Origin of the sequence: Sphingobium naphthae (genome assembly GCF_043589935.1) — a bacterium.
Lineage (GTDB): Bacteria > Pseudomonadota > Alphaproteobacteria > Sphingomonadales > Sphingomonadaceae > Sphingobium > Sphingobium naphthae_A.
The window spans coordinates 336,442-558,484 of sequence record NZ_CP171454.1 but is presented as its reverse complement, the minus strand read 5'-3'; the positions used below and the strand labels follow the sequence as shown (position 1 = coordinate 558,484).

Sequence of the window (222,043 nt, the reverse complement as noted above, 5' to 3'; positions counted from 1 at the left end):
CCGAGTAATCGTTGGTCCGGTAACGCACCAGCGCCTGCGATGAGACCTGGCCGCTGGTCTGGTCACAGGCCTCGAAGGGGGAAGCCGGCAGTTCCTGCATCGCCGCCAGATCGCGCCGCAGCCTCTCGCCAATCGTCTCACTCTCGCCCCGCAGCCGGTCGTTCTGCCGTTTGCGGCATTGCTCCTCGAGCCACAGGTTGAACGCCTCCCATGTCGGGAACCGGGGGATCGGCACCATGAAGTTGCGCCGGCAATAGCCGACAAGGCCTTCAACGCCGCCCTTATCGTTACCCTTGCCGGGGCGGCCGTAACGATCACGGATCAGGTAGTGCGACAGGAAGGCGCTGAACAGCCTCGCGCGCAGCCGCGTCCCGTCAGGCAGGATCTTCGAGACCAGGCAGCGGTCGTTGTCGTAGACGATCGACAGCGGCACCGCGCCGAAGAACGCAAAGGCGTGGACATGGCCGTCCATCCAGGCCTCGGCAACGGCAGCCGGATAGGCGCGTACGTAGCAGGCGTCGCTGTGCGGCAGATCGAGCACGAAGAAGTGCGCCTTCTGCTCCACCCCGCCGATCTCGACCAGAGCTTCTCCAAAATCTGCCTGCCCATGGCCGGGTGCGTGTGCCAGCGGCACGAACATCTCCCGGCTGCGCTGATCCCGATCCCGGATGTAATCCTTGATGATCGTGTAGCCTCCGGTGAAGCCATGCTCTTCGCGAAGGCGATCGAACACACGCTTCGCCGTATGGCGCTGCTTGCGCGGGACCGACCGGTCCCCATCCAGCCAGCCGTCGATGATCGGTATGAACGCTTCCAGCTTCGGTCGCCGCACCGGGGCGCTGCGACGGTAACCGGGCGGCTCGGAATACGACAGCATCTTGCGGACCGTGTCGCGCGATATGTTGAAATGCTTCGCTGCCGCCCGGGCGCTCATGCCGCCCGCGCAGGCAAGACGAACCTTCAGGTAAAGTTCCACGGTGTAAATCCCTCATCCCTCCTCGCCAGCATCGCGAAAAGGGAAAAAGTGGACGACTTTTACGCCGCCCGCAGCAGCACTTCGCCGCCGCTACCGTGGTCTAATTTTGCACCGCCGTTCTCAGCCTGCGTAACCGATTTCTGCCAGTCTTGAATAGCTATTTGCAGGCCTTGGGTGAAGGTTGTCTGGTTTTTGATCGCGACTTGTGTCAGCGCCTGCGCGCCGCCCACGTGGTACTGGAACTGACGCCAGAAGGCTTGTGCGGGCAGCGTGGCCAGTTCCTGCCAGTTCTTGGCCTTGAGCAGGTTTTCGATTTCTGCGCCGGACTCGGCAATGCCGTCTTTGCCTGCGCGCGTGGCGTTCTCCAACCATTGCTGGCCGTTTTCCTGCACCAGGCGCTGGAGGCGCAACTGCAGTTCCAGGTTCGCCTTGAACAGGTTGAGAGGGATGGTTTCATTGCTCATGGTCAAACTCCTTACTGGGTTGAGTGCCCACTCGGGCGATCAAACGATCAGGCCATCTGGCCGATCGTTTTGCGAAAGCGTGCCAACGACAGGAAAAACAGCACCGTGCCGATCAGGGCCAGCGCCAGGAACGGCTGCCATACCGTCTCCAGGCCCGCGTCCCGGTAAAGGATGGCCTGGCTCAGTTCCACGAAATGGGTGGTGGGTGCGATCAGCATGATGTTCTGCACGATCTCGGGCATGCTTTCGCGGGGCGTGTCGCCGCCGGATAGCATCTGGAGCGGCATGATGGTCAGCATCATCAGCATGCCGAACTGCGGCATGTTGCGCGCCAGCGTGGCGATGAATATGCCCATGGAGGTGGTGGCGAACAGGCTGAGGGCCGCGCCGGCGAAGAACAACACAATGGAGCCCTCGATGGGCACGCCCAGGATGCCGCGCACCATGAGGTTGAGGGACAGGAAGGAGGCGATCAGCACGACCAGGGCCATCGACCAGACCTTGGAGAGCATGATCTGCGCGGGTGTAACCGGCATCACCAGCAGGTGCTCGATGGTGCCGTGCTCGCGCTCCCGGATCAGCGCTGCGCCGGTCAGGATGATGGACAACAGCGTGATGTGGTTGATGATCTGCACCACCGAGCCGAACCAGGCCTTGTCCAGTGCCGGGTTGAAGCGTGCGCGCAATGCCAGATCCACGGGTGGCGCGTCGGTGCCGCGGTAACGCTTGACGAACTCATTGACTTCGCCGGTGAAGATCTGCTGGATATAGCCACTGCCGGTGAAGGCCTGGCTCATGCGGGTGGCGTCGACATTGAGCTGCACGGCAGGCGATCGCCCCGCCAGCACGTCGCGCTGGAAGTTGGGCGGAATGACCAGAGCGAAGGTGTACAGCCCCGCGTCCATGCCCGGGTCCACGTCCCCATAGTCGATCATGGCCGGTGGCGTGAACTGCGGGGGGTAGAAGGCCGAGGCAACCCGCTGGGACAGCGCCGAATTATCCTCGTCGACGATGGCGATGGGCGCGTTGTGCAGCGTCTCCGGCATGGACGTGGCCTTGGTGTAGACCGACGCGGTGAACACATAGACGATGAGCACAAGCATCATCGGATCGCGCCACAGACTCCACAGCTCCTTGACACCAAGGTCGTAGATATTGGCCAGGTTTCTTCTGCGCATCTCAACGCTCCTGCTTCTTGAGTAGCAAAACAGCCACGCCGAGAATGACCGGAACCGAAATGAGCATCGACCACAGCGGCCCCGTCAGGTCGGCCAGGCCGAGTGATTTGTTGAACACGCCACGGCTGATGGAGATCATGTGCGTGGCGGGGTAGATCTCGCCGATGAACTTGCTGGAGCCTTCAAGCGAGGACACGGGATCCCTCAGGCCGGCGAACTGGGTGGCCGGAATGATGGTGCCGATCATGGCAAAGAACATGGCGGCGATCTGGCTGCGCGTGACGGCCGAGGCCAGCAGCCCCATGCCTGTCGCGGCGAAGGAGAAGATCAGCGCGGCCAGCGACAGGGTGAAGAAGCTGCCCGTGACCTGCACACCGAAGACGGTGACCGCGAGCAGGCTCATCAGCAGGAAGTTCACCATGGCCAGACCGACATAGGGCAGTTGCTTGCCAAGCAGGAACTCGATGCGCGTGACCGGCGTCACGTACAGATTGGTAATCGAGCCTGTCTCCTTCTCGCGCACCACCGCCAGCGCGGTCAGCATCGCCGGCAGCATGAGCAGCAACAGGGGAATCACCCCCGGCACCATGGCCGGCAGGCTCTTGACATCGGGGTTGTAGCGAAAGCGTGTCTCGACGCTCGCATTTCCTGCGGCGCTGGCACCGCTGCGTTCGCTGGCCTGTACGAGCAGCCAGTGCTGGTGCATGCCCTGAACGTAGCCCTGGACGGTTTCCGCGCGTTGCGGCATGGCGCCGTCGATCCAGGCACCTATCTGCACGTTCTGGCCTCGCAACACATCGCGAGAGAAGCCAGGGGGGATCTCAATGGCCAGCGACAGTTCGCCGTTGCGCATGCGTCGATCAAGGTCCTCGTAGTCGATGATCGGCGCGTGCTCGGTGAAGTAGCGCGATCCGGCCAAGTTCAGCGTGTAGTTCTGGCTAAGCGTGGTCTGGTCGCGATCGAGCACCGCATAGCTCAGGTCCTCGACGTCCATGGTGATGCCGAAGCCGATCACGAACATCAGCAGCAGCGAACCGCCCAGCGCCAGCGTGGCGCGTACCGGGTCCCGCTGCAATTCCAGCGTCTCGCGCCACAGATAGCTGAACATTCGCTGCAGACTGAAACCGCCAGAGCCGTGCCCGCCGTGTTCAGCGGGCGCCGCCGATGGTTGCTCCTCGTGATCGGCGGCCCCGGGCTGGCTGGCCGGCGCCGCCGTGCCGCCCTCGGCTTCGACGAGGTAGCCGATGAAGGCCTCTTCAAGGGTTTTGGCGCCGCGCTTCTCGACCAGTCTGGCGGGCACGTCGCTGTCGAGCACCTTGCCCGCATGCATCATCGACATGCGGTCGCAGCGCTCTGCCTCGTTCATGAAGTGGGTGGAAATGAAGATGGTCACCCTGTCCCGGCGCGACAGTTCGGCAAGCAACCGCCAGAAGGCGTCACGCGCGACCGGATCGACGCCGGAGGTGGGTTCATCCAGGATCAACAGTTCGGGCTTGTGAACCATCGCCACAGCGAGGGAGAGACGCTGGCGGATACCGAGCGGAAGTTGCTCGGGCAGCTCGTCCATGACCGGCTCGAGACTGAAGCGTTCCGCCATCTCGGTGACGCGGCCCGGTATTTCGTCGACCGGCACATGGAACAGCCGCGCATGCAGTTCGAGATTCTGCCGTACGGTCAGTTCGCCGTAGAGCGAGAAAGCCTGGCTCATATAGCCAACCCGCCTGCGCGTCGCGATGTCGTGCGGATCGACCTCATGGCCAAACAGCCAGGCCCGCCCTTCGCTTGCCGGCAGCAGTCCGGTCAGCATCTTCATCGTCGTCGACTTGCCGCAGCCGTTTGAGCCGAGGAAACCGAAGATCTCGCCGCGGCGGATGCGGAAACTGACATGATCGACGGCGACGAAATCGCCGAAGCGCATGGTCAGCCCCTCCGCCTCGATGGCGATGTCATCCTCGTCGACGTCGAGCGGCGGGATGATGACCGGCTTGTGGCCGCGTTTCCTCTCTTCGGGCAACAGTTCGGCGAAGGCAGCTTCGAGATGATCCGTGCCGGTCCGCTCAAGGATTTGCGAAGGCGTGCCCGTAGCCAGGATCGCGCCATCATCCATCGCCACCAGCCAGTCGAACCGCTGCGCTTCGTCCATATAGGCCGTCGCCACGATCACGCTCATGCCGGGACGATCTTCGCGGATGCCGGCGATCAGATCCCAGAACTGCGCGCGCGCCAGCGGATCGACGCCGGTGGTCGGTTCGTCCAGGATCAGGAGATCGGGATCGTGGATCAGCGCGCAGCACAGGCCGAGCTTCTGCTTCATGCCACCCGACAGCTTGCCGGCAGGCCGCGACAGGAAGGAATAGAGCCCCGTGCTGCGGGTGAGCGCATCGATCCGGCGGCGGCGCTCGGACGCGCCATGACCGAAGAGACGGGCGAAGAACTGGAGATTTTCCTCGACAGACAGTGTCGGATAGAGGTTCCGTCCCAGACCCTGCGGCATATAGGCGATGCGCGGACAGACGTCCTCGCGATGACGGCGGTCGGCCATATCGCCGCCGAGCACATGAACCGTCCCCTCCTGCACGGCGCGAGCGCCCGCGACCAGCGATAGCAGGCTCGACTTGCCGACCCCGTCGGGGCCGATCAGACCGATCATCCGGCCTGGGCTCAGGTTGAGGTCGATGCCGCGCAGGGCTTCCGCCTTGCCGTAGCGCAACCGCACTCCGGCAAGGCGGACGACCGGTGGCCCCTGGGGGGGCGTGGGGGAAGCCACCGGCCTATTCCTTTACAAGGTTCGACAGCTTGTCCGGCCAGGCTGCCTGGGAATCGATCCGCACATAGGCCATGCCCGGCAGGCCTTTTTTTACCAGCGCGATATGGCGCTGGAGCAGCGCGGGATCGATCTTCGCCCGGACGCGGAACATGAGCTTCTGGCGCTCGCTTTGCGTTTCGACCGTCTTGGGCGTGAACTGCGCGACATCGGCCACGAAACTGATCTTTGCAGGAATGACGACATCGGGCGCGGCATCGAGCACCAGGCGAACCTCGCTGCCGATGCGCACGCGCCCCGCGACCGTTTCCGGCAGGAAGAAAGTCATATAGACGTCGGTCAGATCGACGAGGTTCATGACCCGGCCGCCGCCGGCGACGACCTCGCCCGGCTGGGCAACCCGATACTGGATGCGGCCGCCGCGAGGCGCCTTGAGGTCGCTGTCGCGGATATCCGCCTCGATCCGCGCGATGGTTGCGCGCGCCGCATCGACATTGGATCGGGCGCCGATGACCTGGCTGCGCGCTGCGGCGATATTGGCGTCGGCCGACGCCAACTGCGCGCGCGCGGCTTCTACCGTGGCGGAAGCTCCTTCGACCGCCGCCTGGTTATCGTCGCGCTCCTGCGTCGGCGTGGCGCCTTCGCGCGCAAGCGTTTCCGACCGGCCAAGCCGCTTGCGGGCCGCATTGAGTTCGGCTTCCCGCTGGCGGACAGTGGCGAGCGCTGCCGCGCGTTCGCTCTGCCGCTGCCCCACCTGGGTTTGCGCGATCTGGACGGCATTGAGCGCCTGGGCGAGCTGCGCCTTCGCTTCAGAAAGCTGAGCAGAGAGCGTCTCGACATCCATATGGGCGACGACCTCGCCGGCTTTCACCAACTGGCCTTCTTCGGCGACGATATCGCGGATGCGGCCCGGCGTTTTCGCCGAGATATCGATCTCGAGCGCTTCCAGCCGGCCATTGCCACTGACGATACCCTCCGGCAGGTCCGCGGGCCTGAGCAGCGACCAGAGGATCACGGCCACCGCCACGACCGCCGCGACGATCGCGCCCCTGATGAACCAGGTCTTGCCTGTCGTCTGCGTCATTGTGACTGTTCCCCGTTTCTGTTCGATAGGTTGCCGTCGAAGGCGTCGTCCGCGACAAATCCTCCGCCCAGCGCCGAATAAAGTACGACGATGCTGGCCAGTTCGGCCCGCCGAAGCTGGACCAGGGCCTGTTCGGCGTCGAACAGGTCGCGCTGGGCATCCAGCACCTCCAGATTGGCCGAGCGGCCATTGTCGAAGCGAAGCTGGGCGAGCCGCGCGCGTTCGCGCTGGGCGTCCAGCATCTGCTGTGTCGTGTCGATCTGCAGCTGCAACTGCTGCCGGCGGACAAGGGCATCGGACACGTCGCGGAACGCCGATTGCACGGTCTGTTCATATTGCGCGACCGCCCGTTCCTGCCGGGCCCTGGCCACGTCGAGATTGCCCTTCAGGCGTCCCGCGTTGAAAAGCGGAAGGCGGATGGTCGGGGTGAAGCTCCACGCCTCGCTGCCGCCGGAGAACAGCCCGTCCAACTCATCGCTCATCGTGCCGTATGCGCCCGTCAGGCTGATGTTCGGAAAAAAGGCCGCCCGCGCCGCGCCGATATTGGCGCTGGCGGCGCGCAGCTGATATTCGGACGCCACGATATCCGGGCGGTTGGCCAGAAGGTCGGAGGGCAGCCCGGCAGGCAGCGTGAGCCGTTCGGGCACGTCGGTCAGAGACAGGGTCCCGGACGCGATCTCGACAGGCCGCCCGATCAGCACCGCAAGAGCATTGCGGTTGACGGCCCGGTCCTGCTCCAGCCCCTGCATCGTCGTATTGGCCTGGCCCAGGAGCAGCTGCGCCTGGGTCATCTCGAGCTTCGATCCCGATCCCACCTCATAGCGGCGGCGCATGATGCGCAGCGCTTCCTCGCGCGTTTCGATCGAGTGCCGGGCGAGTGCGACCCGTTCCTCATATTCCCGTTCGAGAAGATAGCCGTTGGCGACCTGCGCGACGAGCTGGCTCGCGACCGCGCGGCGCGCTTCCTCGGTCGCCAGATACTGCCAGCGCGCGGCATCGCGCAGGTTGCGCAGCCGTCCCCAGAAGTCGATCTCCCAACTGGCCGAGAGCTGCGCGCTGATCTGTTTGACATCGACAGGCGTAGCGCCCGCGCCGGGGAGATTGAACAGGGTCCGGCCCCGCGTTCCCGTGCCGACCGCATCGAGCTGCGGATAGAGCGAGGAGCCCTCGATCCGCCAGGCGGCGCGGACCTCGGCGACGCGGGTCGCCGCGATGCGGATATCGCGATTGTTCGCGAGCGCCTCGCCGATCAGCCGCTGCAACTCGGCTTCCCGGAAGAAGTCGTGCCAACCGATGCGCGCGATCGTGGTCCCGGCGATGTTGGCCGCCTCGTAGGTCGGCGGCACCGGCTGGGGTGGCCGGACATGCTCAGGCGCAAAAGAGCAGCCGGTCACACCCACCATCAAAGCGGCGACAACAGCGGTCCTCGGCCGCAGGGGAAAGCACGGCAGGCGCCACCCTTTCATATGGACTTGATCAGTAAATCGCACAACATCCCCTGTTGCAAGAAGACTTCAACCTGCCCCCGCCCTGCCGAAATGCCGCAGGTTGGCGGCATGGCGGTCGAACTGTGGTTTTCAGGTCTTGTCGGTCTCGGGCTTGGCCGTTCCGGTCTTGGCCGGGGCGGTCACAGGCGCCTTGGCGGCTGCGGCATCTCCCGCCTGGGAGGGTGTGAAGAAAGACGTCCAGAGTTGCAGCACATGAGCCGCCTGCTCCTGGGCCTGGCCGGGTGACAGGCTGTCACCAACCCCGGCCCGCCAATCGTCGAGCGCGCCCTTCATGTCCTGGGCGCACGCCTGACCGTTCCGGCTGATTTCCTGCCACATCTCGGAAAAGCCGGCGATATTGGGCAGAGGCACAGCCCCCGCCTTCTCCGCGCTCTGCGCCGAGAGAAGCTCGAACGTGCGCGAAGCGATCGCCGCCTGGCGCTGGCCGGCTTCGCGCATGATCTCGGCGCATTTGAGGGCGAGTTGCCGATTGGCGCCGGCGACAGCGGCAAACTGGTCGAACGGATAGCTCATGAGACTGCTCCTTGAAGTGGGGTTGGATCTGGAGTGCAGATCGGAAGACGAACCACGCATTAGATTCATGGACGGCAAGAGTTTCAGCCGTTGGCGATATATTGCCCGCCATTGATCGTGAGCACCGAGCCGGTATTGAAACCGGCCTTGTCCGAGGCCAGCCAACAAACGGCTTCGGCGATTTCAGCCGGATCGCCCAGGCGCCCGACGGGAATGCCGCCGATGATCTTTTCGCGGACATCCTGCGGCACGGCAGCGACCATCTCGGTGTCGATATAGCCGGGGCATACGGCGTTGACCGTGATGCCGCGCGACGCATTTTCCTGCGCCAGCGCCTTGGTGAAGCCGATCACACCCGCCTTGGCCGCCGAATAGTTCACCTGGCCAATCTGGCCCTTCTGGCCGTTGATCGAGGAGATATTGATGATCCGGCCAAAGCGGCGTTCGCGCATGCCTTCGATGACGGCGCGCGTCATTGTGAACATCGAGTCGAGGTTGGTGCCAAGAACCTCGCGCCACTGCGCAAAGCTCATCCGATGGAACATGGTGTCGCGCGTGATGCCGGCATTGTTCACCAGCACTGAAACCGGGCCCAGTTCCTTTTCCACGCGGGCCAGGCCTTCGCGGCAGGCCTGTTCCTCCGCGACGTCCCATTTATAGACGGGAATGCCCGTACCATCCCGGAACAGCTCGGCGGCGGCGTCGTTTCCATGATATATGCTGGCAACATTCCATCCCGCTGCTTTGAGCGACCGGGCGATTGCCGCGCCGATTCCACGTGTTCCCCCAGTTACGAGTGCAATTCCCGTCATGATACTCCGGCTCCATTTTTCAGGTCACGCCGCGCGGTTTCCCCCGTCGCGCCTCTCCGGACTATTAGTATCTATACTTATGAGTGTCGTTATTGCCGCTTTCCCGCCCCGGATCAAGTGCGGTCTTTGGCCCGCATGAAAAAGGAAGGTAATGACAAAAAGGTGACAAGCCGCCGATCACCTCGACACAAGCTGGCGCCGCGCGATCCAAAAGGCGGACGGCCGCCGCAGGAAATAGCCGCGCAATTGGGCGAGCATATATTGCAGGTCGCGCTCGACCAGTTCATCGCCCATGGGGTGGAAGGCGCCAACATGGATGACATTGCCGCGGCCGCGAACGTCTCCAAGCGCACGCTTTATTCGCGTTACGGATCGAAAACCCAGCTTCTGATCGCCAGTGCCGAGCACGGCACCCAGCGCCATCTCAAAGCGATTACCGTCGACCGGCGATCAGGAGACCTACGCAATCGGCTCCTGAAGCTTTGCCGCAAGATGCTCGACGCTGCGCTCAAACCCGAGGTCATTGGCATCGAGACACTCGCGACCTGGATTTTCGAACGCAAGCTCGAGGCGCAGCTCAGTATTCATCGCAACCCCGGCGCCTCATTGATCCAGGATCTGCTGACGGAGGAGGCGCGTGTGCGCAACATAGAAGAGGATCTGCCCTTTCTGGCAGCGTTCATCTTCGATGCATTGGTGACCGGTCCGCGCGCGAGAATATTGTTACGAAAGGATCTTGCCAACACAGCTCGGGCCAAGACCGAACATCTCGCCCAGACCATTGATCTGCTGGCACGGGCAGTTCCGCTCCTCGAACCTGAATTGCAACACGCACCCAAAAGGTGATTGCGATGTCCGCCAGCGCTCCGTTCTGTCCGAGGCATTGACAGGACGAGGGCCCAGGACCGAACGCGCGACGCCCTTGTTTTCGCCTGTCGATGGACGGCGTTGCTTCGACCGTTAGCCCCGGCCTGGTCGCAGCCCCCAGGTTCCAGGGTATTCAGGCAGCCGCGGCGCAACCCTTCCGCTCGCACCGATCGTCGTCCGGACTGTGCGTTCGACCGATTATGCTGAATGGGTCCAGGAGCTTCAACGTCCGCGCCCCCCGGCGGCCCAGGGAGCGGCGACCTGATTCGCGCCGGCAGGCGCCGGCCCAAGACCCTCGCATGTCATGGCAAATCGTCGCGACACGCAAAGCCGTTTGACGATCAAATACGAAACTTCTAAGTATAGTTCCTAATGGCGCCGCCGCTCCCTCACAGCGAGATCAGGCACTACTAAATCGGCCATGACAGGGGCCGAATCATATCGGGAGAGACTTCGACCAGGCGCATCGCGGCATAGCGCATGCGCCACTTCCCGCCGTGCGGCCCAGGCGCCCATGGCGACTATTGAAGGCCAAAGGATGATGTCATGCCCAGAGTCGCACTCGTTACCGGCGGCGTCAGCGGAATAGGCGCGGCGACCGCAATGCTCCTCCGCGACAAAGGCTATCGCGTTGCCGTCAATTATCATGGCAATGACGAGGATGCCGAGCGATTCCTCGCGGAAACCTCGATCCCGATCTACAACTGGAATGTAGCCGATTTCTCCGCCTGTCATGACGGCGTGGCGAAGGTTGCGGCAGACATCGGCCCCATCGACATTCTGGTCAACAATGCCGGCATCACGCGCGACGGCACGTTGCACAAGATGACCGAGGAGCAATGGCGCAGCGTCGTCGACGTCGATCTGGGCGGCTGCTTCAACATGTGCCGTGCCGTGATCGAGGGCATGCGCGAGCGCCGGTTCGGACGGATCGTCAATATCAGCTCGGTAAACGGTCTTTCAGGACAATTTGGCCAGACCAACTATGCAGCGGCCAAGGCAGGCGTGATCGGCTTCACCAAGGCGCTGGCACTGGAAGGCGCGTCTCGAAACATCACGGTCAATGCGATTGCGCCGGGCTATACCGATACCGGCATGGTCGCCGCGGTGCCGCAGGACGCGCTCGAGGCGGTGCTGGCCGCGGTGCCGGTCGGCCGGCTCGGCACGCCGCAGGAAATCGCGCGCGGCGTGCTCTATCTTGTCGAGGACGAGGCCGGTTTCGTGACCGGCGCCACCCTCTCGATCAACGGCGGCAAGTATCTCGCCTGAAAATGCGTGGAAGGATTATTCTCATGACCAGTCCTGTCGTTCTGTGCGCCCCGGTTCGCACGCCCATCGGCGCCTATGGCGGCGCGCTCAAGGACATGAAAGCGCCCGCGCTCGGCAGCGTCGCCATCGCCGAAACGCTCAGGCGCGCGGGCGTGGGCGCTGACAATATCGACAGCGTCGTCATGGGACAGGTGGTCCAGGCAGGCGCGAAGATGAACCCTGCCCGCCAGGCCGCCATCAACGCGGGGTTACGCGACAGTGCTCCTGCCATGACCGTCAACCGGGTCTGCGGATCGGGCGCACAGGCGATCGCCTCGGCCGCCCAGGAGATCATGCTCGGCCTTGGCCAGGCCGTGATCGCCGGCGGCATGGAGAATATGGACCAGGCGCCCTATCTCATCGAGAAGGGACGCTGGGGCTATCGTATGGGCGAGGGCAAACTCCTCGACGCCATGCTCCATGACGGGCTGAATGACGCCTTCAGCAATCAGCATTCAGGCTGGGTCACCGAGGATCTGGTCGCACAGTTCGGCATCAGCCGGGAGGCGCAGGATGGCTGGGCGTTGCGCTCGCAGCAGAGTTTCAGCGCGGCCCAGGCCAATGGCCGGTTCGAGGCGGAGATCGTGCCTGTCGAGATTCCTTCTCGCAAGGCTGTGACGCTCTTTGCAAAAGATGAGCAGAACCGGGCCGATACGAGCCTTGAGAGCCTCGCGCGTCTGAAGCCTGCCTTCCGACCGGAAGGCACCATCACGGCGGGCAATGCGCCCGGCCTCAACACCGGCGCGTCCGCGATGATCGTCGCGAACGAGCAATGGGCGCAGCGCAATGGCGTGACGCCCCTGGGGCGCCTCGTCGCGTTCGGTGTCGGCGCGGTCGCCCCCGGCCTCTTCGGCCTCGGGCCGGTGCCCGCCGTCCGGCAGGCGCTCGAGCGGGCGGGATGGTCGGTCGGAGACCTCGATCGCGTCGAGATCAACGAGGCTTTCGCGGCCATCGCCATCGCGGTCACGCAGGAACTCGGCCTCCCTGAGGACATCGTCAATGTGGAAGGCGGCGCCATCGCGCATGGCCATCCGATCGGGGCGACCGGTGCCGTGCTGACCACCCGCCTGCTGCATGCGATGCGGCGCGACGGGCTGCGCCGGGGCGTTGTCACCTTGTGCATCGGCGGCGGCCAGGGCGTGGCCCTCGCCCTGGAGGCGATGGCATGATCACGAGCGGCACGGCGCGGCGGCGATTCTCATGCGAATGTGCCGCGCCGGGCCTCTGACGATGCTCGATGACAGCGCCTGCCGCATTGCCGACACTCCATCAGCCTGCCGCGAAGGCGTTGACTGCGCCAGGCTGGACACCTCCGGGTCGGTGTCGGTGGTCGGCCCGCCCGCGCTCAAAGTCCAGGCGATCGAGAAAGCGTTCGGACGGCGAAAGGTGCTGGACGGCTTCTCGCTCGAGGTCGATCGCGGCGAGATCGTTGGCCTGCTCGGCCCCAACGGCACAGGCAAGACGATCTGCTTCTACGGGATCATGGGTCTCATACGCCTCGATGGCGGTCGTATACTGCTCGACGGCGAAGATGTCTCAGCACTGGCCATGCATGAGCGCGGCAACCGCGGGCTTGGCTATCTGCCGCAGGAAGCCTCGATCTTTCGCGGGATGAGCGTTGCGGACAACATCCGCTCTGTGCTGGAACTGCGCATGACCGACCCTGGCGACATCGACCGCCGGCTGGGCGAACTGCTTGCCGATTTCGGCCTGACGCATCTGCGGTCGACACCCTCCCCTTCCCTGTCCGGCGGCGAGCGGCGGCGCTGCGAGATCGCGCGCGCCCTGGCGGCCGAGCCTGGCGTGATCCTGCTCGACGAGCCTTTCGCCGGGATCGATCCCATGTCGATCGCGGACATCAAGCTCATGGTCCGCGATCTCAAAAGGCGTGGCGTCGGCGTCCTCATCACCGACCATAACGTCCATGAGATGCTCGAACTGGTCGACCGCGCCTATGTCATCCACGGCGGCAAGGTGCTTTTCGTGGGCAAGCCGCAAGAGCTTCTTCACCATGACGAAGTCCGTCGTCTGTACCTGGGAGAGAATTATGAGGATTGATTTTCTTTCTCTGTTCTCAAGGGCGACAGCGGCCTTTTGCCGCAGCTTTGCCTCCCCGGGCAACGGCCCGACCGGTAGCCGCCCTGTAATGGAAATCTTCAAAAAGGACCGATCATGAGCGCCCAGAACATGCCCCAGGCACCCGACCCGCTCGACGGGATCGCCGAAACCCTCGACAGGGCCGCGGGCGCCGCGATCGCGCAGATGACCGCGGGGCTCTCCCCCATCACCATCCTCCAGGCCTTTTCGGACTGGGGACATCATCTCGCCTTCGCACCGGGCAAGCAGCTGCAACTCACCGCCAAGGCGGCCCGCAAATATGTGCGGCTCTTCGACTATGCCGTCCGATCCGCAGGCGACCGCGACGCGGCGCCCGCGATCGAGCCGCTGCCGCAGGACCGCCGCTTTGCCGATCCCGCCTGGCAGCAGCCGCCCTTCAACCTCCTCTCGCAGGCGTTCCTTCTCAACCAGCAATGGTGGCACGCGGCGACAACCGGGGTGGGCGGCGTCGGCAGCCATCATGAGGACATGGTCGAATTCACCGCCAGACAGATGCTCGATATCCTTGCGCCGACCAACTTCCTTACGACCAACCCGGTTCTCCAGCGCAAGATCGTCGAGACCGGCGGCCAATGCCTGGTCGACGGGTTCCGCCATCTGATCGAGGATATGCAGCATCTCGTAAGAGGCTTGCCTCCGGCGGGCACGGACGCCTTCCGCGTGGGGGAGACGGTGGCGACCGCCAGGGGCAAGGTCGTCTATCGCAACCGCCTCATCGAACTGATCCAGTACGCCCCCACCACCGACACGGTGCGGCCCGAGCCGATCCTGATCGTGCCGGCATGGATCATGAAATATTACATCCTCGACCTCTCGCCCGAGAACAGCCTCGTCCAGTGGCTGACGTCCCAGGGCTTCACCGTGTTCATGATCTCCTGGCACAATCCGGACAGCGAGGACCGCGACCTCGACATGGAGGCCTATCGGCAACTCGGGCCGATGGCGGCGCTCGATGCGGTGAGCGCGATTACCGGCGCGCCCGCCGTTCATGCCGTGGGCTATTGCCTAGGCGGCACGCTGCTCTCGATCGCAGCGGCGACGATGGCGCGCGAGGGTGACGATCGCCTTGCCAGCGTGACGCTTTTCGCGGCGCAGACCGAATTCAGCGAACCGGGCGAACTGGGCCTCTTCATCGATGAGGGACAGCTCAATCTCCTCGAAAAGATGATGTGGAGCCGGGGCTATCTCGACAGCGGCCAGATGGGCGGCGCGTTCCAGATCCTCAAATCCAACGACCTCGTCTGGTCGCGCATCCTGTCGGAATATCTGATGGGCGAGCGCGCGCCTCTCAACGACCTCATGGCCTGGAACGCCGACGGGACGCGCATGCCCTATGCCATGCACAGCCAGTATCTGCGGCGCCTGTTCCTCGACGATGACCTGGCCGAGGGCAAATACAAGGTCAATGGTCGCACCATCGCGCTCTCGGCGATCCGCAGACCGTTGTTCGTCGTCGGCACCGAGCGCGATCATGTCGCGCCCTGGCATTCGGTGCATAAGATCCACCTGCTGACCGGGGCCGAGATCACCTTCGTGCTGACGAGCGGCGGCCATAATGCCGGTATCGTCTCGGAACCGGGCCACAACGGCCGGCGCTACCGCGTGCTGACGCGCGAAACCGATGGTCTCTCCTACGATCCGGAGGAATGGGAACGCCACGCAGAGAAGAAGCAGGGTTCCTGGTGGACCGAATGGGGCGACTGGCTTGCAAGCCGTTCGGGCGCGCCCGGGGCCCCGCCGTCCATGGGCGCCGCGGACAAAGGCTATGCGCCGATCGCGGACGCGCCCGGCCATTATGTCCTGGAGCGCTGAGCCATGACCGATGAGGCCATGATCGAAAACCGGACCTTCGACGAGATCGCCGTGGGCGAAAGCGCGAGCGTGACCCGCACGCTCTCCAAGCGCGATATCCAGCTCTTCGCGCTGGTGTCGGGCGACGTCAATCCGGCCCATCTGGACGAGGATTATGCCGAAAGCGACTTCTTCCGCCGGGTGATCGCGCACGGCATGTGGGGCGGCGGGCTGATATCGGCGGTGCTCGGGACCGAACTGCCCGGCCCCGGTGCCATCTATCTCGGCCAGTCGCTGCGGTTCCTGAGGCCCGTGGGCATCGGCGACGCCATCACCGCGACGGTGACGGTGACGGAAAAGCGGGCGGACAAGCATATCCTGCTGCTCGACTGCCGCTGCGACAATCAGAATGGCGAGACCGTCATCACCGGCGAAGCGCAGGTCAAGGCCCCCACCGAGAAGATCCGCCGCCCGCGCATCGCGCTCCCCGATATCCGCCTGTCAGACCATGACGGCTATCATCGGTTGATCGAGGGCGTGCGCGGCAACCCCGCGCGCACCGCCATCGCTCACCCCTGTTCGGCCGCCGCGCTGGCGGCAGCGGTCGAGGCCGCCGAGGCAGGGCTGATCGATCCGATCCTGGTGGGACCGAGGGCCCGCATTCTTGCAGCGGCGGCCGAGGCCGGCAAGGATGTGGCGGCCTATCGCATCGTGGAAAGCGCGCACAGCCATGATTCGGCGGCGAAGGCCGTCGAACTGGTGCGGGCCGGCGAGGCGGTGCTGCTCATGAAGGGATCGCTGCATACCGACGAATTGATGGGCGCGGTCGTGTCGCGCGCGACGGGCCTGCGTACCGAACGGCGGATCAGCCATGCCTATGTGATGGACGTGCCCGGCCATCCGACGCCGCTCATCATCACCGACGCGGCGATCAACATCGCGCCGAACCTTGAAGAAAAGGCGGATATCATCCGGAACGCCATCGATCTTGCCCATGTGCTGGACATCGGCCAACCCAGGGTCGCGATCCTGTCCGCTGTCGAGACGGTGAACCCGGCGATGCCGACCACGCTCGATGCTGCCGCGCTGTGCAAGATGGCCGACCGGGGCCAGATCACGGGCGGCCTCCTCGATGGCCCGCTCGCCTTCGACAATGCGATCAGCGAGGCGGCCGCGAAGGAAAAAGGGATCGTGTCGCCCGTCGCGGGCAAGGCGGACATATTGGTCGTACCCGATCTGGAGGCGGGCAACATGCTCGCCAAGCAGCTCACCTTCCTCGGCGGGGCGGATGCGGCAGGCATCGTGCTGGGTGCGCGTGTGCCGATCATCCTCACCAGCCGGGCCGACAGCCTGCGCACGCGCCTTGCTTCCTGCGCCGTTGCCGTGCTGGTAGCGCGCGCGGCGACCAAGGCGGCGCCCGGCCTGCCGGAGGGTATGCGCACATGAAGGCCGTCGTCAGCCTCAATTCGGGCTCGTCCAGCATCAAGTTCGCGCTCTATACGCTCGATCGCGACCGCAAACCGACATTGTCCGCCGGCGGCAAGATCGAACGGATCGGTCTTTCTCCCCGCCTCGCCATTCGCGACGCAGCAGGCACAGTGCTGATCGAACGCGAGTGGCCCGACGAACGCGCCATGACCCATGCAGAGTTGCTCGCATGGTTGTTTGACTGGGCCACATCGCATCTCGAAGGGCGCGAAGTCCTCGCCGTCGGGCACCGCGTCGTCCACGGCGGGGTCGACTTCGCCCAGTCGTGCCTGATCGATACCATAGTGCTCGAGGAGCTTGAGAAGCTCTGTCCACTGGCCCCGCTCCACCAGCCCCATAATCTGGCTGCCATCCGCGCGATCGCCGCGCTCGCGCCGGACCTTCCCCAGGTCGCCTGCTTCGACACCGCCTTCCACCATGATCGCCCCGCACCCGCCACCCGCTTCGCGCTCCCGCGCGCACTTCACGAGCAGGGCATCAGGCGCTACGGCTTCCATGGCCTCTCCTACGACTATATCGCCCGCCGCCTGGCAGAGCTCGACCCATCGCTTGCCGCCGGCCGCGTGATCGCCGCGCATCTGGGCAACGGCGCAAGCCTGTGCGCCATGTCAGGCGGCAAGAGCATCGACACGACGATGGGTTTCACCGCGCTCGACGGCCTGATGATGGGCACGCGCTGCGGGTCGATCGACCCTGGCGTCATCCTGCATCTCCAGAACCGGGTGGGCATGAGCGCCGCCGACGTGGAGGCGCTGCTCTACAAGCAATCGGGCCTGCTGGGCGTATCAGGCATCTCGAGCGACATGCGTGAGCTTGCGGCCAGCGACCGGCCCGAAGCCCGCGAGGCCATCGACCTCTTCATCTGGCGTGCCGCGCGCGAGGCCGGCGCGCTGGCGTCATCGCTGGGCGGCCTTGACGGTCTCGTCTTCACGGCCGGCATCGGCGAGAACGACGCCGCCATCCGCGCGGGCATCTGCGAGCGCCTCGCATGGCTCGACATCAGCCTCGATGAGCGGGCCAATGCCGTCCATGCCGACGTCATCAGCGCGCCTGGCAGCCCCATTACCGTCCGTGTCATCCCGACGGACGAAGAACGGATGATCGTCCTGCAGACACTGGCCACCCTTTTTGGAGTTAAAACATGACCCCCCTCGTCGATCTTCGCGGCAAGCGTGGCCTGATCGTCGGTATCGCCAACGAACAGAGCATTGCAGCGGGCTGCGCCGAGGCTTTCAGCCGCTGCGGCGCGCGCCTTGCCGCGACCTATCTGAACGAGAAGGCGAAAGGCTGGGTCGAGCCGGTGGCGGACCGGCTGGGCGGCGAATGGCTCGCCCCCTGCGATGTGCGTGAGCCCGGCCAGCTCGAGGCCCTGTTCGACCAGGTGCGGGACCGATGGGGCGGACTCGACTTCCTGCTGCATTCGATCGCCTTCGCACCCCGCGACGATCTCCATGGCCGCGTCGTCGACAGCAGCGCCGAGGGGTTCGGCATCGCGATGGACGTCTCCTGCCACAGCTTCCTTCGCATGGCGAAGCTGGCCGAGCCCTTGATGGCGCAAGGCGGCTGCCTGCTCTGCGTCACCTTCTACGGCTCGGAGCGCGTCGTTGAAAACTACAACCTCATGGGACCGGTCAAGGCGGCGCTGGAGAGCGCGACGCGCTATATCGCCGCCGAACTGGGCCCCCAGGGCATCCGCGCCCATGCGATATCGCCGGGCCCTATCGCCACCCGCGCCGCCAGTGGCATCGCGCGGTTCGATGAATTGCTCGAGCGCGCCGCCGCCCAGACGCCGGTCGGCCAGTTGGTGACGATAGAGGATGTCGGCGGGCTGGCTGCCTTCCTCGTCAGTGACGCAGCCAGCCGGATCACCGGAACGGTGATCCCGGTCGATGGCGGACAGCACCTTCTCGCATGATGGACCGGTCTATCCGATGGTTGCTGGCGACAGCGCTCCTTGTGCCCGCCGCGGCGCAGGCAGCGCCGGTAGCGGTGCTCGTCCGGGACGCGGGCGAACAGGATGCAGAGGGCGCTTTGCTCGTCGATCTGCGCTTGCTGAACGAGGGCGATGAACCGCAGAGCTTCGCGCTCCCTGATCGGATCGAGGCCCGGGTCGAACGGTCGGGAGATATCCGGACGGTCTGGCTCGAGCGCGCCCGCGATGTGGCGGACCATGTGATCATAGCGCCCCGCGGATTCGAGCGCGCCCGCTACCGCCTGGCAGCCCGTGATGGGCAATCCCTGGACCTGGCCCGGCTTTCCATCCCCGCCTGGAACGTCAGCCAGATCGCCATGATACCGCGCCCTGCGGCGCCGGCATCGCATCTCGCCGAGGCGCACACGCCTGCGCCGGTTCCGCCTGTGCGAGCCCCTGCTCCCACACCGCCGCCTTCGGATCGCAGGGCGGGCAACGCCTTCCTCGCCAACCTGTCCGGCTACGAACCCATTTATGCGGTCTATGGTCCGGACACCAACAGCGAAGCCCGGATCCAGCTCAGCTTCAAATATCAGTTGTTCGGAAGCCGCCGCGCGGAAGGTCTCCCGCAAAGCTGGCGCGATGGACTCCATTTCGCCTACACGCAGCGCATGTTCTGGGATCTGGGCGCGGACTCCTCGCCTTTCCGGAACATCGATTTCCAGCCCGAGATATTCTATCTTACGCCCTCGACCACACTGGCGAGCGGCGTGTCCCTGAGCGCACAGGGTGGCATCCGGCACGAGTCCAACGGCCGGGACGGCGAGGCCTCGCGGAGCATCAACAGCATCTATCTGGCGCCCATGGCCGCCATTCCGCTGGGCGGCGGCTATCGCCTCTCTATCGCGCCGCGCCTCTCCCTCTTCGTCGGGGACAAGTCCGACAATCCCGACATACGCCGGTATCGCGGCAACACCGGTCTTTTTATGGAGGTCGGGGAGGATAATGGACTGCGCCTCTCCACCTCCACCCGCTTCAATATCGGCAGCGGAAAGGGCGCGCTGTCCGCCGACCTGTCCTATCCGCTCCGCCGTATCCTGGGCGGCGGGCCGGACTTCTACCTCTTCGGTCAGAGCTTCATCGGATATGGAGAAAACCTCCTCGACTATGATCGAAACACCAGGCGTCTGCGCGTCGGGATCGCGCTGATCCGATGAAGGCGGCGACATGGACGCTGGTTGAAGAAGACGGTTCCTTGACCCTCCACGCCGAGGGCGACTGGACGGCCCTGACCCTTGACCAGGCGAGCCGTCAGCCGCTGCCGGCTGTGGGAGGACAGCAGGCGAACAGGATCGACGTCTCCGCCCTCGGGAGGATCGACACGACCGGCGCCTTGCTGCTCCTTAAACTGATGCCCACCGACGGCGAGATCCTGTTCGGCACACGTGACGATGTGCGACGTCTGGCCAACCTCGTTGCGCCGGGCATGACGCCTCACGAGGATAGCCCGCCCCCCCGTGGCTACCTGACCGGGTTCTTCGCGCGCTTCGGCCAGCAGATCATTGAAATCGCTCACGACGCCTATGCGATGCTGGTTTTCACCGGTCAGATGATCCTTGCTCTTGGAGGCACATTGTTACGCCCCAGGCGATTGCGGGTCACACCGCTATTCGCTGTCATGCAAGAATCAGGCATCAATGCCTTGCCGATCGTTTTCATCATGACGTTTTTCATCGGTGCGATCATCGCACTGGTCGGCACCAATCTCCTCACCAGCCTCGGAGTGGAGATTTTTACCGTCGAACTTGTGGGCGTCGCTATCCTCAGGGAGTTTGGCGTCGTCATCGCCGCTATTCTTCTGGCGGGCCGCTCGGCCTCTGCCTTCGCGGCACAAATCGGCTCCATGCGGATGAACCAGGAAGTGGCCGCCATGCAGGTCATGGGTGTCGACCGGTTCGATGCCCTCGTCACGCCCCGTATCCTCGCCGCGCTCGTCATGATTCCGCTCATGACGTTCGTGGGCGACCTGGGCGGACTCTTGGGAGGGCTTCTCGTAAGCTGGGCCACCATCGACATCAGCCCCTCCTTCTTCGTCACCCGTCTCGCGGAAACCGTCAGTATCAAGCATTTCTGGATCGGCATGGGCAAGGCCCCGTTCCTCGCCCTGCTGATCGCTGCCGCGGGGTGCCGCCATGGAATGATGGTGGGAGGAGACGTCCAGAGTCTGGGCCGTCATGTGACGTCCGCAGTGGTCCAGTCTGTTTTCCTCATTATCATGTTCGATGCCATCTTTGCGGTGATCTTCATGGTGCTCGGCCTGTGAGCGGGTCCGTGAACAACGGTCTGGCCGATCCGCTCGCGATCCGGGTGACCGGTCTGCGCACCGCATTTGGTGACAAGGTCATTCACGACAATCTTGATCTCGAAGTCAGGCGTGGTGAAATACTGGGCGTGGTCGGCGGCTCTGGATCGGGCAAGTCGGTCCTTCTGAACACTATTCTTGGCCTTCAGCAGCCCGACGCCGGACACGTGGAAGTTTTCGGTGAGGATATGGGCCGGTCGCAGGGCGATGTTCAACGGCGCATCGGCGTCATGTTCCAGCAGGGCGCGCTCTTTTCCTTCCTGACCGTGCTTCAGAATGTCGAGGCTCCGATGCTGGAGCATACCCGCCTCGCGCCGGGGTTCATGCGCGAAGCGGCGCGCCTCAAGATCAGGCTTGCCGGCCTTCCCGCCCATGCCGCCGATCTTCGTCCGGCCGAACTGTCGGGCGGCATGCGCAAGCGCGCTGGCGTTGCAAGGGCGATCGCACTTGATCCCGACATATTGTTTCTCGATGAACCCACCGCAGGTCTCGACCCGATCGGCGCCGCAGAATTCGACGCGCTCATCCGCGATCTGCGCGATACGCTGGGCCTCACGGTCTTCATGATTACCCACGATCTCGACACGCTGTACGCGGTCTGTGATCGGGTCGCCGTCATCGCCGATCGAAAAATCGTGACCACGGCCCCGCTTCACGAGCTGGAGCAATCGGATCATCCCTGGATCAGGGATTATTTCCTTGGGCCGCGCGGCCGCGCTGCGGCAGAACAGCAGGATAGCATTTGATGGAACGGCAGGCCAATTACGCGCTGGTAGGCGCCATCTCGACACTGCTGCTGATTGCCGGCGTGGTGTTTGTCGTATGGCTGGGCGGATCGCGTTTCAGCAATGAATATGACCGATACAGGATCATCTTCGAGGGCCCTGTTCGCGGCCTCAGCGTGGGCGGGGATGTCCAGTTCAACGGTATCAAGATGGGTCAGATCGAACGGATCAGGCTCGACGAAGACAATCCCAACCGGGTAATCACCGACATATCCCTGCAGGCACGCACGCCGGTTCGCCGCGATTCTCTGGCATCCACCGAAACGCAAGGCATTTCCGGCACGAGTATCGTCCAGATCAGCGCGGGCGATCCGCAACAGCCTCTCCTGCGCGAGGCCGAGCGCTCCCACCGGCCTGTTATTCGAAGCAAGCCGAACGCCATGTCGTCGCTGATTCAGGGCGGCGGCCAGATGGTCGAAAGCGCGACCAGGGCGCTCAACCAGGTCAACAAGCTCATCTCGGACGAGAACATCGCCGATCTGAGCGCGACGATAAAGGATGTACGTCTCACCATGGGCGAGCTCGCCGAGAATCGCGCCATGTTCGATCATGCCGGGTCCATGCTGGCAAAACTCGATTCCGCTGCCACCGATATCGAAGCGTCAGCGGCGCTCATTCGGGAAATGGGCGAGGGAGACGGACGCCGGACACTCGCGGAGATGTCGGAGGCGGCGACCGAGCTCAAGGCCGCAATCGGCGAAGCGCGCGGCACCCTCGCCCATATCAACCGGCAAAGCGAGACAATCGGAACGACCACCCTCCCCGCCGTCAATGCCGCGATGCATAGCCTGCAGGAGACATCCGAATCGCTCGATGGGTTCTTGCGCGAAATACGCCAGAATCCGCGCCGTGCGCTCACCAAGGACAGTGGACAGGAACTGGAGCTACCCCGATGATGTGTTTTACGCGTGGAGCCAGGATCGCGATCATGACCGCTGTCCTGCCGCTGGCCGGTTGTGTCTCCGTTCTGAAAAGCGGACCGCCCGATAACCTCTATCGCTTCGGCATCGTCGAAGACCCGGCGCATGAGGCCCCCATAATAGAGCGGGATAAAAAGCCTGTAACGCTGGGGCGCGTCCGGTTCGCTCCCGAGATCGACGGTGACCGCATATTGACGGCTCATGGCGACACCGTCCTCTATATCAAGGATGCGCGCTGGGTTGCGCCAGCACCGGACCTGTTCACCCAGGCGGTGATGCGCCGTTTCGAACAGGCGACCTCTTCTGTTCGCCTCCTGCCCGCTGCCGCCCGGGGCAACGGCGCCCCGCTCCTGCACCTGACGATAGATCGTTTCGAAGCGGATTATCGCGGAAACGCCCAAAAATCCGACGCTCCGACGATAAGAGTGAGCGGCTCAGCCACCCTTGTCGATTCCGCCAGTCTTCAACCGATCGCAAGCCGCCGCTTCACGGTCGATGAGCGCGCATCCGCCAGCAGCCAGTCAGCCATCACTTCCGCGTTCGATCGGGCCGTATCGCACTATACGCTCCAGATCCTGGAATGGTGTGAGGTTGTGCACTAACCTCGGACCAACTGCGCCGCTGCCTCACCAGCACTCTCCATATAACTCGGGTCTCGATGAAGCAGCACGACGGCAAATGCCCCGTCGAGCAGAAGGATGATCTGGCGCGCAAGACGCCGGGCCTCGTCTGGTGGGCGCACATCTGCAAACAGCGAGCACAGCCAGTCCTCTACGCGCTTCTTGTGCGTGCGTCCTGCAAGGATCGCAGGGTGCCCCGGCAGGTGGATCAGCTCAACCGATGTCCGCAGGAACCCACAGCCCTTCCATTTCGGATGCCGTGCGGAAGCCGCAAGATTGCAAAAGATGCCTTGCACCTTGTCGGCCGTGCTGCCCACCGTTTCAGTGAACCAGCGCTGGAACAGCGCAAGGTTCGGCTGGTCTCGCGTTTCCAGATACGCCGCGATCAGATCGTCCTTGCTACGGAAATGGTAATAGAGCGTCCGCTTGGTCAGGCCCGCCTTCTCAGCGACGGCATCGACGCTGACGGCGCGGATTCCCTCGGCGTGAAAGAGCTTGCCGGCCGCCTCGATAATTCGATCGCGTGTGGGCACATCGGTTCTGGTCATACCGCAATGTATACCGACCAGTGAATATACTCAAGCGATCGCTCCGCATATCATATCCGTCATGAGCAGCTTGACTTCGCACTCCACGACTATTGACGGGCAAACGGTTGAACTTTCCTGCCCTGACGGGGTGCGTCTCGGCGGCCATCTCTGGCGCGCGAACAAGGCCCATCCCATCGGAACGGTGATCGTGAATCCGGCCACCGGCGTCCTCGCCCGCTATTACCATAGTTATGCCCGGTTCCTTTCCCGGCACGGGTTCGACGTGCTCACTTACGACTATCGTGGCATCGGCTTGTCGCGACCCGAGCGTCTGAGAGGCTGTGGCTATCGCTGGCGCGACTGGGGCGAGCGGGATTTCGAGGGCGCTATCAGATTTATCGGACAGCACGGCCGAAGCGACCAGCTGCTTGTGGTGGGCCACAGTATAGGCGGCTTTCTGCCGGGACTTGCTGACAGCGCCGGGCGCATAGCGCGCATCCTGACTGTCGGGGCGCAATATGCCTGGTGGGGCGACTATGCCGCCCGTCGCCGACTCCCTCTCTTCCTCAAATGGCATGTGGCGATGCCTGCGCTGACATACGCTTTCGGCTATTTCCCTGGTCGCAGGCTGAACTGGCTTGAAGACCTGCCGGCTGGCGTAGCGCATGAATGGAGCTTTCGCGGGTCACGGTTCGAGCGTAGCTACCCGCCCGACGAGCGGCAAAGTGTGCTGGAGCGCATGGCGACCGTGTCCGCCCAGGTGCTGGCTGTCAGCGTTTGCGATGACGAGCTTGGCACACCGGCCGCGATCCGCCGAACGCTTGAATATTACACCGGCGCCGAGCGGACGTCGGTGCTGCTTCAGCCATCGGATTACGGTCGCGAAGAGATTGGGCATTTCGGCCTGTTCCACGACAGCCATGCCGCTGGATTCTGGCTCGATACCCTGATGTGGCTGCGCGACGGCCGCAATCGCTGGCCTGACCATGCCATTGCCCGCTGAACTGGAGGGTCAAATGCATCGTCTCTACTATTCGCCCGGAGCCTGTTCGCTCGCCGTCCGCATCGTTCTGGAAGAAATCGGCCAGCCCTATGAGACAGAGATCCGCTCCGCCAAAAATGGCGAGGGGACGTCGACGGCGGACTATCTGGCGCTCAACCCCAGGGGCCGGGTGCCGGCGCTCACTGGCGTTTCCGGTGGCTCCGGCGGCGCGCCCGACCTGCTGACCGAATCCGTCGCCATCCTGCTGTTTCTGGCTGGCAGCTATCCCGAGGCGAAACTCGTGCCTGCCGATGCTGCCGCCGAGGCGCGATGCCTGGAATGGCTGAGCTGGATCTCCGTCGATCTCCACGGCGTTGGCTACAGCCAACTCTGGCGTCCGCACCGCTTCGTGCCCGACCCCACGCTGCATGAGGCGGTCAAGGGCAAGGGGTTGGAGAACATCCGCGCCGCCTATGACCATATCGACCGCATCCTGTCCGATGGCCGCGACTGGGCCGTCCCTGCCCGCTATACTGTCGTCGACGCCTATCTTAGCGTGTTCTGGCTCTGGGGCCGTCGCATCGGCCTCGACATGGAGGCGGGTTGGCCCAATTGGGCGCGGCTGATGACCAAGGTGCTGGCGCGCCCCGCCGTTCGGCGGGCGATCAGCCTGGAAGCTATGGGCTGACATGGAGCGCTTCACGCCGCTCAGCAGGCGCTGCTCGAAGTCAAATGATCGAGCAGGCTAAGCGCGGCGGGAGTCAATGCCGTCTCATCTCGGACACAGACCGACAGTTGTCGCGTTGCCCAATCGTCTGTAAGCGGCGCGAAAGCCATCCGCGTCGAGCGCTTCGCGCGCCGTGCCGCCGTTTCCGGCACGATCCCGATGCCGACACCTTCGCCCGCCATACGGCAGATGCCGTCGAAACCGCGAAGCGTCAGACGCAGCTTGATCTTCGCTCCCAGCCCGACGGACACGTGTCCGCCGTCAGCACCAATGGCACAGATTTGAGGTTGTGATTTAAGGAGGGTTGGGGCTTCGTCGTAGTGACGAAGGAACGAAGATGAAGGCTCAACCCTCCTTGAAAAAATCGCCGACAAAGGCCCCTGCTGAGCGAGTTGTGAAGGATATTCGGCGCCAGACCCGTCGCCACTTCTCGGCTGAAGACAAGATCCGCATCGTGCTCGACGGGCTGCGTGGCGAGGACAGCATTGCCGAGCTGTGCCGCAAAGAAGGCATCGCGCAGAGCCTGTATTACACCTGGTCGAAAGAGTTCATGGAAGCGGGCAAGCGCCGCCTGGCTGGTGATACCGCCCGTGCCGCGACCACTGGCGAGGTGCAGGACCTGCGCCGCGAAGCCCGCGCCCTGAAGGAATGCGTGGCCGACCTGACGCTGGAAAACCGGCTGCTCAAAAAAAGCATGATTGCGGATGGGGGCGACGAAGAATGAGGTATCCTGCATCCGAGAAACTCGAGATCATCAGGATCGTCGAGCAGTCGCACCTGCCCGCCAAGCGCACCCTGGACCAGCTAGGCATCCCCCGCCGGACGTTCTACCGCTGGTATGATCGATACCTCGAGGGCGGGCCTGAGGCGCTGGAAGATCGGCCATCGGCGCCGAGCCGTGTGTGGAACCGCATCGGCGACGACATCCAGGACCAGATCGTCGAGATGGCGTTGGATTACAGCGAGCTGTCACCGCGCGAACTGGCGGTGCGCTTCACCGACGAGAAGCGCTACTTCGTGTCCGAAGCCACGGTTTACCGCCTTTTGAAGGCCCACGACCTGATCACCAGCCCGGCTTATGTCGTGATCAAGGCCGCCGATCAGTTCCACACCAAAACCACCCGGCCGAACGAGATGTGGCAGACTGATTTTACCTACTTCAAGATCATCGGCTGGGGCTGGATGTATCTGTCGACCGTGCTCGACGACTTCTCGCGCTATATCATCGCCTGGAAACTGTGCACCAATATGCGCGCCGAGGACGTCACCGACACGCTCGACCTCGCGCTCAAGGCCTCGGGCTGCGACAGCGCCACCGTGCTGCACAAGCCCAGGCTGCTCAGCGATAATGGCCCCAGCTACATCGCGGGTGAACTGGCGGAATATATCGAGGCCCGGAACATGAGCCATGTGCGCGGTGCTCCGATGCATCCCCAAACCCAGGGCAAGATCGAGCGCTGGCACCAGACCCTGAAAAACCGCATCCTGCTGGAAAACTACTTCCTGCCCGGTGACCTCGAGGCCCAGATCGAGGCCTTCGTCGAGCACTATAATCACCAGCGCTACCACGAGAGCCTGAACAACGTGACGCCCGCCGACGCCTACTTCGGCAGGGCCGAGCCATCATCAAACAGCGCGAAAGGATCAAGCGGAAGACCATCGAACATCGGCGCTTGCAGCACCGCAAGCTCGCCGCTTAACATCAACCCCCAGACGAGGCCCGCACTCCGCTAATTTACGCCGCGAGTTGTGCCGAATGTTCTGACGACGGACAGAGCCAGATCGCGGCGGGCCGCGCTTGCGTGCCCGCGCACCATAACACGACAGCGGCGTCGATCCGCTCATCGCCCAGAACGATCCCGTCCGCATCCACGAGCGTGACCGCCTCGCCCAGACGGACCTCGACGCCGAGCGAGCGAAGCGCGCCCGACGCATAGTCTGGCAGATCGCCGGGAAATGCGCCCAGGACATGCTGGCCAGCCTCGCACAGGACGATGCGGGCCGATTGGGGATCGATATGCCGGAAATCACGGGCGAGAGTGGTCCGTGCCAGTTCAGCAATGGTGCCGGCCAGTTCGACACCGGTCGGACCGCCCCCGACGACTACGAATGTCAGGAGCCTCGTCACCTCCGCAGGATCGTCGCATTGCTCGGCGCGTTCGAACGCGAACAGCAATCGGTCCCGAATCGACAAGGCGTCATCGATCGATTTCAGGACCTTTGCGTGGTCCGCCCACTCGTCACGGCCGAAAAAACTGTACGCCGCGCCAGTGGCAAGGACCAGATAATCGTAGCGGAGCGTTCTGCCGTCTGCGAGTTTCACGACCTGCGCGGTCGGTTCGACGCCAGTCACATCGGCCATCAGGACGCTCGCATTGCGGTTTCGCCTCAGGAGCACCCGGCTCGCCGTGGCGATATCAGCCGGCGACAGGGCCGCTGTCGCGACCTGATAAAGCAATGGCTGAAAAAGATGGTGATTGGTACGATCGACGAGGAGTACATCCGCATCCGCGTGCTTTAGCGCTTTCACAGCCGCCATTCCGCCAAAGCCGGCGCCCACGATCAAAATCTTCGGTCGCATCCTAAATTCTCATAGCCATTCCGACGAGCCTCCATCTTCGCTTCTGTAATCACGTCCATTGCTGGGATTTGCAACCGACCGCGCCGATCGCCCCGATTCGGTGGAACTGACAATCCCGGTGGCATTCTATTTGCGATAAGCCGCCAGTTGCCAACATATCGGGTAAGCACCGTTGGTTCGGCCTCATGAAACATGGCCAGGTGGATAGGGCAGCCGAACAGAACGATTCCAAATATTCACCTTAGCCGTTTGGCATTACACGCCGCATGAACGCGTCGAGTAATGGCACCGTAAACGCGGTATCTCCATGGGCCGGACTGTAAAGCATCCCCTTGGCGATCAAATTGTTGCGGGTCGGCGCCACGCTTGAAACCTTCACGCTCATCGCTTCGGCCAGTGCGCTCCGCGTCGCGCTATCGACATCCCCTCTGTGACAGGGAATATCAGCGGCATCCCAACTGTGCTTCTCCCATTCCTGGAAGAAATACGGATATCCTTGCGTTCTATCCACGATAGCGCTCAGCGCAATATCTTCGATCGTTTCACCTTCCCGTTCAATCGGGAGGCAGATCGCATCTCTAGCAGACACATTGTCGAGCAGCCCGATCGCAACAAATTCGAAAAGGCGTTCTGCATAGGATTTGGCGCGCCCCATTCGACCAATAAGCTGAGGCAATCCTGCAGCGATCATCGTCACCGGCAACTGCTTCTGCCTCGCCCGGCGCAAAGCGCTGGTCAACGCCGCAAGCTGCGCTTCAGGCACGTATTGCACCTCATCGATCACCAGTTCCATCGCCGAACCCCATTCCCGTGCGGCCTTCCCTATCGTGACTATCAGATCCGAAAGATCCGCTTCGAGATCGCCCCCTCTGAAGCCTGCTTCTCTCGGTGGAGCCGCAGCAGCGCCGCCCGAAGCGCCGAACGAGAATGCCGGGGAGAGATCGGTTCTCAGGCGCTTCGATCATAAAGATCGACGTCCCCTCCACCTCGGCGGCATCCCGCATCGTCACCAGCAACACGGTCTTGCCGACACCGCGAAGACCGTAGAGGACACTGGGACGCGCGGCGCGGCCCATGCGAATGCGATCCAGCGCGACAGCGTTGCGGTTCATTCTGCCCCAAAAACGCCAGATCTGGGGTAATACGCGGCACGGTCTCGTCACCGGCGATGACGACTGTCATGCCAAGCCGCGTGATATCGTAGAGCTTGCGGCGAAGTACCGACAGCGTTTCATCGCGGGCCTCCCCCTCAGCCCTGGTGCCGAGGACGATCAGCTTCTACCCACTCTCGCGCCAGACCTCGGCTAGTTTGACGCCCAGTTGAGTGTTTGCCTTCGCCAGAGCGACAACATGGTCGAGGATTGACTGACCTGTTCATCTCGCGTGGCCCACCCGAACACATACGCTGAGATAGTAGCGCCGAGCTCATCACCAATGCCGTCCAGCAATGGCAGCCTAGGATACCAGTCACCCAGGAAACGGCGACACTGCCATATCCGGCCACCGGTTCCCGCTTCTCGTCGCCCCTATCTCGGTGCGTCGATACCGGTTGCTGCGAACACCTTCGGTCCGAACCTCACGCGCATGTGGGTTGCGACCTTTGTTGCATAGGCCCGCTGTCGCCAGGCGGTGGGGCTGTGATAAGTGCCGATGGCCTTCCAATAGTCGCCTGTAGCCTCCAGTCCGGAGATGAATATCCAGCGCGCCGCTTCGACATTGAAGCAGGCATCGTAGCGCAGCCAATGGCGGACCTGATGCTCGGACCTGCCGATGAGGCGGGCGATGCGGGGCACCCACCATGAGTTGATCTGGAGCGGTCCCAGGTCATGCGTTCCGTTGGTGTTGGCGATTTCGGCTCCGATCCAGCCCGCCTCCTGCTTGCGCAGTCCCCAGAGGGTCTTTTCGAGCCAGCCATAGCCCCGCGCAGCAATGCGGATGCAGCGCGCGAGCTCGGCCGCCTCCGCCGATCCTCCACGCTGTGCCAGTGCGGGCGTTGGCGCGAGAACAAGCGAGAGCGACAAAAGCGAGGCGATGCCGATATAATAGCGGGGTCGCTGCGATCGTGAGCAGGACAGCGCGTTCATGACGACGTCCGCCTGAAAGCGATGGTTTCTCTGGGGCGACGAGGTTCACACAGGTCAGGTAAGAACGGCGCCCCCGTCAACAGGGCGAGCAGTTTCTGGCCTGACACGATCTGGATACCCGTCGCACCATCGACAACGGCGCGACTCATCCCGCCGGTGCGGCCGGTATGAATGAACAGGCCGCGCTGCCTTCTGGTGGCGCAGAGCTGGGCAAAGTCCCAGACATGTTCGGGCCTGATGGCGTCTTTGTAGCGCTTGGCCTGGATCAGGAAGCGTATTCCATCGATGATGACTTCGCCGTCGACGCCGCCGTCACCCGTATAGCGGCAATTGCGGATGACGCGGTGCCCGCGCCGCTCGAAGGCTTCGAGCAGCAACTCCTCGAACGCGAGCGGGTCCATGGCGCGGAACCGCGCATAATGGAGCGCGACCGGCTGATCGCGGTCCCGCCCCCGCAGTTGCTCGCACATCTCCCGGGCCTGCCGCCGTCGCCATCGATGGCGGATGGGGATGCGGTCGTGACGAAAGAGAAGCGCCAGCAGTGCGGTGCAGAGGATCAGAATGAGAACAAGATTCAGATTCATGGGTAACCCTCCTATCGGTCGTGTCCGCTGCCATGATCGCCATGGTCATGCTGCGGTTGAGGTGCTGGCTGGTGAACATGATGGGGCGCGCTGCCACGCTCGGTGGATTCGGGCGCGCGATCGCGATCGAGAGTGCCGCGCAGGAAGCGGTCGACCAAAACGGCAGCCTCTTGCGCGCGACTGGCAAGGCTGTCAGCGAAGCCCGGCGGGCCTGTGTTACCCGCCCCTGCCGGCGCTGTTCGCGCTCGGCGTTGCGTTCGTCCCGTTCGCGGGCATTCGCCTCGCGCGACCGATCGTGGCGTTCCTTGTGGCGCGCGCCCCGCTGCTTGTGGCTGTCGGCCTTGAGCCGGCCAAGCCCTTCGAGCGTCGAGGTCTTCTCGCCCGAGCGCGACGCCAGCTTGGCCGCAAGACGTGTCACATCCTCGGTCCACAGCTTCACACCATAGCGAGCGCGGGTGATCGCAGTGTAATAGTTCTGGCCGTTGACCAGACCGGATTCGACCGGCGCCAGCACATAGGTCCGCGGGTAGCTTTTCGACTGGGAGGAATAGACAGTTTCCGCGTAGCCGTGGTCCCAGGTCCTATGAGCGGACAGGTCCACATCCTGCACACGCTCGCCGCGGTCCCATTTGATAGTGGCAATCGTCCCGTCGAAGGCCAACACAGTGCCACGCTCGGCGTTCTTGACGCCGATATCCTTGTTGACGAGCCGCCACTGGATGCGGTCCCCCTCGCCGAGCTGGCGCTGCTCGGTCAGGAAGACGTTGACGTGCGCCGCTTTGCCAAGCCGGGGATTCCATTCAATCTGACGGCCATGCTCGTCGGCCAGGCGCACGACCTGGCGGCCATTATTATTCCGCCCAATCCCGACCACGCGATATTCCGCGTCCCGGGCGATTCCGAGACCCGCGTAGTCGCGCGCAAACTTGAGCACCTGGCCTTCAGTGTAGAAGCGGGCGATCTGCTTTTCCTGATCTGTCATGCCCGCCGGCGTCAGGACTTCGAGCCGGTGATCATTGGCCGCGACCGCGCCCTCGCGTTTCAGCACTTCGCGGATGTGGCTGTTGACGATCAACCGGGTCGCATTGTCGAGCACAAGGATATTGGTGGCATTGCGCGCAGCGGGCCGCAGCCGGGTCCACTCGACGACGATATCCTTGGCGAGAGCCTCTGCGGTCTCCCCGGTGTTCACACGATCGAGCGCGGCAAGCGAAGCCGCATAGTCGCCCTTGCGCGCCATCGCCACCGACTCTTTCGTCGTCCTGGTTTGCTGGCGCATGGGATCGAGAAGTTGACTGGTGGGCAGTCCCAGCTGCTGAAGGAGCCAGAACGCCTTGCCCTGCTCGATCGCACCGGTCTGCTTGTTGTCGCCAAGCAGGATGAGCCTCGCGCCGGTCGCGCGGCTGATCTCCAGGATGCGCAATGCCTGACGGTTACCGAGCTGGCCCGCCTCGTCGAGCACAAGAATATGCCTGTCGGTGATATTATGGCCGCCACCGGCGAGCAGTGAGGCGACCGTGCGGGATTCGATATTTGCCTGGTTACCCAGTTCTGCCGCTGCCGAAGACGTCGGCGCAAGTGCGATTGTCATGTAATCGTCGCGGGTCGCATCGACCAGCGCGCCGACCAGGGTCGATTTTCCTGCGCCCGCGACGCCGTGGATCGCGACAAGACGGTTGTTGCCCGTACCGATCCCTTCGAGCGCGCGCGCCTGCTCTTGCGTCAGACCGGCAGCAACCGCGGCCTCTGCCAGCCGCTCGGAGCTGGCGACGGGAGAGGCATCGCCCATGGCGAGCGATAGATGTTCCGACAGGGCCAGTTCCAGTTTCGCGGTCCGCCGCGACGAGCGTCCCCGTGGAAGCGGTTGATCGCCGGTCTGGCGTACTGTGCGGAGCAGCTTGCGATCGGCTTCCTGAGCATCGAATATCGGACGCACGTCACCGAACCGGACCTCACCGACATGGGAGGCGAGCGCGGTGCGGTACAGCCGCCCGATATTGTTGACCGCTTCACGCGTCTCGCTTTGCCGGATTCCGAATAGCGCAGCGCGGCGGGCGACGCCCGGATCAGTCTCGATCGTGCGTTCGCCGCGCTCCGCGACGGCCGCCAGGAGCTTGTCGAGATCCTCGCGCCAGGGTTCGGCACGTTTGTTCCACCGCTCCTGGAGGTCCTCCAGTCCGATCTTTTCCTTGGCTTTGCGCGTCTCGAAGAAGGATATGCGCCGAGCAGCCTGTCCGGTGAGGCAATGTTCCTTCGCATGGGCGTTTATCTCCTCTGCCCGCTGCGAATATTCGCGGATCATTTCGCCGGGGACGCCGGCTACCTCGAACAGACCGCGGCGCGGATCGAACACAATCTCGTGACCGAGCTCACGCACGTCATGGGCTAGTTCGTTGCGATAAATCTGCCCAGTAACGAGCTGTTCCGCGAACATCGAACGCGTCTCGAGGCTCGACATCCGGTCGCCACGAAGATGGTTGGTCATGTTGAGGACGACGACATGGGTATGAAGGTGCGGATCGAGGTCGCGGCTCGCATGTTCGGTGAAGCGGGCGAAGAGAAGCCGGCCGGTCGTTTCATGGACGATCTCGCCCTCGACGCGGCGGCGCAGTTCGGCATGCTCTTCAAGATGGGCCAGCGCGACGCCAACCGCCCGTTCATGCGCTGCGATGATCCGCTCGTCGCCCGTCACCAGCGCCAGGATCGAGATCGACTTGGGGGCGCTGATGTTGAAGTCCCAGCCGGGATGGTGCTGGATACCTTCCTTGCGGCGCCGACCGAGTTGCTGGTCGCCGACCTTGCCGGCCAGCAGTTCCTCGAACTGTTTGGGATCGACCTTGCCCGACAGGCCGAGACCGGGAGCAAGCTTGCCACCCCATTCAGACGGTTCGTCGCCGCCCTTGGTATAATAGTCGCCGATCGTATAGTAGCGGCTGATATTGGCGGCCGTGCCCTTGAGACGGCGGGGATGTATCATGCCGGCTTCGCCTTCTCGCGCGGTCCTTCGGACCGGCCATGGCTATCGAGCGATACGCGAAGGGTCCCCCGCCGCGCGCCCAGCAGTGGGATGGGCGTCGCGACCACGTCGTCCGCATCAGCATGGTCCTCGATCGGCAAATCGCCCTCGCCCATGTCGGGATCAGGATGATCCGGAGGTATTGTGCTTTTGTCGTGACCGGCCGCCTCTTCGGGGATCGGCACACCGGTCGTCTCGTCCACGGGTGGAGGATCGTTCGGGCGGTTGAAAAAGTCGCCCTGCGGCTTCCCGGGTGTCGGTCTTGCGCCTTGGTCCGATGAAGCCTCTCCTTTCCTAGCGGCCGTTTGTCGTGCTTGCGCCGCCCGGCGACTTTTCCGTGTCTCGCATATGATCTTCTCGCCGATCGGCAGTCGCTTGGGCGGTTCGTTCCGTTCGATGAAGGCGGGTGCGACCGTTGGCAGGAGATTGAAGCGATCAGTGAAGCGCACGACGGGGAGGTTGCGACCGAACCGGAGAAACCCCGAAAGGTTGGGCAGGTGGTTGACCTCGGTGTCCATCACCAGCGGGCGGGTCACCTGCATACGGCTTAAGTTCACCCCGTCGCGCATGTCGTTGACGCCGTAGGACATGCCCTCGTTCGCCTCGACTTGCTCGACCCGGCCGAGATTCTTGGAGATGAGTTCCGAGGTATCGGAATCGTTGGCCCGGAGCGCCACCCAGGTCGAGCAGTAGCCGGTGATGGCGGCGGCATCCTCCTTGCCGTAGGTGGCATTGAGCTGGGGATAGGACTGGAACCCCAATATGCCGCAGCCCCCATATTTGCGCGCACGGGCCAGGAAGTCGGATAGCGAAGGAAGCTTCTGAAGCGTCGGCAACTCGTCGATCACGCAATAGAGCCGCCGGTTGCGATCGGGCGTAAGGCTCATGATCGCGCTGATCGCGATATCGAGCCAGACGGTGATGAGGGGACGCAGCGAGGGAAGCTGGTCGGCCTTGACGGTCACGAACAGCCAGCTGTCGTCCTTCTCGTCCTCGACCCATTTACGGATCGAGAAACCGTCCACCGTATCGTCAAGATAGGAGAAACTGCGCATGACCGAGGCGAGCTCGGCCTGGACGCCGGCAGAAGTGCGCTCCCCTTCCGAGGAGATGAACGCGGCGGCATCAGTGCCCTTCACATAGGCGGCGAGGTCCGCGACCGGGGAGCGGAGCACGCGGTCGAGCAGGATCGAGATGAGGGTGTGCTTCTGCCGGGCAAGCTTGCGCAGGACCGCGACCAGCGTACCGCGTGCTGCCTTCGACCAGAAGGGATCGCCATGCTTGTCGGGGATGGTAGATTCCGCGATCTGGTCGTAGTGATACTCCTGCGGGACATCGACCCAGGGGCTCCAGATGTCAGTGCGCTTGTCCAGCGGGTTAAGGAGGATGTCGCGTCCGGGGCGGTAGAATTTCTCGACGAAGCTCCCGGCGGTGTCATAGACGATGGCCCGCTTGCCCTGCTTGCGGATCCCAGCGAGCATGGTGGTGATGAGGTTGGTTTTCCCCGTGCCGGGGGCGCCGACAAGCAGGATATGCTCCGGCTCGAAGGCCTCTGGCACCGCGACGCCGCCGATGTTGAGCGCCCCTTTCTTCTGCCCCCGGAGAGCACGGCGGACTTCCGAGATCGTCCCAAAGCGGGCGCCGCGAATATATTCGTTGGACCCGAGGCCGCGTCCTGTCCGGGTAAAATAGAACCAGGCGAAAACCAGCGCGGCGAGTGCCCCCATACCGGCAATGGCCGCCCCATGGATGAGGTCGGTTTCGAGTTTACCGAGCGCCTTCTTACCGACGCGGGATTCGATAAGGGCGTCGGCCGACGTCCAATATTCCCGACCGTCCGGGGTGCGGAACAGCATGGGGTCACTGGTTCCTCGCGCGGTATCGGCCTTGAAGCTGGCCTCCGCCATCTTGACCAGAACGAAACGCTGATACTCGCTCGACTTCTCGAAGGCATACCAGCCAGTCCCCATCGCCCACAGGACGATCCCCGCGACCACGGTCTGGAAGAAGACCTGGGTGGTCATCCTGACATTGTGGACGATCGCCTGACCACCGCGGGTCCATGAGCCCAATGTGTCGTTACGGAAGATGCTCATGATTGCGCCCTCCCCCGAACAGAGGCATCCGGGACCGCCTGATCCTTCAGTTCGGGGTGAGACCCGGACGGCAGAAGGAAGCGATCGCCGCCATCGCCACCGTGGCAGGAGCCTCTAGTGGGGGACAGGGAGCCGACAAGCGCGCCCGTGACGGGGGTATCCCCACGCCCGCTCATGGCTGGTCCTCCGGCCCGAGCAGGCCCTTCGCTTCGAGCAACGCTTTGGCGTCGGCCATGCCCTGCTCGAGCGCTTCGGGCGACCGACGGCGTACCGATGCCGCGACGATCGAGAGTGTCTGTATGACGCAGGAGAGGATTTCGTCCTGCGTCGTATAGACGTAGCCGCCGCGAGGGTCGGCGGCCTGGTCGATCGCAGGGCGGAGGAGTTCGGCAACGCTGATGCCGACTTTACGAGCACGGCGCTGCAGCCGCTCGCAAAGCGCATCGTCTATCCGGATTGTGATCCTTGCCAACGTGGGCGCTCCATCAGGAGCTTCGGCAAGGAGATCACGACGCAGCCGCAATATAGCGCGGATGGACGGCAATCACAATAAAATCGACGTGGCAGACGCGTCTGCCAGCAGAAAACGGCGGAAATGCTGGGGGTTTGGGACGCCGCTTTCTGGGGCGGCAGACGTGTCAGCCACTTTTGTGGTTTTTTGGCTGACGCGTCTGCCAGCGCAAGGCACTGATTACAGGGCCGTTTTCGGCCACAGCACCCGTGCGTACGGTGCATTACAAACCGCGCAGCGCGTGCGTCGCTTGCCCGCAGCGACAGCGTCGCTGCGTCATCTCTACCGCTGCCGGGCGCACCCTTGCGGTTTCGGTCGATGTGGGGGAATTTGCCGCGCTATGCGGCGGGGGTCGCTTGTGGCGCGTGTGCGCCTGTGCGACAAGGCGGGCGTGACGAGTGGGCCAGCCTGAACAAGGAAACTGGTCATGCCGAAAATGTCTGAACGCGATAAGCTCGCCGATCTGGAAGCGCGCGAGAAACGTATTGCGAGCGAGATTGCCGCAACGCGCCAGAGGCTGCGCGATCGCTATGCGGGAATCGTCACGGCGCTGCCGGTCGAGCAAGTGTCGGAACGCGAGTTCCGCGACGTGCTGGGCCATGTGTTGCGGCTGGGCGGTGCTGCCGCGCTGGCCGCGCTCAAGGGGGCATCGGTTGCGCCCGATGCCTCCCGTTCGGGGAAAGCGCCAACGGCCCAAGCGCCCGCGAAGGGAGACAACGGCGCGGCTGCCGTTCCCGGCGCGGGGACGTGAGACTGTCGGCCCTTCCCTTTTTGGGTTCCTCCCGCCGCCGCGCCGTCAGGCGCGGCGGCGTCCGGTGGCACGAAAAAAGGCCAGCGCGCTGGAAAGCGCGCCAGCCTTGGCGGGGGTGTCGCAATGTGGGGCGCGGCGCTTGAGGCAGCGCCGCGCCGTCTCGTGTCAGCCGTAGCGGCGCGCTCGCCTGAACGTGTCCGAGGGCTGGAATATATCCTCCGCCCGGTAGGTGTCGATAGTGTGCGGTCGTTGGGGCTTGGGCTTATCCTTCGGCCAGTGGAAAGCGTGAATGGGAACGCCCTGCTTCCGCATGGTCTGGTAAAGATTGGCCTGTATGCCCGATCCCTCGCAAAGCACGGCTTCGACCGGACGAAGTTCGGCTATTTTCTTGTTGCGGGTGAAGGCGGGTTTCTTGCCGCCGCCATAAAGGCCGAAAGCGACAATCGGCACACCTTCGCGCGCGGCCCATGCTGCCGCGATGGCATCGGCCCCCTTGCGCTGCCCGGTCGTCACAAGCGTCATGTGCGGAACGCGCGCCTTGATTTCGGTCAGCTTCGTCCAGAGGGGTTCCCATTCCTCCCATATGGCGGGGCCGGAAAAGACGACAACCGGGCCTTGCGGATGGTGCTGTTCCCGCTTGGCGAGGGCGCGTTCCCGCAGGAAATCAACCGCGCTGATATAGCTTGCGGTCGTTACGGATGACGCCTTGCTACCCTTGGCCGGTGCCCATGCGCGACGCCAGCAAGCCTTATACATGGCGGCGGCGTAGTCGCGCATTGTTTCGATATTGGCGCGCTGCTCGGCAAGCGACTGGCATTGAAGCTGCGTATCCTCAAGGTCTTTGTTGAATACCTCGCTCGGCTCCATGCGCCGTGTCATGTCTAGGATTTTGCTGGCCAGGTCATCCTCTTGGCGTTTCAGCGTTCCCGCGACGAATTGGAAGCTGTTGACGATGCCCCAAGCGACTTGCGGGGCCAGGGGGTCAAGGCGTGTGTCGGTGAATAGGCAGTAAAGCGACGTGATAAGTTCGCCGCAAACCTTCTGCGCGGCAAACGGCTCGGGCATGTCATGTTCGCCCGGTTCTTCGCCCGGTTCAATGATCGAAAGGGGAAGCGGGTCGCCAAACGACGCTTCAAACTCCGGCGTTGCGGTTTCCTCCGCGATAAGTTCCGACAAGTCGGCAAGTGTGCTAACGCTTCTCTTAGCTGACTTCTTGGTCATGGGTCACTCCTGATGGCAGGTTGATCGGTCAGGGTCCGGGGAAGCGTTGCTGCGCTCCCCCGGCCCGTCTCGGCCTAGCGGCTAGAACTGGACTTCATCGTCCAGATCGGCGGCGGCGCCTTGGCTGGACAGTTCGCCGTTTTCATTGGCGGTGCTGTCCCCGAAGCCGTAGTCGTCACCGCCGCCGCGACCGGAAGGTGCATCGTTGCGCGACGTGCGGAGGGTAGGCCCGAAATCGTCGCGTTCCTGCCTGCGCCATGCTGCGCGGAAGCCTTCTTCAATCGAGCCGAAAAGCGCGATGGGGAGGGGTTCGGGCATAGACGGATCGTCCACATGGCCTTGATAGAATACCTCGCCCGTCCGCTTTGCGACGGCTGCCCAGAGCGCGCCGACCTGCACGACGCGGCCGCCGACATTGGGGGCGATGATCTCAAAAGCGGGGGCCAGTTCGTTTTCGCTTTCGACCGGGCGCAAGGCCAGCTTGGGCAGGTCGATGGTGCGGGTAGCAATCCAGCCCAAAATGCGCCCCTTGTTCAACTTGAACTCACCGATATTCATTGCCTTTACTCCTATATGTGCCTCCGGGGATCATTCCCCGTCTGCACCTATACTTATACCACCTCCCCTTTATTTGTTATATGTCATTGTTTTCTTGACAGTATTTCATCGTGTCTGGTGAGCCTGAGCCAAGAAAAAGGCCGCGGTAGCGGCCCGAACAAGGAAAAGCATGGCGAAGCCATTCCTTCCTGATCACCTGAGGAGAAGCGGGTGCCTGTCTGTCATCGCATCCGGAGCCGCCTTCGCCGGGGCTCAAGGGTCAGGGCTGGTCCGGGCAAGCAAGGGACGTCGCGCTGCGCCCTAGTGGAGGTTGAAGAAAATGGGCCTGCCGACACCTTTGGGACAGGCAATTCCGTCGGCAGGCCCATTTTCTTCTACCGGAGCTTGGGCGGAGGCAGCCCTTGCTTGCCCGGACCAGCCCTGGCACGCCGAGACCGTGCGAAGCGGCGCAGGATGCGATGACAGACCTGCTCCGAGGGTGATGGCGGGCCGAGGCGTCCTCGCCGAGGTCCGCAGCGACGGTGCCGCCGGCGCGACGCTCGAAGACCAGCGCCGGGCGCGCCGCCAAGGTGCTAGGCCGGCCCCATCCAGAGAACGTCGAGGAGGATGCTGCTGGCCTTGCGTGCCTCGACGATGACGGCAGTATCCAGGAGCGGCGGGAAATCCTGCGCGCCCCTGAGCCGCCAGACGTGGCCATCGTCCATCTCGAGGAGGAAGCCACGCGCGTTGCGGCGAAGACGGCCATGGAGACGCAGGGGTGCAGCCGCCATGGACACTGCGCGGGAGGATGGCCGCTGTGGGCGGCCCCTGCGGAGGAAGAAAGCATGACGAAAGTCCTTCAGCATAGGAGGTTTGAGAGCTTGATTGCGTTCTTTTTATGTTCTAGTAAATGGTTGAAAGGACGTTTCTCCATGATCGCGGATTATCTCACCACCTTCGATTTTAACATGCCACTGATCGATGCGGTGAACGACTCCGATCTTACCGGCGTGCGTAGCGAACTCGCCGCCCTCGCTCTGGGGGAAGGCCTGGATTCCGGCTACTATGAGGCGCAGGAACTGGCAGAAGCCTTTCTCGATGCGGCTCGCGAAGCCAATGCGGAAATCACCGATCCGAACAGCCCGGCGCGCAACCGTCTGGTTGAGATTCACGATCACGGGTCTTCCTATCAGCGCCGTCTGTTCGACAAGGTTGCGCCCCTGCCGCTGGCTGATGCCGCAAGCGATCTGGTCTGGCTCGCTGCCCTGATGCGCGATCGGGCAGACATGTATCGCCCGGTCGAAGCGGCCCGCCAGTCGACGCGCTGATCCCGCACACCTGACCTCGACATCCGGTAATTTCACACGAACCGACTGGCAACTAACGCTTGATCGGGCTAGGGGATGTGCGTCTGCCGGTGGTGGGCCGGAGCGTTGAAACTCCGAGAGATAGAGTCGGCTGCATGCCTTTGCGGCCGGATGGCCTGTACTATGTCCAGGCTCCGGCTAAAAATTCAGGCACGCGTCTATCTTTCGCGTTTTCAACCGTCCGGCTCAGGGGCCGGCATCCTCCACAAGGAGGGTGCCCGCCGACTGAGCGCGGACTAGCGGAGAACCAAAGATGACGGATGAAGCACCTGGGTTGGAAAACGCTATCAAGCACATGGAGGCGGCTCTTGAATGCCTCGTCGATCCCAAGGACCAGGTGGTGGCGATGCGGCTGTCGCATGCGCTGGATTTGGCCCGCGAGCGGCTGCTCGAAGGGGCCTGAGGCTGTGCCGCCTATGCGGAAATGCGTTTCAGCATGTCCGCGGGCGACACGATCGTGGGGGCAGGCAAACCTTGAACCTCAAGTAAATCCCGGTCCCCACTCACCAGCCAGCGGGCCGATCCGGCAATGGCGGCGCGGATAAACATATCATCGTCGGGATCCCGGCTGCTGACCGGGAGAGGATCGCTGTTCAGTTCCACCCAGTCCGCGATAGCGCTGAAATCGTGCAGGATCTGGTTCCGACGCTCGATCGTCAAATATCTGTCGAACTTCGGACGCCAGAGCCGGGATCGGAATTCCTCGAAAGTGGGTTCGGCGAAGATCAGCCGGGCATTAGCGATCACCCAGTGGGTCACTCTGGCAGGGGGCGATTCCGCCGAAAGCGCGGCGCTGATGAGGACATTCGTATCGAGAACGAAAGCGTCACCCTTCATCGGAAAGCAGACGCTCCAGTTCGCTGTCGGTCAGGCCCTTGCGCGCAGCCTCGCTCGCGGTTTCGCGTAGCGTGCGGGCAAGCCTGTCCGCGTAGAACTCCCGCATCGCCGCGTAATCCTCCGGGGAAACCATGACGCCGACCACCCGGTTGCGGCGCGTAACCCGCACGGGCTCGCGCTGAACCCGGTCGATCAGTTCGCCGAAGCGGGTTTTGGCTTCATTGGCCGTAATCGTCTGCATAATACCTCCATTCGATCGTATCGATCGAAACGATCGATTCAATATCTAGAGATGAAACGCCCGCCTTTCAAGCGGTGGACAACGGTCCGCAAAGGATCAGAGGTCCATGAAGCGAAGCTGTTGCAGAGTTCGGAAATTGGCATCGCGCCGAGCCTCGGTGTGGCAGGCGCAACGGCCAGTGTCGGTCTCCTTGATGCCGGTCGAGAGGCAAGGATAGGTTTTTCCGGCGCGAGAGCCGGTCATGATTCGAGCGGTCGAACGGCAGTCCAGGCGACGATCAAGGGCGTAACCGATATCGCGCAGCCGCCGCTCGATGTCGTCGAGAGTGACAGGGTGCCAACCCTCGTCGACGCGAGCGGCAAGCTCATTGGCAAGGGCGGGATTCATAAGCGAATGTCCTTCGATTGATGGCCCTGCGTGCCCGTGTGGGCCAGGAGTTTTCGCGAAAGCCCCGGCGTGGTCACCGTGATGTCAGTCGAGGCGGCCGGAAGTTAGAAAGGCCATCCGTTTCGCGTTGCTGGACAGGACGGCAAAGCGGTTTTCGGCTCGGAGAAAGACGACGATATAGCGTCCACGCTCGCACAAGTGACGGATGTTGGCCCGGCTGCCTTGGCTGGACCCATCCCAGATGACGAAGCCGGCCCCTGCCAGGCCAGACATTTCGCGGTCTTTCGCGTTGTGGAAGGCGCGCGTGCCGGAAGGTGCGTTGGCTCTCACGTGTTGGACAGGCCAGTGCCCGAGATTGTGCCGGGGGCTCGTGTCGCTGCAAAAGACCGTGACATGACGCACGCCGCAATCGGCAAGGAACCGCTGGACAGCCGCGTCCGCACCGCGTGCATCCCCGATAACGACGGGCAGCGCCTGGTCGACGATGGCGCAGAGCCGCTCCTTCACGACGGTCGGGAGGTGCCGGATCGACAGGGATCCCGAAATGAAGACCGGCGGCGTTCGAGACAGACTACCCGAAGCGTGGTTGGCAACGTGCATGGCTGGTGGACTCCCAAATGGACCTAACCACCATCCCTCCTCCTTCTCTTCGCGCGGCTAAGACGAGGCCCGCGGACTATGCACCGTCCCGATGCCGCAGTTCGCGGAATTGCCGCAAAAACTCCGCCTGATCGGGGTATCGCGCAATCCATTCGGCGCGGGGGATCAGAAACCCGGCGGCGATCAGCCGGCTGCGCAGGTCCGCGGTGACGATGTCCTTGAGGCGCTCGGGCATCTCGAGCGGAAACGTGTGAAACTGGCATAGCCAGGATAGGTCGTCCGGCTCCTGATGATGCCGGAAATACTCGGCGTCGAAGAACAGCTCGGCGTTCACGACCTGATTATTCCTGATCTGCACGACATATTGGCCGCCTGGCGGCGTCGTCGCCAATTTGGGGGCCGATACCTGCCGGGCGTACCATGCGCGGGCGGAGGCGAACGCGATCCCGCAGGCACGACCGTAGACGGCATGGAGGGTCCAGCTTACCGGATGTCCGGCGGAGCCGAGATGAAATGTGATTTCCTGCATGGCGCAACTCCTGTGAAGAGCAGAGGCAGCGCCTCGCCCCGATGCGACCCACTTCCCGGATTGCGTGCATCCCGCTGACGCGAGATCGTCATTTCTGATATTTGGCGATGATCCGCCGAGCGAGATGCTCGATTTCTCCGCGGTCGGCGGTTTCGGTGCAGTCGCCCGGAAAGACCGTGAAGTCGTCCGACGCCGCACTGCCTTTGCTGACGTATATCCGCCAGACGTTACGACGCAGTTCGGCCTGTTCCCTTGGCTCGGTCCCTGGCATGAACATATCCGCCCACCGGCGCTCGTCGGGGTGGTCCGAGAGGTCGGTCCAGTCTCCGAGCGTGCCGAAGACCGTAAAGCCGTCGACCACGGCGTGATGCTCGCGTGCGGCGCGGCGTTCGGCCTCGCGCCTGGGTGCGTCGCGTCTCTCCCTGGCCTCCGCCTGCTTCCACCGAAGCGATGCCAGGCCGTCTTCGAGGCCCTTGATGATGTCGGGCGCCACGGCTTCCTGCCGCTTGGGCACGATGTAATAGTCGCGCGACCGCGATCTGTTCGGCGCCATAGCGCGCGAGGGTCAGCAACGCCTGGAGTTCGGTTTTTGACAGCGTGATCCGAAGGCCGCTGGTCATGACGTGGGTTTTCATCGGCGGCGCTCCTGGTGCCAGGGTTGCAGGCCCGCGAGCGGGAGCTTGTGTTCCCGTGTGGCGTGGTGGCGGTCTTCCGAGAAGAAGCCCCAATGGCCGGTCAACGAGTATCGCAGGAAGAAGAGCTTCTCGCCCTCCTCGGTCCTGATCCACATGCCCGGCTTGATGGGATATTGGGCGGCAGCGTCCATTGGCGTAGCTCCGTGACGATGGGAATCGGGATCAGGCGACGTGCAGGACCAGACCTTCGTCCATTGCCGGACGCGTCTCCGTTATGCGGAATGGCTGGATCGGATCGCCCGTGCGCAGGACGAACTGATGGCGTCCGGTGGTCTCGCGTATGCGGATCGCCAGCGCATAGGCTCGGTCGAAATCGCAAAGGCGGGATCTGAGCGGCGACAGTTGGGCCATGATATCCTCCTTGTGTGTGCGTTGAGGAAGCTTTGCGTCCCGCCAGGCGGGCAAGGTCGACGCTGGATCAGGGTCTCAGGTGATGGGCCGTCGCGATCGGAGAAGTGCGAGCAGCGCCATGTGCATTTCGATCATCAGGCGACCGCTTCCACGGCAATGCGGAACGCCGCGCCATTGTCCAGGACGAGGTAGATTTGCGTCCCGGTTTCGATGTCGCAGCTCGCGATGCTGTCGATATTGGCGCTGGTGCCGTGGACTTCCGAAATCACATGCGGCGGACGGTCTTCCTCACGAGCTCCGCCATCGTCACATTTGGCGGCATGCGTCTCCAGAAGCTCTGACAAAAGCCCGGCGATCGTGCTTGCGCGGGTCGGATTGTCGCTGTCGTCCCCGGCGGTGTCGACCACCTCGCGCAGGATCGGCGTCAGCACGTCGTTGATCTGGAAAAGCAGGTTCGACCTTCCGCTATCGCCCAGGCCGTCGAGCAGCCGGTCGGGAATTAGGTTGTTGACGGCATGGGTCGCGTCGTCGACCAGCGCGTCGAATTGATCGTCGTGCATCGGATGTTTCCTTAAAAGGCACGGCCGGAGCCGGCGCGGCAGGCACCGGCCCGATCGTTCGGGATCAGTCGGGATTCTTCCACCGGGCGTGGAAAAAGACGTGCATGGGCACGTGCCGCGCGGCGGCTGCCACGGCGTCCTCGAGCCCCGGACGCCATTCTTCGGGAATCTCGACCATGATATTGGTGCCGCAAAGGCCGCCATCCGGCTCGACCGCGATCGGCGCTTCACCAGTCCAGGCCTCGGCTGGAATCGTCACGCTCCATGCGGGTTCGGTTTCATCGGGACCGGACCGGACGATCGTATGCCGTCCAACCAGGCTCGATAGCGCGAGGCCAGATGAAGGCTGCGACCGCAGACGGGCCGCGCGCCAACCGAAGGCGTCCAGTGCGAGCAAGGCCCGTGGACTGTCGATCCCCGAGCCATTGTCAAGGACGGAGAGGGTCGGACGTCCTTCATAATCGAACGTTTCGACATGGATCCGGCAGGCACCGGCGCGTTGGGCGATGCGGAACAGTTCGCGTAAGATCGTATCGAGCGGACCGGGCGGCTCGTCGGCCTGTGTGAAGCCGGAACGGCCGCTTGTCGTGCGTGTCGAGGTGGAAAATGACATAGGAGTCTCCTGACTGGCAGCGAACCCATCGCCGCACCCCTCCCGCCACCTTCCCTTCCATCAGGGCGATTGAGCCGTTCACTGACCGAGGACGTCAACGCTGGGCGGTCATCCTGGCCCGAACACGCTCCAGCCATTTGTCCGGGTTGCAGTGGTGATCGATAAACTCGTGGGACCACGCGAACACCGTCGCGGTGTCGGGCTCGACCGTGTCGAGCGCATCGCCATAGTCGGGATGGTGCGCACCTTTGCACGAGTTGCGCATGAATATGAGCGCGCCGGCGCACATGGCGCGGGCATCGGTGCCGTCGCCCGGGATGGTCTTATGGCATGGCAGCGGCGGCCCATCGAACTGGATTTGCTGCGTGAAGTCTTCCGGCCGATAGCCGCCAAGCCAGCCGGCAGGATGGTCGCGGCGCCAGGGGCACTCGTTGCACGGCCGTTTGAGCAGGGGCTTCACGCCGCACCTGCCCGCAGGGTGTGCAGCGTTTCATTCATGAGCCAGCGGGTCGGGCCGCCGAAGATCTCGGTGTCGGATATGACATAATATCCGCCCGCAAAGGAGCGGCACCCGTCGTCCTCCTCGTTACCTTCCGCCCACTGAAAACCGAAGGGCAACGCGGATTTGCAGACCTTCTGGATCAGCGAGGCGATTGACGGAACGTCGACATCATGGCCGCTGATGAATGCGAACTGCGCTTTGCCCTCCGGATCGCCCCGGATACTGAGGTCGGCGTCAAAGCCGAGAAAGCCGGGATCGGACCAGAGGTCGAAGAAGCCGGCGAAAGGATCGTCTTCTTCCGGTTTCTTCGGGAAGGTGATCTTGAAAGCGTCGCTGCGGGATGCGTAGTAAGCTTTCACCGTCTGCATGCCGTCGATCGGAAGTTCGGCGAAATCGCTGGACAGCTCATCGGCCACGGCAAAGCATTCTTCGAGTAACAGGGCTTCGTGCGGCATCACCGGAATGGCGAAAGCCGTTCGCACAAAATTGTTGGTCATGTTTCGGCTCCTTGATGAAAATGACGGGATTTGGCTCGACCGGGCGAATCCCGTTCGGTCACCGATCGCGTCATCGGGGTTCGCGGGCGGCTCCTCGTGGAGCGGAAGGTCTCGCGGACGCAGCTAGATCGTCGGCCCGTGCGGCAGCCGGTCGGCGATCTCGGCGTCGGTGAGATTTTCGAGAAGCTTCTGGACAGTGCCGACGCCCGGTTCATGGACGAGGATGGACCGTTTGCCGTGATGCTCGGTGGGCCAGGCGTCGGGATTGAACTGACCTGCGAGACCGCGAAAATCATCGTGCGTGCGCTCCCAGATCAAATCCAGGGCGGCGTCTCGCGACAGGTTGGCCATAGCGACCTTCTCATACGCGATGATCGCGGCCCGCATCGCGTCGGGGCTGCTGCGATCGCCGAGGTTGCAATATCCGGTGAACCAGCGCCTGCGTCCGTCGATGCTATCGATCTCGAAGAAAACCGAGCCGACGAAGCCGGCCTTGAGCTCGGACAAAGCGAACATCCCGGCTCGCATGAAGAGCGGCGGCAGCACTTCAAGCATCGTGTCATAGCCCTCGCGGTCCACCTCGAACCACGTATTTTCGTAGGCTTTCCCGGAGATTCGATCCTCGAACGGGCAGTCGGGAATCCGGTTGAACAACTCGAACATCTGCTTGCGCGTCGCAACGCCGTCGAAGATTTTCGTGAAGGGCGGCTTTTGTGTCATGGCACGGCTCCTTGTGGACGCGGCCCGACGCGCCGCGCGAAACGACGCGCCGGACATGCGCGAGGGGAAAGCTTGGCTACTCGGCGGCGTCGACCGAAGGCGCGTCGTCATTGTCCGCGAAGGCGGCCTCGACCAGATGGTTGACCGCCTGCATGCTGATCGCCCGGTCCTTGGGGATCAGCCAGGTGACATGCTGGCGCAACGCCTCGCGCACGCGCTCGAGGACCGCCGCATCCTCGCCGAGAAGCAGCATGTTCGCGGCGAAGCGGGCCTGCATCTCGAATGCCGCCTGTTGGGTGTAATGGCTGTCGGCGTCGCAATCCTCGTTGGGCCAGAAGCAGGAGGCTTCGAGCAGCGAGGCGAGTTCGCCGGGCGTGATCGCGCAGTCGGTGCCGAGCAGGATGGCGACGTCGTCGAGGTCGCTGCAACAGTCGGTGGGGACGATCAGCACATCGGCGGGGAATGCGAGGATGTCGGCGGGTTCCTCGGAATCGGCGGTGGCCCGCACTGCGAGCTCGAGCGTGATCGCGCCGACGCGGCCGGAATCGACGTCGTCGGGAACCGATGCCCCGTCGTCATAGTGGAACGTCTCGTTGTCCGTCTCGACCTGAAAGGACAGCCCCAGGACGCGCGGGAGCGCATTGTACCAGCCATATCCGGCGAATTCGAGCATCGCGCGAACGGGCGAGCCGCCGAGACCATCTGCGGATTTCAGCGCGCGGTCGACGCACTGCTCGATGTTCGCGGATAGCGTGGGCATGATGACCATCGGTTCCCCGGCGATCCGCTCACCCGGAAAGATGTCGTTCGTTTCGGCGATGCGGGGTGTCCAGAGGTGCAGGAAGGGCGCCGCCTCGGGCAGCGAGATGCCGAGTTCTCGCGCGCGGAGCCATTGTGTGTAGGAAAGCCGATGATGGCCCTCACGGGCGATGGTGCGGAAAATCGCCGCTTGGCAGGCTTCGCGCAGGGCGTCGAGCGCCGTATTCTGGACCATTTCCTTGCGTGCCGGAAGCACAAACTGCAAATTTTTCGCGTCCACGATGTCGACCTTGGCATACCAACCGCGCCCGCCATCGGCGTCATGGACATGCGGCAGGCGGCACGGGACGGTGAGGCCATGGAAGTTGATTCGGGCCTGCTCGCGGTGGGGCGTGTACTTGTCGAGAAAAACGCCGATGCTGCACCCGTTCCAGTTTTCGACGCGCACGGCCTCTTTCAAAAAGGCTTCATGGGCCTGCCGCTCCTCGCCATAAAAGACCGGAAGCGGATAGAAGCGCGCCGCGTTTTTCACCGCTTCTCCAAGCTCGTCGATCCACGCCTTGGACAATTCGATTTCGATTTCGGTGCCCTTGGCGATTATTGCCGGGACAAGTTCGAGCGGCTCCCCGCTCTCCCACTCCTGCGGCGGGATCGTCACTTGCCATCCGTCCTCGGCGTCGGCGGGGCGCGACCGGATGACGACATGGCGACCGGCAAGGCTGAAGACACCCATGCCCGCCGGATCCTCGCTGCGGGCAATGTCGCTGTCCCAGCCTGAGTCGCCGAGCGCGAGAAGCTTGGTCGGATCGGCTATGCCTCTGCCATCGTCGCGGATGCGCAGGATCGTGGCGCTATCCCGGTCGAACCGGCGGATGTCGACGCGAGTGGCACCTGCTCTGCGGGCGTTCTGGAGGAGCTCGTGGAGCGCGTCGGCGACGCAGCCGGCAAAAAGTCTTGTCGCCTTGTGGATGATCGACTCGCCGACACTGGCGTGGATCGTGGTGGGAAATGTCATGTGAGCCTCCTGGGTTGCCGCGACCTCATCGCCGCACCCCATCACTCTCCCTTCGCTCCACGGCCGGGCCGCGCCGCCGAGCGGTGGCCGCTCGGCGGGATCATGCCGGTGTCGGATGTTAGGAGGGGCGCGATCGGGGAGCCGCGCGGTCAGGGGGCAGTTCGCTCGAAAATAGCCTCGCCGTTGGAGAACACGTCCAAGCGGACGAGGGTCGCGAACCGCTTCTTGAAACCGACCGCGATCTGGTCGACCCAGCGTTGCGCCAACCCTTCCTGACCGGGATGGATGTCGTGGCGCAGGACCACCCAATATGCGATGCAGCCGCAATATTCCGAGATGCCGAAGCGGGCGTAGCGGTTCATGGCGACAATACGGTCTTCGCGGTCGATCCAGCCGGTCGCGGTCCATGCCGAAGGATAGAGCGCGAGCACCTGTTCGCGGAAATCCTCGACGATGAAGTCCCAATCGTCCTGGGCCGCGACTTGGCTGAAATGGCGGGTATAGGGCTCGTCGTCGTCTTCGATCCAGCCCGCGTCCCACTGCGAGAAGGCGACATACGCCTCGCTGGGATAGGATACCGAGCGCCCCATCGTCAGCTCTCCTCGTCGGAAGGCGGCTGCACGCTGGTCGGCCGCGTGGCGACTGGTCCGCCGTTCGCAGCGGATTCGGGATCTTGTCGCAGGGATTCCGGCCTGATCGTCGGATGAGCGGGATCGGACCAGTCGATATGGTCGATGATCCAGCCCGGCACGAAGTCCCAGTCGAAACAGAGGTCGTAGCCGTCGGCGACCGCGCTCCAGGCCGCCTCGACGGCGCCGGTCCAGCCCACGACGGTCAAGCGCAGGTCGGCGGTGCCGACGGCATTGCAGGTTTCGCGGATAGCGAGTGCCAGGGCGATGGCATCCGGATCGGTGGCGGGACGGTCGCGCAATGTCAGCACCCCCTCCCAGAGGCAGGCGGCGGTTTCGAGCGCGAATTCGAGCGTGTCCGTCTGCGTGACGCCGCTCCGGTTTTGCGCAGCGGGCGCGATCTCGACCTTCTCGAAATCGCCGGGCCACGGGACGTCGATGGGCGATGGGATATCGGGCGGAGTGTTGCTGCCGGTCGTCATGCTGCGGCCTCCTCGTTCGCGGCCTGGCGGGCGCCCTCCTCCAGGGTGTCGAGGTCGATCGGCAGCGGTTTGGCGGGCTTGTCGGTGATGATGACCACCGCGTCGGGCTTGTAGAATTCAACGCCGATCGTCGAGATACGGATGCGGGCGACAGGTTCGCCGGACCGCACACGCTCATTGCCCTTCCATTCCATTCGCACGCGGTGCCCGTCGGCGGCGATCTCGACGGTCTTGAACGGGTCATAGTCGCCCTTCGCATTGGCCGAATAGGTGGCCTGTGTCGTCGCGTAGACCGCGTTGGCCCTGGCGGTGCTGCGCTTGCCGATGCAGGCCGCAACCATGCGCAGATTCCAGATCGCCTGGAGTTGCTCGGCCTGTTCGCGCGATGGATTGATCAGAGGCACGGTGTCCGGTTTGGCCGAGGCTTGACGGGCCTTCTTTTCCGGCACGGTGTATCCGCACGCTTGCATCAGGTCGCGCCAGTCGCCCTCGCTGAGCTCGAGGGAATTCTCCGACGCGATATGCGCCGGGAGCGGGACCGGGCTTTCGAGCCGGAACCGTCCGGCGTCGATTGCTGTGGATTTGGGACTTTCGGCGCCATGCTCGCGGGCGAAGGCCTGGATGATGACCGGGGTCAGCTCGCCGTCATAGCGCGGCACGTCGCCGAGCATCGACCGCTCGAACGCGAGCCGGTGCAGGATATGTTCGATCCAACGGCGGCGGTTGGGGCCGCCCGCGGCAAGCTTGGCGCCCTCGACACACTGCTGCCGGGCATCGGCGGGCGTGATCTCGCCATTGTCGACCTTGTAATAGAGATCGTAGCTCGCCCAGATCGTGCGGGAATCCATGTTGCCGAGCGCGTGGCGGATCTGTTCGTCGCTCGTGATATCCTCCCAGATCGCCAGTGCCGCATGGGCTCTGTTGATGCCGCGCTGAAGGTCGCGCAGTTCGGCCAGCAGCGTCTTGATCCGGTTGGCCCGCGTGCGCGGGTTGTTCTTCATGTTGGCGAAATGCTCGACGCCGCTCGCGCGACCCAGCCAGTAGGTCGCGGCCTTTTCGGCGTTCACGGCGGCGCTCGATGCCGAATGCATGCGCTCCTGCGTCCGGCGCGCCTGACGTTCGCTATGATGGCCGACAAGGATGGGCTGGCCCATGTAGAAGGCTTGCGAGAGTTCATCGGCGCGCCGGGAAAAGGCATTGGCCTGGGCGTGCCGCTTGTGGGAAAGATCTTCGAGCCGCTCGGCCTTGATGGCGGCGCGCTCGGCCAGCGTCATTTCCTCGGGCTCGATCTCACCGGCCAGTTCGATGGCGAGGTCTTCGCGCTGCGGCGTCCATTTCGGCGCCACGAAAAGCTCCTGTTTCGGAGCCCATTTGAAGCCCGCTTCCTTGACACGGGCATAGGTCTCGGCATCGAGGCGGGACGATGCGTAGAGGTGGATCTTGTTGTCCTCCGGGCTGTATGTCGCGGTGAAGCTGATCATTGATGGTCCTTTCAAACGCCCGCCAGCATCCTGTGCCGGGGCGGATCGGTGCATTTGCATGTCCCGGAATCACGAAGCCCGGCGCGATGGCCGGGCTTCGTGCGTGGGTAGAAATGTCGGTGGTGGAGAACTATTCGCGCAGGTCTCCGGCGGCTACGTCGCCGACCCAGGACGCAGCTTCCTCGAAATCGGGATCGTCTTCATCGACCAGCGCCGCGAGCGCGACAGCCCCGGTCCGGCCGAGCTGACCGAGACGCTGGAGGGCGGCATAGAGGACCGGCGCAAGCTGCTCGGGTGTTGCGGTGTCGAGATCGTCCGTGTTCATGCAAATGCTCCTGATTATGGAGGGATGGCGGTCGGGGACAGCCCGCGGCGCGGGCGATACGATCCGGTGCTCCCGACCATTCGCACCGGAAATTCCGGAAAATCGGGGTCATTCCGTAAGTGTGGCGGCCGATAGGCGGGCCATGTTCGGCACGATCAGCCGCCCGCTCTCTCGGGCTTGTCGAGTAGCACGACCGCGATCGACGGTTTTTCGGACACATCGGATTTGCGGCTGTCGTAGGGGTGGCGGCCTTCCTCCGCGATCGTAAACATGTCGAACACCGGGACTGGTGAACCTCCGCCATCGGGCACGGTCATGCTCGCATCGTGGTAGCAAATGTCGATGCAGCGTGGCGGTCCGCCGGTGCGGTAAGGACCGAAATAGAAGGTGACGCGCAGCCCCTCGCTCGTTTTCGCGCTCACCGTGAAGCCCCCGTCGGGAATGTCGATCGGCAACGTCGGGACATGGTTGAAGATGGCAAAGCCGACGTTCTCGGCATCGGCGCTGGTCATGACGGGCAATTGGGTGATGCTCGCCGGTGAAGGTTGGTGATCCATGCGAATGTCCCCTAGGTTGCTGTGATGGTCTGGGAGCTCGCCTGGCGGCGACCAGGCGATCATTTGTTCCGGCGGAAACCCGCAGCGAGATCAGGAGCGGCGACAGGCCTTTTCATCCGGCGTTTCTATTTGGGCGTAGCGCCTGCCGCCGCTACGGCGCTTGCGGATCCGGCCATCGAGAAACGCATCGGCCCATCGCTCCGCCTCCGCCGCACGGGCGCCGCCGGCGCACTCATCGGCTTGCTCGAAGATCGCATATGCGAGGGCATATTGCTGCCTTTCCGGCAGGGCCAGGAGCGCGGTGGCGATCGGCAGGGCGGTCTCGTTGAATTCGAGCACGTGTCGCCCGCCTCCATGATGCATCAGTATGGCGACCCGGCCTTTGCTGCCGATACCCGTGGGTCGGGCGATCCGAACATCGTGTGATGCGTAGGTGATCGAAGCGCGCGAGGTTTCTGTGTCGCCGGGATGGAAGACGCGATCTTCGCGGCTGGGAAGAGGATGGGCGAGGATCTCATAGCGGTCGAAGTTCTCGACCCTGCGGATGCGGTTCATGGCGGTCATGCTCCTGCCATCAGCGCGGTCGCCCGACTTTCCGAAGCGCAGGCCGCGTCGACGTTGGCGATCCATTCCGGATCGATACAGACGCTGTCCACCGCCCAACCGCTGACGGATGCGGGAACCGGTTCACCCTGGTCTCGGGGAATCATGACGAGGTCACCGGAATCGGCGCCCTCGACGTCGTAGTCGACCACGCGAACCGTGATAGGCCGGTCGGCGGCGATACCCTGGACAAGACCGCCGTCGAGCGTGACGACGATATTGGCTTCGACCGGGAACGGGGTGTCGCAATTGATCCGCGTGCAGAGATCATCGATTGCATCCGGGGATAGCGATTTGTGACGGCCGAGGTTGCTGCCGGTATCGGCAAGATCGGACGGACAGTGGTGCCGCTGGTATCCGCGAAGCGCCGCAAGAACGGTCGACCGCTCGCGGTCGTCGAGCGCCAGGGTGGTCATGCCCTGAAGTTCGGACTTTTCGAGCCGGACATCGAATCCGGAGGCATCGGCAAGCTTGCTGACATCGACGTCGGTGACATTGAGGCCGAACACCGCGAGCTGGACCAACTGCGCCGCGGCCAACCCAAGCTGCCAGCAGTCCCCATCGACCAGCGACAGGGATACGGGATCGAGATCGGCGCGAAACGCGTTCACGCGCTCTGCCGCGGCGATGCACGCCTCTCGTTCGCTGGCGTGATAGCTGATGGACGCCGGCGTTTGCGAGAAATGGAATGTTGTGACGACATAAATATCCATCATGGGTCTCCAATGGCGATGACGAATGTCAGGTGGCGGCGATCAGGCGGCGCGCCGGCCGTCGTCCTGCCGAAGTCCGAGATCGGCGACGGTAAGAAGGTCGGACCGGGGTTCGAGACGATCGAACGCGGCGGTCAGGTCGTCGTGACGATGATTTCCATAATGCTGCTCCTCAGGCGGCCAGTCGCGTGGGCGGGGTGTCGGGTTCGAAAAGGGAAGTTCGCGGTGGATGCGCTCAGCGCGCCTCGCAGGTCGGGCAAGCGCGTGGACCGGTGCCCGCGTACGAGCCGCTAACATGGTCGTTGCGGTCCGCGACCTTGCGGGACATCACCTTGCGGCCCGCCCCATCGAGCGGGGGCCGGGTTCGACAAGGACGGTTATGCGATTTCTTCCAGCGTCAGCCTGCCGGTGGCGAAGCATCCGGTATCGATCCAGCTCATGTTCGCGGCGGTGACGGACTCGGCGAGCGGCGTGTGGCCGAAATAGACATGATCGACGTTGCGGATCGGCGGCAGGGGGAGGTTACGTTTCGCGGTTCGCACGCGATCGCGCGTCCACATGGCGTATTCCTGCACCTGGGGGCAGTCGAGACGTTCGATGAACGCGTCCCAATCGTCGCCCGGCACGTCGGCGTGGACGAAGCCGATCTTGCGGCCCGAGGGTGAGATCACGGTAAGCGCGACCGGAAGCGCCATCGCCAAGGCGGCGAGACGATTCCTTTCGTCGGCAGGCAGATGGGCAAGCCAGATCCCGCCGTTGATGATGTGCATGGTGGGATCGCCGTTGACGGCCTGGATCATCAGCTCCTCGTGATTGCCGCGAATGCTGGTGAACCAGGGTTCTGTGAGCAGCGCCAGGACCTCAGCGCTTTTGGGGCCGCGGTCGACGAGGTCACCGAGGGCAACCAGCCGATCGCGTCCCGTGTCGAAGCCAACAAGCCGGAGCTGCTGCATCAATTCATCGTAGCAGCCGTGAATATCACCGCAGACGAAGAGACGCCCCCGTGACACGGATTTCGGGCGCGCGAGGACGCACGCGTGGGCAGCAATGATTTCCATGACGCAGCTCCTCAGGCGACGAGCCGCGAGGGCGGTGTGTCAGGTTCGGAAAGATGAAGTTCGCGGCGGATGCGTCGTGCCAGGGTGTCGGGCGCCATCAGGTCAGCGATGTCCCCCCAATGGTTGCGATCGCCGCAATAGTCCTTGCGGCCGGTGACACGGCGGAACATGATCTCGCGGCCGCGCCCCATACAGCCGAGGCTGATCTGGACGTATATCTGTTCGCCGTGCAGAATGATCTCGCCCGACACCGAGATTCCTCCTTGCACCGAACGAATATCGAAGCTGTCTTCGGGCAGGCGAAGCGCGTCGGCCAACCGGCGGAGCGCCTTGCGCGCGTCCGAGTGGAACAGCTTCTTGGCGGCCTCGTCATAGGCAACGCCTTTGTGAGCCAGCGCGATGAGCGCGGGCTTGCGCCTGAGATCGGCAATGGCATCCATGCAGGCGCGCCGCAGTTCGACATTGGGACGCTCGATCCGAGAGGCGATGTCGCCGAGGTGACGTGCAAGCAGAATTACGGCGGGATCGCTTTCGTGAGGCCGCCCGGCGTTGCGGCAATCCGTGATCGCGGCATTGAGGGCGTGCAAGGCGGTCGGCAGCGTGATCAGCGCCGAGGGATCGAGCGCCTGCTGAAAGCGAAAGGCAATGTCGTACGACATGGGGTCAGGCTCCTGAGGTCCGGGCGCATCAACACACCCGCCTCAATCCTTCCCCCTCCTCCCCAGTCGGGCGTCGCGGCAGCACCGCGGCCGAGGATCAGGTTCTTTTTGCGCGCGCCCGGAATAGCAGCCGGGTCAATTGATGCTCGCTGGCGCAGAGCACCGACAGGATATGGACGCCGCGGCTGAAAGAGCCACCGACACCGTCCCGGGCCTGGTAGGCGTCGATCGCCTCGAACGCGGTTTGGCCCAATTCGCCGACGCGCTCGACCGCCTGTTCGACGATCGGAGCGAGCCGCGCCGCGTCCAGTGCCATGATCTCCGTTGGCGGTTCAGCGCGTATCGGGGCCGTTTCCATCGGCCGGTCATCGCTGGAAGTCGTCCGGTGTGGGAGCGGCGCGGGTTCGAGGGTCTCTGCGCTAGTCCCGCTCGGCTCATCAGCCGCGGCACGGCCGAGAGCGTCGCGCAATTCGTCGATCTGACGCTGCATGTCGTTCGCCCAAGCCATCAGCTCCGGCTTTCCGATCGGGATATCGATCTGGGTGAACTCCCGGTTGATGGCGCGGGCATCGGCTTGGGTTCCCACTATCCTGGTGTGAAGCGTGCCGGGTTCGACGGCGGTGTAGAAGATCATGGGTTTGAATCCTGGTCTATCGTGTTGAGGCGACAGCGATGAAGGTGGTCGGCTTCTATTGATCGGAGCCCCATCAGCCCGGGAGGTAGCGAGAGAAGAAGGCATTTCGCTCGGCGTCGGTGCTCAGCTGCACGAAGCGACCGGCGGGATGAAGATAGATGATGACCGGACAGCCGCGATCGGACAGTCGTCGAATATTGAAGCCGCTGCCCTTGCTTGTGCCATCCCAGATCACGAGACCGGCGCCTGCGAGGAGCGACATTTCGCGGTCTTTCGCGCTATGCCACTCGCGTGTGCCCGGACGCGCATCGGACTTTACGCGCGTGACCGGCCAGCCTCCGATATTGTTCCGGGGCGTGGATCCGGTGCAGAACACGGTCACCGCGTCGACGTTCCAATCCGAAAGATAGAGCTGCACGGCCGTATCGACGCCGCGGGCATCGCCGACCAGCACCGGGACGCCGTCGTCGACAATCTTGCCGAGGCGAGCCTTCACTGCCTGGGGAAGTTGCCGGATGGAAAGCGAGCCGGATACGAAAATCGGCTCTGCGTGCCGACGACGGTCGGGCGCGATCATGTGAACGGCGGTCATGGCTATAGCCTCCCTATTGGATCACCATCAACCACCCCCTTCTCTCCTCCGGCCCGTCGCGGCGACGGCGGTCGGCCATTTTCGGATGCGTAGCCCGTCCGGCGGCAAGCCGGGTCACTGGCCCGGCAAGTGGGGCGCATGGAAGCTCTGGCCGTGCCCGCAACGACTTGCTATCGGGTGTCCGTCTTCGCAGCCGCATTATTCCTCACGACAAGGAAGAACGACATGACAGAGAAGGTCGATACGGCAGAAATACTCATAACGCTTACCGCCGATATCGTGGCCGCGCATGTCTCGAACAACAGCGTCGCCGTTGGTGACTTACCCGTGTTGATCCAGAATATTCACGGTGCGCTGAACAGTCTTCGGGAGCCGGCAGTGCTGCCGGACATCAAACCTGAACCGGCGGTTTCGATCCGTGCTTCGGTCAAGCCCGATTACATCGTATGTCTCGAAGACGGCAAGAAGTTGAAGATGCTCAAGCGGCATCTGATGACACACTATCAGATGAGCCCTGCCGACTATCGGACCAAGTGGAATTTGCCTTCCGATTACCCGATGGTTGCTCCCAATTACGCCGAACAGCGCCGGTCGCTCGCCAAGAAAATCGGGCTTGGTCGTAAGCCAAGGACGGTGGAAACCGCTCCGGCCCCTAAGGCGAAGAAAACGCCGACAACCCGGCGACCGCGCAAGAAGCCGACCGAGGCAGAGCAGTCAGCATAGCATGAAGCCGCAGGGCGCCGCTCTTCGCGCCCCGGTGGTGACGACGCCTCGGATAGGTCAGCGCCTGGGAGGCGCCTTCGAAGTTGAAACGGGACTCTATAGCTCAATCAATTCGTAGCCTCTCGGCTTCAGTATCTTCCGGGTCCAGTCCTTGCCGATCGGCAGGTTTTCGCTGACCAGGTCAATCGCGGAATCGGCGCGTTCGAACAATGCGACACAAAGCTGATCGGTATCGAAGCGTGAACGGTACTGGATGCCGTCAAGCGCGGTGTCAGCGTAGACGAACGCGGAGATCGTCTGCGTCGTGGCATAGGCATCCCGATGGATTGCGGGATCGAAGTCCGCCGAAACGCCCGCGGCCGTCGTTTGGAACCAGGCGAGGCCAGGGCCATGCAGCTTTGCGAGGCGGAGCGTTCGCGTGGTGACGAAGGCGGCGGCGCGCTTCTGCTGGACGCGGTCCCATAGGACGTCCCGGTCGCCTGGTGTCCGCAGCAGGCTCTCGGTAAATGGACCGGTCAAGCTCTTGCCGAGATAGAGGACGCCGTAGCGCCCTTGAGGGTCGTCCCAGCGCCATGTCGCGTCCTTGCGCCCATACCAGCGCGCGGGAACGGATGCGCCGTGCACGCGGTGGAGCGTTTGCCCGGCGGCGATGGTCGCCACCGGCATAGTAGCGCGAGCGACCATCGTCAGTCGTCGAGCGTACCGGCGAAGCGTATGACGCGATCGACGTCCGCCTCATTGCCCTTGATCAGGTCGATCGGCCGCGCGTCGCCCAGACCTCCATCGCCGCTCACCAGATATTGCAGCACGGCCCATCCGCCGGCGCCGGGCGCGGCGGCAAGAATGCGCGACATTGCAGGACGGATGGTGTCGCCGTCGAACTGGAATGCCGGAAACAGCTTGGCGCCATTGTCTTCGACCATCAGCAGGCGGCGATCGCGGGCGGCCTTGTAGACGGCTTGCACGGTCTTGTGGCCGAGAAGCTTGCGCACCGCCTCGGCGTCGAACGCGCCGCCCGCTTCGTCGATCAGCCGGCGCTTGAAGGCGATTGCCCGTGTGATGTCCTCCGCTTTGTCGGGATCATCGGTTTCGACCGATGGGATTCCGCGCGCGATATTGAAGACGAGCGCCGCAACATCGACGCTGCCGATCGCGGCCGCCTTGGCGGCGGGCGGCATCATCTTGATGATGCGGTCGGCGCTCGCCATTATCCGGTCGCGCAGGATGCTATCGACATCGACGGTTGCGGTGCTGGCGGGACGGGACATGGGGGCACTCCTAGTTTAATGAGTTACATTTAGCGGATTATCGCGACCAATTCAACCAGCATTCTGTCTGACGCTTCACTTTGGTGCGGAGCGGTCGGTCAAGCGGTCCCCAGCAAATCGGCCGCCCACTCGGCGATCCAGGCGTCGGTAATTTGATCGTGGGAAATTTCGCCGTCCATCACGAGCGCCCGAATCTCCTCTCGCGCGGCGGCAACGGCGGCTTCCCAGCCTGTCGGAAGGGGTTCCGCAGGCAACGGCAGCGGCAATGACGATTGAAACCCGTTCCGAGGACGCGCGAGCCGGGCATATTGCCGTTCGGTCCAGCGTTCCATGTGGTCGGCGACGAAGTGGTTGGTCTTGGCGTGTCCGTCGAACAGCGCGGACATACGCGCCGCATAGGAGAATGCGCTGCTGTCGACCGTGATCTTGCGATGTTCGAAAGCGCGCAAATGACTAAGAGCCGGGCCTTTGATCCCGAAACCGTGGAGCGGGTGCGTGGAATCGAGATGGCGGTCGAGTGTTTCGAACACGGCGAGAAGGCCATCCTCCCCGTGCACGGCGCGCCGACAGGTCGATCCGATCGCAACCGTTTGTCCCGGACGCAGGATATGGGCGATGCCATCGAGACAGCGCACATAATCGCCTGGTCGGCGGCCTTGCAAAACTGGCATGAAATTCGAGACGATACCGGCGTCGAGTGCGCGGGCATGGCATTCGATGTTGAGGCGAACAGTGCGCGCGATCCGATCGAGCACTTCTTCACGGTCGCGCGCGATCTCGGGTTCGACGCAATGATCGAGGCTTGCCCAGAGCCGCCAGGGGTAGGCGGCCGCCAGCCCTTCGACATAATCCTCGACGGTCCATGGGAGGCCTCGATATCTTGATGCGAGGACGAATCCGGCGGAATCGAGCATGATCGAAGCGAGGCCATGGGCGTTGGCAAGCTGCCTCAACCGCCAACCGGCCCATTCACGCCCGCCGTCACATTGCCGCCAGCGTGACAGGCTGTTCGCGGAGATGAGGACGGGAAGCTGCAACGCGCGCGCGCGGGCGAGCAAGGGCCCCTCCGACAGGCCGGGAAGGCCGACGATGATCTCGATGGGGGTGCCCGCGGCCAACCGAGGGGCAACGTTCGAAGAGTACACCGGTGATCGGTCCGCCTGGGACAAGCCGGCGGGCGGCTGCTGGAAGCGAGAGGGGATGTCATAGGGCATGAGGCCAGTTCCTGCCGTCCGGGCGCATCAGCACGCCCGCCTCAAACCCTCCCTCTCCTCTTCGGTCAGGCCGTCGCCGCCAGAGGCTGGGCGACCGGCGGTTGCCCGGGATCGATCATGCCAGGAGATTCCGGCCGCCCCAGCGCGCCGGTGCCGCGCGCGATCACGCGTCGACGGCTTGTGCGGGAAGCCGCGGCTCGAGATGGTTGCGAACGAAGCCGCGTGTGATGCGCAGTTCGCCGGACGCGACCTTGGCAAGCTGCTCCTCGAAAGTAAGCTTGTGCGTCGCGGCCGCTTCTCGTGCTATCCTTGCCTCCTCTCGCCGCGTGTCCTGCCAATGTGCTTTCGCCTCAGCGAACCCCATACAGCCGAGGAGGCGCCGGAACGCGTAGATCTCCTGAGGCGAAGCCGGAGGCCAGCAGGAATTGCGCATGGGCGCGTGGCGAACCCGGCCAGGACGCCTTGGAGGCGGCAGGGCCCGGCCTTCGCCCGCCAGTTCGGCGGCGAAGGCGTCACGAAGCCGATAGGCTGTCGAGGCGCCAATCGCGAGTTCGCGCGCGGCTCGCTGGACGGGCACCCGATCGAGGAGCATCGCGCGCAGAAGGTCTTTCTGTTCATCGGTTACGAAACGCGCGCTTTCAGCATGCACATGACGGACCCCGCAGCTATCGCATCCAGGAAGCGACTCCCCTTTGCGGCGCAGACTTCGGATAAGGCGGCCCCTGATCCTGGTGCAGCTCGTCTTCGACACGCCGGTGCGCTCGGCGATCTTCTGTGTGCCGAGCCCCTGCAGGAACAGCTCCTCGACCTGCCTGCGCTTTGCCGGCGACAGTTTGACGCCGCTGTAAGCCTCGCCGCCGCCCGGCGGGGGCAGCGCGGCCTTGCCGCGTGCGAGCAGTTCACGATTATATCGCCGGCGCTGCTCGGAAACGCAGGCGGCCGAGACGCCAAGACGCAACTGAATGTCGATGCCCTTGTAACCCTTCTTCAACGCATAGCGCAGTCGCTCGATACCCTCAGCCGTCAGGCGCCCATGCTGATCGCGCTCTGCCGGACGGTATCCGCGCCGGACACAAAGGGCGATCGTCACCGCGTTGCAGGCGCTGGCTTCGCAGATACCGAAATGTGTGCCGATCGCGCTGAACGACCAGTTCTCGACCTCACGCAGCCGGATGGCTTCGTCGAGGTTCTCACCGCCAAGGCGCGGCCTCGGCGCGGGATTTCTATGGGCTGTCTTCAGGCCGAGCTTGTGAGCCTTGACCTGCAAGGCATGGACGCTTCGGCCCGGAAGCCGCTGCGCGACGCTGTGTCCTTCGGCAGGATAACAGGCACGCAGCGTAACGATTTCCTGCGCCGTCCATGGCGCGGATCTTGGGATGGTCATGGGAAGGACTCCGGTGCTAGGAGCGCCTGCCCTGGAGCAACCGCGGTCGTGATGGTCTGCGGTCCATTTGAACAGGCCTCGCCTGCTCTCTCCCCTCTCCCCTTCCCATGCGCCGAAGACCAGGCGCGTGAACCTGTGTGTCAATATGCTCCGCAGTCGCCAGGACGACTGGAGCCTATTGATGATACCGCGCTCGGCGCCGTCCGTTGGGGGTGGCTGCATAATGTTTCATGCCGACAAACCGCAGCATTGACAGCAGACAGCACGGGCGCTTCGTGCGCGCCGCTCATCTCAAAGTAGGTTCAAGGCCCGGTCGATGTCCTGTCCTGGTCCAAGGATTCGGACGACACCTATCCGATCGCCTGCGACACGATAGAGTAAAGCATAGCCGCGATAGGACCTGCGTCTGATACCGTATCGTTCGTAACGCGGAACCAGCGGAAAGCCCTGTGGCATCTCGGCAAGGCCCTGTGCGGCGCTCTCGAGCTCTGCGATGAAGGAGACTGCGCGCAAGGGATTATCCTGCGCGATGTAGCGGCCGATCGCGCGTAGATCGCGCTGGGCGGCCGACGCCAGTATGACAATCATTGAAGCGGGGTCTGGTGGCCTTGAGCTTCGATTTCGGAGGTGAGCTCCCGACAGAAGGCCCCGAGCTCACGGCCGCCGCCGCTCTCCAGTTCCTCTACCGCTTCCTCGACTGAAGCATCAAGCGAGCTCAGCCAGCGCTGTTCATTCTCCGTGTCCGCCTGGTCACGACGGATTAGATCGCGCACATAGTCACTGACACTTGCATAGTGCCCCTTGTCGATGCGCTTCTGGACATAATCGCGCATCGGATCGGGCAATGAAACATTCATGGACGCCATTGACGTATCTCCTGAGGTCATAATGGCACAAATTGCCATTGATAGCCAGACCGATGTGAGCATCAGGCAGCAACGGCGGCTTCTTGTGGCACCGGCGTGCCTGCGCCGTCCAAAAGCGGGGGCAGCGGCGCGTCACCGTCATTGTCCGCGTTGAACTCGCCCTTGGTGCTCGCCAGCTCGGCCTCGAGCTCGGCGAGTTCGTTGAGTTTTTCGTCGAGCAGGGCGGCGTCGGGAAATGCTTGCCCCAAGCGAGCCTCGAAGGCGGGAAGACGCCGTTCGTTGGCTTCGAGACTGGCCCTGACGACGGCGAGATCCGTGTCGAGATCGCGGATGGAGGACTCGATCCGGCCGATCACCGTGCTCGGCCGCGTCTTCTCGGTCACCTCGAAGTCGGCGTGCTCGCCGTGATGCTGCATCGCGATCACGGTGCAGAGGTAGCGCCGTCCATCGGGGTCGAGGGCCTCGTAGCCCGAGAGTTCCAGGCCGATGCCGTTGAAGGTGCCGAGCGTCCAGCGCGCCTCGGCGCGACCTTTCCGCATCCGGTGCGCATATCCGAGGAGACGTTCGCCGGCAGCCTTGCGATCGGTCATCATCGTGCCGTCGCAATCGAAGAGGATCTCATCCACCTTCGTGGGAACACGATGTGCAAGATCGGCCTCGAGCCTGGCGATCTGCTTGTGGCAGTCCTCGATCTCGCGCGTCGTTCGCGTGATGGTCCTGCGGATATTATACTGGTCGTCGACATGGGCATCGCGCAGGCGCAGGAGCCGTGCGACCTCGGCATCGAGCCCGGCCTTCTTCATCAGGCGGTCGTCGCCCGACGCGAGAGCCTTGGCCAGCGCGAACTGATTGACGTTGGAGCTGACGTCCTCGATCCGCCGGATCGAGCGGTCACCCGACATGGCCATGTTGATGAAGCGGGCCTTGCGCTCGAGCATCTGCCAGTTGGTCGCGTCCATCGAGCCGCTGGTGGCGTAGCCGTAAAGCTCGATCTCGTCATTCTGGTTGCCCTGGCGCTCGATGCGCCCTTCCCGCTGCTCGATATCGGATGGCAGCCAGGGAACGTCGAGATGATGCAGGGCTTTCAGGCGCTGCTGCGCGTTGACGCCGGTGCCCATGGTCGCGGTCGATCCCAGAACGAACCGCTTGCGCCCCTGGTTGAGATCGTTGAACAGGCGCTGTTTGGCGCTGTTCTTCTTGTAATGCTGCATGAAGGCGATCTGCTCGGCCGGCACGCCCATCGCGACAAGCCGATCGCGGATCCAGACATAGGCGGAGAAGCCGCGCGTTTCGAGCGCGGCCTCGGTGCCGAGATCGGAGAAGATCATCTGCACCGCGCCTGAGAGCGGATACGGCTTGCCGGTTTCCGGATCGATGTAGCGATAGTCGGCCGTCTCTTCCCAGATACGATAAGCATTCTCGATCAGGAGATTGAGCTTGTTGCCCTCCTCGTTGCCGACATCCGCGTCGACGAACCGCAGGTCGATCGCCGAGTGGCGGCCATCGGTAATCACCGACAGCAGGATGTCGTCGCCCTTTTGCGGCCGGCCGCCGCGGGTCTCGATGGCCTGGATGCGTTTGGCGAGCACCCGCTGATAGGCTTTGAACGGCGCGCCGGATTTCGCGACGACGATCTGCCGTTTGCCGCCCCTGATGGTGGGGAGCTTGACGTACTGGCGCAGATCATCCTTCAAGACGACATCGGCGACGCTGCGATACATCGCCATCAGGTCGGCGACGTTGACGAACTCGCAGAAGCGGGTGACGGGCTTGTAGCTGCCGCTCGGCTGGAGTTCGAGTTCGGTGCGGGTGTCTCCGAAGGCAGACGCCCAGGCGTCGAATTCGTGCAGGCCCTTGGCGTGAAGCTCGTCGGGTTGCATGAAGCGCTGCAGCGTATACATCTCGCCCAGCGTGTTGGTGATGGGCGTGCCCGATGACAGGATCAGTTCGCGTCCGGGATTGGTCCCGGCGAGATAACGGCTCTTCACGAACAGGTCCCAGGCACGCTGCGAGCCGACCGGGTCGACGCCCTTCAGGTCGCCGAGATTGGTGGCGAAGGTCAGCTTGCGGAACTGCTGGGCCTCGTCGACGACGATCTGGTCGATGCCGATCTCGCCAATATGGACGAGGTCATCCTTGCGGGACTGGAGATTCTCCAGCCTTTGCTTCAGTCCTTCTTTCAGGCGTTCGACGCGTTTGCGCGACACGCGGTCCTGGCTGTCGATGCCGGTGATCAGCACCTCGTAGCTGTCGAGCTGGTGCTCGATCAGCTGCTTCTCGAAAGATGACGGCGTGGGCACGAACTTGAACGCATCATGCGTGATGATGATCGCATCCCAATTGCCCGTGGTCGCGCGCGCCAGGAACCGCTGCCGCTTCTCCTTCACGAAGTTCGTGTCGTCGGCGACCAGGATGCGCGCGGTGGGATAGAGCATCAGGAACTCGCGCGCGATCTGCGCGAGGCAATGGTTGGGCACCGTGATCATCGGTTTGTTGGCGAGGCCGAGACGCCGCTGCTCCATCACTGCGGCGCAGAGGCTGAAGGTTTTGCCCGCGCCGACGCTATGGGCCACATAGGTCGAGCCCGACGCGATGATCCGCCAGACGACGCGCTTCTGGTGATCGCGCATGCGGATCGTCGTCGACGCGCCCGGCAGCTTCAGGTGCTGGCCGCTGAAGCTCCGGGGCACGAGATTGTTGTAGGCATCGTTGTAGATGCGGACCAACCGATCGGCGCGTTCGCTCTCCTGCCAGACCCAGGTCTCGAAGGTCGACTTGATCTTCGCCAGCTTCTCTTTGGCCGCTTCGGTGTCGACGACGTTGAGCTCGCGGCGTTCCGAACCGTCGGCGTCGCGGTGGACGTCGTAGATCTTGGGAATGTGGGAGTTCAGCGCGTCTTCGAGCAGGTCCGCCGCGCTCCGGCGGGCTGTGCCCCAGGTCGAGGAGGAACTGACGTGCCCGGCGAACGGGGCCTTGTCGACCGTCCAGCTCGCCAGCTCCACCGTATGGAGGATCCGGGTCTCGACCTCCATGATTTCGAGGATGAACGCCTCGATGACATCGACCGGAATCCAGGGCGCGCCGAGACGCGCGGTGATCTCGCTGGGCTTCAGATCGACCGGCTGGACCGCTTCGAGCGCGGTGGCGACAGCAGAAAATCGCGGATCGGTCCCGGCTTTCTCGCGCGCGAGGGCGAGCTTGGTGCGAACCGGCCCGGAAAGGACCTCGTCGGCCGTGACCCAGTGATCGAAATGCGGTGTGCTGCGGACGGGGTCGAGATAGATGTCCCCCGCAAGATCGGTGAGCGCCTCGGTTTCGGTAACGCCGAGCATCTGAGCGATCAGGGGCAAATCGACGCGGCCGCGGTCATGGAGCGATAGCGCCAGGGCATCCTGCGCCGAATGGATTTCATGGGTTACCGGCGGCTTGACGACGCATTCGGTGAAGATCGGACCGGGCGTGCCCGTGTCGCTCGCCTCGTCATAGGTCTCGATCGAAGCGACCAGCCAGACGTCGGGGTCATCGAGGAAGGGCTGAAGGTTAGGGCGGCGCTGATACTCCTTCTCGGCCCCTGTCTCCGGATCGGTGCGGATGCTGGTGATGGTGCGGTTGATCGGACCGTATTTTTTCGCGAACTGCCGGTAGTGGGTGAACAGCGCCTGCTGAAGGGCATCATAGGGCCGGTCGCCCAACTGCGCGCGCAGGATCGCGCGGACCGTATCGCGGATCGGGATGAGGGCCTTGATGATAGCCGCGTGCTTGGGAAACAGACCAGCGCCGCCGCGGCCGGATTTGACGCCGACCACGGTCGGGGTGCCATTTATGATCTGGTGGAGGACACCGCCGGAAACCAGATAGCTGCCTTCCTTGAACTCGGCTTCGTCCGCGGCGGTGCCGACTTGCACATCCAGGGTGGCGCTTGGCATGTCGCGCAGGGATGTGGTGCGCTCGAGCGGCTTGCAGGCGCCCGCGTGCTTCGATGCGATCGCGGACAAGGTGGCCGCGAGGACGACCGGGAGGTCTGCGTCGGGGTCGGCCGCGCAATTATAGTCCATGCCGAACTGGCCGCTGCGCCATTCGTGACGCCCCAGCACATGATCGGGATGGTCGAGGAAATAGCGGTTGATCCGCAGCGGCCCGAAACCTTCGTCGCTGTCGGGGATCTCGGCCAGCTCGATCCAGTTCTGCGTGCGTGGAAGGGCATCGGGGGTGTGTTTCTGGAAAAGCAGGATATCGACGACGACGTCCGTGCCCGCCTCTTGCCGCATGGCCTTGCCCGGAAGGCGCACCGCGCCGAGGAAATCGGCAATGCCGTCGATATGGTGGCGGGCTTTGGGATCGCTCTTGTCGAGCGAATAGCGCGATGTCACAAACAAGGCGATGCCGCCGGGCCGTAGATGCTCGAGCGATTTGGCGATGAAATAGTCGTGAAGCGACAGGCCGAGCTTACCGAGTTCGGTCCGGTTCTGGATGGTGAGGTTCGAGAAGGGCGGATTGCCGATCGCGAGGTCGAAGTCGGCGGGCAGGGGCGCCTTGTCGAAATCGACGCAGCGGATGACCTGATTGGGATAGAGCGCTTTTGCGACGCGAGCGGTGACGGGATCGTTCTCGATGCCCACGAACAGCGTGTCCTGCGACAATGCATCCGGCCGGAGCCCCATGAAGAGGCCGCTGCCGCACCCCGGTTCCAGAACCTGCCCACCGGTAAAGCCGAGGGTCCGGGCAGCGTCCCACATGGCGCGGATGATGTATTCGGGGGTGTAATGCGCATATTGCGTCGCGCGTTTGAGAGACTGGAGTTCGACATCGGTCGTCTCGGCGACCAGGGCCTGCCCTAGTTCCTCCCAGCCCTCGCGATATTCTTTCCCGCGGCGGGCGAACATGTTGTTGGCAAGTTCCGACGCGCCGAAGCCGATGAACCTGGAAATCGCCTGCTGCTCGGCCGGTGATGCGGACCGTCCTTCGCGGTCGAGCAGGTTCAGCAGCCGGATCGCCTCGACATTGTCGCGTGCGCGTTCCTTCCATGAGGACGCCAGGGTCCGCCCCGCCGATAGGGAGAAATCAATAGCTGCCTCGACTGGCGGCCGGGCGGTGTCGACGATGGTTGCCGAAAAGAGCGTCGGCTCCGGATCGACGGGGGCGGCTGGCTTGGCGGGCGCGACCGGCTGGTCGAAGTCGAGGCACAGCTGGAGAGCCAGCGCGGATGCACTGTTTCGCATGGAATGCTTCCTTTTCGGTGGTCTTGCGGGCGCGGCGTGGCGGCCCGGTCGGATGTCAGGGGGGCTGCGGCCTCACGCCGAGCGGCGGCTCAAGCGGGCTTGTTACGTGCGCGGTTGGCAATGATTTGGCTGACTGCCCCTGGCGCTGCGTGATCGATGGGAGGCCGGGCGGTTTCGATCAGAGGTCCAGGATCGCCCCTTTGAGGACGGTATAGAGGCCGACCTCAAACCGAAGCTTTTGAAGCATCCGGAATTTGGTGTCGCGGCGGGCATCGACGTGGAAAGCGCTACGTCCGGTGTCCGCTTCCTTGATCCCCGTCGAGAGACTGGGGTAGGTTTGTCCGGCGCGGGGCCCCGTCATGATGCGGGCGATTGAGCGGCAGTCGAGGGTGCGATCGAGCGCGTATCCCAGATCGTGCAACTGCTGCTTGATTTGGCTGAGAGTGACCGGATGCCGGCCTTCGGCGGCTCGGGCGTCAAGCTCGTTGGCAAGGGCAGAGTTCATTGGCGGAAGTCCTTCGTCGAAAATACCGCCAATCCTCCTCCCCCTTCCCATCCATGACGCGTCTGCTCGAAAGGCGGCATCTGCGTTTATGTCCCGCCGGGCCGGAAATGCGGGATCAGCCCAGGCGAAGCGAAGCCGCATATTGCCGCAGCAGGTCGGCCATCGCGGTTCGGGCATGCGCCTTGTTGCCGATCACGATCTCGGGATGGAGTTTCTCGCCGAACGGCGTGCGATAGCCATGGGCGAGATCGCCGCTCGCATCCTCGATCACGATGCGGTGGCCGCGAGGTCGCGCCGGACCGGCATAGCGCGCGGTGAAATCCCCGAGGCGTCCCGACAGCCCGGCCGCCATTTTGGACCACCGGATATGGCCGGCGGCGAACTGGTCGCCGGGCGCGCGGCCCCGGGCGAGCCAGAGGCGAAACTGCGCGCGCTGCTGGAGCACCGAATTGCGGGTCCGCTCCATCGTTCGCGCGAGCGGCAGGATATCGGCATCGGCATCGAGCCGGTCGAGTTCCGCATCGTCGGCAACGATCAGGATGTCCGTATAGTCGCCCTGGCGCAGGATCTGGCGGAGCGCGGCGCCATCGCCGGGTGGCGGGGCCGACAAGCCGGATAGCGGATGCAGCCCGGTTTCGGCGCTGATGACATATTGGGCCGCAGCCTCATGTCCGGGCCGTTCGCTCAGCATCGCGAGGATGCCGATCGCGCCTGTCTCGCGCTCCGAAGCGCCGAGCAGCAGCAGGCGGCGATGCCATGACACGGGCGCCGGGGTATCGGTCGGGCCTGGCCATTGGCTGGGAAGCGGCCGGGCGGCGCGCGGGTTTTCAGGGTGCGCGATCTCGGATGGGGTGACCGCCAAGGACCGCCGCGCGGCATCGAAGATGTCGTCGGGCTGACCGCCGCCATCCAGAAAGCCCTGGTGGTAGGCGGGTCGGCGGACGTCCTGTTCCCCCGCGCGGCATGGTGACGGTGGACGCGATTCCCATCCAGCCTCCGCAGCATAGCGACCGTCAGCATAGGCGTAAGAGGCGTCCCAATCATAACCACGAACGTCGCGGGCATGGAGGATGAAGGCATTGCGGCTGTCGGTGCTGCCCTCGGCAATCTGGCGTTCGATGCAGGCGAAGTTCGCGAATTGGCGCTGGCGTTCGGTCTCCAGTCCGATCGCTTCGTTGAGCGGGCGAAGCGCCTGAACACGCTCGCGGGCACGCGCCATGCGCTCGTCCAGGGGCGCGTCGTTCGGCAGGTCGGGAAAGCGGCGCCAAGCGTCGGCGAGCGCATGCGCGTGGTGGGCCGGACGGCCTTGCGCCATCCAGCATCCCGCATCGGCGGGATCGAAGTCGTTGGTCATCGGCGTTCCGATCCGGGCTGTCAGCGGCTGGCGAGCAGCACGTCCAGGGCGCGCGCGAACACATCGTCGCCGGCGTCGTTGACAATGACGGCATCGGGATTGGTGGCGCGCACGGCGCGGGTGACGATCGCCAGTGGCCGCTTGCGGAGCGGATATTGCAGGATCTGATCGCGTTCGATCGCGATCAGATTGGTGCGGAGAAGGCGTTTGAGGCGTTTGCCTTCGACGGCGCGCATCAGAAGGTCGCTCACCTCGATCTCAAGATCATGATCGCAAGCGAGGTCGTCGCCAAGGCTGCGCGGGAGTCTATTGGCCGTCAGCCAGGCATTGACTTCAGCTTCGGTCCATCGGCCGACCTGACGATAGAAGTCCGCCCCGCCCGTTCCCTGGTTGCGTGCGTGGAAGGCAAGCTCGCCGTCGATCCAGACCTCGGCTGCAAAAGCGGCGGTTTCCTGCGAGAGCGCGGCATTGTAGGAGATGCGCCGTAGTTCGATTTTCATGGGGGATGCTCCAGACCGCTCCACCAAACGGAGCGCCTTTCCCTTCCTCCTCCCCTTCATTCGGTCATGTTGGGCAGTCCTCGCGACTGCGGTATTCCGCATCGTAGAAGCAGCTGTTCTCGAACTCCGGATCGTCCGCTTCGTCCACCAGAAAGCTGGTGATCTCTTCGGCTGGCTGCGCGTCGAGCACCGCCGCAGCGTTGGGAAGGAGACGAACAGGGAAAATCCCTGTCCCGACGATCGCTGCCGCTTGCCGCATGGCGTCCGCATGATCTTCCGCGGTCACCGCGACCTTGACCCGGATCGTCGTGTAGACATGGACATGGTGCGGTTTCATGCCGGTAGCTCCGACCAGCCACCGGCGGCGCTGATCCAGACCATCCCAACCGCGCCGGGACGCGTCTCGAACCTGTCACTATCCCCGGCGAGGGCATAGCGGACGATGATGCTGCCGCGGTCGTTGGCGCGCAGCGGCGCTCTTCCGCCGAGCACGATCAGGTCGCCGCCCCCGCCCGGCATGTGAACCACATCGCCGGGTTTGACCTTGGCGGCGAGAACGCGGCCAATCGTATAGTGGAGTGTCCAGTTATCGTCAGTAATAGGCGTCATGCACACTATCCTTCCAAAAGAGAGAAACAGGGACGGGTGGGACTACTTGGGCGGAGCTAGCCGCTATCCTTCAACCGTGATTTCGTCCGTGTCGAAATCAGTCAGTTCTTCCGGGTCGATCAGTATCTCGGTGAAATCTTTCGCGCCGGGAACCTCCCAAGCAGCGGGGCTTTCCCGGGCCGTCTCGATTGCCTGTTGCGCCGCAATTTCCGCATTTGGTGCGTTGATCACGATACGTTGATTGACCCACGGCCGCGCGATCACCTGGACTTCAAATTGAGGCATATTTGTTCTCCTTTAGTCTCGCTCAGCGGTGTCAACGCGACCCGTGAGTGCGCCATCTCGGGGGTAAAAAGCGGCGGCACCGATGCGCTGTTGCCCAAAGGCGGCCGGTTTCCGGATGGTGAGCCGTCGGCAGGCCGTCGAAGACATGCCGTCCGAGCGAATACGGCTTCAGTCGTTGCGCGGCAGCGGAATCGGGACCGCCTGCCCGCTGGCAAGATTGATGAAACCGCCCGCATGGCCGATCGAGCCCCGGCCGAGCAGGTCGAACAGCAGCGCGAGGGCGTGGCTCGCCATGACGCGGTTGACGAACAGCGACTGGCGTTCAAGCGCCTCGGCAACAGAACAGGACGGGGCGTTGTCGTCAGGCACGCTGTCGTCGGCGAGTTCGGGGAAATATTCGAGTACGGTCGGAAGCCGTGCGCGAACCTTGGCGCCGGCCCGTGCGGGGCAGCCAACCAGAAACTGTCCGTCACTCGAGCGATTGCCGAGGTCCATCCAATAGGCGGGACCGTTCCGTTCATCAGCAAGCGCCGCTCCGATCGCACGGCGGGCCGAGGCCGTGTCGACACAGGTGATGAGGATATCGGCGCCGTCGACGCCGACCTTGCCGGGCGCGCGTCCGTGAACCGCCTTCCAGGCGAGGCCATGCGCAAGGTTGATGCGCTCGATGAGCGTCCGCGCCTTTGAATTGCCGAGATCGCAGCGAAAGAAGGGCTGCCGGCCGAGATTGGCCTCGGTGACGATATCGTCGTCGACCACGGTGACGTGCAGCGATCGCGAGGAGATCTCGCGCAGCGCCATGTCGAGCGAGGCGAGTCCCATAAGCATCTGCGCGCCGTTGCCGCCGCAGCCTATGAGCAGAACCTTGAGCGTGCGGTCGCCGAATGCGGCTGGAAGATAGTGGCGGGCGCTGGTGTCAGGCGGCATGATGGTCTCCTGCAAATGGGCTGCGCGGCAGCGGCAGGAACATGCCGCCGGCGCAGAGGCGCGACGCTCTTGTGGGACCGTCGAGCTGGTCCAACCGGCCGAACACGAGCGATATCTTCGTCGCGTGCGCGTCGTCGGCATCGTCGGTGGCGCTGAAGAAGGCCGGCCCGGTGCCATGGCTATGGATGTCGCAGATCATGTGCCAATCGGGCGGCAGGACCGGCGTGCGATAGACAAGGCGCGAGGGCGTGGCCTCGTCGATGACGGGAAAGTCCAGGGCGAACTCGCGCGAGGCCTCGTTCCAGAGAATAAAAGCCGCGCTTTCATTCGGTAGGGCCGCGCGCAGCGACTCGAGGACTGATGTGAGGAATCCCGCGGGGATGAACCCGCAGCGCAGGTCTGCCTTTGGGCCGCCGACGCTACCATAAGGCAGGTGCGCCGCAATCGGCCGTGTGACCGGAATGTCGAGCGCGAGCCATGGACGGCGCAGGATCAGGAGGACGCCATCCGTCCCGACAGCGAGGCCGCGCCCGACCCGAGCGGCGCGTAGTGCGTCGAGCGCCGGCGATCCGCCATGCAGCGGGACCGGATAGCAGGGCACATCGGCAAGGAGCGCGGCAGCCGTGGGATCGTCGGCGAGCAAGGCGGTCATTTCGCGCCTCCGATGATTCTGCCAACGGTTACTGGTTCGGTCGATGAGCGCCGTCCCTGCCGGGCGCCGGCGCCAAACGGCTTGAGGCGCTTGATCGGAAAGCGCTTCGCACGGCGGGCGGCAAGACCGTCCCAGAGCCGGACGAGGCCGCCCTTGCCGCTGATGGTGAACTCCTGTCCCGGATTTGGGTGCGTCGACCAACTGTCGAACACCGCCCGCTCGAACTCCGGGATGGACGAAATGGCGAGCGCGCGCGGTGTCGGGATATTGCCCCAGCAAAGCGATCCATTGACGAAGACGTTGAGGATCGGTGAGTGCAGCACGCGCGTGTCGGCGGTCGGACGCTCGTTCACGGGCAGCGCGTAGACACCGAGGCGCGACCCGGTGGCGATGAACAGATGTGCGGGATAGGGCACCGGCACGACCGTTCGTTCCGTCAGGACCTGAAGCCCCGCCAAACGCGTCGACAGGTTGAAATAGGCGGGGCGCACCTGTTCGGGAACCCACCAGACAAGCATGTCGGGGTGAGCGACCAGTATGTTTTCGGGCAGGAGTTCGGGTCGGACTGTCCGCCCGAGGGCTTCGGTCCATTGCCGCAGATGCGCGCGAGAGAGCGGAACGCCCGCGGCTATCGTCGGCCGGCCCTCGTCGTCATGCTCGACCGCGTGCATGCTGGCGAACGCCCCCGCATCCCCGCGGTGGGCACCATAGGAGCTGAAATTGCGCGGCCCTTCGCTGCGGTAGAGCAGGATCGCGCCCCTCAGGACCAGGCCGCCGCCAGCGGCTTCGAACTGGGTAGAATGTTCGGACATTGGACACCTCAGAGTTTGGCTGGATCGACCTGGATCAGCTCTTGTGCTGCGAGCAGGAATTCCGCGCCGAGCCGTACGGACGCGAACCAGTCGTCGATGTGGTGTGCATCCCGCAGCGGGCACAGCCCGGCGACCTCCATGAAGCCCATCTCCATGCCGTTGCGGGCGACATCATCGAGTTCGCGCGCGAAGTGATCGAAGGGAACGAGCGTGAGCGGCGGAAGGGACGAGCATTCCTCGATGCCGGGGATATAGTCGTAGGCGACCTCGAGATCGAAGTCCCATGCGTTGCGTTCGGGCCGGAGAGAGCCGACAGCTTTGTGCGCGGCGTGAAATCTCTTGAGTTTCTGCCGCAGGCCTGATGGGAGCCGCGCTGAAGGCGCCGCGTTTTCCTTGATCATCCATTCGGGCCGACGCGCGTTCATTTCGGACGGCAGCGTAAGTTCGTCGAGCTCGTCCGCGTCCGCGCCGTGATAGGCTATCAGGCTTTGCCGCGCGCGTTCGTCGTCGGTCTCGCCATCCCAATAGTAGATAGATATCTCGTTGAAGAGATCCTCGTAGCTGAAGATCGGAAGGACGCGGCCGAGGCACTGCTCGAGCGCCCTGTATGCGGCGGCGCGCCAGGGAATGGGCGCATCGCCGGTTTCGATCCATCCCAGTTCGATCTGGCCCAAGTTCTGGCAGATCACGGCAATCGCCGGCGTGCCGTCCCCCTCCTTGAGAATGACGGCGACCCTGAAGTCGGCGATTTCGATGGGATCGAGGATCTCGAGCACGGCGGCGTTGAAAATGCCTTCGATATGCTGACGGGCCGCGGCGCGCGTGTATAATCCCGACGACGCTTCCCGCGCGGCGACCCAGCGGCCGATCAGCTTGTGATGCGGCGGCAGCGGCGCATCGAATATCGCGGGGACATCCGCCGAGATCGCGACGGCGCGCCCCGCGAGGTCAGCCGAGCGGCGGGAGGGGCAAGCCGGCCGGGCATGCAAGCGGTTCCGGGGTTTCGCGGTTCCCGTCATAGGGGTCGGAGAGGATCCGCGCATGGAGCGCCTTGGCCTGACTGCTGCAGGCAGGTTGGGAGATATCAGCCGAGTTGCCATCGTTCTCGATCCATTCGATGAGGCTTTTGCGGGGTGCGGCCGGGATAGCCGCGCGTTTAGCGTGCGGCATGGGTCAGCCCTTGGTGCCGACCGCGCGGCGATATTCGGTCACGTGCGCCGTGCCCGAAACGCCGACGTCGATCATCTCGGCGTTTGTTATCGCCGGGTAGAGGGTGGCGTGATAGGCGCGCAGGGCATCCGGGTCACCCGCGAGATGCGGCGGCACCGGAAGGTCGATACCGTCGTAGCGATAGGCGCGCGTGAGTTGATTAACCTGCATATGAGATCTCCGGGTTGGTGATGAGGGAACGGGTCGAGCGGATCGGCTCAGAACAGGGTGGCGGGTTCATCTGCCTTGGCGTCAGCCGGGGGACTGGTCGGCGTCTCGATCTTCGGAGGGCTGGTCGGAGCGGGCGGCTTGGTCGCCGCAGCCTTGGCGGCCTTTGCCTTCGCAGCTTCCGCCGCGGCGGCCCTGGCGTCTTCGTCCGCCTGCCGCTGCTCGGCAATCTGGTCCGCGAGCGTCCTGCGCGTGGCGATGAGCTGGCCGAGCGCGCCGTTCGCGCCGCGCGCCAATTCGGCATCGATCTCCTCGGCGCTGGCCGTGATCGAGATTGGCCGGGTCTCGCTGCCGTCGAGCGCGGCAGACTTTGGGCCCGCCTTACGCGGAATGATCGTCAGGGTGACGGTCTCGTCGGGTCCGGCGACCATGTCGAGACCGAGCGAATAGCGGACGAGCAGCGGGAGCAGGCTTGTAACAAGCATGTCGGTATCCTTTGTCTGGGAGTGTGGGGAAGCCGGTCAGGCAGCGAGTTCCGCGATCGGCGCTTCGGCCTGGTGGGCACCGCGGTCCGGGGGCGCACCATAAGTGCCGTCGAGGGTAATGGCGCTCGGCAGGCGCCCGGCCCAATCGAAGCCGATCCGATTGAGCATGCCGGTAATCAGCTCGGGCTTCTTTGAGGCGAGCATCTTCGCGAACCGCTTCTCGCCTACATGTGCGACAAGGCCGCATTCCTGGGCGATGAATTTGAGCTCGCCCTTCGTGTATCGCTCGAGAAACGACTGATCGACCTGCCAGCTTGGCCGAAGGTCGACCTCGAACATCCTGGCGAGATCGGCGACATGGCCGAAACTGACCACATCCTTGGCGTAGGCGGCGCCGATGACGGACAGCACATTCGCCGCGCGGGCGTCGGGCAGCGCGCGGATCGCGGTGATCTGGGCGCTGTAGTCGAGCTCCGGAAACTCGGGGCCGACCAGCAGGCCGGCGCGCGACGTCAGCGTATTGGACTTGATCTGCGAGAGCGTGCCCGACATCGCCGCGACAAGGATGGTCGTGCGAGCCTGCTCGGCATTGCCGGCGAGCGCCCGGGCAAGCGCGGTTCGCCACATCGCCTCGCGAAGCTCGGTGGTGCGGGCTGCGATCGACCTGGCGGTGACTGGACTTGTAACGGATTTGTGCCGGTCACCTGAGCGTTTTATGCTCGCAACAGGAGACCGACGAGATGATGAAGCATAGTGAAGATTTTAAGCGAGAGGCGGTTCGGATCGCGCTGACCAGCGGGCTGTCACGGGAGCGGGTTGCCGCGGATTTGGGGGTCGGCAAGTCGACGCTTGGCAAATGGATTGCTCACTATCGCCCGACAGATTTGGTGGCGGAGCCACAGGCCGATCTGGCCCGTGAGAATGAGCGCCTGCGCCTGGAAAACCGTATCCTCAAGGAGGAGAGGGACATTCTAAAAAAAGCAACGCAGTTCTTCGCGAGCCAAAAATCGTGAGGTTTGCGTTCGTTCATGAGCACCGCGATCGCTGGCCGGTTGAAGGCCTATGCCGGGTCTTGCAGGTGTCTACGCGTGGCTATCGGGCATGGGCGTCACGCCCGACCTGCCAGCGCGATCGCACAGATCTGAAGGTGCTGGCGCACATCCGCGAGCAATACACCCTGAGCCGCGGTACTTATGGTCGGCCCCGGATGACGATGGAGCTCAAAGAGGCGGGTCTCGATGTGGGCGAGCGTCGTGTGGGACGGCTCATGAAGATCAATGGGATACGGCCCATTCGCACCCGTCGCCACAAGGTTACCACCGATAGCCAACACCACCTTGGCGTTGCCCCCAATTTGCTGGACGGGGATTTCCTGGCCGCTGCGCCGAACCAGAAATGGGCAGGCGATATCAGCTATATATGGACCACCGAGGGCTGGCTTTATCTGGCTGTCGTCATTGATCTGTTCAGTCGGCGTGTCGTTGGTTGGGCAGTCAGCGACCGGATGAAGAAAGACCTGGCAATCAGGGCGCTGGAAATGGCCATAAACCTGCGTCAACCGCCCAAGGACTGCATTTTCCATTCTGATCGCGGCAGCCAATATTGCTCTTACGACTTCCAGAAAAAACTGCTGGCCCACGGTTTACGGCCCTCGATGTCGGGCAAAGGTAATTGCTACGACAATGCGGCTGTCGAAACCTTCTTCAAAAGCCTGAAGGCCGAGGTGCTCTGGCGCCAAACCTGGCCAACCAGGCGTCAGGCCGAGACCGCCATCTTCCAGTACATCAACGGCTTCTACAACCCACGTAGGCGCCATTCATATCTGGGCGGCATCAGCCCCCTCGCATTCGAGGCCAAGGTGGCATAGTGAGATAGGTGACCGGCGCAAAACCGTTACAAGTCCAGACAGCTGGCTTGTCCGCCGCACTGGCGTTGGTTGCGGGCTTGACCGGGGCGGCGGGCGTCGCGGCGCGCGTACCGGCGCCATCCAAGTTCAAGGTGGTAGCGTCGGAACGCGGCTGAGTGTCGGGCGATGACGTGGTGTCCTCGATCCCATCACTATGATCGTCACCGTCGTCCGTCTCGACGGGGGGTGGAGCCGCGGCCCGTGCGGCCTTCGCGGCGCGTTCTTCCTGTTCGAAACGGATCACCTCGGCGGCTTCGGTCTTGAGTTCGAAGCACGCCGCGTTGGTGCAATAGCCGTCGTCGACATGAGTTTCGAAAAGCGCGCGCTGCGTGGCCGAGTTGAACGGGCAGCTCGTGCATTCACTTTTGTCGAAGCGCGCGCCGCCGAGATGCTGCGTGACGCGCATAAGCAGTTCGCGCGTCTTGTTCACATCGAGAGCGGCTTTCAGGATCGTATCGAGGGCCTTGTCCTGCTTGTCGCCGGGAACCGCAGCGAGCAGTTCAGCATGGCCGAGCTTGATCCGGCGTTCGTCGAGCGCGGTTTTGACCACCTCGGAGAGATTGGCGAGCGCAAGGCGGCGATCGAACTTATCGCGCGACCATCCGAGCCGCCGTATGGCCTCGGCCCGGTCGCCCTGGCACGCGGCAAGGTAGCGGACAGCGGCATCCGCCTGCTCGGTCTCGGAAGGATCGTCACGATCGTCGTTCTCGGCGATCGCGGCTTCGAGGGCTTCCTGGTCCGTCATCTCGCGGATGATGACTGGCACTTCGCCGTCGGCGCCGTAGACCTCTAGCCCCGCCCGGTAACGGCGCTCTCCGCAGACGATGGCGAAGACGTCGGCTCTCGGGCGGAGCAATATGGGCTGAATAATGCCGCGCAGCCGGATCGAGGCGACCATTTCCTCGTGCTTTTTCCGGTCGAAGTAGCGGCGGGGATTGTCGCCCTTCACGATTCTGGATAGCGACAGTGTGGCGGGATAGCTCTGTTGTGGCGAGGTCAAGGCTCGTCTCCTTGTGGAATTTGGCGGGCTGATCAGAGCCGCCTCGGCGTCCCGCCGCGCGTGCCTGAATGTGCGGATCGCAGCCGACCGTCAGGCCACCTGCTCCAACCACCTCCCTCCCTCTCTCCCTTCTGCGCGATGCAGGTCGTTCCAGTCGTTGAAGCCGCCGCCGGGAAACCTGGTCTCGATCACAAGACCCGGCCGCGTGTGCGCCTGCCGGGCGCGTCGCGCGCAACGGCGACCCGGAGGATCATCGTCAGGGAGGAGAATAAGATGCTCGACCCGCTCGGGTATTGTGACCAGAGGCAAGCGATCGGACCCCAACGCGGCCCAAACCGGAATGCCCAGCCGAAGATGCGCGGACCATGCGGTCTCCCACCCCTCAGCGAGGCCGAGCACGGAAGTTGCGGTACCAAAGCGAACCGCGCCGCCGAGGGGTCGGCCCAGCAGCCGTTTCGGCCTCTGTACATTATTCGGACACAGATTCACGGTAGCGGCTTGATGAGCAGCGGCATGAGGCCATCGGCATCGAGGTCGAGGCTCTCGGACCAGATATAATCGCCGGTGAGATTGATGCGGTCCCATCCCAGCGGCGACAATCGGGACAGCATGGCGGGATCGACAGGTGTGCCGCGGTGCCGCAGTTCATCGACGGCACGACCGAGATAGCGGCAGTTGAAAAGAATGATGGCGGCCGTGACGAGGTTGAGCGCTGCCGCGCGGGTCTGCTGGTTCTCCAGGCCTGTGGATCGGCGTGCAAAAAGGACCCCGTTAGCGGGGTGATCGGCGTCTAAAAGGGACCCCTCATTTCGATAGCTTACACAGCCGCGTGGAAGTTCATGCGGCGAGATCGGGATGTTGGTTTTGGAGACAGTGGTTCGTATCCGGCGTGAGTATGCCGGCGGGAAGGCGATCAAGGCGATCGCGCGTGATCTGCATGTGTCGCGGAAGGTAATCCGCAAGGCGATCCGGGCGCCGGAAGGCGCATTTGATTATCGACGCAAGGTTCAGCCGCTGCCGCGGATCGGTCCGTTTCAGGATCGGCTGGATGTGCTGCTGGAAGAGAACGAGGTACGGGGCCGACGTGACCGGCTTCGGATGACCCGTATCCACGACCTTCTGGTGCGTGAGGGTTTCGAGGGCTCTTACGATGCCGTGCGCCGCTATGCGGCGCGGTGGAAGATCGAGCGGCGCAGGGATGTCGGCGACGGGACGACGGCCTTCATTCCGATGCTGTTCCAGCCCGGCGAGGCCTACCAGTTCGATTGGAGCCACGAGGATGTCGAGATCGCCGGCAAGCCGATGCGGGTAAAGGTCGCGCACATGAGGCTGTGCGCATCGCGGGCTGTGTATGTCCGGGCCTATCCACGCGAGACCCAGGAGATGCTGTTCGACGCGCATGCGCGCGGCTTTGCCTTCTTCGGCGGCGTGCCCCGGCGCGGCATCTACGATAATATGAAGACGGCGGTGACGAGCGTGTTCACCGGCAAGGACCGGGTGTTCAACCGGCGGTTCCTGATCATGGCCGACCATTATATGGTCGAGCCCACGGCCTGCTCGCCGGCGGCGGGATGGGAGAAGGGTCAGGTCGAGAACCAGGTGCAGACGATCCGGGGACGCTTCTTCCAGCCCCGTCTGCGGTTCGCCAGCCTCGAGGAGCTCAATGGCTGGCTGGAAGCTGAGTGCCGACGCTGGGCCGAACGGCAGGCCCATCCTGAGCAGGGCGACCAGACCGTGGCGCAGATGCTGGAGATGGAACGTCCTGCATTACAGTCGATGCTGGGGCCGTTCGACGGCTTCAACGAGAGCGAGCACGGCGTGTCGGGCACCTGCCTGATCAGCTACGATCGCAACCGTTACTCGGTCCTCTCGACGGTGGCGCGGCGCACGGTGCAGGTTCGGGCCTATGCCGACCGCATTGTCGTGCGATGCGGCGATGAGGTCGTCGCTGAGCATCCCCGCTTCTTCGGGCGGAACCGCACCATCTATGATCCCTGGCACTATCTGCCGGTGCTGGCCCGCAAGCCCGGCGCTTTACGCAACGGCGCACCCTTCCAGGACTGGGAACTGCCGCCGGCGCTCGCCCGGTTGCGACGCAAGCTGGGCAACGGCGATGATGCCGATCGGCGGTTCGTGCGCGTGCTGGCGGCCGTGCTGACCGATGGCCTGGAACTCGTCGAAGCCGCCGTGCGGGAGGCACTGGCAACCGGCACGGCGAGCGACGACTTGATCCTCAATATCCTGGCACGGCGCCGCGAACCGCCGCGACCGCTGACGATCGTCACGTCGGAGGACAATGCCCTGCGGCATCCGCCGATCGCCGACTGTTCCCGTTACGACCAACTGAGGAACTTCCATGCAGCGGCATGACATGATCGACGCGATGCGCGGGCTCGGACTCAAGGGGATGGCCGGCGCGTTCGATGAGGCCGTCACCACAGGGCTTCAGCGCCAGCGCACGACGATGGAGATACTGACCGATCTGCTGCGTGCGGAGGCAACGCACCGCCACGCCGCCTCGATCCGATACCGGATGGCGGCCGCCAAGCTACCGGTGGTGAAGGACATTGATGCCTTCCACTTCGAGGGGACGCCGATCAACGAGGGGCTGGTCCGTTCGCTGCACGGCGGGGCGTTCCTGCCCGCACGGCGCAATGTCGTCCTGGTCGGTGGCACCGGCACCGGCAAAACCCATCTGGCCATCGCCATCACCGCCAATGTCGTCCGCGCTGGAGCGCGGGGGCGTTACTTCAACACCGTGGATCTGGTGACCCGCCTCGAAGAGGAAGCCCGGATCGGAAAAAGCGGCGCGCTTGCCGCCCAGCTCTCTCGCCTCGACCTCGTCGTGCTCGATGAGCTTGGCTATCTTCCCTTCGCCCGTTCAGGCGGGCAGTTGCTGTTCCATCTGGTCAGCAAACTTTACGAGCAAACCAGCGTCATCATCACGACCAACCTGGCGTTCGGGGAATGGCCGACGGTGTTCGGCGACCCCAAGATGACCACCGCTCTCCTCGATCGCGTCACCCACCATTGCGACATCATCGAGACCGGCAATGACAGCTGGCGCTTCAAGAACCGAAACTGATCCCCCGCCGCACGCCGGGATTAAGATGCTTTGCGCTGCGCGCGCCTCCTGTCGGGCTCCGCCCTCCCTACGCCGCGCGCAGCGCAAGGCGCGTTCCTCGACCGTCGTGGCATCCTTGAAAGGGGGTCCCTTTTGCGCGCCGATCGGGGGTCCCGTTTGCACGCCGATTGACACCATAGACGCCCCCGTTTGGGCTGGCGCTGCGGCACCTTGAGCCCTTCGCGCCGCCATATCCGCTCGACCCGTTTATGGTTCACCGTCCACCCCGCATGGCGCAGCAACGCCGTGACCCGGCGGTAGCCGTAACGACCATATTGCTTTGCCAAGGCGATGATGTCCTCCGTCAGCGCCTGTTCGTCATCCGCCCCACGCGGCACTTTACGCTGTGTCGATCGATGCTGCCCCAGAACCCGGCATATCCGTCGCTCGGATAGCCGGACTGGCAGATCCCGTCGTATATGATCGATGCAGCGCCGTCGCCGCGCGGGGCTCAGAAGTTTCCCCGTGCAGCTTCCTGCAATATCAGCTTGTCCAGCGTCAGGTCCGAGATCGCCCGGCGAAGCCGCTGGTTCTCTTTCTCCAGATCCTTCATCCGCCGCGCCTGGTCAGTCTTTAGGCCGCCATACTCCTTGCGCCAGCGATAGTAAGTCTGTTCGCTGACTGCGATCCGGCGACACGCCTCCGCCGTCGAGGCCCCCTGGGCCAGCACGATCTCAACTTCACGCAGCTTCCCGATAATCTCTTCCGGCTTGTGCTTCTTGCTTGGCATTCGTCATCCCTTTCGTGGTCCAGACTATCATAGTCTCTGGGCCACTCAGTGGGGGGCAGATCATCTTCAGGCCCTGACTTTCGCGCCAGTAGAGGTCGAGAAGCATCTCACTTCCAGGATCTGAGCAGAGTGAGCCGAACGTTGCTGTCGACGTCGCTCTTGCCTTGATGATCGACCTGCAAAGAGGCGCGAAAACGGCTGGGCGACCGTGCTCGTCCAGCATAGGTTCAATTTGAGCATCGTGTTTCATGGGCATCGCTCTCCGTCCCATCGCGAGTATCATCGCGCGAACCGCGTCGATGTCCCGCTCTTGATTGTCCCCCACTGTATGGAACGGAATGTTCCAAGGGCATCATGCACGAATTCCATCGTGCGGCAATGTGTCGTTATGAGGGGATATTCGCTATGGATGTGGTTAACATCGCGAGACATTTTCGCTGATCTCGTCCGCAGATTGGCACGGTGGCTCATCAGCGCCTGACAAGACGTGCGACGTCGAACCAGCGCATTAGCTTGAACTTTCAGATGCGACGCGTTAGCTGGCTTTTCAGCGCCACGGATCGGCGTGCTCCGTGGCACATTTCGTGGCACATTTAGGGTAATGGAGGGTAATCTAGGGCAAGCTGACTATTGAAAAATAGTGGTTTATTTCCCCTCCGATCCCCTGTAGTGTCCCCAAAATCCGGTTCGATCCCCGTAGGTAATGGGCAAAGGGTTCTCGATCTATCCCGAGGCCTTTTTCTTGGTAAGCGATTTGGATCGAAGCCCGGGCTTCAGCGAAACGATATTGTCTTTCGGATTGAGAATCCGCGCCACCAACGCTGCCAGCTTTCTAAGGGCGGCCGTCTTTTCAGCCAGATACTCATACTGATCGTAGACACCTTCCACGCCAGGTATAACATGCCCCATCACCCGCTCGGAGACGTGCGGGGAGACGCCAGATCGGATCATCAGTGTTTTTCCAGTGCGTCGCAAATCGTGCAACACCCAATGCGGGATCGGATGGCCAGCGATCTCCTCCATCTTGGCATCGAGCGCCGCCTTGTCCTTGGTGAAGCCATTGATCGGCCCTTTCAAGCGTCCTTGGAAGATAAAGGGAGCGCTTGCACTAGTAGGCTGCTTGCGAACGATCTGCATAACCATAGGAGGCAGCCTGATATACTCGGCGTTGCCCTTCTCACGATCTTCGGTCGGAATCGCCCACAAACCATCAGACGTGAGGAAGTCCCGATGCATAAGTCTCAATTTCTCACGCCGCTGGAGCGTCAGGAGCAATGACTGACAGAAAGCGCCGAAAGTGCCTTGGGTCTCGCACGCTCGCCAGAAAATTCGGATTTCCTCGTCGCTGAGGATACGTTTGCGCTTCCGCTCGGATGACTTGGTGCGTTTCATCCCCCGCACGATCGGGGATACGAAATCATCATCACGCGCGGCGTGCCAATTGAACATCGCGCTAAGCTGAGCGAGCACCGCGTCTGATTGTGTTGCACCGCTGGCATCCTGGATCGTATCGAGCAGTTTAGTCACATCACGCCGGGCGATGGATGCGATCAAACGGTCGCGCCACCGCTCATTGCCGTCGAGATCGGCGAAGATGTAGTGGTCAAATATCCGTTGGATTTCGCTGGCGGACCGCAGCGGCGCGAGTGGCTTGCCGCGACCGTCTTTCTGCCCCTCTTTCATAACATGGCGCTTAAAATACTCGGCGAAAACCGACGCGATGGTGTCTGATTCAACTTCAGGTTCAGCCTCAGCCTCAGGTTTGCCGGGATCCCTACCCTCGGCGATTATCGCCTTCCATTCGCGCGCCTTCTGGCGAGCGGCGTCTAGTGTGAGTCTACAGACGCCCTTAGCGACGACATACACGCGGTCCTTCGCGTCAGCCGGGCAATAATCTCCGAGAACACGCCGGCTAGCGTGCAGCGTTGTGCCATCACCTCCTGGAAATCGCGCCATGAGAAGAAACGACACCCGGCGCTTCGGATTGACGCGAACGATCAACCCAGCCTCGATTTCGTCCATCCACTCATCGCGAGACCCAGGCTCAGCAGCTTTCAGCCCTCGGAGCCACGGATCAGAGAATTTTTTTGTAGCCATAGCAGCCTCAAGTGTGCAGCAAACTGTGCAGCAAATCGGAAGTAATGCCCCATTTCAGCTTGCTCAGGATATTGCCGGGAAAAGGTAGGAAAATAAAGGGAAATCATAGACTTCATAGGTGACACGATGTGCCCCAAGGTTACTCCATGTTCCACCGCGAGACGCCGAATCCAATTTCTCTTAATCAGCGGGTCCTAGGTTCGAGCCCTAGTGCGTCCACCATTTTTCGATATCAGGCTTGCTCGTGCAAGGTTGGTCTCTTGAGAGATCATATTCGCGGCCAGTGGTTTTTCAACCGCCGCGCGAACCAAGCAAGGTTCGCGGACAGTCGCCAAGACAATGTTTCCTCAACGCTGGAGCAGCCGTCGGTCATAGGCGCGCCGGGGCCGTCTCCGGCAGCCGCAGCAGCACGGGCAGCACGGCCAGGGCGACGATCGCGATCATCGCGCCCGGCGCGAGCGTCCAGCCTGTTCGGGCGATCAGCCAATGCGCCAGCCAGGGCGTCAGCCCACCAAACAAGGCAGTCGCCGTCGTCGCGCCGAGCGCCAGGCCGGTGAGCCGTCCCTCCCCCGGAAATTGTTCGGCCGTCGTGACCGCGCCCACCGCGCTCACCGCGCCGCCCAGCGCAGCGAGCATGACTGCGCCCAGCAAGGCGCCGCCACCCCCGCCCGCCATCAGCAGGAACATCGGCATCGGCAAGGCCGCTCCCCCCAGGCCGAGCGACAGCAGCACAGGCCTGCGGCCGATCCGGTCGGCAAGCAGGCCAGTGAAGGGCGTGACCAGGATCACGACCAGCGCCGCCGCCGTCGACAGCCACAGCGCCGCCCCCTCCGCCATCACGCCCGTCCCGGTCAGGAAGCTCGGCACATAGGTGATGCCGACATAATAAGTGATCGAGCCCAGAGCCGAGATCGCAAAGCCGCGCAGGATCGGCAGGCGATGGCGAGTCAGGCTCTGCCGCAGCGGATTGCGCGGCACCCTGGATTGCGCCTGCTGCCGCAGAAAGTCGGGCGATTCCTCCATCGTCGACCGGGCCAGCAGCACCAGCCCCGCCATGCCGGCGCCCACGAAGAAGGGGATGCGCCAGCCGCACTCCGCCAGGCTGGTGTCATCCATCAGCGCCACCGTCGCCGCGGCGACGCCAGCGGCCAGCAGCGCGCCGATCTCGCTGGCCGCGGATGCCAGCGACGCCACGAAGCCGCGGCGCCGGGCTCGCGCGCCCTCCATCAGATAGGCGACGACGCCGGTATATTCCCCGCCCACGGAAAAGGCCATCAGGCACCGCAGCGCCAGCAGCATCCACCCCGCGACCGGGCCGACCTGCGCCTGGGTCGGCAGCAGCGCGGTGGCGAGCATGGCCGCCGTCATCATCCCCATCGACAGCAGCATCGTCAGCCGCCGCCCGTGACGATCCCCGATATGACCAAAGACGATCGCGCCAAAGGGACGCATCGCATAGGCCAGGGCAAAGCCGGCCAGCGTCTCCCCCAGACCCGTCGCGCCACCGCCGAAGAAGATGCGGGACAGCAACGTCGCGACATAGAGATAGAGGGTGAAATCATACCATCCGACGATGGTGGACAGGATCGCCACCGCCAGCGATCGCCTCGACATTTCGCTGGCCTGCATCTGTGCTCCTTCCGCCCGGGTCGCCCCTTGTGCGGACAAAGGCGCGCCGACGCAAATATCCGGGCTATCGGCGCAGGCGTGGCCAGAAAATCGCGGGGTCGATTGCCAGCAGCGGCACCGCCTCCGGAACCGGAGCGGAAGCCTCCGGGCGGGGCAGCAGGCTGGATTCGAAGCTGACGACCGTGCTGCCGGGATCGGCCACCACGAGTGGATCGAGCTGAAGCGCGGCGCTCAGCCGCGCCTGCGTCACTTCCACCAGCGTGCCGATCCGGGTCAGCGCGAAAAGTTGCCGCGCGAAGGCATAGGGCATGCGAATGCACCCATGGCTGGCGGGATAGCCCGGATCATGGCCGGCATGCAGCGCAATCCCGTCCCAGGTCAGCCGCTGCATGAAGGGCATGGGCGCATTGCTGTACAGGTTGGAGCGGTGCCACTGCCGTTTCTGCAGGATCGGATATTCGCCGGTTGGCGTGCGGTGCCCCTTCATGCCCGTCGATACGCTGGCGACGCCGATCAGCCGGTCGCCGCGATAGACATGGACTCGCTGCTTTTCGATGCTGATGACCATGTAGAGCGGCCCGCCCGCGCCGCCCTCGTCCATCCAACGATAGTCACCAGGCGCCAGCGGTATGTCCTGCGTGTTTTGCGCGGCGGCGGGCGCCGTCGCCAGCAGCAGGGGGAGGAGCAGGAACAGCCGATGCCGATGCATAAGGCATTATTAACCATGACCGGGTCAGACGCCAGCCTATCCCGCATCCTCAGCCAAGCGCGTCCCGCCAAGGCACAGTTTCGATCAGAGGAAGGAGAGTTGCGCCACCGGGGCGAAGCTGCGGCGGTGCAGGGGCGTCGGGCCATGTTCGCGCAGCGCCGCCAGATGATGCGCGCTGCCATAGCCCTTGTTGCTTTCCCAGCCATAATGCGGGTGGTCCGCCGCGGCGGCGATCATCATCCGGTCGCGCTCTTCCTTGGCCAGGATCGATGCAGCGGCGATGGACAGGCATTTGGCGTCGCCCTCCACCACCGCCGTCGACGCCCAGCGCCAGCTGGGGCAACGATTGCCATCCACCAATATATGCGCGCAGTCATGCTCGAGCGCCTCGACCGCGCGCGTCATGGCCAGCATCGTGGCCCAGAGGATGTTGATCTCGTCAATCTCCGCAACGCTCGCGACGCCGATGCCCCAGCACAGCGCCCGCGCCTTGACTTGCGCCTCCAGCTCGGCGCGCTTCCTGGCGCTCAGCTGCTTGGAATCGTTCAGGCCGTCCGGGCAATCGTCGACGCGCAGGATGACCGCGGCGGCCACGACGGGGCCGGCAAGCGGCCCCCTGCCCGCTTCGTCCACGCCGGCGACCAGACCGGGATGATGGCGGTGCTCGTGCGAGAAGTCAGGCATGGGCGTGAAAGCCAAGCGGAGCGCCCATCGGGCCATGGCCGCTGCCGAAACCGGGCGCCAGCGCCAGCGCTTCCCGCACATATTTGCGGGCCCGCTCGATCGACGGGACAAGGTCGAGCTGCTGTCCAAGGCCTGTCGCGATGGCGCTCGCCAGGGTGCAGCCCGTGCCATGGCTGTGCGGCGTGTCGATGCGGCTGTTGCTCCACGCCTTGAGCAGACCGTCCGGACCGACGAGGCGGTCGGTCAGCATCGGCCCTTCGCCATGGCCGCCCTTGGCAAGGACATGAGTGCCAAAGCGGACCGCAATCGCCTCGCCGCCCAGCGCCGCCAGTTCGGGGATGTTGGGCGTGACGAGCGTGGCGATCGCCATCAGCCTCTCGAACGCCGCGATCGTCGCATCGTCCGCCAGCAAGGATCCGCTGGTCGCCACCATGACCGGATCGAACACGATCGGCACATTGTCCAGTGCCGCCAATCGCTCGGCAACGGCGATGGCGGTGTCGGCCGATCCGATCATGCCGATCTTGACCGCATCCACGCCGATGTCGCTGATGCAACTGTCGATCTGCGCCAGCACCATGTCGGTGGGGATGGGATGCACGGCCTGGACGCCCAGCGTGTTCTGCGCGGTGATCGCGGTGATCGCGGTCATGCCGAAGCCGCCCAGCATCGTCACGGTCTTGAGGTCGGCCTGGATACCGGCGCCCCCGCCGCTGTCGGACCCGGCGATGATGAGGATGCGCGCGGGCTTCACGGCGTGTGACGACGCTCGGACGAGGCGGGATGATCGGCCAGCGCCTGGCCGACGCGGGTCGGGCGGTCCATCAACTCGCCGGCGCAATTGGGGCACCGGTCGTCCAGCGCTTCGGCGCAGAGCGCGCAGAAGGTGCATTCGAACGAGCAGATGAACGCGCCGGGCGCATCCGCCGGCAGGTCCGCGCCGCAGCGTTCGCAATCGGGGTGCATCCGCAACATCAGGCTGCCGCCTTCTCGACCGCGGCGCAGATGCGCTCGACCACGTCCTTGACCTGATCCTCGCTATCCCCTTCGGCCATCACGCGGATGACCGGCTCGGTGCCTGACGGGCGAATGACCAGGCGGCCCGCGCCGTTCAGTTCGGCCTCCGCCTGCGCGATCACGCGCTTCACATCCGCATGCTCCAGCGGCTTGCCGCCAGCGAAGCGGACATTCTTGAGCAGTTGCGGGACCGGGTCGAACTGGTGCAGCGTTTCGCTCGCCGGCTTGCCCGATCGCACGAGGGCCGCCAGCACCTGCAGCGCCGCCACCGTGCCGTCCCCGGTCGTCGCATAATCCGACAGGATCATATGGCCCGATTGCTCGCCGCCGACATTGAAGCCGCCCTCGCGCATCCGTTCCAGCACATAGCGGTCGCCCACCTTGGTGCGCTCCAGGCCGATGCCCTTGTCCGCCAGGAACCGCTCGAGGCCAAGGTTGGACATGACCGTCGCCACCAGCCCACCGCCGCGCAGCGTGCCGGCCGCCATGAAATTGGCGGCGATCAGCGCCATGATCTGGTCGCCATCGATCAGCCTGCCCTTTTCATCGACGACGATCAGCCGGTCGGCATCACCATCCAGCGCGATGCCGATGTCGGCGCCCGACGACACCACCGTTTCCTGCAGCAGCATGGGAGAGGTCGATCCGCAGCCATCATTGATGTTCGTGCCATTGGGCGTGACGCCGATCGCCACCACGGTCGCGCCCAGCTCCCAGAAAGCGGACGGCGCAACCTGATAGGCGGCACCATTGGCGCAATCGACCACGATCTTCAGCCCGTCGAGGCGCAGGTCGGCCGGAAAGCTCGACTTGACCGCGTGGATGTAGCGTCCGCGCGCATCCTCCACCCGACGGGCCCGGCCGATATCCTTGGACGGGGCAAGTTCGATGCTCTGGCCCAGCAACGCTTCTATCTTCAGCTCATCCTCATCCGACAGCTTGTAGCCGTCCGGGCCGAACAGCTTGATGCCATTGTCGAAATAGGGATTGTGGCTGGCCGAGATCATGACGCCCAAGTCCGCGCGCATCGAATGGGCGAGCAGCGCGACGGCCGGCGTCGGGATCGGCCCGAACTGCACCACATCCATGCCGACGGCGGTGAAGCCCGCAACCAGCGCATTTTCCACCATATAGCCCGACAGCCGCGTATCCTTGCCGATCACCACGCGGTGGCGATGGCTGCCGCGCTGGAAATGCGTGCCGGCGGCCATGCCGACCTTCATCGCCAGGTCCGGCGTCATCGGCCATTGGTTGGTGCGTCCGCGAATGCCGTCGGTGCCGAAATATTGCCTGCTCACATGTCCCTCGCCGCTTGGGGCCGGAAGAGCCTTGCGCTCCAGAGTCTATCCTTACCGGCCCATAGCAATCTTTGATCGACAATCCACCCATCCGGCGGCATCCGGGCGCGATGGAAAATTTCAACGCCTTCGTCGACGGCCTGTCCGACGCCGTCTTTTTCAAGGTGCCGCTCTTTGGCGCGCAGATCGAACTGATCGTGCTCTACCTGGCGCTGCCGATGCTGTTCTTCACCCTGTGGCTGGGCTTTCCCAATGTGACGCAGGTCGGGCGCGCCATCCGCATCCTGCGGACCCAGCCGCATGAAGGCGAGGCGAAGGGGGATGTCAGCCAGTGGGCCGCGCTCTCGACCGCCCTGTCGGGCACGATCGGCCTTGGCAACATTGCCGGCGTCGCGGTGGCGCTGACCATGGGCGGCCCGGGCGCGATCCTGTGGATGTTCATCATCGGCTGGTTCGCCATGACGGTGAAGATGGCCGAAGTGACGCTGGGCCTCAAATATCGCGTATTCGACGATCGCGGCCATGTCCATGGCGGCCCGATGTATGTGCTGAGGGCCGTGGGCGCGGCGCGGGGCTGGCCCCGGCTGGGGCTGGCGCTGGGCGGCGCCTACGCCTTTTTCGCGCTGTTCGGTGCGATCCCGATGGTTCAGGTCAACCAGAGCTTCGCGCAGGTGAAGGTCGTCACCGGCATGACCAATGGCTGGGCCTATGGCGTCTTCATCGCCAGCGCCGTGGCGCTGGTGACGCTGGGCGGCGCGGCCTGGCTCGGCGAAGTGTCGAAGCGGCTGACGCCCCTGAAGGTCGCCGTCTATCTGGGCGGCGTCGCGGCCATCCTGATCCTGCACGTCGCCGATATTCCGGCCGCGCTGGCGCTGATCTGGAACGGCGCATGGTCGGGCGACGCGGCCACGGGCGGCGCTGTAGGCGCCTTCGTCGCCGGCATGCGGCGCGCGGTCTTCGCGAGCGAGGCCGGCGTCGGGTCGGCGGTGATGGCGCACAGCCTGGCGCGGACCCAGCATCCCGTGTCGGAGGGGCTGGTCGCGCTGCTGGAGCCGCTGCTCGGCACGATGATCGTCTGCGCGGTGGGCGGCCTGGCGCTGGTGGTGGCCGGCACCTGGAACAGCGGGCTGGAGGGCATCGCCATCACGTCCGCGGCCTTCGCCAAGGTATCGCCCTGGTTTCCCTGGCTGCTGGCGGTGGTCGTGTTCCTGTTCGCCTATTCGACGCTGGTCGCCTGGGGCTTTTACGGTCTGCAGGCCTGGGGCTATTTGTTCGGCAATGGACCACGGGCGCAATGGACCTACAAGATCCTCTACGTCGTCGCCCTGCCCCCGGCGGCCGCGATCGACCTGGGCCGGGTCGTCGGCATCGTCGACAGCAGCTTCTTCCTGATGGCCATTCCCAATGTAATCGCCCTCTATCTGTGCGCGGGCGAACTGCGGCGGGACGTAAAGGCCTATCTATCCGGCCACGGATGAGCACGAGCCCACGAAAAAGCCCCGCTCCATGAAGGGGCGGGGCCTTTTTTCGCCTTGATGGCCTGGATCAGATATCGTCGCCAAGCGCGCCCTTCACCGATCCTGCGACGTCCTGCGCCGAACCCTTGGCCTTCTGCGCCTTGCCTTCGGCTTCCAGCTGCGGATCGTCATTGTTGCGGCCAATCGCTTCCTTGACGCTGCCAGCGGTCTTGTTGCCCGCAGCCTTCACCTTGTCGGTCAGTTCACCCATGTCACGTCTCCTGTGCTTGGTGGTTGCAGGTTCAACGGACCAGCCGGGCCAAAGGTTGCCGCCGGAACGCAGCCGCAACGAAGTTCCCTAGTCGCATCGACTAGGGCTGTAGCTGCTTCGACTAGTTCGGGCCGCGCCCGCCCGGCCTAGAAAGGGCCGGGACTTCGCGGGAGACGGTCATGTTCGCAGCGGTTGACGGCATCAGGCCCACTGACGCGCCGACTGGCGCCCCCCCGGCAGGCGCCGGCCGGATCGCGGACGGGCTGGCATCGGCTCTCCGCAACGGCGCCGACGCCGAGGATGTGGCGCAGACGCTGCGCGATCTCGGCCAGAATGACCCTGCGCTGGAACACGCCGTGCGCGGCGCGCTGGAGGCGCGTCTGACCCCGGTCGAACAGGGCGAGATGGCGCGCGCGGACGCCATGGACGCGGCGCTGCGGGCGGGCGGCGGCGGGCCTTCGGACGCGGAGCGGCGCGCGATCGCCGTCGCCTTCCGCCGCGAGTTGGAGGGCAATCAGTCCAGCTTGCGCAACGGCGCCCTTTCGCCTGCCGAGCGCAGCGCCCGGACCGAGTTGCAGCAGGTGGGCGAACTGGCCCTGCTCAACATCGACGTCTATGAAGACCAAAGCATCGCCAGCCTCTTGCCGCGCGGCTTCACCGCTTTGTCCGATCGCCAGGCGGAACGGCAGTTCCCCGGCTTCACCGCCCGGGACGATCGCGCCGGCCTCTATTCGCGCATCTATCATGACAGCGAAAGCGACACCTATGTGGTCGTCAATCGCGGCACCGACGATGGCTGGGCACCCTGGGGCATCGTGCGGGGATCGCCGGACGGTTCCACCAATCGCAGGCTGATCTTCGGCAGCAAGACGCGCCAGGCCGACCTGGCGCTCGCCAATGCCGATGCGGTGGCGGACGCGACCGGCGGACGGGTGGCCTTCAGCGGTCATTCGCTGGGCGGCGCGCTGGCGTCGCTGCAAGGCGCGCAGGTCGGCAAGCCCGCGACGGTGTTCAATCCGCTGGGTTTGCAAGAGAAGCTGTTCGAACGCTATACTATCGATCGCGAAGGGCTGGACCAGCATGTCCGGGCCTATGTGGTGGATGGAGATCCGGTGGCGGGCAGCAATGGCTTCTTCGGGCTGGAACGAGCGCCCACGACGCAGCTGCCGTCCCGCGATCTCAGCTGGTCGGCCAATGACGGGCTGCGCTCCAGCGACAACAGCCCCGACGAACATGGCATGGTCAGCGTGATCGGCGGGCTGCTGCATCGGGCGAACGCCGCCATTCGGGAGGCGCGTTGAGGCGCGCCCTCCTCCTGCCAGCCCTTGCCATGACGCTGCTGTCCTGCGACGGATCGGGCGCGTCGGCGGACCTGCCGGGACGCGATGGAGGTTGCAGCATGATGTCGTCCGACGATCGCGCCGTCATCGAAAATGCGTTCGGCTATTATCCCGACGATGTGTCGCCTTTGTCCCAGGCCATATTGTGCGACGACGCGGCGAAGGCCGATCGCCTGCTGGCGCAGGGCGCGAGCCCCAATCAGCGCGAGCCCGGCGGACTGACGCCGGTGCTGATCGCGGCGGCCCTGTCGCGCGACGCCCTGCTGGCGCGGCTGCTGCAGGCGGGGGGCGATCCCAATGCCTATGAACGCGACACCCGCACCCTGGCTTTATCCTACGCTTTGTCGGCCGGCGTGCATCAGGGCGACTGGCGCGCCTATGAACGGCTGATCGATGAAGGCGCGGACATCAACCGCAGCGCGCAGGGCGGCCCGACCATCGCGCGCTGGGCCTCGTCGCTCGGTCAGTTCGACAAGGTCGAGCAGTTGCTGGATCGCGGCTATAGCGCCGATCTGCCGGCGCTCGCGCGATCGGTCGAACGCCGCAACGTGCCGGACAAGGCGAAGCCCGCACAAGCGCGGCTGCTGGCGCGCATCCGCGCGATGATCGCCACGGATAGGCCGGCGGGCTGACAACGTGGCGGCCGGGCGGCGGGCATGAAAAAAGGGGCCGGAAAACCGGCCCCTTTTCGTAATGGCTTGTTCCGAAGACTTAGCGCTTCGAGAACTGGAAGCTGCGGCGTGCCTTGGCCCGGCCGTACTTCTTACGCTCGACGACGCGGCTGTCGCGTGTCAGGAAGCCTTCGGCCTTGACCGCGCTGCGCAGCGCCGGCTCATATTTGCTGAGCGCCTGGGCGATGCCGTGCTTAACCGCGCCGGCCTGGCCCGAAAGGCCACCGCCCTTGACGGTGCAGACGACGTCATACTGGCCAACGCGATCGGTCACGCCGAAGGGCTGGTTGATGACGAGGCGCAGGGTCGGACGCGCGAAGTAGATTTCCTGGTCGCGGCCGTTGACGGTGATCTTGCCGGTGCCGGGCTTCACCCAAACGCGGGCGACGGCGTCCTTGCGGCGGCCGGTCGCATAGGCGCGGCCCAGGCTGTCGATTTCCTGCTGACGCAGCGGAGCCGAAGGCGCGGCGGGCGCAGCGACGGGCGCTTCGCCTTCGGCGGCGGCGGCGGCCGGCGCGGCAGTGGCGGGCGCGTTGGCGGCCAGCGACGCGAGGTCGGACAGGGACTGACGGTTATCGGACATTATGCACCCACCTTGTTCTTGCGGTTGCGCGACGCGAAATCGAGCACTTCGGGGTTCTGGGCTTCATGCGCATGCTCGGCGCCGGCGAAGATGCGCAGGTTGCGCATCTGCTGGCGGCCCAGCGGGCCACGGGGGATCATACGCTCGACGGCCTTTTCCAGGACGCGCTCGGGGAAACGGCCTTCCAGGATCTTCTGGGGGGTGGTTTCCTTGATGCCGCCGGCATAGCCGGTGTGCTTGTAATAGACCTTGTCGGTCAGCTTGCGGCCGGTGAACTTGACCTTGCCCGCGTTGATGATGATGACATTGTCACCGCAATCGACGTGGGGGGTGAAGCTCGGCTTGTGCTTGCCGCGCAGGATATTCGCCACGGTCGAAGCGAGGCGGCCGACGACGAGACCTTCCGCGTCGATCAGGATCCACTTCTTTTCGACCGTCGCCGGGGTCGCCGGCTTGGTGGTCTTCATCAGCGCCTTCATGGTGCCAATACTCCAGAATGAAAAAATGAAACCGGACGCCGTCGCCGACGCCCGGAAGTGGGGCGCTAATGACGATTCACGGCACGGAAGTCAAGAGAATGCGCCGCTTTGCTGACGGGTAAAATAATACCCGCACCTCGCAGAGGGCGGTTCGGCCCCTCCACTTCGCAGCAACAGCCCCTCCCTAGACCGCGCTCAGCCCCGCATCGGCAAGGCCGCGCCAGAGGTGGAGCGCCTGAACGCTTTCCTTGACATCATGGACGCGCACCATCTGCGCGCCCAGTTGCGCCGCGCGGAAGGCGAGCGCGACCGATCCGCCCAGCCGGTCTGCGGCGGGCGCTTCGTTGGACAGCGCGCCGATCAGCCGCTTGCGGCTGCCGGCGAAAAGCAGCGGCACGCCCAGTCCCTGGAAGGTCGCAAGGCCGTTCACCAGCGCCAGATTGTCGGCCAGGCGCTTGCCAAAGCCCAGCCCGGGATCGACCATGATCCGTTCGCGCGCTATGCCCGCCGTCAGGCAGGCTGCGATCCGCGCTTCCAGATGATCGAACACATCGGCGACGACATCGCCATAGCCCGTGGGATTTTCGTGCGGATCGTCGCCGGCCGATGGCGCATGCATCAGGACGACGGGGCAGCCGGCGCGCGCCACCACCTCCAGGCTGCGCGGATCGTGGGCGAGCGCGCTGACGTCGTTGACGACATGCGCGCCGGCAGCCAGCGCAGCCTCCATCACCGCGGCCTTGCGCGTGTCGACCGACACCGGCACGCCGGCGGCGGCCAATCGCTCGATCACCGGCGCGATCCGCTTGATCTCATCGCCTTCCCACAGCTTGGGCGCCTTGGGCCGGGTGGATTCGCCGCCGACGTCGATCAGCGCCGCGCCCGCGGCCGCCATCGCGAAGCCGGCGTCCGCCGCCGCCTGCGGATCGCCCATATGCTTGCCGCCGTCGGAAAAGCTGTCGGGCGTGATGTTGAGGATCGCCATCACCTGGGGCGCGTCGAAGCGGATGGTGCGATCGCCGGCGACCAGCGGCGGGCGCTGGGCCGAGATATTGGCGGCGAGTTGCAAGGCGCGCTGCGCCAGCCTGTCGGGCAAGGCGGCGATGGCGTTGGCGAAGTCGGCGACCGGGATCGTCACGCGCGCCATGCGTCGCGCGCCATCCAGCGCCGTCAGCTCATAGCCCTGGAACCAGATGAGCCCGTTGCCCATCCGTGCCGCAGCGCCATCGGGCAATCCGATCGGGGTCGGCACATACCATGTCGGCGTGAGGTAGAGCCGCGCGTCGGCGGAAATGTTCGAGAGAGTCATTTCCAATTCCGTTCGCCCTGAGCCTGTCGAAGGGCATTGCCTAAAGAAAAGGAGAGGGCTTCGACAGGCTCAGCCCGAACGGATCTAGCTTTTAAGTTACGGCTCGTTGGCGAGAAGATACGTCTGGCGCAGGGCGTCGATGGGCTTCAGCCCTCCTTCCGCCTCATAATGCCAGAAGGTCCAGCCATTGCAGCTGGGCGCACCCTGGAGCGTCGCGCCCATCTTGTGGATGGAGCCGCTGTCCGCGCCGATCGCGAGCGAGCCGTCGGCGCGCACCTGCGCCTGCCAGCGCCGCTTGGTGTCGGTCAGGATCGCACCGGGTGTCAGATAACCGGTTTCGACCAGCGTGCCGAACGCGACCTTGGGCTGGCTGCGCGCGCTCTGCATGATGGTGAGCGCCGATTCATCGAGCGGCAGTGCATCGGCGATCCGTTCCAGCGCGACCTCGATATAATCCTCCTCACGCTCGATGCCGATCCAGCGCCGGCCCAGCCGCTTGGCCACGGCCCCGGTCGTGCCGGTGCCGAAGAAGGGATCGAGCACCACGTCGCCCGGCTTGGTGCAGGACAGCAGCACGCGATAGAGCAGCGATTCGGGCTTCTGCGTCGGATGCGCCTTCGCGCCGTTGCGCTTCAGCCGCTCCTGCCCGCCGCAGATCGGCAGCACCCAGTCGGACCGCATCTGCAACTCGTCGTTGAGCGTCTTCATCGCCTTGTAGTTGAACGTATAGCGGGCATCCTCGCCCTGGCTCGCCCAGATCAGCGTTTCGTGCGCATTGGTGAAGCGCGTGCCCTTGAAATTGGGCATGGGGTTGGCCTTGCGCCAGATGATGTCGTTGAGGATCCAGAAGCCCTCATCCTGCAGCGCCGCGCCGACGCGGAAGATATTATGATAGCTGCCGATCACCCAGATGGTGCCATTGGGTTTCAGGATGCGCCGCGCCTCGCGCAGCCACGCCTTGGTGAAACGGTCATAGGACCCCAGCGTGTCGAACTTGTCCCAATCATTGTCGACCGCATCGACGCGCCCGCCTTCGGGCCGGAAAAGGTCGCCGCCAAGCTGCAGATTATAGGGCGGATCGGCGAAGATCATGTCGATGCACGCATCGGGCAGCGCCGCCATCTGCGCGATGCAGTCGCCCCGCAGCAGCGTGTCTACCGGGACCGGTGCCGCCGGAAGCTCGATTGGCGCGACCGCCTTTTTCCGTCGCGGCGCTGCGACGCGTTCCATGACACCCATGATGCTTGCCCCCGTTGATCCTTGAGGACCATGCGATGAGTCCTCGGGAGTCCGCCGTCAAGATCAGCGGCTTAGCAGCAAAGCCTCAGAAATTGGTTAATGATGGGGAGAACGAAGCGGGGACCCACAAGATGTTGAGTCGGGCGGCCGCGGGCAGACTCCATATCGCGCGGTGTGACTCAAAAGACTCAGTTGCCAGGGCGACTCGACTTTTTTTGGTTAACGGTGCTGGGAGGCATTTCACCGCAAGCGCCCTTGCCCAATTCATAACCATCTGCTTATGACGCTTCCATGACGAAGATGTTGAAAGAGGATCGCGGCGCCACCATCGACGCCCAGTTCAAGGCCCTGTCGGACGGCACGCGCCGCGCCCTGCTGGAATATCTGGTGCACGAAGGCGAACAGAGCGTCCATGCCCTGACGGCGGTGTCGGGCGTATCGCAGCCCATGGTGTCGCGCCACCTGGGCAAGCTCAAGCGAGCGAAGCTCGTGACGGCCCGCCGGGCGGGGCGCGAAACCTATTATGCCGCGCGCGCCAAGGGGCTGGGCCCGGTCGTGCAATGGATGGCGGTCTATGGCGCGCTCTGGTCCCAGCGCTTCACCGCGCTGGAGGGCGTCGAGGTGTGACGGCCTGGGGCTGAGGGTGCGCCCTATCGCCGAAGCAGGAACCCTAAGCACGCCACCGCGACCGCGCGACCGGTGGAGAGATGGATCCCCGCCTGCGCGGGATGACAAGCACGCGGGGGCGTGGCGCTGCCCTAAACACCCGTCGTTCCCGCGAAGGCGGGAACCGATGTCGCGTCACCGATTCGAAGTCTGCGCGCACGGGAGCCCCCTGCCCCCGCCGAACAAGATCATAGCGCGCGCCATGCGTTTCGCACGCGCGCGCCATCCGGTCAGATCATCGCCATGCCGCCATTGACGTGCAGCGTCTGGCCCGTGACGTAACCGGCCTCCTTGCTCGCCAGATAGACGACGGCCGCGCCGATATCCTCGCCGCTGCCCAGGTCGCCGGCGGGGATCTTGGCGAGGATGGCGCCCTTCTGCGTGTCGTTCAGCGCGTCGGTCATGGCCGACCGGATGAAGCCCGGCGCGACGCAGTTGACGGTCACGCCACGGCTCGCCAGTTCCTGGCCCAGGCTCTTCGACATGCCGATGATGCCCGCCTTGGACGCGCAATAATTCGCCTGGCCGGGGTTGCCGGTGACGCCCACGACCGAGGTGATGGAGATGATGCGGCCGAAGCGCGCCTTCATCATCGGCTTGGCGGCGGCGCGGCAGAGGCGGAAGGCGGCTTCCAGATTGACCTGGATCACTTGGCTCCACTCCTCATCCTTCATCCGCAGGATCAGATTGTCGCGCGTGATGCCGGCATTGTTGACGAGGATGTCGACCTTGCCGCCCAGCGCCTCCACCGCCTGCGGCACCAGCGCATCGACCGAAGCGGGGTCGGAGAGGTTGCACACGATCGCCTTGTGGTCGCCGCCCAGTTCGGCGGCGAAGGCCTTGAGCTTCTCTTCATTGCTGCCCGACAGCGCCAGCGTGGCGCCCTGTGCGGCCAGCGCCCTGGCGATCGACGAACCGATGCCGCCCGATGCGCCGGTCACCAGCGCGGTCATTCCCGAAAGGTCGAACATGTTGCTTAATCCCTATGCTGTCAGAAGGCCGCCAGCGCGGCTTCGATGTCGTCCATGGTGACGATGCTGCGCACCGTGGCGTCCGGCGCGATCCGCTTGATCATGGGCCCGAGCACCTTGCCGCCCAGTTCGACGAAGTCGGTCACGCCCGCATCCCACATGGCCGCGACGGACTCGCGCCAGCGCACGCGGCCGGTGACCTGCTCGACCAGGCGCGCCTTTATCTCTTCGGGGTCGGCAATCGCGGCGGCAAGGACATTGGCGTAGACGGGCAGCAGCGGCGCGGCGATCACGGCCTTGGCCAGCGCTTCTTCCATCGCATCGGCGGCCGGCTGCATCAGCGGGCAGTGGAAGGGCGCCGACACGGGCAGCAGCACGCCGCGCTTGATGCCATGATCCTTCACCAGCGCGACCGCGCGCTCGATCGCGCCGCGATGGCCGGAAATCACGACCTGGCTCGGGTCATTGTCGTTGGCGACGGTGCACACTTCGCCCTGCGCCGCGGCGTCGGCCAGCGCTTGCGCCTTGTCGATGTCCGCGCCCAGCAGCGCGGCCATCGCGCCCTCGCCCACTGGCACTGCCGCCTGCATCGCCTGCCCGCGCAGCTTCAGCAGGCGCGCGGTGGTGCCGATGTCGAAGGCTTCGACGGCGCACAGCGCGCTATATTCGCCCAGGCTGTGGCCGGCGACATAATCGCCCTTGTCGGCCAGGGAGAAACCGCCTTCCTTCTGCATCACGCGGAGCGTGGCGATGGCGTTGGCCATGATCGCAGGCTGGGCATTTTCCGTCAGGGTCAGGTCGCTCTCGGGCCCCTCCACCATGATGCGGAACAAATGCTGCGACAGGGCGTCGTCGACCTCCTGAAACAGTTCCTTCGCCGCGCCGCTGGCGTCCGCCAGCGCCTTGCCCATGCCGACCGACTGGCTGCCCTGTCCCGGAAAAACAAATGCCCGCATCATCCACCTCGAAGCCAGAGCGCTTCTGGAAAAGCGCTGATTGTCACTGCCGTTACACTTTGAGACATAAATGTCGTTGAGCCGTACATGCCCCTGCGGCAGTCAGGGGCGCAACGGGCGCCGGTCCTGCGGGATCGGCGTGAAGCGGCCCCTTTAACGATGACGGAGTGCAAGGAAAAGGTGCGATATCGCCTAGCATGGATCAGCGGCCTGGCGGTCACGCTGTCCGCCTGCGCCGCCGGCCCCGATTATCACTCGCCCCAGCCGGGGGCGCTGGGCGTGCCGGCAGCCTACAGCCAGGGCGACGGCGCCGCGCTGGACCCGGCGGACCTTGCCCAATGGTGGACGCGGCTCAACGATCCGACGCTCAGCGCGCTGATTGATCAGGCGATCGCCGATAATCTGGACATCGTGCAGGCGCAGGCGCGGTTGCGCCAGGCGCGCGAAAGCCTGGTCCAGGCCAATGCCAGCCTGCTGCCGCAGCTCAGCGGATCAGCCACGGGCGGGCGCAACTATAGCAGCCAGGATGCCGGCGGCCGGCTGGACGCCAATGGCAATCCGATCGGCGGCGGCGGCAGCAACTGGTCGAGCAGCTATTCAGCCCGGGTCAACGCCAGCTGGCAGCTGGACCTGTTTGGCGAGCTGCGCCGCGGCCGCGAAGCGGCGCGCGCCGATCTGGAGGCGTCCGGCTTCGACCTGGCCAGTGTCCGCCTGACCATCATTTCCGAACTGGTGACCAACTATGTGCAGGCGCGGCTGGCGCAGGCGCAGCTGCGCGTCGCGCGCGAGACCCAGGCGGTGCAGCGCGACAATTACCAGATCGCCAGCTGGCGCTTGCAGGCCGGGCTCGTCTCCTCGCTGGACGAACAGCAGGCGCGCGCGCAGCTGGCGCAGACCAACGCCACCATCCCCCAGCTGGAGGCCAGCCTGACGGGCAGCCTCAATCGCATCGCGGTGCTGACCGGCCAGGCGCCCGGCGACGCCACCCGCACGCTGGAGGCCCCTGCCCCCATCCCGGTCGCCACCGCGCAGATGGCGACGGGCATTCCCGCCGACACCTTGCGCCAGCGGCCCGACGTGCGCAGCGCTGAACGCGCGCTCGCCGCCGCGACCGCGCGCATCGGCGTGGCGCAGGCGCAGCTGTACCCGTCACTGGGCATCACCGGCAATATCGGCACCACCTCCAACGCGTTCAGCGAATTGTTCGACCTGATCACCGGCGGCGTCTTCGCCAATGTGGCGCAGACCATCTTCGATGGCGGACAGCTCCGCTCGCAGGTGCGCGCGCAGAGGGCTGCGACCGACGCCGCCTTCGCCGCCTACAAGCAAAGCGTGCTGACCGCGCTGGAGGATGTCGAGAATGCCATGGCGTCGCTGACCAGCGCCCGGGCGCGCAAGGTGGAGTTCGCCACCGCCTATGACGCGTCCAACAACGCCGCGATCCTGGCGCGCAGCCAGTATCAGGCCGGGTTGATCGATTTCCAGACGCTGTCGACCAGCGAAAATACGCTTTTGAACGCCCGCAACAGCCTGGCTTCCGCGCAAGCCGACGAAGCGCTCGCCATCGCCCAGCTCTATAATGCGCTGGGCGGCGGCTGGCAGAGCATGGACAACCGCCCCGATGAGCAATGACGTTACCCCTGACCCGGATCTGGACGATTTCCTTGGCGCCAAGCCGCAGAAGCCGTGGCGCAAATGGGCGATCCGCGGCGCGATCGCCCTGGCGCTGCTGATCCTCATCCTGCTCATCGCCCGCTGCTTCGGCGGCGAGGACAAGCCCAATTACGCCACGCGCGAGGCGCGGCGCGGCGACCTGACCGTGACGGTATCGGCCACCGGCAACCTCAAGCCCATCAACCAGGTCGATGTGGGCTCCGAACAGTCGGGCAAGATCACCCAGGTCTATGTCGATGTGAACGACCGGGTGACGCGCGGGCAGAAGCTGGCCGAGCTGGACACGCGCCGGCTGGTCGACACCGTCAACCAGAACCAGGCACAGGTCGCATCGTCCCAGGCCAGCGTCGCACAGGCGCAGGCGCAGGTGGCGCTGGCCAAGGCGACTCTCGACCGGCAGGAAAATGTGTTCAAGCTGTCGGGCGGCCGCGTGCCGGCCCGGACCGAACTCGATTCGGCCCGCGCCGGTTATCAGAGCGCGCTCGCCAATCTGCGTTCGGCGCAGGCGCAGGTGAATGTCTCGCGCGCGCAGCTATCGACGGCGCAGACCAACCTGTCGATCGCGCAGATCGTGTCGCCCGTGACCGGCGTCGTCCTGTCCCGCGACATCGAGCCGGGGCAGACCGTCGCTGCGTCGCTCAATGCGCCGGTTCTCTTCACCATCGCGGAAGACCTGACGCAGATGGAAGTCGAAGTCTCGGTGGACGAAGCCGATGTCGGCCAGGTCAAGGAAGGACAGAGCGCGACCTTCGCCGTTGACGCCTTCCCCGGCCGCAGCTTCCCGGCCAAGGTGACGCGCGTCAATGTGGGGTCCGACAGCAGCTCCAGCAGCTCGTCCTCCTCTTCATCCAGCAGCAGCACCACCAGTTCCTCCTCGGGGACGGTGGTCGCCTATACCGCGGTGCTGTCGGTCGACAATGATGACCAGATACTGCGCCCCGGCATGACCGCGACCGCGGACATCGTGACGCAGGAACTGCATGACGTGCTGCTCATCCCCAACAGCGCGCTGCGGTTCAAGCCGGCGACCGGCGCGTCGCAGGGCGGCGGCATCACCAGCGTGCTGCCCGGGCCCCGCCGCCGTCAGAACAACCGGCAGGTCAGCTTCGGCTCGGGCAGCAGCCAGACCGTCTATGTCGTCGGCGAGGACGGCAATCCCAAGGCTATTCAGGTCGTGGTCGGCGCCAGCGACGGGTCGCGCACCGTTATCACCGGCGGCGAGCTCAAGGCCGGCATGAAGGTCATCACCGGCCAGCTGGCGGCGGGCCAGGAAGCGCCGGCCGAGGACCAGAAGGCAGAGGCCGGCAGCACGCAGGACGAGGCAAGTGGCGAGAAGCCGCGCAACCCATCGACCGACGGCAGTCCGGCCAGCGTCGGAAAGCTCGGCAATTCGGGCGATGCGGCGCCCGAAACCGCCCCGGTCGCGCCGGTGGAGAGCAGCGCCCCGCCTACGGCGACACGCGGCACCGGGCGGCAGGGCGGGACCTGACCGGGCATGGCGAACGAACCGATCATCTCGCTGCGCGGCGTGACCAAAATCTATGGCGAAGGCCCCACGGCCTTCCAGGCGCTCAAGGGCATCGATCTCGACATCGCGCAGGGTGATTTCGTCGCGGTCATGGGCCCGTCGGGGTCCGGCAAGTCGACGACGATGAACATATTGGGCTGCCTCGACGTGCCATCGGGCGGCGCCTTCCTGTTCAAGGGTCGCCATGTCGAAACGCTGGACCGCGACCAGCGCGCGCTGCTGCGCCGGCGCTATCTCGGCTTCGTGTTCCAGGGCTTCAACCTTCTGTCGCGCACCACGGCGCTCGAAAATGTCGAGCTGCCCCTGCTCTATCGCGGCGAAGACAAGAAGACGCGCTATGACATGGGCATGGCTGCGCTCGACAAGGTGGGCCTGAAACCCTGGTGGGACCATACGCCCGCCGAACTGTCAGGCGGTCAGCAGCAGCGCGTCGCCATCGCGCGCGCCATCGTGACTCAACCCGACGTACTGCTGGCTGACGAGCCGACCGGCAATCTCGATTCGGAACGATCGGTTGAAATCATGCAGTTGCTGACCGATCTCAACCGCAACAGCGGCATCACCGTGCTGATGGTGACGCATGAGCCGGACATGGCCGCCTTCGCGCGCACGATCGTGCATTTCAAGGACGGGCTGGTCGAGCGGATCGAGGCGAAAGCGGCGGCATGACGATGATCGCACCCTTCGTTCGTCCTGAACCTCGCGAAGTCTGCGGCGCCCACGATCGCGCTTCGGTCGGTGCGACCCGAACCTGTCTGAAAGGGCGCAAGCGGTGCTAGGCACGACCATCATCCTCGCCTTCCGCGCGATCAACCGGCACAAGCTGCGCAGCTTCCTGACCACGCTGGGCATCATCATCGGCGTGGCGGCGGTCGTCACCATGGTGACGCTGGGCAATGGCGCGACCGCGGCGGTGCGGGAACAGATCAGCTCGCTCGGCGCCAACGTCCTGCAACTGCGCCCCGGCCAGGGTTTTGGCCGCGGCGGCGGCGGGCCGCGCCCGCCCGACTTCAAGGAAGCGGACCTGACCGCCATTCAGAACCAGCTGACCGGCGTGCGCGCGGTCGCGCCGATCGTGCAGTCGAGCGGCACGGCCATCTATGAAGGCAATAACTGGTCCACCACCGTCTATGGCACGACATCGGCCTATTCGGAGGTACAGCAGTGGAAGGTGGCCGACGGCCGCCTGTTCATGCCGGAAGAGGAAGAAGCCGGCAAAGCGGTGTGCGTTATCGGCAATACGGTGCGCACCAACCTGTTCCAGAATAGCGAGCCGGTTGGCCAGCGGATGCGCATCAAGGGCGTGTCCTGCCAGGTGATCGGCGTGCTGGAAACGCGCGGCCAAGGCGGCTTTGGCGACCAGGACGATGTCGTGGTCATGCCGATCCGCTTCGTCCAGCGGCGCTTCACCGGCGATCGCGACGTCAGCCAGATCATGGTCGCCGTCGACGACGCCTATGACACGTCGACGGTGCAGGCCAGCCTGGAGGAACTGATGCGCGAGCGGCGCAAGATCAAGCCGGGTGCGGAGGATAATTTCAACGTCTTCGACACCAAGCAGATCAGCGACACGCTGACCGGCACGACGACCATCCTGACCCAGATCGTCGGCGCGGTGGCGGCAATTTCGCTGCTGGTCGGCGGCATCGGCATCATGAACATCATGCTGGTGTCGGTGACCGAGCGCACACGGGAGATCGGCATCCGCCTCGCGATCGGCGCGGTCGCGCGCGAAGTGCTGATGCAGTTTCTGGTCGAAGCGATTGTGCTGTCCTGCCTGGGCGGCCTCATCGGCCTGTTCCTGGCGCTGCTCGCCTCTCTCGCCATCGCGCCGCTGATGCAGGTTCCCTTCATCTTCGATCTGAGAGTGAACCTCATCGCCTTCCTCTTTTCGGCCGCGATCGGGGTGGTGTTCGGCTATTTCCCCGCCCGCCGCGCCGCTGGCCTCAACCCCATCGACGCGCTGCGCCACGAATAGGCGCAGCGCCCTGTCCGCGCCGGCATGAACGGCGGTTCAGGCGCGATTCCAAGCTGTTACATTTTCCGACACTTATGCCCCCGGCGCGACACAAGGGCGCGACAACTGGCTCCTAAATCTGTTTTCGACGCCGGGACACGGCGCCGGAACAGAAGGCAAAGGAGCAAGACATGTTCAAGAAGATCATCATGGCCCTGGCCACCACGACCCTGGTCGCCAGCCCCATCGTCACCGCACAGGCGCAGGCCGCGCCGCATCGGCAGGAAGTGACCCGCACGGTCGTCAAGCAGCAGCCCCATGGCCGCACCGTCGTGAAGCAGAAGACCACCGTCCGCAAGGCGACGCCGGCGCGCCACTGGGCCAAGGGCCAGCGCTTCGATCGTCGCTACGCCACCAACTATCGGGTCGTCAGCAACTATCGCGATTACCGCCTGTCGGCCCCGCCCCGCGGCTACCAGTGGGTGCGGTCGGGCAATGATGCGGTGCTGATCGCGATCACCAGCGGCATCATCGGCGCGGTCGTCGGCAGCGCCATCCGCTGACATCCCCATGGCGCTCAGCGCCTCGGCAATGGGCAGACAGCGCGCCCCGGGGGTCCCTCTCCCCCTCGGGGCGCTTCATGATCCACGTTAATCACGGGATATTAAGGGCTTTGCTATAGCGCTCGACACTGGCCGGGGGGCCGCCTCATCGGAACCATGTCATGTCCTTGCATCAGATCATGTATATCAGCAGCGCCACCGGACCCATGTCGTCCACCGAGTGCGCGACCATCGCCCAGGCGGCGGCGGAGCGGAACCAGGCTGACAATGTCACGGGTCTGCTGCTGTTCAACAGCAAGCGCTTCCTGCAGGTGCTGGAAGGCCGGCGCGAGGCCGTGGACCGTATCTATGCGCGGATCGGCCGCGACGGACGCCACAACGCCCTCGTCAAGCTGCGCGACATTCCCATCGACGCGCGCGAATTCGGGGAGTGGGGCATGGCCTATGACGACCCCTTCCAGCCCTCCTCCGCGCTGAAGGACAAGGTCGCCGCCCTGCTGGACCGCGCCGGCCCATCGACTCGCGCGCATTTCATCGGCTCGGCGGAAATGCACCGGGGTTGACGCGCTGAAAAGCGGAACAGGGACGGCTCCGGGACCAAGGCTTGCCTTTTCCTCCCCTTTCCGTCATAGGCGCCGCTTCCCACGGGACCGGGGTGACTCGGCTCCGCGCGGATCAATGCATTTGAGACGACAGCCGGAGGGGCGTTCCACATGGGGTGGGCGTCAGCGATCGGCCAACAGATGAGGCAATGACATGGCTCTTTACGAGCACGTCTTCCTTGCGCGCCAGGATCTGGCACAGGCGCAGGTGGACGCCCTGGCGGAAACCGCCACCAAGATCGTCGAGGATATGGACGGCAAGGTCACCAAGGTCGAGACTTGGGGCCTGCGCAGCCTGGCCTACAAGATCGCCAAGAACCGCAAGGCGCATTATGTGATGCTGAACATCGACGCCCCCGCCGGCGTCGTCGCGGAACTGGAGCGCCAGACCCAGATCAACGAAGACATCATCCGCTACATGACCGTCAAGGTCGACGAGCTGGAAACCGGCCCGTCGGTGATGATGCGCAAGCAGGAACGCTCGGACCGTGGCGATCGCGGATCGCGCGGCGACCGTGGCGGCCGTGATGGCGATCGTGGCCCGCGCCGCGAGCGCGAAGACGCGAACGCTGGCGAATAAGGAGATCTGAACCATGGCACGCCCGTTTTTCCGCCGCCGCAAGAGCTGCCCCTTCGCCGCCAAGGATGCGCCGAAGATCGATTATAAGGACGTCCGTCTGCTGCAGGGCTTCGTGTCCGAGCGCGGCAAGATCGTCCCCAGCCGCATCACCGCCGTTTCGGCCAAGAAGCAGCGCGAGCTGGCTTCAGCCATCAAGCGCGCCCGTCACCTGGGCCTGCTGCCCTACATCGTGAAGTAAGGGAGAAAGACCCATGGAAATCATTCTCCTCGAACGCATCGAGAAGCTGGGCGCGATCGGCGACGTCGTGACCGTCAAGGACGGTTACGCCCGCAACTATCTGCTGCCCAACAAGAAGGCCCTGCGCTCCAACAACGCCAACAAGGCGGTGTTCGAAGCCAATCGCGCCCGCATCGAGTCCGAAAACGCCGCCCGCCGGGGCGACGCTGAAAAGGCTGCCGAAGGCGTCAATGGCAAGCAGATCGTCCTCATCCGCCAGTCGTCCAACGCCGGCCATCTCTATGGTTCGGTCGCGGTGCGCGACGTGGTCGAAGCGCTGCACGCTGAAGGCATCACCAACGTCACCAAGGCGATGGTCGTGCTGGAACGCCCGATCAAGACGCTCGGCGTGTTCGACGTCAAGGTCGCGCTGCACCCCGAAGTCGCCGTGACCATCACCGTCAACGTCGCGCGTTCGCCCGAAGAGGCCGAACTCCAGTCGCAGGGCGTGGATGTGATGGCCGAAATGTTCGAAAAGGACGAAACCGGCTTCACCGAAGAGTATGATCCCAATGCGGAACCCGGCGAGATCGCCGCGGAAACCGAAGAAGACGCTCCGGCTGAAGACGAAGCCTGAATGTCCTGATGGATCACGCGAAAAAGCCGCCCGGCGACGGGCGGCTTTTTTGTTGCCAGCGTAACCTTGGCAGGTTCGCCGCTTGCTCAGCGCCTCATGGCGCGGCGAAGGTCAGCGCCTCGATCTTGTTGCCGTCGGGGTCGCGGATAAAAGCGGCATAATAATGGGCGTCATAGGCGGGCCGCAGGCCAGGCGGACCATCGGCCGTCCCGCCCTGCGCCAGGGCCGTCGCGTAGAAGGCGTCCACCGCCGCCCGGCTCTCCACCTCGAACGCGACATGCACCCCATTGCCGACGCTGGCGGGTTGCCCGTCGGCGGGCAGGTTGAGGCTGAAGACGGTGATGCCCGCGCCATAGCCCACGGCATCCTCGACATCCAATGTCCGGCTGAGGCCCACCGCCTTCATGACGGGATCGTAAAAGCCGCGGGCGAGATCAAGATCGGCCGTGCCGAGCGACAAATGGTGAAGCATGTCGTCGCGCCTCGCCGTCAGCCGGCCTTCTTGCGCCGGGTCTCCCATCCCTTCTTCGCGGCAGCGGAGCGGTCTGCCGCCGAACGCCGGGCGGAGGCCGCGCCACCCTTGCGCCCGCCCTTGCGGGACGCGGCATGCGTGTCCTTGCGACCGCGGCCGGAACCCGACTTGTTGCCGCCGCCCGATTCCTTGTTCACCGTCGCCCAGGCGCGCCGTTCGGCTTCCTTGTGGCTGACGCCGCGATCCTCATAGCCTTTCTCGACATGTTCGGCCTTGCGCTTCTGCTTGTCGGTATAGCTGCTCTTGTCACCCTGGGGCATGGTTCATCTCCTTCACCGCCCCGCTCTCTGTCGAGAACACGGCACCGCCGCCCCCGTTCATTTCAGTGCGATGCCGTTATGAAATGACGGCGAGGGGGGAACGGGCGTCGCTGACGGGCGTTCGACCGACATGGAAAACCGCCCCCTCATTGAACGGCTGGCGCGGCACCTGGCCGCTGACGAGCCTGAAGCATGGCCCAAGCGCGTCGAGGACGCCGCCAGCATCCTCGCCATCCTGAAGGAACCTGACGCCGCGATGCGCGAAGCGGGCGATATGGCTGCATGGGGGGCGATGATCGACGCTGCGCTGCGCGAGCGTTGGTCGCTGGCGCAACCGGCGGCGGCGGATGACGCGCCAGGCGGCACTGACGAGGAGGGCGACATGCGGCTGACCCCGGACTCCGTGGGCCATGATCGCGCCGACTGGATTCATCTTCACAATAAGCAGGAGAAGCCATCATGAAGGGGCTGTTGAAGCTCGGGATCATCACGGGCCTGAGCTATTTCGCGGTCAAGGGCTGGCGCGACTGGATGGGCGGCGACAACGGAGATGATCGCGGCCCGGTCGGATCATCGGGCGTCGTGCGCGACGCGGGACCGCAACATGATGACGAGGAGTGGGACAAGGTTGACGAGCAGGTGGACGAAAGCTTTCCCGCCAGCGACCCGCCCGGCAATTTCTGAGGCGATACAGCCCATTGCTCCGCGGACCCGCGCCGATTAAGGAAGCGGGCGCACAGGTGGCGCGCTCGCCGCCTGCAACAGGGGACCAACTGCCATGCCTTCGGGTCTGATCGCGCTGCTCGACGATGTGGCGGGTATCGCCAAGCTCGCCGCCACCTCGCTCGACGATGTCGCGGGCGCGGCGGGCCGGGCCGGCTCCAAGGCCGCGGGCGTGGTGATCGACGACACGGCGGTCACGCCCAATTATGTGATGGGCCTCACCCCCGATCGCGAATTACCAATCATCTGGAAGATCGCCAAGGGCTCCTTGCGCAACAAGCTGCTGTTCCTGTTGCCCGCCGCTCTGCTGCTGTCGGCCTTCGCCCCATGGCTGCTGCCGCCGCTGCTGATGGCGGGGGGCGCCTTTCTCTGCTTCGAGGCGGTCGAGAAGATGATCGAGGCGATGGGCCATGGCCATGATGTCGCCGTCAAAGCCGTGCAAACGCACAACTCGGCCGAACTGGAGCAGCAGAAGGTCTCCGGCGCGATCCGCACCGATTTCATCCTGTCGGGCGAAATCATGGCGATCGCGCTGGGCACAGTGGCCAGCGAGCCGATCTGGGAACAGGCGATCGTCCTGATCGTCGTCGCGCTGCTCATCACCGCCGGCGTCTATGGCGTCGTCGGGTTGATCGTGAAGATGGACGATATCGGGCTGCATCTGGCGCAGCGCCAAGCGGCCGCCACCCAGGCGCTGGGCCGCGGCCTCGTCAAGGCGATGCCCGTGCTGATGTCGGTGCTCAGCGTCGTCGGGACTGCCGCCATGCTCTGGGTCGGCGGGGGGTTGATCGTCCATGGCCTGCACGAATTCCACTGGGATCTGGTGCCCGGCGCCATCCACCATCTGGCCGAAGGCGCGGCCCATGCCCTGCCCGCGATCGCACCAGCGGCGGACTGGATCGTCAATGCCATTGGCGGCGCGATCGTCGGCCTGGTGGTCGGCGGCATCATCGTCGCCGTCCTGCACCTGTTCAAGAAGCATTAGGCCGACACTCCCGAGGGACCAGCGGAGATGCGCGCATCTCCCCCAACGCCATCCATGACATTTCAAACACCCTGGCGCCTCGAAGCGCGCGCGCTGATCTTGCTGGCCCTGCCGATGATCGCCGGCAATATCGCCTGGTCGGCCATTGCCGCCAGCGACCTGCTGCTGCTGGGCCGCAGGGGCGCGGAAAGCGTCGCCGCCGGCGCGCTCGCCATCAATCTGTTCCACGCCTTGCTGATCTTCGGAATGGGGCTGGTCACCGCCGCCTCGCCGCTGATCGCGAGCGAGCGCGGCCGGCGCCGCCACAGCGTGCGCGACGTGCGCCGCACCGTGCATCAGACGCTGCGTGCCGCGCTCTTCTTCGTCATCCCCGCCTGGGTTCTATTGTGGCAATGCGAAGCGATCATGCGCGCGCTGGGGCAGCAGCCTGACCTGGCGCGCGGCGCTGGCGAGCTGATGCGCGGCCTGCAATGGGCGCTGCTCCCGTTCCTGGGGTTCACGACGCTGCGCAACTTCATCGCCGCGCTGGAACGGCCGGTCTGGGGCCTTGTCATCATGCTGGCCGCGATCCCGATCAATATCGCAGCCGGCTGGGCGCTGATCTTCGGCCATCTCGGCCTGCCCGCGCTCGGCCTGTTCGGCGCGGGACTGGCGAGCAGCCTGTCGTCCAGCTTCCTGTTCCTGGGGTTGCTGGCGGTCATCCTGATCGACCGGCGTTTCCGGCGCTATCGGCTGATGGGCCGTTTCTGGACTCGCGATCGGGAACGGCATCGGCAGGTGTGGGCGCTCGGCCTGCCGATCGCCGTGACGCTGGGGTTCGAAACGACGGTGTTCAACGCATCGGCCTTCCTCATGGGACTGATCGGCCGGGATTCGCTCGCCGCCCATGCCGTCGCGATCCAGATCGCGGCGCTGGTGTTCATGGTGCCGATGGGCATCGGCCAGGCTGCGACCGTGCGAGTGGGCATCGCCTATGGCCGCGCCGACTGGGCGGGCGTCGGGCGCGCGGGCTGGCTGGCGCTGGGCATCGGCACCGGTTTCGCCTGCTGCGCGGCCGCATTGCTGATCCTGGCCCCGCGGCTGCTGGTGTCCGCCTTCCTCGACCTCTCCGATCCCGCCAATGCGCGCACCGCGGCGCTGGCGGTCAGCTTCCTCGCCGTCGCCGCCCTGTTTCAGCTGGCCGATGCCGCCCAGGCCGTGGGCGCGGGCGTGCTGCGCGGCGTGCAGGACACGCGCGTGCCGATGATCTTCGCACTGATCGGCTATTGGGTGGTGGGGATCGGCGTCGGCACGCTGCTCGCCTTTCCCGGCGGCATGGCGGGCGTCGGTATCTGGCTGGGGCTCGCCAGCGGCCTCAGCGCAGCGGCGCTGCTGCTGGTGGCGCGGTGGAGCCTGCGCGACCGGCTGAGGCTGCTTCCGGTCTGATCGGTTCGCCGCGACGATTGCACGGGAGGAAATGGTGCGGCGCACAAAGCAATTGAAAGAATCACGAAAATCCGTCAGGGAGAGCCGATCATGCAAGCCCCGACCGAGATTTTTGAAGCGATCGCGCTCCAGAAGTGCCTGAAGGTGACCTATAACAAGATGGTCGTCACCCTGGCGCCGCACATCCTCTACACCCGTCACGACGAAATGTATATCGACGCCGTGACGACGGACCGGGACGGCCGTCCGCCGCGCGAGTTGAAGCTTGGCACGTTCAAGCTGGCGGGCCTGTCGGACCTGCAGGTGCTGGATGACACGTTCGAGGCGATGTACGGCCTCTATAATGACGGCGACGACAAATATAAGGGCGTGACCCTGTTCGCCGTCGCGCCCGAAAGCGCCGCCGCCTGATCCTTCCCGCTTGAATGCCCTGGCGGGCGGCAGCGCCGCAGCGCCCCCGCCCCGTCCCCTATTTCTTCAGTCTATATCCGGTGCGGAAAATCCAGCCGATGATGGCGATGCAGACCGCCAGCATCCCCGCGACGAAGGCCAGGCTGAATTCGATCCCGACGTCGCCCTTGCCGAAGAAGGTCCAGCGAAAGCCCGAGATCAGATAGACGATCGGGTTGAAAAGCGTGATCGTGCGCCAGGGCTCGGCCAGCATATGGACCGAATAGAAGGCGCCGCCCAGGAAGGTCATGGGCATGATCAGCAGCAGCGGGATGACCTGCAACTGCTCGAAACTCTGCGCCCAAATGCCCAGGATGAAGCCGAACAGGCAGAAACTGACAGCGATCAGCACCATGAAGCCGGCCATGGCGATCGGATGCGCGACCTCTATGTCCACGAACAGGTGCGCCGTCACGAAGATGATGGTGCCCACGATCAGCGACTTGGTCGCCGCCGCGCCGACATAGGCGATGACCGTTTCGGCCGCAGATACGGGGGCCGACAGCAGTTCGTAGATGGTGCCGGTGAATTTGGGCATGTAGATGCCGAAACTGGCGTTGAAGATGCTTTCGGTGAACATCGACATCATGATCAGGCCGGGCACGATGAAGGCGGCATAGGGGATGCCCTCCACTTCCGTCATGCGCGACCCGATCGCGCCGCCGAACACCACGAAATACAGCGATGTGGTAATCACCGGCACCAGCAGGCCCGTCAGCAACGTGCGACGGAACCGGTGCAGCTCGAACTTGTAGATGGCGGCGATGGCGCGCAGATTCTGGAGGCTCATGCGGCCTTCTCCTGATGGACGAGGCTGACGAAAATATCCTCCAGGCTGCTCTGGCGGGTGTTGAGGTCCTTGTAGCCGATGCCAAGGTCGGCCAGCCGCCGCAGCAGCGAGGAGACGCCGGTGCGCTCCGCCTGGGCGTCGAACACATATTCGATCTCATGCCCCTGCGCATGCAGGCTGACGTCCCACTCCGACAATTCGGGCGGCAGCGCGGCGATCGCGTCGGCCAGCACGATCGTCAGCGTCTTCTTGCCCAGCTTCTTCATCAGCGCGGTCTTCTCCTCGACCAGCAGCAATTCGCCCCTGGTGATGACCCCGACCCGGTCCGCCATTTCCTCTGCTTCCTCGATATAATGAGTGGTGAGGATGATGGTGACGCCAGTCTGGCGCAGTTCGCCGATCAGCTTCCACATGTCGCGGCGCAGTTCGACGTCGACGCCGGCGGTGGGCTCGTCCAGGAACAGGACGCGCGGCTCGTGGCTCAACGCCTTGGCGATCATCACGCGGCGCTTCATGCCGCCCGACAGTTCCAATATCTTGTTGTGCCGCTTGTCCCACAGCGATAGGTCGCGCAGGATCTTTTCCACATAGGCATCGTTGCGCGGCTTGCCGAACAGGCCCCGACTGAACGTCACCGTGTCGATCACTCGCTCGAACTGATCAGTGCTCAATTCCTGGGGCACCAGGCCGATGGCGCTGCGCGCGCCGCGATAGTCGCGCAGAATGTCGTGCCCCGCCACGCGCACCGTGCCGCTGGTCGGTCGGGCGATGCCGCAGACGATCGAAATCATCGTCGTCTTGCCCGCGCCATTGGGGCCGAGCAGCGCGAAAATCTCGCCTTCCTGGATCGAAAGATCGACGCCCTTCAGCGCCTCGAAGCCCGACGCATAGCGTTTGGTCAGGCCGGCAATGTCGATAATGGATGCCATGATCGACGTTCCCCCTTGTCGCGTTGCCGCGAAGATAGGAGGCCGATGGTGATGTGCAACCTATTCGCCGCGCCGGAAAAATCGGAAAACGGTCGCGGGCGGGAAGTTGCGGACGGTGTGGCCCGCGCGCACCACATCCAGCCCCAGCGCATCGAGTATGTCGCGATTGACCGGCGGGCGCATCGAATAGGTGAACTGGATGAAGCTGCCGCCCGGCATCAGCATGCGAAAGGCTTCGGAGAGGATGTCGGCATGCATGTGCCGGTCCATCGCCAGCAGCGGCAGGCCGCTCACCACCGTCTGATATGCGCCCGGTTCGCCTGCCGTCGCGGTGGACACAATCTGCGCCGGCGTCTCCAGCACGGACACGGTCGGGAAATGGCGGCGCAGCCCGCGCGCGAAGGCCGGATTGATCTCGACCACTTCCAGCTTGGCCGCCGGCAGGCCGGTATCCAGTATGGCCCGGGTGAAAACGCCGGTGCCCCCACCCAGTTCGAGCACGCGGCCGCCCGCCGGGTCGATCTGCGCCACCATCAGACGCGCGAGATAGCGGCTGGACGGGACCACCGAAGCGGTCTGGCGCGGCTTTTGCACCCAGGCGGCCAGGAAATCGAGATATTCGGTGGCGCGGGTGCGCAACGCGCTATTCTGCAAGGCGATCGCCCGGCTACGCTTGGACCTATGCTGCATGGGCGAAATGCGACCGCTCTCTATCCATCGCGACTCCCTTAGCGGGGTCGCGCCGCCGCGTCGATCAGCTTTCGCGTCGCCGAGGACGCCGCAAGCACGTTCCTGGCTGACCTAGCAAAATTGCGGAGCCGCGATATATAATTTCACAGTTGTCGCCTTTGCCGCGGAATTGCTAAGTACATCGCCAGAATGATCATGGCGCGCAGACCGGCATGACGACAAGAGCCGCAGAGTTAGGAGAGCATGACCCAATTCGACCTCACCGAGGACCAGCGCGCGATCCAGGACATGGCGCGCCGCTTCACCGCAGACGCGATCACGCCTTTCGCCGCCGAATGGGACGAAAAGCATATCTTTCCTCGTGACGCCATTCGCGCCGCGGCGGAACTGGGCTTTGGCAGCATCTACGTATCGGAAGCGTCGGGGGGCATCGGCCTTGGCCGACTGGAAGCAGCGCTGATCATGGAGGCGATGGCCTATGGCTGTCCGTCGACCAGCGCCTTCATCTCGATCCACAACATGGCCTCCTGGATGATCGACCGCTTCGGCAGCCAGGCGGTGAAGGACAAATATCTGCCCGCCATGGTGCCGATGGCGCGCATGGGCAGCTATTGCCTGACGGAAGCGGGATCGGGGTCGGACGCGGCCGCGCTCAAGACGCAGGCGGTGCGCGAAGGCGACCATTATGTCGTCACCGGCTCCAAGCAGTTCATTTCGGGCGGCGGCGAGAATGACATCTATGTCGTAATGGTCCGCACCGGCGAGGAAGGTCCCAAGGGCATCAGCTGCCTCGTCATCGAAAAGGACATGCCCGGCGTCAGCTTCGGCGCGCAGGAACGCAAGCTCGGCTGGCATTCGCAGCCCACCGCGCAGGTGAATTTCGACGGCGTGCGCGTGCCGGCGGACAATCTGGTCGGTGGGGAGGGCGAAGGCTTCCGCATCGCGATGATGGGGCTGGACGGCGGCCGGCTCAACATCGGCGCCTGCTCGCTGGGCGGGGCGCAGCGCTGCATCGACGAAGCGGTGGCCTATAGCAAGGAGCGCAAGCAGTTCGGCCAGGCGATCGCCGACTTCCAGAATACGCAGTTCATGCTGGCCGACATGCAGACCGAACTGGAGGCGGCGCGCACGCTGCTCTATGCCGCCGCGGTCAAGGTGACGGACAATGCGCCCGACAAGACGCGCTTCGCCGCCATGGCCAAGCGCTTCGCCACCGACACCGGATCGTCGGTGGTCGATCGCGCGCTGCAGCTGCATGGCGGCTACGGCTATCTGATGGATTATCCGATCGAGCGCTTCTGGCGCGACCTGCGCGTCCATTCCATATTGGAAGGCACCAACCAGGTGATGCGGATGATCATCGCGCGCGACATGCTGCGGCAGGGATGAAGGCGGCGCCATGGCCCCGCAGGAGATGATGATGACCGATGACGTGCTGACCTTCGTCGAAAATGGCGTCGGACGCATCAGGCTGAACCGGCCCAGGGCGATCCACGCGCTGACGGCGGACATGTGCGGCGCGATCAACGACGCCCTGCTCGCCTGGGCGCGCGACGATGGCGTCGTGGCCGTGATGATCGACCATCTGCCAGCGCCCGATGGCGATCCCAGATTGTCGCGCGGCTTCTGCGCCGGGGGCGACATCGCGCTGATCGCGCGCAGCGCCGCGGCGGACGGCGTGGAGGCGGAGCGTTTCTTCAGCGTCGAATATCGGATGAACCATCTGCTGTTCGTCTATGAAAAGCCGATCGTCGCCTTCATGGACGGCATCGTCATGGGCGGCGGCGTGGGGCTATCGCTGCCGGCGCGCTACCGGGTCGCGACCGAACGCACCAGCTTCGCCATGCCCGAAACCGGCATCGGCCTGTTTCCCGACGTTGGCGGCGGCTGGTATCTGCCGCGCTTGCCCGGCCGCACCGGCGCCTGGCTGGCGACCACGGGCGCGCGGATCGACGGGGCGGACTGCGTCGCGGTCGGCATCGCCACGCATTATATGCCCTCGGATGCGCTGGACGCCGTCAAGGCCCGCATCCTGACCGATCCCTTCGACCTGACGCTCGTGCTCGACGCGGCAAGCACGCAGCCGCCCGCATCGACGCTGCAAGCCGCCCGCGCCGACATCGACCGGCTGTTCGCATCGGACAAGGCGGAGCAGATCGTCGCCGCGCTGGAGGCCGATGGCGGCGAATGGGCGCGCAAGCAGGTGTCGATCCTGCGCACCAAATCGCCGCAGACGATCAAGGTGGCGCTCCGCCAGCTGGTCGAGGGCGCGGCCAAGCCCAGCTTCGCCGACAATATGGCGATGGAGTTCGGCCTCGCCTGCGCCGTCATCCGCCGGCCCGATTTCGTCGAGGGCGTGCGCGCGGTGATCTTCGACAAGGATAATGCGCCGCGCTGGACCCCCGCGACGCTGGAGGAGGTGCGCGACGAGATGATCGACGCGATCTTCGCGCCGCCGCCGCCCGATCGGCAGTGGACGCCCCTGCCCCAGCTGGCCGACGCCTGACCAGAAAGAATGACGAGAGGATGCCCGACATGACCCAGACGATCGCCTTCATCGGCCTTGGCAATATGGGCGGCGGGATGGCCGCCAATCTGCTGAAGAACAGCTATGCCGTCCGCGCCTTCGACTTGTCCGAAGACGCGCTGGCGCGCGCCGAAGGCCATGGCGCGACGCGCGCCGCCAGCGCCATCGATGCCGTGGCGGGGGCGGATGCGGTCGTCACCATGCTGCCGGCGGGCGGCCATGTGGAGCACGTCTATGACCGCGCGCTGTTCGACGCCGCGCGACCGGGCGCGCTGTTGCTCGATTGCTCCACGATCGACGTCGCGACCGCGCGCCGCGTGAGCGAGGCGGCGGCCACGGCGGGGTTCGAGATGGTGGACGCGCCCGTCTCGGGCGGCATCGCGGCCGCCAATGGCGGCACGCTCACCTTCATGGTCGGCGGGACAGACGCCGCCTTCGCCAGGGCCCAGCCGATCCTCGCCGCCATGGGCAAGGCGGTGATCCATGCCGGCGGCCCGGGCAATGGGCAGGCGGCCAAGATTTGCAACAATATGCTGCTGGGCGCGACCATGATCGCGACCTGCGAAAGCTTCGCCATGGCGAAGAAGCTGGGGCTCAACCCGCAGACCTTCTACGATATTTCCAGCGTGTCGTCGGGCCAGAGCTGGTCGATGACCAGCTATTGCCCCGTGCCCGGCGTCGGGCCGCAAACGCCCGCGGACAATGGCTATCAGGGCGGCTTTGCCGTCGGGCTGATGCTGAAGGACCTCAAGCTCGCGAGCGAGGCCGCCGCGTCGGTCGGCGCATCCGTGCCGATGGGAAATGCCGCCGAAGCGCTCTACCAGATGCTGGCCAATCGCGGAGAAGCCGGTCGCGACTTCTCCGCGATGATCGAGATGCTGGAGGGGAAATAGGCGCCGGCTGCGCCTATCGCGCCTTCCCCGCCTCCGCCGCGGCGAGCACACGGAGCACATTGCCGGACCAGATTTTCTGCACGTCGGCCTCGCTATAGCCGGCCTTGAGCAATGCTGCGGTAATTTTGGGCAGGTCGACCACATCCTCCATGCCCACCACGCCGCCGCCGCCGTCCCAATCCGCGCCGACCCCGACATGATCGGGTCCGACGACCTCCAGCGCATGAAGCATATGCTTCATGAAATCGTCGAAGGTCGGCCGATCGGTGTCGGGATACAGCCGGTCGATCTCCTGCCGCTTGGCGAGCAGCTGGGCCCGTCTCTCCGCCGTCATCGTCGCGCCCTCGCGCATATCGGCATAGAGCGCCTTCAGCGCCGCCTGCCGCTGCGGATTGGGGGTGGAGGCGCGCAGATAGGCACCATAGGCGTTCATCTGAATGACGCCGCCCTTGGCCGCCAGCGCCTTCAGATGCGCGTCGTCGATGTTGCGCGGATGGTCGTAGACCGCCTTGCAGCCCGAATGAGTGAGCAGCACCGGCGTCGTGGAAAGCGCCAGCAGGTCGTCCAGCACCTGGTCGCTGCTGTGCGAGGCGTCGGGCACCACGCCCAGCCGGTTCATCTCCGCCAGCAATTGCTTGCCCAGCGGCGACAGGCCGCCGAAGCGCGGCTTGCCCGACGGATCGGTGGAACTGTCGGCAAACTGGTTGTGCGCGAAATGAGCGAAGCCGACGACGCGCACGCCCATGGCGTGGAAAGTGTCGAGCAGCGACACGTCCTCACCCAACGGATAGGCGTTTTCGATCGACATATAGACGACCCGCTTGCCCGCCGCCGCGATCGGGGCTGCATCCTTTGCCTCCAGCGCCAGCGCGAAATTGTCGGGGTCCGCGGCCACCATGTTGCGGATCGACAGGCCCCGCAGGATCGCAAAGTCGCGCGCCTTGCGGAACCCCTCGACCGTCAGCGGACCCTGGCTCGTATAGATGGCCCAGAAGCCGCCATCCAGCCCGCCCTTCTTCATGCGCGGCAGGTCGACCTGCGTATAGTCGTGCAGCACATCATGTTCGTCGTCGATCGACCAGCCGGGCAGGTCGAGCGAGGCCGGCGTGTCGAGATGGCTGTCGAGCGTCAGCAGCCTCTGGTGCAACTGATAGTCCCGCTTCGACACGGTCGGCGCCTGCGCCATGGCGCAGAGCGGGAGCAGCGCCGCAATCGCCGCCCCCATCATCAACGTCGCGCGCATCAGATTTCCCCCGTGATGGTGAACTGGAAGGTGCGCGGGCTGAGCGGACGGAAGAACCCGTCGCCGGTCACCGACGAGGAAATATAGGACAGCGTATCCTTGTCGAACAGATTGTCGATGTTGAACCGCGCCTTCACGCTCTTGACCGGGCCGAAGCTCCAGCCATCGCCAATGTCGACATAGGCGCTGAACACGGTGAAGCCCGGCACGCTCGACCCCGGCGTGTTGGTGAAGGTCGACCAGCGCTTCGAGGTATATTTGCCCGAGATATTGGCGACCAGCCAGCTGGCCGGTTCGATGGTGACGCCGCCGCTGACGATCCATTTCGCACTGTCGGGCAGATATTTGCCGGCGATCTCGATCGGCGTTGCTGCCGGTATGTCGTCCTTGAACTTGGCGTTGTTGTAGGTGACGTTCATATTGCCATAGGCCAGGCCGTCGAGGAAGGCGGGCTTGTAGGTGCCGCTGAATTCCACGCCATAGGCGCGGACCCGGCCGACATTCTGGTAGAAGGTTTCGGTCGCCGCGCCGCCGCTGCCGGGCAGGATGGTCGTGATCGTCTGGATGCGGTTCTTGAACCTTGTGTAATAGCCGGCGAGCGAGGCGTAGAGCTGCCCCTGGTTGGTGCGGATGCCCACTTCCATATTGGTCGATCGTTCCGGCGCCGGCTGCGGCACCAGCGCTCCGCCCGACCGGATGACCGAGAAGATGTCATCCATCCCCTTGGGCAGCGCCATATTCTCGGCATAGGAAGCGAAGACCTGGGTCCGGCCGTCGATCTTGTAGAGGATGCCGGCCATGGGCAGGAACATGTCGCGATATCGGGCGCGATTGACGCTGGGGCCATAGCCTTCCACCGCGACGCCGCTCACCATGCGGTAATAATCGTCGAAATCGCGATAGCCGATATAACCATAGTCCAGCATCAGCCCCTTGAAGCCAAGGTTCAGCACCAGCCGCTCGTCGGCGAGCTTGAGCGTGTCCTTGAGGAATATCTGGAGCGTGTCGCGCTTGGACCGATAGTCGCGGCGCAGATAAACCAGTTCGTCGAGCAAGGGCGCGCCGTCGGGAGCGCCATCCACCGTATTGTAGCGCGCCTGGGTCCGGTGATATTTGTCGACCTCCGCCCACATGCCGGTTTCGACGGTATTGGCGCCCATTTCCCAGTGGAGCTTGGTCGTGATGCCATGGCGGTCGCCGCCCACGCCCGAGCGGCCGAACTCGACGCCGCGCGGCGCAACCACCGGCAGGCCCACCGCCACCTGGCCGGTATAGCGGGTCAGGGAATTGGCATAGGTATCGGGCGAAACGCCATAGCCGCTCTTGTCCTCCCAATAGAGGGTGGATTCGGCCCAGACGCCATCGGCGATGCCGGCATGGAAGGTCGCGCCATACAGCTTGTCCTTCCGCACGTTGATGGCGAGGTTGTAGACCTGCGCATAATTGCTGTTCGAATAATAGACGCCCGGCACGGTCGGCGCAAAACCCGGCGTCGTGTTGGGGACATTTTCGATATAGGCGTAGTCGCGCCCGCACGCGCCCGTCAGACTTTTCACAGTGCAATTATACTGAGCGCGGCTGAGCGTCGGCGAATCATAGTCGAAAAAGTCGTTCGACACGAATTTGAACCGCGCCCAGCTGTCGCCGCCAAGGTCGGCATGGACCTGCGCCTCCCAATGTTCGCGATCCACCGACCCCGGGCCGCGCCACAGGTCGGTGTCGAGCTTGGTGCGGCTGACATAGGCCTTGAACGGCCCCACCCGGCCGGTGCTGGCGCGGATGAAGGTGCGCTTCATGTCGAAGTCGCCGAAGCTCTGGGAGACGAACAGGCCCATCTCCTCCTGCGGGGCGATGCTGTTATATTGCACGACCGGCCCCAGCGTCGAATAGCTGGGCAGCGACACGTCGCCCGCGCCGACCGCGGCCTCCACCACGCCCAGATTTTCATTGTCGACATAGCGGAACACCGGGCTGCCGCCAAAGGCGTCGCTCCTGCCGGTCGGGATGCCGTCGACCACGAAGCCGATCTGGTCCAGGTTGAAGGCGCGCGTCTGGACCGAATTGCCGAATTCATAAAGGCCAAGCGCGCCATCGGTCTGGACGTTGAAGCCGGGCAGCTGCTCCAGCATCTTGAGGCCCGAAATGCCCGATGGCGCGGACAGCAGCGCCTCGCGCGTCACCGCTACGACATTGCTGACCTTGTTCTCGCCGATCGCTTCGGACGATTGCGACACGCGGCGGCCGGTGACGGTGATCTGGCCTTCATCCTCTGCCACGGGCTCCTGCGCACGGGCGGCGCTCAAGGCGCCGGCGGCGCTGGCGATCAGCAATGCGGCGCGCGCGGACAGGCGAATGGACGAACGGACGGACATGTAGAGGCTCCCTGGCTAGTGCGAGCCGATCAGGGTGGCGCGGCGAGCCGCGCCCCTCTCCTTCGTGCCGCTGGCCAGGCGCCGACACACCGACCAGTCGTTTCTCCGTTGTCCGATGAAACGAGGTTGCTGCGCGAAGCCGCCATATGTCCGTCACAAATGCGCGCGCTGTTGCCGCGCGGCCACAGCCCTGCCAGGGAAGCGGGCGTGGGCGCAGCGCCTCAGCGCCCCTTGAACACGCCGGGCCGCTTTTCCACGAAGGCGGTCATGCCTTCCTTCTTGTCTTCCGTCGCGGTGAGGATCTGGAACAGCCGCCGCTCGGTCAGCAGTCCCTGGGCGAGGCCGGTTTCGAAGGCGATGTTCACCATCTCCTTGTTCACCATCGCGGCCATGGGCGGCATGGCGGCGATCAGCGCCGCGTCCTTCAGCGCTTCGTCCAGCAGCTCGGCCGCCGGCACGATGCGGCTGACGAGGCCAGCGCGCTCGGCTTCCTCCGCACCCATCATGCGGCCGGTCAGGCACATGTCCATCGCCTTGGCCTTGCCCACCGCGTGGGTCAGCCGCTGCGATCCGCCCATGCCGGGCGCGACGCCCAGCTTGATCTCGGGCTGGCCGAACTTCGCCGTGTCGGCCGCGATGATATAGTCCGCCATCATCGCCAGTTCGCACCCGCCGCCCAGGGCAAAGCCGTTGACGGCCGCGATCCAGGGCTTTCGCGTCGCGACGACGCCGGTCTGCCAGCCGGAAAAGAAATCCTGCAGGAAGAAATCGGCCGCATCCTTGTCGACCATTTCCTTGATGTCGGCGCCCGCAGCAAAAGCCTTGTCGCCGCTGCCGGTCAGCACCGCGCAGCGCTGCGACGGATCGGCGTCATAGGCCGCAAAGGCAGCGCTCAGGTCCTTGAGCACATGGCTGCTGAGCGCATTCAGCGCCTGCGGCCGGTTGAGCGTGATCAGCGTCACTGCGTCGCGCTGTTCGACCAGGATCGTGTCATAGGTCATCGCCATCTCCCTCATATGGTGTCGGTCGGTCCGGGGCCTTGCGGGCCGCCTCTAGCGGCACAGATGCATGAAGTCGCGGTCATAGCTTTTGAGGTGGGCGCCGCCATCGACATAGAGTGTCTGGCCGGTGATCGCACTCGCCTCGGTCAGGTAAAGCACCGCCTGCGCGATCTCGTCGGCCTGCGGCAGGCGGGCGAGCGGCATCATCTCGCCCAGCCGCTCCATCTGCTGCGTGTCATAATCGGGCGTCGCGATGGTAAGGCCGGGCGCCACCGCATTGACCCGCACCCGCGGCGCCAGGCTGGCGGCGCTCGTCCGGGTGAGCCCGGCCAGCGCCAGCTTGGAAAGCGTATAGGCCAGCTGGTCGCCATGGGGATGGTCGATCCGCTGGTCCAGGATATTGACGATGCAGCGGTCGCCCGCGCCGGCCGGAACGGTGGCGAAGGCCTTGGTCAGCATCGCCGGCGCGGCGCAGTTGACCGCATAATGACGCATTAAATCGTCGGCGCTGACGCTCTCAAGCCGGTCCTGCCCGAAAATCGCGGCGCTGTTGACCAGAATGTCGGGCGGCCGGCCGAAACGCGCCGCCACCTGCGCCACCAGCTCCTCGGCCCCTTCGGGATCGGCGAAATCGACGACGAAGCCGTCCCATTCGGTCCCCTCCTCCTCCAGCGCCAGCGCCAGATGGGAATCGAGCCGCGTATCGTGGCTGCCATGGATGGCGAGCGAGTGGCCGGCCCGCGCCAGCGCGGCGGAAATGATCCCGCCCAGCCGGCGATGGCCGCCGGTTACCAGCGCCAGCCGCTTGGCCGCCAGCGGCTTGCCCACGGGCTCGGCCTGCGTGCGGGCGCGGCCGAGCGGGCGATAGGCTGGCTCTTCCGCTTCGGTCATGCGGTGATGAGCTTCAGCACTTCCTCGCGCGACTTTTCATCGTCGCGGAACACGCCGAGCATCCGGCTGGTCTTCATGATGACATTGGGCGTCCGCACGCCGCGCCCGGTCATGCAGCCATGGGTCGCCTCGATCACCACGGCGACGCCCTGGGGCTTGAGATGCTCCTGGATGCAATTGGCCACTTCCGACGTCAGCCGCTCCTGCACCTGCAGCCGGTTGGCGAAGGCATGAAGGACGCGGGCGAGCTTCGATATGCCCACCACATAATCGCCCGGCAGATAGGCGATATGCGCCTTGCCCACGATCGGCGCCATATGATGTTCGCAATGCGACTGAAACGGAATGTCCTTCAGCAGCACGATATCGTCATAGCCGCCCACTTCGTGGAAGATGCGCGAAAGATGATAGGCCGGATCATCGTTATAGCCGCGGCAATATTCCCGCCAGGCGCGCGCGACGCGCTCGGGCGTTTCCAGCAGCCCTTCGCGTTCGGGCGCATCGCCGGCCCAGCGGATCAGGGTGCGGATGGCGTCGCTGACGTCCGCGGGGACCGGTTCCTTGCCTTCGCCAACGGTTTCCGCATCGAGATCACATGCCATGGACAGCGCCGCTCCTTTCGCTCATGGCTCGCATATGGCGGCTGGGGTCCGTCCTGACCAGTCCTTTCCGGCCATGCTGGACACAAGATCGCCCCGGTGGCACATCGCCAGTCGGGAACGCCTTCATAAACGACATCTAGACAGAATTATGCGCACTGAACGTATCGCCGCCGTGCTGCTCGCCGCCGGCACATCCTCCCGCTTTGGCGAGGACGACAAGCTGATGGCGGAGCTGCGCGGCAAGCCGGTCGCGGCGCATGTGCTGGAAACCATCGCCTCCTTGGCCTTTGCCGAGCTGGTCGCGGTGACGCGGCCGATCGACTATGCGCCGGTGATCCATCGCAAGCTCGACCGCCGCGGCTACAGCATCATCGTCAACGACCGGCCCGAAGACGGCATGTCGGGCAGCATCGTGCGCGCGGTGCGCCACGTGATGCCCAACCAGAAGATCCGCGGCATCCTCATCTGCCTGGCCGACATGCCCGACGTGCCGCAGACTCATTATAACCATATCTGCATGGCGGCGGAGGACATACGCTCGGTGGTGGCCTCCACCGACGGCTTCTCCTCCTCCCCGCCCGCCTTCATCGGGCGCAAGCATTTCCCCGAATTGCTGGCGCTGCGCGGCGACCAGGGCGCGCGCGCGCTGCTGAGCCATGGGATGCAGATCGAAGCGCCCGGCGGCATCCTGCGCGACATCGACACGCCCGAGGATCTGGCGGCGACCAGCTGATCAGCTCGACCGGGTCGGGTCGATCCAGCCTTCGCCCATTTCCCGCGCGTCGGGCGACCGGCTGATCGGCAGCGATCCGGTCTGCCGCTCCAGCCGGCGATGCACGACCGGCGGCTCGGGGCGGTCGTGCAGGGCGTGGAGCGCATCGCTATTGGCGATGTCGGCGACGGTGCGCCGCTGATTATGGCGGATATAGTCGAGCCAGGTCGACACATGGTAGCGCTCGATCCACAGGTCGCTTTCGCCTAGGTCGCGCAGCAGCTGCCAGCCATGGGCGCCATCGCGCTTGCGGATGCGCCGCCGCTCGCTCATCGCCGCCAGGAAGGGGACGACCGATCCGGCGGGAATACGATATTCGATGGTGATGACGATGGGGCCGCTGCGCGGTTCGACATGCACGGCGGTGTCGGGCTCCTGCCAATCGCCGCGCGGGTCGAGATTGTCGTCGCCAATCTGGGGCAACGGCCGCCACAGGCCCAGCATCGCGGCGACGAACTGCGCGCCCGCCGCGGCATAGAGGCTGACGACCACGCCCTGATGCTCGGCCACCCAGCCGAACAGCCAGGCGCCGCCCGCCATGCCGCCAAAGGCGACCATCTGGTAAAGCGCGACCGCGCGGGCGACGACCCAGCGGGGCGCCGACATCTGCACCGACACGTTGAAGGTCGACAGCGCCAGCACCCAGCCAGCCCCTGCCATCATATAGCCTAGAATCGCGACGACGATGAAGCTGCTGACGCCGGTCAGCGCCGTGCCGAGCGCCAGGGTCAGCGCCGCGGTTCGCACGATCGCCTCGATCGAATAGCGGGCGCGCAGCCGGCGGCTCGACAGCGCGCCCAGCACCGCGCCCACGCCGAACGCGCCGCTGGTGACGCCGAAGGTCAGCGCCCCGCCGCCCAGCAGGTCGCGCGCAACCAGCGGCATCAGCGCCGACACCGCGCTCGCGCCAATGCCGAACGCGCCGGCGCGCAGCAGCACCAGCTTGATCTTGGGCGACATGGACACATAGCCAAGCCCCGCCAGCATCGCGACGCCCAGCCGCTCGCGCGGCAGCAGCTTGGGCGGCAGCTCGGGCCGCCAGCGCGCCAGCACCGCCAACAGCCCCAGATAGCTGATCGCATTGGTGAAGAAGGCCGCCGCCGCGCCCGCCGTCGCGACGATGATGCCACCCAGCGCCGGGCCCAGGCTGCGCGCCAGGTTGAACCCCATGCTGTTCATCGCCACCGCGCTCGGCAGGATCGCGCGCGGCACCATGTCGCCCACCGACGCCTGCCAGGCGGGGCCGTTGATCGCCGTGGCGCATCCCAGCAGGAAGGTGAAGCCGAGCAACAGCCAGGGCGTCATCCACCCGGCCCATGCGATCGCGGCCAGCAGCGCCGACACCAGCAGCATGAACCCCTGGCAGGCGATCATCACCTTGCGCCGTTCCAGATTGTCGGCCACCGCCCCGGCCCAGAGTGACAGCAGCATGATCGGCAGCGTCGTAGCAGCGGGCACCAGCGCGATCAGCAGGGGCGACGCCGACAGCGACGTCATCATCCACGCCGCGCCGACCGACTGGATCAGCCCGCCGAAATTGGACGCCAGGCTGGCGAGCCAGATGGCGCGAAAGACGGGGATGGAAAAGGGCGATGCGTTCTTGACGGTCGCAGGATCAGGCGTTGCGGTTTCGGACACCGGGCTCATGAAGCGCAAACCGGCGGCAACGTCAAACCGGCGATCACGCGGTCCGGCCCGAGCGCAGCGCGATCGCCCAATCCGGCCGGCCGCGCGCCTGCGCCGCGCGCGCCGCGCTTTCCCAGTCATAGTCGATCGCGATCATCTCCGCCGCCCAGCCCTCCGCCTGTTTCCGCACGATAGCGTAACGAGCCTGCGGGGATCCGGTTTCCACGCGGTGCGGCACGGGCTGGTCATCGGCATAGGCGGGCAGGCCGACGCTGCCTGGATTGACCACCAGACCGCCGCAGGGCCGGCGATGAATGCGCGGCACATGGGTATGGCCGCACAGGATCAGCGGCGCGGCCATGCCGCCGGCGCGCGCCTCGACTTCCGCGTCCGTCGCCGCGCGCAGCCCCTCCCCCTCGATCGTCTCCAGGAAATAGACGAGGTCGCTGCCCGGCGCGCCATGGACCATCAGCACATCGGGCTCCAGCCAGTGCTGCGCGGGCAGCGCAGCGATCCAGTCGCGATGCTGCGTCGTCAACTGTGAGGCGGCATAACGGTCCGACAAGCCCATGCGCTCGGGCGCCATGGTCAGCAGCTGGCGCTCATGATTGCCCGCGATCGTTGGCAGGTTCATCGCCATCAGCCGGTCCGCCGTTTCGCTGGGAAAGAGCGGGCCGGACAGAATGTCGCCCAGATTGACGATCCGCGTGACGCCGCGTGCCGCGATGTCCGCCAGCACGGCGTCGAGCGCGGCGATATTGCCATGGATATCGGACAGGATTGCGATGGTCATGGTTCTGATTGCCATGGAGAATCGCGCACGGATAGAGTTTAATCGGACAGCGAAATGGACAGGTGCGGCACTCGCCGCGCCCCCGTCGTCGGTGCCGCTACGGCATGGCGGCGGGGCGAGAGAGGCGGCATAAGGCACTTGCACTTTACGTAAACGTAAATACATTCACGGCCAGATCCTATCCATTTTGGCGACGCGCCGAGAGGACCCCCACGGAGAGGGAATGAACATGGAAGCCTATATTTACGACGCCGTTCGAACGCCCCGCGGCCGGGGCAAGGCCGATGGGTCGCTGCACGACATCACGCCGATCCAGCTGGCGACGCAGGTGCTGGAGGCGGTGCGCGACCGCAGCCAGATCGACACCGCCGATGTGGACGACGTGATCCTGGGCTGCGTCAGCCCTGTGGGCGAACAGGGCGCGGACATTGCCCGCGTCGCCGTGCTCAACGCCGATTATGCGCAGACCGTGCCGGGTGTTCAGATCAACCGTTTCTGCGCGTCGGGCCTTGAAGCGGTCAACATGGCGGCGGCGAAGGTGTTTTCGGGCGAAGCGATGTTCGCGATCGGCGGCGGCGTCGAATCGATGAGCCGCGTGCCGATGGCATCGGACGGCGGCGCCTGGGCGATGGACCCGGCCGTCGCCTACAAGACTTATTTCGCGCCCCAGGGCATCGGCGCGGACGTCATCGCCACCAAGTTCGGCATCAGCCGCGACGATGCCGACGCCTATGCGGTGGAAAGCCAGAAGCGCGCCAAGCGGGCCTGGGACGAAGGACGCTTCGCCAAGTCGATCGTGCCGGTGAAGGACGTAATCGGCCAGGTCGCGCTCGACCATGACGAACATATGCGCCCCGACGCGACGATGCAGTCGCTCGGCAGCCTCAAGCCCAGCTTCGCCGCGCTGGGCGAGGACATGCCCGGTTTCGACACCGTCGCCCTGCTGCGCTATCCCGAACTGGAAAAGGTCAACCATGTTCATCATGCCGGCAACAGCAGCGGCATCGTCGATGGCGCGGCGGCCGTGCTGGTCGGCAACAAGGATATGGGCGACAAATATGGCCTGAAGCCCCGCGCCCGGATCAAGGCGATGGCCTCGATCGGGTCGGAGCCGCTCATCATGCTGACCGGTCCCGAATTCGTCGCCGGCAAGCTGCTCGCCCGCGCGGGCATGAGCCAGAGCGACATCGACCTGTGGGAACTGAACGAAGCCTTCGCATCGGTGGTGCTGCGCTACATGCAGGCGATGGACCTCGACCATGACCGGATCAACGTCAATGGCGGCGCGATCGCGATGGGCCATCCGCTGGGCGCTACCGGCGCCATGGTGCTGGGCACCGCGCTCGACGAGCTGGAACGCTCCGGCAAGGGCACGGCGCTCGTCAACCTGTGCGTGGGCGCAGGGATGGGCACCGGCATCATCATTGAGCGTATCTGAACTTCCATGTCCCGTTCGGGCTGAGCCTGTCAAAGCCCCTTCCTTTTTCCAAGAAAGAAAAGCCCTTCGACAGGCTCGGGGCGAACGGAGAGTAAAGGTCAAAACAATGCAGACCATCAATTTCACCGTCGATGCCGACGGCATCGCCACCCTCACCATCGACGTGCCCGGCCAGTCGATGAACGTCATCGGCCCCGACTTCCTGGCGGACCTGGATGCCGCGATCACGCGCATCGGGTCGGAAGAGGGCATCAAGGGCGCGGTCATCGCGTCGGGCAAGGACAGCGGCTTCATGGCCGGCATGGACCTCAAATATTTCGGGTCGATGCTGGCGACGGGCAGCGGCGGACGTCCTGCCCCGGCCGATATTTTCGACAAGGTCTTCGTGCTCAACCAGCTGTTCCGCCGGCTGGAAACCAGCGGCAAGCCGATCGCCTGCGCGATCGAGGGCACATGCGTGGGCGGCGGCTTTGAACTGGCGCTCGCCTGCCATCGCCGCATCGTCGGGGACAGCCCCAAGACGCAGCTGGGCCTGCCCGAAATCCTGATCGGCCTCTTCCCCGGCGGCGGCGGGTCGCAACGCCTGCCGCGCATCATGGGCGTGCAGGCGTCGCTGATGTACATGCTGCAGGGCAAGATGTTCCGCCCGGCGGACGCCGCCATGATGAAGGTCGTCGACCAGGTCGTGCCGCAGGGCACGGCGGTCGATGCCGCGCGCGAGTGGGTGAAGGCCAATCCCAACGCCCATACCCAGCCCTGGGACGTCAAGGGCTTCAAGGTGCCCGGCGGCGCCGGCGGCTTCAACCCCGCCTTCGTCCAGACCATGGCGGGCGCGGTGCCGATGACGCTCAAGCAGACCCAGCGCAACATGAACGCGCCCATCGCCCTGCTGTCGGCGGTCTATGAAGGCATCACCCTGCCGATGGACCGCGCGATCAGAATCGAGAGCAAATATTTCGCCAAGGTCGCCGCCGACCCGCAGGCGTCGAACATGATCCGCACCCTGTTCGTCAACAAGCAGGCGGCCGAGCGCGGCGCGCGCCGTCCCAAGGATGAAGCCAAGGCGCCGACCCGGAAGCTCGCCATGCTGGGCGCGGGCATGATGGGGGCGGGCATCGCCACCGTCGCCGCGCAGGCCGGCATGGACGTGGTGCTGTTCGACCGCGACCAGGCCTATGCCGAAAAGGGCAAGGCGCATGTCGAGGACGTGCTCAAGAAGCGCTTGGGCCGCGGCATGACGCCCGAGAAGACGGCCGAGACGCTGGCCCGCGTGACCCCGACCACCGACTATGCCGACCTGGCCGGCGCCGACTTCGTGATCGAAGCGGTGTTCGAGGATGTGGGCATCAAGGCGGAAGTCACCAAGAAGGTGGAGGAAGTGCTGGGCGCCGACACCATCTTCGGCTCCAACACCTCGACCCTGCCGATCACCAAGCTCGCCAACGCCTGGTCCAAGCCCGAAAATTTCATCGGCGTCCATTTCTTCTCGCCGGTCGAGAAGATGCCGCTGGTCGAGATCATCCTGGGCGAAAAGACCGGCCCCGCCGCCATCGCCAAGGCCCTGGACTTCGTCGCGCAGATCAAAAAGACCCCGATCGTCGTGCATGACAGCCGCGGCTTCTACACCTCGCGCAGCTTCGGCACCTATGTGCAGGAAGGCGCGGAGCTGGTGGGCGAAGGCGTCAACCCCGCGCTCATCGAAAATGCGGGCAAGCAGCTTGGCATGCCGACCGGCCCGCTGGCCGTCAGCGACGAAGTGTCGATCGAGCTGGGCGTCAAGATCATGACCGCGGCGAAGAAGGAACTGGGCGACGCCTATGTCTCCCAGGGGTCCGACGACATCATGGTCAAGATGGTCGATGCCGGTCGCCTCGGCCGCAAGAATGGCAAGGGCTGGTATGATTATCCCGAGGGCGCGAAGAAGCATCTGTCGCCTTCGCTGGGCGAGATGTTCCCGCGCGCGGCCGATCAGCCCGAAGTGGAGGCGGTCAAGGAACGGCTGCTCTACCGCCAGCTCATCGAATGCGCCCGCTGCTTCGAGGAAGGCGTGCTGGAAACGCCCGAGGATGGCGACATCGGCGCGATCTTCGGCTGGGGCTTTGCGCCTTATACCGGCGGGCCGTTCAGCCATATGGACACGGTCGGCATCGCCCAGGTCGTCGCCACGCTCGACCGGCTGGCCGCCGCGCACGGGCCGCGCTTCGCCCCGACCCAGCAGCTGCGCGACATGGCGGCCAGCGGCGCGACCTTCTACCAGGCCGCGCCCGTGAAGGCGGCAGCGTGAAGCATCTGTAAATCTTAACGCCGTTTCGCTAGGTCTCCCCGGCAACAGTCGGGGAGACCTTTTCTTTATGAACGACAAGCCGACGGTTCTGGTCACGGGCGGCGCGGGCTATATCGGCAGCCATGCCGTGCTGGCGCTCAGGGATGCCGGCTATGGCGTCGTGGTGATCGACAATCTGGTCACCGGCTTCGACTGGGCGGTCCCCGGTGATGTGCCGCTGGTGCGCGGCGACATCGCCGACCAGCCGCTGGTGGAAGCCACGCTGCGCGATCATCGCGTCCGCGCGATCATGCATTTCGCCGGCTCGGTCGTGGTGCCGGAATCGGTCGAGAACCCGCTCAAATATTATCACAACAACAGCGCCAAGACTCGCGACCTCATCGAAAGCGCGGTGCGCGCGGGCGTGCCGCACTTCATCTTCTCCTCGACCGCCGCCACCTATGGCACGCCGGACGTGGAGGCGGTGCGGGAGGATACGCCCCAACGCCCGATCAACCCATATGGCATGTCGAAGCTGATGACCGAGCATATGCTGCGCGACGTCGCGGCGGCGCATCCGATGAACTTCTGCGCGCTGCGCTATTTCAACGTCGCGGGCGCCGATCCGCAGGGGCGCACCGGCCAGTCCACCGCCGGCGCCACCCACCTCATCAAGGTCGCGGTCGAAGCGGCGCTGGGCAAGCGGGAGAGCGTCAGCATCTTCGGCGACGATTTCGACACGCCCGACGGCACCGGCGTGCGCGACTATATCCATGTCACCGATCTTGCCGCCGCGCATCTCCTCGCCCTCGAAGCGCTGATGGCGCAGCCGGCGCGCAGCCATTTGCTCAACTGCGGCTACGGCCGGGGCTTTTCCGTGCTGGAGGTGCTGGACGCGGTCGACCGCGCGACCAACAATCCGATCCGCCGCGTGATGACCGGCCGCCGCGCGGGCGATCCGGGCAAGCTGATCTCGGACAACAGCGCCATCCTCCAGACCTTTCCGTGGCAGCCGCGCTACGCCGATCTCGACCAAATCGTCGCCCATGCCCTTGCTTGGGAACGTAAACTCGGGGACCGCGCATGAGCGAGGCGAGCGTCCGCGCCTTCTTCGCGGCCCACGCCCCCGACGTCACGATCATCGACCAGGGCGTCAGCACCGCCACCGTGGTCGAGGCCGCCCAGGCGCTGGGCGTCGCCCCCGCGCGGATCGCCAAGACCCTGTCGCTGCGCGTGGGCGATCGGGTCGTGCTGGTCTGCGCCCGGGGCGACGCGCGGCTCTCCAATGGCAAGGCCAAGGCCGCGCTGGGCGCCAAGCCGCGCATGCTGGGCGCGCAGGAGGTGGAGACGCTAACCGGCCATCCGGTGGGCGGCGTCTGTTCCTTCGGCCTCGCTTCCCCGCTGCCCGTCTATTGCGACGTCTCGCTCAGGGATTTCGCCACCGTCTTCCCGGCGGCAGGATCGCGCACGGCGTCGGTCGAACTGACGCCCGACCGACTGACGACCTTGACCGGAGCGACCTGGGTGGACATCTGCACCCTTGCCGACACAGCGGAGTGACCATGCCGACCGAACATATTTTCGCCACCGGAGCCGAGGCCGCCAGCGACATCGCGGCGCGCATCGCCACCATCCTGTCCGACGCCATCGCGGCGCGCGGCGTCGCGACCATTGCCGTGTCGGGCGGGCGCTCGCCGCGCCCGGTGCTGGAGGCGCTCTCGAAAGTGCCGCTCGACTGGACCCGGCTGATCGTCACTCTGGTCGACGAACGCTGGGTCGAGCCGGTGAGCGCCGACAGCAATGAGCGGCTGGTGCGCGAAACGCTGCTGCAGGGCCCGGCCGCCGCGGCGCGCTTCGTATCGATGAAGACGCATGCGGCGGACGCCTATGCCGGTCAGCCGGACGTCGAAGCCGCCTTCGCCGCCCTGCCCTGGCCGCTCGACATCATCCTGCTGGGCATGGGCGATGACGGCCACACCGCCTCGCTCTTTCCGGAAGGCGCCGAACTGGCCGAGGGCCTGCGCAGCGACGCGCTGACCATCGCCGCCACCCCGCCCGCCGCGCCCCACCAGCGCCTGTCGCTCACCGCAAACGCGATCCTCCAGAGCCGCCACATTTTCCTGCAGATCGCAGGCCCAGCCAAGAAAGCCGTCTACGACCGCGCACTGGCGGGCGGACCAGTCGAGGAACTCCCGATCCGCTTGGCCCTCTGCCAGCAGGACGTGCCCGTTGAAGTTTGGATCGCGCAAAGCTGAGTCCCGCCTCCCCTTCAAGGGGCGGTAGCAAGATCGCCCCACTCTCCCATCCTCCCCTGTAAGGGGAGGTGGCGCGCGCGCAGCGCGTGACGGAGGGGTGTCACCCTCGCGATAGCGGAACACCCCTCCACCGGCTACGCCGGTCCCCCTCCCCTTCCAGGGGAGGATGATGTTCCCTCTCCCGCTACGCCGTCCCACCCCTTCCCGGGCAGGATGATGCGCCTCACTCCTTGGGATCGTGCTTCGAGATCAGATAGCGCCACACCCCGGTGGCGTTGATGAACAGCAGCGCGACATTCTGCCAGCCAATGCCTTCGCTATTCTCATCGAGAAACCCCCAGGCGATGAGCGCGATCGACGAGGTCACGAACAGGACGAAGGCCCATCCGGTCACGCGGCGACCCAGGTTGAGGGAGACGATGAGCGCCGCGAGCGTCGCCGCCCCCGCGCCATAATATTGGAGGGCGGTCAGGATGGTCTGGTTCATGGGGTGCTGAACGCCGCCTACTCGACATGGTTGCCGCGTCCCTCTACGCACGCGGCCATGATTGCCGCGATCGATCCCTTCCACGCCATCGCCATCAGCCGGGAAGCGCACGCCCTGGAGGAACAGGGCCGGTCGATCCTGCACATGGAATTCGGCCAGCCATCGACCGGGGCGCCGGCCGACGCGATTGCGGTGGCGCATCGGGTGCTGGACACCGAACCCATGGGCTATTGGGAAAGCACGGCCCTCAAGCAGCGGATCGCGCGCCATTATGCCGATCGCCACGGCGTGGCGGTGGACGCGGAACAGGTGCTGCTGACCTGCGGCGCGTCGCCGGGGCTGGTGCTGGCGCTGACCAGCCTGTTCGCGCCGGGCGCGCGCGTGGCGACGGCGCGGCCTGGCTATGTCGCCTATCGCAACACGCTCAAGGCCCTGTATCTCGACCCGGTGGAAATCGCCTGCGGTCCGGCCGAGCGTTTCCAGATCAGCGCTGATGCGCTGGCGCGGATCGATCCCGCGCCCGACGGCCTGATCCTCGCCAGTCCCGCCAATCCGACGGGCACGATCATCCCGCCAGCGGAACTGGCGCGGATCGCCGCCCTGTGCCAGGAACGCGGCATCCGCATCATTTCCGACGAAATCTATCACGGCCTCAGCTTCGGCGAACCCGCCCATTCGATGCTGGAATATGCGGCCGACGCGGTGATCGTGAATAGCTTTTCCAAATATTACAGCATGGCGGGATGGCGGCTGGGCTGGATCGTGGTGCCGCCGCAGCTGATCGAGACGGCGCGCGCGCGCATGGGCAATCTGTTCCTGACCCCGCCCGTATTGGCGCAGCGCGCCGGCCTCGCCGCGTTCGACTGCACCGACGAGCTGGAGGGCCATGTCGCCAGCTATCGGCGCAATCGGCAATTGCTGCTCGACGCGCTGCCGGCGCTGGGCCTCGCGCAGATCGCACCGCCCGATGGCGCCTTCTACATCTATGCCGACATCAGCCATCTGACCAACGACAGCCTGGACTTCTGCCAGCGGCTGCTGCGCGAAACGGGCGTGGCCACCGCGCCGGGCATTGATTTCGATCCGGTCGACGGGCACCGCTTCATTCGCTTCAGCTTCGCGGTGTCGACCGACCGGGTCGAGGACGCGATCGCGCGCATGGTGCCCTGGTTCCAGGCGCAGCCCCGGCGCTAGCGCCCATGACAGGCGCGCTGGTCGCCCGCGCACCCTGTCCTACAGCGGCGGGATCATGCTAGGGTAGCGCCCAGCTCTTTTTCACCGTCCGTCCTGAAGACCGCGATTGCGCGCGGCGCTCGCCCTTGGCCCGTGCGGCTCAGTTCGCAAAAAATCTCCTATTGCGAAATCCACGCCCAAGGTCCGTTTCGACGCGCATGCGTGGGCTCACGACGGTGTGAACTTCGCAAGCGGCCGAGCCTTTGCAAAGTGCCGGGAGACGGCCGCTTCGCTTATCCGCGCCTGCGGTCGAACTCGGCCATTTCATAGGCGATGGACGCTTCGACCAGCTGCTCCCACAGCTCGGCGACCACATCGGCCGGCGCGCCCAGCCGCTCCGCCTGCGCGCGGACATTGGCGATGACCTGCGCCTTGCGGGCTTCGTCGCGCACCGCGCCGCGATCGGGCTTGATCCGCGCCGCCGCGCGCATATGGGCGAAACGCAGGTCGAGCAGCGCGACAAGTTGCCGGTCGATCTCATCGACGCCGGCGCGCACCTGCGCCATGCTGGTATAGCTGTCGGGGTCCATGCGGCGCAGGCTTAAGCCGCCCGCCCTGCCCTGTCGAGGGCTTGACAGGCCCGCCCCTTGACGGCATAGGCGCCGCTTCGCGATTGGCCCTGCACCCCGGTGAAGCGGTGGCCCTGTCCCTGAAACACGGAACACAGGCGATACCGGACGAACGTTGTTAGCATATCGAAGGAAAGACTTATGTCGAAGCGCTCCAGCGCCAAGTACAAGCTCGACCGCCGGATGGGCGAGAATATCTGGGGTCGTCCCAAGAGCCCGGTCAACAAGCGGGAATATGGCCCCGGCCAGCATGGCCAGCGCCGCAAGGGCAAGATGTCCGACTTTGGCATTCAGCTGCGCGCCAAGCAGAAGCTGAAGGGTTATTACGGCGACATCACCGAAAAGCAGTTCAAGAAGAATTATGTCGAAGCCGCCCGCATGAAGGGCGACACCGGCCAGAATCTGATCGGCCTGCTGGAGCGTCGCCTGGACGCGCTCGTCTATCGCGCCAAGTTCGCGCCCACCATCTGGTCGGCCCGTCAGCTCGTGTCGCACGGCCACATCTATGTGAACGGCGTCAAGTGCAACATCGCGTCGCGTCTGGTGAAGCCGGGCGACGAGATCACCCTGGGCAAGAAGGCGCAGGAAATGGCGCTGGTCCTCGAAGCTCAGAGCCTGCCCGAGCGTGACATCCCCGACTATGTCGCCCCCGACGGCGCCACCAAGGTCACCTATGTCCGCGTGCCCACGCTGGACGAAGTGCCCTATCCGGTGAAGATGGAACCCAATCTGGTCGTCGAATTCTATTCGCGCTAAGTCTCCGGACAGACCAAGGAAAAAGGGCGGCCCCGCAAGGAGCCGCCCTTTTTCGTGGCCAGCGCTTGACGGCCGGTCAACCCAGCGCCGCCGCGACCTCCACGGCCCGGGCAAACACGGCGTCGAACATCTCGGCCGTCAGCCGCCCGGTATTCTGGTTGTAGCGCGAGCAGTGATAGCTATCGATCAGCATGCGCCCATCGGGCATGCGATGTTCGGCCAGATGGGCAAAGCGCGCCTTGGGCAGCTTGCCGCCCAGCACCTTCACCGCCGACTGGTGCGCGATCTGCCCCAGCGCGATGAAGGTGCGAGCGCGGGGCAGCGCCGCCACCCCGTCGGCCAGAAAGGCACGGCAGTTGCGGATTTCGGTGGGATCGGGCTTGTTCTGCGGCGGCAGGCATTTGACGGCGTTGATGATGATGACGTCGCGCAGCACCAGACCGTCGTCCGGCCGCGCGTCATACTGGCCTTGCGCCAGGCCATGGCGCGCCAGCGTCGCGAACAGCAGGTCGCCGGCATAGTCGCCGGTGAAAGGCCGACCGGTGCGGTTCGCCCCCTGCCGGCCGGGCGCCAGCCCCACGATCGCGATGCGCGCCATCGGATCGCCAAAGGCGGGGACCGGGGCGTTCCACCAGTCGGGATGCTCGGCCCGGCATTGCCGGCGCAAGGCGACGAGGCGGGGGCAGCGCGGGCAGTCGCGCGGCGGCTCGGTCGAGGCAAGGGGGCTTTGCAGCATCACGCCGAGCAGATAGGCGCTGGAGCATGGCGGACACAAGGCTGAGCAGCGGCACCCATGTCTATGCGCTGGCGCTGGGATCGAACCGGCCGCGCTCGGCGCGCCGCACGCCTGCGCGGCTGATCGCGCAAGCGGTGGCGCTGATCGGCGCGGAGATGCGCGTGCGCGCGGTGTCGCCGGTGATCGTCACGCCGCCGCTGGGCCCTTCGCTGCGCCGCTACGCCAATGCCGCAATGCTGGTGGAGAGCCATCTGGAGCCCCCGGCCCTGCTGCGCCGACTTCAGGCAATCGAGACGCGGCTCGGCCGGCGCCGGCACCGCCGCTGGGGCGCGCGCACCATCGACATCGACATCATCCTCTGGTCGGGCGGAAAGTGGCGGGAGCGCCGGCTGACCGTGCCGCACGCCGCCTTTCGCGCCCGCGCCTTCGTGCTGACGCCTTTGTCCCACATCGCGCCGGGCTGGCGCGATCCGTCAAGCGGCCACGCCGTGCGCCATCTGCACGCGCGGCTGGAAAAAGCGAAACCAAAGCGGGCGACAAGAGGTTGACCATCCGCGCCGCCCCCTTTAGGGCGTCGTCCACCGCTTCGGGGGTCCATAGCTCAGTCGGTAGAGCAACTGACTTTTAATCAGTAGGTCGCTGGTTCGAGCCCAGCTGGACTCACCATTTTTCCCGTCAAGCGGCCCATTTCCTTCCGTCTTCGGTCCTGTCCGGGAAAGGAAAGCCGCTCGATGCAGATCCTTTCGTCCCGCCCCCTTTACCAGGGCTGGCTCAACCTGTTGATGGTGCGGCTGCGCGCCGCCGACGGAGTGGAGGTCGATCGGCATGTCGTGGAGATGCGCCGCGCGGTGGCGGTGCTGCCCTTCGATCCCGCGCGCCGGGTCGCCATCACGGTGTCGATGCCGCGCACGCCGGTGATGCTGGCCGGCCTGCCCGACATGATGGAGGCGATCGCGGGCCTATTGGAGGAGGATCCGGCCGACTGCACGCGGCGCGAGGCGATGGAGGAAGCGGGCGTGCGGCTGGGCGACATGGTCCATCTGGGCCAGATCTGGAGCATTCCCAGCGTCGTCACGGAGAAGATCGACTATTATCTGGCGCCCTATGGCGCACAGGACCGCATCGGCGCGGGCGGCGGCCTGATCGAGGAGCAGGAGAATATCAGCGTGCATGAGCTGCCGCTGGACGCGCTCTGGACAATGATGGCGCGCAAGGAGATTGCCGACGGCAAGCTCGCCATCCTGCTGATGGCGCTGCGCCTGCGGCGGCCGGACCTGTTCAGCGTTCCGGTCGACTGACCAGGATGCTGCGCGCCGCCGCCTCCGCCGCGCCATGCGGCAGGTGGAAGCGACAGGGTTCGGATGACCCGTTGACGCAGATGGCAAGACCGCTCTGCCGATAGCGCAGGACGATGCGACGGCGATCAGGGTCTTCCCACTGCGTTACCGTCAGCGGATACCCCGCTTCATCGAGCCATTCCACGTCGGCGTCCGTCAACGCCGCTATGCCGTGCAGGTCCGGCTCGCTTGCCCGCAACGCCGCGAGCGCGAAGGCATGCGCCTCCAGCACCATGTCGCGATTGTCCCAGCCGATCCAGCTGATCGCATTGTCCTGTGCGTAGGCGTTGTTGTTGCCCTGTTGCGAGCGGCCGAACTCATCCCCGGCGCTCAGCATGATGGTGCCGCGCGAGCAGAAGAGAGTGGCGAGCAGCGCCATCACGTCCCGCTGGCGCGCTGCCCGGATCGCGGGGTCATCGCTGGCTCCCTCGACACCATTGTTCCAGCTGAAATTTTCGCCATGCCCGTCGCGATTCTGCTCGCCATTGGCGTCATTGTGCCGCTGCACGTGAGCGGTGAGGTCCGCCAGGGTGAAGCCGTCATGGGCGGCAAGGAAATTGACGGTGCGGCTGCGCTCGTCGGGGAAGATGTCGCTCGATCCGGCGATCCGCGTGGCAAAGGCGCCCGCCATGCCCGCGTCGCCGCGCCAGAAGCGCCGCATGTCGTCGCGATAGCGGTCATTCCATTCCAGCCATGGTGCGGGGAACCGGCCAAGCTGGTAGCCGCCCGGGCCGACGTCCCATGGCTCGGCGATCATCACTCGGTCGGCGAGCACGGGATCGGCGCGCATCGCCTGCAACAGCGGCGCGTCGGGATCGAAGCCATGGTCCATCCGCCCCAGCGCCGGGCCGAGATCGAAACGGAAGCCGTCGACGCCTGCCTGCTGCACGAAATGGCGCAGCGACGCCAGGATGATGTGCCGCATCGCCGGCGCGTTGCAGGCGATGCTGTTGCCGGTGCCGGTGTCGTTGATGAGCCGCCCGTCGGCGGCGTGGCGGAACGCGCCCCGCGCGTCCAACCCGCGCAGCGACAGGGTTGGGCCCTGGCTGTCGCTTTCGCCGTCATGATTATAAACCATGTCGAGCAGGACGCCGATGCCCGCGTCATGGAGCGCCGCCACCGCCTGCCGCAATTCCGCCATGCCGCCGGGAGCCAGGCGCGGATCGATCGCGAACCAGCTGACCGGATTATAGCCCCAATAGTTGGTGAGGCCGAGCGGCCCCAGATGCCGCTCGTCGATCCAGGCGTTGATCGGCATCAGCTCGACGGCGGAGACATGGAGCGCCTTGAGATGGGCGATCACCGCCGGATGACCGAGCGCCGCGATCGTCCCGCGCTGCGCCGCCGGCACATCGGGATGGCGCATGGTGAAGCCGCGCACATGCAGTTCGTAGATCAGCCCACCAGGCGTGAAAAGCGGCGGCCGGAGCGCGACGGGCGGCAGCCCCGCCTCCAGCACGCCCTTGGGCATCAGCGCCGCGGTGTCGCCGCCCTGCCCGCGCGGCGCGGCAAGCGCGGGATCATAGACAAAGGGCCGATCGATCGCGGTCGCATAGGGGTCGAGCAGCAGCTTGTCGGGGTCGAACCACAGGCCGGCGGGGGGATCATAGGGGCCATCGGCGCGCAGGCCATAGCGCGCGCCCGCGCCGACGCCCGCCGCCGCGACGTGCCAGACGCCATTGGCGCCGCGCTCCATCGGCACGCGGGCTTCGCCATCCTGGGCATCGAACAGGCATAGCCACAAAGCGCTGGCGTCGGGCGCATGGACGCTGAAGCGCGCTCCGCCCTCCGTCAGCTGCGGCGCGCCCGCGCCGTCGCTCACGCCGCCTCCGCCAGCAGGCTGCGATAAAGGGCGGCGTAACGAGCCGCGCTTTGCCGCCAGGATACGTCGGCGCGCATCGCTGCGCGCTGCATCGCCTGCCAGATCGGTCGATCGCGATGAAGCGCCACCGCGCGGCCGATCGCACCGTGCAGCGCCAGCGGATCGGACGGCGCGAAGACGATGCCGGTGGCGGCGCCAGCGCTCACCGCCGCCTCATTCGCGTCGATCACCGTGTCGGCCAACCCGCCGACCCGCGCCACCACTGGCAGGCAGCCATAGCGCAGCCCGTAAAGCTGCGTCAGGCCGCACGGTTCGAACCGGGAGGGGATCAAGATGGCGTCGCCGCCCGCCTGCATCAGGTGAGACAGCGGCTCGTCATAGCCGATGCGCGCGGCGATTCGTCCGCGATGCCGGTCGGCCGCGGCCAGGAAAGCGCCCTCCAGCGGATGGTCGCCCGATCCCAGCAGCGCCAGCTTGCCGCCCAGGCCGACCAGATGGTCAAGCGCCTCGATCATCAGGTCCATGCCCTTCTGCCAGGTCAGGCGGCTGACGATGACGAACAGCGGGGCGTCATCCTGGTCGAGGCCGAACGCCTGTTCCAGTGCCCGGCGATTGGCGGCGCGCGCGCCCAGCGCTCGACCGCTGAACCGCCGCGCAATCAGCGGATCCTCTGCCGGGTTCCAGATGTCGGTGTCGACCCCGTTCAGAATGCCGTGCAGCCGGTCCACCCGCCCGTTGATGAGCCCGTCCAGACCCATGCCATGGACCGGGAAGCGGATTTCCTGCGCATAGGTGGGGCTGACGGTGGTGATCGCGTCGGCCGAGACCAGCCCGCCCTTCAGATAGCCGACGCCGCCATAATATTCGACGCCATCGACGCCCCAGGCTTCCGGCGGCAGGCCGAGCGCGGGAAAGATGTCGGCGCCGAAGCGGCCCTGAAAGGCGAGATTGTGGATCGTCACCAGCCGGGGCACGGCGTGGGCCGGGCCGAAGCGCATATAGGCGGCGGTCAGCGCCGCTTGCCAATCATGGACATGGACGATGTCGGGGCGCCAGCCCTTCAGTCCGCCTTCGGCAATGTCGGCGGCGACGCGCGAGAGAGCGGCGAAGCGACGCCAGTTGTCGCTCCAGTCCGTGCCGCCCGGTCCGCCATAGGGGCCGCCTTCGCGCGCGAAGAAGGCGGGCGCATCCAGCACCAGCAGGTCGAGCCCCTCGACCTGCGCCGCCAGCACCGCAGCGGCCTCCCCGAACAACGCATCATAGCGGCGCAGCGTCTTCGCCTTGCCCAGCCGCGCCAGGACGGAGGGGTATCCGGGCACCAGCGTGCGCGTGGCGACGCCCTCCAGCGCAAGCGCGGCCGGCAAGGCCCCGACCACGTCCGCCAGCCCGCCCGTCTTGATGAGCGGATAGATTTCCGAGGTGACCGACAGCAGCTTCATCGTCATCGACCCCGTCAGGCCGCCAGGCGATCGATCATCGGCTGGGTCACCAGGCAGATGCCGCTGTCGGTGCGGCGGAAACGCTGGGCGTCCAGCACCGGATCTTCGCCGATCACGAGGCCGGGCGGGATGAGGATGCCGGAATCGACCACGCATTTGTGCAGCCGCGCGCCGCGACCGATCTCGCAATCGGGCATGATGATGCTTTCCGTGACGGACGAGAAGCTGTGCGTGCGCACGCCGGAGAAGAGCAGGCTGCGATGGAGCGAGGAGCCCGAGACGATGCACCCGCCCGCGACCAGCGACGAAGTCGCGGAGCCGCGCCGGCCTTCCTCATTATGCACGAACTTGGCGGGCGGCGTGACTTCCGAATAGGTCCAGAGCGGCCAGCTATGATCATAGAGGTCGAGCGAAGGGACGACGTCGGTCAGGTCGATATTGGCCTGCCAATAGGCGTCGATCGTGCCGACGTCCCGCCAATAGGGTTCCAGCTCGCTTTCGGCCCGGACACAGCTGCTGGAAAAGCGATGCGCCACCGCCTTTCCATGCTTGACGATATAGGGAATGATGTCGCCGCCAAAGTCGCGCTTGCTGCTCTTGTCGTCGGCGTCGCGCCACAGCTGCTCGATCAGGAAGCGGGTGCGGAAGACATAGATGCCCATGGACGCGAGCGCCAGGTCCGGCTGGCCGGGAATGGCGGGCGGATCCTTGGGTTTTTCGACGAAGTCGGTGATTACGTCCGCCTCGTCCACATGCATGACGCCAAAGCCGACCGCTTCCATCCGCGGCACCTCCAGGCAGCCGACGGTCACGTCCGCGCCGCTATCGACATGCTGCTGCAGCATCAGCTCATAGTCCATCTTGTAGACATGGTCGCCGGCCAGGATCACCATATATTCGGGCGCATAAGCCTCGATGATGTCTATATTCTGGAACACGGCGTCGGCCGTGCCTTCATACCATTGGCTTTCCGATATGCGCTGGCTGGCGGGCAGTATGTCGAAACTTTCATTGCGTTCGGGACGCAGGAAGTTCCAGCCGCGCTGCAGGTGGCGGATCAGCGAATGGGCCTTATACTGAGTAGCGACGCCGATGCGGCGGATTCCGCTGTTGAGCGCGTTGGACAAGGCGAAGTCGATGATCCGCGCCTTGCCGCCGAAATGCACGGCCGGCTTGGCGCGCCGGTCGGTCAGTTCGGCAAGGCGGCTGCCGCGTCCGCCGGCGAGCACATAGGCCATCGCATCGCGCGCTATGGGCTGATATTTGGTCTGCATTGGGCCTCTCCATCCTTCCGCCCGCAAGTCGCCTGAACGCGCCCGTCGGTTCTCAAAAATCCAGCTCCAGCATCAGCGTCGCGAAAGGCGGGATGGTGATGTTCGCCCATCCTTCCTCATCCGCCATGACCGCGCCCATATTGCCCGCGCCGCTGCCGCCATAATCCTGCGCATCGCTGTTCATGACTTCGCGCCAGCGGCCGCCCGAAGGCAGGCGCATGCGATAGCCATGGCGCAGGACGGGGGTGAAGTGGCTGATGATGACGATGGGCATCGCGCCGGGCGCGCGCCGCACCCAGGCGAAGAGCGAGTCTGCGCTGGCGTCGACCAGCACCCATTCGAAGCCCTCCGCTTCGCAATCGCGAGCGTGGAGCGCCGGGCGGCTGCGGTAAAGCTGGTTCAGGTCCGCGACCAGCCGCTGCATCCCCCGATGCGGCCGATGGTCGAGCAGATGCCAGTCGAGCGCCCGCGCCTCGCTCCATTCGTCGCGCTGGGCGAATTCCTGCCCCATGAACAGCAGCTTCTTGCCGGGATAGCCCCACATCAGGCCATAATAAGCGCGCAGCGTCGCGAATTTCTGCCAGTCGTCGCCCGCCATCTTGTGCAGCAGCGACGATTTGCCATGCACCACCTCGTCATGGCTGAGCGGCAGGACGAAATTTTCGGTGAAGGCGTAGAGCAGGCCGAAGGTGATGTCGTCATGATGATGGGCGCGATGCACCGGGTCGCGCTGCAGATAGCGCAGCGTGTCGTGCATGAAGCCCAGATTCCATTTGAAGCCGAAGCCCAGTCCGCCCGCGTCCACCGGCTGCGACACGCCGGGCCAGCTGGTCGATTCCTCCGCAATGGTCATGATGCCGGGATGCGCGCCATAGAGCGCCTTGTTCATCTGCTGGAGGAAGCTGACGGCCTCCACATTCTCGCGCCCGCCATGATCGTTGGGGATCCACTCCCCCGGCTGGCGGGAATAATCGAGATAGAGCATGGAAGCGACCGCATCCACCCGCAGCCCGTCGACATGGTAGCGCTCGGCCCAGAAAAGCGCGTTGTTGGCGAGGAACTGCGCCACTTCGCGCCGGCCATAATTATAGATGGCAGTGTTCCAGTCGGGGTGGAAGCCCTTGCGCGGGTCGGCATGTTCGTAGAGCGCGGTGCCATCGAACTGCGCGAGGCCATGTTCGTCGGTGGGAAAATGGGCTGGCACCCAGTCAAGGATGACGCCAATGCCGGCGCGATGCGCGCCATCGACGAAGCGGGCGAAGCCTTCCGCATCGCCGAAGCGCGCGCTGGGGGCGTACAGGCCGAGCGTCTGATAGCCCCAGCTGGGATCATAGGGATGCTCGCTGATCGGCAGGAATTCGATATGAGTGAAGCCCATGCCGACGACATAGGGGATGAGGCGGTTGGCCAGATCGTCCCAGCTCAGGAAATTCCCGTCCTCGTCGCGCTGCCATGATCCGGCATGGACTTCGTAGATGGCGATCGGCTCGCGCCGAGGATCGACCCCGCGCCAATGCGCCTGATGCCGCTCGTCGCCCCAGACATGGGCGGGCGGCGGCGCGACGATCGACGCGGTCGACGGGCGCAGTTCGGACTGGAAGGCGAAGGGATCGGACTTGAGCGGCAGCGGCTCGCCCTGCGCGCCGATGATCTCGAACTTGTAGGCGCTGCCCGCCCCCACTTCGGGCAGGAAGATTTCCCACACGCCGGCATCGCCCCGACGCCGCATCAGCCCGCGCCGCCCATCCCAGCGGTTGAAGTCGCCCACCACGGACACGCGCCGCGCATTGGGTGCCCAGACCGCGAAATGCGTGCCGGTCATGCCTTCATGCTCGATGACATGCGCGCCCATCTTGTCGAACAGGCGACCGTGCGATCCTTCGGCGAAATAATGATCGTCCATCGGCCCCAGCACCGGGCCATAGCCATAGGGATCGACCAGCGCATAGTCGCTGCCATCGGGATAACGCGCGATGTAGCGCAGCGGCTGGCGCTTGCGCACCGACACCTTGCCGCAGAACAGGCCATCGGGATGAACGCGGTGCAGTTCGCCGACCGGCTTGCCCGCCAGCGTGTGGGCGCTGACGCTCAGCGCCTCGGGCAGCATCACGCAGGCGGTGAAGCCCTTCGCCGCCGGGTGGACGCCCAGGGTGGCGAAGGGATCATCCTCGCGCCCCTCAACCACCCGGTCGATCTGCTCCGGCGTCAGCATCGCCTATCTGCGCCCCCGGATCATGCCGGCAGCTTCCAGATGTCGGTCGCATATTCCCGGATGGTGCGGTCGGACGAGAACCAGCCCATGCGCGCGACATTGTGGATCGCCTTCTTCGCCCACAGCCCCTGATCCTTCCAAAGCGCATCGACGCTACGCTGCGCCGCGGAATAGCTGTCGAAATCGGCCGCCACCATGAACCAGTCATGGTCGTAAATGCCCTGGATCAGCGCCTTGTACCGATCAGGATCGTCGGGCGAGAAAACGCCGCTGGCAATGGCGTCGAGCGCCTGGCTGAGTTCGCGGCTCTGGCCGATAACCTCGCGCGGGGCGTAACCGCTGGCTCGCCGGTCGTTCACCTCCTGCGCGGTCAGGCCGAAGATGATGATATTGTCCTCCCCCACATGATCGCGCATTTCGACATTGGCGCCGTCGAGCGTGCCGATGGTGAGCGCGCCATTGACGGCGAATTTCATGTTGCCGGTGCCCGACGCCTCCATCCCCGCGGTCGAAATCTGTTCGCTCAGATCCGCGGCCGGGATCATCATTTCGGCCATGGAAACATTGTAATTGGGCACGAACTGCAGCTTGAGCAGCCCCTGCACCGCCGGATCATGATTGACCGCGCGCGCCACGTCATTGGCCAGTTTGATGATCAGCTTGGCATTGTGATAGCTGGGCGCGGCCTTGCCGCCGAACAGCTTCACGCGCGGGGTCCAGTCCTTTTCGGGATGGGATCGGATCTGGTCGTAGAGCGACACCGCTTCGATGATGTTGAGCAATTGGCGCTTATATTCGTGGATGCGCTTGATCTGGATGTCGAACAGCGCCGCAGGATCGATCCGGGCATTGACCCGCTTGCGCAGCAGGTCCGCCAGTGCCGCCTTGTTGGCGCGCTTGACCGCCAGGAAACGCTCCTGGAAAGCGGCGTCGTCGGCGAAGCGATCCAGGTCGCGCAGCGCTTCGGGATCGTCCATGAACCCCTCGCCGATCGCGTCGCGGATCAGCGCCGTCAGGCCCGGATTGCACTGCATCAGCCAGCGGCGGAACGTGACGCCGTTGGTCTTGTTGTTGATCCGCGCGGGATAGAGGCGGTGCAGGTCGGCGAAGACCGTTTCCTTCATGAGGTCGGTGTGCAGCGCCGACACGCCATTGACGCTGTGCGATCCGGCAAAGGCCAGATTGCCCATCCGCACGCGGCGGCCGCCATGTTCGTCGATCAGCGAGATGGCGCCGATCGCGCCGTCATCGAACTGACCCGAACGGCGCGCCTCGGCGAGCAGGCGGCTGTTCACCGCGTAGACGATCTGCATGTGGCGCGGCAGCAGCCGCTCGAACAGGGGCACGGGCCAGCTTTCCAGCGCCTCCGGCAACAGCGTGTGGTTGGTGTAGCTGAAGGTGCGGCGGGTAATGTCCCAGGCTTCATCGAAATCCAGCCCATGATCGTCGAGCAGAATGCGCATCAGTTCGGCGACCGCGACGGCCGGGTGCGTGTCATTGAGCTGAATCGCCGCCTTGTCGGGCAGCGTGCGGATATCCTCGAAATATTGGATATGCCGGCGAACAATGTCCTGCAGCGAGGCGGAGGAGAAGAAATATTCCTGCCGCAGCCGCAATTCCTGGCCGGCGGGCGATGAATCGGCGGGATAGAGGACGCGGGTCAGCGCCTCGGCCCGGTTGCTTTCGGACAGGGCGCCCAGATGATCGCCGGCGTTGAACTTGTCGAGCAGGATCGGGTCGATCGGCTGCGCTTCCCACAGCCGCAGCGTGTTGACGCGCTTGCCGCGCCAGCCGGCGATCGGCGTGTCATAGGGCGTGGCGATGACGCGCTCGCCGGGCTTCCAGTGCATCTGGTGCGGCCCCGCCTCCTCGCCTTCGGCCGGGTCGACGCGCCCGCCAAAGCCCACTTCGTAGCTCGCCTCGCGCCGCTCGAACTCCCAGGGATTGCCGTGCGCCAGCCAGTTTTCCGGCAACTCCACCTGCCAACCGTCGCTGATCTCCTGCCGGAACATGCCGTTTACATAGCGGATGCCATAGCCATAAGCGGGCACGTCCACCGTCGCCATGCTTTCCATGAAGCAGGCGGCGAGCCGGCCGAGGCCTCCATTCCCCAGCGCCGCGTCGGGCTCCAGCGCGGCGATGATGTCGATATCGACGCCCAGCGACGCCAGCGCCGCCTGAAGATCGTCCAGCATCTCCATGTTGGACGCGGCGTCGCGCATCAGCCGCCCGATGAGGAATTCGAGGCTGAGATAATAGACTCGCCGCCCCTGCGCCTCATAGGTCTTGTGCGTGGAATCGATCCAGGCGTCGATCACCCTGTCGCGGATCGCCAGGATGACGGCATGCAGCCAGTCATGTGGCTTGGCGGCGGCAGCGTCCTTGCCGATGCGATAGGTCAGCCGCTCGACGATTTCGCGAGCCAGCAAGTCGGGATCGACCTGCCGCGGCGCGGGCCTGGGAAGCTTGGTCTGGCCCTCAAGATTCATGGCGCAAAGTCCCCCTGGTCAAATCGCCGGTGATGATGGCATAGGCGCAAGCGCCGCGCCATCGGCATTTCGGCGGTGCAGCAAGAACTTGCGGCAGGGATTTTCGATCCCCCTACCCGCGCCGTGATTGCATAATTGCCTGGGCCCCGCCCTGGCGCAGTTGCGCGCGGATCGGATAGGCGCTGGAGGGCAGCAGCTGCGTCATGAAGATGCCGATCAGCCGCTCGACCGGATCGATCCAGAAATAGGTCGAAAAGACGCCGCCCCAATAATATTCGCCGCCCTTCAGCCCCATGGCGAAGCCAAGGCCAAAGCCGACGCCCTGATAGTCCGCTTCGCTGAACATGGCGCTCGACAGGCCGGCCAGGTCGCTGCCGCCGGGCAGCTGGTTTGTCCGCATCGCCGTGACGGTCTCAGTCGACAAAAGCCGATGCCCGTCCAGTTCGCCGTCGCGCAGCAGCATACGGGCGAAGCGATGATAGTCCGCGGCCGAGGAAATCAGCCCGCCGCCGCCCGAATGGAAACGCCCCGTGCGCCGCCAACCACTGCGCGCGCCCCGGTCCGCGACGACGCGCACGCCGCTTTCCTCCAGCCGCCAGGCATCGGTCATGCGCGCCGCCTTGTCGTCGGCCAGGATGAAGCTGGTGTCCGTCATGCCGAGCGGCGCGAAGATGCGGCTCTGGAACAGGCTTTCCAGGTCCATGCCCGTGACCCGCTCCACCACCACGCCCAGCACGTCGGTGGAGACCGAATAATTCCAGCGTTCCCCCGGTGAAAATTCGAGCGGTAAGGTCGCGAGCTCGGCGATGAACTGGTCGGACGTGCGCTTTTGCTGGAATTCGTCCAGCCCCAGCTTGCGGTATCGCGCGTCAATCGGCGTCTGGCGTTGCAAACCATAGGTCAGGCCCGATGTGTGGCGCAGCAAGTCGATCATCCGCATCGGCCGCGCCGGCCGGCTGCGGTTCGCGCGCCCGACGCGCACATCCGCGAATTCGGGAATGACATCCGTCACCGGCGTGTCGAGGGCGACCAGCCCCTGTTCCACCAGCATCATGAAGGCGACCGACGTGACCGGCTTGGTCATCGACGCGATGCGATAGAGCGCATCGGGGCGCAGCGGCGCGCCATCGTCGCGCGCGGCGCCGCGCGTGATCGACAGCAGCGGCTGCTCGTCGCGCGACAGCAGCAACTGCATATGCGGCAGCTTGCCGCTCTGGACATAGGACCGATCGAGCATGGCGGCGAGCGCATCCAGCCTGTCGGGGTCCATGCCCGCCGCGACCGCCGCATCCCTGTCCAGCCCGTCCATCATCCGCACCGCCGCTCCGTTCAATCTTCGCGCCTTCCAGCGCTAGAGCAGCCTACGCGCCGCGTAAACAGCTTGGCGATTGCCAAGACCCCGTCCCGCCCTCTATGGCATCCGGCCTGATCGCTCGCATTGGACCCAGAACAGGCATGGCCACCGGCCTTTCCGCGATATTCATGGCGAACCGCGCCGCGCTGCTGCGCTTCCTGCGCGCGCGCGGGGCGGGCGACGATGCCGAGGATCTGCTGCAGGACATGTGGATGAAGCTGGAGGCGAAGGATCTGGGCCCCGTGTCCGATCCGCTGCCCTATCTCTATCGCATGGCGAACAACCTGATGCTGGACCGCTATCGCTCCTCCAGCCGGCGCGAGCGGCGCGAACAGGATTGGGCGGAAGGCGCCGGCGGGGTCATGGCTGATCCGACCGAAGACATCGCCGTCGATGAACGCATCATCCTGAACCAGCGATTGGACGAAGCGCGCGGCGTGCTGCGCAGGCTGGGGCCGCGCGTCGAACTGGTGTTCCGCCGCTTCCGCATCGAAGGGGTCGGGCAGAAGGTCATCGCCGAGGAATTGGGGGTCAGCCTGACCACGGTGGAGAAGGACCTGCAAAAGGCCTATCGTGCGATGATCGCGCTCAAGCAGAAACTGGATACGGAATGAGCGGGTCGGCGGCGTCAGGCTTTGCAAGGGGCATAATAGGAACAGGGCTGGAGCCATGGTGAACGAGGAGGCGCTCGCGTGGGTGATCCGCACGCGGGATCCCCAATTTGATGACTGGGAGGCCTTCACCATCTGGCTGGAGGGCGACCCCGCGCGCGCGCAGGCCTATGATGCGCTGATGGCGCAGGATGCGGAGCTGGACGCGATCCTCCCGCCTGATCCCGTCGCGATGCTCGTTGCCGCCAACGACGTTGCGCCCACGCGCCGCAAGGCCTGGCGCTGGGCGGCCGGCGGCGCGATCGCCGCGGCGCTGGTCGCGACCGTGTCGATCGGCATGATGAACCGGGCGGACATCTACAGCGTCAGCACGCGGCCGGGCGAAACCCGCCGGATCGCGCTGGACGATGGCACGACGATCGAACTCAATGGCGACACCCGCCTGCGGCTCGACCGCAAGGACCTGCGCTTCGCGGCGCTCGACCGGGGCGAAGCCGCCTTCACCGTGCGCCACGACGCCGGCGATCCCTTCCGCGTGAGCGTAGGCGACGCCGTGTTCGAGGATGCGGGCACAGTGTTCAACATCGTCCACACCGACAAGGCGACGCGGATCGGCGTGTCGGAAGGCAAGGTGATCTACAATCCGGAGGCGGAAGCGATCGCCCTGCCCGCGGGCCGCGCGCTCGCCGACGATGCCGACGGGCTGCGCGTCATGGATGTGGCGCCCGCCGCGGTCGCCAGCTGGCGCGAGGGCCGGCTGGTCTACTCCAATGCCGCGATCGGCGACATCAGCCAGGATATTGGCCGCTCGCTGGGCATTCGCGTCACCGCGACACCGGGCGCGCAGGCGATGCGCTTCACCGGCACGATCCGGCTCGACCGCGATCCCGCGCGTTTCTTCGCGGGCGCCGCGCCGCTGATGGGGCTTTCGGCCGTGCGTCAGGGTGACGCCTGGGTGCTGAAGCAAGGGTCAACCAAGGAAGGGAATGCGCCGCAGAGCTGACCTTCTTTTCGTCGCCGCCGCCATTCTGGCGAGCGCAACGCCCGCACAAGCGGCGGACAGACAATCGATCAGCATCGCCCCCGGACGGCTGGGCGAGGCGGCGATAGCGCTCGGCCGTCAGACGGGGGCCAGCATCGGCATGTCCGACCAGGCGCTCGCCGGCCTGGCGACGCGGGGCGTGGAAGGAAGGCTGACGGTCGAGGCCGCGCTCCAGCGGCTGCTCAAGGGCACGCGCGCGACCGCCCGGCGGATCGACGCGCGCACCTGGCGGATCGAGCGCATGCGCATCGCATCCGCGCCCGCCGCAAGCCCCCCGCCGTCCGTGGCGCCCGCACCCGCGCCGGACGCGCCGCCCGCGGAAATCATCGTTACCGCTTCCAAGCGCGACACGCCGCTTCCCCGCTATGCCGGCATGGTCGAGGCGCTGGACAATGGCGTCTTCACCAGCGCGCAAGCGGCAAGCGGCACCGCGACGCTGCTGGCGCGGATCGCCAGCCTCAGTTCGACTCATGCCGGCAATGGCCGCAACAAGCTGTTCATCCGCGCCATCGCCGATTCCGGCGTCGCCGGGCCGACGCAGGCGACCACCGGCCAGTATCTGGGCGACATGCGCCTCAACTATGCCGCGCCCGACCCTGATCTCAAACTCTACGATGTCGGCCGGGTCGAGGTGCTGGAAGGGCCGCAGGGCACGCTATATGGCGCGGGATCGCTGGGCGGCATCATCCGCATCATGCCCAACGCGCCCAATCTGGGCGACTATGGCGGCCAGGTGTCGGCCGGCCTGTCCGCGACCCAGCATGGCGACCCTGGCGGCGACCTGTCCGCGACGCTCAACCTGCCGATCGTGGCGGAAAAGCTGGCGCTGCGCGTGGTCGGCTATGGCGTGCAGGAGGGCGGCTATATTGACGACGTCAACCGCGGCGAGGATGACGTCAACCGCGTGCGCACCTGGGGCGGCCGCGCCGCGCTGCGCTTCGCGCCGGACGAGAACTGGACCATCGACCTCAACGGCGTCTACCAGCATATCGACGGGGACGACGCGCAATATGCGACCCGGTCCGTCGGCCGGCTGCAACGGGCCTCGGCCGTGTCGCAGCCCTATTTCTCCGATTATCTGCTCGCCAATCTGCGGATCGAGCGGCAGTGGGACAGCCTGCGCTTCGTGTCCTCCACCGGCTATGTCCGCCATGAACTGGCCGAAAGCTATGACGCCACCCAGCCCGGCAGCGCGCCCGCGCTGTTCCGCCAGGATAACAAGGTCGATATCTTCTCGACCGAAAATCGGCTGGTGCGCGACCTCGACAATGGCCTCGGCTGGATATTGGGCGCCGCCTATCTGCAAAGCACGTCCGACATCCACCGGTCGCTGACATCCTACGGCACCGCCGCCGTGTTGCCGGAAATCATCCCCAACGTGCCGGTAATCGGCAGCGGCCGGGCAGCGCCCGCGACCGGCGTGCGCAACAGCGTCAAGGAAGCAACGCTGTTCGGCGAGGCGTCGTTCGAACCGGTCCAGGGGCTGATCGCCACGATCGGGGGGCGGCTGACCAGCAGCCGCCTGTCGGGCGAGGCGCTCGAACCGGTCGCCGCCCTTTCGTCCGCCGACATCGCGCGGGCCGAGGCGCAGGCCGACCGCAATGAGACGATCTTCCTGCCGTCCGCATCGCTGCTGACCGACGCCATTCCCGACGTGACGCTTTATGCCCGGTTCCAGCAGGGCTTCCGCCCCGGCGGCCTGGCCGTCGATGACCAACGCGTGCGCCGCTACCAGAATGACCGGATCTCGACCTTCGAACTCGGCTTTCGCAAGGGCATGCCGGGGCGCGATCCGCTCGCGCTCAGCGCCAATGTCGCCTATACCGACTGGCGCGACATCCAGGCCGATGTGACCGACCGGATCGGCCTGCCCACGACCGCCAATATCGGCGACGGACGCATCTATACGGTCGAAGGTCGCATCGTGCTGCGCCCCCTCCCCGCGCTCACCCTCGACGGCAGCTTCATCTATAATGACAGCAAGCTCAGCCGTCCCGCCCAGTTCCTGCGCGCCCTGTCCTATGAAGGCGAATCCCTGTCACTGCCCAATGTCGCCAATCTGGGCGGGCGTCTGGCGCTTGATTACCGGATGGCGCTGGCACAGGGCATGAGCCTGCATCTGAACGGCGCGGCGCGCTATGTCGGCAAGTCACGGCTGGGCGTCGGCCCGATCCTGGGCCAGACCCAGGGCGATTATGTCGACACCAGCCTCACCGCCAGCATCACGCACGGGCCGGTGCAATATTCGCTGTCGCTGACCAACCTGCTCGACAGCAATGGCAACCGCTTCTCGCTCGGCACGCCGTTCGACTTGCGGTCCGATTACTACACCCCGCTGCGCCCCCGCACGCTGCGCGTCGGCATCGACTTCGCCTTCTGACGACAATCTGAACATCCATTCATCGCATCGCCGGACGGGAAGCACGGCCCGGCGACGTCCCATGCGCACGCGCGCCTCAACGAAATTGCAGCGCGGCACGCAGAGGAGACATCATGCGACATCTACTGGCCTGCACGGCCATCGCGCCGGTTCTGGCGGCCCTTGCCAGCGCGGACGCGTCGGCGGAAACCACGATCAGCACCGCAACCACCGCGCCGGTCAAGACATCGACCGTGGCGAGCGGATCGGCCGACGACATCACCATCAGTTCGGCGGGATCGATCACGCTGACCAGCGGCGCGGCGGTGACGGTCGACAGCAATAACGACGTCTCCAATGCCGGCACCATCACGATCAACGACGCCGACAATGTCACCGGCATCCTGATCGCGCCGGGGACCAGCGGCGACATCACCAACAGCGGCACCATCACCCTGACCGAGGATTATACCGCCGAGGATGAGGATGACGACGGCGACACCGACGGCGTCTTTGCCAAAGGCAGCAACAAGAACGGCATCTGGGTGCAGTCCGGCGCGGGCCATAGCGGCGACATCACCCATAGCGGCACGATCAGCATCGAAGGCAACAGGTCCGCTGCCATCCGCCTGGACGGCGCGCTGACCGGCAACCTTGCGACCAGCGGCACGATCACGGTCGTGGGCGACAATAGCTATGGCGTGGTCACCAACGATGTGACCGGTGACGTGACGCTACGCGGCGCGATCAGCGCAACCGGCGAAAATAGCGTCGGCGCGGCCCTGCTCGGCGACGTCGATGGCGCGCTGAAGATCCAGGGCACGATCATCAGCACCGGCTACCGCTATACCACCCGCCCCACCGACACGGACATTCTGGACGAGGACGACCTGCTGCAGGGCGGATCGGCGGTGGTGATCGCCGGCAATGTCAGCGGGGGCGTGATCTTCGACGTGCCGCCCGTCGCCAGCGACGATGACGACGAAGACGATACCGACATCGACGATGACGGCCTGACCGACAGCAGCGAAGGCACGGCATCGGTCGTGACCTACGGATCGGCGGCCGCGGTTCAGGTGGGCGCGGCCGATACCGACACGGTGATCGGCGCCGTCGCCGCCGATTCGTCGGGCTACGGCCTGATCGTCAACGGCACGATCGCTGGCTATGGCATCTATGACGGCGTCGACGCCAACGGCCTGGTCATTGGCGGCCTTGGAGGCAATGTCGACATCGCCAAGGGCGTGCTGGTCGATGGCACCATCGCTGCGGTTTCCTATGACAGCAATGCGACCGCCCTGCGCCTGGGTTCGGGCGCGAGCGCCGGCACGATCGAGGTCAGCGGCACGATCGGCGCAACCGGATCGGCCGAGGAAGGCACGGCCGCGCGCGGCGTCGTCATCGATTCCGGCGCGAGCGTCGACAGCCTGTTGATCAGCGGCACCGTCGCAGCGTCGGCGTTGGACGATGAGGATGGCGCCGCGATCGCCATTCTCGATTCTTCGGGCACCGTCTCCAGCCTCAGCAACACGGGCGCCATTTCCGCCAGCGGCGGCCTGTCCAACACCGCCATCGACCTTAGCGCCAACAGCAGCGGCGTCACGCTGACGCAGGAACTCGCTGACGAGGACGCCAGCGCGCCGCAGATCATCGGCGACATCGCTTTGGGTTCGGGCAATGACAGCGTCAGCGTTTCGGCCGGCACCATCACCGGCGACCTGGCGCTGGGTGCCGGCGACGACAGCGTCTCGCTCTCGGGCAGTTCGACGCTGACCGGCGACACCAGCTTCGGCGGCGGATCGGCCAGCCTGACCCTGGCCGACACCGCGGCCATAGTGGGCGGAGTCGACTTCGGTAATGGCGGCGGCACGCTGACGCTGGGCGGCACGTCCAGCCTGTCGGGCGCGATCAGCAATGCCGGCGGCATCGACGTGGTGCTGGACGGCGGCACCCTCAACGCGACCAACACCGGAACCATCGCGCTGAACTCGCTCACCGCCAGCGGGACGTCGACCATCGGCGTCACGATCGACGCGGAGAATGAGACGAGCACCCTCTATGACGTCGCGGGCGCCGCCAGCTTCGCCAGCGGATCGCAGGTGAAGGTCAATCTGGCGCAGGTCAGCGGATCGGAAGGCGACTATGTGATCGTCCAGGCCGGTTCGCTCAGCGGATCGCCCACGCTCGGTACCGAAACCCTGCTGCCCTACATGTTCAAGGGCAGCGTGACGGGCGACAGCACGGCCGGCACGGTCACCCTGTCGATCGCGGCCAAGACGGTCTCGGAACTGGGCCTCAGCGGATCGCTGGCGCGCGCCTATTCGGCGATCTTCAACGCGCTGGACAATGACAGCGACGTCGCCAACGCCTATCTGGGCATCACCGACGGCAGCACGCTGACCGCCAATCTGCGCCAGATGCTGCCCGACCATGCCGGCGGCACTTTCGAAGCGGTGACGTCGGGTTCGCGCGCGACCGCCCGCATCCTGTCCGATCCCAACGGCATCTACCGCACCAAGGACGGGCGGCTGGGCTTCTGGCTGCAGCAGGTGGCCTTCGGCAGCGCCAAGAGCGTGGGCAGCACCGCCTCCTACGACATCAACGGCTGGGGCGCGGGCGGCGGCGTCGAATATCTGACCGATCTCGGCGCGTTCGGCGGGTCCTTCGCCTATATCCATGGCAGCGATTCCAGCGGCAGCTCCAACAACGCCGTGGATTCCGACCAGTATGAACTGGCGGCGCACTGGCGCGGCCAATGGGGACCGCTGCTCGCCTTCGCGCGCGTGTCGGCGGCCAAGGTCAATTTCTCTGGCACGCGCCACTTCGAAAATGGCGATGTCGTGCGCACCGCCACTGGCGAATGGGACGGCGATCTCTATGCCGCGACGGCAGGCTTGTCCTACCAGCTGCAATTTGATCGCTTCAGCCTGCGTCCGGCGGTCGGCATCGACTATTATCGCCTGAAGGAGGATGGCTATGCCGAAACCGGCGGCGGCGACGCCTTCAACCTGACCGTGCTCGACCGCACCAGCGACGAGACCACGGCCAATGGCACGATCACGGCCGGCTATGACTTTGGCAGCCTGAACCGGGCCGATGGCTGGGTCCGCCTGGAACTGGAAGGCGGCCGGCGCCAGATCATCGGCGGATCGCTCGGCAACACCACCGCCTATTTCAAGGACGGCGATCAGTTCACGCTGGTGGCGGAAGACCGCACCAATGGCTGGACCGGCCGCGCCCGCCTCTATGGCGGCACCGACACCTTCCGCATCGGCGGGGAGTTCGGCGCGGAGGAACAACAAAATCACGTCGCCATCTCATTTCGCGCGACGGTTAACTTCGTGCTGTGACGTCTGACAGGTGAAGCGACGGGCCACACCCCACAGACCCTCCCGGTCCGTCGCTTCCGCTTCGGCACACATCCCTCCCCAAGGGCGCCGGACATAAAGAGGGGCGTCGCCGGTCCCCCCGGCGGCGCCCCTTTCTTTGCTCGACACGGCATTTTCGGAACGGACAGGTCCGGGCGAGCGCCGAGTCCGAAGACCCTAACGGCTGCGCGCCATTGGCAAGTCAGCCGCCGGGAGGCACGACCCGGCGGCTGTAGTCGATGCGGATGCGCACCCAGCTGCCGACCATCACCTTGCCATTCACGCGCGGCGGCAGCACCAGGAACTGCCACGCCGCGAGCCGCACGGCGCGACCGAAGCCAGACCCCATCGGCGATTCGCCCATCACCTGGCAATTTTCGACATGATAATGGTCGATCGTCTTGCAGGCGACCAAGCCCCAGCCACTGGTCGGCGCATCATTGGGCAGATAGGGCGACAATTCCGCGTGGGTGGGTCGCCGATACCATTGCGCCTCGAACAGCTGGACGCCGCCCGGCCCTTCTCCCGGACCGGCAACGGCGGCGCTGTTTCCCTGTCCCGCCGACCCGTCGCCGGCCGCGCGCCTGGGCATCTTGCCGATGTCGGCCGACGCCATCTGCTCGCGGTTGAGCGTCAGGAAGGCAAAGGGCGACGGCGGCTGTTCGACCGGCTTTTCGACCTCCAGCGGCGGACGGACGACGGGCTCCTCCACCTTCTGCGGTTCGGCCTTGCTTTCCTCGCGCCGCTCGGCCTTCTCGGCCTTGGCTTCCTCCTGCGCCGCCTTGGGTCCAGCTTCTGTCTCGAAGGTGACGGGCAGACGCGGGTCCATCTTGGGCGGCTGGAAGGATGGCGACAGGGTGAACAGCGCCAGCAACAGCAGCAGGTTCAGCACGAGCGCGAACGTCACGCCGGCCGCACGCTGCCGCACCTTGGCCCAGGAAATGGAAGAAAATGTCAAACGCACGGACCGAACAGACGATTGGGAAGCCGGTCTTGCCCAGACGGCGCGGCGGCGTCAACGCCGTCACGCCGCCCGCCAATCAGTCGGTGGCGCGCACGCCGCTCGGATCGCCCGGCCCGTCGCAGGGAGTCGCCCTGGCCCGTCATCCGCTCGCGTCTGCGCCGTGCCGACCATTGCAGGCGATTGCCCGCTGCTTCACAATTCGACTAGAGCGCGGCCATGGATATTCGCCTCGCCACCGCCGCCGACCTGCCCCAGATCCACCCCGTGATCGAGCGGGCCTATCGCGGCGATGCGGCGCGCGCGGGCTGGACCTTCGAATCCGATCTGCTCACCGGGGCGCGGACGGACCTGGCCTCGCTGTGCGCTATCCTGGACAGCCCACACGACCGGCTGCTGATCGCCATCGTCGACACCATCCCGATCGGCTGCGTGCAGGTGACGGACAAGCAGGACGGCACCGCCTATCTCGGCCTGCTCTGCATCGACCCTGACCGCCAGGCCGCGGGCCTCGGTCGCCAGTTGATCGCCGCCGCAGAGGATCTTGCCGTCCGCCTCTTCGGCGCGACGCGCATGGAAATGACGGTCATCGACCGCCGCGTCGAACTGATCGCTTATTATCAGCGCCGCGGCTATATCCTCGGCGCCGAACGACGCCCCTTCCCCATAGCGCTCGATCCGCCGCTGGAGATGGTGGTCCTGGCAAAAGCGCTGGCGGCGCCCCTTCATCTCCGCTAGGTCCGCGCGCGATGCTCACCAGGCTCTACCAATGGACGCTGGCGAAGGCCGCGCACCGCCACGCCGAGCGCTGGCTCTTCGCCGTCAGCTTCATGGAATCGAGCTTCTTTCCGATTCCGCCGCATCCTCTGCTGGGCCTCATGTGCCTTGCCCGGCCCGAGCGCGCAGTCCGATTCGGGCTCATCTGCACCATCGCATCGGTGCTGGGCGGCCTCTTCGGCTATGCGATCGGCTTTTTCCTCTATGAAGCCGTCGGCGAGCAGCTATTGCACGCCCTTGGCCTGGCGGAAAAATTCCCGATCGCGGCCTGCTATCTGCGCGACTATGGCGCAGAGATCATCCTGATCAAGGGCGCGACGCCCATCCCGTTCAAGCTCATCACCATCACCGCGGGATTCATCGGCCTCTCGCTCTTCACTTTCCTGTGGGCCAGCATCGTCAGCCGTGGTTTCCAGTTCATGCTGGTCGGCATCCTGTTCTGGAAATTTGGGCGGCCGATCAAGGCGTTCATCGAGAAATATCTGGCGCTGCTGTCGGCTCTCTTCCTGCTGCTGGTGGTGGGCGGCTTCGTCGCCATCTCCACCTTCTCAGGCACCGGGCATGAAAGCGACGCCTGTTCGCGCGCCACCACGGCGACGGTGCGCTGACCCTCATGCTGCAAGCCGCCTTCGCCCGCCACCACAGGATTGCGGCGCTGCTGGCGGGCGTCCTGTCCGCCACCGGCTTCGCGCCGCTCAATCTCTGGCCGGTGGCCCTGCTCTGTTTGGCGGCGCTCATCATCCTCATCCAGCAAGCGCCCGACCGACGCGCCGCCTTCCTGCGCGGCTGGCTGTTCGGCGTCGGCCATTTCACGCTCGGCCTCAACTGGATAGCTCACGCCTTCACCTTCCAGGACAGCATGCCGCACTGGTTCGGCTATGGCGCGATCGTCCTTCTTTCGCTCTATCTGGCCGTCTATCCGGGCCTTGCGACGCTGGGGGCCTGGTGGCTGCGCCGTCGCTTTGCGCTTAGTCCGCTTGCCTTCCTCTTCCTCTTTGCAGCCTGCTGGACGGTGACGGAGTTTCTGCGCGCGACGCTCTTCACCGGCTTTGCCTGGAACCCGCTGGGCGTCGTCCTGCTGCCGACCGGTGCTGCGATCGCCGCCACGGTGATCGGCACCTACGGGCTTGGCGCGCTGGTCATATTGGCGGCAGGCGCGCTGATGCTCGCCGCGCACGGCCAGGCGCGGCTGGGCGGCCTGATCGCCGCGCCCCTGCTGCTGCTCGCCCTGATCGGCTGGCTCGCTCCCGCACCGGCTACCCCGGCCGGTGCGCCGCGCATCCGCGTGGTCCAGCCCGATATCGGCCAGGACGAGAAATATTCGGTCGAGGCGGAGTATCGCAACTTCGCCAAGCTCTCGAGCCTGTCCGGCAAGCCCCGCCCGGCACCACGCCTCATCTTCTGGCCTGAAGCGGCGATCCCCGCCTATCTCGATCTGGAGCCCGACTGGCGCGCGCGTCTCGCTGGCCTGCTCGGGCCGGGCGATCTGCTGATGACCGGCGCGGACAAGGTCTATTTCAAGGCGGTCGAGGAGAATGGCGTCCTCGTCAACAAACTGTCCGGCGCCAACAACAGCGTCTGGATCGTGACGCCGCAGGCGACGATCGCCGGACGCTACTCCAAGGCGCATCTCGTCCCCTATGGCGAATATCTGCCGATGCGGCACATATTGGAGCCCATCGGCTTGTCGCGCCTGGTGCCGGGCGACGCGGACTTCTGGCCGGGACCCGGGCCGCAAAGCCTGACCCTGCCCGCGACGCTCGGCCGCCCGTCGCTGAAGATGGGCGTGCAGATCTGCTATGAGATCATCTTCTCGGGCCAGGTCGTCGACGCCGGGAACCGGCCCGATTTTCTCTTCAACCCCTCTAACGACGCCTGGTTCGGCAGTTGGGGGCCGGTCCAGCATCTCGCCCAAGCGCGACTGCGCGCTCTGGAGGAGGGCATTCCGATCATCCGCGCCACTCCCACGGGCGTTTCCGCCGTGATCGACGCGCGCGGCCAGGTGGTGCGATCGCTTGGCCTCAACCGCGCGGGCTATCTGGAATCCGGCCTGCCGCCCGTGCTTTCGCCGACGCTGTTTGCGCGCTTGGGCAACATCCTCCCCTTCCTCTTCGCCTTGCTGCTGCTGGGCGCTGCCATTGCAACTCGATACCGCAGCCGCTAAGGCGTCATTGCACATAAAGATTTCTTTATACGCAGACACAGCATCAGACTGGAGCAACCATGCGTTCAAATTACCTCTTCACTTCCGAATCCGTGTCCGAAGGCCATCCTGACAAGGTCGCGGACCAGATTTCCGACGCCATTGTCGATCTTTTTCTCTCCAAGGACCCCGAAGCGCGCATCGCCTGCGAAACGCTGACGACGACCCAGCTCGTCGTCCTGGCCGGCGAAATCCGGTGCAAGGGCGTCTATGAGGATGGTCAGTGGGCGCCAGGCGCTGAGGAAGAGATCGAACGCACCGTGCGCGAAACGGTGAAGCGCATCGGCTATGAGCAGGAAGGCTTCCACTGGGAAAGCTTCCGCTTTGAAAATAATCTCCATGCCCAGAGCGCGCACATCGCGCAGGGCGTCGACGCCAGCGGCAACAAGGATGAAGGCGCGGGCGACCAGGGGATCATGTTCGGCTATGCCGCCAATGACACCCCTGACCTGATGCCCGCGACTCTCTATTACAGCCACAAGATCCTGGAAACGATGGCGGCCGATCGCCATTCGAAGGCTGCGCCCTTCCTGGAGCCCGATGCCAAGAGCCAGGTGACGCTGCGCTACGAAGGCAGCACGCCTGTCGCCTGCACCGCCGTCGTCGTTTCGACCCAGCATGCCAAGGGCTATGACCAGGGTGAAAAGGAAGCCGAGCTCAAGGCCTATGTGAAGGATGTGGTGGCCAAGGTGATCCCGGCCGAACTGCTGTCGGACGAAACCGTCTATCACATCAACCCGACCGGCAGCTTCGAAATCGGCGGTCCGGACGGGGACGCTGGCCTTACCGGCCGCAAGATCATCGTCGACACCTATGGCGGCGCATCGCCCCATGGCGGAGGCGCGTTCAGCGGCAAGGACCCGACCAAGGTCGACCGTTCGGCCGCCTATATCACGCGCTATCTCGCCAAGAATGTGGTCGCCGCCGGCCTTGCCCAGCGCTGCACCATCCAGATTGCCTATGCGATCGGCGTCGCCGAGCCGCTGTCGCTCTATGTCGACACCCATGGCACCGGCACGGTGGGCGACGACAGGATCGAGGATGCGATCAAGTCGATCAAGGAACTGGGCGGCCTTACCCCGCGCGGCATCCGCACCCATCTGGGCCTCAACAAGCCCATCTACCAGCCGACCGCCGCCTACGGCCATTTCGGCCGCAAGCCCGAAGGCGACTTTTTCCCTTGGGAAAAGACCGACCTGGTCGAAAAGCTGAAGGCGGCGCTGTAAGCGCGGCTTGCGCTGACGCAACCGATTGAGAAAAAGGCGCGGGACGTTTCCTGCGCCTTTTTCCTTATGCGAGAACCAGCGCCACCAGTTCGGCCGAAGAAATACCGGCCGATCGCAGGAAGCCCTGGTAATAATCGCAGCCTTCGCGGGCGAGCAGGTCCAGCTGCTGCTCGGTCTCCACCCCTTCGGCAATCACCTTCAGCCCCAGCGACTTGGCCATGTGGATGACCCCGCGCACGATGATCCGGTCCCGCGCGGTGCCGGCGATGTCCTGCGCCAGGCCACTGTCGATCTTCAGATAGTCGAGCGGCAGTGACTTGAGATAGGCCAGGCTGGAATAGCCGGTGCCGAAATCGTCGATCGCGACCGCCAGCCCTTCGCTGCGCAACGCGCGCAGCAGCCTTGCCGCCGCATCTACGTCATGGATCAGCCCGCTTTCGGTGATCTCTACCGTCAGCCGCGCGCGTGGGAATCCGCTGCGATCCACCATGTCGAGCAGGTCGGGCATGAAGTGCGGTTGCGCGATGTCGGCAGCCGTGACGTTGATCGACAGGCGCAGGTCCGCCAATGCGCGGGGCCAGGCCGCCGCCTGCCGCAGCGCTTCGCCCAATATATGGGCCGATAGCGGCAGCATGTAATCTGACCGTTCGGCCGTCGCGAAGAGGATACCCGCGCCCAGCGGCCCATAATGGGGATGATTCCACCGAGCCAGCGCCTCCACTCCGCTGATCAGCTCGGAATGGACCGGATATTGCGGCTGGAACACGATGCCGATCTCGCCCCGGTCCAGCGCCAGGCGCAGGTCGGTCTCCAGCCGGTCGGGATCGACCTGACGGCTCTGCTTGTCGGCGGACAATATGCGAATGCCCTCGCCCCCGGCCTGCCGCGCATCGGCCAGCGCCATCCCCGCGCGCCGCAGCACATGAGTCGCGTCATCCTCGCTGCGCGCCTGGGCGATGCCGCATCGCGCGATCAGGCGGATCAGGTGATCGCCGGCGCTGAACGGTCGCCCGATCGCGCCGATCAGCTGGCGCGCCAGGAATGTGGCGCGATCGCCATTGCCGGCCTGCCCCGCCAAGCCCACCAGAAATTCGGTGCCCGCGATCCGCGCGACCATTGCGCCGGGCGCGACATCATCGACCATCCGTTCGATCCGCCGCGCGATCCGCCCCAGCAACGCATCACCCACCACTTGCCCATAGGCCGCGTTCATCCGCTCGAACTGGCTGATCGACAGCAGCAGCACCGTCGTCGGCAGGCCCACGCGCCGGTCCAGCCATTCCAGCGCCGCCTGGCGCGACCGCAGTCCGGTCAGATAGTCGCGGCTGCTGCTGTCCCGCTCATGCTGGTCGGACAGCCATTCGACATCCGCCGCGATTTGCCCATCCTCGATTCGCAAATGATGGACCAGCCGGTCGCCCGGCCGGTCGGGCAGGCCATGCGCCAGGGACGCCGGTCGTCCCGTGCGCGCCATCGCCCGCAGCGCCGTCAGCACGCCCGCCCGCTCCGCCCGCGGCAATTGCCGCATCAGCGCGGCCGGGGTCAGCGTTGGCGCATCGAGCGCCAGATGCCGCGCCAGCGCCTCGCTGACGCGCAGCAGCCCGTCGCTCCCCAATTGCCAGTAAAGCGCGTCGCCGCGGCGGATGCGCTGCGCGCGCTGCCGCGCGCCCTGCTCGCCGCCCAGTCTTTCCACCAGCCGCTGCGCCGACGCCAGCACGGCGCGCAGGCCATCGGGGGTGAAGGGCGCGAGCAGATAGTGGGTGGCGCCAGCGGCGAGCAGAGCGGGCACCCGTGCTTCCTCGGCGGCATCCAGCAGCAGGATCAGCGCACCGCCGCCCGCTTCCATCGCCGGCACCAGCGGCGCGAGCAACGCATCGGGGTCGCCATCCCGACGGAGATCGATGAGCGCGATCTGCGCTTCGCTGCGCAGGAAGCGTTGCGGCGCATCGCGCGGCCGCCGCGCGCCGATCGCGCGCCAGCCGATCGCCTGCACCGCCTGCGACAGGCCGTCGCGATCCCCGGGCGACAGGATGAAAAGGCTATGCTGTATGGCCGATGCAGCGTCCCCGCCCACTCTTTGTGTCTCCCCCCGACGCCGCGCATCGCGCCATCCTATCAGCAAGGCGTTACCGACCCGTTCGCGTCACCGCAACCGGGATGCTTGCACCCGCCATGACCATCGCCTAGCTATGCGCCATGGCCACAGCCGCCCCTTCGTCCCAGTCCCAGCCCTCGCCTCTGGTCGATGGTCTGGGCCGCCGGATCAGCTATTTGCGGATTTCGGTGACGGATCGGTGCGACCTACGCTGCCGCTATTGCATGGCGGAACGGATGCAGTTCCTGCCCAAAAACCAGGTGCTGACGCTGGAGGAGATCGCTTTGCTCGCCGATCTCTTCATCGCGCGCGGGGTGACGAAGATCCGCCTGACCGGCGGCGAGCCGCTGGTGCGCCGCGACATCGGCGATCTGGTCCGGCGCATCGGCCGCCATCTGGGACAGGGGCTGGACGAACTCACCCTGACCACCAATGCGACCCGGCTCGACGTCCACGCCCAGGAGCTGTTCGATGCCGGCGTGCGGCGCGTCAACGTCAGCCTGGACAGCCGCGATCCCGATCGCTTCGCCGATGTGACGCGCGGCGGCCGGCTGGACCAGATTTTGGCCGGGCTGGACGCGGCGCGCGCCGCAGGCCTCGCCGTCAAGATCAACATGGTGGCGCTCAAGGGCATCAACGACGACGAAATCCTGCCGATGCTGCGCTGGTGCGACAGCCAGGGCTTCGACCTCAGCCTGATCGAAACCATGCCCCTTGGCGACACGGGGGAGGACCGGACCGACCATTATCTCCCGCTGACGCAAGTGGTCGACGGCATCGCGGCGCAGCATCCGCTGACCCCCATCGCGCATCGCACCGGCGGCCCGTCCCGCTATCATGCGGTGGCGGGCATGCGCACGCGGCTGGGCCTCATCACGCCGCTGACCCGCAATTTCTGCGCCGACTGCAACCGCATTCGCATGACCTGCGAAGGCAAGATCTTCATGTGCCTGGGCCATGAGGATCATGTCGACTTCAAGGCGGCGCTGCGTGAAGGCGGGCTGGATGCGGTGCAGCCGCTGGTCGATCGCGCGCTGCGCCTCAAGCCCGCCGCTCATGACTTCCGCATCGGCGCCGATGCGCCTGCCGCCACTCGCCGCCATATGAGCGTGACCGGCGGATGAGCGGCGACCCACGGCGCGCGCTGGTCGCGTCCCCTACCCCAGCGGCCCGCGCGGCGGAGGAAAGGCTGCGCGCCGTCTATGACTTCGCGCCAGTGGAGGAGGCGGAGATGATCGTCGCGCTGGGCGGCGACGGCTTCATGCTCCAGACGCTGCACGCCATGCTGGAGGGGCGGCGCATCATGCCGGTCTTTGGCATGAACCTGGGCACGGTCGGTTTTTTGATGAATGAATGGCGGCTCGATGGCCTCGACCAGCGGCTGGCCAGGGCCAAGAGCTTCAAGGTCAATCCGCTACGCATGACGGTCGACACCGTCGATGGAGAACAATTTTCGATTCCCGCAATCAATGAAGTGTCGCTGCTGCGCGAAACCCGCCAGACCGCCAAGCTGGAGGTGGAGGTGAATGGCCGCATCGTCCTGCCCGAACTCGTGTGCGACGGCGTGCTGGTGGCGACGCCGGCCGGCTCCACCGCCTATAATCTGTCCGCCCACGGCCCGATCCTGCCGCTGGGATCGGCATTGGTGGCGCTGACCCCGATCAGCCCTTTCCGTCCACGGCGCTGGCGCGGCGCGATCCTGCCCGAAGCCACGCAGATCCGCTTTTCCGTCCTCAACCCGGTCAAGCGGCCAGTCAGCGCCGTCGCCGACCAGCGCGAAGTGCGCGACGTCGCGCAGGTGGAGGTGCGCATCGACCGCACCACGCCGCTGACACTGTTGTTCGATCCCGAACATACGCTGGACGACCGGATCGCGGCCGAGCAGTTCATCGCCTGACGGGTCTGGCGCAAGATTTCCGCAATTTGCCGCTTGCCATTGTCGGAAAGCCACTGCTATAGGCGCGGCCTGCCCGGCGGAAGCCGGGTTGCTCCCCGATAGCTCAGCGGTAGAGCATTCGACTGTTAATCGAATGGCCGTAGGTTCGAATCCTACTCGGGGAGCCACTTTCCACTCCGCTTTCGCATTGATCCCGCGCTGACAGGCGCCGTGCTTCCCGTCTATGGCAGGCAGGTAGCCAGGAGTGTGCGATGCCCGATTCCCCCGCCATTCAGATCGACGATGTGCGGGATGCCGCGCGCCTGCTGGAGGGCGTTGCGGTGCGCACGCCGCTCATCGAAAATCTGGCGCTGAACGCGCGCGTCGGCGGGCGCACGCTCGTCAAGTTCGAAGGCGCGCAGCACACCGGGTCGTTCAAGTTTCGCGGCGCCTACAACCGCCTCGCCCGCCTGTCGCCGCAAGAGAAGGCGGCGGGCGTCGTCGCCTGGTCGTCGGGCAATCATGCGCAGGGCGTGGCCTGTGCCGCCCGCATGCTGGACATACCGGCGACGATCGTCATGCCGGCCGACGCGCCGGCGATCAAGGCGGCCAACACGCGGGCGCTGGGCGCGCGCATCATCCCCTATGACCGGCTGACCGAGAGCCGCGAGGAGATCGCCAGCCGCCTCGCCCGTAAGAGTGGCGCTACTCTGGTCCCCTCCTTCGACGATCCCCATGTCATGGCAGGCCAGGGCGGTGTCGGGCTGGAGATATTGGCGCAGGCGCAGGAGATGAACGCCGACATCGGCCAAATCCTGGTCTGCTGCGGCGGGGGCGGGCTGGTGTCGGGCATCGCCACGGCAGTCGCGGCGTCGCGGCCGGACATCGCCCTCTACAGCGTCGAGCCCGAGGATTTTGACGACACGGCCCGATCGCTGCGCAGCGGCGAGCGCGAGGAGGTGGCGAAGGGCGCTCGTTCGATCTGTGACGCTTTGCTCGCGCCCAGCCCCGGCGCGCTCACCTTCCCCATCAATCATGCGCTGCTGGCCGGTGGTCTTGCCGTCAGCGACGCAGAGGTGCGCGACGCGATGCGCTTCGCCTTTTCGACGCTCAAACTGGTGACGGAGCCGGGCGGCGCCGTCGCGCTGGCGGCGCTGCTGGCCGGCAAGGCGCCGCCCTGCGCGGGCGCGCGCGTCGTCGTCATATCCGGGGCGAATGTGGATCCCCACCTTTTCGCCGGGATCATCGGCGGGACCGACTGACAGGCGAATTTACCCGCCTTGCCCCCTTGCCAAGCGGAACGAGCCGCTGCATATGCGCCGCCTGCCCGGAGCGTTCCGGGCCGCTCCCCGATAGCTCAGCGGTAGAGCATTCGACTGTTAATCGAATGGCCGTAGGTTCGAATCCTACTCGGGGAGCCACATTTTTGTCGAGGCAGAGCGCACCGTAGCTAGCCGGCGATTCAAATCTTTCCGCGCCACATGGGCCGTTCAACACCCTGCCCGCGTTCGGCGCGCCGCATCCCGTAAAGACGCTAGGGAAATGAGCCGGCAGCTTTGCGCATCATCAGGTTCAATCCGTTGCACGGTGGATCGACGTGATCAGCTACCATGGAGTCCGCATCGCAATCTGAGGAGCGAACTCGGCCGGACCATAATCTCTGTTTCCGGCGTAGCGGGAGCGAAGCCGGGCATATTCGCCCTGCCCCACAGCGCGAACGACCAACCGGGAGCCCGACGCGCGCCTTCTTCACGGGAATTTTCAGCGAGAGCTGGAACGCTAGACGAAGTTCGCATCCGTGGCTTGCGAAGCGAGTTGCTGCGCACTCTCACAGCCGTCTCTCGCGCTAGGCGTTCGTACGTAAGAACGGAAATGGCGCCCCGCCCTGGATAAACATAACGAATACGAGTCGCCATTTTTACTACTATGAGGCCGCCGTTTTGCGCCGTGCATCGTCTTGTGCCGCGTCCACATGCAGCTAACTCTACGAAGGTGCGGTTGGGGAGTAGTCCGACTTCTAGGCTCCGGCAGGTCAATGAATCGACTCTAAAGGTCTGAGTTTGTTGATTGCTACTGAGATGTGACCCGGGGTTTCCATTGAGAAGTGACCCTGGTGGGTACGGGTTATGTGCTGCCGATGACCGGCAGGTTCAAGATGCTGGCTTCTCCTTTCTGGTTTTGGGCGCAGCGGTGCTGGCGCGGAAGCGGAAGCTATCGTTTCCGGTCTCCAGGATGTGGCAGTGGTGGGTAAGCCGATCGAGCAGCGCGGTTGTCATCTTGGCATCGCCGAACACGCCGGACCATTCGCTGAAGCTCAGATTGGTGGTGATGACGACGCTGGTGCGCTCGTACAGCTTGCTGAGCAGGTGGAAGAGCATGGCGCCGCCTGATGGGCTGAAGGGCAGGTAGCCCAGCTCATCGAGGATGAGCAGGTCGAGGCGTAGCAGGCGTTCTGCCAGTTGGCCGGACCGGTTCAAGGTCTTTTCCTGCTCAAGCGCATTGACGAGATCGACCGTGGAGAAGAAGCGGGCCTTCTTGCGGTGATGTTCGACAGCCTGGACGCCCAGCGCCGTTGCGATATGGCTTTTGCCGGTTCCGGGCCCGCCGATCAGCACGACGTTGTCGGCGTTTTCCATGAAGTCGCCCTGGTGAAGCTGACGCACTAGTGCTTCATTGATCTCGCTGGCGGCAAAATCAAAGCCAGCCAGATCCTTGTAGGCCGGGAAGCGGGCCGCCTTGATCTGATAGGCGATGGACCTGACCTCCCGCTCGGCCATTTCTGCTTTCAGGAGCCCAGCCAACATCGGCAAGGCAGCATCGAAGGCAGGCGCGCCCTGCTGGATCAGTTCGTCGGCGGCCTGAGCCATGCCGAACATCTTGAGGCTGCGCAGCATGACGATGACCGCAGCGCTGGCAGGGTCATGACGCATGGCGGATCTCCCTCAGCCTGTCATAGCGAACGACATTGGCCTCGGGCTCCTGCGTCAGACGCAGTGCCTGAGGCGCATCGATCGGCGCTGCTGGAGGCGCCTTGCCATCGATCAGTCGGTGCAACACGTTGAGAACGTGGGTCTTTGGTGGCGACACCAGCTTCCAGGGCTAACTCAACCGCCCTCAGGACAGCCTGCTCGTCGTGATGAAGAACCAGGGACAGGATCTCGACCATCTCTCGGTCGCCGCCTGGGCGCTTGAGCAGATGGCCCTGTAACTCCCGAAAGGCCTCGGGCATCTCGAGAAAGGGTGCACCATTGCGCAGGGCGCCGGGCTTGCGCTGGATCACCGCCAGATAATGCCGCCAGTCATAGATTGTGCGTCCCGGCTTGTTATGAGAACGATCGATAAGCCGGGCATGTTCGCATACGATCTGGCCTTCGGCCGCTATGACAAGACGATCCGGGTAAATCCTCAGGCTGACCGGACGGTTCGCGAACGAAGCAGGCACCGAATAGCGGTTGCGGTCGAAGGCGATAAGACAAGTTGGCGATACGCGCTTGATCTGCTCGACAAAGCCATCGAAGGGCCGGCCCAGCGGCATCAGGCAGGGCGCTTCCTCGGCATGCACATCGGCCACAGTGCCGGGCATGGCGCCATGCTGGATCTCGCTCCATTGGGCGATGCATTGAGCTTCCAGCCAAGCGTTCAGTTCAGCCAGACCAGGGAAGCTGGGCATCGGTTGCCACAACCGGCGCCGGGCATCCTGGACATTCTTCTCGACCTGACCCTTCTCCCAGCCAGAAGCCGGATTGCAGAAATCCGTCTCGAAAAGATAATGGCTGGCCATTGCAGCGAACCTGGCATTGACCTGCCGCGCCTTCCCCGTCCCGATCTTGTCGACAGCGGTCCTCATGTTGTCGAAGATGCCGCGCTGCGGCACACCACCCAGCACCCGGAATGCCTGCGTCAGCGCGTCGAACAGCATCTCATGGGTTTGAAGCAGATAGGCTCGCACGATGAAGGCGCGACTATGCGCGAGTTTGGTATGAGCGACCTGCAGTTTCGTCACTTTGCCGTCCAGCACGGCATAATCCTCGCTCCAGTCGAACTGGAAGGCCTCGCCAGGCTGGAAAGCCAAAGGAACGAACGTCCCGCGTCCGCTGGTCTGCTGTTCATACTGAAGCTCGGTCCGCCATCGGCGGGCAAAGGCGGCCACCCGGTTATAGGAGCCATCGTAACCCAGCTCCACCAGATCCACATAGAGTTGCTTGGCGGTCCGCTTCTGCTTGCGGGATTTCTTGGATTCCACCCGCAGCCAAGCCGACAGCTTGTCCGCGAAGGGATCGAGTTTGCTGGGGCGCACCGGAACCCTGAAACTGGGCTCCACCGCATCGGAACGCAGGTATTTGCGAATGGTATTGCGCGATAGGCCGGTCCGTCGCTTGATCTCCCGAATGGAAATCTCCTGCCGGAAATGCCATCGGCGGATCACACTGAGTAAGTCCATGTTGATCACTCCGAGACCCTCCGACTGACAGCCGGAGGGGAGGGAAACATGGGTCAATTCTCAGTGGAAACTTATAGCGCCCCCGGGTCACATCTCAGTGGCAATCAACACATAGTTGGTCGGGTCATAGACGATCCCGCCGAACTGGGCGTGGGCCGGGCTCGCGGCGGTGATGCCGACCAGGCTCGACGTGGCGATCGCACCGGCCAACATGGCGCGGCGCACGAGGGAGGTTTTCATGGGGTCGTGTCCTTCAAGGCAAGGGGGAGCTGGCCGGTAACTTCCCGACCTCCGGCCAGCGGATCGGGATGAGGTTCGGGAAGAAGCTCGACCGCCCAGGCGCAGCCGCGATGTCGCAGCCATTCGGCCGCGAAGGCGGAAGCGCCATGCGTCTCCACCAGCTCAGCAATCTGGCGCTGGTCGGTCTTGGAAGATGCGGCGGCGAAGGCCAGCGCGACCTCGCCCAGCCCCAGCTCGAACAGGCGGTTGCCGCGCCGCGACTGGCAGTAATAATCGCGCTTGGGCGTTGCCCGGCTGAGGATTTCGATCTGGCGGGCGTTGAGCCCGAACCGCTCGTAGATCACCGCGATCTGCGGTTCGACCGCGCGTTCGTTGGGCAGGAATATCCGCGTCGGGCAGCTCTCGACGATGGCTGGCGCAATTGTGCTGCCCTCGATCTGCGCCAGCGATTGGGTGGCGAAGATGACGCTCGCGTTCTTCTTGCGGAGCGTCACCAGCCATTCCGAAAGCTGTTTGGCGAACGCGGGCGATCCGAGCGCCAGCCAGCCTTCATCGATGATGATGAGCGTCGGGCTCCCGTCGAGCCGTCCCGCGATGCGGTGAAACAGGTAGGACAGGACGGCGGGCGCCGCGCCGCTTTCCATCAAGCCTTCTGTCTCGAACACCTGAACGGTGGCCGCGCCAAGCCGCTCGGTTTCGGCATCGAGCAGCCGGCCCCACGCGCCGCCGACGCACCAAGGCGCGAGCGCCTGCTTGAGCTGCTGGCTCTGGAGCAGGACGGCGAGCCCGGTGAGGGTCCGTTCCGCGATGGGCGCGGTGGCGAGCGATGTCAGCGCCGACCAGGTATGTTCCTTGGCCTGCGGATCGACGGTCACATTCTCGGATGCGAGGATCGCCGCTAGCCATTCGGCGGCCCAGGCGCGTTCTTCGGACAAGTCGATATGGGCGAGCGGCTGGAGCTGAACGCCGTCCCCGGCCTCGTCGGCGAGCATCCCGCCGAGATTCTGCCAGTCGCCGCCCATTCCGATCGCGGCGGCGCGGATGCTGCCGCCGAAGTCGAAGGCGAAAACCTGAGCATTCTCGTAGCGGCGGAACTGCATCGCCATCAGCGCGAGCAACACCGATTTGCCGGAGCCGGTCGGCCCGACGATGAGCGTGTGGCCGACATCGCCGACGTGAAGGGAAAACCGGAACGGGGTCGAGCCTTCGGTCTTGCCGTAGAGCAAGGGGGGAGCACCGAAATGCTCGTCCCGTTCCGGCCCCGCCCATACCGCTGACAGGGGGATCAGGTGGGCGAGATTGAGCGTGGAAATCGGGGGCTGGCGGACATTGGCGTAGGCGTGGCCGGGCAAACTTCCGAGCCATGCCTCGATCGCGTTCATGCCCTCGGGCAGACACGTGAAGTCGCGGGCCTGGATGACCTTCTCGGCGAGCCGCAGCTTCTCGGCGGCGATGGCCTGATCGCGGTCCCACACCGTCACCGTCGCGGTGACGTAGGCCATGCCGGCATAGTCGGCGCCGAGCTCCTGCAGCGCGGTGTCGGCGTCGGCCGCCTTGTTCGAGGCGTCGGAGTCGAGCAGCGTCGACGCCTCGTTGGTCATGACCTCTTTCAGGATGGCCGCGACGCTCTTGCGCTTGGCAAACCATTGGCGACGGATACGCGTGAGCAGCTTCGTCGCGTCGGTCTTGTCGAGCATGATCGCGCGGGTGGACCAGCGATACTCGAAGGCGAGCCGGTTCAGCTCGTCGAGCAGGCCGGGGAACGTGACGCTGGGGAATCCGGTGATGGTAAGCGTGCGGAGATGGTGGTCGCCCAAGCGCGGCTCCAGCCCGCCGGTCAGCGGCTCGTCGGCGAGCAGCGCGTCGAGGTGCATCGGGGTCTCTGGGACGCGCACGCGCTGGCGCCGCGTCGAGATCGTCGAATGGAGATAAGTCAGCGTCTCGGAGTCATCGAGCCAGCGGACCTCGGGCACGAAGCCTTCGACCAGATTGAGAACGCGGTCGCTGCGATCGGTGAAGCCCTTGAGCAGCTCCCACGGACCGACGCCGGCGGTGGACCGGCCCTCGTAGAGCCAGCCTTCGGCCCGCGCAGCTTCCTCGGCGGGCGGCATCCACAGCAGCGTCAGATAGTAGGCGCTCTCGAAATGCGCGCCTTCCTCGCGGAACTGTTCGCGCCGCTCCATATCGACAAGCGCCGACACGGGATCGGGGAAATCGTCTTCAGGATAGTCGAGCGCGGGCGTACGCTGCGCTTCGACGAAGATCGCCCAGCCCGAACCGAGACGGCGAAGCGAATTGTTGAGCCGTGAGGTGGTCGCCACAAGCTCGGCCGGCGTCGCGCTGTCGAGATCGGGACCACGGAACCGGGCGGTCCGCTGGAACGAACCGTCCTTGTTGAGCACGACACCTTCACCGACCAGAGCGGCCCAGGGCAGGAAGTCGGCGAGATGTGCCGCCTTGTTGCGGTATTCGCGAAGGCTTATCATGGCCGCATCCAGCTCGGGTAACGGAGGTGGCGGCGGGCCACATCCACGAATTGCGGATCACGGCGGGCGGCCCATACGGACAGCGCATGGCCGATAGCCCAGATGACCAGCCCGGCGATCCAGAGGCGCAGGCCGAGGCCGATCGCGCCCGCCAGCGTCCCGTTGACGATGGCGAGCGAGCGCGGGGCGCCGCCGAGCAGGATCGGCTCGGTCAGCGCCCGGTGGACGGGGGCATAAAAGCCCGCGATCGGCTCGGCGCTCTCCATCAGACCAGCGCCCCGCCGCCGAAGCTGAAGAACGACAGGAAGAAGGAGCTGGCCGCGAACGCGATCGACAGGCCGAACACGATCTGGATCAGCCGGCGAAAGCCGCCGCTCGTATCGCCGAACGCCAGGGTCAGGCCGGTCACGATGATGATGATGACCGCGACGATCTTCGCCACCGGCCCCTCGATGGATTCGAGGATGCTTTGCAGCGGAGCTTCCCACGGCATCGACGATCCGCCCGCATGGGCGGGAACGGAAAAGCTCAGTGCGATCACGCTGGTGGTGGCTGCGAGCATGGCGCGGCGTGCGCCATGCCGAAGGGCATGGATCATGACAGGTCTCCGGGTTGGGGGGTGGTCAGCGGCGTGAGGCGGTAGTCGCCGGTTGCGGCGTCAAGCCCTTCGACGCGGGCTAGCTCGGCGAGGCGGCGGCCGTGTCCGTCGCGGGTGAGGACGGCGATGATGTCGATGGTCTCGGCCAGCAGCGCGCGAGGGACCGTCACGACGGCCTCCTGAATGAGCTGCTCCATGCGTCGGAGCGCGCCGAGCGCTGTGCCGGCGTGGATGGTGCCGATCCCGCCGGGATGTCCGGTGCCCCACGCTTTAAGGAGGTCGAGCGCCTCGGCGCCGCGCACCTCGCCGATGGGAATGCGATCAGGGCGTAGCCGCAGCGAGGACCGGACGAGATCGGACAGCGAAACGACGCCATCCTTGGTCCGCATGGCGACGAGGTTCGGCGCGGCGCATTGCAGCTCGCGCGTGTCTTCGATCAGGACGATGCGGTCGGTCGTCTTGGCGACTTCGGCCAGCAGCGCGTTGACGAGCGTGGTCTTGCCGCTGCCGGTCCCGCCCGCCACAAGGATATTGGCCCGGCCTTCGACGCCCCGACGCAGCGCTATCGCCGCCTCGGGCCGCATAATCCCGGCGGCCGCATAGTCATCGAGCGTGAAGACGGCGACGGCAGGTTTGCGAATGGCGAAGGCCGGCGCGGTGACGACGGGCGGCAGCAGCCCCTCGAACCGCTCTCCGCTCTCGGGCAGCTCGGCCGAGACGCGCGGAGACCGGGCATGAACTTCGACGCCGACGTGATGCGCGACCAGGCGGACGATGCGTTCGCCGTCCGCTGCCGACAGCGACAAGCCCGTATCGCTGATTCCTTCACCGAGCCGATCGAGCCACAGCCGACCATCGGGATTCAGCATCACTTCGATGATGGCGGGATCGTCCAGCCAAGCGGCGATCGACGATCCGAGCGCCGTGCGCAGCATCCGCGCGCCGCGTGACCTCGCTTCGGACAGGGTTGGCTGAACGGTCAAGACCTGGCCCCTGCAATGGGCCGGGCGAACCGCCGCCCGGCGTCAGGAGCACATCAAGAGAGCCAGAAATTCAGGTGCTGCAACAGTTAGTTGAGGGCGTAGTAGAGGCGGCGGTGTATACTTGCGGGCTGCGGATCAGCCGATTGTCACCACGCCCGTGCAGAGAGCCGATTATTCCGAATCGTGCCGATTGCTCGGCCATATATCTTCGGGAATTTCATCAAGAAGGCTCTTGCCGCTGGCGTAGCGCCGACCAAGCGTTTCGATGAAGCCTTCATAGCGTTTGCGTCCTTTGACCTGCGCTGCGGCCTGATCCTCATCGGGCAGCGGCGGTGTCACGGACAGCCAGAAGCGGACGAACAGCGCCAGCGCCTCGGTCGAGAGCCCGATGTTCCGCTCCAACCGCTGCACCTGGCGCGACAGCCGGTCGAGCCGGCGAGCGAACGCCGCCTCCATGCGGTCGGCGCCATCGGGCGACAGGTAGGACGCCACCGCAGCCTCCACGATCGCGGAGCGTGAGATTCGACGTCGGATCGCCAGCTCGTCGACCTGCTTGGCGAGCGCGGGCGGAAAATAGACATTGAGCCGGACGCGCATGAACGCCGCTTACAGCTCGATGCCGTCGCCGGGGTCGAGCGACGCCTGCCGCGCGAGCCCCTGCATCCGGCGCCGCACCGCCGCCTGCCGCGCGGCATCATCGGGTTCGTCGTCCACGATCGCAAACTCCTGCGCGGGCGGCGGCGAGGTCTCCGGCGCGATGGCGACATGCTCCGGCAGTTCCGGTTCGCGGCGCAATCCACCGTTGGCCGCGTCCTCTGCCGAACGGACGATCCGCGCCACGGCGGCGGGATCGGCGACGATGGCGCGGCCCGTCCAGTCGTCGGGCCGGACCGCACCGGCGTCCGAGGCGGGCGCGGACATGATCCGCTCGGCGAACCGTGCGTCGCGATAGTAGCGCGCTTTCTTCGCCCGGATCGGATGGACGCCAGCCACCATGACGATCTCGTCATCGGGCGGGAGCTGCATCACCTCGCCCGGCGTGAGGAGTTGGCGAGCGGTCTCTGACCGCGACACCATCAGATGCCCGAGCCAGGGCGAAAGCCTGTGGCCCGCGTAGTTCTTCATCGCCCGCATTTCGGTCGCGGTGCCGAGCGCATCCGACACCCGCTTGGCGGTGCGCTCGTCGTTGGTGGCGAAGCTCACGCGCACATGGCAATTGTCGAGGATCGCGTTGTTCGGGCCGTAAGCCTTCTCGATCTGATTGAGCGACTGCGCGATCAAGAACGCTTTCAATCCATAGCCGGCCATGAACGCGAGCGCGGACTCGAAGAAGTCGAGGCGGCCGAGCGCCGGAAACTCGTCGAGCATCAAGAGCACGCGATGGCGGTTGCCGTTCGGCGTCAACTCCTCGGTCAAGCGGCGACCGATCTGGTTGAGGATGAGCCGGATGAGCGGCTTGGTGCGCGATATGTCGCTGGGCGGCACGACCAGATAGAGCGTCGCCGGCCGATCGCCATCAACCAGATCCGATATGCGCCACTGGCAGGCGCGCGTGACCTGCGCCACGACCGGATCGCGGTAGAGGCCGAGGAACGACATAGCGGTGGAAAGCACGCCGGATCGCTCGTTGTCCGACTTGTTCAACAACTCGCGCGCGGCGCTGGCGACGACTGGATGCACGCCGGCCTCGCCCAAGTGCGATGTCGCCATCATCGCGGCCAGCGTCTGCTCGATCGTGCGCGACGGGTCGGAAAGAAAGGACGCGACCCCGGCGAGCGTCTTGTCCGGCTCGGCGTAAAGGACGTGCAGGATCGCGCCGACCAGCAGCGAGTGGGATGTCTTCTCCCAATGGTTTCGGCGCTCGAGACTGCCTTCGGGATCGACCAGCACGTCAGCGACATTCTGCACGTCGCGCACCTCCCACTGGCCGCGCCGCACCTCCAGCAGCGGATTGTAGGCAGCAGACGCGGCGTTGGTCGGATCGAACAGCAGCACGCGGCCGTGCCGGGCGCGAAAGCCCGCGGTCAGCGTCCAGTTCTCGCCCTTGATGTCGTGAACGATCGCCGACGCAGGCCAGGTCAAAAGCGACGGCACGACCAGGCCGACGCCCTTGCCGCTCCTTGTCGGGGCGAAGCACAGCACATGCTCAGGCCCATCATGGCGCAGATAGTCGCGCGCGAGCTTGCCGAGAACGACGCCGTTCGGTCCCAGCAGCCCGGCGCTGCGAACCTCCCGCTCGGTCGCCCAACGCGCCGAGCCATAGGTCTCGGCGTTCTTCAGTTCGCGGGCGCGCCATACCGACATGCCGATGGCGACGGCGATCGACACGAACCCGCCCGACGCGGCGATGAACGCGCCGGTCTTGAAGATGTCGGGCGCATAGGCGTCGAAGCTGAACCACCACCAGAAGAATGCGGGCGGCGGATAGACGCGGTAGCCGAAGGCCATGAACCACGGCGGGCCAAGCTCTGGCTGGTAGGCGAGCGCGGTGGCGGTCCATTGGGTCGCGCCCCACACAGTGGCGAGGACGATCAGGAACACGGTGATGACCTGACCCCACAATATCTTGGTCGCGGACATGGATTTTCCTTCCGGGGTTACAAGCCGAGGTCGCGCTTGCGACCCAGCGTCCAGTCGATGCCGCCACCGGCGCGCACGACACCGGACACTTGCCGGCCGAGCTGCTGTTCGAGGGTGCTGGTCCAGGGCACGAGCTGGAAGCCAAGGCCGTCATCGAGCATGGCGAACCGGCCGGACGCGAGCGCAAGCCGCTGGCGGACGACGCCGGTAATCTTCTCGCCGTCTGCGGCGGGTCGGTAGGCAAGACCCGTCTCGCCGGCGATCTTCGCGCCGACCGAATCCAGCTCGCGCTTGCGCAGCGTGTCGAGCAGCCCGCGCTCGAACACGGTGCGTTCGCCATAGCGGCGCGCCAGCCCTTCCTTGACGAGATGATCGGTGCGCGCGCCCATCGCGCGGCGCACCTCGGCGCCGAACCCGCCGTCCACCACGCCGGCTCCGCGCTCGATCAGGCGATGGTCCAGCCAAGTCGCGCCCGGCGCTTTGACCTGCGCGGCAAGGTCAAGGTCGGAGCGCGTGGCGAGCACCAGCGTCGGCTTGGCCTCGCCGGGCCGTCCGATCGCGCGCAGTTCGACGATGCCGCCGAGCTTCGGGCTGTGCTCCAGCGCCTCGATGCCGGGCAGGCGGACATGATGGGTGCGGCCGTCCGTGCCGTCGATCACGGCATAGGCGGTGCCGGTCAGTTCGTCGTGCAACCCCTTGTCGATGAGCCGGCCGGCGATCGGCTTCTCGGGAGCACCGCTGATGACGGCATAGCTGTCGAGCGCCCGATCGTGCCCGTCTTCCTTGAGCGCTGCGCCGATCGTGCGGATGATGTCGCCGCGCGTTCCCAGCTCGCGCAGCTTCGCCGCCGCTCCTTCGGCGACCGCCCATCGACCCGGCTCCCCCTCGGCAGCGAGCCCCATCGTTTCCAGATGCTGTAACCGCCCGACCATCAGGCGGCGGAGGCGCGGGTCGTCCGGGCCGGGCCGCTCGGGACGCAGGTCTATGACGCCCAGTTCGTCGGCGGCGCGGCCGATCTCGCCGTCGAGTCGGGTCCAGCGCTCCGCCGTCACCTCGCGGTCGAGCGCCCGTTGCACCTCATGCTCGGGCTTCGGCCCCAGCTCGGCGGACGCCAGCTCCTCGGCGCGTGATCGCAGATTGTGACTGATATAATCGCGGGCGATAAGAAGATCGCCGCCTTGGTCGTTGACGCCGCGCACGAGCAGATGGACGTGCGGATTGTCGGTGTTCCAATGATCGACCGCGATCCATTCCAGGCGTGTGCCAAGGTCCGCCTCCATCTGGCGAACGAGGTCGCGGGTGTATTCGCGAAGGTCGGTCAGCTCCGCCGCATCCTCGGGCGAAACGATGACCCGGAAATGATGCCGGTCATCCTTGCACCGCTCGGCGAAACCGCGATCGTCGGCGCGGTCGCCGTGTGCATCGAAAATGCGCGTCGGCGAGCCGTCGCGGGTAACACCTTCGCGCTTCAGATAGGCGATGTGCGCGGATAGGGGCGCCATACGTCGCCCGCCACGGCTGCGGGTGGTGACGGGCAGCATCTTGACCATGACGCGCCGGCCGGAACTGAACAGGCGGCTGCGCGCGAACGCCGTGCGGCCCCGGCCGAAACTGGACTGGCCGCCCCGGCGCGACGCGCCGCCGCTGCGCCGCCCGCCGCTATGGATCGCGGCAACCCGCAGCACTTCGGCCACCAGGCCCCGCGCATTGCGGCCCTGCGCCTTGCTGCGCTTGGCCTTACCGGGCCGGACGCGGAAATCGCTGTCCTCGCTCACGGCCGGGCCGTTCCCGGCCGAAAATGGCCTATGGTGCCATTCGAGGTGTTGATTTTACTGGCTTTTTCCTTCCGCGCGGCACGCGCGCCGACCGACGCCGCCATGTGAAGCCACGGAAAAGCCTCGGCTTTTCGGCGAAACGGGGTGCGGCTTATATCTTGCCCTCGCACTTCCCCTCTGCTTCCTGCCCTCCCGGTTCCCTTCTCGAATCCGGCGGCCGATCGTGAGCGAGCGCCGATCATTGCGGCCGGCCCGCGCGGGCGCGGGCGACGAACAACGTATCCGCCTGCTTGTCCGGTGACGAAGGAGCCGCGCTCTCTTGCGCTTCGGTGGAGCCCGCCATGACCGATCCCGGCGCATCGGACGTGTCGTCCGATTGCGCGGCGGACGGCGCAGACCCGCTGCCTGTGATGCGGACGAATAGCGCTGCACGACGCCACGCGAAGCGGTCCGGCGGCGCACTCACCGCTGTTTCGACCGCTCCCGGTGCGCCGACTATGGCTGTAAGCTGGGCGAGGTAGCCGACCGTCTCGGCGGGCAGCGGACGGCCGCGCGACACATAGTCGTCGTAGCGCCCCGGTCCCGCATTATAGGCCGCCAGCATCGCGCTCGCGTTGCCGTAGCGGTCGTGCATCTCGCGCAGATAAGCCGCACCCGCCATGATGTTGTCGCGCACGTCGAAGGGGTCGGGGCCGAGACCGTAACGGGCGCGCAGCCCCGCCCAGGTCGCGGGCATGATCTGCATCAGTCCCGTCGCGCCAGCCCGCGAGACGGCGCGCGAATTGCCCCGGCTTTCGACGCGCATGACCGCCCATATCCACGCTTCGGGAATCCCGAACCGGCGCGCGGCGTCGGCGACATGACCGGCGTAGGGATGTGCTGCGACCGGGCCGGCAACGGGCGCTTCTTGCGCCCAAACCGTTCCCGGCGCAGCGCCACCTGACGGCAGGACGGCGGCAATCAATATGGCCGATCCGACTCCGCTTCGCCGCCAGCCTGCCAGCGTGCCCGCTGCGGTAAAGGGTTCGCGCGAAGCGCCGGCCTTCGGCCGCCCTCGACCTCCGCTGCGCGCGCTGGCCGGCCTTGAGCCGAGCGGGACGAAGGGATGAGACGGCTTTCCCGCGAACAAAGGGATGAACAGGGATCGCACCGGCTCAGTCCTGCTCGCGCGACTTCGGCTGACGGTTCCAGCGCAGCGACCAGGCTGATTTGTCGCCCGTGTTCTGGAACAGCGCGGCGCGGATCGGCTGCGCGAACGCGGGGTCGTCTATGCGTAGCGAGACGTAATCCCCGGCGCGTTCGCCGGTCTCGTTCCAGCCCGCGCCGATCTCCGGGCCTTCGCTGTCGCCGCGGTGGACGCGCCAGTCCGGCGCCTTTTCGGCGTCGATCGGGTCGGAGGGGACGATCGAAATGCGGATGTCGAGCGTCGCCGTCTCGATGATCCCTTCATAGCCGTTGGCGGTGCGGAAAAAGCTGCCGATCTGCATGGGAATGTCCTTTCGTTTGGCGGGGTGGATGCGGAGTCAGGGCCGGGCGGCACGCCACGTCAGCGGCGCTTCGGGCGCGTCGCGGGTGAGGATCGGGATCGCGCGGCCGAGCACGGTCGAGGCCGGCAGCGGCCCGAAATAGCGCCCGTCCAGACTGTCAGGATGATCGGGATTGAGCAGCAGCAGCTCGCCTGCCGCGAGCGTGCGGCAACCTTGCCACGCGGGCAGCGGACGGCCGATCCGATCACGGACCAGGGCGATGGCAACCACCCGTCCATCAACGCTGACCGTCACGCCGAGCCGGCAAACGCGCTGCCCCGTCTTGGCGGTGACATGCTTCAACAGTGGCACGTCGCGGCCGAGATAGCCGCGCTCGGCCATCCAGCGCCCAAGCCGCTCGGGCGGCGCGACGGCGACAAGCGCGCCAACGGGCGGATCGCCGTCGGGCCGTATGCGATAGAGGCCGAGCGGTGCGCTCGCGCTGGCGTTCCAGATGACGCGCGGGAGCGGATCGGTGAGCGCGATCGCAGCGAACAATATGGCGAACGCTGACGCGGCGAAGGCTGTCGCGCGGAGATAGAGGCGGTGCGTCATCCCTCGATCTCCCGGCGCTTGAGCCAGGCACGATGACGCTCCAGCGTGTAGGGGCGCGGGGCTTGTCCGGCGGCGATGCGGTTATGGACGTGCCGCCAATGGTCGGGCGCGGCGTCACATGGATCAACGCCGGCGGCTTCGGTCGCGTCGATCGCTGCGAGAACCTGACTAACTTTGGGCCAGCCCTCGATCTTGAGCAGGATGTCGCCACCGGGCCGCACGAACGGCAGCGTCGTGAACGGCTCGCCCGCGCCGACCGCGCGGACAATGTCGATGCGCGAGCTGACCGTGCCGTAGTCGTTCGCTGCCCAGCGGACGAACGCGAAGGTCGCGCCCGGCTTGAAGCGGACGATGCGGCGGCGGCGATCAACGATCTCATCCACCGCGACGCGGCCGAACCTGATCCAGTGCTCGATTCGCTTCTCGATCCAGGTCAGCTCGACGCGAGTCATGTCATCGTCGGATGGCTGACAGTGACGCATGGGTGACGGCGGGACGGTCATCGCCGGCTCCGGGCGATGGCCGAATCCGCGCGCGGCATGAGGTCGTCCTGCCCCGGATCGGAGGTCGAATGCTTAATGCCAATGTCGGCCCAGGCGCGCAGGTCATCGACCGAATAGACCACCCGGCCACCGATCCGGCGGTAGGCCGGGCCGGTCCCGAAATAGCGGTGCTTCTCCAGCGTGCGGCCGGAAAGGCCGAGGAAGCGTGCGGCTTCCGGCGTGCGCAGGAAGCGGGGCGGCAAATTGGCGGGCGTATCGGACAAGTGACGGCTCCTGCGGACGGCGGCGGCAGGAGGCATAATGTCAGAATGGAAGCAGCCGGGTGGGGTATGAAGATGTGCGGCTCCGCAGATGTGACCACCCCCGCGAGAACGACGGATCACGGGAATGTCAGCGGATGCGGAGCAGTTTGCGGTAGTCGCCGTTCATCATGGCGGTGCCGTCGCGGACCAGCCGCACCACGAACGAACGTGCCGCCGACATCTTCCAGTCGCTCGCGGAGAGTTTGGTCGCATCCTCGCGCCCCAGCTCGGCCGCGATCTGACGATACGTCGCACCCTCGCGCCGCAGGTCGAGCGCGCGGAGCATCAGGTCGAGCCGCGCCAGCCGATAGGCGGTGAGCGGCCAGCCGCGCGGCAACGGTCCCGGCGCGCGTCCGAGCAGGCGACGATGGAAGCGCAGCAGGCTGGCGATGCGGGTGAGGAAATCCTTGTCAAGCGGGATGATTGCGGCGAGCGGCCGGCCGGGCGTCGCGTCACGCAGCCACAGCCGATGTTCGCCGGCCGCGTCCGCGACGATGACATGGCGTCCTTCGATCCCGGCCTGATCGGCGAGCAGCGCGCCAATCGCGCGCGGATCGACGGGGCTGGCGGCCTCGAAGCCCTCCGGCGCGGCGTCGAGAATAACCGTGACAGCGGTCAGCTCCGGACGCCAGACAACCGGCTCTGAAAGGTCATCCGGCGCCGTGGCGAAAGGATAACCCCCAGCGCCGCGCGAACGCCGCTTCAGCGGCATTCTTGGCGACGGCGCCGCTCGCGATGCGTTGCTGCATCTGCGCATGTTCGGCGCGATAGGAGAGGTTACGGCGTAGAAACTCGGCGGCTATGTCGGCGCGCCCGATCGCGTTGGACAGACCGCCGTCGCGTCGCTGGCGCCGGCGCTGTGGCGTCGGCATTGCATCCTCCCAACCGCGCTTCGCGCGGATTTCAGGCAGTGCAGCGTCACCTGTCGAGTATCGCGCGAATAGCGCGAAGACTGCGCTCAACCATGCCGCGAAAGCCGTACTGGAGCCGAGCGAATGGGACCGAATTGGAGTTAAATCTTAACGCCTTGCTGGCCTCTGGCAGCCGAGCAGATGGGCATAGCCAACCTCGGTCATCCATCGTGCTCGCGCAAGATGACTGTCGTGCATTGTCTTCGCTCTGTGCGGTTCGGCGGCAGCGTCGATGCCGAGAATGCAGGCGGCGACCACGCGCCAGTCTGCGCCTTCGTCGTCGGCGTCGAGCAAGCGCAGATAATCGCCGAGATGGCCTTCATCGTAGGCGGTGAGCTGTGATCCGTCCGGCGCACGATCCGCGAATGGGCTGGTGCTCATGGCGCCCTCGTCATGCCTTCCGTTAACTAACTTAGACCAAATACAGAGGCCAGCTACGCGCAAGTCTCGCATCGTTCGTCGCACCTGTTGCAGCGATAAGCGGCGTGAGGCTGACGATACACCTTATAGGAGATAAACCGCATAATGTGTATCGTCCAGTTTGCCGCGCATGGACATGCGCCGCCTCGTGGGATTGAACTTTGCCCGGCTGAGGAAGGAAAAGGGCTTTACCCAGGAGCGCTTTGCCGAAACATCAGGATTCACGCAGCAATATGTGAGTGATTTGGAGCGAGGCCGCCGTAATCCTACAGTCGTGACCTTGTTTCATTTGGCTTCCGCACTTGGCGTCACGCCGGCTGATCTTCTTGCTGAAGCCGATCAGACCGAGACTGACTAACCAAAACTCTTTCTCGCGAGCCGGGCGCCAGCCCGGCGAGCGCGCCAAATGCGGCCGCGCGAACCATCGGGACGCGCGGCCGCCGACGATGCAAGCGGGTGGCTCGCGTGAATGCGCAGAGCCGCAGAGCCGGAAAACCAGCCCTACGGCTTCGGACGGTCAGGCTGCTTTCAGTCGCTGCATCCCCTCGGCCAGCGTCCACAGCGCGCGATTAAGCGTCACATTCTGGTCGATGCCGTTGATGGCGCGGGTCTGACTGCGACGGATGCGGCCTTCGGCGTTGCGCTTGCGGCCCTGCAACCCACCCCGAACGACGTTCTCCTGAATGACGTTGAACGTGGTCCAGAGGCTGTCGCCCCTATCTTCGCGGCGACGCGGCTCGATGATTTGCTCGGGGCGCAGCGGGCTTTCGTCGTCGCCGTAGCGGGCAACTAAGCTGACCTCGGCTAGCAAGCGGCGCTCGTCGTCGGAAAGCCGAACCTCCTTCATCGTTTCGCTGGCGTCGATCAGCCGGGGAAAATCCTCGGCGACGGTGTAAACGCCCTCGATGATGTCGTGCTCGATATTCCCCTTGTGCGGCACACGGACTTCCTCGAACCGATCGCCAGCGATCATGGAATTGGTGCAGACGAAGCGCAGCATCCCGGCGAACATCTGATAGGCGCTGGTCCCGTCATGGCTGTTCACGATGATGACCTCGGCGGCTTCGGGCTTGCAGATGCCCTCATCACGGCGCAGGCGCAGCATATGCTTGGCGTGGCCGTGGCGGCTCCCATCGCGCGGAACCGACTGGACGGCAAAGAACGGGAACCATCCCTCCCGGCGCAATCCCTCCACGATGTCGATGGTCGGGACATAGACATACCGCTCCGAACGGCTGTCGTGCGCCTCGCGGGCGAAGATGGACGGGACATGAGCGTAGAGCGCCTCGTTGTCGAGCGGCTCCCGTCCGCTGATCTGTTGGGCGTTCCGGCCGAACCGGGTGGCAAGTTGATGATACATGGTTGAACTCCTTGGGCTTGGGTTTCCGCGCAGCGGAGCGCCGCGCTGAAACCCTGCCCGTCGGCGAGACCGGGGGTGCAACCGGAGCGGGCGGCTTCGCGGGGAACCGGCTGCACGGAACGCGAAGCGTGGAGGAAGCTGGGCGGAAGCCGCTCCGAAGGGCGCTGGGGGCAGCGCCCCAAGCACCTCACAACATGCCGGGCCACTGGCCCGTCCATATTATGAACCGGCGGACCAGCACACGAAGGCGCCCCGCTTCGAGGGAGCGGGGCGCCGTGTGGAGATCAGCGCGACCAGATGAGGGCGTATTCGCCAGGGGTCTCGGTTTCGACCAGAGTGGCGTAGATCGGAGCCGCGAAGGTCGGGTCGTCCAGCTTGACCGAGATGTAGTCGCGGTTCTCGCGGCTGGTCTTCTTCCATCCCGCGCCGCACTCGACCGTGCCGACCGCGAGGCGGAAATCGGGAGCCTTCTCGCTCTCCTTGTCGATCGGACGGAGGGTGGCCTTGGCGTTGAGGGTGAGCGTCTTGATGGTTCCGGTGAAGGAGCCGTTGCCCGCCTGGGTGAAGGTGCCGATGGTAGCCATGTCGAAGTTCCTTTCGCTTCGGGCCACGACCGCCGCGGCCTCGATGGCGATCGGTGAAGCGGGGATGATCGGACGCGCACCGCTTGCGGCCGGAGCGCAGCGAAGGATGGCGACGCGCGGCTTTTTTGTTTTGCGATGCAAAGCCGAAGGCGGCGGAAAAAAGCCGCGCGTCGCCGTTGCGGCAGGCCGATCAAGGCGAAGCCGGCCCCGGTTAGATCAAAGCCAATCGAGAGGCCGCGCGGTTGTCGCCGAGCCGGAAATTCTGCGCCGGGGCTATCAGGGGCATTGTCAGTCGGAGGCATTCGCTTCTTTGCTGGCCCGCGCTGGGATCACCTCGCAAGCAATCCTTCGCAGAGATGTCTGGAGAGCGGGCGTCGCCGACTCTCTGCCTATGTGTTCGCCGAGATCCAAACGTGAGGCTCGAATAGACCGTCGCTCACCGCCCCCCGTCATCTTCGCCAAGCGCTTCCGCCGTGCGGGTCTGCAATATCACTCGGCGAACCGAGCCCCAGAAACGCAACGGTCGATCCGCCATCAGCACGCCGCCCCGCGCCCTCGGAGCGGGGCGCCTTTGTAATGGGAAAGCGGCCGCGCCCCAACGGGCGCGGCCGCGATTTTCCGCCGGTCGTTAGAGAAAAGTCGGGACCGCTCCCGCGGTCCCGACCCCATGCCGCTATTCGGCGGCGACAGCATAGGACGCTTCGCTATCCTCCACTTCGGGCGGCTGCTCCACGCTATCCGCGTCCTCCGGCTCCACAGGCGCGGGGTCCACACCCTCCGGTTCGGGCGTCCGCAACACGGCGGGAAGCCAGCCGGTGCTCGAAAGAAGCTGCTCGGCGGCCTGCGCCATGTCCGGCTTCTTCATGTCCGCGATGCGGCGGGCGGCGTCCTCGGACACGCCTTCGGTCACGGCCTCCACGATATGCGCCTTGGTGACACGGCCAAGATAGCTGTCCACGGTCGGCGTCCAGTCCTTCGTCACATCCAGCGCCAGCGCGCCCGCCAGCCTGTCCGCCGTTTGCAACGACCGGGGCTTGCGGTCCCACGGCAATCGCAGGGCGTTGACGGTGCGAGCCGCGCAATGCGCCAGCAGCGCAATCCGCTTCGCCTCGTCCAGCCCGACGATGAAGCCCCACAGGTCTGCCACGTCGCGCGGCATCCGCTCGGCCCATGACTCGTGCTGCTCGTTCGCCCGCGCGGCCAGCGGCGTATCCTCGATTCCGTCCGCATGGCTACTCAAGGGGGTCACGGTCGGACGGACCTCAAGGCAACCGGCCTCGGCATAACTGTAGAACAGTTGCGCGGTCAGCGCATGGGTCAGCGCGATCAAGGCCGTATCGGGCCGCTCGGCCAACGTCACGCGAAGCGCCAGCGTCCGATGCGCGGACAGGTCGCGGGTGAGGCTGTCGGAAATCGGCTTGCCCGGTTCCTCGTCCTCATCGCCATCCTGCACATCCTCGTCGCCGTCCTCCGGCTGCTTGTCGTCGCCCATCTGCGGCTCGGTCGCAACGCCTTCTTCTGGCTCGGGCTGCGGATCGGCCAGCGCCTCGTCCTTGAGCCGCACGAAACCGCGCTCGATCCTGACCGTGCCGTCATGATGAAGCACCACGAACGCGCCGCCGTTGGCGATCACGTTAGGGTCATAGGCGGAGCGCTTCGCCGAATAGGCGTCGATCTCATCCGACACCGCATCCAGCTTCGCGGCAATGTCCTCCGGCATTTCCTCGAAGGACTCATAGCCCTCCGCCAGCGCGTCATACTCCGCCGACAGAGCGTCCAGCCGCGCCTCATCCTCGTCGGAGAGGGTGACGGTCTGCGGATAGAAACGCCGCATCCCGTGGGCGTGGGGATAGTCGATGTGCGCTTCGGCCCATTTCCAGCCCTCGGCCTGCACCTGCTCGGCAATCTCGCGCAGTTTCTCGATAGCGAGCATGTCGAGCAAGCCCGCATCCTGGAAGAACCCGCCACGGTCCTCGCTGAACAGGTCGCGGATGATGTTCCCACCCGCTTCCGCATAGGCATCGACCCCGACGAACACCGCGCGCCGGTCCTCCGCCGACACATTACTTGCGGTCATGTCGCGCCGGATAATCCACGGCTCGCGGTTGTGATGCAGGTTGGCGAACACCTGTTCCTGCCGATCATGGTCCTCGGTGATGGCGAAGGCCATAAGCTGGTCGAGCGTAAGGCCGTCCTCGCGATAGACCTGCAACAGCTTCGGGCTGACAGCGCCCAAGCGAAGCCGCTGCTTCACCACGCCAGCCGATACACCGAACCGCGCGCCGATTTCCTCTGCGCCCCAGCCCTTGCCGTCCGCAAGCTCGCGGAACCGCTCGAACTGGTCGGCAGGGTGCATCGGGGTCCGGGTCACGTTTTCGTCCAGGCTGATCTCGGCAGGATCGTTCGCCGTATCCAGCCAGCAGCGCACGGCTTCCGATTTCTTGATCTGCTTGCGCTTGGCGCGCAGCAGCATCGCCAGCCTGCGGCCTTCGCCAGCGGTGACGAGATAATAGCCGGTCGGCGTCCCGTCCTCCTTGGTCTCGGGCTCCACGACGAGGTTCTGGATCAGCCCCTTGTGCTGGATCGAAGCGGCCAGCGCCTCGATAGCGGCTTCCCCATGCGGCACCTTGCGGGCATTGCGCGGGGACTTTTTGAGCTTGGCAAGCGGCACGAAAATCTCGACGCCCGACACAGGCGAGGCGGCTACGGTTTCGGTAACAGCGTTCATCACACTTCTCCTAAAGACCGCACTCACCCCCGGAATGGGGTGGGCGGCGAAGAAGCGACCGGCTGGCCCGCCGGCTGAGCCGGGCAGCACCCGCAGGGCCGGAACATCGTGGAGGACGCGCAACGCGCGTTGCGGCCTGGCGCGGCGGGCCTAAAGGGAAGCGTCGCCCACCCCACCGACGGGGAGAGCTACAAACAACGCGATCGGGCCGGCGAATGCCCTGGCCTGATCTCCGCAGCTTCAAGAAAAAAGGAACCCGCGTTGGCGGGTTTCACCGTCTCAGCGCGCCAGCGGCGCCTCAATGAAAACGGCGCCCTCGCAACGGCGCGACGCAGTGGACCGCGTGGCGGCGAGCCGAGCAGAGACCAAGGTCGTTGCGCCGCAGGCGCAGCCCCGCCGGTCGCCGCGAGCGCGAGACCGCCGCCCGTCCGGCAAGGAGAGAGGCGAGAGCGCCAGCGGGTCAGCAACAGAACGCCGCGCCCTTAGGAGCGCGCAGCGCGGGACAGAGCGCGTCCTTAGAAGCTCCCGCTCATTTGGCGGCCTTTCGTCTTCCGCCATGCTGATCGTCACCCGGCAGGGACGAGACCCGCCAGGGGCTCGGTCGAAGCGCAGCGGAGATAGAGCGGCGGTCCCGCAGGGAGGCGTCAACTCCCTCGTTGCTCTTTTCAGCCTCATCGACTAATATGCAGTCAATGACTTATGGAGGTGCGTATGGCAGTCATGACGATCCGAAACATCGACGATGCGATCAAAAATCGTCTGCGCCTGCGCGCTGCGATGCACGGTCGGTCGATGGAAGATGAGGCCCGCGACATCCTGCGTTCGGCGCTCTCGACCGAAATCCCGCGGCCTCGCAATCTGGGCCAAGCCATCCATGAAAGGTTCGGCGCGCTGGGCGGCGTGGATCTGCATGAACTGTCCCGCGAGCCGATCCGGGCGGTGGACTTCGGCGAATGATCGTCCTCGACACAAACGTCATTTCCGAGCTGATGCGGCGCGAGCCTGACCCGAGGGTGATGGCGTGGATCGCCGAGCAGCCGATGGCGGGCGTATTCACGACGACGCTGACGCAGGCGGAAATCTTCTACGGACTGGCATTGCTTCCCGAGGGACGCCGCCGCGATGATCTGCTGGCCGCCGCGCGTCCCATGTTCGACGTCGATCTGGCTGGCCGCGTCTTGCCGTTCGATACCGAAGCGGCGCTTGCCTATCCCGAGATCGCCGCCGGGCGGAAACAGGGCGGCAAGCCGATCAGCCAGATCGACGCGCAGATTGCCGCCATCGTGCGCTCGCGCGGCGCAAGACTGGCGACTCGCAATGTGCGCGACTTCGCCGAGTGCGGGATAACGGTCGTCGATCCGTGGAGCGAAGCATGACGCCCGCCGCCGCGCGTCCCTATCTGCGCTACGCCGCGATGGAGCCTTTGTGCAAGGCGCGGACACGCGGCAGCGTGTCGAGATGGCCATTCCTCGCAAAGTCCGTCGCCGCACGCCTCGTCGCTGGGCCGAGTGCCTGGATGACCTGCATGACTATGCCAATCCCGTCACACCGCGGCGGGTGGCGCGCCGGTCGCGCGACGATGACGGGCCGATCGTCGTCACCGACGACTGGCCGGAGCAAGTTCCGATCGGCGACGCCGAGTTGCGCGCGATCGAAGGCCACATGCGGCGAGAGCTGGACAAGTTGTTTGGACCGCTGCCGTGAACTGAGGAGTGAAGCGTTATGACCAGCGCCGCCCAGCGACGAAGCGAGGATGAGGCGTCGGTCGTGGCGACCGCGCGCGCCGCACTCTACCTGCGCGTTTCGACCGGCCGGCAGGCCGAGAGCGACCTGTCCATTCCCGACCAGCGCCGCCAGATCGAGGGCTACTGCCTGTCGCGCGGCTGGGAGGTCGCGGCCGAGTTCGTCGAGCCGGGTAATACTGCGACTGATGATCGCCGGCCCTCTTTCCAGGCGATGATCGACGCGGCGATGGTCAAGCCGCCGTCGTTCACCGTCATCGTCGTTCACAGCTTCTCACGGTTCTTCCGCGACCAGTTCCAGTTCGAGTTCTACGTCCGCAAGCTGGCCAAGAACGGGGTGAAGCTTGTCTCGATCACGCAAGACCTGGGTGACGATCCGATGAGCGTGATGATGCGCCAGATCATGACGCTGTTCGACGAATATCAGTCGAAGGAGAACGGCAAGCATACGCTGCGCGCGATGAAGGAGAACGCGCGGCAAGGCTTCTGGAACGGCGCGCGGGCGCCGATCGGCTATCGCGTGGTCGCGGCGGGCGAGCGCGGCGCAAAGATCAAGAAGAAGCTGGAAATCGACCCGATCCAGGCCGAGACGGTGCGGCGCATCTACCACATGGCGCTGAATGGCGTCGATAACAGCGGACCAATGGGCCTCAAGTCGATCGCCACTTGGCTGAACGAGAACAACATCCGCACCCGCGACGGTGGGCGCTGGGGCTTGGGCGCGGTGCATCAGGTGCTTACCCGCACGACCTATATCGGCCAGCACCGTTTCAACACGCGCGATCACAAGACCAGGACGCCGAAGCCGGAGAGCGAGCACGCTATCATGGAAGTGCCCGTCATCGTCTCGGAAACGGAGTTCGAGGCGGTCCAGCGGTCGCTCAAGGCGCGGAGTCCGAAGATGATGCCCCCAATGGCGGTGGGCGGCCCGACGCTGCTCACCGGCATCTGCTTTTGCGCGTGCTGCGGCGGTGCGATGACGCTGCGCACCGGCACCAGCAGCGTCGGGCGGGAATATCGCTATTACACCTGCTCGACGAAAGCGCGACAGGGCGCGACGGGCTGTCCCGGCATCACCGTGCCGATGGATCGGCTCAATGAGGCCGTGGTCGATCATCTCGAAGCGCGGCTGCTCGACCCGGCGCGGCTCGAAGCTCTGATGGATCAGATCCTTGAGCGCCGCGACGAATGGGTGAACCAGCGCCGCGAGCATGTCGCAGACCTTGGGCGGCGCGCGACCGAGGCGGAAGCGAAGCTCAAGCGCCTCTATGACGCGATCGAGAACGGAGTCATCGACGTGAGCGACCCGTCGCTCAAGGATCGCATCGCAGAGCTGACCGCGACGCGCGACCAGGCCAAAGGCGACGCCGAGCGCGCATTGGCGCATATCGTGAAGATCGGCCCTACGATCACGCCGGACAGCCTGCGCGCGTTCTCGGTCGCCCTGCGTAAGAAGCTGCGGAACGGCGACGGCACATTCGCCCGCGATCAGGTTCGCGCGGTCGCACAGCGAGTCGAGGTCGTGAGCCGGAAGGAGGTCCGCATTCGCGGCCTGCGCAGCGAGCTGCTCCGAACGCTAACCGCCGCCTCTGGCGTAGAGGCGGCGGTGCTAGGCGTTCGTGCCTTTGAACCGAAATGGCGCACCCGGAACGATTCGAACGTCCGACCCTCAGATTCGTAGTCTGATGCTCTATCCAGCTGAGCTACGGGTGCGTGTCTCCGGCAGTGGGCTGCAAGCCTGCCTGCATGCCTGTTTCCAAATGGCGCACCCGGAACGATTCGAACGTCCGACCCTCAGATTCGTAGTCTGATGCTCTATCCAGCTGAGCTACGGGTGCGTTGGAGAGGCGCAGATAGAAGCGCGCGGGCAATTGGGCAAGCCCCTTTTTACACTTTTCCTACGCCTGCGCACCCGCTCCGGCGGCAGGAGCAACCTTTGCCCCCTTCCGCCGTTCAAGCCGCAGGAAAGGAGGCCCCTGATGAGCTTCACCTTGAATGAACTGGCGCTGCTTCTGATCGCCCTGGTCGTCGGTTGGTTGCTGGGCCTGATGATGAGCGGACGCGGCAAATATCGCCGGCTCTATCGCGACGAGGAAATCGCTCACCGCAGCGCGATCAAGGAGCGAGACGCCGCCTTGCGCGAACGCGACGCGCGGATCGAGGCGGCTAATGTCCGCATCGCCGAGTTGGAGCGTCAGTCGGGCCCCATCGGTCCGGGCACCGCGACGGCGGTCGGCGGCGCCGTCCATGGACGCGACGATCTCAGCCGCATCCGGGGCGTCAGCCAGGCGCAGGAAGTGGCGATGAACGAAGCGGGCTATCACCGCTACAGCCAGATCGCTGCGCTCAACGCCGAACAGGAAGCGACGCTCGAAGCCAGGCTTGGCCTCAAGCCCGGCACCATCGCGCATGAGGATTGGCGCGGCCAGGCGCGCACGCTCGACCATGGCGACAAGCCCGGTCTGCTCGGCCGCCTCACCGGATCGGCCTGAGCGCAGCCAGGCGACATCGCTGACGCAAAAGAAAAGGGCGGGAGGATCACTCCCGCCCTTGTCCTTATTTCTTCGCCAACGCCGCCTGCGCCGCCGCCAGCCGGGCGATCGGCACGCGATAGGGCGATGCCGACACATAATCGAGCCCGGTCTGCTCGCAGAAGGCGATCGACGCCGGGTCGCCGCCATGCTCGCCGCAAATGCCCAGTTTGATGCCGCTGCGGGTCGCGCGACCACGCTCGGCGGCCAGTTCGATCAGCTGGCCGACACCCTCCACATCGATGCTGACGAACGGATCGCGGGCGAAGATGCCCTTGTCCACATATTGCGTCAGGAAGCGGCCGGCGTCGTCGCGGCTGATGCCGATCGTCGTCTGCGTCAGGTCGTTGGTGCCGAAGGAGAAGAATTCGCCCACCTCGGCGATCTCGCCGGCCTTCAGCGCCGCGCGCGGCAGCTCGATCATCGTGCCGACCAGATAGTCGACCGACGCATTCTGCTCGGCGAACACATCCTTGGCGACCTGGTCGACGATCGCCTTCATCAGCTCCAGCTCCTTCTTCGTCGCGACGAGCGGGATCATGATTTCCGGGATCGGCGCCTCGCCGCTGCGCTGCTTCACCAGCAGCGCCGCTTCGAAGATGGCGCGCGCCTGCATTTCGTAGATTTCGGGGTAGGTGACGCCCAGGCGGCAACCACGATGGCCCAGCATCGGGTTGAACTCATGCAATTCGCTCGCGCGCCGCTTCAGCGCCTCGACGCCGACGCCAGCGGCCTTCGCCACTTCCTCGAACTCCGCCTCGCCATGGGGCAGGAATTCGTGCAGCGGCGGGTCGAGCAGGCGAATGGTGACAGGCAAGCCGGCCATCACCATGAAAATCTGCGCGAAATCGTCGCGCTGCTCGGGCAGCAGCTTGTCGAGCGCGGCGCGGCGCCCCTTCTCGCTGTCGGCCAGGATCATCTCGCGCACGGCCGTGATGCGCGCCGCGTCGAAGAACATATGCTCGGTGCGGCACAGGCCCACGCCTTCGGCGCCAAAGTCGCGCGCCGTCTGGCAATCGAGCGGCGTTTCGGCGTTGGCGCGCACCTTCAGGCGGCGGACCTTGTCGGCCCACTCCATCAGCGTGCCGAAATCGCCGGCCAGTTCGGGCTGCACGGTCGGCACTTCGCCTGCCATCACTTCGCCGGTCGCGCCGTCGATGGTCAGGATATCGCCTTCCTTGAGCGAACGGTCGCCGATCCGCAGCACCTTGGCGGCATTGTCGATCGACAAGCTGCCCGCGCCCGATACGCAGGGCCGACCCATGCCGCGCGCCACGACCGCGGCGTGCGACGTCATGCCGCCGCGCGCGGTCAGGATGCCCTTGGCCGCATGCATGCCGTGAATATCCTCCGGGCTCGTCTCGACGCGCACCAGGATGACGGCGTCGCCCAGCTCGTTGCGGCGCTCGGCCGTATCCGCGTCGAACACGATCAGGCCGCTCGCCGCGCCGGGCGAGGCGGGCAGCCCCCTGGTCAGCACGTCGCGCGGCGCGTCCGGGTCGAGCGTCGGGTGCAGCAACTGGTCGAGCGCCGCGGGATCGACGCGGGCGACGGCTTCCTCTTCCGAAATCAGCCCTTCATGAGCCATGTCCACCGCGATCTTGAGCGCGGCCTTGGCGGTGCGCTTGCCCGACCGGGTCTGCAGCATCCACAGCTTGCCCTGCTGCACCGTGAACTCGATGTCCTGCATGTCGCGATAATGGGTTTCGAGGATCTCGAACACCCGCGCCAGCTCGGCATAGGTGTCGGGCATCGCCTCTTCCATCGACAGCGGCTTGGCGCCGGCCCGCTCGCGCGCGGCCTTGGTCAGGTATTGCGGCGTGCGGATGCCCGCCACCACGTCCTCGCCCTGCGCGTTGATCAGATATTCGCCATAATAGGCATTTTCGCCCGTCGCAGGATCGCGGGTGAAGGCGACGCCGGTGGCCGACGTGTCGCCCATATTGCCGAACACCATCGCCTGCACGTTGACCGCCGTGCCCCAATCGCCCGGGATCGAGTTCAACCGGCGATAGACCTTGGCCCGCTCCGCCTGCCAGCTGCCGAAGACGGCGCTGATCGCGCCCCACAGCTGGTCATGCACATCCTGCGGAAAGGGCTTGTTCCAAAGCTTCTCGACCAGGCCCTTATATTCGCCGACCAGCGCCTTCCAGTCGTCCGCGGTCATCTGCGTGTCGAGCGTATAGCCCTGATCTTCCTTGGCGATCTCCAGCGCTTCCTCGAACGCGCCATGATCCAGCTCCAGCACCACGTCCGAATACATCTGGATGAAGCGACGATAGCTGTCCCAGGCGAAACGCTCGTCGCCCGACGCGGCCGCCAGGCCAAGCACCGTCTCGTCGTTCAGGCCCAGGTTCAGCACCGTGTCCATCATGCCGGGCATCGAAATGCGCGCGCCCGAACGGACTGACACCAGCAGCGGATCGGCCTTGTCGCCGAAGCGCTTGCCCGTCACGCCCTCGATATGGGTGATACCGTTGGCGACTTCCGCGCGCAGGCTGTCGGGAAAGACGCCGCCATCCTGATAATAGCGGGTGCACATCTCGGTCGTGATCGTGAAGCCCGGAGGCACTGGCAGGCCGATCGCCGCCATGCCGTCCAGGTTGGCGCCCTTGCCGCCCAACAGATTCTTGTCGCCATTGCCCCCGTCATTCACGCCGCCGCCAAAACGATAGACATAGCGGGTCGACGTGCTGTTCATCTGGGCCTCTTCCATCATAACCATGTGATCCGGCTCTCCCTGCACTGATTGCCGAGTTTGTGCGTTGCAATATTACTGCCGCAATTAGCGGCTTAATGCGTGATGGGATAGAAAATATCCCGCCTCATCCCTCCAATTTTGCACCGGTCCTGGAATCTTCTGTCCTCAGCCGGCAATCTTCGAAAAGTCAGCGACATTGTGCACTGCGTCACGCACCCGCGCCAGCAGCGCGAGGCGACTCGTGCGCCTGGCCGGATCGGCGTCATTGACCGTGACGCTGTCGAAAAAAGCGTCGATCGGCGCGCGCAGCGACGCCAGCGCCGCCATCGCATCCTCGAACCGCTCCTCCGCCACAGCCGCCGCCGCGCGCGGCTCCGCGGCGTCGAGCGCGGCGGTCAGTTCAGCCTCGGCGGGTTCTAGCGCATAATCCGCCTGAGCGGTGACGACGGCCGGGTTATGATCCGCTCCCTCCTTCTTGAGGATATTCGCCGCCCGCTTGTAGCCGGCCAGCAAATTCGCGCCATCGTCAGTCGCCACAAAGGCCTGCAACGCTTTCACCCGCGCGAGCAGCCGGACAAGATCATCCTCCCCACCCAGCGCGAACACCGCGTCGATCAGGTCGTGACGGACCCCCGCTTCCTTCTGCTGGACCTTCAGGCGGTCGGCGAAGAAGTCGAGCAGTTCACCCTGGGCGATCGCCATGCGCAGGCCGTTGGCGTTCACGATCTGAATGACGCCCAAAGCCGCCCGACGCAGCGCAAAGGGATCGCGTGAACCCGTCGGCTTCTCGTCTATACCGAAGAAGGCGCGCAGCGTATCCAGCTTGTCCGCCAGCGCCACCGCCGCCGTGACCGGCGCGGTCGGCACATCATCGCCCTGGCCGACCGGCTTGTAATGATCGCGGATCGCGTCGGCGACGGCATCGGGCAAGCCTTCGGCGCGGGCATAATAGCCGCCCATGATGCCCTGCAATTCAGGGAACTCGCCAACCATTTCGGTGACGAGATCCGCCTTGGCCAGACGCGCCGCCTGTTCGGCGAGGTCGGCCAGTTCTTCCTTGCCGTGCTCCTGCGCAGGCAGGAGCCCAGAGGCGGATTGCGCATCGCCATCCTGGGCTCCTGCTGTCGCAGGAGCACTGGAGCCGACAATCCCCTCCTCCACCAGCCACCGGGCCAGCTTCGCCACCCGCTCGACCTTGTCCGCGACCGTGCCGAGCTTCTCGTGGAAGGTGATGCGCTCCAGCTTTCTGGCGTGATCCGCAAGGCTCGTCTTGCGGTCCTGCTCCCAGAAGAAGCGCGCATCGCTCAGCCGCGCGGCCAGCACCTTGCGGTTGCCGGCGATGATCGCCGCGCCGCCATCCTTCGCTTCGATATTGGCGGTGCAGATGAAGGCCGGGGCGAGCTCGCCCGCTGCATCGCGCAGCACGAAATATTTCTGGTTGATCCGCAGGGTTAGCTGGATGACTTCAGGCGGCACCTCAAGAAAGGCCGGATCGAAATCGCCCAGCAGCGGCACCGGCCATTCGGTCAGGCCCGCATTCTCCGCGACCAGCCCCTTGTCCTCAACGACGCTATAGCCGTGCGCCGCCGCCGCTTCATCGGCCTTCGCCGCGATGATCGCCTGCCGCTCCTGATGGCTGACGATCACATGGCAGGCGCGCAGCTTCTCCACATAGTCGTCCGCCCCGCCGATCGTGATTTCGCCGGGATGATGGAAGCGATGGCCCAGCGTCGCATAGCCCGATCGCACGCCCTCGATCTCCATGTCCACCAGCTGGTCGCCCAAGATCGCGACGATGCCCTTCAACGGCCGCACCCAGCGTAGGCTTTCGGTCGTCTGGCTGGCGATGCCCCAGCGCATCGACTTGGGCCAGGGAAAGGCGCGAATGACGGCGGGCACGGCCTCGGCCAGCACCGCGGCCGTGGCGCGGCCGGGCTTGTTGACATGCCCGAACCAGACGCCGTCGCGCTCCTCCAGCTGATCCTGCGTCAGCCCCGTCTTGCGCAGAAAGCCTTCCAGCGCCTGCGCCGGAGCACTGGTGCGCGGCCCCTTATATTCCTCGCTGACCGCCGCCGTTTCCAGCGACAGTCCCCGCGCGATCAGCGCCAGCCGGCGCGGCGTCACGAAGCTGTCGATGGCCGCGGGCTTCAGGCCCGCCTTGGCGAGTTCCTCGGCAAACAGCCGCGCAAGGTCGTCGGACGCCTTCACCTGCATGCGCGCCGGAATCTCCTCGCAGCGCAGTTCAAGGAGGAAGTCAGTCATGCCATCAGATTCCGTTCGTGCTGAGTAGGGGCTGAGCCTGTCGAAGCCCCGTATCGAAGCGCCGCGCCAATGCCCTTCGATACGCTGCTTCGACAAGCTCAGCGGCACTCAGGGCGAACGGGGTGGATTGGACCAGGGTGCGCCTCCGTATCACGCCGCCCATCCGTTCACTTCCATCCACTTCTCGCAGCTGCCCTTGGCCAGGTCGCGGACACGGCCGATATAGCTGGCGCGTTCCTGCACGGAAATCACGCCGCGCGCCTGCAGCAGGTTGAAGATATGGCTGGCCTTGATCGCCTGGTCATAGGCTGCCAGCGGCACGTCGGCGGCCAGCGACGCCTTGCATTCCTCCTCGGCATCCTTGAACCAGCGCAGCAGCTTGTCCGTGTCGGCAATCTCGAAATTCCATTTCGACATCTGCCGCTCATTCGCCAGGAACACGTCGCCATAGGTGACGCCGGCATCGTTGAACTTCAGGTCATAGACGCTGTCGACGCCCTGGATATACATCGCCAGCCGCTCCAGCCCATAGGTCAGCTCGCCCGCCACCGGCTTGCAGTCAAAGCCGCCCATCTGCTGGAAATAGGTGAACTGCGTGACTTCCATGCCATCGCACCACACTTCCCAGCCAAGGCCCCAGGCGCCCAGCGTCGGGCTTTCCCAGTCATCCTCGACGAACCTTATATCATGGACCAGCGGATCGATGCCGATCTCCACCAGCGACCCCAGATAGAGTTCCTGCAGGTTCGCCGGGCTCGGCTTCATGATCACCTGATATTGGTAATAATGCTGCAAGCGGTTGGGATTCTCGCCATAGCGGCCATCGGTCGGCCGGCGGCTGGGCTGCACATAGGCGGCGTTCCAGGCGTCCGGCCCCAGGCTGCGCAGCGTGGTCGCCGGGTGAAATGTGCCCGCGCCCACTTCCATGTCATAGGGTTGCAGGATGACGCAGCCCTGCTTCCCCCAATAGGCGTGCAGGGTCAGGATCAGGTCCTGGAAGGAAAGCGCCTTGCTCGTCGCCACCGATGGTCCTTTTTCACTCGAAACTTGGCCTCGCGCCTTGGCGCATGGCAGGAAATGGGTCAAGGGAAAGCGGCGGCGGACAGGGTTAAGGCGCTTGCCCTGCGCGCCGGTGCTGCGCATGGATGGCCCATGACCATCCTGTCCACCCTGCTGCGCGCCGCCACCGCCGCCCTGCTGCTTGCCGGCGCCGCCGCGCAGGCCCGCCCCGAACCTGCTGCCGCCCCCGCAGCCACCCCTGCCTTGTGGCGCGTGCGCGATGCCGACACCAGCATCTATCTGTTCGGCACCGTTCATGTGATGAAGCCCGACGTCGTCTGGTTCACCGGCAAGGTGAAGGACGCGTTCGACGCATCGGACGAACTGGTGCTGGAAATCATCGAGCCTGACGATCCACGCACGCTCAGCGCCACCATGGCCGGCATGGCGCTTGCCAAGGACGGGGTGAAGCTGACCGATCGCCTGACGCCGCAGGCGCGCACCGCCTATCAGGCGGCGATGCAAGCCAATGGACTGCCCTGGCAGAATTTCGAACTGTTCAATCCCTGGATGCCGGGCATGGCGTTGTCGGTCGCGCCGCTCGCGCGCGCGGGCTTCAGCAATGACCTCGGCGCGGAAAAGGTGCTGCGCGCTGCGGCCGTCGCCGCCGGCAAGAAGGTGGAGGCGCTGGAAAGCATCGAGCAGCAGATCGGCTTCTTCGCCGGCCTGCCGATGGACCAGCAAGTCACCTTCCTCAACGCCACGGTCGATGGCCTGCCCGATCTCGACAAGAGCTTCGACCTGTTGCTGCGCCATTGGAAGGCGGGTGAGCCCGACAAGCTGGCGCGCGAGATGAACGAGTCGCTCGAGGCCACCCCGCAGCTCGCCCGCGTCCTGCTGACGGATCGCAACGCCAATTGGGCGCAGTGGATCAAGGCGCGGCTCGACCGTCCGGGGACCGTCTTCGTCGCCGTCGGCGCGGGGCACCTTGCGGGATCGGGCAGCGTCCAGGACCAGCTCAAGGCTCTCGGGCTCCAGGTCGACCGGGTGAAGAAATGACCGCCATGGCCCGCCTCTTCCTCCACCTCCTGGCATTCTGCACGCTCGGCCTGACCGCCGCCTGCGACCGGGCGCCCGCGCCTCAGCCCGAAGCGCAGGGCGGCCCCGCCTTATGGCGGGTGGAGCGCGGCGCCTTCAAGGGCTGGCTGTTCGGCACCATCCACGTCCTCCCCAGCGGCGTCGCCTGGGACACGCCCCCGATCCGCAACGCCATGGCGCAGGCTGACCGGCTCATCCTCGAAGCCGCCGACCTGCAGGATGAGGAAAAGACGCTGGGCATCTTCGAGGCTATGGGCCGCAGCCCCGCCTTGCCCCCGCTGGAACAGCGCGTGCCAACCAAGGAGCGCGCGGCGCTGCTCAAGGCCGTGCGCGACGGCGGCACCTCGACGCAGCTCCTGTCGGGTTATGAAAGCTGGGCCGCCGCCATGCTCCTGTCCGCCGCCAGCCAGCAGGCGCTGCACGTCAGCCAGGATGACGGTGTCGAGCCCGCACTGATCGCCGCTTTCAAAAAGGCGGGCAAGCCGATCGGCGGGCTGGAGACAGTGGAACGCCAGTTCCGCGCCTTCGACACGCTGCCCGAAGCGGCGCAGGCCAGGCTGCTGGTGCAGACCGTCCACGAAGCCGACGGCATGAAGGCGCTCTACGACCGCATCCTCACCGCCTGGCTGAAGGGCGACATTGCCGCCATCGCCAGGGAGGATGAAAGAGGCGAGCAGCCCGATCCGGTGGTCGAGGAGGCGGTGCTGGTCGCGCGCAACCGCGACTGGGCCCGGGCGATCGAACCGATGCGCGGGCAGCCCTTCATCGCCGTGGGCGCGGGCCATCTCACCGGTCGCGACAATCTGATCGACCTGCTGAAGGATCGGGGCTTCACGATCACGCGGGTGCAATGATCGGCCCCACACCGTCCTCTTGTCGACATGCCGCGCATCTGTCGCTTTCGCTGTCGGCTTGTTTCGCCGCCGCGCCTGATCGCCGCCCTTGCCTTTCTGCCCTTTTCTGCTAAAGGGCCGCCTTCCCGCGATGGTCATCCCTGGAGGCGTGGCGGGAATTTGTGCAATCAAGCTTTTGGAGACACGCAATGAGCGAGCAGCTTACGCTGTCGGCCGAGGCACGCGATCGGGCAGGCAAGGGAGCCTCCCGCGCTCTCCGCCGAGAGGGCCGCGTACCCGCCGTCATCTATGGTAACAATGAAGAACCCCAGTCGATCCACGTCGAGGAAAAGCTCCTCAACAAGCTGCTCGGCACCGGCCACTTCTTCAATTCGGTCGTCATGGTCGAGGTGAACGGCAAGGCCGTGCGCACCCTGCCCAAGGATGTCGCTTTCCATCCCGTGACCGACCGTCCGCTGCACGCCGACTTCCTGCGCGTTTCGGAACATGCCACCGTCAACGTCAACGTGCCGGTGCGCTTCGAAAATGAAGACGCTTCGCCGGGCCTGAAGAAGGGCGGCGTCCTCAACGTCGTGCGTCACGAGATCGAACTGATCGTCGACGCCGCCGACATCCCCGAAGATGTCGTGGTCGACCTCAAGGGCTTCGAAGTGGGCGATTCGATCCACATCAGCTCGGTCACCCTGCCCAAGGGCGCGAAGACCGCGATCGACGACCGCGATTTCACCATCGCCACCATCGTCGCGCCGTCCTCGCTCAAGAGCGCCGAAGGCGACACGACCAAGGAAGGCGAGGCGGAAGCCGAATAAGGCTTTTGCCGGCCTTCAGGCTGGAAAAAAACATCCCGTCCGCCTACCCGGCGGGCGGGATTTTTCGTTGGGAGCAAGAGACATGCAGATCTGGGCGGGCCTGGGCAATCCGGGGCCCCAATATGCGATGCACCGGCACAATGTCGGCTTCATGGCGGTCGACCTGCTCGCCGACATGTACCGTTTTTCCGCCCCGCGAAAGCAGTTCCAAGGCTGGGTGCAGGACGGCCGGATCGGCAATGACAAGGTCCTGCTGCTGAAACCCGCCACATTCATGAACGAAAGCGGCCGATCGATTGGCGACGCCATGCGCTTCTACAAGCTTGGGCCGCAGGATGTGACCGTCTTCCACGACGAACTCGACCTCGCCCCGATGAAGGTCAAGGTCAAGCGCGGCGGCGGCAATGCCGGCCATAACGGCCTGCGCTCGACCGATGCGCATATCGGCAACGACTTCCGCCGCGTGCGGCTCGGCATCGGCCACCCCGGGCACAAGGACAAGGTCCATGGCTATGTGCTCGGCAATTACGCCAAGAGCGAACTCGACGCGCTGGCCGACATGCTGGGCGCGATCGGCGCGGAAGCCCCGTGGCTGGCCGCGGGCGACGACCCCCGCTTCATGAACGAAGTCGCGCTGCGCCAGGCTTGAAAAGGGCGGCAGGGCTGCTGATCGCCGCCGCCTGCCGGAAGGAGGGGATGTCGACGAGCGCCACGGTTGGGGTGGGAAAACCTGTTGAGGACGACATCGCGGATCATGCCAAGCAATGTCCGATGTCAAACTATGGTGCGGGTGGTCGGGCTCGAACCGACACTCCTTTCGGAACCGGATTTTGAGTCCGGCGCGTCTACCAATTTCACCACACCCGCGTGGCGGCCGGATCAGCGGACATGGGTCCCGCGATACCGCGCCTGTCCGACCGGATGCGCTGCACGAGGCAGCGCCGCCCGAGCCGGGATCGCCAGATGGCAAAATCCGACGCAGCCGTCCAGCCGAAAAACGAACCCGCCACAGGCCGGCGCTTGCTTCAGACCGGGCCGCTACCGCGCTCTTCAACCTTCGCCATGGCCGGGATAAGGTCCGGACTTCAGCAATCGCGCCAAATGGGTGGCGTTCCCCGCCACCATCTTGGCGGTCTTCGCGACCATTTCCGGGGTCTCGTCCAAATCCTTGAAATCCGTTGATCCCATCGCTTCGCCCACCCAGTAGCAGGCGGCAACAGCGGGAATCGTCCAGCCCACATCGTTCAACGCCTGGAAAATCTGGGCCGAAGCGAAATGCGCACCGTCCTCATTGCCGACGATCGCTGCAACCGCGACCTTGGAATAGCTGGGCATCCGCCCCTGCGCATCGGTTTCGGACAGGAAGGCGTCCATTCGCTCGAGCGCGCGCTTGGCGACGCTGCCCGCCTGGCCCATCCAGATCGGCGTGCCCAGGATCAAAATGTCCGCAGCGAGGATCTTCTCGCGAATGGCGGGCCATTCGTCCCCCTCCCCTTCGTCCGAAGTCACGCCGGCCGGCACATCATGGGCGGCAAGGCGAATCGTGTCCGCCACCTCCACATCCAGCGCCCGAAATTCCTGCGCCAGCACCGCGATCATCGCATCGGTGGAACTGGCCTTCGACGCGTCGCGCTTGAGCGTGCAGTTGAGCGGCTGGACCTTGAGCATCTGTCTCTCCTGTGGGCAGTGTCTGGCGGAAAGCGCGGCGACGCTCGCGAAGTTCCGGAACAATCGCCCCTGCCAAAGGGTCCTGATGTTGCGACGCTTGCCTTGGGGCGTTAGCCTTCTTGCGTAACGATCCGCGCTCGGTATAAGGGCGCCATCGTGCAGACATGACAATCACCAAACGGAGAAGGATCATCCTTTGACCGAACCGTCTGCCACGTTCCTGCTGTTCGGCGCCACCGGCGATCTCGCCCGGCGCATGATCTTCCCATCGCTCTATAATCTCCTCGCCGACGGCCTGCTCCCGGACGATTTCCTGATCGTCGCGTCGGGACGGTCGGAGATGTCGGACGCGGCCTTCCGCGACGAAGTCTGCGCCGCCCTGCGGCAGTTCCTGCCCGCCGATCGCTATGAAGAGCAGGTCGCGGCGCGGTTCAGCGCCATGATCTGCTACCAGCCCGTGGAAGCGGGCAAGCCGGAACAGTTCGCCGCCCTTGCCGACCGGATCGACGGCCGGCTGGAGCGCGGCCTGTCCGTCTATCTCTCGACCCCGCCGTCCCTGTTCGCGCCCACCGCCCAAGGCCTGGCCGAGGCCGGGCTGATCGCGCCCACCACCCGCATCGCAATGGAAAAGCCGATCGGCAAGGATCTCGCCTCGTCGCGACAGGTGAATGACGGGATCGGCGCGCTGTTCGCCGAAGATCAGATTTTCCGCGTCGATCATTATCTCGGCAAGGAAACGGTGCAGAACCTGCTGGCGCTGCGCTTTGGCAACGTCATGTTCGAGCCGCTGTGGAACACGGCCGCGATCGACCATGTCCAGATCACCGTCGGGGAAACGGTCGGCCTGGAAGGACGCGTATCCTATTATGATGGGGTCGGGGCGCTGCGCGACATGGTGCAGAACCATATCCTCCAGATCCTGTCCATCATCACCATGGAGCCGCCCGCCCGGATGGACCCTACGGCCGTGCGCGACGAGAAGGTCAAGGTGCTGCGATCGCTCCGCCCGATGACCGCCGAGACGGTCAAGACCAACAGCGTGCGCGGCCAATATACGCCAGGCGCGGTCCAGGGGGAGATCGTCACGGGCTATGCCGACGAGCTGGGCCAGCCTTCCGACACCGAGACGTTCGTCGCGCTCAAGGCCTATATCGACAATTGGCGCTGGCAGGGCGTGCCCTTCTACCTGCGGACGGGCAAGCGCATGCCGGCGCGCCAGTCCGAAATCCTGATCCAGTTCAAGCCCGTGCGCCATTCCATCTTCTGGCGCGCGGGGCATGGCACGGGACTGGAGCCGAACACGCTCATCATCCGCCTGCAGCCGGAGGAATATATCCGCCTGCTCATCATGAGCAAAAGGCCGGGGCTCGAACGCCAGGTGCATCTGGAGGAAGTGACGCTCGACGTATCGCTGACCGCCGCCTTCGCGGGGCAGCGCCGCCGCATCGCTTATGAACGACTGATCCTGGACTTGCTGGCGGGGGACCAGACCCTCTTCGTCCGGCGGGACGAGGTGGAAGCGCAATGGACCTGGATCGACAGCATTATCGATGGATGGAAGGAGGCCAATATGAAGGTCGCCCCCTATAGCTCGGGGAACTGGGGCCCGTCCTCGGCCATTGCCCTGATCGAACGCGACGGAGCAAGCTGGCATGACTGATCTTCACCCCACCATCGCCAAGGTGACCGAGCGCATCGTCCAGCGCAGCGCCGCCAGCCGGCTCAAATATCTCGACCTGATCGAAAGAGGGCGCGACGCCGGGACCAACCGGGCGCAACTGTCCTGCGGCAATCTGGCCCATGGCTTTGCGGCAAGCGGCGAGGACAAGCCGGTCATCCGCACCGGCAACGCGATGAACATCGGCATCGTCACGGCTTACAACGACATGCTGTCGGCGCACCAGCCCTATGGACGCTATCCTGAGCAGATCAAGATCGCTGCGCGCGAAGTCGGTGCAACCGCGCAGGTCGCCGGCGGCGTGCCGGCCATGTGCGACGGCGTGACGCAGGGACAGGCGGGCATGGACCTGTCCCTCTTCAGCCGCGATACCATCGCCCTCGGCACGGCCATCGCGCTGTCGCATGCGATGTTCGAAGGCGCGCTGCTGCTCGGCATCTGCGACAAGATTGTGCCCGGGCTTCTGATCGGCGCGCTGCGCTTCGGCCATCTGCCGACCATCCTCGTTCCCGCCGGTCCGATGCCCTCGGGCCTCGCCAACAAGGAGAAGGTGCGCATTCGCCAGCTCTATGCCGAAGGCAAGGTCGGACGCGACGAACTGCTGGAATCCGAAAGCGCCTCCTATCATGGCGCGGGCACTTGCACCTTCTATGGAACGGCGAACAGCAACCAGATGATGATGGAGATGATGGGCTTGCACATGCCTGCCGCCTCTTTCGTCAATCCGGGCACCAAGCTGCGCACCGAACTCACGCGCGCGGCGACGCACCGGCTGGCGCAGATCGGCTGGGATGGCGAGGATTATCGCCCGCTCGGCCACTGTGTCGATGAAAAGGCGATCGTCAACGCGATCATCGGCCTCATGGCGACCGGGGGATCGACCAATCACGCGATCCACTTGCCCGCGATCGCGCGTGCGGCCGGCATTCAGATCGACTGGACCGATTTCGCCGAAATCTCCGACGCGGTGCCGCTGCTGGCGCGAGTCTATCCCAACGGATCGGGCGATGTGAACCATTTCCATGCCGCCGGCGGGATCAGCTTCGTCATTCGCGAACTGCTCGATGCCGGGTTGCTGCACCGCGACGTCATGACCGTCGCGCGCCAGGACCTCACCGACTATGGCAAGGAACCCGTGCTGGAGGATGAGGCGCTGGTGTGGAAGGACGTGCCCGCCTCGCGTGACGAGGCGATGCTGCGTCCCGCCGCCAACCCCTTCCAGCCCGATGGCGGCATGAAGTTGCTCCAGGGCAATCTCGGCCGCTGCGTCATGAAGGTGAGCGCCGTCGACCGGGAGCGCTGGACCATCGAAGCGCCCGCCGCCGTCTTCCAGGACCAGGACGATGTGCTCCGCGCCTTCAAGGCGGGCGAACTGGAGCGCGATGTCGTGGTCGTTGTCCGCTTCCAGGGTCCGCGCGCCAACGGCATGCCGGAATTGCACAAGCTGACCCCGGCGCTCGGCGTGCTGCAGGATCGCGGCTTCAAGGTCGCGCTGCTGACCGATGGGCGCATGTCCGGCGCGAGCGGCAAGGTGCCGGCCGCGATCCATCTGTCGCCTGAAGCGTTGGGCGGTGGTCCGATCGGCAAGCTGCGCGACGGCGATCTGGTCAGAGTCTGCGCGCAAACCGGGACGGTCGATGCGCTGGTCGATCCGGCGGAATGGGGGGCGCGCGATCAGCCCGCCGCCCCGCCTCCGCCCTACGACACGGGTCGCGAACTGTTTGCCCTGTTCCGCCATCATAGCGACCTTGCCGAACAGGGCGCCTCGCCGCTCCTGGCGGCGATGGAAAGCGAATTGTAACGATCAAATTCCCGTTCGGCTGAACTCGTCGAAGCCTGCTGTTCTGCAAGGAAGATCAGCGCGTTGACGAAACTCAGGGCGGACGGCCGGAGAGTGGACATGACCGATATCATTGCCGCCGACATCGGCGGCACCAACGCCCGCTTCGCGCGCGCCTCGCTTGATGCGAAGGGCGTGCCGACGCTCGGCACCGTGCGGAAATATAAGGTCGAGGATTATCCCAGCCTGACGGCCTGCTGGGCGGCCTTCGCCGCCGACGAGAAGAAGGATGGCTCGGGCGACTTGCCGAATGCTGCATCCATCGCTTTCGCCACCGCGATCGGGCGGGACGTTATCAAGCTCACCAACAGCAATTGGGTGATACGCGCGGATACGCTGGCGGTCGACCTTGGCATGCGCACCGTGCGGCTGGTCAATGATTTCGAGGCGGTGGCTTTTGCCGTGTCGCGCCTGCCGCAGGAAAATCTGCCGCTGCTGTTTGGCGAGGACAAGCCCTTTCCCTATGATGGCGGCGTCACCGTCATGGGACCGGGCACCGGCCTTGGCGTGGCGATGATCGCCTTCGACAATGGCGATCCGCATGTCGTCGCGACCGAAGGCGGCCATCTCGACTTCGCGCCGCTCGATCATATGGAGGAGAGGATCCTCTCCTATCTGCGCGACAAATTCCTGCGCGTGTCGACCGAGCGGATCGTGTCGGGGCCGGGGCTCAACAATATCTACAAGGCGATGGCCACCATCGGCCATGAGCGCGTGGTGCTGATGGAAGATCCCGAATTGTGGCAGGCGGCGCTGGAGGGGACCGACGATTTCGCCCGCCGCGCGCTCGAACGCTTCTGCCTCTGCTACGGATCGGTGGCGGGGGATTTGGCGCTGGCCCACGGGCCCCATGGCGTCGTGCTGGCCGGCGGCCTTACCCAGCGGATGCGCGACTTTCTGCCGCAGAGCGGATTCCACGCGCGTTTCAAGGCGAAGGGCCGGTTCGAAAGCCTGATGGCGACCGTTCCGATCCGCTGCGCCATCCATGACGAAATCGGGCTGTTCGGCGCCGCCGCAGCTTTCAGGGAGAAATGAGAATGAGCAGCCTGACCGTCGAACAAGTGATGGACCTGGCGCCGGTGATCCCGGTGCTGGTGGTCGAGCGAGTCGAAGACGCGCTGCCGATCGCGCAGGCGCTCGTGAAGGGTGGTCTGCCCGCGCTTGAAGTCACGCTTCGCACGCCAGCGGCGCTCGACGTCATTCGCGAGATGGCGAAGGTCGAGGGCGCGGTCGTGGGCGCGGGCACCGTGCTGAACCCGGCACAACTCGACGCCGCGATGGAGGCGGGCGCGCGCTTCATCGTCAGCCCCGGGCTTACCGAGCCGCTGGGGAAGGCGGCGATCGCGGCGGGCATCCCCTTCCTGCCCGGCACCGCTACGGCGGGCGATATCATGCGCGGCATGGACATGGGGCTGTCGCACTTCAAATTCTTCCCCGCCGAAACCTCGGGCGGCCTGCCAGCACTCAAGGCCTTGGCGGCGCCGCTCCACACCGCCCGCTTCTGCCCCACCGGCGGCATCACCGCGCAGAGCGCGCCCGAATGGCTGGCTCAGCCCTTCATCAAGTGCGTCGGCGGCAGCTGGGTCGTGCCCAAGGGGGCCGCCGATCCCGCGAAGATCGAGGCGCTGGCGCGGGAGGCGGCGGCGCTGCCGCGCTGAGGCGGTTGCGTCGGCCGGGCGGCCCGCCTAGATGCATATCATGACACCGAGACGCCTGTTCGCCGCCCTTGCCCTGATCCTGTCGGGCTGCGCCAGCGCGCCGCAAAACTATCCCTCGCTCGCCAAGCGACCGATCGAAAGCGCGCCGGTGGCGGACGTCGCCCAGCCCCCGGCGCCGCAGCCTGCCGATGCGGCGCTGTCGGCCGAGATCGCGCGCCATGTCGAACAGGCCGACAAGGGCGCGGCCGCGTTCGACGCCGCCTATGCCAGGGCCGAGCGCGCCGTCAGCGCGGCGGCGCGCGCGGGCGTGTCGAGCGACGCGTGGGTCAGCGCCCAGGTCGCGATCAGCACGCTTGAATCCGCGCGCAACGACAGCGTATCGGCGCTCGCCAGCCTCGACACCCTCTATGTCCAGCGCAGCAACGAGGTGGCCGATGGCAAGGCCGCGGGTGGCCTCCAGGACATCGACGCGGCCCGCAGCGCGGCGCTGGCGCTGGTCGACCAGCAGAATGACCGGATCGACGCGCTGAAAACCCGCCTGCCCCAGCCCTGACGCTCACGCATAGGCGGCCTTGACCGCGCCCTTGTGCGCCTTGGCATTGTGCACATAATGGTCGACGCCTTCGCGCATGTCGATCAGCGCCTCGTCGGAAAGGTCGCGCATATATTTGGCCGGTCGCCCCGCCCAGAGCTGGCGGTGCGCCAGCGTCTTGCCCGATGTCAGCATGGCCCCCGCGGCCAGCATGGCATCGCTTTCCACCGTGCAGCCGCTCATGACGATCGCCCCCAGCCCGACAAAGGCGCGGTCGTGCAGCACGCAGCCATGGATCATGGCCATATGGCCGATCAGCACGTCTTCGCCGATGATCGTGGGCCAGCCGTCCGCCGGTCGCCCGTCCGCGCGATCGCCGGCGCTGTCGCAATGCACCACCGTGCCGTCCTGGATGTTGGTGCGCGCGCCGATCCGCACATGGTTCACATCGCCCCGGATCACGCAATTATACCAGATGCTGGCATCCTCGCCGATCTCCACATCCCCCACGATCCGGCATCCCGGCGCGATGAAGGCGCTGGGGTGGATCAGCGGCGTCTTGCCGTTGAACGGTATGATGCTGGCTTCGGGATGGACGGTCATGCCGGTTGCTCCAGTGCGTAGGTGATGTGTCGGCGCAAGGGGTGGCCAGGCGGGAGGTCGGGATGGTCGAAATCCATGTCCGATCGCCGCTGCATGCCCAGGGCGGTCATCAGGCCCCGGGAGGCGCTGTTCTGAGGAACGGTATAGGCGATCAGCCGGCGGTCGAGCGGACGATGCTGCCGGCACCAGTGCATCGCCGCGGCGGCGGCTTCCCTGGCATAGCCCTTGCCCCAATGCGAGGAGGCGAGCCGCCAGCCCAGTTCCAGTTCGCCATGGATGCGCGTTCCGACATGCCGCCCGCGCCGCGGACCGCAAAATCCGACGATCGCTCCGTCGGCCTTGTCTTCCATGATCCAGAAGCAATGGCCATGATCGGCCTGGCTCTGCCGCATGGCGGCGCACAGACGCGCATAATGTTCGAGCGGCTGGCGGCCGCCCAGCCAGCGGGTGACTTCATCGGTATCCAGCGCTCGCCTGAAGGGTTCGGCGTCGCGCGCGCGCCAGGCGCGCAGCCACAGCCTCTCCGTCTCCAGGCGGAATTCAGCCATGCAACAGCCGCGCCGCATGCAGCGCATGATAGGTGAGGACGCCCGAACAGCCCGCCCGCTTGAACGCCATCAGCGTTTCCAGGATCAGCGCGTCGCGATCCCCCGCGCCGGCCGCGGCGGCATGTTCGATCATCGCATATTCGCCAGACACCTGATAGGCGAACACCGGAACGGCGAAGCGGTCGCGCACCCGCGCCACGATGTCGAGATAAGGCAGGCCCGGCTTCACCATGACGCTGTCGGCGCCCTCGGCCAGGTCGAGCGCCACTTCGCGCAGCGCTTCCTCGCCATTGGCCGGGTCCATCTGATAGTTCTTCTTGTCCCCCTTCAGCAGCCCACGCGATCCCACGGCGTCGCGAAAGGGGCCGTAGAAGGCGCTGGCATATTTGGCGGCATAGGCCATGATCTGCACATTGGCGTGGCCGGTTTCCTCCAGCGCTTCGCGGATCGCGCCGACGCGGCCGTCCATCATATCGCTGGGCGCGATGATGTCGGCGCCGGCCGCCGCCTGATTGAGCGACTGGCCGATCAGCACGTCGACCGTGGCGTCGTTGACGACATAGCCGTCCGGGTCGAGCAATCCGTCCTGGCCATGCACGGTATAGGGATCGAGCGCGACGTCGGTCAGCACGCCAATGTCTGGCACGGCGTCCTTGACCGCGCGGATTGCGCGGCACATCAGATTGTCGGGGTTGAGCGCTTCGGCGCCATCGTCGCTGCGCCGGTCCGCCTGCGTGTTGGGGAAGAGGGCGAGGCAGGGAATGCCCGCATCGCGCGCTTCCCCCGCGCGATCGACGATGCGGTCCACCGACCAGCGCGACACGCCGGGCAAGGCGCCGATCGGTTCCTCCACCCCTTCCCCTTCGGTGACGAACAGAGGCCAGATGAAGTCACTGGCCGACAGGCGGTTTTCGGCGTGCATCGCGCGGCTCCACGCGGACGCGCGGGTGCGGCGCAGGCGCAGCGCCGGATAAGGGGCATAGGTCATGACGCGGGTGTAGGCTCGCGGGGATGCACGATCAAGCGGGGTGGCGCGGCTTGCGCTTGAACGCTGGCGCGACGGCGCGCTAACGTCGCGGCCATGAACGCCAGACCCGCCTCCTCTCGCCGCCGCTCGCGCTGGATCATGATCCCGCTGCGCATCCTGCTGGGCTTCATCCTGTTGTCGCTGCTGCTGGTCACGCTGTACCGCTTCGTACCGCCGCCCGTAACGATAACGATGCTGCTCGACGCCAACGGCATCACCAAGGACTGGACCAACCTGGACGCGATCGACCCCGACATGGCGCGCGCGGCGATCGCGGCGGAGGACGGCAAATTCTGCAGCCATCACGGCTTCGATGTCGACGCCATCGCCAAGGCGGCGATGCATAATGCCAGCGGAGGGCGCATCCGCGGCGGATCGACCATCAGCCAGCAGACGGCGAAGAATGTCTTCCTGTGGCAGGGCGGCGGGTTCGTGCGCAAGGGGCTGGAAGCCTGGTTCACGGTGCTGATCGAGGCGATCTGGGGCAAGCGGCGGATCATGGAAGTCTATCTGAACGTCGCGGAGACCGGCATCGGCACCTATGGGGTGCAGGCCGGCGCAATTCGCTATTTCCGCCATGGCGCGGACCGGCTGAGCCGGGCAGAGGCGGCGCGGATCGCTGCTGTCCTGCCATTGCCCAAGAAGCGCGCGGCGGTGGCGCCGAGCGGTTTCACGCGCCGCTATGGCAACAGCATCGCGGCGCGAATCGGCGTGGTGCAGCGAGACGGGCTGGACGCCTGCGTCCGGTAGGATCGGCACCGGGCAAAGTTCACAGTGTCGTCGGCCTTTTTTGGCCCGAAGCGACCGGAAGGCGACCGCGAAGCGACCGGAACGCGACACCGAAGCGACAACAGCGCGCCAGCCATTGCCACACCGCGCGAAGGTCTTGTCGCTTCGCCGCGCAGGGCAGCGCAGCGGCGTGGCGACCGAAAAAGAACGGTGAGGCGGCTGGTTCATCCGACAGGATAGATCAGACGAAATCCTATTTGGCCAGCCCCAGGACGCACCGCACCACGCCACAGCAATGGCACCCCCCAGGCCAAAGAAAAAGGGCGGGGATTGCGCCCCGCCCTTTCCTTGTCCGGTCTGATCGACGCGGATCAGAAGCTGACGTGCAGCGAACCCGAAACCGCGCGCGGCGAGCCGATCTGGACGAAGCTGGGGCTGCCATAAGCGCCGGTGCTCAAGGTGACAGACTGGTTGAGGCCGCCGCCGAACCCGCCGACATAGAATTTGTCGAACAGGTTGCTGACGTTGAGCTGGAACCAGGTGTTTTCAGCACCCCAACGCGCCAGCGAGAAGCGGGCATCAAGATCGACCAGCGTGTAGGCGGGAGCAGCGCGACCATAGATTTCAACCGGCGCGGCGGTGGTGCCGCGATAGGTCGGCAGGTTCGTGTCATACACATAGCGCTTGCCGGTCCGCTTGGCCTGAACGCCGATGGTGACGCCTTCGAAGTTCACTTCGCCCCGCGCGCCGAGCGTGTAGACAGGAGCGCCGCTTTCGCGCTTGCCAGCCGTGGGCGCATAGACGGTTTCGCCGTTGACGACGCCGATCGCGATATCATCCTTGATCTTCGACTTCAGGTAGGAGCCGAAGGCATAGAGGGTGAAATATTCGATCGGCGTGTAGCTGATGCTGCCGTCGATGCCGTACTTCTCGACCTTGCCGAGGTTGCGGTAGACGCTCGCGTTCAGTTCCGGGTCGTAGGACGAAGCCAGGCGGTCCTCATAGTTGGTGTACCACAAGGACATCTGCGCCTGCAGACGCGATGTCGTGTAGCGTGCGCCGAGGTCGAAGCTGTCGGTGGTTTCCGGAGCCGGATTGGCGCCCTCTTCGCCCCGCGCGAAGTAGAAGGCGTTATACAGAGAGTCGGTGCCGGGCACCGACAGGCCCTTCGAATAGTTCCAGAACACCGACGCTTCGGGCGTGAACTTGTAGTTCAGACCGATGCTGGGGAGCAGCTTGTCATATTTGTAGGTCCGTTCACCCGCCGGCGACCAGGCGGGACGCAGCGTGGTGATATTGCCAGGGATGGCGACGCCGGTGCCGAAGCACTCGACGAAGCCCGAGGCGCTGGAGGTCATGCAGTTGTTGTCGAGCTTGCGCTTGAAGAAGGGGGCGCGCAGGCCGGCCTGAACCGTCAGGGCTTCATCCATGAACTCGCCCAGATATTCCGCCGACACCTGATGCAGGATGGCGTAGGACAGGCGGTCGCGCTTTTGCAGGACATTGCCGTTCACGTCGAGCTGCGGATCATCAACCGGGAAGACGTCCAGCGCCTCGCCGGTGCGACCGAGCAGGCCGACCTGACCAGTCTGACGGTGACGGCCATGGTCGAAGGTGTAGGCGACGCGAACACGCTGCGTGTCGCTGATGTCATAGCGCAGCGAGCTGATCACGGCGAAACGGTGGGTCTGCGTCTGGCTGGGCGCCAAGACATTGACCTGATCGAGAATATCGCCGTCGCCGTTGATGTCGCGACCGAAATAAGGAGAACCCCCGAAGTAGCCGGTAACGTTGGTGACGCCAGTTCCGGCATCCAAGTCATAAAAGCCTTCGCGCGCGGTGGCGGTGCCGCCGCCGTTCGCCTTCACATATTGATAGCTGGGATCGACCGTCAGGATCAGGTTGTCCGCCAGAGTGAAGCGCGAATTGATACGGATGTTGCCGGTGTTCGACGGGTTGAAGCGATAGTCGAACACGGTGCCGCAGCTGCCCGCCGCGTCGGCGACGCCGGCGACGCCGGTGGGCACGGTGCAAGGCGCAAGCGTGTAGAAACGCTCATCCTTGGTGATCGGGAAACGGTTGGACGAATTGGGCCCAACTACGCGACCTCCGTCGGTGTCGGTGCGCAGCGGCAGCGAGCCGAAGAAATTGTTGCGGTTGGCGTTCCAGTGACCGGCGATCGACACGAAGTCACCGTTGCTGCCGATCGGCTGATAGATCTTCGCATTATACTGCTGCTTGTCGATCTGGCCGAAATTGTTGAACACATTGTCGTTGCGCGTCGTCGAGGCCGAGAACCAAGCCTTGGTACCGAAGGGCGTGAACACGCCGGTTTCGACCAGCCCGAACAGGCGGAAGAAGTCATAGTCGCCGGCGGCGCCGACCATCGTGACCTTGAAGTCGTCCGATCCGTTCATGGAACGGTAATTGACCGTGCCACCCGAAGCGGCCGCGGTCGGGCTGTCAACGTCGGTCGAACCGAGATTGACGTTGATTTCCTCGATCAGTTCGGGGTCGAGCTGCTGGTTGGAATAGATGGCGTAGTTGCCGGTGTCGTTGAGCGGCATGCCGTCAAACGTCAGCGAAACGCGATCGGGACCGAAGCCGCGAATGTTGAGCGTGCCGCCAGCCGAACCATAAGGGTCGTTATTCTGGAAGCTGACGCCCGGGATCAGGTTGATCGCGTTGAGGATCGTGTTGCCCGAACCCTGCTTCGCGATGATTTCCTGCGTCAGGACGCCCTTCGCCTTGGTCGTGTCCGGCAGGACCACGCCGCCGACACCATCGTTGGCGCGTGCGCCGGTGACGACGATCGTGTCCTCGAAATCCTGCGAACCGGTCGACTGCGCGAACGCAGCGCCGGGGATGGCGACGGCGATGACTGCCGCGCTGCCCATGAGAAACTGTTTCATCTGACCCTTGTCCCTTTCCAAGAGTGGCGCGAACGCGCTCACCTAGTCCTGCTCTTTCGAAGCCGGAGCCGCCGTGGCGGCAACTGGCGACGCCCCTGTGATGCCGGCATTGCACTTTTGTTACAGCGCATCATCAGGATTGTCACAATCCCCCCGCCCGCGAGGCTCATCGCCCCGCCGGCAGCGCGCCTATGGGTGTAATATGTTGAAATTTCATGACGATATGTCTGCCCGGACATCGTCTCAGACACTGGTGCAATTTTGCAACGCAGCGGGAATTTTTGTGCGGCGCGGTGCCGATACAGAAAAAGCCGGCGATCGCTCGCCGGCTTTTGCCATTTCAGGTCAGGATCGACTGATCGAAATCAGGCGGCGTCGTCGGCGCGCTTCTTGGTTTCGCTGAAGACGCGAATCGGCTCCTTGGTGCCGGCAACGACATCCTTGTCGACCACGACCTCGCCCACGCCCTGCATCGAGGGAAGATCGAACATCGTGTCGAGCAGGATCGATTCCAGGATAGACCGCAGGCCGCGCGCGCCGGTCTTGCGCTCGATCGCCTTCTTCGCAATGGCGGTCAGCGCGTCGTCGGTGAAGCTGAGTTCGACATTTTCCATGTCGAACAACTTGGCATATTGCTTCACCAGCGCGTTCTTCGGCTCGACCAGAATCTTGACCAGCGCGGTCACGTCCAGATCCTCCAGCGTCGCGATGACGGGCAGACGGCCGACAAATTCGGGGATGAGTCCGAACTTCAGCAAATCCTCCGGCTCGCTCTGCCGCAGCAGTTCGCCGGTCTTGCGCTCCTCGGGCGCGGCGACATGGGCGCCGAAGCCGATCGACTTGGCTTCCAGACGGTCGCCGATGATCTTTTCCAGGCCCGCAAAGGCGCCGCCGCAGATGAACAGGATGTTGGTCGTGTCGACCTGCAGGAACTCCTGCTGCGGATGCTTGCGCCCACCCTGCGGCGGGACCGAGGCGGTGGTGCCCTCCATGAGCTTGAGCAGCGCCTGCTGCACGCCCTCGCCCGACACGTCGCGCGTGATGGACGGGTTTTCGGCCTTGCGGCTGATCTTGTCGATCTCGTCGATATAGACGATGCCGCGCTGCGCTTTTTCGACATTATAGTCGGACGCCTGCAGCAGCTTGAGGATGATGTTTTCCACATCCTCGCCGACATAGCCCGCCTCGGTCAGCGTCGTGGCGTCGGCCATGGTGAAGGGCACGTCGAACGTCTTCGCCAGCGTCTGCGCCAGCAGCGTCTTGCCGCAACCGGTCGGGCCGACGAGCAGGATGTTCGACTTGGCAAGCTCCACCTCGCCCGGCTTGGAGCCATGGTTGAGGCGCTTGTAATGATTGTGGACCGCGACCGAGAGCACGCGCTTGGCGCGGTTCTGGCCGATCACATAATCGTCGAGCACGTCGCAGATTTCCTGCGGGGTCGGCACGCCGCCATCCTTTCGACCGACGAGACCGCCCTTGGTCTCCTCGCGGATGATGTCGTTGCACAATTCCACGCATTCATCGCAGATGAAGACGGTCGGACCCGCGATCAGCTTGCGCACCTCATGCTGCGACTTGCCGCAGAAGGAGCAGTACAGCGTGCTTTTCGAGTCCGAACCGGTAAGCTTAGTCATTCGCCATTCTCTCTTCCCCCCCGGATGATGATCACCAGATCCGCGCCGGCGAGGGATTTTCTGGTCCAAAGGCTATCCTAGCCTGCGGCGCGCCCGTTCCACAAGGGGAGAAAATGGCGCGCCGCGGTAAAGATAGTCTTTAAGCCTCGGTTGTGTCGGCAGCCTGCGGGCGCCGGTCGAACACTTCGTCGACCAGCCCGAAGGCCTTGGCCTCGTCCGCTTCAAGGAAGGTGTCGCGATCCATCGCCCGCTCCACCGCTTCCAGCGTCTGGCCAGTATATTTGACGTAGAGATCGTTCAGGCGGCGCCGAATGCGCAGGATTTCCTTCGCCTGGATCTCGATATCGGACGCCATGCCCTGCGCCCCGCCCGACGGCTGGTGCACCATGATGCGGGCGTTCGACAGGGCGATGCGCTTGCCCGGTTCGCCGGCGGCGAGCAGGAAGCTGCCCATCGAGGCGGCCTGGCCGATGCACACGGTGCCGACCTGCGGCCGGATATATTTCATCGTGTCATGGATCGCCATGCCGGACGTCACCACCCCGCCGGGCGAGTTGATGTACATCCAGATGTCCTTCTTCGGGTTTTCCGATTCCAGGAACAACAGCTGCGCCACGATCAGCGAGGCCATATGGTCTTCGACCTGCCCGGTGACGAAGATGATCCGTTCCCGCAGCAGCCGCGAATAAATGTCGAAGCTGCGTTCGCCGCGGTTCGACTGTTCGATGACGATGGGGACCAGCGCGGCCATGGGGTCGGACATGATATCGGTCATTTTGCTCTTTTCCGGGTAGTTGCTTTTTGCCCGGTCCCTACATCGGCACAAAAAGCGGCGGGTTCAAGGGGGAACCATCGCGCGGCTGGTCTATTGATCGGCCAGCGACCGACGCATGGAGGAAAAAGCCGCGTGACCGACCAAGCCCCGCCATCCGCCACCATTTCCGACCGGCCCTGGCCCTATGCGTCGCGGTGGAAGGCGCTGCTGGCGCGCGGCGTCATCGCCGTCCTGCTCGGTATCGTGGCGATGCTTTACCCATTCAGCGCGCTGATCGCCTTCACCATGATGTTCGCCGTCTATGCCTTTGTCGATGGCGTCTTTTCTATAGTCGCCGCGATCCGGCGCGCAGGCGAAGGCGGCCACTGGATCGCCATGCTGCTGCGCGGCCTGCTGGGCATCGCAGTGGGCATAGTGTTCGTGGCGATGCCGCTGACCGCGACGGTCAGCTATGCGCTCATCACCCTGTTCTTTCTGGCCGGCTGGGCAATCCTGTCGGGGGTGCTGGAGATTGTCGCGGCCATTCGCCTGCGCGACGAGATAGAGGGCGAATGGCTGCTTGCCGCCAACGGCCTCATCACCCTGGCGCTGGGCATCGGCATCATCTTCCTGTTCACGGCCAATCCGGTGGTCAGCATTCTGTCCATGGGCTGGGCAATTGGCGCCTATGCCCTGTTGTCGGGGATATTGCTCATCATCCTCGCCCTGCGCCTGCGCCGCCGCGTTCAGGGCCGGGCATAATCGGCGGGCGCGCGGAAGGCGAGATAGGCGAGCCGCCGCACCTCGCGCCGGCCGCGCACCACCGTGTCGAGGATGAGGCCGCACATCGCCGATAGCGTGGCCAGGATCATGAGGCCCGTCACCAGTATCGCCGTCGGAAAACGCGGCACCAGCCCGGTTTCGATGTAGGTGACGATCAGCGGCACGGCGAGGCCCAGTCCCAGCAGCGCCAGCAGCGCGGCGATCACTCCGAAGAACACCACCGGCCGCTCGATCCGATACAAGGTGATGATGGTGCGCAGGATGCGGAAGCCGTCGCGATAGGTGCTGAGCTTGCTGACCGATCCTTCGGGACGAGCGCCATAGGCAGTGACCACTTCCGCCACGGGCATGGCGAGTTCGAGCGCGTGGACCGAAATCTCGGTCTCGATCTCGAAGCCGGCGGACAGCACCGGGAAGCTCTTGACGAAACGCCGCGAAAAGACGCGATAACCCGAAAGAATGTCGGTGAAGCTGCGGCCGAACAGTTGCTTGAGCAAGGTCGTGAGCGCCCAGTTCCCGAAGCGGTGGCCCCGGCGATAGGCGGCCTCCACCTCATCGCGGCGGCTGCCGACGACCATGTCGAGATTATCCTCCAGCATGGCCCCGACCATGCGCGGCGCGGCGGCGGCTTCGTAGGTCGCGTCGCCATCGGCCATAACATAGATGTCGGCATCTATGTCCGCGAACATGCGGCGCACGACATGGCCCTTGCCCTGCTGGCTCACGCGCCGGACGATCGCGCCGGCGGCGGCGGCGAGCTCACGACTGCCGTCGCTGCTGTTATTGTCGAAGACATAGATGTCGGCATGCGGCAGCGCGCGGCGGAAATCCTCCACCGTCTGCACGATCGCTCCGGCTTCATTATAACAGGGCAGGATGACGGCGATGCGCGGAGCGGCCGCGCCCGTTTCGCTATTCACTGCGGGAAATTCCTTCATCGCCTCTCATGTCCTGCCTCATGCGTGCGACATGCATGGCGCATCGTGGTTAAGATTTCATCTGCCATGCCGCCCCCGAAATGAAAAGCGCCCGCGCTTCCCTTGAAGGAAGCGGGGCGCCTGTTCATCTGAGGTCAGAGGGCCTTATTCGGCCTTGGCGGCGGCCTTTTTCGGAGCAGCCTTCTTCTTGGGCTTTTCCTCGGCCGCGGCGTCGGCCTCTACGGCCTCGTCCTTCTTGGCCGCTGCCTTCTTGGCGGCAGGCTTCTTGGCCGGCGCGTCTTCGGCGGCCGGCGCAGCGCCGGCTTCCGCCTCTGCGGGTTCGGCAGCCTTCTTCTTGGGCGCAGCCTTTTTGGCCTTGGGCTTTTCGTCATGATCATGGTCATGGCCGCAGTCGGGGCCATGGACATGCGGCTTGATGTCGCCATCTTCCGCCTCGATCGCGGCTTCCAGCTCTTCGCGGGTCACGGCGCGATCAGTGATCTCCGCCTTTTCGAACAGGAAGTCGACGACCTTGTCCTCATAGAGAGGCGCGCGCAGCTGGGCCGCGGCCATCGGATCCTGGCGGACATATTGCACGAAGCGCTCGCGGTCCTGCGGGCTGTACTGCTGCGCAGCCTGCATGATCAGGCGATTCATTTCCTGGTCGGAGACGGTCACACCATTGGCCTGGCCGATTTCCGAGAGCAGCAGGCCCAGGCGGACGCGACGCACGGCGATGGCGCGATAATCGTCCTTCTCGGCTTCCATTTCCTTGAGGGCCGCTTCGGGATCTTCCTCATGGCTGGCTTCGTGCTGCAACTGCTGCCAGATCTGGTTGAATTCGGCTTCCACCATGCTGGGCGGCACGTCGAAATCATGGTTGGCGGCCAGCTGGTCGAGCAGCTTGCGCTTCATGTGCGTGCGCGTGAGGCCGTTATGCTCCTGCTCGATCTGGCCCTTGAGCAGCTCATTGAGCTTGTCGAGGCTTTCCAGGCCCAGCGACTTGGCGAAATCATCGTCCACCTTGGGCTTGTCGCCGTTCAGCACCGACTTGACGGTGACATCGAAGGTCGCCGCCTTGCCCGCCAGATGCTCCGCGCCATAATCGTCGGGGAAAGTGACGTCGATCGTCTTTTCCTCGCCCTTCTTGACGCCGGTCAGCTGATCCTCGAAGCCGGGGATGAACTGGCCCGAACCCAGCTTCAGGCGGATGTCCTGGGCGCTGCCGCCCTCGAACGCTTCGCCATCGACCTTGCCAACGAAGTCGATGACGAGCGTGTCGCCCTCGGCCGCTGCATGATCGTCGCCATGCTCTTCCAGAGCGCCCTGCTGGCTGGCGATGCGGCCAGCGGCTTCGGCGACCTTGTCATCAGCGACGTCGACGGTCAGGCGCTCAAGCTTGAGACCCTCGATGCTGGGCGCCTCGATCTCGGGCAGCACTTCCAGCTCGACCTTCACTTCGGCGTCCTTGCCGAATTCGAAGCCTTCATCCAGCTCGACCGAAGGCTGCATCGCGGGGCGCAGCTTCTGGTCGGCGATCAGCTTCTGGATGCTTTCCTGGATGCTGTTGTTGAGGGCGTCGCGCTGCAGCGATTCACCATGCATCTTCTTCACGAGGTTGGCCGGCACCTTGCCGGGGCGGAAGCCGGGCATGCGCACCTGCGGCGCGATCGCCTTCACTTCCTTTTCGACGCGGGCGTCGATATCCTTCGACGTGATGGTCACGGTGTAGGCGCGCTTAAGGCCCTCGTTCAACGTCTCGACAGTCTGCATCTCTTCTCTCAAACGCTTTCTTCAGCTGAATTTCGGTGGCGCCTGCAATGGCCTGGACCTGGCGCACTGGTGCGGGCGAAGGGACTCGAACCCCCACATCTTGCGATACCAGAACCTAAATCTGGCGCGTCTACCAGTTTCGCCACGCCCGCATCGGTCGCCGGTCGGCGCGGCATAGAGAAAAGCGCGAGCAGAGGCAAGCTATAGTCGGACGGCCGAGGAACTGGCCGATCGTCCCATGCGTAACAGCCAGGAGAGCGGAACAGAAAAAGACAAGGAGAGCCTCATGGCCACGCAACCCGATACCGCGCCCGACGGCGTGCCCCCGCCCGATCGGATCAACCCGCAGTCGCCCGACGAGATGCCCGCGCCCGACCGCCCGGCGGAGACTCCGATGACAGAGCCCGACGAGATCACCCCCGTCGGCCCCGACTATGACCAGCCCGACAGCGCCCCGACCGAAATGCCGCCGCCGCCGGACTGAAGCGGCCGCCATAAACTGTGCGCCGCGCGCCACATATCGACAATAAATTTACATAGGCGTGGAACTTTCGGGTCGATCGTTAAAAAATGCCTCCACTTCGGGTGGACAGCCCCCTGCATCCATGATTGAACTATGACAGATAAAAGAAAGTGGGAGAGGCGCGGCTGACAATGATCAGGGGGTCCATGTGCAACGGGTTCGCGCCAAACTGGAATGGTTCAAGACGGTAATATTGCCCCAGGAGGCGGCCCTGCGCGGCCGGCTCCGGCGGATATTGCCGTCCACCCACGAACTGGAGGACATGGTCGCCGAGGTGCTGGCCCGCGCCTATGCCACCGAAAACTGGGAAAATGTCACCACCGGCCGCGCCTATCTCTTCACCATCGCCCGCAATCTGGTCATCGACACAGCCCGCCGCAACAAGGTGGTGAGTTTCGAGACGATTGCCGACCTCGAGCTGCTGGGCGGCGAGAATAATATCGAAGCGCAGCTGCATGCCCGCGAAGCGCTGCGCCAGGTCGAGACGATCGTCGAGTCGCTGCCGCCGCAATGCCGCCGCGTCTTCATCCTGCGACGCATTCACGAAAAATCGATGCTGGAAATAGCGGACGAAATGTCCCTGTCCGTTTCTACAGTTGAAAAACATCTGGCCAAAGCAATCGCAATAGTTATGCGGGCCTGGGCAGAACGTGAGGAAACGGACTTCGAACGTGCAGGCGTCGGGACCAGGTTCAAGCTGCGGGGACAGGGACGCGATCGAAGCGGAAGCCGCGCGCCTGCTGGCCAGGCTTGAGAATGATCCCTCCCCGCAAGACGAAGCCGAGATTTGTGCCTGGATCGAGGCAGACCCCCGCCATGCCGTCGCCTTCGCTCGCGCGGAAGCGGCATGGGACGCATCCGAACGACTGAAAAGCGCCGCGGCCGACATCACGCTGCCGCCGCTCCAGCCGACCCTCAGCGAAGAAGACCAGCGCCGCCTGTCGCGCAACATCATGGTCGCCGCCGGGGTCGCCATCCTGCTGTTCATCGTCGCCGCGATCGTGACGGTGCGCACCTATAGCGGGATCGAGCATTTCGAAACCGGCGTTGGCCAGATGCGCGACATCGCGCTGGAGGACGGCTCCACCCTGCACCTCAACAGCGACAGCGAAGTCGAGGCGCGCTTCACCAGCAACGGCCGCAAGGTGCGCGTGCTGAAAGGCGAAGCCTCGTTCGAGATCAGCCATGATCCCGATCGCCCCTTCGATGTCGAGGCGCGCGCCGCCGTTATCCGGGCGGTCGGCACTGCCTTCAACGTGCGGTTGCGCCCCTCGCTGGTCGAACTGACCGTGACCCACGGCACCGTCACCGTGCAGTCGGGCGACAGCCCGCAGCAGCAGGTCGTGGCGGGCAGCGGCGCCGTCATCCAGCCGCGCAGCATCGCGCTCACCCGCCTTGGCCCCAGGCTGATCGAGCAGCGCATCGCCTGGCGCGAGCAGATGGTGGAACTGGACGGCGAGACGGTCGAGCAGGCGGCGGGCGAGTTCAACCGCTACCGCAAGGCGCCCATCCTGATCGGCGACACGCGCGTGTCGGCGCTGCGTATCGGCGGGCGCTTCCGCACCACCGACAGCCGCGAATTCCTGGCCGCGCTGCAGACGAGCTTGCCGGTGCGGGCGGTCGATGGCGAGGACGGATCGGTGATGCTGCTCTATCGGGACGAGACGGCGAGTGCCGGGGACGACGCCAGCGAATAAGCGCGGCTCTAATCCCTCCGCTTCATTGCAGCAATTCGCGCACCAGATCCGGCACCAGCCGAGTCGCCGGACCCATGCGGCTTTCATCGAATAAGGCGCTGCCCGCGGACGGTTCGAGATTGAGTTCGATCGTCCACGCACCCGCGTCGCGCGCGGTCTGGACGAAGCCGGCGGCCGGGTAGACCGCGCCGGACGTGCCGATCGACACGAACAGGTCCGCCTCCTCGATGGCATCGTAGATGTGGTCCATCTGATAGGGCATTTCGCCGAAGAAAACGATGTCCGGGCGCAGCCGCGGCGCGCCGCAGCCGGCGCACGCCGCGCCCCGCGGCAGCGCGCCGGACCATGGCGCGGCCCTGCCACAAGCGGCGCACAGGGCGGATTTGAGCGCGCCATGCATATGGACCAGCCGGCGCGCGCCGGCCCGTTCGTGCAGATCATCGACATTCTGCGTGACGATCAGCAGATCGCCGGCCCAGCCCGCGTCCAGCGCCGCCAGCGCGTCATGGGCGGCATTGGGCTCGACCTCGGCCAGCTTCGCACGCCGCTCATCATAGAAGCGATGGACCAGAAGCGGATCGCGCGCCAGCGCTTCGGGCGTGCAGACATCCTCCACCCTGTGCCCCTCCCACAGGCCATCGGGCCCGCGGAAGGTGGCGAGGCCGCTTTCGGCGGAGATGCCCGCGCCCGTGAGGATGACGATCGACCTGATCGCGCCGCTGTTCATCGGCCCCTGCCCGCCCCGCCTTTCGCCTTTCCGTCGATCAGCACCGCCTGCTGCCATTTGCCCGGCGCCTTGTCGGTGCGGTGGATGCAGCCGGCCCAGCAGCAGGGACGTTTCTTGCCCTCCTGCAATTCCTCCACCGTGCGCGCGATGCGGCGCGCGCGGGTGGCGGGTTGCTTCGCATCCTCGACCCAGCAGATGAATTCATTGCGACCGAGCGGCGTCAGCCGCTGCCACAGCGCGAACATGGCGGGATCGGCACTGATCGCCGCCTTCATGTCATCGGCCGCCTGATGGACGGTGCCGTGCAGGAAATCATCGACCATGCCACTCTCCCCGGCTGTCGGCGCCACTGTGGCGCGCAACCGACACGCTGTCAAAAGGCTCAGCCCGCCGGCGCCAACTTGCGCGCGCGGCCGCGCCAGGCTTCCGCCAGCAGCGGCATGTCGGCCAGCGCCCGCACGGCGTCAGGATCGCCCTTGTGCCCGCCACCGATCAGCAGGCGGAAGATGCGGTCGATCGGCCAATCAGGCAAGCGCCGGTCCAGCAGCGTCATGCGCGTGCCGGCTTCCGCCTCGCCTTCGCGGATCACGCGGAAATAGATGCCGCAGCGGCCGGTCTTGACGATCGTCGCCATGACGTCGCGCGCGCCGAAGCGGTGATCGAGCTTCCAGCAAGGCTGGCGGCCATGGCTGACTTCGACGATGGCGCTGCCGAGCGCGAAGCGGTCGCCCAGGCACAGCTGCGTCTCGGTCATCCCGCGCGAGGCGATATTTTCCCCGAACGCGCCGGGCGCGTC

At 65.1% G+C, this 222,043-nt stretch carries 222 protein-coding genes, 7 tRNA genes and 6 pseudogenes (2 of these 235 running past the window's edge); 89 read left to right on the top strand and 146 right to left on the bottom strand.

From position 1 onward, the window contains the following. The 8 genes from istA (ACGGKE_RS02775) to phbB (ACGGKE_RS02740) form a co-directional block, all read right to left on the bottom strand. A protein-coding gene (istA, locus tag ACGGKE_RS02775; RefSeq protein ID WP_081261070.1) for an IS21 family transposase crosses the window boundary here: on the bottom strand, positions 1-976 show its 5' portion. The gene continues 515 nt to the left of window position 1, outside the view; 976 of the gene's 1,491 nt are visible here — the first part of the coding sequence; its start codon is at positions 974-976; its stop codon lies off the left edge, out of view. A 59-nt stretch (positions 977-1,035) separates the two neighbouring features. Further along, a complete protein-coding gene (locus tag ACGGKE_RS02770; protein WP_245843016.1) occupies positions 1,036-1,440 on the bottom strand; it encodes a phasin family protein in 405 nt (134 codons plus the stop codon). Between the two features lie 47 nt (positions 1,441-1,487). Then, positions 1,488-2,618 (bottom strand): ABC transporter permease, encoded by a 1,131-nt coding sequence (locus tag ACGGKE_RS02765; RefSeq protein ID WP_088137969.1) that lies wholly within the window; start codon positions 2,616-2,618, stop codon positions 1,488-1,490. Between the two features lies 1 nt (position 2,619). Further along, positions 2,620-5,385, bottom strand: coding sequence for a ribosome-associated ATPase/putative transporter RbbA (rbbA, locus tag ACGGKE_RS02760; RefSeq protein ID WP_089220944.1), 2,766 nt, complete (start codon positions 5,383-5,385; stop codon positions 2,620-2,622). Positions 5,386-5,389: 4 nt separating this feature from the next. Beyond that, a complete protein-coding gene (locus ACGGKE_RS02755) occupies positions 5,390-6,466 on the bottom strand; it encodes an HlyD family secretion protein (protein ID WP_394439867.1) in 1,077 nt (358 codons plus the stop codon). Then, positions 6,463-7,869, bottom strand: coding sequence for an efflux transporter outer membrane subunit (locus ACGGKE_RS02750; protein ID WP_394439864.1), 1,407 nt, complete (start codon positions 7,867-7,869; stop codon positions 6,463-6,465). Before ACGGKE_RS02750 ends, ACGGKE_RS02755 begins: the two co-directional genes overlap by 4 nt. A gap of 174 nt (positions 7,870-8,043) precedes the next feature. Next, positions 8,044-8,487 (bottom strand): hypothetical protein, encoded by a 444-nt coding sequence (locus tag ACGGKE_RS02745; protein WP_037444229.1) that lies wholly within the window; start codon positions 8,485-8,487, stop codon positions 8,044-8,046. A gap of 83 nt (positions 8,488-8,570) precedes the next feature. Beyond that, a complete protein-coding gene (gene phbB / locus ACGGKE_RS02740; RefSeq protein ID WP_020817741.1) occupies positions 8,571-9,299 on the bottom strand; it encodes an acetoacetyl-CoA reductase in 729 nt (242 codons plus the stop codon). Positions 9,300-9,434: 135 nt separating this feature from the next. Here phbB (ACGGKE_RS02740) and ACGGKE_RS02735 point away from each other — a divergent pair, with 135 nt between their 5' ends. The 13 genes from ACGGKE_RS02735 (at position 9,435) to ACGGKE_RS02675 (ending at position 23,452) form a co-directional block, all read left to right on the top strand. Next, positions 9,435-10,145 carry a TetR/AcrR family transcriptional regulator gene (locus ACGGKE_RS02735; RefSeq protein WP_374414498.1) on the top strand — a complete coding sequence of 237 codons (711 nt, stop codon included), beginning with the start codon at positions 9,435-9,437 and terminating at the stop codon, positions 10,143-10,145. 567 nt (positions 10,146-10,712) lie between these two features. Further along, on the top strand, positions 10,713-11,435 hold the full coding sequence (gene phbB / locus ACGGKE_RS02730; RefSeq protein ID WP_037444222.1) for an acetoacetyl-CoA reductase: 723 nt from the start codon (positions 10,713-10,715) through the stop codon (positions 11,433-11,435). A 23-nt stretch (positions 11,436-11,458) separates the two neighbouring features. Then, a complete protein-coding gene (locus ACGGKE_RS02725) occupies positions 11,459-12,643 on the top strand; it encodes an acetyl-CoA C-acetyltransferase (RefSeq protein WP_037444218.1) in 1,185 nt (394 codons plus the stop codon). Between the two features lie 61 nt (positions 12,644-12,704). Then, positions 12,705-13,532 carry an LPS export ABC transporter ATP-binding protein gene (gene lptB, locus ACGGKE_RS02720; RefSeq protein WP_374414496.1) on the top strand — a complete coding sequence of 276 codons (828 nt, stop codon included), beginning with the start codon at positions 12,705-12,707 and terminating at the stop codon, positions 13,530-13,532. Positions 13,533-13,646: 114 nt separating this feature from the next. Continuing rightward, entirely contained in the window at positions 13,647-15,404 is a 1,758-nt protein-coding gene (locus ACGGKE_RS02715) for an alpha/beta hydrolase (protein ID WP_048575771.1), read from the top strand. A 3-nt stretch (positions 15,405-15,407) separates the two neighbouring features. After that, positions 15,408-16,829 (top strand): bifunctional enoyl-CoA hydratase/phosphate acetyltransferase, encoded by a 1,422-nt coding sequence (locus ACGGKE_RS02710; protein WP_037444215.1) that lies wholly within the window; start codon positions 15,408-15,410, stop codon positions 16,827-16,829. Then, positions 16,826-18,016: an acetate/propionate family kinase gene (locus ACGGKE_RS02705; RefSeq protein ID WP_037444212.1), complete on the top strand. Its 1,191-nt coding sequence runs from the start codon at positions 16,826-16,828 to the stop codon at positions 18,014-18,016. Before ACGGKE_RS02710 ends, ACGGKE_RS02705 begins: the two co-directional genes overlap by 4 nt. After that, positions 18,013-18,786 carry an enoyl-ACP reductase FabI gene (fabI, locus tag ACGGKE_RS02700; protein ID WP_048575772.1) on the top strand — a complete coding sequence of 258 codons (774 nt, stop codon included), beginning with the start codon at positions 18,013-18,015 and terminating at the stop codon, positions 18,784-18,786. Before ACGGKE_RS02705 ends, fabI begins: the two co-directional genes overlap by 4 nt. A gap of 20 nt (positions 18,787-18,806) precedes the next feature. Next, positions 18,807-20,000, top strand: coding sequence for a phospholipase A (locus ACGGKE_RS02695; RefSeq protein ID WP_394439853.1), 1,194 nt, complete (start codon positions 18,807-18,809; stop codon positions 19,998-20,000). Continuing rightward, entirely contained in the window at positions 19,997-21,106 is a 1,110-nt protein-coding gene (locus ACGGKE_RS02690) for an ABC transporter permease (RefSeq protein ID WP_037444205.1), read from the top strand. Before ACGGKE_RS02695 ends, ACGGKE_RS02690 begins: the two co-directional genes overlap by 4 nt. An 8-nt stretch (positions 21,107-21,114) precedes the next feature. After that, positions 21,115-21,891, top strand: coding sequence for an ABC transporter ATP-binding protein (locus ACGGKE_RS02685; RefSeq protein WP_226949045.1), 777 nt, complete (start codon positions 21,115-21,117; stop codon positions 21,889-21,891). After that, entirely contained in the window at positions 21,891-22,826 is a 936-nt protein-coding gene (locus ACGGKE_RS02680; RefSeq protein WP_037444199.1) for an MlaD family protein, read from the top strand. The genes ACGGKE_RS02685 and ACGGKE_RS02680 overlap by 1 nt, the downstream gene beginning before the upstream one ends. 32 nt (positions 22,827-22,858) lie before the next feature. Continuing rightward, entirely contained in the window at positions 22,859-23,452 is a 594-nt protein-coding gene (locus ACGGKE_RS02675) for an ABC-type transport auxiliary lipoprotein family protein (protein ID WP_020820686.1), read from the top strand. Here ACGGKE_RS02675 and ACGGKE_RS02670 read toward each other — a convergent pair. Beyond that, positions 23,449-24,018, bottom strand: coding sequence for a TetR/AcrR family transcriptional regulator (locus ACGGKE_RS02670; protein ID WP_048575773.1), 570 nt, complete (start codon positions 24,016-24,018; stop codon positions 23,449-23,451). The genes ACGGKE_RS02675 and ACGGKE_RS02670 overlap by 4 nt on opposite strands. Positions 24,019-24,079: 61 nt before the next feature. Between ACGGKE_RS02670 and ACGGKE_RS02665 the strand changes: the two genes are divergently transcribed. Together ACGGKE_RS02665 and ACGGKE_RS02660 are read left to right on the top strand one after the other, a co-directional pair. Next, positions 24,080-25,003 (top strand): alpha/beta fold hydrolase, encoded by a 924-nt coding sequence (locus ACGGKE_RS02665; RefSeq protein WP_048575774.1) that lies wholly within the window; start codon positions 24,080-24,082, stop codon positions 25,001-25,003. A gap of 13 nt (positions 25,004-25,016) precedes the next feature. Continuing rightward, complete coding sequence (locus ACGGKE_RS02660; RefSeq protein ID WP_048575775.1) at positions 25,017-25,670, top strand: glutathione S-transferase family protein; 654 nt, start codon at positions 25,017-25,019, stop codon at positions 25,668-25,670. A 20-nt stretch (positions 25,671-25,690) separates the two neighbouring features. On the opposite strand, the gene ACGGKE_RS02655 is transcribed toward ACGGKE_RS02660, so the two are convergent. Further along, positions 25,691-25,960 carry a LysR substrate-binding domain-containing protein gene (locus tag ACGGKE_RS02655; protein ID WP_394439846.1) on the bottom strand — a complete coding sequence of 90 codons (270 nt, stop codon included), beginning with the start codon at positions 25,958-25,960 and terminating at the stop codon, positions 25,691-25,693. 86 nt (positions 25,961-26,046) lie between these two features. On the opposite strand from ACGGKE_RS02655, the pseudogene ACGGKE_RS02650 reads away from it, so the two are divergent. After that, positions 26,047-27,409: pseudogene (locus ACGGKE_RS02650) on the top strand (IS3 family transposase). 35 nt (positions 27,410-27,444) lie between these two features. Here ACGGKE_RS02650 and ACGGKE_RS02645 read toward each other — a convergent pair. The 7 genes from ACGGKE_RS02645 to ACGGKE_RS02615 all read right to left on the bottom strand — a co-directional run bounded on the left by ACGGKE_RS02645 (position 27,445) and on the right by ACGGKE_RS02615 (position 36,542). Beyond that, positions 27,445-28,290: an NAD(P)/FAD-dependent oxidoreductase gene (locus tag ACGGKE_RS02645; protein ID WP_394439844.1), complete on the bottom strand. Its 846-nt coding sequence runs from the start codon at positions 28,288-28,290 to the stop codon at positions 27,445-27,447. A gap of 241 nt (positions 28,291-28,531) precedes the next feature. Next, on the bottom strand, positions 28,532-29,083 hold the full coding sequence (locus ACGGKE_RS02640; RefSeq protein WP_053085621.1) for a hypothetical protein: 552 nt from the start codon (positions 29,081-29,083) through the stop codon (positions 28,532-28,534). Between the two features lie 733 nt (positions 29,084-29,816). Further along, positions 29,817-30,374 carry a lytic transglycosylase domain-containing protein gene (locus ACGGKE_RS02635; protein WP_048575778.1) on the bottom strand — a complete coding sequence of 186 codons (558 nt, stop codon included), beginning with the start codon at positions 30,372-30,374 and terminating at the stop codon, positions 29,817-29,819. Then, entirely contained in the window at positions 30,371-30,775 is a 405-nt protein-coding gene (locus ACGGKE_RS02630) for a restriction endonuclease (RefSeq protein WP_394439839.1), read from the bottom strand. Before ACGGKE_RS02630 ends, ACGGKE_RS02635 begins: the two co-directional genes overlap by 4 nt. Beyond that, positions 30,687-33,935, bottom strand: a complete 3,249-nt coding sequence (gene mobF, locus ACGGKE_RS02625; RefSeq protein WP_394439837.1) for a MobF family relaxase — start codon at positions 33,933-33,935, stop codon at positions 30,687-30,689. Before mobF ends, ACGGKE_RS02630 begins: the two co-directional genes overlap by 89 nt. Then, on the bottom strand, positions 33,932-36,070 hold the full coding sequence (locus tag ACGGKE_RS02620; RefSeq protein ID WP_048575781.1) for a type IV secretion system DNA-binding domain-containing protein: 2,139 nt from the start codon (positions 36,068-36,070) through the stop codon (positions 33,932-33,934). The genes mobF and ACGGKE_RS02620 overlap by 4 nt, the downstream gene beginning before the upstream one ends. Before the next feature lie 172 nt (positions 36,071-36,242). Next, a complete protein-coding gene (locus ACGGKE_RS02615) occupies positions 36,243-36,542 on the bottom strand; it encodes a CopG family transcriptional regulator (RefSeq protein WP_048575782.1) in 300 nt (99 codons plus the stop codon). Between the two features lie 466 nt (positions 36,543-37,008). Between ACGGKE_RS02615 and ACGGKE_RS02610 the strand changes: the two genes are divergently transcribed. Beyond that, positions 37,009-37,332: a hypothetical protein gene (locus tag ACGGKE_RS02610; RefSeq protein ID WP_048575783.1), complete on the top strand. Its 324-nt coding sequence runs from the start codon at positions 37,009-37,011 to the stop codon at positions 37,330-37,332. Positions 37,333-37,497: 165 nt separating this feature from the next. On the opposite strand, the gene ACGGKE_RS02605 is transcribed toward ACGGKE_RS02610, so the two are convergent. The 3 genes from ACGGKE_RS02605 to ACGGKE_RS02595 all read right to left on the bottom strand — a co-directional run bounded on the left by ACGGKE_RS02605 (position 37,498) and on the right by ACGGKE_RS02595 (position 39,881). Next, positions 37,498-38,553, bottom strand: a complete 1,056-nt coding sequence (locus ACGGKE_RS02605; protein ID WP_048575784.1) for an SLOG family protein — start codon at positions 38,551-38,553, stop codon at positions 37,498-37,500. Between the two features lie 81 nt (positions 38,554-38,634). Further along, a complete protein-coding gene (locus ACGGKE_RS02600; RefSeq protein WP_048575785.1) occupies positions 38,635-39,111 on the bottom strand; it encodes a DUF736 domain-containing protein in 477 nt (158 codons plus the stop codon). 572 nt (positions 39,112-39,683) lie between these two features. After that, positions 39,684-39,881, bottom strand: coding sequence for a DUF5818 domain-containing protein (locus tag ACGGKE_RS02595; protein WP_048575786.1), 198 nt, complete (start codon positions 39,879-39,881; stop codon positions 39,684-39,686). 54 nt (positions 39,882-39,935) lie between these two features. Here ACGGKE_RS02595 and ACGGKE_RS02590 point away from each other — a divergent pair, with 54 nt between their 5' ends. Both ACGGKE_RS02590 and ACGGKE_RS02585 read left to right on the top strand, forming a co-directional pair. Continuing rightward, positions 39,936-40,418: a hypothetical protein gene (locus ACGGKE_RS02590; protein ID WP_231923294.1), complete on the top strand. Its 483-nt coding sequence runs from the start codon at positions 39,936-39,938 to the stop codon at positions 40,416-40,418. A gap of 292 nt (positions 40,419-40,710) precedes the next feature. Then, positions 40,711-40,860, top strand: coding sequence for a hypothetical protein (locus ACGGKE_RS02585; protein WP_169800572.1), 150 nt, complete (start codon positions 40,711-40,713; stop codon positions 40,858-40,860). A gap of 11 nt (positions 40,861-40,871) precedes the next feature. Here the strand turns inward: ACGGKE_RS02585 and ACGGKE_RS02580 are convergent, their stop codons facing one another. The 25 genes from ACGGKE_RS02580 to ACGGKE_RS02460 form a co-directional block, all read right to left on the bottom strand. Then, positions 40,872-41,294 carry a putative toxin-antitoxin system toxin component, PIN family gene (locus tag ACGGKE_RS02580; RefSeq protein WP_048575788.1) on the bottom strand — a complete coding sequence of 141 codons (423 nt, stop codon included), beginning with the start codon at positions 41,292-41,294 and terminating at the stop codon, positions 40,872-40,874. Next, positions 41,284-41,535: a type II toxin-antitoxin system prevent-host-death family antitoxin gene (locus ACGGKE_RS02575; RefSeq protein WP_048575789.1), complete on the bottom strand. Its 252-nt coding sequence runs from the start codon at positions 41,533-41,535 to the stop codon at positions 41,284-41,286. Before ACGGKE_RS02575 ends, ACGGKE_RS02580 begins: the two co-directional genes overlap by 11 nt. Positions 41,536-41,631: 96 nt before the next feature. After that, a complete protein-coding gene (locus tag ACGGKE_RS02570; protein WP_048575790.1) occupies positions 41,632-41,922 on the bottom strand; it encodes a hypothetical protein in 291 nt (96 codons plus the stop codon). 84 nt (positions 41,923-42,006) lie between these two features. After that, a complete protein-coding gene (locus ACGGKE_RS02565) occupies positions 42,007-42,522 on the bottom strand; it encodes a hypothetical protein (RefSeq protein WP_048575791.1) in 516 nt (171 codons plus the stop codon). Between the two features lie 76 nt (positions 42,523-42,598). Continuing rightward, positions 42,599-43,051 carry a hypothetical protein gene (locus tag ACGGKE_RS02560; protein ID WP_048575792.1) on the bottom strand — a complete coding sequence of 151 codons (453 nt, stop codon included), beginning with the start codon at positions 43,049-43,051 and terminating at the stop codon, positions 42,599-42,601. A gap of 88 nt (positions 43,052-43,139) precedes the next feature. Next, complete coding sequence (locus tag ACGGKE_RS02555; protein WP_394439828.1) at positions 43,140-43,565, bottom strand: hypothetical protein; 426 nt, start codon at positions 43,563-43,565, stop codon at positions 43,140-43,142. 117 nt (positions 43,566-43,682) lie between these two features. Beyond that, entirely contained in the window at positions 43,683-43,877 is a 195-nt protein-coding gene (locus ACGGKE_RS02550; RefSeq protein ID WP_048575794.1) for a hypothetical protein, read from the bottom strand. A gap of 31 nt (positions 43,878-43,908) precedes the next feature. Next, positions 43,909-44,097, bottom strand: coding sequence for a hypothetical protein (locus ACGGKE_RS02545; RefSeq protein WP_048575795.1), 189 nt, complete (start codon positions 44,095-44,097; stop codon positions 43,909-43,911). A 134-nt stretch (positions 44,098-44,231) separates the two neighbouring features. Further along, positions 44,232-44,657, bottom strand: coding sequence for a hypothetical protein (locus ACGGKE_RS02540; protein ID WP_394439824.1), 426 nt, complete (start codon positions 44,655-44,657; stop codon positions 44,232-44,234). Positions 44,658-44,721: 64 nt separating this feature from the next. Next, positions 44,722-45,270: an ATP-binding protein gene (locus ACGGKE_RS02535; RefSeq protein WP_048575797.1), complete on the bottom strand. Its 549-nt coding sequence runs from the start codon at positions 45,268-45,270 to the stop codon at positions 44,722-44,724. 94 nt (positions 45,271-45,364) lie between these two features. Continuing rightward, the gene (locus ACGGKE_RS02530) at positions 45,365-45,730 is read right to left on the bottom strand and encodes a DUF6283 family protein (RefSeq protein ID WP_048575798.1); all 366 of its coding nucleotides are present in this window, start codon (positions 45,728-45,730) and stop codon (positions 45,365-45,367) included. Continuing rightward, positions 45,727-46,269: a hypothetical protein gene (locus ACGGKE_RS02525; RefSeq protein ID WP_048575799.1), complete on the bottom strand. Its 543-nt coding sequence runs from the start codon at positions 46,267-46,269 to the stop codon at positions 45,727-45,729. Before ACGGKE_RS02525 ends, ACGGKE_RS02530 begins: the two co-directional genes overlap by 4 nt. 123 nt (positions 46,270-46,392) lie before the next feature. Beyond that, a complete protein-coding gene (locus ACGGKE_RS02520; RefSeq protein WP_066519811.1) occupies positions 46,393-46,989 on the bottom strand; it encodes a DUF1419 domain-containing protein in 597 nt (198 codons plus the stop codon). A 76-nt stretch (positions 46,990-47,065) separates the two neighbouring features. Beyond that, positions 47,066-48,805 carry an ATP-binding protein gene (locus tag ACGGKE_RS02515; protein ID WP_394439819.1) on the bottom strand — a complete coding sequence of 580 codons (1,740 nt, stop codon included), beginning with the start codon at positions 48,803-48,805 and terminating at the stop codon, positions 47,066-47,068. A gap of 107 nt (positions 48,806-48,912) precedes the next feature. After that, the gene (locus ACGGKE_RS02510) at positions 48,913-49,353 is read right to left on the bottom strand and encodes a hypothetical protein (protein ID WP_048575802.1); all 441 of its coding nucleotides are present in this window, start codon (positions 49,351-49,353) and stop codon (positions 48,913-48,915) included. Between the two features lie 2 nt (positions 49,354-49,355). Continuing rightward, positions 49,356-49,874, bottom strand: coding sequence for a hypothetical protein (locus ACGGKE_RS02505; protein WP_174521978.1), 519 nt, complete (start codon positions 49,872-49,874; stop codon positions 49,356-49,358). Then, positions 49,871-51,355: a DUF3560 domain-containing protein gene (locus ACGGKE_RS02500; protein ID WP_086485517.1), complete on the bottom strand. Its 1,485-nt coding sequence runs from the start codon at positions 51,353-51,355 to the stop codon at positions 49,871-49,873. The genes ACGGKE_RS02505 and ACGGKE_RS02500 overlap by 4 nt, the downstream gene beginning before the upstream one ends. A 130-nt stretch (positions 51,356-51,485) precedes the next feature. Beyond that, positions 51,486-51,680, bottom strand: a complete 195-nt coding sequence (locus tag ACGGKE_RS02495) for a hypothetical protein (RefSeq protein WP_048575804.1) — start codon at positions 51,678-51,680, stop codon at positions 51,486-51,488. A gap of 155 nt (positions 51,681-51,835) precedes the next feature. Continuing rightward, complete coding sequence (locus ACGGKE_RS02490; protein ID WP_048575805.1) at positions 51,836-52,237, bottom strand: hypothetical protein; 402 nt, start codon at positions 52,235-52,237, stop codon at positions 51,836-51,838. A 90-nt stretch (positions 52,238-52,327) separates the two neighbouring features. Continuing rightward, entirely contained in the window at positions 52,328-52,801 is a 474-nt protein-coding gene (locus tag ACGGKE_RS02485) for a hypothetical protein (protein WP_048575806.1), read from the bottom strand. Continuing rightward, complete coding sequence (locus tag ACGGKE_RS02480) at positions 52,798-53,556, bottom strand: hypothetical protein (RefSeq protein ID WP_066519806.1); 759 nt, start codon at positions 53,554-53,556, stop codon at positions 52,798-52,800. Before ACGGKE_RS02480 ends, ACGGKE_RS02485 begins: the two co-directional genes overlap by 4 nt. A 374-nt stretch (positions 53,557-53,930) precedes the next feature. Next, positions 53,931-54,611, bottom strand: coding sequence for a metallophosphoesterase (locus ACGGKE_RS02475; RefSeq protein ID WP_048575809.1), 681 nt, complete (start codon positions 54,609-54,611; stop codon positions 53,931-53,933). Between the two features lie 11 nt (positions 54,612-54,622). After that, a complete protein-coding gene (locus tag ACGGKE_RS02470; protein ID WP_048575810.1) occupies positions 54,623-55,270 on the bottom strand; it encodes a hypothetical protein in 648 nt (215 codons plus the stop codon). Between the two features lie 97 nt (positions 55,271-55,367). Then, the gene (locus ACGGKE_RS02465; protein ID WP_066519796.1) at positions 55,368-55,904 is read right to left on the bottom strand and encodes a hypothetical protein; all 537 of its coding nucleotides are present in this window, start codon (positions 55,902-55,904) and stop codon (positions 55,368-55,370) included. Between the two features lie 73 nt (positions 55,905-55,977). Then, positions 55,978-56,496 carry a hypothetical protein gene (locus ACGGKE_RS02460; RefSeq protein WP_048575812.1) on the bottom strand — a complete coding sequence of 173 codons (519 nt, stop codon included), beginning with the start codon at positions 56,494-56,496 and terminating at the stop codon, positions 55,978-55,980. A gap of 225 nt (positions 56,497-56,721) precedes the next feature. Between ACGGKE_RS02460 and ACGGKE_RS02455 the strand changes: the two genes are divergently transcribed. Beyond that, the gene (locus ACGGKE_RS02455; protein WP_048575813.1) at positions 56,722-57,219 is read left to right on the top strand and encodes a MucR family transcriptional regulator; all 498 of its coding nucleotides are present in this window, start codon (positions 56,722-56,724) and stop codon (positions 57,217-57,219) included. Between the two features lie 96 nt (positions 57,220-57,315). On the opposite strand, the gene ACGGKE_RS02450 is transcribed toward ACGGKE_RS02455, so the two are convergent. The 20 genes from ACGGKE_RS02450 to ACGGKE_RS02355 all read right to left on the bottom strand — a co-directional run bounded on the left by ACGGKE_RS02450 (position 57,316) and on the right by ACGGKE_RS02355 (position 75,228). After that, positions 57,316-57,885: an RES family NAD+ phosphorylase gene (locus ACGGKE_RS02450; protein WP_048575814.1), complete on the bottom strand. Its 570-nt coding sequence runs from the start codon at positions 57,883-57,885 to the stop codon at positions 57,316-57,318. 20 nt (positions 57,886-57,905) lie between these two features. Then, positions 57,906-58,487, bottom strand: a complete 582-nt coding sequence (locus tag ACGGKE_RS02445; RefSeq protein ID WP_048575815.1) for a hypothetical protein — start codon at positions 58,485-58,487, stop codon at positions 57,906-57,908. 98 nt (positions 58,488-58,585) lie between these two features. Further along, positions 58,586-59,701 carry a hypothetical protein gene (locus ACGGKE_RS02440; protein ID WP_239659667.1) on the bottom strand — a complete coding sequence of 372 codons (1,116 nt, stop codon included), beginning with the start codon at positions 59,699-59,701 and terminating at the stop codon, positions 58,586-58,588. Positions 59,702-59,864: 163 nt separating this feature from the next. Continuing rightward, positions 59,865-61,085: a hypothetical protein gene (locus ACGGKE_RS02435; RefSeq protein ID WP_048575816.1), complete on the bottom strand. Its 1,221-nt coding sequence runs from the start codon at positions 61,083-61,085 to the stop codon at positions 59,865-59,867. Between the two features lie 291 nt (positions 61,086-61,376). Next, positions 61,377-61,673: a type II toxin-antitoxin system RelE/ParE family toxin gene (locus ACGGKE_RS02430; protein ID WP_048575817.1), complete on the bottom strand. Its 297-nt coding sequence runs from the start codon at positions 61,671-61,673 to the stop codon at positions 61,377-61,379. Continuing rightward, complete coding sequence (locus tag ACGGKE_RS02425) at positions 61,670-61,951, bottom strand: type II toxin-antitoxin system ParD family antitoxin (RefSeq protein WP_048575818.1); 282 nt, start codon at positions 61,949-61,951, stop codon at positions 61,670-61,672. Before ACGGKE_RS02425 ends, ACGGKE_RS02430 begins: the two co-directional genes overlap by 4 nt. 62 nt (positions 61,952-62,013) lie before the next feature. Further along, positions 62,014-67,170, bottom strand: coding sequence for a helicase-related protein (locus ACGGKE_RS02420; protein WP_140159559.1), 5,157 nt, complete (start codon positions 67,168-67,170; stop codon positions 62,014-62,016). Positions 67,171-67,348: 178 nt separating this feature from the next. Continuing rightward, positions 67,349-67,675 carry a hypothetical protein gene (locus ACGGKE_RS02415; RefSeq protein ID WP_394439806.1) on the bottom strand — a complete coding sequence of 109 codons (327 nt, stop codon included), beginning with the start codon at positions 67,673-67,675 and terminating at the stop codon, positions 67,349-67,351. Between the two features lie 115 nt (positions 67,676-67,790). Further along, positions 67,791-69,029 carry a hypothetical protein gene (locus tag ACGGKE_RS02410; protein WP_048575821.1) on the bottom strand — a complete coding sequence of 413 codons (1,239 nt, stop codon included), beginning with the start codon at positions 69,027-69,029 and terminating at the stop codon, positions 67,791-67,793. 20 nt (positions 69,030-69,049) lie between these two features. Beyond that, positions 69,050-69,529 carry a hypothetical protein gene (locus tag ACGGKE_RS02405; protein WP_048575822.1) on the bottom strand — a complete coding sequence of 160 codons (480 nt, stop codon included), beginning with the start codon at positions 69,527-69,529 and terminating at the stop codon, positions 69,050-69,052. A gap of 64 nt (positions 69,530-69,593) precedes the next feature. Further along, on the bottom strand, positions 69,594-69,866 hold the full coding sequence (locus ACGGKE_RS02400; RefSeq protein ID WP_048575823.1) for a hypothetical protein: 273 nt from the start codon (positions 69,864-69,866) through the stop codon (positions 69,594-69,596). Continuing rightward, a complete protein-coding gene (locus ACGGKE_RS02395; RefSeq protein WP_048575824.1) occupies positions 69,863-70,138 on the bottom strand; it encodes a hypothetical protein in 276 nt (91 codons plus the stop codon). The genes ACGGKE_RS02400 and ACGGKE_RS02395 overlap by 4 nt, the downstream gene beginning before the upstream one ends. A gap of 63 nt (positions 70,139-70,201) precedes the next feature. After that, entirely contained in the window at positions 70,202-70,423 is a 222-nt protein-coding gene (locus tag ACGGKE_RS02390; RefSeq protein WP_086485516.1) for a hypothetical protein, read from the bottom strand. Between the two features lie 168 nt (positions 70,424-70,591). After that, positions 70,592-71,350: a PRTRC system ThiF family protein gene (locus ACGGKE_RS02385; protein WP_048575826.1), complete on the bottom strand. Its 759-nt coding sequence runs from the start codon at positions 71,348-71,350 to the stop codon at positions 70,592-70,594. Beyond that, entirely contained in the window at positions 71,340-72,002 is a 663-nt protein-coding gene (locus tag ACGGKE_RS02380; RefSeq protein ID WP_048575827.1) for a PRTRC system protein A, read from the bottom strand. The genes ACGGKE_RS02385 and ACGGKE_RS02380 overlap by 11 nt, the downstream gene beginning before the upstream one ends. Continuing rightward, complete coding sequence (locus ACGGKE_RS02375) at positions 71,999-72,814, bottom strand: PRTRC system protein B (protein ID WP_048575828.1); 816 nt, start codon at positions 72,812-72,814, stop codon at positions 71,999-72,001. Before ACGGKE_RS02375 ends, ACGGKE_RS02380 begins: the two co-directional genes overlap by 4 nt. A gap of 8 nt (positions 72,815-72,822) precedes the next feature. Further along, positions 72,823-73,833, bottom strand: coding sequence for a hypothetical protein (locus ACGGKE_RS02370; protein ID WP_231923290.1), 1,011 nt, complete (start codon positions 73,831-73,833; stop codon positions 72,823-72,825). A 154-nt stretch (positions 73,834-73,987) separates the two neighbouring features. Then, positions 73,988-74,194, bottom strand: coding sequence for a PRTRC system protein C (locus tag ACGGKE_RS02365; RefSeq protein WP_048575830.1), 207 nt, complete (start codon positions 74,192-74,194; stop codon positions 73,988-73,990). 47 nt (positions 74,195-74,241) lie between these two features. Further along, positions 74,242-74,676, bottom strand: a complete 435-nt coding sequence (locus ACGGKE_RS02360; protein WP_048575831.1) for a PRTRC system protein E — start codon at positions 74,674-74,676, stop codon at positions 74,242-74,244. A 36-nt stretch (positions 74,677-74,712) separates the two neighbouring features. Continuing rightward, a complete protein-coding gene (locus ACGGKE_RS02355; RefSeq protein ID WP_394439799.1) occupies positions 74,713-75,228 on the bottom strand; it encodes a hypothetical protein in 516 nt (171 codons plus the stop codon). A gap of 188 nt (positions 75,229-75,416) precedes the next feature. Between ACGGKE_RS02355 and ACGGKE_RS02350 the strand changes: the two genes are divergently transcribed. Then, positions 75,417-76,543 (top strand): IS3 family transposase gene (locus ACGGKE_RS02350; protein ID WP_394439797.1). Its coding sequence is split into 2 segments (ribosomal slippage): positions 75,417-75,648 and positions 75,648-76,543, totalling 1,128 coding nucleotides; the frame shifts between segments, so codons are not numbered across the junction. Positions 76,544-76,766: 223 nt separating this feature from the next. Here the strand turns inward: ACGGKE_RS02350 and ACGGKE_RS02345 are convergent. The 3 genes and pseudogenes from ACGGKE_RS02345 to ACGGKE_RS02335 all read right to left on the bottom strand — a co-directional run. Next, a pseudogene (locus ACGGKE_RS02345) lies at positions 76,767-77,582 on the bottom strand (PRTRC system ParB family protein); the annotation flags it as partial. A gap of 90 nt (positions 77,583-77,672) precedes the next feature. After that, positions 77,673-78,167: a toprim domain-containing protein gene (locus tag ACGGKE_RS02340; RefSeq protein ID WP_394439795.1), complete on the bottom strand. Its 495-nt coding sequence runs from the start codon at positions 78,165-78,167 to the stop codon at positions 77,673-77,675. Further along, a pseudogene (locus tag ACGGKE_RS02335) lies at positions 78,068-78,334 on the bottom strand (Tn3 family transposase); the annotation flags it as partial. The pseudogene ACGGKE_RS02335 and the gene ACGGKE_RS02340, both read right to left, overlap by 100 nt. A gap of 103 nt (positions 78,335-78,437) precedes the next feature. Between ACGGKE_RS02335 and istA (ACGGKE_RS02330) the strand changes: the two are divergent. After that, positions 78,438-79,952, top strand: coding sequence for an IS21 family transposase (gene istA, locus ACGGKE_RS02330; protein ID WP_394436753.1), 1,515 nt, complete (start codon positions 78,438-78,440; stop codon positions 79,950-79,952). Next, the gene (istB, locus tag ACGGKE_RS02325) at positions 79,939-80,667 is read left to right on the top strand and encodes an IS21-like element helper ATPase IstB (protein ID WP_037482228.1); all 729 of its coding nucleotides are present in this window, start codon (positions 79,939-79,941) and stop codon (positions 80,665-80,667) included. Before istA (ACGGKE_RS02330) ends, istB (ACGGKE_RS02325) begins: the two co-directional genes overlap by 14 nt. A 173-nt stretch (positions 80,668-80,840) precedes the next feature. Here the strand turns inward: istB (ACGGKE_RS02325) and ACGGKE_RS02320 are convergent. From ACGGKE_RS02320 to glmM, 8 genes and pseudogenes are all read right to left on the bottom strand, one after another. Then, positions 80,841-81,436: pseudogene (locus ACGGKE_RS02320) on the bottom strand (IS3 family transposase); the annotation flags it as partial. Between the two features lie 723 nt (positions 81,437-82,159). Next, positions 82,160-83,533 carry an integrase arm-type DNA-binding domain-containing protein gene (locus tag ACGGKE_RS02315; RefSeq protein ID WP_394439792.1) on the bottom strand — a complete coding sequence of 458 codons (1,374 nt, stop codon included), beginning with the start codon at positions 83,531-83,533 and terminating at the stop codon, positions 82,160-82,162. Positions 83,534-83,902: 369 nt separating this feature from the next. After that, complete coding sequence (locus tag ACGGKE_RS02310; RefSeq protein ID WP_394439789.1) at positions 83,903-85,162, bottom strand: MFS transporter; 1,260 nt, start codon at positions 85,160-85,162, stop codon at positions 83,903-83,905. A 64-nt stretch (positions 85,163-85,226) separates the two neighbouring features. Then, positions 85,227-85,871 carry a L,D-transpeptidase family protein gene (locus tag ACGGKE_RS02305; protein ID WP_394439786.1) on the bottom strand — a complete coding sequence of 215 codons (645 nt, stop codon included), beginning with the start codon at positions 85,869-85,871 and terminating at the stop codon, positions 85,227-85,229. Between the two features lie 84 nt (positions 85,872-85,955). Continuing rightward, on the bottom strand, positions 85,956-86,555 hold the full coding sequence (locus ACGGKE_RS02300; protein ID WP_394439783.1) for a ribonuclease HII: 600 nt from the start codon (positions 86,553-86,555) through the stop codon (positions 85,956-85,958). Further along, positions 86,548-87,309, bottom strand: coding sequence for a bifunctional hydroxymethylpyrimidine kinase/phosphomethylpyrimidine kinase (gene thiD, locus ACGGKE_RS02295; RefSeq protein WP_394439780.1), 762 nt, complete (start codon positions 87,307-87,309; stop codon positions 86,548-86,550). Before thiD ends, ACGGKE_RS02300 begins: the two co-directional genes overlap by 8 nt. Continuing rightward, on the bottom strand, positions 87,306-87,530 hold the full coding sequence (locus ACGGKE_RS02290; protein ID WP_394439777.1) for a DUF1272 domain-containing protein: 225 nt from the start codon (positions 87,528-87,530) through the stop codon (positions 87,306-87,308). The genes thiD and ACGGKE_RS02290 overlap by 4 nt, the downstream gene beginning before the upstream one ends. Then, entirely contained in the window at positions 87,530-88,870 is a 1,341-nt protein-coding gene (gene glmM / locus ACGGKE_RS02285; protein ID WP_394439772.1) for a phosphoglucosamine mutase, read from the bottom strand. The genes ACGGKE_RS02290 and glmM overlap by 1 nt, the downstream gene beginning before the upstream one ends. Before the next feature lie 110 nt (positions 88,871-88,980). Between glmM and ACGGKE_RS02280 the strand changes: the two genes are divergently transcribed. Continuing rightward, complete coding sequence (locus tag ACGGKE_RS02280) at positions 88,981-90,348, top strand: alanine/glycine:cation symporter family protein (RefSeq protein WP_394441697.1); 1,368 nt, start codon at positions 88,981-88,983, stop codon at positions 90,346-90,348. Between the two features lie 67 nt (positions 90,349-90,415). On the opposite strand, the gene ACGGKE_RS02275 is transcribed toward ACGGKE_RS02280, so the two are convergent. Further along, on the bottom strand, positions 90,416-90,598 hold the full coding sequence (locus tag ACGGKE_RS02275; RefSeq protein ID WP_394439770.1) for a CsbD family protein: 183 nt from the start codon (positions 90,596-90,598) through the stop codon (positions 90,416-90,418). 179 nt (positions 90,599-90,777) lie between these two features. On the opposite strand from ACGGKE_RS02275, the gene ACGGKE_RS02270 reads away from it, so the two are divergent. Continuing rightward, positions 90,778-91,899, top strand: coding sequence for a hypothetical protein (locus tag ACGGKE_RS02270; RefSeq protein WP_394439768.1), 1,122 nt, complete (start codon positions 90,778-90,780; stop codon positions 91,897-91,899). A 29-nt stretch (positions 91,900-91,928) separates the two neighbouring features. Beyond that, positions 91,929-92,570, top strand: a complete 642-nt coding sequence (locus tag ACGGKE_RS02265; protein ID WP_394439764.1) for an ankyrin repeat domain-containing protein — start codon at positions 91,929-91,931, stop codon at positions 92,568-92,570. A 79-nt stretch (positions 92,571-92,649) separates the two neighbouring features. Here ACGGKE_RS02265 and rpsI read toward each other — a convergent pair whose 3' ends face one another. The 4 genes from rpsI to ACGGKE_RS02245 form a co-directional block, all read right to left on the bottom strand. Next, positions 92,650-93,192: a 30S ribosomal protein S9 gene (rpsI, locus tag ACGGKE_RS02260; RefSeq protein WP_394439761.1), complete on the bottom strand. Its 543-nt coding sequence runs from the start codon at positions 93,190-93,192 to the stop codon at positions 92,650-92,652. Further along, complete coding sequence (gene rplM, locus ACGGKE_RS02255; protein ID WP_228167803.1) at positions 93,192-93,671, bottom strand: 50S ribosomal protein L13; 480 nt, start codon at positions 93,669-93,671, stop codon at positions 93,192-93,194. The genes rpsI and rplM overlap by 1 nt, the downstream gene beginning before the upstream one ends. 184 nt (positions 93,672-93,855) lie before the next feature. Beyond that, the gene (folP, locus tag ACGGKE_RS02250) at positions 93,856-94,980 is read right to left on the bottom strand and encodes a dihydropteroate synthase (protein ID WP_394439757.1); all 1,125 of its coding nucleotides are present in this window, start codon (positions 94,978-94,980) and stop codon (positions 93,856-93,858) included. A gap of 96 nt (positions 94,981-95,076) precedes the next feature. Beyond that, positions 95,077-96,219: a site-specific DNA-methyltransferase gene (locus tag ACGGKE_RS02245; protein ID WP_317515948.1), complete on the bottom strand. Its 1,143-nt coding sequence runs from the start codon at positions 96,217-96,219 to the stop codon at positions 95,077-95,079. 291 nt (positions 96,220-96,510) lie between these two features. On the opposite strand from ACGGKE_RS02245, the gene ACGGKE_RS02240 reads away from it, so the two are divergent. Further along, positions 96,511-96,846: an ArsR/SmtB family transcription factor gene (locus ACGGKE_RS02240; RefSeq protein ID WP_394439753.1), complete on the top strand. Its 336-nt coding sequence runs from the start codon at positions 96,511-96,513 to the stop codon at positions 96,844-96,846. 269 nt (positions 96,847-97,115) lie between these two features. On the opposite strand, the gene fabG is transcribed toward ACGGKE_RS02240, so the two are convergent. Both fabG and fabD read right to left on the bottom strand, forming a co-directional pair. Continuing rightward, complete coding sequence (gene fabG, locus ACGGKE_RS02235) at positions 97,116-97,856, bottom strand: 3-oxoacyl-[acyl-carrier-protein] reductase (protein ID WP_394439750.1); 741 nt, start codon at positions 97,854-97,856, stop codon at positions 97,116-97,118. A 20-nt stretch (positions 97,857-97,876) separates the two neighbouring features. After that, positions 97,877-98,812, bottom strand: coding sequence for an ACP S-malonyltransferase (fabD, locus tag ACGGKE_RS02230; RefSeq protein WP_394441694.1), 936 nt, complete (start codon positions 98,810-98,812; stop codon positions 97,877-97,879). Between the two features lie 159 nt (positions 98,813-98,971). Between fabD and ACGGKE_RS02225 the strand changes: the two genes are divergently transcribed. The 9 genes from ACGGKE_RS02225 (at position 98,972) to rplI (ending at position 106,570) form a co-directional block, all read left to right on the top strand. Then, complete coding sequence (locus ACGGKE_RS02225; RefSeq protein WP_394439747.1) at positions 98,972-100,444, top strand: efflux transporter outer membrane subunit; 1,473 nt, start codon at positions 98,972-98,974, stop codon at positions 100,442-100,444. Next, positions 100,434-101,975: an efflux RND transporter periplasmic adaptor subunit gene (locus ACGGKE_RS02220; RefSeq protein WP_394439744.1), complete on the top strand. Its 1,542-nt coding sequence runs from the start codon at positions 100,434-100,436 to the stop codon at positions 101,973-101,975. The genes ACGGKE_RS02225 and ACGGKE_RS02220 overlap by 11 nt, the downstream gene beginning before the upstream one ends. 6 nt (positions 101,976-101,981) lie before the next feature. Then, positions 101,982-102,683: an ABC transporter ATP-binding protein gene (locus ACGGKE_RS02215; RefSeq protein ID WP_394439741.1), complete on the top strand. Its 702-nt coding sequence runs from the start codon at positions 101,982-101,984 to the stop codon at positions 102,681-102,683. A gap of 103 nt (positions 102,684-102,786) precedes the next feature. Then, entirely contained in the window at positions 102,787-103,992 is a 1,206-nt protein-coding gene (locus tag ACGGKE_RS02210) for an ABC transporter permease (RefSeq protein WP_394439738.1), read from the top strand. Between the two features lie 170 nt (positions 103,993-104,162). Beyond that, positions 104,163-104,534: an RcnB family protein gene (locus ACGGKE_RS02205; RefSeq protein WP_394439735.1), complete on the top strand. Its 372-nt coding sequence runs from the start codon at positions 104,163-104,165 to the stop codon at positions 104,532-104,534. A 161-nt stretch (positions 104,535-104,695) separates the two neighbouring features. Beyond that, on the top strand, positions 104,696-105,097 hold the full coding sequence (locus tag ACGGKE_RS02200; protein ID WP_394439732.1) for a BLUF domain-containing protein: 402 nt from the start codon (positions 104,696-104,698) through the stop codon (positions 105,095-105,097). Between the two features lie 193 nt (positions 105,098-105,290). Beyond that, positions 105,291-105,716 carry a 30S ribosomal protein S6 gene (gene rpsF, locus ACGGKE_RS02195; protein ID WP_009821299.1) on the top strand — a complete coding sequence of 142 codons (426 nt, stop codon included), beginning with the start codon at positions 105,291-105,293 and terminating at the stop codon, positions 105,714-105,716. Positions 105,717-105,729: 13 nt separating this feature from the next. Continuing rightward, positions 105,730-105,954, top strand: coding sequence for a 30S ribosomal protein S18 (gene rpsR / locus ACGGKE_RS02190; protein ID WP_009821298.1), 225 nt, complete (start codon positions 105,730-105,732; stop codon positions 105,952-105,954). A 13-nt stretch (positions 105,955-105,967) separates the two neighbouring features. Continuing rightward, positions 105,968-106,570, top strand: coding sequence for a 50S ribosomal protein L9 (rplI, locus tag ACGGKE_RS02185; RefSeq protein WP_394439727.1), 603 nt, complete (start codon positions 105,968-105,970; stop codon positions 106,568-106,570). 94 nt (positions 106,571-106,664) lie between these two features. On the opposite strand, the gene ACGGKE_RS02180 is transcribed toward rplI, so the two are convergent. After that, on the bottom strand, positions 106,665-107,042 hold the full coding sequence (locus ACGGKE_RS02180; RefSeq protein ID WP_394439724.1) for a VOC family protein: 378 nt from the start codon (positions 107,040-107,042) through the stop codon (positions 106,665-106,667). A gap of 17 nt (positions 107,043-107,059) precedes the next feature. Then, positions 107,060-107,362 carry a plasmid stabilization protein gene (locus ACGGKE_RS02175; RefSeq protein ID WP_394439721.1) on the bottom strand — a complete coding sequence of 101 codons (303 nt, stop codon included), beginning with the start codon at positions 107,360-107,362 and terminating at the stop codon, positions 107,060-107,062. A 130-nt stretch (positions 107,363-107,492) separates the two neighbouring features. On the opposite strand from ACGGKE_RS02175, the gene ACGGKE_RS02170 reads away from it, so the two are divergent. The 5 genes from ACGGKE_RS02170 to ACGGKE_RS02150 all read left to right on the top strand — a co-directional run bounded on the left by ACGGKE_RS02170 (position 107,493) and on the right by ACGGKE_RS02150 (position 110,906). Continuing rightward, positions 107,493-107,825, top strand: a complete 333-nt coding sequence (locus tag ACGGKE_RS02170) for a hypothetical protein (RefSeq protein WP_394439718.1) — start codon at positions 107,493-107,495, stop codon at positions 107,823-107,825. Further along, on the top strand, positions 107,822-108,046 hold the full coding sequence (locus ACGGKE_RS02165; RefSeq protein WP_394439715.1) for a hypothetical protein: 225 nt from the start codon (positions 107,822-107,824) through the stop codon (positions 108,044-108,046). Before ACGGKE_RS02170 ends, ACGGKE_RS02165 begins: the two co-directional genes overlap by 4 nt. A gap of 94 nt (positions 108,047-108,140) precedes the next feature. Further along, positions 108,141-109,070, top strand: coding sequence for a DUF808 domain-containing protein (locus ACGGKE_RS02160; protein WP_394439712.1), 930 nt, complete (start codon positions 108,141-108,143; stop codon positions 109,068-109,070). Positions 109,071-109,124: 54 nt separating this feature from the next. Beyond that, on the top strand, positions 109,125-110,495 hold the full coding sequence (locus ACGGKE_RS02155; protein WP_394439709.1) for an MATE family efflux transporter: 1,371 nt from the start codon (positions 109,125-109,127) through the stop codon (positions 110,493-110,495). 90 nt (positions 110,496-110,585) lie between these two features. Next, positions 110,586-110,906, top strand: coding sequence for a WYL domain-containing protein (locus ACGGKE_RS02150; RefSeq protein ID WP_228167786.1), 321 nt, complete (start codon positions 110,586-110,588; stop codon positions 110,904-110,906). Between the two features lie 58 nt (positions 110,907-110,964). On the opposite strand, the gene ACGGKE_RS02145 is transcribed toward ACGGKE_RS02150, so the two are convergent. From ACGGKE_RS02145 to ACGGKE_RS02135, 3 genes are read right to left on the bottom strand one after another with little or no spacing between them, the layout of a single operon-like run. Next, the gene (locus ACGGKE_RS02145; protein WP_394439705.1) at positions 110,965-111,735 is read right to left on the bottom strand and encodes an ABC transporter permease; all 771 of its coding nucleotides are present in this window, start codon (positions 111,733-111,735) and stop codon (positions 110,965-110,967) included. Further along, positions 111,732-112,664: an ABC transporter ATP-binding protein gene (locus ACGGKE_RS02140; RefSeq protein ID WP_394439702.1), complete on the bottom strand. Its 933-nt coding sequence runs from the start codon at positions 112,662-112,664 to the stop codon at positions 111,732-111,734. Before ACGGKE_RS02140 ends, ACGGKE_RS02145 begins: the two co-directional genes overlap by 4 nt. A gap of 60 nt (positions 112,665-112,724) precedes the next feature. After that, positions 112,725-113,354, bottom strand: coding sequence for a class I SAM-dependent methyltransferase (locus ACGGKE_RS02135; RefSeq protein WP_394439699.1), 630 nt, complete (start codon positions 113,352-113,354; stop codon positions 112,725-112,727). 243 nt (positions 113,355-113,597) lie between these two features. On the opposite strand from ACGGKE_RS02135, the gene ACGGKE_RS02130 reads away from it, so the two are divergent. The 3 genes from ACGGKE_RS02130 to mmsB are packed head-to-tail and all read left to right on the top strand — an operon-like array spanning position 113,598 to position 116,774. Continuing rightward, on the top strand, positions 113,598-114,743 hold the full coding sequence (locus tag ACGGKE_RS02130; RefSeq protein WP_394439696.1) for an acyl-CoA dehydrogenase family protein: 1,146 nt from the start codon (positions 113,598-113,600) through the stop codon (positions 114,741-114,743). 31 nt (positions 114,744-114,774) lie between these two features. Further along, entirely contained in the window at positions 114,775-115,860 is a 1,086-nt protein-coding gene (locus tag ACGGKE_RS02125; RefSeq protein WP_394441691.1) for an enoyl-CoA hydratase/isomerase family protein, read from the top strand. 29 nt (positions 115,861-115,889) lie between these two features. After that, positions 115,890-116,774 carry a 3-hydroxyisobutyrate dehydrogenase gene (mmsB, locus tag ACGGKE_RS02120; RefSeq protein WP_394439693.1) on the top strand — a complete coding sequence of 295 codons (885 nt, stop codon included), beginning with the start codon at positions 115,890-115,892 and terminating at the stop codon, positions 116,772-116,774. A 13-nt stretch (positions 116,775-116,787) separates the two neighbouring features. Here the strand turns inward: mmsB and ACGGKE_RS02115 are convergent, their stop codons facing one another. The 5 genes from ACGGKE_RS02115 to folE form a co-directional block, all read right to left on the bottom strand. Next, a complete protein-coding gene (locus ACGGKE_RS02115) occupies positions 116,788-118,017 on the bottom strand; it encodes a dipeptidase (protein ID WP_394439690.1) in 1,230 nt (409 codons plus the stop codon). Next, entirely contained in the window at positions 118,017-120,389 is a 2,373-nt protein-coding gene (locus ACGGKE_RS02110) for a TonB-dependent receptor (protein ID WP_394439687.1), read from the bottom strand. The genes ACGGKE_RS02115 and ACGGKE_RS02110 overlap by 1 nt, the downstream gene beginning before the upstream one ends. Positions 120,390-120,610: 221 nt before the next feature. Continuing rightward, positions 120,611-121,390, bottom strand: a complete 780-nt coding sequence (locus ACGGKE_RS02105) for an enoyl-CoA hydratase-related protein (RefSeq protein WP_394441688.1) — start codon at positions 121,388-121,390, stop codon at positions 120,611-120,613. 51 nt (positions 121,391-121,441) lie between these two features. Then, positions 121,442-122,281, bottom strand: a complete 840-nt coding sequence (locus tag ACGGKE_RS02100; protein WP_394439684.1) for an SDR family oxidoreductase — start codon at positions 122,279-122,281, stop codon at positions 121,442-121,444. Continuing rightward, entirely contained in the window at positions 122,278-122,883 is a 606-nt protein-coding gene (gene folE, locus ACGGKE_RS02095) for a GTP cyclohydrolase I FolE (protein ID WP_394439681.1), read from the bottom strand. The genes ACGGKE_RS02100 and folE overlap by 4 nt, the downstream gene beginning before the upstream one ends. Before the next feature lie 148 nt (positions 122,884-123,031). Here folE and ACGGKE_RS02090 point away from each other — a divergent pair, with 148 nt between their 5' ends. Beyond that, on the top strand, positions 123,032-123,616 hold the full coding sequence (locus ACGGKE_RS02090) for a nucleotidyltransferase family protein (RefSeq protein WP_394439678.1): 585 nt from the start codon (positions 123,032-123,034) through the stop codon (positions 123,614-123,616). On the opposite strand, the gene ACGGKE_RS02085 is transcribed toward ACGGKE_RS02090, so the two are convergent. Both ACGGKE_RS02085 and ACGGKE_RS02080 read right to left on the bottom strand, forming a co-directional pair. Continuing rightward, the gene (locus tag ACGGKE_RS02085; protein WP_394439675.1) at positions 123,617-125,302 is read right to left on the bottom strand and encodes an MFS transporter; all 1,686 of its coding nucleotides are present in this window, start codon (positions 125,300-125,302) and stop codon (positions 123,617-123,619) included. A gap of 34 nt (positions 125,303-125,336) precedes the next feature. Beyond that, complete coding sequence (locus ACGGKE_RS02080; RefSeq protein ID WP_394439672.1) at positions 125,337-126,074, bottom strand: metallophosphoesterase family protein; 738 nt, start codon at positions 126,072-126,074, stop codon at positions 125,337-125,339. 229 nt (positions 126,075-126,303) lie between these two features. Here ACGGKE_RS02080 and ACGGKE_RS02075 point away from each other — a divergent pair, with 229 nt between their 5' ends. The 5 genes from ACGGKE_RS02075 (at position 126,304) to pgl (ending at position 132,030) form a co-directional block, all read left to right on the top strand. Continuing rightward, a complete protein-coding gene (locus ACGGKE_RS02075) occupies positions 126,304-127,512 on the top strand; it encodes an acetyl-CoA C-acetyltransferase (RefSeq protein ID WP_394441685.1) in 1,209 nt (402 codons plus the stop codon). Positions 127,513-127,618: 106 nt separating this feature from the next. Further along, positions 127,619-129,796: a 3-hydroxyacyl-CoA dehydrogenase NAD-binding domain-containing protein gene (locus ACGGKE_RS02070; protein ID WP_394439669.1), complete on the top strand. Its 2,178-nt coding sequence runs from the start codon at positions 127,619-127,621 to the stop codon at positions 129,794-129,796. Positions 129,797-129,863: 67 nt separating this feature from the next. Then, complete coding sequence (gene galE / locus ACGGKE_RS02065) at positions 129,864-130,862, top strand: UDP-glucose 4-epimerase GalE (RefSeq protein ID WP_394439666.1); 999 nt, start codon at positions 129,864-129,866, stop codon at positions 130,860-130,862. Beyond that, a complete protein-coding gene (locus ACGGKE_RS02060; RefSeq protein ID WP_394439663.1) occupies positions 130,859-131,335 on the top strand; it encodes a YbaK/EbsC family protein in 477 nt (158 codons plus the stop codon). The genes galE and ACGGKE_RS02060 overlap by 4 nt, the downstream gene beginning before the upstream one ends. A gap of 2 nt (positions 131,336-131,337) precedes the next feature. Continuing rightward, a complete protein-coding gene (gene pgl, locus ACGGKE_RS02055; RefSeq protein ID WP_394439660.1) occupies positions 131,338-132,030 on the top strand; it encodes a 6-phosphogluconolactonase in 693 nt (230 codons plus the stop codon). Positions 132,031-132,253: 223 nt separating this feature from the next. Here pgl and ACGGKE_RS02050 read toward each other — a convergent pair whose 3' ends face one another. Beyond that, positions 132,254-132,517, bottom strand: coding sequence for a hypothetical protein (locus ACGGKE_RS02050; RefSeq protein ID WP_228167768.1), 264 nt, complete (start codon positions 132,515-132,517; stop codon positions 132,254-132,256). Positions 132,518-132,574: 57 nt separating this feature from the next. Between ACGGKE_RS02050 and ACGGKE_RS02045 the strand changes: the two genes are divergently transcribed. Further along, positions 132,575-133,711: a pyridoxal phosphate-dependent aminotransferase gene (locus ACGGKE_RS02045; protein WP_394439655.1), complete on the top strand. Its 1,137-nt coding sequence runs from the start codon at positions 132,575-132,577 to the stop codon at positions 133,709-133,711. 272 nt (positions 133,712-133,983) lie between these two features. Here the strand turns inward: ACGGKE_RS02045 and ACGGKE_RS02040 are convergent, their stop codons facing one another. Next, a complete protein-coding gene (locus tag ACGGKE_RS02040) occupies positions 133,984-134,280 on the bottom strand; it encodes a chorismate mutase (protein WP_394439652.1) in 297 nt (98 codons plus the stop codon). 180 nt (positions 134,281-134,460) lie between these two features. Here ACGGKE_RS02040 and rpsD point away from each other — a divergent pair, with 180 nt between their 5' ends. After that, a complete protein-coding gene (gene rpsD, locus ACGGKE_RS02035) occupies positions 134,461-135,075 on the top strand; it encodes a 30S ribosomal protein S4 (protein ID WP_228167765.1) in 615 nt (204 codons plus the stop codon). A 76-nt stretch (positions 135,076-135,151) separates the two neighbouring features. Here the strand turns inward: rpsD and ACGGKE_RS02030 are convergent, their stop codons facing one another. Beyond that, on the bottom strand, positions 135,152-135,814 hold the full coding sequence (locus tag ACGGKE_RS02030; protein ID WP_394439648.1) for a uracil-DNA glycosylase: 663 nt from the start codon (positions 135,812-135,814) through the stop codon (positions 135,152-135,154). 23 nt (positions 135,815-135,837) lie between these two features. Here ACGGKE_RS02030 and folK point away from each other — a divergent pair, with 23 nt between their 5' ends. From folK to ACGGKE_RS02015, 3 genes are all read left to right on the top strand, one after another. After that, complete coding sequence (folK, locus tag ACGGKE_RS02025; protein ID WP_394439645.1) at positions 135,838-136,359, top strand: 2-amino-4-hydroxy-6-hydroxymethyldihydropteridine diphosphokinase; 522 nt, start codon at positions 135,838-135,840, stop codon at positions 136,357-136,359. Between the two features lie 42 nt (positions 136,360-136,401). Then, a tRNA-Lys gene (locus tag ACGGKE_RS02020) sits at positions 136,402-136,477 on the top strand. Positions 136,478-136,542: 65 nt separating this feature from the next. Continuing rightward, entirely contained in the window at positions 136,543-137,109 is a 567-nt protein-coding gene (locus ACGGKE_RS02015) for an NUDIX domain-containing protein (RefSeq protein ID WP_394439642.1), read from the top strand. Here the strand turns inward: ACGGKE_RS02015 and glgX are convergent. From glgX to ACGGKE_RS01985, 6 genes are all read right to left on the bottom strand, one after another. Beyond that, positions 137,090-138,970 carry a glycogen debranching protein GlgX gene (gene glgX, locus ACGGKE_RS02010; RefSeq protein ID WP_394439639.1) on the bottom strand — a complete coding sequence of 627 codons (1,881 nt, stop codon included), beginning with the start codon at positions 138,968-138,970 and terminating at the stop codon, positions 137,090-137,092. The two genes, ACGGKE_RS02015 and glgX, sit on opposite strands and share 20 nt — an antisense overlap. Then, positions 138,967-140,415 carry a glycogen synthase GlgA gene (glgA, locus tag ACGGKE_RS02005; RefSeq protein WP_394439636.1) on the bottom strand — a complete coding sequence of 483 codons (1,449 nt, stop codon included), beginning with the start codon at positions 140,413-140,415 and terminating at the stop codon, positions 138,967-138,969. The genes glgX and glgA overlap by 4 nt, the downstream gene beginning before the upstream one ends. A gap of 8 nt (positions 140,416-140,423) precedes the next feature. Further along, positions 140,424-141,683 carry a glucose-1-phosphate adenylyltransferase gene (gene glgC / locus ACGGKE_RS02000; RefSeq protein ID WP_394439633.1) on the bottom strand — a complete coding sequence of 420 codons (1,260 nt, stop codon included), beginning with the start codon at positions 141,681-141,683 and terminating at the stop codon, positions 140,424-140,426. A gap of 52 nt (positions 141,684-141,735) precedes the next feature. Further along, positions 141,736-143,895: a 1,4-alpha-glucan branching protein GlgB gene (glgB, locus tag ACGGKE_RS01995; protein WP_394439630.1), complete on the bottom strand. Its 2,160-nt coding sequence runs from the start codon at positions 143,893-143,895 to the stop codon at positions 141,736-141,738. A gap of 20 nt (positions 143,896-143,915) precedes the next feature. Further along, positions 143,916-146,384 (bottom strand): glycogen/starch/alpha-glucan phosphorylase, encoded by a 2,469-nt coding sequence (locus ACGGKE_RS01990; protein ID WP_394439627.1) that lies wholly within the window; start codon positions 146,382-146,384, stop codon positions 143,916-143,918. Between the two features lie 112 nt (positions 146,385-146,496). Continuing rightward, entirely contained in the window at positions 146,497-147,696 is a 1,200-nt protein-coding gene (locus ACGGKE_RS01985; protein WP_394441682.1) for a serine hydrolase domain-containing protein, read from the bottom strand. 143 nt (positions 147,697-147,839) lie between these two features. On the opposite strand from ACGGKE_RS01985, the gene ACGGKE_RS01980 reads away from it, so the two are divergent. From ACGGKE_RS01980 to ACGGKE_RS01965, 4 genes are all read left to right on the top strand, one after another. Continuing rightward, positions 147,840-148,352: an RNA polymerase sigma factor gene (locus tag ACGGKE_RS01980; protein WP_228167678.1), complete on the top strand. Its 513-nt coding sequence runs from the start codon at positions 147,840-147,842 to the stop codon at positions 148,350-148,352. Between the two features lie 55 nt (positions 148,353-148,407). Next, positions 148,408-149,352, top strand: coding sequence for a FecR family protein (locus ACGGKE_RS01975; RefSeq protein WP_394439623.1), 945 nt, complete (start codon positions 148,408-148,410; stop codon positions 149,350-149,352). After that, positions 149,336-151,771 carry a TonB-dependent receptor domain-containing protein gene (locus ACGGKE_RS01970; protein WP_394439619.1) on the top strand — a complete coding sequence of 812 codons (2,436 nt, stop codon included), beginning with the start codon at positions 149,336-149,338 and terminating at the stop codon, positions 151,769-151,771. Before ACGGKE_RS01975 ends, ACGGKE_RS01970 begins: the two co-directional genes overlap by 17 nt. 113 nt (positions 151,772-151,884) lie before the next feature. Then, positions 151,885-155,100, top strand: a complete 3,216-nt coding sequence (locus ACGGKE_RS01965) for an autotransporter domain-containing protein (RefSeq protein ID WP_394439616.1) — start codon at positions 151,885-151,887, stop codon at positions 155,098-155,100. 220 nt (positions 155,101-155,320) lie between these two features. On the opposite strand, the gene ACGGKE_RS01960 is transcribed toward ACGGKE_RS01965, so the two are convergent. Beyond that, positions 155,321-156,076, bottom strand: coding sequence for a hypothetical protein (locus tag ACGGKE_RS01960; RefSeq protein ID WP_394441679.1), 756 nt, complete (start codon positions 156,074-156,076; stop codon positions 155,321-155,323). 222 nt (positions 156,077-156,298) lie between these two features. Between ACGGKE_RS01960 and ACGGKE_RS01955 the strand changes: the two genes are divergently transcribed. From ACGGKE_RS01955 to metK, 4 genes are read left to right on the top strand one after another with little or no spacing between them, the layout of a single operon-like run. Next, the gene (locus tag ACGGKE_RS01955; protein WP_394439613.1) at positions 156,299-156,817 is read left to right on the top strand and encodes a GNAT family N-acetyltransferase; all 519 of its coding nucleotides are present in this window, start codon (positions 156,299-156,301) and stop codon (positions 156,815-156,817) included. An 11-nt stretch (positions 156,818-156,828) separates the two neighbouring features. Further along, a complete protein-coding gene (locus ACGGKE_RS01950; RefSeq protein ID WP_394439611.1) occupies positions 156,829-157,464 on the top strand; it encodes a YqaA family protein in 636 nt (211 codons plus the stop codon). Positions 157,465-157,469: 5 nt separating this feature from the next. Next, positions 157,470-159,020: an apolipoprotein N-acyltransferase gene (gene lnt / locus ACGGKE_RS01945; protein WP_394439608.1), complete on the top strand. Its 1,551-nt coding sequence runs from the start codon at positions 157,470-157,472 to the stop codon at positions 159,018-159,020. A gap of 59 nt (positions 159,021-159,079) precedes the next feature. After that, positions 159,080-160,285, top strand: coding sequence for a methionine adenosyltransferase (gene metK, locus ACGGKE_RS01940; RefSeq protein ID WP_394439606.1), 1,206 nt, complete (start codon positions 159,080-159,082; stop codon positions 160,283-160,285). A gap of 64 nt (positions 160,286-160,349) precedes the next feature. Here the strand turns inward: metK and ACGGKE_RS01935 are convergent, their stop codons facing one another. After that, positions 160,350-162,359, bottom strand: coding sequence for a putative bifunctional diguanylate cyclase/phosphodiesterase (locus ACGGKE_RS01935; protein ID WP_394439604.1), 2,010 nt, complete (start codon positions 162,357-162,359; stop codon positions 160,350-160,352). Between the two features lie 122 nt (positions 162,360-162,481). Here ACGGKE_RS01935 and moaA point away from each other — a divergent pair, with 122 nt between their 5' ends. The 5 genes from moaA (at position 162,482) to ACGGKE_RS01910 (ending at position 165,677) form a co-directional block, all read left to right on the top strand. Continuing rightward, entirely contained in the window at positions 162,482-163,504 is a 1,023-nt protein-coding gene (moaA, locus tag ACGGKE_RS01930) for a GTP 3',8-cyclase MoaA (RefSeq protein WP_394439602.1), read from the top strand. Beyond that, positions 163,501-164,277, top strand: coding sequence for an NAD kinase (locus ACGGKE_RS01925; RefSeq protein WP_394439600.1), 777 nt, complete (start codon positions 163,501-163,503; stop codon positions 164,275-164,277). Before moaA ends, ACGGKE_RS01925 begins: the two co-directional genes overlap by 4 nt. 92 nt (positions 164,278-164,369) lie before the next feature. Further along, a tRNA-Asn gene (locus tag ACGGKE_RS01920) sits at positions 164,370-164,444 on the top strand. An 84-nt stretch (positions 164,445-164,528) separates the two neighbouring features. Next, positions 164,529-165,518: a threonine/serine dehydratase gene (locus ACGGKE_RS01915; RefSeq protein WP_394439597.1), complete on the top strand. Its 990-nt coding sequence runs from the start codon at positions 164,529-164,531 to the stop codon at positions 165,516-165,518. A gap of 84 nt (positions 165,519-165,602) precedes the next feature. Then, positions 165,603-165,677, top strand: a tRNA-Asn gene (locus ACGGKE_RS01910). A 729-nt stretch (positions 165,678-166,406) separates the two neighbouring features. Here the strand turns inward: ACGGKE_RS01910 and istB (ACGGKE_RS01905) are convergent. From istB (ACGGKE_RS01905) to ACGGKE_RS01820, 18 genes and pseudogenes are all read right to left on the bottom strand, one after another. Beyond that, on the bottom strand, positions 166,407-167,186 hold the full coding sequence (istB, locus tag ACGGKE_RS01905; RefSeq protein WP_228222948.1) for an IS21-like element helper ATPase IstB: 780 nt from the start codon (positions 167,184-167,186) through the stop codon (positions 166,407-166,409). Then, positions 167,176-168,697, bottom strand: a pseudogene (gene istA, locus ACGGKE_RS01900) (IS21 family transposase). The gene istB (ACGGKE_RS01905) and the pseudogene istA (ACGGKE_RS01900) overlap by 11 nt, the downstream one beginning before the upstream one ends. A gap of 111 nt (positions 168,698-168,808) precedes the next feature. Continuing rightward, positions 168,809-168,937: pseudogene (locus ACGGKE_RS01895) on the bottom strand (P-type conjugative transfer protein TrbJ); the annotation flags it as partial. Continuing rightward, on the bottom strand, positions 168,934-171,423 hold the full coding sequence (trbE, locus tag ACGGKE_RS01890; protein WP_394439594.1) for a conjugal transfer protein TrbE: 2,490 nt from the start codon (positions 171,421-171,423) through the stop codon (positions 168,934-168,936). The gene trbE and the pseudogene ACGGKE_RS01895, both read right to left, overlap by 4 nt. Then, positions 171,420-171,689 (bottom strand): VirB3 family type IV secretion system protein, encoded by a 270-nt coding sequence (locus tag ACGGKE_RS01885; protein WP_394439592.1) that lies wholly within the window; start codon positions 171,687-171,689, stop codon positions 171,420-171,422. The genes trbE and ACGGKE_RS01885 overlap by 4 nt, the downstream gene beginning before the upstream one ends. Then, a complete protein-coding gene (locus ACGGKE_RS01880) occupies positions 171,689-172,021 on the bottom strand; it encodes a TrbC/VirB2 family protein (RefSeq protein ID WP_394439590.1) in 333 nt (110 codons plus the stop codon). Before ACGGKE_RS01880 ends, ACGGKE_RS01885 begins: the two co-directional genes overlap by 1 nt. Then, complete coding sequence (trbB, locus tag ACGGKE_RS01875) at positions 172,018-173,004, bottom strand: P-type conjugative transfer ATPase TrbB (protein WP_394439588.1); 987 nt, start codon at positions 173,002-173,004, stop codon at positions 172,018-172,020. The genes ACGGKE_RS01880 and trbB overlap by 4 nt, the downstream gene beginning before the upstream one ends. 171 nt (positions 173,005-173,175) lie before the next feature. Next, positions 173,176-173,601: a CopG family transcriptional regulator gene (locus tag ACGGKE_RS01870; protein WP_394439585.1), complete on the bottom strand. Its 426-nt coding sequence runs from the start codon at positions 173,599-173,601 to the stop codon at positions 173,176-173,178. Positions 173,602-173,610: 9 nt separating this feature from the next. Beyond that, positions 173,611-175,584, bottom strand: a complete 1,974-nt coding sequence (locus ACGGKE_RS01865) for a conjugal transfer protein TraG (protein WP_394439584.1) — start codon at positions 175,582-175,584, stop codon at positions 173,611-173,613. A gap of 17 nt (positions 175,585-175,601) precedes the next feature. Next, the gene (locus ACGGKE_RS01860) at positions 175,602-177,359 is read right to left on the bottom strand and encodes a relaxase/mobilization nuclease domain-containing protein (RefSeq protein WP_394439582.1); all 1,758 of its coding nucleotides are present in this window, start codon (positions 177,357-177,359) and stop codon (positions 175,602-175,604) included. Positions 177,360-177,597: 238 nt separating this feature from the next. After that, entirely contained in the window at positions 177,598-178,164 is a 567-nt protein-coding gene (locus tag ACGGKE_RS01855; protein WP_394439579.1) for a lytic transglycosylase domain-containing protein, read from the bottom strand. Positions 178,165-178,513: 349 nt separating this feature from the next. After that, a complete protein-coding gene (locus ACGGKE_RS01850; RefSeq protein WP_394439577.1) occupies positions 178,514-178,846 on the bottom strand; it encodes a DUF736 domain-containing protein in 333 nt (110 codons plus the stop codon). Positions 178,847-178,882: 36 nt separating this feature from the next. Then, the gene (locus tag ACGGKE_RS01845; RefSeq protein WP_394439574.1) at positions 178,883-179,440 is read right to left on the bottom strand and encodes a S26 family signal peptidase; all 558 of its coding nucleotides are present in this window, start codon (positions 179,438-179,440) and stop codon (positions 178,883-178,885) included. Beyond that, positions 179,437-179,943, bottom strand: coding sequence for a DUF2840 domain-containing protein (locus ACGGKE_RS01840; RefSeq protein ID WP_394439571.1), 507 nt, complete (start codon positions 179,941-179,943; stop codon positions 179,437-179,439). Before ACGGKE_RS01840 ends, ACGGKE_RS01845 begins: the two co-directional genes overlap by 4 nt. Continuing rightward, positions 179,940-180,206: an AlpA family transcriptional regulator gene (locus ACGGKE_RS01835; RefSeq protein WP_167954218.1), complete on the bottom strand. Its 267-nt coding sequence runs from the start codon at positions 180,204-180,206 to the stop codon at positions 179,940-179,942. Before ACGGKE_RS01835 ends, ACGGKE_RS01840 begins: the two co-directional genes overlap by 4 nt. A 127-nt stretch (positions 180,207-180,333) precedes the next feature. Beyond that, positions 180,334-180,957 carry a DUF2285 domain-containing protein gene (locus ACGGKE_RS01830; protein WP_394439566.1) on the bottom strand — a complete coding sequence of 208 codons (624 nt, stop codon included), beginning with the start codon at positions 180,955-180,957 and terminating at the stop codon, positions 180,334-180,336. Next, a complete protein-coding gene (locus ACGGKE_RS01825) occupies positions 180,896-181,117 on the bottom strand; it encodes a transcriptional regulator domain-containing protein (protein ID WP_394439563.1) in 222 nt (73 codons plus the stop codon). Before ACGGKE_RS01825 ends, ACGGKE_RS01830 begins: the two co-directional genes overlap by 62 nt. A 147-nt stretch (positions 181,118-181,264) precedes the next feature. Further along, positions 181,265-181,537: a DNA -binding domain-containing protein gene (locus ACGGKE_RS01820; protein WP_394439561.1), complete on the bottom strand. Its 273-nt coding sequence runs from the start codon at positions 181,535-181,537 to the stop codon at positions 181,265-181,267. A gap of 169 nt (positions 181,538-181,706) precedes the next feature. On the opposite strand from ACGGKE_RS01820, the gene ACGGKE_RS01815 reads away from it, so the two are divergent. Beyond that, complete coding sequence (locus ACGGKE_RS01815; protein ID WP_273689957.1) at positions 181,707-181,934, top strand: helix-turn-helix domain-containing protein; 228 nt, start codon at positions 181,707-181,709, stop codon at positions 181,932-181,934. Positions 181,935-182,093: 159 nt separating this feature from the next. Here ACGGKE_RS01815 and ACGGKE_RS01810 read toward each other — a convergent pair whose 3' ends face one another. The 3 genes from ACGGKE_RS01810 to ACGGKE_RS01800 all read right to left on the bottom strand — a co-directional run bounded on the left by ACGGKE_RS01810 (position 182,094) and on the right by ACGGKE_RS01800 (position 186,248). After that, positions 182,094-182,936 (bottom strand): DUF932 domain-containing protein, encoded by an 843-nt coding sequence (locus ACGGKE_RS01810; RefSeq protein WP_394439558.1) that lies wholly within the window; start codon positions 182,934-182,936, stop codon positions 182,094-182,096. Between the two features lie 284 nt (positions 182,937-183,220). Next, positions 183,221-183,520, bottom strand: a complete 300-nt coding sequence (locus tag ACGGKE_RS01805) for a DUF736 domain-containing protein (protein WP_273689962.1) — start codon at positions 183,518-183,520, stop codon at positions 183,221-183,223. Positions 183,521-184,193: 673 nt separating this feature from the next. After that, positions 184,194-186,248, bottom strand: a complete 2,055-nt coding sequence (locus tag ACGGKE_RS01800; RefSeq protein WP_394441676.1) for a ParB/RepB/Spo0J family partition protein — start codon at positions 186,246-186,248, stop codon at positions 184,194-184,196. Between the two features lie 711 nt (positions 186,249-186,959). On the opposite strand from ACGGKE_RS01800, the gene ACGGKE_RS01795 reads away from it, so the two are divergent. From ACGGKE_RS01795 to ACGGKE_RS01780, 4 genes are read left to right on the top strand one after another with little or no spacing between them, the layout of a single operon-like run. Further along, positions 186,960-187,205, top strand: a complete 246-nt coding sequence (locus ACGGKE_RS01795; protein WP_394439555.1) for a plasmid stabilization protein — start codon at positions 186,960-186,962, stop codon at positions 187,203-187,205. Next, positions 187,202-187,624: a type II toxin-antitoxin system VapC family toxin gene (locus ACGGKE_RS01790; protein ID WP_273689967.1), complete on the top strand. Its 423-nt coding sequence runs from the start codon at positions 187,202-187,204 to the stop codon at positions 187,622-187,624. The genes ACGGKE_RS01795 and ACGGKE_RS01790 overlap by 4 nt, the downstream gene beginning before the upstream one ends. Before the next feature lie 49 nt (positions 187,625-187,673). Next, a complete protein-coding gene (locus tag ACGGKE_RS01785) occupies positions 187,674-187,952 on the top strand; it encodes a hypothetical protein (protein ID WP_394439552.1) in 279 nt (92 codons plus the stop codon). A gap of 18 nt (positions 187,953-187,970) precedes the next feature. Next, complete coding sequence (locus ACGGKE_RS01780; RefSeq protein ID WP_394441673.1) at positions 187,971-189,671, top strand: recombinase family protein; 1,701 nt, start codon at positions 187,971-187,973, stop codon at positions 189,669-189,671. On the opposite strand, the gene ACGGKE_RS01775 is transcribed toward ACGGKE_RS01780, so the two are convergent. Together ACGGKE_RS01775 and ACGGKE_RS01770 are read right to left on the bottom strand one after the other, a co-directional pair. After that, positions 189,627-189,703 (bottom strand) — tRNA-Arg (locus tag ACGGKE_RS01775). The two genes, ACGGKE_RS01780 and ACGGKE_RS01775, sit on opposite strands and share 45 nt — an antisense overlap. 48 nt (positions 189,704-189,751) lie before the next feature. Then, positions 189,752-189,828: transfer RNA gene (locus ACGGKE_RS01770), tRNA-Arg, on the bottom strand. Between the two features lie 141 nt (positions 189,829-189,969). Between ACGGKE_RS01770 and ACGGKE_RS01765 the strand changes: the two genes are divergently transcribed. Further along, positions 189,970-190,482, top strand: coding sequence for a hypothetical protein (locus ACGGKE_RS01765; protein WP_394439550.1), 513 nt, complete (start codon positions 189,970-189,972; stop codon positions 190,480-190,482). A gap of 64 nt (positions 190,483-190,546) precedes the next feature. Here the strand turns inward: ACGGKE_RS01765 and ppdK are convergent, their stop codons facing one another. The 3 genes from ppdK to ACGGKE_RS01750 form a co-directional block, all read right to left on the bottom strand. Continuing rightward, complete coding sequence (gene ppdK / locus ACGGKE_RS01760; protein ID WP_394439547.1) at positions 190,547-193,246, bottom strand: pyruvate, phosphate dikinase; 2,700 nt, start codon at positions 193,244-193,246, stop codon at positions 190,547-190,549. Positions 193,247-193,387: 141 nt separating this feature from the next. Next, a complete protein-coding gene (gene glyS / locus ACGGKE_RS01755; RefSeq protein ID WP_394439546.1) occupies positions 193,388-195,484 on the bottom strand; it encodes a glycine--tRNA ligase subunit beta in 2,097 nt (698 codons plus the stop codon). A 150-nt stretch (positions 195,485-195,634) separates the two neighbouring features. Beyond that, entirely contained in the window at positions 195,635-196,507 is an 873-nt protein-coding gene (locus ACGGKE_RS01750; protein WP_228166858.1) for a glycine--tRNA ligase subunit alpha, read from the bottom strand. A gap of 129 nt (positions 196,508-196,636) precedes the next feature. Here ACGGKE_RS01750 and ACGGKE_RS01745 point away from each other — a divergent pair, with 129 nt between their 5' ends. The 4 genes from ACGGKE_RS01745 to pth all read left to right on the top strand — a co-directional run bounded on the left by ACGGKE_RS01745 (position 196,637) and on the right by pth (position 199,893). After that, positions 196,637-197,542 carry a TraB/GumN family protein gene (locus tag ACGGKE_RS01745; protein WP_394439543.1) on the top strand — a complete coding sequence of 302 codons (906 nt, stop codon included), beginning with the start codon at positions 196,637-196,639 and terminating at the stop codon, positions 197,540-197,542. Between the two features lie 5 nt (positions 197,543-197,547). Continuing rightward, entirely contained in the window at positions 197,548-198,435 is an 888-nt protein-coding gene (locus ACGGKE_RS01740) for a TraB/GumN family protein (RefSeq protein WP_394439541.1), read from the top strand. Positions 198,436-198,623: 188 nt separating this feature from the next. Further along, complete coding sequence (locus tag ACGGKE_RS01735; protein WP_394439539.1) at positions 198,624-199,244, top strand: 50S ribosomal protein L25/general stress protein Ctc; 621 nt, start codon at positions 198,624-198,626, stop codon at positions 199,242-199,244. Positions 199,245-199,326: 82 nt separating this feature from the next. Beyond that, on the top strand, positions 199,327-199,893 hold the full coding sequence (gene pth, locus ACGGKE_RS01730) for an aminoacyl-tRNA hydrolase (RefSeq protein ID WP_394439537.1): 567 nt from the start codon (positions 199,327-199,329) through the stop codon (positions 199,891-199,893). A gap of 133 nt (positions 199,894-200,026) precedes the next feature. Here the strand turns inward: pth and ACGGKE_RS01725 are convergent. Together ACGGKE_RS01725 and ACGGKE_RS01720 are read right to left on the bottom strand one after the other, a co-directional pair. After that, positions 200,027-200,111 (bottom strand) — tRNA-Leu (locus ACGGKE_RS01725). A gap of 183 nt (positions 200,112-200,294) precedes the next feature. Continuing rightward, entirely contained in the window at positions 200,295-200,912 is a 618-nt protein-coding gene (locus tag ACGGKE_RS01720) for a flavodoxin family protein (RefSeq protein WP_394439535.1), read from the bottom strand. Between the two features lie 196 nt (positions 200,913-201,108). On the opposite strand from ACGGKE_RS01720, the gene zwf reads away from it, so the two are divergent. The 5 genes from zwf (at position 201,109) to ACGGKE_RS01695 (ending at position 206,641) form a co-directional block, all read left to right on the top strand. After that, the gene (gene zwf, locus ACGGKE_RS01715; protein WP_394439533.1) at positions 201,109-202,572 is read left to right on the top strand and encodes a glucose-6-phosphate dehydrogenase; all 1,464 of its coding nucleotides are present in this window, start codon (positions 201,109-201,111) and stop codon (positions 202,570-202,572) included. Continuing rightward, positions 202,565-204,391: a phosphogluconate dehydratase gene (edd, locus tag ACGGKE_RS01710; RefSeq protein ID WP_394439530.1), complete on the top strand. Its 1,827-nt coding sequence runs from the start codon at positions 202,565-202,567 to the stop codon at positions 204,389-204,391. Before zwf ends, edd begins: the two co-directional genes overlap by 8 nt. Positions 204,392-204,490: 99 nt before the next feature. Beyond that, positions 204,491-205,465 carry a glucokinase gene (gene glk, locus ACGGKE_RS01705; protein WP_394439527.1) on the top strand — a complete coding sequence of 325 codons (975 nt, stop codon included), beginning with the start codon at positions 204,491-204,493 and terminating at the stop codon, positions 205,463-205,465. Positions 205,466-205,467: 2 nt separating this feature from the next. Next, positions 205,468-206,088 carry a bifunctional 4-hydroxy-2-oxoglutarate aldolase/2-dehydro-3-deoxy-phosphogluconate aldolase gene (gene eda, locus ACGGKE_RS01700; RefSeq protein WP_394439525.1) on the top strand — a complete coding sequence of 207 codons (621 nt, stop codon included), beginning with the start codon at positions 205,468-205,470 and terminating at the stop codon, positions 206,086-206,088. 40 nt (positions 206,089-206,128) lie between these two features. Next, complete coding sequence (locus ACGGKE_RS01695) at positions 206,129-206,641, top strand: hypothetical protein (protein WP_394439522.1); 513 nt, start codon at positions 206,129-206,131, stop codon at positions 206,639-206,641. A 3-nt stretch (positions 206,642-206,644) separates the two neighbouring features. Here ACGGKE_RS01695 and ACGGKE_RS01690 read toward each other — a convergent pair whose 3' ends face one another. The 3 genes from ACGGKE_RS01690 to hemB are packed head-to-tail and all read right to left on the bottom strand — an operon-like array spanning position 206,645 to position 208,759. Continuing rightward, entirely contained in the window at positions 206,645-207,223 is a 579-nt protein-coding gene (locus ACGGKE_RS01690; RefSeq protein ID WP_394439519.1) for a gamma carbonic anhydrase family protein, read from the bottom strand. Further along, positions 207,220-207,771: a GNAT family N-acetyltransferase gene (locus tag ACGGKE_RS01685; protein WP_394439516.1), complete on the bottom strand. Its 552-nt coding sequence runs from the start codon at positions 207,769-207,771 to the stop codon at positions 207,220-207,222. The genes ACGGKE_RS01690 and ACGGKE_RS01685 overlap by 4 nt, the downstream gene beginning before the upstream one ends. After that, positions 207,764-208,759 carry a porphobilinogen synthase gene (hemB, locus tag ACGGKE_RS01680; protein ID WP_394439513.1) on the bottom strand — a complete coding sequence of 332 codons (996 nt, stop codon included), beginning with the start codon at positions 208,757-208,759 and terminating at the stop codon, positions 207,764-207,766. The genes ACGGKE_RS01685 and hemB overlap by 8 nt, the downstream gene beginning before the upstream one ends. 93 nt (positions 208,760-208,852) lie before the next feature. On the opposite strand from hemB, the gene mtgA reads away from it, so the two are divergent. Then, positions 208,853-209,548 carry a monofunctional biosynthetic peptidoglycan transglycosylase gene (mtgA, locus tag ACGGKE_RS01675; protein WP_394439510.1) on the top strand — a complete coding sequence of 232 codons (696 nt, stop codon included), beginning with the start codon at positions 208,853-208,855 and terminating at the stop codon, positions 209,546-209,548. Positions 209,549-209,898: 350 nt separating this feature from the next. On the opposite strand, the gene ACGGKE_RS01670 is transcribed toward mtgA, so the two are convergent. Further along, a complete protein-coding gene (locus ACGGKE_RS01670; protein WP_394439508.1) occupies positions 209,899-212,439 on the bottom strand; it encodes a TonB-dependent receptor in 2,541 nt (846 codons plus the stop codon). A 202-nt stretch (positions 212,440-212,641) separates the two neighbouring features. Here ACGGKE_RS01670 and ACGGKE_RS01665 point away from each other — a divergent pair, with 202 nt between their 5' ends. Further along, positions 212,642-212,842 (top strand): hypothetical protein, encoded by a 201-nt coding sequence (locus ACGGKE_RS01665; RefSeq protein WP_394439505.1) that lies wholly within the window; start codon positions 212,642-212,644, stop codon positions 212,840-212,842. Here ACGGKE_RS01665 and clpX read toward each other — a convergent pair. Beyond that, positions 212,805-214,073 carry an ATP-dependent Clp protease ATP-binding subunit ClpX gene (gene clpX / locus ACGGKE_RS01660; protein WP_394439502.1) on the bottom strand — a complete coding sequence of 423 codons (1,269 nt, stop codon included), beginning with the start codon at positions 214,071-214,073 and terminating at the stop codon, positions 212,805-212,807. The two genes, ACGGKE_RS01665 and clpX, sit on opposite strands and share 38 nt — an antisense overlap. Before the next feature lie 139 nt (positions 214,074-214,212). Next, the gene (gene clpP / locus ACGGKE_RS01655) at positions 214,213-214,848 is read right to left on the bottom strand and encodes an ATP-dependent Clp endopeptidase proteolytic subunit ClpP (RefSeq protein WP_228166880.1); all 636 of its coding nucleotides are present in this window, start codon (positions 214,846-214,848) and stop codon (positions 214,213-214,215) included. Positions 214,849-214,980: 132 nt separating this feature from the next. Between clpP and ACGGKE_RS01650 the strand changes: the two genes are divergently transcribed. Further along, positions 214,981-215,589, top strand: coding sequence for an HdeD family acid-resistance protein (locus ACGGKE_RS01650; RefSeq protein ID WP_394439499.1), 609 nt, complete (start codon positions 214,981-214,983; stop codon positions 215,587-215,589). Here the strand turns inward: ACGGKE_RS01650 and ACGGKE_RS01645 are convergent. The 3 genes from ACGGKE_RS01645 to ACGGKE_RS01635 form a co-directional block, all read right to left on the bottom strand. Further along, a complete protein-coding gene (locus ACGGKE_RS01645; protein ID WP_394439497.1) occupies positions 215,574-216,548 on the bottom strand; it encodes a glycosyltransferase family 2 protein in 975 nt (324 codons plus the stop codon). The genes ACGGKE_RS01650 and ACGGKE_RS01645 overlap by 16 nt on opposite strands. A gap of 144 nt (positions 216,549-216,692) precedes the next feature. Continuing rightward, a complete protein-coding gene (gene tig / locus ACGGKE_RS01640) occupies positions 216,693-218,300 on the bottom strand; it encodes a trigger factor (RefSeq protein ID WP_394439496.1) in 1,608 nt (535 codons plus the stop codon). Between the two features lie 67 nt (positions 218,301-218,367). Continuing rightward, a tRNA-Leu gene (locus ACGGKE_RS01635) sits at positions 218,368-218,452 on the bottom strand. 134 nt (positions 218,453-218,586) lie between these two features. Here ACGGKE_RS01635 and ACGGKE_RS01630 point away from each other — a divergent pair. The 3 genes from ACGGKE_RS01630 to ACGGKE_RS01620 all read left to right on the top strand — a co-directional run bounded on the left by ACGGKE_RS01630 (position 218,587) and on the right by ACGGKE_RS01620 (position 220,520). Continuing rightward, positions 218,587-218,784 carry a hypothetical protein gene (locus ACGGKE_RS01630; RefSeq protein WP_394439495.1) on the top strand — a complete coding sequence of 66 codons (198 nt, stop codon included), beginning with the start codon at positions 218,587-218,589 and terminating at the stop codon, positions 218,782-218,784. Between the two features lie 187 nt (positions 218,785-218,971). Beyond that, positions 218,972-219,577: a sigma-70 family RNA polymerase sigma factor gene (locus ACGGKE_RS01625; protein WP_394439494.1), complete on the top strand. Its 606-nt coding sequence runs from the start codon at positions 218,972-218,974 to the stop codon at positions 219,575-219,577. Further along, entirely contained in the window at positions 219,495-220,520 is a 1,026-nt protein-coding gene (locus ACGGKE_RS01620; RefSeq protein WP_394439492.1) for a FecR family protein, read from the top strand. The genes ACGGKE_RS01625 and ACGGKE_RS01620 overlap by 83 nt, the downstream gene beginning before the upstream one ends. A gap of 22 nt (positions 220,521-220,542) precedes the next feature. Here ACGGKE_RS01620 and ACGGKE_RS01615 read toward each other — a convergent pair whose 3' ends face one another. The 3 genes in view from ACGGKE_RS01615 to ACGGKE_RS01605 are tightly spaced (at most 59 nt apart) and all read right to left on the bottom strand, a layout consistent with a single transcriptional unit that may run on beyond the window. After that, positions 220,543-221,247 carry an NAD-dependent deacylase gene (locus ACGGKE_RS01615; protein ID WP_394439490.1) on the bottom strand — a complete coding sequence of 235 codons (705 nt, stop codon included), beginning with the start codon at positions 221,245-221,247 and terminating at the stop codon, positions 220,543-220,545. Then, complete coding sequence (locus tag ACGGKE_RS01610; protein ID WP_394439488.1) at positions 221,244-221,570, bottom strand: YdeI/OmpD-associated family protein; 327 nt, start codon at positions 221,568-221,570, stop codon at positions 221,244-221,246. Before ACGGKE_RS01610 ends, ACGGKE_RS01615 begins: the two co-directional genes overlap by 4 nt. A gap of 59 nt (positions 221,571-221,629) precedes the next feature. After that, positions 221,630-222,043: the 3' portion of an MOSC domain-containing protein gene (locus ACGGKE_RS01605; protein WP_394439486.1), read on the bottom strand. 246 nt of this gene lie beyond the right edge of the window; the window shows 414 of its 660 coding nt (coding positions 247-660); the start codon falls outside the window, past its right edge; its stop codon occupies positions 221,630-221,632.

Bases quoted from the DNA above. Each gene is read 5' to 3' on its own strand.
- ACGGKE_RS02770 (WP_245843016.1), bottom strand. From the start codon at position 1,440: ATGAGCAATGAAACCATCCCTCTCAACCTGTTCAAGGCGAACCTGGAA.
- ACGGKE_RS02765 (WP_088137969.1), bottom strand. From the start codon at position 2,618: ATGCGCAGAAGAAACCTGGCCAATATCTACGACCTTGGTGTCAAGGAG.
- ACGGKE_RS02755 (WP_394439867.1), bottom strand. From the start codon at position 6,466: ATGACGCAGACGACAGGCAAGACCTGGTTCATCAGGGGCGCGATCGTC.
- ACGGKE_RS02750 (WP_394439864.1), bottom strand. From the start codon at position 7,869: ATGGTGGGTGTGACCGGCTGCTCTTTTGCGCCTGAGCATGTCCGGCCA.
- ACGGKE_RS02745 (WP_037444229.1), bottom strand. From the start codon at position 8,487: ATGAGCTATCCGTTCGACCAGTTTGCCGCTGTCGCCGGCGCCAATCGG.
- phbB (WP_020817741.1), bottom strand. From the start codon at position 9,299: ATGACGGGAATTGCACTCGTAACTGGGGGAACACGTGGAATCGGCGCG.
- ACGGKE_RS02735 (WP_374414498.1), top strand. From the start codon at position 9,435: ATGAAAAAGGAAGGTAATGACAAAAAGGTGACAAGCCGCCGATCACCT.
- phbB (WP_037444222.1), top strand. From the start codon at position 10,713: ATGCCCAGAGTCGCACTCGTTACCGGCGGCGTCAGCGGAATAGGCGCG.
- ACGGKE_RS02725 (WP_037444218.1), top strand. From the start codon at position 11,459: ATGACCAGTCCTGTCGTTCTGTGCGCCCCGGTTCGCACGCCCATCGGC.
- lptB (WP_374414496.1), top strand. From the start codon at position 12,705: ATGCTCGATGACAGCGCCTGCCGCATTGCCGACACTCCATCAGCCTGC.
- ACGGKE_RS02715 (WP_048575771.1), top strand. From the start codon at position 13,647: ATGAGCGCCCAGAACATGCCCCAGGCACCCGACCCGCTCGACGGGATC.
- ACGGKE_RS02710 (WP_037444215.1), top strand. From the start codon at position 15,408: ATGACCGATGAGGCCATGATCGAAAACCGGACCTTCGACGAGATCGCC.
- ACGGKE_RS02705 (WP_037444212.1), top strand. From the start codon at position 16,826: ATGAAGGCCGTCGTCAGCCTCAATTCGGGCTCGTCCAGCATCAAGTTC.
- fabI (WP_048575772.1), top strand. From the start codon at position 18,013: ATGACCCCCCTCGTCGATCTTCGCGGCAAGCGTGGCCTGATCGTCGGT.
- ACGGKE_RS02690 (WP_037444205.1), top strand. From the start codon at position 19,997: ATGAAGGCGGCGACATGGACGCTGGTTGAAGAAGACGGTTCCTTGACC.
- ACGGKE_RS02680 (WP_037444199.1), top strand. From the start codon at position 21,891: ATGGAACGGCAGGCCAATTACGCGCTGGTAGGCGCCATCTCGACACTG.
- ACGGKE_RS02675 (WP_020820686.1), top strand. From the start codon at position 22,859: ATGACCGCTGTCCTGCCGCTGGCCGGTTGTGTCTCCGTTCTGAAAAGC.
- ACGGKE_RS02670 (WP_048575773.1), bottom strand. From the start codon at position 24,018: ATGACCAGAACCGATGTGCCCACACGCGATCGAATTATCGAGGCGGCC.
- ACGGKE_RS02665 (WP_048575774.1), top strand. From the start codon at position 24,080: ATGAGCAGCTTGACTTCGCACTCCACGACTATTGACGGGCAAACGGTT.
- ACGGKE_RS02660 (WP_048575775.1), top strand. From the start codon at position 25,017: ATGCATCGTCTCTACTATTCGCCCGGAGCCTGTTCGCTCGCCGTCCGC.
- ACGGKE_RS02645 (WP_394439844.1), bottom strand. From the start codon at position 28,290: ATGCGACCGAAGATTTTGATCGTGGGCGCCGGCTTTGGCGGAATGGCG.
- ACGGKE_RS02640 (WP_053085621.1), bottom strand. From the start codon at position 29,083: ATGGAACTGGTGATCGATGAGGTGCAATACGTGCCTGAAGCGCAGCTT.
- ACGGKE_RS02635 (WP_048575778.1), bottom strand. From the start codon at position 30,374: ATGAACGCGCTGTCCTGCTCACGATCGCAGCGACCCCGCTATTATATC.
- ACGGKE_RS02630 (WP_394439839.1), bottom strand. From the start codon at position 30,775: ATGGACCCGCTCGCGTTCGAGGAGTTGCTGCTCGAAGCCTTCGAGCGG.
- mobF (WP_394439837.1), bottom strand. From the start codon at position 33,935: ATGATACATCCCCGCCGTCTCAAGGGCACGGCCGCCAATATCAGCCGC.
- ACGGKE_RS02620 (WP_048575781.1), bottom strand. From the start codon at position 36,070: ATGAGCATCTTCCGTAACGACACATTGGGCTCATGGACCCGCGGTGGT.
- ACGGKE_RS02610 (WP_048575783.1), top strand. From the start codon at position 37,009: ATGCCGAAAATGTCTGAACGCGATAAGCTCGCCGATCTGGAAGCGCGC.
- ACGGKE_RS02605 (WP_048575784.1), bottom strand. From the start codon at position 38,553: ATGACCAAGAAGTCAGCTAAGAGAAGCGTTAGCACACTTGCCGACTTG.
- ACGGKE_RS02600 (WP_048575785.1), bottom strand. From the start codon at position 39,111: ATGAATATCGGTGAGTTCAAGTTGAACAAGGGGCGCATTTTGGGCTGG.
- ACGGKE_RS02595 (WP_048575786.1), bottom strand. From the start codon at position 39,881: ATGGCGGCTGCACCCCTGCGTCTCCATGGCCGTCTTCGCCGCAACGCG.
- ACGGKE_RS02590 (WP_231923294.1), top strand. From the start codon at position 39,936: ATGACGAAAGTCCTTCAGCATAGGAGGTTTGAGAGCTTGATTGCGTTC.
- ACGGKE_RS02585 (WP_169800572.1), top strand. From the start codon at position 40,711: ATGACGGATGAAGCACCTGGGTTGGAAAACGCTATCAAGCACATGGAG.
- ACGGKE_RS02580 (WP_048575788.1), bottom strand. From the start codon at position 41,294: ATGAAGGGTGACGCTTTCGTTCTCGATACGAATGTCCTCATCAGCGCC.
- ACGGKE_RS02575 (WP_048575789.1), bottom strand. From the start codon at position 41,535: ATGCAGACGATTACGGCCAATGAAGCCAAAACCCGCTTCGGCGAACTG.
- ACGGKE_RS02570 (WP_048575790.1), bottom strand. From the start codon at position 41,922: ATGAATCCCGCCCTTGCCAATGAGCTTGCCGCTCGCGTCGACGAGGGT.
- ACGGKE_RS02565 (WP_048575791.1), bottom strand. From the start codon at position 42,522: ATGCACGTTGCCAACCACGCTTCGGGTAGTCTGTCTCGAACGCCGCCG.
- ACGGKE_RS02560 (WP_048575792.1), bottom strand. From the start codon at position 43,051: ATGCAGGAAATCACATTTCATCTCGGCTCCGCCGGACATCCGGTAAGC.
- ACGGKE_RS02550 (WP_048575794.1), bottom strand. From the start codon at position 43,877: ATGGACGCTGCCGCCCAATATCCCATCAAGCCGGGCATGTGGATCAGG.
- ACGGKE_RS02545 (WP_048575795.1), bottom strand. From the start codon at position 44,097: ATGGCCCAACTGTCGCCGCTCAGATCCCGCCTTTGCGATTTCGACCGA.
- ACGGKE_RS02540 (WP_394439824.1), bottom strand. From the start codon at position 44,657: ATGCACGACGATCAATTCGACGCGCTGGTCGACGACGCGACCCATGCC.
- ACGGKE_RS02535 (WP_048575797.1), bottom strand. From the start codon at position 45,270: ATGTCATTTTCCACCTCGACACGCACGACAAGCGGCCGTTCCGGCTTC.
- ACGGKE_RS02525 (WP_048575799.1), bottom strand. From the start codon at position 46,269: ATGACCAACAATTTTGTGCGAACGGCTTTCGCCATTCCGGTGATGCCG.
- ACGGKE_RS02520 (WP_066519811.1), bottom strand. From the start codon at position 46,989: ATGACACAAAAGCCGCCCTTCACGAAAATCTTCGACGGCGTTGCGACG.
- ACGGKE_RS02515 (WP_394439819.1), bottom strand. From the start codon at position 48,805: ATGGGGTGCGGCGATGAGGTCGCGGCAACCCAGGAGGCTCACATGACA.
- ACGGKE_RS02510 (WP_048575802.1), bottom strand. From the start codon at position 49,353: ATGGGGCGCTCGGTATCCTATCCCAGCGAGGCGTATGTCGCCTTCTCG.
- ACGGKE_RS02505 (WP_174521978.1), bottom strand. From the start codon at position 49,874: ATGACGACCGGCAGCAACACTCCGCCCGATATCCCATCGCCCATCGAC.
- ACGGKE_RS02500 (WP_086485517.1), bottom strand. From the start codon at position 51,355: ATGATCAGCTTCACCGCGACATACAGCCCGGAGGACAACAAGATCCAC.
- ACGGKE_RS02495 (WP_048575804.1), bottom strand. From the start codon at position 51,680: ATGAACACGGACGATCTCGACACCGCAACACCCGAGCAGCTTGCGCCG.
- ACGGKE_RS02490 (WP_048575805.1), bottom strand. From the start codon at position 52,237: ATGGATCACCAACCTTCACCGGCGAGCATCACCCAATTGCCCGTCATG.
- ACGGKE_RS02485 (WP_048575806.1), bottom strand. From the start codon at position 52,801: ATGACCGCCATGAACCGCATCCGCAGGGTCGAGAACTTCGACCGCTAT.
- ACGGKE_RS02480 (WP_066519806.1), bottom strand. From the start codon at position 53,556: ATGATGGATATTTATGTCGTCACAACATTCCATTTCTCGCAAACGCCG.
- ACGGKE_RS02475 (WP_048575809.1), bottom strand. From the start codon at position 54,611: ATGGAAATCATTGCTGCCCACGCGTGCGTCCTCGCGCGCCCGAAATCC.
- ACGGKE_RS02470 (WP_048575810.1), bottom strand. From the start codon at position 55,270: ATGTCGTACGACATTGCCTTTCGCTTTCAGCAGGCGCTCGATCCCTCG.
- ACGGKE_RS02465 (WP_066519796.1), bottom strand. From the start codon at position 55,904: ATGATCTTCTACACCGCCGTCGAACCCGGCACGCTTCACACCAGGATA.
- ACGGKE_RS02460 (WP_048575812.1), bottom strand. From the start codon at position 56,496: ATGACCGCCGTTCACATGATCGCGCCCGACCGTCGTCGGCACGCAGAG.
- ACGGKE_RS02455 (WP_048575813.1), top strand. From the start codon at position 56,722: ATGACAGAGAAGGTCGATACGGCAGAAATACTCATAACGCTTACCGCC.
- ACGGKE_RS02450 (WP_048575814.1), bottom strand. From the start codon at position 57,885: ATGCCGGTGGCGACCATCGCCGCCGGGCAAACGCTCCACCGCGTGCAC.
- ACGGKE_RS02445 (WP_048575815.1), bottom strand. From the start codon at position 58,487: ATGTCCCGTCCCGCCAGCACCGCAACCGTCGATGTCGATAGCATCCTG.
- ACGGKE_RS02440 (WP_239659667.1), bottom strand. From the start codon at position 59,701: ATGCCCTATGACATCCCCTCTCGCTTCCAGCAGCCGCCCGCCGGCTTG.
- ACGGKE_RS02435 (WP_048575816.1), bottom strand. From the start codon at position 61,085: ATGACCATCCCAAGATCCGCGCCATGGACGGCGCAGGAAATCGTTACG.
- ACGGKE_RS02430 (WP_048575817.1), bottom strand. From the start codon at position 61,673: ATGATTGTCATACTGGCGTCGGCCGCCCAGCGCGATCTACGCGCGATC.
- ACGGKE_RS02425 (WP_048575818.1), bottom strand. From the start codon at position 61,951: ATGGCGTCCATGAATGTTTCATTGCCCGATCCGATGCGCGATTATGTC.
- ACGGKE_RS02420 (WP_140159559.1), bottom strand. From the start codon at position 67,170: ATGCGAAACAGTGCATCCGCGCTGGCTCTCCAGCTGTGCCTCGACTTC.
- ACGGKE_RS02415 (WP_394439806.1), bottom strand. From the start codon at position 67,675: ATGAACTCTGCCCTTGCCAACGAGCTTGACGCCCGAGCCGCCGAAGGC.
- ACGGKE_RS02410 (WP_048575821.1), bottom strand. From the start codon at position 69,029: ATGACCAACGACTTCGATCCCGCCGATGCGGGATGCTGGATGGCGCAA.
- ACGGKE_RS02405 (WP_048575822.1), bottom strand. From the start codon at position 69,529: ATGAAAATCGAACTACGGCGCATCTCCTACAATGCCGCGCTCTCGCAG.
- ACGGKE_RS02400 (WP_048575823.1), bottom strand. From the start codon at position 69,866: ATGAAACCGCACCATGTCCATGTCTACACGACGATCCGGGTCAAGGTC.
- ACGGKE_RS02395 (WP_048575824.1), bottom strand. From the start codon at position 70,138: ATGACGCCTATTACTGACGATAACTGGACACTCCACTATACGATTGGC.
- ACGGKE_RS02390 (WP_086485516.1), bottom strand. From the start codon at position 70,423: ATGCCTCAATTTGAAGTCCAGGTGATCGCGCGGCCGTGGGTCAATCAA.
- ACGGKE_RS02385 (WP_048575826.1), bottom strand. From the start codon at position 71,350: ATGCCGCCTGACACCAGCGCCCGCCACTATCTTCCAGCCGCATTCGGC.
- ACGGKE_RS02380 (WP_048575827.1), bottom strand. From the start codon at position 72,002: ATGACCGCCTTGCTCGCCGACGATCCCACGGCTGCCGCGCTCCTTGCC.
- ACGGKE_RS02375 (WP_048575828.1), bottom strand. From the start codon at position 72,814: ATGTCCGAACATTCTACCCAGTTCGAAGCCGCTGGCGGCGGCCTGGTC.
- ACGGKE_RS02370 (WP_231923290.1), bottom strand. From the start codon at position 73,833: ATGACGGGAACCGCGAAACCCCGGAACCGCTTGCATGCCCGGCCGGCT.
- ACGGKE_RS02365 (WP_048575830.1), bottom strand. From the start codon at position 74,194: ATGCAGGTTAATCAACTCACGCGCGCCTATCGCTACGACGGTATCGAC.
- ACGGKE_RS02360 (WP_048575831.1), bottom strand. From the start codon at position 74,676: ATGCTTGTTACAAGCCTGCTCCCGCTGCTCGTCCGCTATTCGCTCGGT.
- ACGGKE_RS02355 (WP_394439799.1), bottom strand. From the start codon at position 75,228: ATGTCGGGCACGCTCTCGCAGATCAAGTCCAATACGCTGACGTCGCGC.
- ACGGKE_RS02340 (WP_394439795.1), bottom strand. From the start codon at position 78,167: ATGGGACCGCATCAATCTCACCGGCGATTATATCTGGTCCGAGAGCCT.
- istA (WP_394436753.1), top strand. From the start codon at position 78,438: ATGTTGGTTTTGGAGACAGTGGTTCGTATCCGGCGTGAGTATGCCGGC.
- istB (WP_037482228.1), top strand. From the start codon at position 79,939: ATGCAGCGGCATGACATGATCGACGCGATGCGCGGGCTCGGACTCAAG.
- ACGGKE_RS02315 (WP_394439792.1), bottom strand. From the start codon at position 83,533: ATGGCTACAAAAAAATTCTCTGATCCGTGGCTCCGAGGGCTGAAAGCT.
- ACGGKE_RS02310 (WP_394439789.1), bottom strand. From the start codon at position 85,162: ATGCAGGCCAGCGAAATGTCGAGGCGATCGCTGGCGGTGGCGATCCTG.
- ACGGKE_RS02305 (WP_394439786.1), bottom strand. From the start codon at position 85,871: ATGCATCGGCATCGGCTGTTCCTGCTCCTCCCCCTGCTGCTGGCGACG.
- ACGGKE_RS02300 (WP_394439783.1), bottom strand. From the start codon at position 86,555: ATGCCTGACTTCTCGCACGAGCACCGCCATCATCCCGGTCTGGTCGCC.
- ACGGKE_RS02290 (WP_394439777.1), bottom strand. From the start codon at position 87,530: ATGTTGCGGATGCACCCCGATTGCGAACGCTGCGGCGCGGACCTGCCG.
- ACGGKE_RS02280 (WP_394441697.1), top strand. From the start codon at position 88,981: ATGGAAAATTTCAACGCCTTCGTCGACGGCCTGTCCGACGCCGTCTTT.
- ACGGKE_RS02275 (WP_394439770.1), bottom strand. From the start codon at position 90,598: ATGGGTGAACTGACCGACAAGGTGAAGGCTGCGGGCAACAAGACCGCT.
- ACGGKE_RS02270 (WP_394439768.1), top strand. From the start codon at position 90,778: ATGTTCGCAGCGGTTGACGGCATCAGGCCCACTGACGCGCCGACTGGC.
- ACGGKE_RS02265 (WP_394439764.1), top strand. From the start codon at position 91,929: ATGACGCTGCTGTCCTGCGACGGATCGGGCGCGTCGGCGGACCTGCCG.
- rpsI (WP_394439761.1), bottom strand. From the start codon at position 93,192: ATGTCCGATAACCGTCAGTCCCTGTCCGACCTCGCGTCGCTGGCCGCC.
- rplM (WP_228167803.1), bottom strand. From the start codon at position 93,671: ATGAAGGCGCTGATGAAGACCACCAAGCCGGCGACCCCGGCGACGGTC.
- folP (WP_394439757.1), bottom strand. From the start codon at position 94,980: ATGACTCTCTCGAACATTTCCGCCGACGCGCGGCTCTACCTCACGCCG.
- ACGGKE_RS02245 (WP_317515948.1), bottom strand. From the start codon at position 96,219: ATGGGTGTCATGGAACGCGTCGCAGCGCCGCGACGGAAAAAGGCGGTC.
- ACGGKE_RS02240 (WP_394439753.1), top strand. From the start codon at position 96,511: ATGACGAAGATGTTGAAAGAGGATCGCGGCGCCACCATCGACGCCCAG.
- fabG (WP_394439750.1), bottom strand. From the start codon at position 97,856: ATGTTCGACCTTTCGGGAATGACCGCGCTGGTGACCGGCGCATCGGGC.
- fabD (WP_394441694.1), bottom strand. From the start codon at position 98,812: ATGCGGGCATTTGTTTTTCCGGGACAGGGCAGCCAGTCGGTCGGCATG.
- ACGGKE_RS02225 (WP_394439747.1), top strand. From the start codon at position 98,972: ATGACGGAGTGCAAGGAAAAGGTGCGATATCGCCTAGCATGGATCAGC.
- ACGGKE_RS02220 (WP_394439744.1), top strand. From the start codon at position 100,434: ATGAGCAATGACGTTACCCCTGACCCGGATCTGGACGATTTCCTTGGC.
- ACGGKE_RS02215 (WP_394439741.1), top strand. From the start codon at position 101,982: ATGGCGAACGAACCGATCATCTCGCTGCGCGGCGTGACCAAAATCTAT.
- ACGGKE_RS02205 (WP_394439735.1), top strand. From the start codon at position 104,163: ATGTTCAAGAAGATCATCATGGCCCTGGCCACCACGACCCTGGTCGCC.
- ACGGKE_RS02200 (WP_394439732.1), top strand. From the start codon at position 104,696: ATGTCCTTGCATCAGATCATGTATATCAGCAGCGCCACCGGACCCATG.
- rpsF (WP_009821299.1), top strand. From the start codon at position 105,291: ATGGCTCTTTACGAGCACGTCTTCCTTGCGCGCCAGGATCTGGCACAG.
- rpsR (WP_009821298.1), top strand. From the start codon at position 105,730: ATGGCACGCCCGTTTTTCCGCCGCCGCAAGAGCTGCCCCTTCGCCGCC.
- rplI (WP_394439727.1), top strand. From the start codon at position 105,968: ATGGAAATCATTCTCCTCGAACGCATCGAGAAGCTGGGCGCGATCGGC.
- ACGGKE_RS02180 (WP_394439724.1), bottom strand. From the start codon at position 107,042: ATGCTTCACCATTTGTCGCTCGGCACGGCCGATCTTGATCTCGCCCGC.
- ACGGKE_RS02175 (WP_394439721.1), bottom strand. From the start codon at position 107,362: ATGCCCCAGGGTGACAAGAGCAGCTATACCGACAAGCAGAAGCGCAAG.
- ACGGKE_RS02170 (WP_394439718.1), top strand. From the start codon at position 107,493: ATGGAAAACCGCCCCCTCATTGAACGGCTGGCGCGGCACCTGGCCGCT.
- ACGGKE_RS02165 (WP_394439715.1), top strand. From the start codon at position 107,822: ATGAAGGGGCTGTTGAAGCTCGGGATCATCACGGGCCTGAGCTATTTC.
- ACGGKE_RS02160 (WP_394439712.1), top strand. From the start codon at position 108,141: ATGCCTTCGGGTCTGATCGCGCTGCTCGACGATGTGGCGGGTATCGCC.
- ACGGKE_RS02155 (WP_394439709.1), top strand. From the start codon at position 109,125: ATGACATTTCAAACACCCTGGCGCCTCGAAGCGCGCGCGCTGATCTTG.
- ACGGKE_RS02150 (WP_228167786.1), top strand. From the start codon at position 110,586: ATGCAAGCCCCGACCGAGATTTTTGAAGCGATCGCGCTCCAGAAGTGC.
- ACGGKE_RS02145 (WP_394439705.1), bottom strand. From the start codon at position 111,735: ATGAGCCTCCAGAATCTGCGCGCCATCGCCGCCATCTACAAGTTCGAG.
- ACGGKE_RS02140 (WP_394439702.1), bottom strand. From the start codon at position 112,664: ATGGCATCCATTATCGACATTGCCGGCCTGACCAAACGCTATGCGTCG.
- ACGGKE_RS02135 (WP_394439699.1), bottom strand. From the start codon at position 113,354: ATGCAGCATAGGTCCAAGCGTAGCCGGGCGATCGCCTTGCAGAATAGC.
- ACGGKE_RS02130 (WP_394439696.1), top strand. From the start codon at position 113,598: ATGACCCAATTCGACCTCACCGAGGACCAGCGCGCGATCCAGGACATG.
- ACGGKE_RS02125 (WP_394441691.1), top strand. From the start codon at position 114,775: ATGACCGATGACGTGCTGACCTTCGTCGAAAATGGCGTCGGACGCATC.
- mmsB (WP_394439693.1), top strand. From the start codon at position 115,890: ATGACCCAGACGATCGCCTTCATCGGCCTTGGCAATATGGGCGGCGGG.
- ACGGKE_RS02115 (WP_394439690.1), bottom strand. From the start codon at position 118,017: ATGCGCGCGACGTTGATGATGGGGGCGGCGATTGCGGCGCTGCTCCCG.
- ACGGKE_RS02110 (WP_394439687.1), bottom strand. From the start codon at position 120,389: ATGTCCGTCCGTTCGTCCATTCGCCTGTCCGCGCGCGCCGCATTGCTG.
- ACGGKE_RS02105 (WP_394441688.1), bottom strand. From the start codon at position 121,390: ATGACCTATGACACGATCCTGGTCGAACAGCGCGACGCAGTGACGCTG.
- ACGGKE_RS02100 (WP_394439684.1), bottom strand. From the start codon at position 122,281: ATGACCGAAGCGGAAGAGCCAGCCTATCGCCCGCTCGGCCGCGCCCGC.
- folE (WP_394439681.1), bottom strand. From the start codon at position 122,883: ATGGCATGTGATCTCGATGCGGAAACCGTTGGCGAAGGCAAGGAACCG.
- ACGGKE_RS02090 (WP_394439678.1), top strand. From the start codon at position 123,032: ATGCGCACTGAACGTATCGCCGCCGTGCTGCTCGCCGCCGGCACATCC.
- ACGGKE_RS02085 (WP_394439675.1), bottom strand. From the start codon at position 125,302: ATGAGCCCGGTGTCCGAAACCGCAACGCCTGATCCTGCGACCGTCAAG.
- ACGGKE_RS02080 (WP_394439672.1), bottom strand. From the start codon at position 126,074: ATGACCATCGCAATCCTGTCCGATATCCATGGCAATATCGCCGCGCTC.
- ACGGKE_RS02075 (WP_394441685.1), top strand. From the start codon at position 126,304: ATGGAAGCCTATATTTACGACGCCGTTCGAACGCCCCGCGGCCGGGGC.
- ACGGKE_RS02070 (WP_394439669.1), top strand. From the start codon at position 127,619: ATGCAGACCATCAATTTCACCGTCGATGCCGACGGCATCGCCACCCTC.
- galE (WP_394439666.1), top strand. From the start codon at position 129,864: ATGAACGACAAGCCGACGGTTCTGGTCACGGGCGGCGCGGGCTATATC.
- ACGGKE_RS02060 (WP_394439663.1), top strand. From the start codon at position 130,859: ATGAGCGAGGCGAGCGTCCGCGCCTTCTTCGCGGCCCACGCCCCCGAC.
- pgl (WP_394439660.1), top strand. From the start codon at position 131,338: ATGCCGACCGAACATATTTTCGCCACCGGAGCCGAGGCCGCCAGCGAC.
- ACGGKE_RS02050 (WP_228167768.1), bottom strand. From the start codon at position 132,517: ATGAACCAGACCATCCTGACCGCCCTCCAATATTATGGCGCGGGGGCG.
- ACGGKE_RS02045 (WP_394439655.1), top strand. From the start codon at position 132,575: ATGATTGCCGCGATCGATCCCTTCCACGCCATCGCCATCAGCCGGGAA.
- ACGGKE_RS02040 (WP_394439652.1), bottom strand. From the start codon at position 134,280: ATGGACCCCGACAGCTATACCAGCATGGCGCAGGTGCGCGCCGGCGTC.
- rpsD (WP_228167765.1), top strand. From the start codon at position 134,461: ATGTCGAAGCGCTCCAGCGCCAAGTACAAGCTCGACCGCCGGATGGGC.
- folK (WP_394439645.1), top strand. From the start codon at position 135,838: ATGGCGGACACAAGGCTGAGCAGCGGCACCCATGTCTATGCGCTGGCG.
- ACGGKE_RS02015 (WP_394439642.1), top strand. From the start codon at position 136,543: ATGCAGATCCTTTCGTCCCGCCCCCTTTACCAGGGCTGGCTCAACCTG.
- glgA (WP_394439636.1), bottom strand. From the start codon at position 140,415: ATGACGATGAAGCTGCTGTCGGTCACCTCGGAAATCTATCCGCTCATC.
- glgC (WP_394439633.1), bottom strand. From the start codon at position 141,683: ATGCAGACCAAATATCAGCCCATAGCGCGCGATGCGATGGCCTATGTG.
- glgB (WP_394439630.1), bottom strand. From the start codon at position 143,895: ATGCTGACGCCGGAGCAGATCGACCGGGTGGTTGAGGGGCGCGAGGAT.
- ACGGKE_RS01990 (WP_394439627.1), bottom strand. From the start codon at position 146,384: ATGAATCTTGAGGGCCAGACCAAGCTTCCCAGGCCCGCGCCGCGGCAG.
- ACGGKE_RS01985 (WP_394441682.1), bottom strand. From the start codon at position 147,696: ATGATGGACGGGCTGGACAGGGATGCGGCGGTCGCGGCGGGCATGGAC.
- ACGGKE_RS01980 (WP_228167678.1), top strand. From the start codon at position 147,840: ATGGCCACCGGCCTTTCCGCGATATTCATGGCGAACCGCGCCGCGCTG.
- ACGGKE_RS01975 (WP_394439623.1), top strand. From the start codon at position 148,408: ATGGTGAACGAGGAGGCGCTCGCGTGGGTGATCCGCACGCGGGATCCC.
- ACGGKE_RS01970 (WP_394439619.1), top strand. From the start codon at position 149,336: ATGCGCCGCAGAGCTGACCTTCTTTTCGTCGCCGCCGCCATTCTGGCG.
- ACGGKE_RS01965 (WP_394439616.1), top strand. From the start codon at position 151,885: ATGCGACATCTACTGGCCTGCACGGCCATCGCGCCGGTTCTGGCGGCC.
- ACGGKE_RS01955 (WP_394439613.1), top strand. From the start codon at position 156,299: ATGGATATTCGCCTCGCCACCGCCGCCGACCTGCCCCAGATCCACCCC.
- ACGGKE_RS01950 (WP_394439611.1), top strand. From the start codon at position 156,829: ATGCTCACCAGGCTCTACCAATGGACGCTGGCGAAGGCCGCGCACCGC.
- lnt (WP_394439608.1), top strand. From the start codon at position 157,470: ATGCTGCAAGCCGCCTTCGCCCGCCACCACAGGATTGCGGCGCTGCTG.
- metK (WP_394439606.1), top strand. From the start codon at position 159,080: ATGCGTTCAAATTACCTCTTCACTTCCGAATCCGTGTCCGAAGGCCAT.
- moaA (WP_394439602.1), top strand. From the start codon at position 162,482: ATGGCCACAGCCGCCCCTTCGTCCCAGTCCCAGCCCTCGCCTCTGGTC.
- ACGGKE_RS01925 (WP_394439600.1), top strand. From the start codon at position 163,501: ATGAGCGGCGACCCACGGCGCGCGCTGGTCGCGTCCCCTACCCCAGCG.
- ACGGKE_RS01915 (WP_394439597.1), top strand. From the start codon at position 164,529: ATGCCCGATTCCCCCGCCATTCAGATCGACGATGTGCGGGATGCCGCG.
- istB (WP_228222948.1), bottom strand. From the start codon at position 167,186: ATGCGTCATGACCCTGCCAGCGCTGCGGTCATCGTCATGCTGCGCAGC.
- trbE (WP_394439594.1), bottom strand. From the start codon at position 171,423: ATGATAAGCCTTCGCGAATACCGCAACAAGGCGGCACATCTCGCCGAC.
- ACGGKE_RS01885 (WP_394439592.1), bottom strand. From the start codon at position 171,689: ATGGAGAGCGCCGAGCCGATCGCGGGCTTTTATGCCCCCGTCCACCGG.
- ACGGKE_RS01880 (WP_394439590.1), bottom strand. From the start codon at position 172,021: ATGATCCATGCCCTTCGGCATGGCGCACGCCGCGCCATGCTCGCAGCC.
- ACGGKE_RS01870 (WP_394439585.1), bottom strand. From the start codon at position 173,601: ATGCGCGTCCGGCTCAATGTCTATTTTCCGCCCGCGCTCGCCAAGCAG.
- ACGGKE_RS01865 (WP_394439584.1), bottom strand. From the start codon at position 175,584: ATGTCCGCGACCAAGATATTGTGGGGTCAGGTCATCACCGTGTTCCTG.
- ACGGKE_RS01855 (WP_394439579.1), bottom strand. From the start codon at position 178,164: ATGCGCGTCGAAAGCCGGGGCAATTCGCGCGCCGTCTCGCGGGCTGGC.
- ACGGKE_RS01850 (WP_394439577.1), bottom strand. From the start codon at position 178,846: ATGCAGATCGGCAGCTTTTTCCGCACCGCCAACGGCTATGAAGGGATC.
- ACGGKE_RS01845 (WP_394439574.1), bottom strand. From the start codon at position 179,440: ATGACGCACCGCCTCTATCTCCGCGCGACAGCCTTCGCCGCGTCAGCG.
- ACGGKE_RS01840 (WP_394439571.1), bottom strand. From the start codon at position 179,943: ATGACCGTCCCGCCGTCACCCATGCGTCACTGTCAGCCATCCGACGAT.
- ACGGKE_RS01830 (WP_394439566.1), bottom strand. From the start codon at position 180,957: ATGCCGCTGAAGCGGCGTTCGCGCGGCGCTGGGGGTTATCCTTTCGCC.
- ACGGKE_RS01825 (WP_394439563.1), bottom strand. From the start codon at position 181,117: ATGCCGACGCCACAGCGCCGGCGCCAGCGACGCGACGGCGGTCTGTCC.
- ACGGKE_RS01820 (WP_394439561.1), bottom strand. From the start codon at position 181,537: ATGAGCACCAGCCCATTCGCGGATCGTGCGCCGGACGGATCACAGCTC.
- ACGGKE_RS01815 (WP_273689957.1), top strand. From the start codon at position 181,707: ATGGACATGCGCCGCCTCGTGGGATTGAACTTTGCCCGGCTGAGGAAG.
- ACGGKE_RS01810 (WP_394439558.1), bottom strand. From the start codon at position 182,936: ATGTATCATCAACTTGCCACCCGGTTCGGCCGGAACGCCCAACAGATC.
- ACGGKE_RS01805 (WP_273689962.1), bottom strand. From the start codon at position 183,520: ATGGCTACCATCGGCACCTTCACCCAGGCGGGCAACGGCTCCTTCACC.
- ACGGKE_RS01800 (WP_394441676.1), bottom strand. From the start codon at position 186,248: ATGAACGCTGTTACCGAAACCGTAGCCGCCTCGCCTGTGTCGGGCGTC.
- ACGGKE_RS01795 (WP_394439555.1), top strand. From the start codon at position 186,960: ATGGCAGTCATGACGATCCGAAACATCGACGATGCGATCAAAAATCGT.
- ACGGKE_RS01790 (WP_273689967.1), top strand. From the start codon at position 187,202: ATGATCGTCCTCGACACAAACGTCATTTCCGAGCTGATGCGGCGCGAG.
- ACGGKE_RS01780 (WP_394441673.1), top strand. From the start codon at position 187,971: ATGACCAGCGCCGCCCAGCGACGAAGCGAGGATGAGGCGTCGGTCGTG.
- ACGGKE_RS01765 (WP_394439550.1), top strand. From the start codon at position 189,970: ATGAGCTTCACCTTGAATGAACTGGCGCTGCTTCTGATCGCCCTGGTC.
- ppdK (WP_394439547.1), bottom strand. From the start codon at position 193,246: ATGGTTATGATGGAAGAGGCCCAGATGAACAGCACGTCGACCCGCTAT.
- glyS (WP_394439546.1), bottom strand. From the start codon at position 195,484: ATGACTGACTTCCTCCTTGAACTGCGCTGCGAGGAGATTCCGGCGCGC.
- ACGGKE_RS01745 (WP_394439543.1), top strand. From the start codon at position 196,637: ATGACCATCCTGTCCACCCTGCTGCGCGCCGCCACCGCCGCCCTGCTG.
- ACGGKE_RS01740 (WP_394439541.1), top strand. From the start codon at position 197,548: ATGGCCCGCCTCTTCCTCCACCTCCTGGCATTCTGCACGCTCGGCCTG.
- ACGGKE_RS01735 (WP_394439539.1), top strand. From the start codon at position 198,624: ATGAGCGAGCAGCTTACGCTGTCGGCCGAGGCACGCGATCGGGCAGGC.
- pth (WP_394439537.1), top strand. From the start codon at position 199,327: ATGCAGATCTGGGCGGGCCTGGGCAATCCGGGGCCCCAATATGCGATG.
- ACGGKE_RS01720 (WP_394439535.1), bottom strand. From the start codon at position 200,912: ATGCTCAAGGTCCAGCCGCTCAACTGCACGCTCAAGCGCGACGCGTCG.
- edd (WP_394439530.1), top strand. From the start codon at position 202,565: ATGACTGATCTTCACCCCACCATCGCCAAGGTGACCGAGCGCATCGTC.
- glk (WP_394439527.1), top strand. From the start codon at position 204,491: ATGACCGATATCATTGCCGCCGACATCGGCGGCACCAACGCCCGCTTC.
- eda (WP_394439525.1), top strand. From the start codon at position 205,468: ATGAGCAGCCTGACCGTCGAACAAGTGATGGACCTGGCGCCGGTGATC.
- ACGGKE_RS01695 (WP_394439522.1), top strand. From the start codon at position 206,129: ATGACACCGAGACGCCTGTTCGCCGCCCTTGCCCTGATCCTGTCGGGC.
- ACGGKE_RS01690 (WP_394439519.1), bottom strand. From the start codon at position 207,223: ATGACCGTCCATCCCGAAGCCAGCATCATACCGTTCAACGGCAAGACG.
- ACGGKE_RS01685 (WP_394439516.1), bottom strand. From the start codon at position 207,771: ATGGCTGAATTCCGCCTGGAGACGGAGAGGCTGTGGCTGCGCGCCTGG.
- hemB (WP_394439513.1), bottom strand. From the start codon at position 208,759: ATGACCTATGCCCCTTATCCGGCGCTGCGCCTGCGCCGCACCCGCGCG.
- mtgA (WP_394439510.1), top strand. From the start codon at position 208,853: ATGAACGCCAGACCCGCCTCCTCTCGCCGCCGCTCGCGCTGGATCATG.
- ACGGKE_RS01670 (WP_394439508.1), bottom strand. From the start codon at position 212,439: ATGAAACAGTTTCTCATGGGCAGCGCGGCAGTCATCGCCGTCGCCATC.
- ACGGKE_RS01665 (WP_394439505.1), top strand. From the start codon at position 212,642: ATGTTGAAATTTCATGACGATATGTCTGCCCGGACATCGTCTCAGACA.
- clpX (WP_394439502.1), bottom strand. From the start codon at position 214,073: ATGACTAAGCTTACCGGTTCGGACTCGAAAAGCACGCTGTACTGCTCC.
- clpP (WP_228166880.1), bottom strand. From the start codon at position 214,848: ATGACCGATATCATGTCCGACCCCATGGCCGCGCTGGTCCCCATCGTC.
- ACGGKE_RS01645 (WP_394439497.1), bottom strand. From the start codon at position 216,548: ATGAAGGAATTTCCCGCAGTGAATAGCGAAACGGGCGCGGCCGCTCCG.
- tig (WP_394439496.1), bottom strand. From the start codon at position 218,300: ATGCAGACTGTCGAGACGTTGAACGAGGGCCTTAAGCGCGCCTACACC.
- ACGGKE_RS01630 (WP_394439495.1), top strand. From the start codon at position 218,587: ATGGCCACGCAACCCGATACCGCGCCCGACGGCGTGCCCCCGCCCGAT.
- ACGGKE_RS01615 (WP_394439490.1), bottom strand. From the start codon at position 221,247: ATGAACAGCGGCGCGATCAGGTCGATCGTCATCCTCACGGGCGCGGGC.
- ACGGKE_RS01610 (WP_394439488.1), bottom strand. From the start codon at position 221,570: ATGGTCGATGATTTCCTGCACGGCACCGTCCATCAGGCGGCCGATGAC.